The organism is Pseudomonas sp. 1152_12, assembly GCF_052850675.1.
In genome coordinates this window covers 1-230,686 of sequence record NZ_VXCW01000004.1, presented here as the reverse complement: position 1 = coordinate 230,686, position 230,686 = coordinate 1, and the positions used below count along the sequence as shown (strand labels likewise).

Genomic DNA, 230,686 nt, shown 5'->3' with positions numbered 1-230,686 from the left:
ATTCATGATCGACAACATCCTGCGCTCGTACGCGTTGTTCAGTGACCACCCGCAGTATGACGAGGTGCGTTACAAGTTCCTCAGCTCCATGTTCCTCAAGACCGCCAACCGTGATCGTAAGTTGGCGCGCGAGCTGTTGGCACAGATCCCGTTCCGGGCCTGGAACAAAAAAACGTGGCGCGGCTTGAGCCGGTTGTATTTTTCCCCGCTGGAAAAAGACTGACCGCGCCTAGTGCGCCCCGCCCAGGGGCGCACTCGCGAGCTTGCTACGCGGCTGGACGTGCCAGTGTCTGCACCTGCTCGCGGATTTTCACCGTGGCTTGCGGCGACGCAACGGTTGCATACCCTTTGGCCAATTGTTCAAAGTGCGATTCGAACAACCAGTTGCGGTCCTGCGGATAGCGTTGCATGTGCTTCACGTTGCGCTGGCGCAGGGTGTTACGCAGTGCCGACGGATAAATACGCATATCGGCCACGTCGATTAGCCCGAACTCGCCATCTTCCATAAGCAGGACATTGCCCAGGTGCAGCGAGCGGAAGTACACACCGCGTTCGTGCAGCTGTGCCATGAACCGCCCAAAGCGTTCGATCAGCGACTCTCGCAGGCTGTTGTCCAGGCTCTGCAGCGCCTGGCGCAGGGTCAGGCCCGGTAGTGGCTGATAACGCACGGCACTGCTGCCATCTTGCAAGCGATACAGATCAAGGATCGGGGGTGAAGCAATGCCAAGCCGCGCCAGCTGTTCGCTGTTGCTGGCGAAGCGCTGCGAATAAGGGCTGAACCCACCGGTGGTGTACCAGCGACGCGCCCTGAACAGCTTGAGGAAACTGCCGTCTTCCAAGCGCAGAACTTTCGGTCCAAGGCCATCTTCCTCGATGACGCTAGCGTCGTTTTGCAGCGCTTCGAAGTCCTGTGGCGTCGGTGTTTTGACCGGCATGCGCAGCAGGCTTCGACGACGCTGTGCGATGCTCAGGCCGGCCAGCAGTGCTAGCGGGATCCACAGCAGAAACCAGTGCTCCTTGGGGCGCGAGAGGATGCCGCCGCCCTCGGTCAAGCCGGCGCCGATGCCATAGGCCAGCAGGGCGGACCCGAGGATAAACAGTGGCTGTGCCCTCTCCTTGAGACCTTTGTAGAGGCCCCAGCCAAGCATGAATACCCACGGGATAAAGCCGATGATGCCGACGTAATAGAGCACACCGAGGGCGAAGTTGTGGGGCTCGACCAGTTGGAAACCGTTGGCCAGAACCAGGCTCAATTCGGCGTTGAAACTGTGGCCGATCAAGGGGTGCTCGGCGATACGCTGCAACGTAAGGGTCCACAATTCAAAACGGAATGAACTGCCACGTTCAGTGATGGATTCGGGATAAAACAGAAGCAGCGCCGCAGCGCCCAGCACCAGCGTGACGATCATCAGCGCGGAACGACGATTGCGGCTGACAACAGCGATCCAGAGTGCGGCCAGCGTCAGTGCAACCAGTGGCGTTCGTGAGCCGGTGGCCAGGAGGGTGGCTGTCATGATCGCCAGCGCCGGTGCGCTGAACCACAACACCCGCACGCGTTGAGTGGTGATACACACATACAGCCAGTAAATGCAGAAGAAGCCGAAGACGTGGGAGCTGAGCAATGGATTATCGAGGGCGCCAAGGCCACCGATCATGCGCATGCCCGGCTCGAAGCCTTTGACGAATGCCACCAGATTGCACAGGCTCACCACCAGCGCAATGAGCGCGGCGCTGAAAAATATCGGCTTGAGCAGATCGTTGCGGTATTGCAGCAGCAAGCCACAGCCGGCAAACAACATGAAGGTGTGCAGCGGCACCTTGAACAGGTTGGAATCATAGGTGGGTTCCGGGCTCCACAGCACGGTGGTTAGCGCCCAGGCGCAAAATGCCAGGAAGGCGACCACCAAAGGCTCACGCAGCAACTCTTTGAGCTCCCGTGGGCGCAAGCACAGCAACAGCAAAGTCGGCACACTGAAAAAAACGTAGTAGAACCGGTGCATGACATTGCGATTAGTGACGTAGAACAGCGAGCTCAGCAGCAACAACAAGCCAATGGGCAAAATCCATAGGACCAGGAAGTCGAAAACGCGATTTGAGCCATAAGTTAGGCGCTTGGAGTGCATACGGTAGAAGCCATTCCAGAAAAGAGAAAACCAACTATCTTAAAGTAGTGGCTATTTAATGTCGCCGGTTGGATTCAACCGGGCCACGGGTCATGCGGGGTGCAAGTACAACAGAGAAGCTGTGCTAAAGTCAGCCTCCTTTTTCAAAACGCCGCGTGATATGACCGACTCCAGTCCGAGCGCAAGCCCTTCGAGCTTGAAAATATACTTCCGCCTGCTCATGTACGTTAAGCCCTACGCCGGCTTGTTCGCGTTGAGTATCGTCGGATTTCTGATTTTCGCGTCGACCCAGCCCATGCTGGGGTACATCCTCAAGTACTTCGTCGACGGTCTGTCCAACCCTGAAGCGGTGCTGTTCCCAAGCGTACCGTTTCTGCGTGACCTGCAATTGCTGCAAGCCGTGCCGTTGTTGATCATTCTGATCGCCGCCTGGCAGGGTCTGGGTTCGTTCCTGGGCAACTACTTGTTGGCCAAGGTCTCCCTGGGCCTGGTCCACGACCTGCGGGTGCAGTTGTTCAACAACCTGCTGACGCTGCCCAACCGCTACTTCGATAACCACAACTCCGGGCATCTGATTTCGCGCATCACCTTCAACGTGACCATGGTCACGGGGGCGGCGACCGATGCGATTAAGGTGGTGATCCGTGAAGGCATGACGGTGATCTTCCTGTTCGCTTCGCTGCTGTTCATGAACTGGCGCCTGACGCTGGTGATGATTGCCATCCTGCCGTTGATTGCGGTGATGGTCAGCACGGCCAGTAAAAAATTCCGCAAGCAAAGCAAGAAGATCCAAGTGGCCATGGGGGACGTGACTCACGTTGCCTCCGAAACCATCCAGGGTTATCGCGTAGTGCGCAGTTTCGGTGGTGAAGTCTACGAGCAGAAGCGCTTCTTCAAGGCCAGCCAGGGCAACACCGACAAGCAACTGCGCATGACCCGCACCGGAGCGATCTACACCCCTTTGCTGCAACTGGTGATCTACACCGCCATGGCGGTGCTGATGTTCCTGGTGCTCTACCTTCGCGGCGACGCGTCGGCCGGTGACATGGTTGCCTACATTACCTTGGCGGGCTTACTGCCCAAGCCGATTCGACAACTGTCGGAGGTCAGCTCGACCATCCAGAAAGGTGTGGCCGGCGCTGAAAGCATTTTCGAACAGCTGGACGAAGAGCAGGAAGTCGACGGTGGCACTATTGAGCGCGACAAAGTCAGCGGCCGCCTGGAAGTTCGCAACCTGAATTTCACCTACCCCGGCACTGAACGCCATGTGCTCAAGGACATCAGCTTTACCGCCGAGCCTGGGCAGATGATCGCGCTGGTGGGTCGTTCCGGCAGCGGCAAGTCGACCCTGGCCAGCCTGATCCCGCGTTTCTACCACCATGAAAGCGGCGAAATCCTGCTCGACGGTGTAGAGGTTGAGGACTACAAGTTGCTCAACCTGCGCAAGCACATTGCCCAGGTGACGCAGCACGTGACCTTGTTCAGCGACACCGTGACCAACAACATCGCTTACGGCGACCTGGCCGGCGCGCCACGGGTGGACGTTGAAGCGGCGGCGGCGGATGCCTACGCCAAGGACTTCATCGACCAGTTGCCGAAAGGCTTCGACACACAGGTCGGTGAAAACGGTGTGTTGCTTTCCGGTGGACAACGCCAGCGCCTGGCAATCGCCCGGGCATTGCTCAAGAACGCGCCACTGCTGATTCTCGACGAGGCCACCTCGGCCCTCGACACTGAATCGGAGCGGCACATTCAGGCAGCCCTGGACAAAGTCATGCAGGGCCGGACCACGCTGGTGATCGCGCACCGCTTGTCCACCATCGAGAAGGCTGACTTGATCCTGGTGATGGACGACGGCCGGATTGTCGAGCGTGGTACCCACGCCGAGCTGCTGGCACAGAACGGCTATTACGCCCGCCTGCATGCCATGGGCCTGGATGCACCAGTGTCGGCCGATATCACCTGAAACCTTGTGGGAGCGGGCTTGCCCGCGATAGCGCAGTGTCAGTCACCGAATGTTTCGACTGATTCACCGCCATCGCGGGCAAGCCCGCTCCCACATGTGTTCCTCGGTGGATTCAATGGCAGGCCCGTCGCACTATCTTCTGTGCACACCCTCCACAAGCCTTCCATAACCCTGTGCTAATATCGCGCCCCTGTTCATTTTGTATGTGGGTTGCTCCATGAAGTTGTCCATGCCGCGATTCGATCAAGCCCCTGTCTTGGTGGTCGGCGATGTCATGCTCGACCGTTACTGGCATGGCGGTACCTCACGGATTTCCCCTGAGGCGCCGGTACCGGTAGTCAAGGTCGAGCAAATCGAAGACCGTCCAGGTGGCGCTGCCAACGTTGCCCTTAATATTGCCGCCCTCGGCGCCCCGGCCTCCCTCGTGGGTGTGACCGGCGACGACGAAGCCGCCGACAGCCTGGCCAACAGCCTGCGCGGTGCTGGCGTGCGCGCGCTGTTCCAGCGCATTGCCCATCAGCCGACCATCGTCAAGCTGCGGGTCATGAGCCGTCACCAGCAATTGCTGCGTATCGATTTTGAAGAGCCCTTCGCGACCGACGCCCTGGCCCTTAGCGAGCAGGTCGACAGTTTGCTCGAAGGCATCAAGGTGCTGGTCCTGTCCGACTACGGCAAAGGCGCCCTGAAGAATCACCAGATGCTGATACAGGCCGCCAAGGCCCGCAACATTCCGGTACTGGCCGATCCCAAGGGCAAGGACTTCTCGATTTATCGGGGCGCCAGCCTGATCACGCCAAACCTCAGCGAGTTCGAAGCCATCGTCGGCGGTTGCGTCGATGAGCACGAACTGGTGACCAAGGGCGCCACGTTGATGGCCGACCTTGACCTGGGCGCCTTGCTGGTGACCCGTGGCGAGCACGGCATGACCCTGTTGCGCCCAGGCCACCCGGCGATGCACCTGCCGGCGCGTGCCCGTGAAGTATTCGACGTCACCGGCGCCGGTGACACCGTGATTTCCACCCTCGCCGCCTCGATCGCCGCCGGTGAGGAATTGCCTCACGCCGTGGCCTTGGCCAATCTGGCGGCGGGCATCGTGGTCGGCAAACTGGGTACCGCGGCCATCAGCGCGCCTGAGTTGCGCCGCGCTATCCAGCGCTCCGAAGGCTCCGAGCGCGGTGTGTTGACGATCGAGCAGTTGCTGTTGGCGATTGACGATGCACGCGCCCATAACGAAAGCATTGTGTTCACCAATGGCTGTTTCGACATCCTGCATGCCGGTCATGTGACATACCTGGAACAGGCGCGTGCCCAAGGCGATCGTCTGATCGTTGCGGTCAATGACGATGCCTCGGTCAGCCGCTTGAAAGGCCCTGGCCGCCCGATCAACAGTGTCGACCGGCGTATGGCCGTATTGGCCGGGTTAGGTGCGGTGGACTGGGTGATCAGCTTCTCTGAAGGCACCCCGGAAAACCTGCTGGCCCAAGTCAAGCCGGACGTGCTGGTCAAGGGCGGCGACTACGCTGTCGACCAGGTCGTGGGTGCCGATATCGTCAGCGCCTACGGTGGTACGGTCAAAGTACTGGGGCTGGTTGAAAACAGCTCGACCACGGCCATTGTCGAGAAGATCCGCAACAATGAATAACGCTGATAAGTGGGTCCTGATCACCGGTGGCGCCGGGTTTATCGGTTCGCACCTTGCCGATGCATTGCTTGCTGGCGGCTACTCCGTGCGTGTGCTGGATGACTTGTCTACGGGCAAGCGCAGCAATTTGCCGCTGGGCAACCCGCGTGTCCAACTGATCGAAGGCGATGTGGCCAATGCTGAGTTGGTGGCGCAAGCCGCCGTTGGCGCAAGCGCGGTGGTGCACTTGGCGGCAGTGGCTTCGGTGCAGGCATCAGTGGACGACCCGGTGAGTACTCATCAGAGCAATTTCGTCGGCACCCTGAATGTCTGCGAAGCCATGCGCAAGGCTGGGGTCAAGCGGGTGGTGTATGCCTCCAGTGCGGCGGTGTATGGCAACAATGGCGAGGGCGACTCGATTGACGAAGCGACCACCAAGGCGCCGCTGACACCCTACGCCTCCGACAAGTTGGCCGGGGAGCACTACTTCGACTTTTACCGCCGCCAGCACGGCCTGGAGCCGGTGATTTTTCGCTTCTTCAATATCTTCGGGCCCCGTCAGGATCCGTCATCGCCGTATTCCGGGGTGATTAGTATCTTCAGCGAGCGTGTGCAGCAGGGTGTGCCGATCAGCGTATTTGGTGATGGTGAACAAACCCGCGATTTTATGTATGTGGGGGATTTGGTGGATGTGTTGGTGCAGGCCATTGAAGCGCCTGAGGCACCGTTGGGTGCGATTAACGTTGGCTGGAACCGTACGACGACGCTCAAGCAAGTGTTGGAGGCGTTGGAAGAGGTGCTGGGTAAGTTGCCCGCGATCACTTACGGGCCAGCACGTTCGGGGGATATTCGGCACTCGCGGGCTAATAACCAGCGACTGTTAGCGAGTTTTACGATGCCTGAGCCTACGCCGTTGAAGGTGGGGTTGGAGCGGTTGCTTAACGACTGAGCACAATCAATGTGGGAGCTCGCTCCCACATTGATAGGCTTTGTTTTCGAATTCAGCGGCTGGCTTTATTCTTCGGCACTATCTTGCGCAACATCTGCCGCGCCTTGCCCGTCAACCGTTTGAGCTTCGACTCTTTTTCTGGTTGCGCCAGCCCCTGCTGCCTCAGCCAATCCTTCCACCGGATCCGCTCATCGCGCACCAACCAGCCTTCCTGCTGAGCAAAACTTTCGGCCAGATATAACCCGCGAGTACTGGCCGGATACAGCTGGTCCTTCTTCACCGTGTACAACTCGGCCAGCGGTTGCCCGTCTTTCAACGGCATCAGATACAGGTCCGGCCGCTGGCGGTCTAGACGCGCCACCAGTTGGTCGCCTTCAAGCCGCTCATCCACATGAAACAGGCTCAGTGATTTGGCTTCCTTCGGTACCTCAAGGCGCAAGTCATAAATCAGTTGCAGCGATGCCGTCGGCAGGTGCACATACGCCCGCGGGCGCTCGATCAATTGCGTGGTCGCGCAACGCACCGGACGTGCAGCGCCGGATAACGGGCTCAAACGAAATGGCAGGGCCTCACGGTAATGCAGGGCGGCAGAGTAGGGCGCCGGCAGCCACGTGTCATTGAAGCGCCCGCCCAGCCAACCTTCCGGTGTTTCCAGCAGGCACTCTTCGGCAATCTCCTGGATGGCGGTGTGCAGCGGCAGGTTCAGTTCGTGAGCGGGGACGTAGCCGGAAATCAGCTTGAGCACCACATCGCCACGGTCTTGGCGGCGTTGGCGCACCAGCACCCAATAATCCTTGTTTTGCCAATGCAGGGTCAGGCGTACTGACACGCCGAGGTTCGCCAGTTCCAGGGCGAAACGCTCGGCGTCTGCCACCTCGACCGGCTTGCGTCGTTGCAGGGTTTGGGCGAAGTTGAGCGGCATACCTACGCTCTGGTAGCTCAGGCCTTCGGGGGTGGCTTCGACGTGCAGCGGCAGTGTTTTAAAGTTGCTGGGGTTTTTTCTAATGAGCGTGCGCGCCATGTCGGCTCCTTTTTGCGACGAGGTCGGCCGCGTCGGCGGCATCAGAGTTGACGAATGACCTTGGCAGCGGTCGCCACGTTATGGGCCAGGTGCAGCGGATTGATGGTCCCGACAATAGCACTGGCGACACCCGTTTGCGCAAACAACAACATGAAACTGGCGTGAATTGGATCCATTCCAGGCTCCAGGCACACGTGGCCGCTGGCCAGGGCCTTTTTCACCAGAATGCCCTTGCCATGGGCGGCCGCATAATCAATGACGGCTTTCTCGGTTTGTTCGTTCAAATTGTAGGTGACCATAGCGCAATCACCTTGCTCCAAAGCCTTCACGCCACCGTCGACGGTTTTGCCGGAAAGGCCGAACCCGCGAATCTTGCCCTCTTTCTTCAGCTCGGCCAGGGCCTGGTACACCTCGCAGTCGTTGAGGATATGCAAATCGTTGCCGTCGGAGTGCACCAGCACCAGGTCGATAAAATCAGTCTCAAGTCGTTTCAAGCTGCGCTCGATCGACATCCGGGTGTGGGCGGCACTGAAATCGTGATGGGACACGCCATCAGCAAACTCTTCGCCGACCTTGCTGACGATCACCCAGTCCTTGCGCTGGCCGCGCAGCAGCGGCCCCAGGCGTTCTTCGCTGCGGCCATAAGCTGGTGCGGTGTCGATCAAGTTGATGCCCAATTGACGGGCCTGGCGCAACAACATGCGCGCTTCTTCGTCATCCGGAATCTGGAAGCCGCTGGGGTATTTCACCCCTTGGTCGCGCCCAAGCTTCACGGTGCCCAGGCCCAGTGGCGACACCAGCAGGCCGGTGCTGCCCAGGGGGCGATGCAGGTCGTGCAGGGTGGGTAGGCTCATGGCAACAGTTGCTCCCAGGCAGGTTGGCCGATGACGGGTTTTGGCAGCTCGGGCAGGGCTTGGGTGACGCTCGGGTGGATGCCGTCACGTTCCAAGGCGCTGAGCACGCGATCAGCGAAGTCCGGCGCCAGGGCCAGCTTGGTCGGCCAACCCACCAACAGGCGGCCTTGTTCGGCGAGGAAGGCGTTGTCGGGACGGCTCAGGCCTGATTGCAGCGGCTCGGCACGGTCGACACGCAGGGTTGCCCACTGGGTCTGGCTCATGTCGATCCACGGCAGCAATTGCGCCAGTTCTTTTTGCGCAGTGGCGATCTGTTCTTCAGGTGTACGTGCCACGCCATCCGCTTCGGCAATGTCGCCGCCCATGTACCACACCCAGTTGCCATCGGCGGCCGGGTGAGTGGTGATGGTGAGGCGTGGTTTGGTGCCGCCGCCCAGGCAGTGGGCGTACAGTGGCTTCAGGCCCGGGCCTTTGGCGATGATCATATGCAGCGGGCGCTTTTGCATGGCCGGCTGGCTGAGGCCCAGGGCGCTCAGCAGATCAGCCGTGCCGCCACCGGCGCTCAACACGATGCGTTGAGCGCGGATCTCGCGGCCATCCACCTTCAATCCCACCAGCGTGTCACTGTCCAGCAGCGGTTCGATGTGCTGCCCAGCGAGCAAGCCGTCACCGGCCAATTGTGCCAGGCGTTCGATCAGGCTAGGGACATCGATGACCAATTCCGCCAAGCGATAGACCTTGCCCTTGAAGCGACGGTCCTGCAGGGCCGGTGGCAACTCATCGCCTTTGACCTGGTCGACGCGGCCACGCACGGCTTTGCTGGCGAAGAAGCTGGTGAGGTTGCCGGCGAGGGTGCCGGGTGACCAGAGGTAGTGGGCCTCGGACAGCAGGCGCACGCCGCAGAGGTCCAGCTCGCCTTTGCCCGTGAGGGCTTCGCGCCAGCGGCGCGGCATATCCGCAATGGCTTCGGACGCGCCAGTGAGGGCACCATGCAGGGCGTATTTCGCACCGCCGTGAATAATTCCCTGGGACTTCACGCTTTGTCCGCCACCCAAGGTGGCGCTTTCCACCACTACCGTGGAAAACCCCTGGCTGCGCAGGCGCGCATTGAGCCAGAGGCCTGCAACCCCGGCGCCGACAATCAGAACGTCGGTGGAAATAACGGATGGCATGGGCGACCTCAGTGTTCAAGACAAGAGGCGCAGTATACAGGCTGTTGAGCGGCGATCAGTGCCCGGCGGTTTTCGAGAACAGCTGAATGACCACCACGCCCAGTACAATCAGGCCCATCCCCAGCATCGCCGGAACATCCAGCTTCTGGCCGTAGATAAACAGCGCGGCCACGCTGACCATCACAATCCCCAGCCCGGCCCAGACCGCATAGGCGATGCCCACCGGCACAGTGCGCACCACCAGGATGAGCATCCAGAAGGCTACGGCATACCCCACAATCATCAACAGCAAGGGGATCGGCGTGTTCAAGCCCTTGACGGCTTTCATGGAAACGGTCGCGACCACTTCCGAGCAAATGGCAATGGCCAAATAGAGGTAAGCGACATTCATGGGGTAATCCTCGGTGTGATGCGTACTTGATAAGGTCGGCATTCTAACGCTTGGAAAGATGGGGTAAAGTCATTACCTATCCGATTTTAAGATGGGTTGGGTCATGAGCATGCAGTGGAGTCTGGAACAGATGCGCCTGTTTGTCAGCGTCGCCGAACAGCGTTCGTTTTCAGCGGTGGCGCGCGATCAGCGCAAGGTGCAATCGGCGGTGAGCAATGGCATTGCCCTGCTCGAAGCCGACCTTGGGCTGAGCCTGTTCGACCGCAGCAGCGGCCGCCAGCCGCGCCTGACCGAAGCCGGTAGCGTGTTGCTGGAGGAAGCGCGCGAGGTGCTGCGCCAGTGTGAACGGCTCAATGGCCGGGCGCTGTCGCTGACGCGTGGGGAGGAAGCCTGTCTGCGTCTGGCCCAGGACGAAGCCATGTTGTTCCAACCGGTGCTCGACAGCCTTGAGGCGCTGGCCGGGCAATACCCGCTTATGGAAGTGCAGCTGTCCAGTGCCGCCCAAGGTGACGTGGCGCGCAAGTTAGTCGAGCGCAAGGCCGACCTGGGCCTGTTGTTCTATCACGACCAAATCCCCGAGGCCCTCGAACGGCGTGTAGTGGGTAGTGTGGAAATGGTCACCGTGTGCGGCGTGAATCACCCGCTGGCCAAGGAAAAGTACGTAACGTGTCAGCATTTGGCGCAGTTTCGTCAACTGTTGATGTCGACCCAGACCAGTGTCTACCCCGGCAGCGAAGCCGCCAGCCCCTTGGTGTGGCGCGCCGACAGTTTCTATGTGTTGGCCGAATGGCTGATGAGTGGCCTGGGCTGGGCCTGGCTGCCGCGGCACATCGTGCAGTACCCCACCTATCAACAACAAATGGTTGAACTGGACAGCGAATGGACGCCGCCCGCCTTGGTGGTGGAGCTGGTCTGGCGCCGCGATGAGCACCTCGGCCCGGCTGCGCGTTTCCTGGCCGAGCGATTTGCCGAGTGCTTGCAGGCGATCGACTGAAAAAGCCGATAAACTCCGCCGCCATGAATAGAACTCTCTACAGCTGTCTGTTTTACCTGGCGCTGCCGTTGGTGGCTTTACGTCTGTGGCTGCGCGCACGCAAGGCGCCGGCCTATGCCAAGCGCATTGGCGAGCGTTTTTCCTACGGTCTGCCGATGATGCAACCCGGCGGGATCTGGGTGCACGCCGTGTCGGTGGGCGAAAGCATCGCCGCCGCGCCGATGATTCGCGGGTTGCTGGCGCGCCATCCGACGTTGCCGATCACCGTCACCTGCATGACGCCGACCGGCTCCGAGCGTATCCAGGCGCTGTTCGCCCATGAGACACGCATTCAGCACTGCTATTTGCCCTATGACTTGCCCTGCGCCGCCAAGCGTTTTCTTGATCGCGTGCAACCCAAGCTGGCGGTGATCATGGAAACCGAGTTGTGGCCGAACCATATCCATGCCTGTGCTCAACGCGGTATTCCGGTGGCGCTGGCCAATGCGCGGCTGTCGGCGCGCTCGGCCAAAGGCTACGCACGTTTCGCCAGACTTACCGCGCCGATGCTGGCAGAAATGAGCCTGTTCGCGGTGCAGACGCACACCGAAGCTCAGCGCTTCCTGAGCCTGGGCGCGCGCCCGGAAAGCGTCGAAGTCACCGGCTCGATCAAGTTCGATCTGACCGTCGACTCCGAAATCCCGGCACGTGCTGCCGCCTTGCGAGAGCAGTGGGGCGCCAGCGAGCGCCCGGTGTGGATCGCCGCCAGCACCCATGAAGGCGAAGACGACGTGGTACTGGCTGCGCATCGCCAATTGCTCGACAGCTATCCCAACGCGCTGTTGATTCTGGTGCCGCGTCATCAAGAGCGCTTCGGCCCGATGTTCACGCTGTGCGGGCAACAAGGCTTTGCGACGGCGCGCCGTTCCAGCGGTGAACCCGTGACGGCGCAAACCTCCGTGCTGCTTGGCGACACCATGGGCGAGCTGCTATTCCTTTACGCCTTGGCCGATAGCGCGTTTGTCGGCGGCAGCCTGGTGCCCACCGGCGGCCACAACCCGTTAGAGGCGGCGGCGCTGGCCAAACCTGTGATCATGGGGCCGCACCTGTTCAACTTCCTCGAAATCAGCGCGATGATGCGCGACGCGGGGGCGTTGCGAGAAGTGGATGATGCACAAGGATTGGCCGAGGCTGTGCGGCAACTGTTCGAACTGCCGCAGGATGCACGCAAAATGGCGCAGGCGGGGCTTGCGGTGATGCAGGCCAACCAGGGCGCGCTCAAGCGTTTGCTGGATGGTTTGGACAGACTACTCAAGCACTGATCCAACGGTGGGAGCTGGCAAGCCTGCTCCCACAGTTGTTTGTGTTGTGCTTAGTAGCCTGGGCGGGCCTTGAGCTGCTCGGCGGCGGCTTTGGCCAAATCCGGCGGCAGGAAGTCCTTGTCCGGGTTGTAATCAGCCTTGAGGTAGCGCGACAGGTCCTGCAAATCCCCTGGGTTCAGCGTGCCCGCGGCCTGTTTCAAGCGCAGGTTGTCGAGGATGTAGTCGTAGCGGCTGTTGTTGTAGTTGCGCACCGACGAGTAGAGCTGGCGCTGTGACTCCAGCACGTCGACGATGTTGCGCGTGCCCACCTGATAACCGATTTCCGTGGCTTCCACCGCGCTCTGGTTGGAGATGATCGACTGGCGGCGTGCCTGTACCTGTTCCACATCAGTGTTCACTGCGCGGTGCAGGTTGCGGGTGTTTTCCACCACTTGGCGGCGCAGGCCCTCGCGTTGCTGTTCGGTCTGGTCGAGGCGCGAATAGGATTCGCGCACTTGCGAGCTGGTCAGGCCGCCGCTGTAGAGCGGGATGTTCAGGCGCAGGCCGATGGTGCGTTGCGACACATCACCGCCGTAAGGGATGGGCAGTTGGTTCGGGTTGCTGAAACCCAGCGCGTCGTTGTCACCTTTTTCGTATTGCGCCACGGCGTCGAGGGTCGGCAAGTGGCCGGCCTTGCGCTGGCGCAGGGTTTCTTCGGCGGCGGTGACCGCGTAGTTGCTGGCGAGCAAGTTGAGGTTCTGACGGCCGGCGGTTTCGACCCAGGCCTTGGCGTCATTCGGCGCCGGTGGTAGCACCGGCAGCGTGTGTACGATGCCCTGGATTGCGTTGTACTGGCGGTTGGTCAGGGTAATCAGCGCTTCGAAGGCGTCGTCCACCTGGCGTTGGGCGACGATGCGGTTGGCGCGGGCGGTGTCGTAGCTGGCCTGGGATTGCAGCACGTCGGTCTTGTCTGACAGGCCTACATCAAAGCGTTCGTTGGACTGATCGAGCTGGCGCTTGAAGGCGTTTTCTTCGGCCTTGGTCGAGGCCAGGTTGTCTTGGGCGCGCAGCACGGCGAAGTAGCTCTCGGCGCTTTGCAGGATCAGGTTTTGTTCAGTGGCCGAAAGTTGCAGCGAGGCTTGCTCGTTGACGGCTTCGGCGGCCTGCAGCTGGAACCATCGATCAGCGCGGAACAGCGGCTGGCTGAGGGTGGCCCGCCAGGAGTGGGCATCACGATTGACGGTAGCCGCCGGTTGGTCGATCTGGGTGCGCACGTTATTGCTGTCGGCGCCGGCCGACAGGTTCGGCAGCAAGCCGGCACGCGCTTGGGGCACCACTTCTTTTTGCGCGCCGTATTGGGCACGGGCGGCGGCCAGGTCGGCGTTGTTGTTCACCGCTTCCTGATAGACGCTGACCAAATCGGTGTTGGCGGACAAGGGCGCTTCAGCTGCCCAGACCATTCCATTGGTCGCACAAGACACGGCAAGAGCCAGTGAGAGTTTGCGCAGCATGAGGCGATCCCTAGTTTGAATATTACGGCGATAATTTGGCGCCCAAGGCTAAGACTGGCCATTCCTGGCGTCAAGCATTGTGGCGGCCCCCGAGTGTAGTGGGGCTGACCCGGCGCAACAATCCCGCAATCACGCCATTCATCACGCTGAATGCACCGCCATTGGCAATTTGCCTACGCCATGGTCTAGACTGGCTGCGTTCTTGTCGGGGTGCCTTGTTGGAAGGCTGAGATCGGTAAATACCGGATCCCGTTGAACCTGATCAGGTTAGCGCCTGCGTAGGGAACAAGATTTCTCGTCACCCGGCGAGTCCTCTTGTGCTTCGTCCGGGATGTTGTTCGACAATCGAACAGCTCTTGTGCGCCAAGCACAGCACTGGTTTCAGTGCGTCCATCCGTCACAGGTTCGCTCCGACAAAAATCCACCGCCTGGAGAGTTGGAGAGCCCGTGATGAGCACAGAAATAAAAAGTACAAAACTGAAAAACACCGTGCACTTGAGTGAATCGGCCAAGGTCGACTCCGGCTCCGTGCAGCCGTTTACCTGCTCGAAGAAAATTTACGTTCAAGGCTCCCGCCCTGATATCCGCGTACCCATGCGCGAAATCAGCCTGGACGTGACACCGACCGAGTTTGGTGGCGAAATCAACGCCCCTGTGGTGGTCTACGATACCTCTGGCCCCTATACCGACCCGAACGTCGTCATTGATGTGCGCAAAGGCTTGGCCGATATTCGTTCGCCGTGGATTGAAGCGCGCGGTGACACTGAGCGCCTGGCGGGCCTGAGTTCTCACTACGGTCGCGAACGTCTCAATGATCCAGAACTGGCGTCGCTGCGTTTTGCCCACCTGCAAAACCCTCGCCGAGCCAAAGTGGGTGCCAACGTCAGCCAGATGCATTACGCGCGTAAAGGCATCATCACGCCGGAGATGGAATTCGTCGCCATCCGCGAGAACATGAAGCTTGAAGAAGCTCGCGCCAATGGCCTGCTTGAGCAGCAACACGCTGGCCACAGCTTTGGCGCCAGCGTGCCGAAAATTATCACGCCAGAGTTTGTGCGCGAAGAAATTGCCCGTGGCCGTGCGATCATTCCGGCGAACATTAACCACACCGAACTGGAACCGATGATCATCGGCCGTAACTTTCTGGTGAAGATCAACGGCAACATCGGCAACAGTGCCCTGGGTTCGTCCATTGAAGAAGAAGTGGCGAAAATGACCTGGGGGATTCGCTGGGGGTCGGACAACATCATGGATTTGTCCACCGGCAAGCATATCCACGAAACCCGCGAGTGGATCATTCGTAACTCGCCGGTGCCGATCGGTACCGTGCCGATTTACCAGGCCCTGGAGAAAGTCGGTGGCGCCGCCGAAGACCTGACCTGGGAGCTGTTCCGTGACACCCTGATCGAACAGGCCGAGCAGGGCGTCGACTACTTCACCATCCACGCCGGCGTTTTGCTGCGCTACGTGCCGCTGACTACCAAGCGCGTCACCGGCATTGTTTCGCGTGGCGGTTCGATCATGGCCAAGTGGTGCCTGGCGCACCACAAAGAGAACTTTACTTACACGCATTTCGAAGAGATCTGCGAAATCATGAAGGCCTATGACGTCAGCTTCTCCCTCGGCGACGGCCTGCGCCCTGGCTCGATTGCCGACGCCAACGATGCCGCGCAGTTCGGCGAGCTGGAAACCCTCGGTGAGCTGACCAAGATCGCCTGGAAGCACGACGTGCAAACCATGATCGAAGGCCCCGGCCACGTGCCGATGCAACTGATCAAAGAGAACATGGACAAGCAACTGGAGTGCTGCGACGAGGCGCCGTTCTACACCCTCGGCCCGCTGACCACCGACATTGCGCCGGGCTACGACCACATCACCTCGGGTATCGGTGCGGCGATGATCGGCTGGTTCGGTTGCGCCATGCTCTGCTACGTCACGCCCAAGGAACACCTGGGCTTGCCGAATAAGGATGACGTGAAGACCGGGATCATCACCTACAAGATCGCCGCCCACGCCGCGGACTTGGCCAAGGGGCATCCGGGCGCCCAGATTCGCGACAACGCCTTGAGCAAGGCGCGCTTTGAATTCCGATGGGAGGACCAGTTCAACCTTGGTCTGGACCCCGACACCGCACGCTCGTATCACGACGAAACCTTGCCTAAGGACTCGGCCAAGGTCGCGCACTTCTGCTCGATGTGCGGGCCGAAATTCTGCTCGATGAAGATTACCCAGGAAGTGCGTGAATACGCGGCCAACCAGCGTATTGAAGCGGTGGATGTGGACGTGGCCAAGGGTTTGGCCGAGCAGGCGGAGCGGTTCAGGCAGGAAGGCAGTCAGCTGTACAAGAAGGTCTGATCCAGAGGCGGCGGTGCCTGCACTGCCGTCATCGCGGGCAAGCCCGACTCCCATATTTGATCGAGTTGTACACAGACGTTGTGTTCACAGCTGAACCAATGTGGGAGCCGGGCTTGCCCGCGATAGCGATCTTACAAACAACAAAGTGCCCCTCAGAGATAACACCCTTGAGCATTCAACCGAGTACCTACTCTCCTGATATAGCGGTGCCGAGCGACAAGCGCGTGTTCGGCGCCCGCGACCTGTTTTCCCTGTGGTTCTCGCTCGGCATCGGCCTGATGGTCCTGCAAACTGGCGCCTTGCTCGCTCCGGGCCTGGGCTTGTCCGGTTCGCTGCTGGCGATTTTCCTCGGCACGCTGGTCGGCGTGCTGCTGCTGGCCGCCGTCGGTGTAATCGGCAGCGACACCGGCCTGTCGGCCATGGCCGCGCTCAAGCTTAGCCTCGGTGCCAGGGGCGCGAGCCTGCCGGCGCTGCTGAACTTGCTCCAACTGATCGGCTGGGGCTCGTTCGAAATCATCGTGATGCGTGATGCTGCCAGCTTATTGGGCGTACGCGCGTTCAGCGAAGGTAGCCTGTTGGCGAGCCCTTTGCTGTGGACGCTGTTTTTTGGCGGTTTGGCGACGTTGCTGGCGGTCAGCGGCCCGCTGACGTTCGTACGGCAAATCCTGCGCAAATGGGGCATCTGGCTGCTGCTCGCGGCCTGCCTGTGGCTGACCTGGAACCTGTTCGCCGAGGCTGATCTGGCCGCGCTATGGGCCAAGGCCGGTGACGGCTCGATGCCGTTTGCGGTGGGTTTTGATATCGCCATCGCCATGCCGCTGTCGTGGCTGCCGCTGATTGCCGATTACTCACGCTTCGGCAAGCGCGCCAAAAGCGTCTTCGGCGGCACTGCCGTTGGCTTCTTTATTGGTAATTTCTGGCTGATGAGCCTGGGCGTGGCTTACACCTTGGCGTTTGTGCCGAGTGTCGAAGTGAATGCGTTGTTGCTGGCGTTGGCGGGTGCGGGCCTAGGCATTCCGTTGTTGCTGATCCTGTTGGATGAGTCGGAAAACGCCTTTGCCGATATTCACTCGGCGGCGGTGTCCAGTGGGATTTTGCTGCGTTGGAAGGTCGAGCACCTGGCGCTAGCAATCGGTGTGATTTGCACCTTGATCGCCTGCTTTGCACCGCTGGCGCAGTATCAGAATTTCCTGCTGCTGATCGGCTCAGTGTTTGCGCCGTTGTTCGGCGTGGTGCTGGTCGACCACTTTATCCTGCGCCGCCGCGGCCAGGGCGCGATTGCCAATTTGCATGGGTCTGCGCTGCTGGCCTGGCTGGGCGGCATCGCTACGTATCACCTGCTGGCGAATCTGTATCCCGACATCGGCGCAACCCTGCCGGCGTTGGTGCTGGCAGGGCTGTTGCAACTGATCCTCGGCCGCGCCTTCAGTGGTGAACGGGCACCAGCTCAGGCTTGAGCACACCGCTGAGACGCGCATAGGGGATGTTCATTTCGATCAGCCCCAATGCGTAAGGGGCAATGGTGGACACGTTGTACTTGAGCACCACGCCGCTGCTGGTCAAGGCGATGTTCGGGGTTTTCCGGAATGGCCAGTTCTTCACGAACTGCGGGTCGCGGTCCATCTGCGAGTTGATCAGCCAGGTGTTGTGGGCAACTTTGGCAATGTTCCAGAACGCCTGTTCCTGGCCCGGTAACAGCATGTCGGCCAGGCTCAGCTCTTTGTGCAGCAGGCGCGAATAGTTGATGAAACCACGGCCCGGCTCGCCCTGTGCCACCCCTGTGTCCAGGTAGCTGGACACTTCAACGATCACCAGTCCGTCATGCTGCTCACGTAGCTTGGCCTGCAAGTACATGCTATGGCGGTCGGCGGACTCGCGCAAAAACGTGTCCCGGTAGGCATTCAGGGTCGATGGCACGCTGGCCCCAGGCGTGGTGCGGGTCATCTGCAGCAGGCGTTGTTCGATCAGGGTGTCGAGCTGCGGCTCGGTGGGGAAGTGCACGGTATCAATGTTCACCAGCGGGCAATCCGGGCTGCTGCAGCCGGGTTTGATCTGCTCTGAGGCGTCTTGTTTGGTGTCCAGCGGTTTGAGATGGCTGGGTTGGAACAGGCTCTGGCAAGCACCCAGAGTCAAAGCAATGCAGGCCATGGAGGCGATTCTTAAAAGCGACATGTGCGTCCTTCGGAAATCGATGGAAAGCGAAAAAGAGTAGCGCTTCGACTGCGAACAAAGCCTTCAGTTCGCCACTAAGCTGATTAGAGTGAGTTTGACCGTAGCGGCCTATCCCGGCAACTGTAAAGGGGCTGCACCAATGGGCATGAGCGCGTTAGGATGGCGCGAATTGCACCGGCTAACGAGGAACACTATGACGGACATTGCCAAATCGACGCCGAACACCATCGAGATTGTTCAGCGCGACAATGCCTACCAGGGCTTCTACAAGCTCGATCGCGTGCAACTGCGCCACGAGAAATTCGATGGCGGCATGAGCCGAGTGATCAATCGCGAAGTTTTCGTTCGTCATGACGCCGTGTGTGTGCTGCCTTATGACCCGCAGCGCGATGAAGTGGTGCTGATCGAGCAATTTCGCGTCGGCGCCATGGGCCGTACCGACAACCCATGGTTGATTGAAATGGTTGCCGGCCTGATCGACAAGGATGAACAACCGGAGGAGGTTGCGCACCGCGAAGCCGAGGAGGAAGCTGGCCTTACGTTCTCTGCGCTGTGGCCGATCACCCAATATTTCCCGTCGCCCGGCGGCAGTACTGAATTCGTCCATTTGTACCTGGGCCGCTGCGACAGCGCCGGGGCGGGTGGCGTCCATGGACTGGAGGAAGAGGCAGAAGATATCCGCGTCACCACCTGGGCTTTCGAAGATGCCCTACAAGCGGTGCGTGACGGTAAAATTTCCAACGCAGCCAGCATTATCGCCCTGCAATGGCTTGCGCTTAATCGCGCGGAAGTGAGGGGGTTATGGCAGTAAAGGCACGGGAACGTTATCGAGTTGACCTGATCGGGCTGCAAGCCGCCTGCGAGGCCAACTATGCGCGGTTGATGCGCTTGCTTCCCGACATGCGCCACACCCCCGAGGCGCGGCGCATTGCCGTGACCCACGGCGACCAGATGCTCGGCGTGCTGACCCTCGAGGTCATCGTCAACTGCCCGTACACCACCACCCTACGTGTACGTCAGGAGCACAGCCTGCCGTGGCTGCCGGTGCCGCAGCTGGAAGTGCAGGTGTATCACGACGCGCGCATGGCCGAAGTGATCAGCGCCGAACACGCGCGACGCTTTCGCAGCATCTATCCTTACCCGAATGTGTTCATGCACCAGCCCGATGAGAAAGCACAGCTCAATGTGTTCCTCGGTGAATGGTTGAGCCACTGCCTGGCCCTGGGCCACGAGTTTGAAGTCGTGCGGTAGATGTGAACTACGTCTGCTTCCTGGGTTTCCTCTTTGTGTCCTGCCCCAGCATAATCGCGCCAAACGTCCATTTCCTGTGATTGCCTTGGGAGAGCGCCTTGTCCCGCGTATCCACTGTGAACCCCGATGCGCCGGCGCTGCTGGTGCAACTGTCCGACAGCCACTTGTTTGCCGAGGCCGACGCTACGTTGTTGGGCATGAACACCCGCGAAAGCCTGCAGCGGGTGATTGATCTGGTGCGCGAGCAACAGCCGCAGATCGACTTAGTGCTGGCCACAGGGGATTTGTCCCAGGATGGCACGCTTGAGTCCTATCAACAGTTTCGCGACCTGAGTCAGCAGGTCGCCGCCCCGGCGCGCTGGATTCCCGGCAATCACGACGAGCCGCAGGTTATGGCCCATGCCGCGGCGCACAGCGATTTGCTGGAACCGGTAGTCGACATCGGTAACTGGCGCGTCATCCTGCTGGACTCCGCCGTGCCCGGCTCGGTGCCCGGTTACCTGCAAGACCAACAGCTGCAATTACTTGCCCAGGCCTTGAGTGAAGCGCCGAGCCAACACCATCTGGTGTGCTTTCACCATCACCCGGTGTCGATTGGCTGTGCGTGGATGGAGCCCATCGGGCTGCGCAACCCCGAGGCATTGTTTGCCGTGCTTGACCGTTTCGCGCAGGTCAAGGCAGTGCTCTGGGGGCATGTGCACCAGGAAGTCGACCGCGAACGCAACGGTGTGCGGCTGCTGGCATCGCCGTCCACCTGTATCCAGTTTGCGCCGGGCTGCGAGGATTTCACGGTCAGCGAACAAGCGCCGGGTTACCGCTGGCTGCGCCTGCATGCCGACGGACGGTTAGAAACCGGGGTAGAGCGGGTCGAAGGCTTTGCGTTTACCGTGGACTACGGCAGCAACGGCTATTAAAGGCTGCAAACACAGATCAAAATGCGAGAACTGGCTTGCCTGCGATTGCGGTATGCCGGTTAACCAATGTGTGACTGATACACCGCCTTCACAGGCAAGCCAGCCCCCACAGTGGAACTTCTGTGTCCTTTAGATAGAGGGACTCACACACCCCTCCGATCCCTGTAAACTGCGCCTCTTTGGCTGATGCACGGAGAGCCCGGCATGTCTGCTTCGATCTTGTATATCCACGGTTTCAACAGTGCGCCGGCTTCCAACAAGGCCAGCCAGTTGATCGCCGTGATGGACAGCCTCGGCTTGGCCGACCAATTGCGCGTGCCGGCCCTGCATCACCATCCACGTCAGGCCATTCCTCAATTGGAGGAGGCCATTGAGCAACTGGGTCGGCCGCTGCTGGTCGGCAGCTCACTCGGCGGCTACTATGCAACCCATCTTGCCGAACGCCATGGCCTCAAGGCGCTGCTGGTCAACCCCGCGGTCAGCCCCCATCGGATGTTTGACGGTTACCTGGGCACCCAGAAGAACCTCTACACCGATGAAACCTGGGAGTTGACCCACGACCACGTCACGGCCCTGGCCGAACTGGAAGTCCCGGCTCCGCAGGATGCTGCGCGTTATCAGGTGTGGTTGCAGACCGGGGATGAAACCCTGGATTATCGCCTCGCCCAGCAGTATTACCGGGCCTGTGCCGTGCGTATCCAAGCTGGCGGCGACCATGGTTATCAAGGGTTCGCCCAGCAATTACCGGCGATGTTGAGTTTTGCCGGCATTGGCGCAGATCAGTATCAATCCTTCGACTTCACAGCACTTTGAAGCCGCAGGTTACTTTTTTAATCGAACGACTCACGACGAGACCCCATGGCCACTCCCAGCGCTAGCTCTTATAACGCCGACGCCATCGAAGTCCTCTCGGGCCTCGACCCGGTGCGCAAACGTCCCGGCATGTACACCGACACCAGCCGGCCGAACCACCTTGCCCAGGAAGTCATCGACAACAGCGTCGACGAAGCCTTGGCCGGGCACGCCAAGTCGGTACAAGTCATCCTCCACGCCGACCATTCCTTGGAAGTGTCCGACGACGGTCGCGGCATGCCGGTGGACATCCACCCCGAAGAGGGTGTGTCGGGCGTCGAGCTGATCCTCACCAAGCTGCATGCCGGCGGCAAGTTCTCTAACAAGAACTACCAGTTCTCCGGTGGCTTGCACGGTGTGGGTATTTCCGTGGTCAACGCCCTGTCGAACCAGGTGCGGGTCAAGGTCAAGCGCGACGGTAACGAGTACCAGATGACCTTCGCCGATGGCTACAAAGCCACCGACCTGGAAGTGATCGGCACCGTTGGCAAGCGCAACACCGGCACCAGCGTGTACTTCGCACCAGACCCGAAATACTTCGATTCACCCAAATTCTCCATCAGCCGCCTCAAGCATGTACTCAAGGCCAAGGCAGTGTTGTGCCCGGGCTTGCTGGTCAGTTTTGAAGACAAAGGCACCGGCGAGAAGGTCGAGTGGCACTACGAAGACGGCCTGCGCTCCTACCTGGAAGATTCCGTCAGCGACTTCGAACGCCTGCCCAACGAGCCGTTCTGCGGCAGCCTGGCCGGTAATAAAGAAGCCGTCGACTGGGCGCTGCTGTGGTTGCCCGAAGGTGGCGACAGCGTGCAGGAAAGCTACGTCAACCTGATCCCCACCGCTCAGGGCGGCACCCACGTCAATGGTTTGCGCCAGGGCTTGCTGGATGCCATGCGCGAATTCTGCGAATACCGCAGCCTGTTGCCACGCGGGGTGAAATTGGCACCGGAAGACGTGTGGGAGCGCATCGCGTTCGTGCTGTCGATGAAGATGCAGGAACCGCAATTCTCCGGTCAGACCAAAGAGCGCTTGTCGTCCCGTGAGGCGGCGGCGTTTGTGTCGGGCGTGGTCAAGGACGCCTTCAGCCTGTGGCTTAACGAGCACCCGGAGTTGGGCCTGGCCCTGGCGGAGCTGGCGATCAACAACGCCGGTCGCCGTTTGAAGGCCAGCAAAAAGGTCGAGCGCAAGCGCATCACTCAAGGCCCGGCACTGCCAGGCAAACTGGCCGATTGTGCCGGGCAAGACCCGATGCGCTCCGAACTGTTCCTGGTGGAAGGTGACTCCGCTGGCGGTTCCGCCAAGCAAGCGCGGGACAAGGAATTCCAAGCGATCCTGCCGTTGCGCGGCAAGATCCTCAACACCTGGGAAGTCGATGGCAGCGAAGTGCTGGCCAGCCAGGAAGTGCACAATATCGCAGTGGCCATCGGTGTCGATCCAGGCTCGGCTGATATTGCCCAACTGCGCTACGGCAAGATCTGCATTCTCGCCGACGCCGACTCCGACGGTTTGCACATCGCCACCTTGCTGTGTGCGCTGTTCGTCCAGCACTTCCGCCCATTGGTGGATGCCGGTCACGTCTACGTCGCCATGCCGCCGCTGTACCGTATCGACCTGGGCAAAGAAATTTTCTACGCCCTGGACGAGGCCGAGCGCGATGGCATTCTTGACCGCCTGATCGCCGAGAAAAAACGCGGCAAGCCACAGGTCACGCGATTCAAAGGCTTGGGCGAGATGAACCCGCCGCAGTTGCGCGAAACCACTATGGACCCGAACACGCGGCGCCTGGTGCAGTTGACCCTGGAAGACTTCGCCGGCACCTCGGAAATGATGGACATGTTGCTGGCGAAGAAGCGTGCACCGGACCGCAAGGCCTGGCTGGAATCCAAAGGCAACTTGGCCGAGGTTCTAGGCTGATGCGCACAGGTTTCGCCCTGGCGATCCTGATATTAAGCGGGTTGGCGGCTACCCAAGTGGCTGCTGCGCCCGTGGCAGAGCTCAAACTGCTGTCTGAGCACCCGGTGGACGGCATGCGCGGCGGTAACCTGTCGGGTCTGGCACTCTGTGGCAAGGCGTTGTGGACGGTTTCCGACCGCGATGACGACCAGATCTACCGCCTCGATATCAGTACGCCGACCTGGCAGGCCGAGACGGTGAAGATCGACGTGCCGCCGGTGCCCGAGTCCGGTTTGCCTTGGGGGTTGCGTTCACGCACCAAGGCCGCGTCGTTCATTCGCGGTGGCGACCTGGATTTTGAAGGTATCACCTGTGATGCCGCCGGCAACCGTTACATTGTCAGCGAAGCCCACGCGGCTGTACTGCAGGTGCCGGTGAGTGGCGCGCCTGAATGGTTGAAGATTGCCCCAGGCATGGTGCGCGAAGCCCGGGCCAGCGGCATGTTGCTGTATTTCAATGCATTGTTTGAAGGCGTGGCGATTAACCCCGAAGGCAACCAGATTTGGCTGGCGGCCGAGCGTGAGCGACGTGGCTTGATCTCGATCAAGCGTGGCCAGAGCGTATGGGACTGCGAAGGGCCGTGTGTGTTGCTGAGCGAAGCCGGCCAGGAGGTGCAGCCGGCGCAGTTCACCCACGCCAAGGCAGTGTCCAAGGACTTTGCCGACCTGGCGTTGTTCAATGGCAAACTGTTTACCCTGGAGCGCAATGCGTTCCAGATTTGCCGGCGCGATGCGGTCACGGCCAAAGTTGAGCTGTGCTGGTCGTTCGCCGACGAAACCCTGACGCCTGACCGGCGCTATGCCCAGCCCTACGGCCTGGCAGAAGCCTTGGTGGTGGATGCCGACGGCGCCTGGCTCGGTATCGACAACAACTTCGGCCCCAGAGCCGATGGTGAAAAACGCCCTGTGGTCTATCGTTTCGCCGCCCCCGCCGGTGGCTGGAACGCCCAGCCATGAGCGGGCAGCCGCCGGGCAAACGCGCCGGACGTGTATTAATGTTCGTGGCATGGGGGGCTGGGCTGTTTTTGGCCACACGATTCTTTGGGCAATGGGAAGCGCGTCAGGAAAATCCCAATGCTGTGGTGACCTCGGAGCAACATGAGGGTTACATCGAAGTGAAATTGCTGGGCAACGGCCAAGGGCATTTTGTTGCCAGCGGCCAGATTAACGGTCAAGCGGTGGAATTTATGCTCGACACCGGAGCAACCGATGTGGCGGTTCCAGCCGAATTGGCCGACCGTCTCGGAATTAAACGTGGCTTGCCGGTGACCTTGAGTACCGCCAACGGCCGTGTTCAGGGCTATCGCACCCACCTTGAGCGCCTGAAACTGGGCGATATTGTCCTGCAGGACGTCCGCGCGATAGTGGCGCCGGGCTTGGACGGGGAACAGGTGTTGCTGGGCATGAGTGCATTGAAACAACTTGAATTTACCCAGCGCAGCGGCACATTGCTGCTGCGCCAGACCAAACAATGATGAGGCCCGCATGAGTGACATCCTCGCAGACAGCTTAGATGGCGTAGAACGCCGATCGCTGGCTGACTTCACCGAAAATGCCTACCTCAACTACTCCATGTACGTGATCATGGACCGTGCCTTGCCGCATATCGGCGACGGCCTGAAGCCGGTACAACGGCGCATCATCTACGCCATGAGTGAGTTGGGTCTGGACGCTGATTCCAAGCACAAGAAGTCGGCGCGTACCGTCGGTGACGTGCTCGGCAAGTTCCACCCGCACGGCGACTCGGCCTGCTACGAAGCCATGGTGCTGATGGCTCAGCCGTTCAGCTACCGCTACACGCTGGTGGACGGCCAGGGTAACTGGGGGGCGCCGGATGATCCCAAGTCCTTCGCCGCCATGCGTTACACCGAAGCGCGCTTGTCGCGGTATTCGGAAGTATTGCTCAGCGAGTTGGGCCAAGGCACCGCGAATTGGGGGCCGAACTTCGATGGCACCTTGGACGAGCCCCTGGTGTTGCCGGCACGTTTGCCGAATATCCTGCTCAATGGCACCACCGGTATTGCGGTCGGCATGGCCACCGACGTGCCGCCGCATAACCTGCGCGAAGTCGCGACCGCCTGCGTACGCTTGCTGGATGAGCCAAAGGCCACGGTCGAGCAGCTCTGCGAGCATATCCAGGGCCCGGATTACCCGACCGAGGCGGAAATCATCACGCCGCGCGCCGACCTGCTGAAGATGTACGAAACCGGCAAGGGCTCGGTGCGCATGCGCGCTGTGTACCACATTGAAGACGGCGACATTATTGTCACCGCGCTGCCGCACCAAGTGTCTGGCGCCAAGGTGCTGGAACAGATCGCCGCGCTGATGCAGGCCAAACCGTCGAAACTGCCGCAAGTCGCCGACCTGCGTGACGAGTCCGACCACGAAAACCCATGCCGTATCGTGATCATTCCGACCAACAGCCGGGTCGACCACGAAGTGCTGATGCAGCATCTGTTTGCCAGCACCGACCTGGAGTCGAGCTACCGGGTCAACGTCAACATCATCGGCCTGGATGGCAAGCCGCAGCTGAAGAACCTGCGCAACTTGCTGGTGGAATGGCTGGAGTTCCGCGTACAGACCGTGCGCCGCCGCCTGCAATTCCGTCTCGACAAGGTCGAGCGTCGCCTGCACCTGTTGGACGGCTTACTGATTGCCTACCTCAATCTGGACGAAGTGATCCATATCATTCGTACCGCCGAGCACCCGAAAGCCGAGCTGATCGCGCGTTTCGAACTGAGCGAGATCCAGGCCGACTACATCCTCGATACCCGCTTGCGTCAGTTGGCGCGTCTGGAAGAGATGAAGCTGCGCGATGAGCAGGATGCACTGCTCAAGGAACAAGCCAAGCTTCAAGCCCTGTTGGGCAGCGAAGCCAAGCTCAAAAAGCTGGTGCGCAGTGAGCTGATCAAAGATGCCGAAACCTATGGTGATGACCGTCGGTCGCCAATCGTCGAGCGTGCCGAAGCGAAAGCTCTGACAGAAACCGAGCTGCTGCCGAACGAGAAAATTACCGTCGTTCTGTCGGAAAAGGGTTGGGTTCGTTCCGCCAAAGGGCATGATATTGACGCCACTGGCCTCTCGTACAAAGCCGGTGATGGCTTTAAGACAGCTGCCGCCGGGCGCTCAAACCAGTTTGCAGTGTTTATCGACTCCACCGGGCGTAGTTACTCGGTACCGGCGCATACCTTGCCATCAGCACGCGGCCAGGGCGAACCGTTGACTGGGCGTCTGACGCCGCCACCGGGGGCGAGTTTCGAGTGCGTGCTGCTGCCGGACGACGATTCACTGTATGTGATCGCCTCCGACGCGGGTTACGGCTTTGTGGTCAAGGGTGAGGACCTGCAGGCCAAGAACAAGGCGGGCAAGGCGTTGTTGAGCCTGCCGAACAACGCCAAGGTGATCTTGCCGCGTACGGTGCAAGACCGTGAGAGTAATTGGCTGGCGTCGGTGACCACTGAAGGGCGTTTGCTGGTGTTCAAGATCAGCGACCTGCCGCAATTGGGTAAAGGCAAGGGCAACAAGATTATTGGGATTCCAGGGGAGCGCGTGGCCAGTCGCGAAGAGTACGTGACCGACATCGCCGTGATCCCGGAAGGCTCGACCTTGGTGCTTCAAGCCGGCAAGCGCACGCTGTCGCTGCGTCCTGACGACCTTGAACATTACAAGGGCGAGCGCGGTCGACGAGGTAATAAATTGCCGCGCGGTTTCCAACGAGTGGATGCTTTGTTGGTGGAAACGCCAGTTTGAGGCTGATTAGAGCCCTCGATCTACGATTTAACGCGTAGATCGACGCTTTCGCGCTGGAGTCATGGCGCATATTCACGGATGATATGGCCTTTCCAGCGCCGGCGTGGCCGAGCGTGTTTAAGTTATTTTTAGTATTACATTGTGGTTCGCCTTGTGGCAGCCACCTGGATGGGATGATGACTGCTCCACGCCTTCCTCTATTTTTGATGCTCGCTGGCCTTTTGGGGCTGGCGGGTTGCAGCACGCACCAGCCGGTGTCGCTGTACCAGCTGGACAGCGGAAGTCCGGCTCAGCCAGCCCAGACGGGCGGCATGGCTGTGTTGTTGGGCCCGGTCGTCGTCGCTGACTACCTGCAACGCGAAACGCTGCTGCAACGTCAGAGCGACGGCAGCCTGCAAGGCTCCACCGATGGTCGTTGGGCGGGCAGTTTGTCGTCCGATATCAGCCAGTTGATGTTGCGTCAGGTAGCGGGTCAGTTGGACAGCCAGCGTGTGGTGCTCGCCCCGGCGCCAACCGGCTTTACCCCGGATGTGCAGGTATTGCTGACGATTACCCGGCTTGACTCGGGTACTTCGCAGCCGGCGATCCTGGATGCGCAGTGGCGCTTGATCGACCGCCGTGGTCAAGTGCGCGATAACCGCATTGTGCACCTGCAGGAAGAGCACGCCGGCAGCACCGCGTCCCAGGTCCAGGCCCAGGGTGTGTTGTTGCAGCATCTGGCGCAGCAGTTATCGGTGGCGCTCAAGCCATTGGCCAACCAGCCGTCAGTCGCCGAGGCGCCGCGCAAGCAGGCTCCAGCACAGGCCAAACCGGCAGTGCCGGAAAGGCCCAAGATGCCGATGGCTACGCCGATTCGTACGGATATGGAAGTGTTCAGGTTCTGATCTGAAACCGACCCATAAAAAAGGCCCGCTTACTCAGCGGGCCTTTTTGTTTGTCTGCGATTTGACGCTTGGTATAGATCAAATGTGGGAGGGGGCTTGCTCCCGATAGCGGCGGGTCAGCCACTGTATGTGCTGACTGACACTGCGCTATCGGGAGCAAGCCCCTCCCGGACTGATCCATCGGTGTCGGTTAAGGCTTGGTGCGGGTCTCATGCATCCGTGCCAGCTGCCGCTCGAGCATCGATGGATACGGCTCCATCAAGCGCTCCACACAGCTCGCCCCCTCGGGGCTGGCAATCGGGCGGATACGTGCGCGTTGGCGGATCAAGGCGTCTTCACTGATCTTGCGCTCCACCAGTAGCAGGTTGCGACTGTGCTGCGACAAGGCCAACGCATCCTGGGCAATCTCGGTGAGCAGCAAGTCGATCTGGCTCATGCCAAACAGATCATCACCCACCGTCAAACCAAGCTGCAGTTGCAGGGTAATGCCGCTGTCAGCCACTTCAATCTGCAGGGCATGGCCCAGCGCGCGCAGCAGTTCGCCGCAGCAAATGGCGTTGGTCAGGTAATCTTCGCCGCTGTCTTCACTGTGGAACAGCATCAGCGTGCTGCCATCGTTCAAGGTGTGCAGTTCGCTTTGATAGAGCGAGGCAGCCTGGTCCAGGCAGTCGCGGTAGCGTTCCAGCAATTCGGTCAAACGGGCGCGGGGCAGGCGGCGCAGTTGGTCCTGGGCACCCAGTTGCACGGCGAGTACGGCACTGTGCTGAGGCTCGGTGTTCCTCACCGGCACCGGCTTTGCCGTCACCACCGGGGCGGCAGCCGACGTGTCGCGCAGGTCGGAGAACGGATCTTCATCATCCAGTTCATCTTCCTCGGCCCGGATCGCATGGCGTGTCACGGGCTTGAGGCCGGCCACGGGTGCGCTTTCGTCAAAACCCGGGTCACGCAGGTCGCGCACTTCAAACTCGGGTTCATCGTCGTAATCGGTGTCGTCGTACTCAGGTTCGGGTTCAACCTCGGGGACCACCGGTTCCGGGGCGAAGCTAGCGTGGAGCTGGCGGGCGAGGTCGCCGATTTCATCCTGGCGATCAGTGGCCGGAGTGTGTTCGTCGATATCGCGCAACCAGATGCGCAGTTGCATCAGCGGCGTGGAGATATGACGACCCAGGCGCAAGCTCAAGGCCAGGGCGAGGGCCAGCAGAATCGCGCTGAGGATGCCCATGCTTTGCAGGCTGATGGTCATCGGCTGCTGGAATTGCTGCATATCGAGGCTGATGCGCAGTTGGCCAGCCTTCACATCCTGAAACGTGATGTTGCTCTGATACAGGCCTTCGGCCTCACCCAGCAGGCCGTTTTTAGGGCGCTGCCCGGCTTCGGCCATGATCCGGTTGTCCACGCTATAGATAGCCGCGTGGGCCACCAGCGGGTTTTTGGTCAGGTTGTTGAGCAGCACGTTGAGGCTGAGGATGTCGTTGGACACCAGCAGCTCAGTCGCCGACGTGGCGGTCTGAGTGGTCAAGCTCTCGCCAAGGGCGTCGGCTTGCTCGTGCATAGCCTGCTTGAACTGCAAACCCATCACGCAGGCGTAGATCACCAGGGCCAGAGCGACCAGGATCACGTTATGGCTGGCGATGCGTAATGCGATCGGTACACGGCGGTGGCGCAGTGCCCGGAAGATCAGCAGGAAGAAGTTATCGGTTTTTACTGGCGTAGGCCGGTTCACTTGAGCTCGGCTCTTTAGTCCGTGAAGTTGACGCGCAGTATAGCGACAGGCCTAGGACCGGCAAAGCGCTGGCTGTGCCCGATGGTCACTGAAAGTGGGTAGAATGCGGTTTTTTTCCAGCCTGGGGGTGCGCTTTGCGCGAAATTGTCCTGATAAACATCACTGGTGTTGACCGCCCGGGTCTCACCGCAGCCATTACCGGTGTTCTGGCCCAGGGTGGTGTGAACATTCTCGACATCGGCCAAGCGGTGATCCACGACACTCTGTCGTTCGGCATCCTCGTGGAAATCCCCAGCACCGAACAGGCCTCGTCTGTGCTCAAGGACATCCTGTTTACAGCGTATAAGCTGGATCAACAGGTGCGTTTCACGCCGGTATCCGAAGTCGATTATCAGCATTGGGTCGAGGGGCAGGGCAAAAAGCGCCACATCGTGACGTTGCTGACTCGTAAGGTAACCGCCGAACAATTGCAGCGCGTCAGCTCGATTACGGCGCAGTACGGGTTGAATATCGACCATATCGACCGTCTGTCGGGTCGTATGCCGCTGGACACCCCCGCTGATAAAGGCAAGGGCTGCATCGAGTTCTCGGTGCGTGGCGAGCCGGCGGATCCACAAGCGCTGCGCGCCGAATTCCTCAGCGTGGCCCAAGAGCTGAATGTCGATATCGCCTTCCAGGAGGATTCTCTGTTCCGCCGTAACCGCCGCCTGGCAGTGTTCGACATGGACTCCACGCTGATTGAAGCCGAGGTCATCGACGAATTGGCCAAGGCCGCCGGAGTGGGCGAGCAGGTGTCTGAAATCACCGAGCGCGCCATGGCCGGTGAGCTGGATTTTCGTGCCAGTTTCAAGGAACGCCTGGCTTTGCTCAAAGGCTTGGATGTGAGCGTGCTGGACTCTATCGGTGCCTCGCTGCGCCTGACCGAAGGTGCCGAAACCCTGTTCGCCGAACTCAAGCGCCTGGGCTACAAAACCGCAATTCTTTCGGGTGGATTCACCTACTTTGCCAAGCAGTTGCAGGCCAAGCTGGGTATCGACTACGTGTTCGCCAACGAACTGGAAGTGGTGGATGGCAAGGTGACCGGCGTGGCGGTGGAGCCGATTGTCGACGCGCAACGCAAGGCGGACTTGCTGAAGGAACTTGCCCATAAGGAAGGATTGCGTCTGGAGCAGACCATTGCGGTCGGCGACGGCGCGAATGACTTGCCGATGTTGGCGATTGCCGGGTTGGGTGTGGCTTTCCGCGCCAAGCCGCTGGTCAAGCAGTCAGCCAAGCAGGCGATTTCGACTCTGGGGTTGGATGGCGTGTTGTACCTGCTGGGATTTCGTGACCGCGACGGTCAGTTGTAACGGTAGAAGCGCGGTAAAACTGTGGGAGCTCAGCTCCCACAGTTGATTTATATCAGCCTCGAATCAGGCTTTAGGCGATGCGATGCCTTGGCCCATCTGCACCGGCGTACCCGCCAGCAGTTCTTCAGCCCACTTAACCTGACCCGGCCCGAACAGCACAATCGCCGTCGATCCCAGCTTGAAGCGGCCCAGTTCCGCACCTTTCTCCAAGTGAATCGGTGCGCGTGCGGCTTCGTCGTAGCGGAAGGTTTTCAGCTCGCGTTTTGGCGGCGTCACCAGGCCGGCCCATACGGTTTCAATCGACGCGACGATCATCGCACCCACTAACACCACGGCCATGGGGCCGCGTTCGGTGTCGAACAGGCAAACAACGCGCTCGTTACGGGCAAACAGCTCAGGCACGTTTTCGGCGGTGGTCTGGTTGACCGAGAAAATCCGACCCGGCACGTAGACCATTTCACGCAGCGTGCCAGCCAAAGGCATGTGCACGCGGTGGTAGTCCTTTGGCGACAGGTAGATGGTGGCGAAATCGCCGCCCATAAACGGGGCAGCCAGCGCCGCATCGCCGCCCAACAATTCCAGCACGCTAAAACTGTGGCCCTTGGCCTGAAACACGCGGCCGTGTTCGATTGGGCCGAGCTGGCTGACGGCACCGTCGGCTGGGCTCAACACCGCGCCTGGGGTTTGATCCAGCGGGCGTGCACCGTCTTTCAAGGCGCGGGTGAAGAAGGCGTTGAAATGCTCATAGGCGCTCAGGTCTTCAACCAGGGCTTGGGACATATCCACTTGGTAGCGCTTGGCGAACCAGGCGGTGAAGGCATTCTTGAACCAGCGTACGCGGCACTCGGCAATGCAGCCGGCCAGACGCGAGAGCAAGTGGTGCGGCAGCAAGTACTGGCTGAGGATAAACAACTGCTTTTTCATGAACTGTCCTTAAACCTTAAATCTCAACGGGGGTGTCGGGGTGGTTACCCCATTCGCCCCAGGAACCGGCATAACCTTTGACTCGCGGATAACCGAGCGCCTTGGCCACCAGGTAGGTGAAGCCAGAGCGGTGGTGAGTCTGGCAGTGGGTGATGATTTCTTTATCTTTGGTCAGCCCGAGGTCTTCGAGGATCTGCGGCATGTCGCGGCGGATGCGCAGGCTGCGCGCCTTGTCCATGCCGGCGGTCCATTCGAAATTCACGGCGCCAGGGATGTGACCACCCTTGGCCGCGAGAACCTTCTCGCCGGAATATTCCATCGGGCCGCGTGCGTCCCAGATACCCAGGTCGGCGGCGCCGAGTCGGCTTTGCAAGTACTCGCGTGTGGCGGTGGGGTTGTCATGCAACGTCAGGCTGACCGGGCCGCCGACGGGGGCAGGCACCTCGGTAGACAGCGGATGTTTACCTTCCAGCCAGGCCAGCAGGCCGCCGTCCAGGTAGTGGTATTTCTGGTGGCCGATCACGTCAAGCAGCCAGATGAAACGCCCGGCCCAGCCGCCGCCTTCGTCGTCGTAGACCACGTAGGTCGCGTCCGGAGTGTGCCCGAGTTCGCCGAAGAGTTTTTCCAGGTCGGCCTTGTGGGGCAGTAAGCCGGGGGCTGGCGCCTGGCCCAGCTGGGTACGCTTGGGGTCAACGAAATGCGCGCCGGGGATATGCCCTTCGGCGTAGCGGGCGGCACTGGTGAGGTCCACCAAAATCAGGTGTTCGGCATCCAGTTGACCGAGCAGGTCGCTGGATTCGATCACCAGCGGCAAGCCAGAGAAGTCAGGCATGTGAGGTCTCCTGGGCACAAATGTTGGTGATAAAAGAGGGCGATTGTAGCGCAAGCATCAAGCGCTGCGGTTGGTAAAGCTGTGCAGCGCTTTCTCGATGCATTGAGCGGTTTTGCCGAAGGCCTGCACGGTGGTTTCCGAGAACGGCCCGCCGCCCTGGTCGGCGATCATCAGCATCACCACTTTGCCGTTGCAGCTCAGGGAGCGCAGCAACAGGTGTTCACCGTTGAACAGACGGCGCAGGATCGGCGGCAGTAAAGCCGAGAACTGCGCGTGATTGTCCGGCGTGAGGCGTACTTGGGCAGACTTTTCCAGCAGACGCTGCAGCAGCGTGCTGTTGACCACATCCAGGCTCAGGTTGGCGGCGTCTTTGGGCAAGCCGTCGGCTTGATGCACGCGCAGGGTGCTCAAGGCGCGGTCCGCCATAAACAACAACACCCGTTGCATGCCGCTGGCGACCAAGGCTTCCCTGGCGCAGGTGGTCAGGTGCATGGCATTGGCAAAACGGCTTGGTTCTACCAGCAACTCGGTGCAGCGTTTGCGCCATACCGCCAGTGCTTCGGCAGTGGGCGGTGCTGCTGGCAACAGGCCGCGATGGATTTTGTGTACGTGCCACGGCCAGATCAGCGACAACGCGGGGTGCCAGAGGTCAGGCATCAGCGTCGTGCGCGCGCTGGTCACTGCTTGCTGGTGAGCCTGTTGCTGCACATCGCTCAAGGGGTCTTGCAGGTACAGCGCGGTCAGGTATTGCCAGCGCTCGGTGTGCGGGCAAGTCCAGGACTCTTGGGCCGACATCGCCAGGCCATTAGCCAGCAGCACAGTGTTCGCCGGCTGGTTCAACCAGCGGCGCAGGTTAGGTTCGGCGTCGAGCAATTGCTGGTGGCGCAGCGCGTCGTCTTCACGGGCGATGCGCAGCGCCTTCACCAGCAGGCGCTGCTCGCTCAACAGCAGGTTGTAGCCCTGGGAGACCCAGATCGGCAGGTGCCAGGTTTCGGTCAAACCGAGGCACAACTCCAACAGCCGCACACCGAACAGTTCCTGCTCAACCTTGCGTGCCGATTGGCCTTTGTGGATAACGCGCAGTTCCCATTCTTCCAGAAGCTTGGGGTACGCAACGGCCATCGGCCACAGCGGCGACAGAAACAGTAGGCTGCCCCAGTGAATGTCTTGCCAAAGGCGCGCGAGGCGGCTGGCGAACAAACCGTTGGCTTGCTGGGAGGCGTGTTGGCTCACCAGCAGCAGTTGGCGCAAGGCCACGGGAATGTCTTTTTCCGGCACTGAGGGCAGGCGCGCCAACAACTCCTCGGCACGTTTAAGGCCCAGGCGGTTGAGCGCTACTTCGAGGTTTTCCGCCGGCCCCGACAGGCTGCCGTGGGCCTGGCTATTGGCTTCACGCATCACGCTGAGCACCAGCGCGGGGCTGTGTTGCATCAGCTCGGCAATATCTCGCAACGAACTGCGGCTATCGCGAATGGCTTTGCACACACGCTCGTGACTGGTCTGGGGAACGGGCAGCAGCACGTCGTCCAGGCGCTTGATCCAAGCAGCGAGGGTGGTGGGTTTGGTACTTGGGACTGTCGTTTCAATTGCCATGATTGGGGCGCGATCATCACTTGCATTCAACACGCCCGGAACGGGCTGAATTGGCTTTTCGCCTTAACGGGCTATAGTCTGGCGCAGTTTTGCCGATAAGTAGAACAAGAGTTTTCGGCTGCACCCAATATGTCCATGAACCCGACGGCGCAAGTACCAATTCCCTATGGCTAAAATTATCGGCATCATCGTCGTCTTCGCAAGCGTGCTCGGCGGGTACGTCCTGTCTCACGGTAAAATTGCCGCGCTGATTCAGCCTTTCGAGGTGATGATTATTGGTGGTGCGGCACTGGGTGCGTTCCTGCAGGCGAACCCCGGCTACATGACCATGCACGTGATCAAGAAGTCGCTGGGCATGTTCAGTTCGCGTTTTTCCCACACCTTCTACCTGGAAGTGCTGGGGCTGATCTTCGAGATCCTCAACAAGAGCCGCCGCGAAGGCATGATGGCTATCGAAGGCGACATCGAAGACGCCGCCGCCAGCCCGATTTTCGCCAAGTACCCGGCCGTGCTCAAAGATGAGCGCATGACCGCCTACATCTGTGATTACCTGCGCATCATGTCCTCCGGCAACATGGCGCCTCACGAGCTGGAAGGCTTGTTCGACATGGAGCTTTTCAGTCTTAAAGAAGAGTTGGAGCACCCTTCGCATGCCGTGACCGGCGTTGCCGACGCCATGCCCGGTTTTGGTATCGTCGCGGCGGTACTCGGTATTGTCGTGACCATGGCGTCCCTGGGCGAAGGCGACCAAAAGGCTATTGGTATGCACGTGGGTGCGGCCCTCGTCGGTACCTTCTTCGGTATTCTCGCGGCCTATGGCTTCTTCGGTCCACTCGCCACCTGTCTGGCCCACGATGCCAAGGAAGAGGTCAACCTCTACGAAGCGATCAAGGCGTGTTTGGTGGCTTCGGCGTCCGGTATGCCGCCATCGCTGGCGGTGGAGTTCGGGCGCAAGGTGCTGTACCCGAAACATCGCCCAAGTTTTTCCGAGCTGGAACAAGCGGTTCGCGGTCGCTAAACCATGGAAAACAACCAGCCGATAATCATCAAGCGCGTCAAGCGCTTCGCTGCGGGGCACCATGGTGGTGCTTGGAAAATCGCCTTCGCCGACTTTGCGACGGCGATGATGGCGTTCTTCCTGGTGCTGTGGCTGATGTCGACCGCCACGCCCGAACAGAAGATCGCCATCGCCGGTTATTTCAAAGACCCGATTGGCTTCTCGGAAAGCGGTACACCGTTTGTGATCGACCTGGGCGGCTCGCCCCAGTTGGCGCCTGAGCGCACCATCAACCCCGAGGTCAAGACCGAAGCGCCGCAGGAAAAAATCCCGATTGAGCGCGACACCGTCGAGAGCATGGCCGATCAGGTCGAGAAAGAGCGCCTCGAGTTGTTACTGCAGGAACTGCAGACCAAGGTTGAAGAGAACCCGCAGCTACTGAAATTCAAGGACCAGATTTCCTTCGAAATCACCCCGGAAGGCTTGCGCATCCAGATCACCGACGACGCCAACCGGCCGATGTTCGATTCCGGTAGCGCGCGCTTGAAGCCGTACTTTGAAGATATCCTGCTGGCCATGGCTGACACCATCAAAGCCGTGCCGAACAGGATCAGCATCAGCGGTCACACCGACGCCAAGCCGTATTCGGGCCAGGGCGACTTCGGCAACTGGGAACTCTCGGCCAACCGCGCCAACGCTGCTCGCCGTGCGTTGGTAGCGGGCAGCTATCCGGATTCGCAAGTGGCACGTGTGGTGGGTTTCGCCTCCTCGCAGCTGTTTGATCCTAAAGATCCGTTCAACCCGATCAACCGTCGGATTGATATCGTCGTGCTGACCAAAAAGGCCCAGCGAGCGATTGAAGGCGATCAAGGCGCAGCGCCGCCGGCACCGACCCAAGGCGAAGGCGCGCCAGGCGAGGTGCCGGCCGACCCGAACGCCATTCCGCCAGGGCAGGAGCCGTTGCCGGCGCATGAGCTGCGCCAGAAGCTGAACCTGTTTGATGATGGTGGGGTGAAAGACCCGACGGCGCCTGCGCCGGCACCCGGGTCGTAATCCGCATGCAAAAAGGCCGCGATGATCGCGGCCTTTTTGTAAGTGCGGTTTAGTAACTGCTCTCAGGCAAGCTCGCAATAATCGACCGATAGCTGTTCATCCGCTGCTGCTGCACGCGGCCATCTTCCAGGGCCTTGAGCAATGCACAGCCCGGCTCGCGGTCATGTTTGCAGTCGCGGAAGCGGCAGGTGCCGATCAGGTCGTTGAACTCGATAAAGCCCGCTTCCACATCGCTGCGGCTGACGTGGCCGAGGCCGAATTCGCGGATACCTGGGGAGTCGATCAGTTCACCGCCACCGGGGAAGTGGAACAACCGCGCGGTGGTGGTGGTGTGGGTGCCCTGGCCGGACAGCTCCGAGAGCGGGCCGACACGGGTGTCGACTTCCGGTAGCAGGCTGTTGACCAGCGACGACTTGCCCACGCCCGACTGGCCGACGAACACACTGATGCGCCCGTCCAGCTGCTGTTGCAACTGTTCCATGCCATTGCCGTGATGCGCCGACACTTCCAGCACCGGGTAACCCAGGGTGCGGTAGACCGCCAGCAACGCGTTGAGCGCCGGGGCGTTTTGCTCGTCGATCAGGTCGAATTTGTTCAGCAGCAACAGCGGGCGAATGCCAGCATGCTCGGCCGCGACCAGGTACCGGTCGATCAGGTTGGCGTGCGGCTCGGGCAGCGGCGCAAACACGATCACGATCATGTCAACGTTGGCGGCCACCGGCTTGAGCTGGCCACGGCTGTCAGGGCGGCGCAGTTCGGTGGTGCGCGGCAGTTGGGCGACGATCACGCCGATGCCCTGGTTGCCGGCACGCCATACCACCTTGTCGCCGGTTACCAGCGCAGGCAGGTTAGCGCGCAAGTGGCAACGGGAAACAGAGCCTGCGAGTTCGCCTTCCAGCGCCTCGACTTCGACCTGTACACCAAAGTGCGCGATCACCAGGCCCGTTTGTTCGGGGCCCAGGTCGCCGCCCTCGAGCGCTTCCACGGCGGAGGATTCACGTTTGGCGGCGCGAGCGGCGCGTTCACCTTGAATCTTTTCGATGCGCCAGTTTTGGCGACGATTGAGCTGGCGTTTGGCCATTGGTGTTCCGTGTCGATAATGCAGAGGTTAGGTAAAACGGTCGCGAGTCTAGCACGCCCCTGCCTGCTAAACTGTGCGGCTACGCCAAGGTGCCAAGAGAATCAAGCCATGCAAAACCCACAGAACCTGATTTGGATCGATCTGGAAATGACCGGTCTGAACCCCGACACCGATGTCATCATCGAGATGGCGACGATTGTCACCGACAGCAACCTCAACACCTTGGCGGAAGGTCCGGTGATCGCCATCCACCACAGCGACGCCGTACTCGCCACCATGGACGAGTGGAACACCCGCACCCACGGCAACTCCGGGCTGACCCAGCGCGTGCGCGACAGCCGTGTCAGCATGGCGCAAGCCGAGGCTGAAACTATCGCTTTCCTGGAGAAGTGGGTGCCCAAGGGCAAGTCGCCGATCTGTGGCAACAGCATTTGCCAAGACCGCCGCTTCCTTTATACGCACATGAAAGGGCTGGAAAGCTACTTCCATTATCGCAACCTGGATGTGTCCACACTTAAAGAGTTGGCCGCGCGCTGGGCACCGGAAGTTAAAGACAGCTTCCATAAAGGCAGCACGCATTTGGCGCTGGATGATATCCGCGAGTCGATTGCTGAGCTGCAGCATTACCGTAAGCATTTCATCAAGGCTTGAAGATGTAGTGCCAGGCCTGGCGCCTTCGCGAGCAAGCCCGCTCCCACATTCGACTGCATTCCAAAGGTGGAACTCGGTCAAATGTGGGAGCGGGCATGCTCGCGAAGGGTGTGCCTCGGTCTTTCGCCAAGCGCCCCCTTTTGGTGCCATCGCCAAATGATTAGACTGCGCGCCTCTTTGCAAGGATCGCCATCATGCTGTTGATGCTCTACCTCATCGCCATCACCGCCGAAGCCATGACCGGCGCGCTGTCCGCCGGGCGGCGTGGCATGGATTGGTTTGGCGTGGTGCTGATCGCCTGCGTCACCGCCCTTGGCGGTGGTTCGGTGCGCGATGTGCTGTTGGGGCATTACCCGCTGACGTGGGTCAAACACCCGGAATACCTGGTGCTGACCTCCATTGCCGCGCTGGTGACGATTTTTATCGCGCCGCTGATGCGCCACCTGCGCTCGCTGTTCCTGGCACTGGATGCCGTGGGCCTGGTGGCGTTCACCTTGATCGGCTGCATGACCGCCCTGGAAATGGGGCACGGCATGCTGGTGGCGTCGGTCAGTGGTGTGATCACCGGGGTGTTCGGCGGCATCCTGCGGGATATCTTCTGCAACGACATCCCGCTGATCTTTCGCCGTGAGCTTTACGCCAGCGTGTCGTTCCTGGCTGCGTGGTTCTACATGCTCTGCCTTTACCTGGAACTGCCCAGCGAGCAGGCGATTCTGCTGACCTTGTTCAGCGGCTTTCTACTGCGCCTGCTGGCCATTCGTTTTCACTGGGAAATGCCCAAGTTCGTCTACAACGACGACGTGCACTAGCGCGCCGCGTGCTGGTTCAGTGCCCATTCCACATGTTCACGCACCAGCTCCGAGGGGTAATCCCGGCGCGCCTTCAAGGCTTCCAGCACAGGAATACTCGACGGCGCATTGCCCAGGCCCACGGCCAGGTTGCGCAGCCAGCGCTCATAGCCGGCGCGGCGTAGTGGTGAGCCTTCGGTGCTGCTGAGGAATTTATCCTCGTCCCACATAAACAGTTCGGCCATCTCGGCGTTATCCAGATTGTGCCGTGGCTTGAAATCGCCCTCATTGGTGGTGCGGGCGAAACGATTCCACGGGCAAACGATCTGACAGTCATCGCAACCGAATACGCGATTGCCGATCAGTGGGCGCAGGTCTTCAGGGATTGCAGTCTTCAGTTCGATGGTGAGGTAGGAAATGCAGCGTCGCGCGTCCAGCACGTACGGGCCGACGAAGGCATTAGTGGGGCAGATATCCAAACACGCGGTGCAGCGGCCGCAGTGCTCGGTGCTGTGTGGGGCGTCAACCGGCAAGGGTAAATCGACAAACAGCTCACTCAAGAAGAAATAGCTGCCGGCCTTGCGATTGAGCACCAGGGTGTTTTTGCCGATCCAGCCGAGGCCCGCTTGTTCGGCGATGGCCTTTTCCAGCACCGGCGCGCTGTCGACAAACGCGCGAAAGCCGAACGGGCCGATCTGTGCCTGGATGCGGTCAGCCAGTTGTTGTACGCGTTTGCGGATCAGCTTGTGGTAATCGCGGCCCAGGGCGTACCGGGAGATGTAGGCTTTCTCTGGCTTGGCCAGCAGTTGCGCCATTTGGGTGTCGCCTGGCAGATAATCCATGCGCAGCGACACAACGCGCAAAGTGCCGGGCACCAGCTCATCGGGGTGCGAGCGTTTGCTGCCATGGGCGGCCATGTAGTCCATCTCGCCGTGGTAGCCCGCGTCGAGCCAGCGTTGCAGGTGCTGTTCATGCTCGGCCAGGTCCAGGCCGCTGATGCCGACTTGTTGAAAGCCCAGCTCGCGGCCCCAGTCTTTGATCGATTGGGCGAGGGCGGGCAGATCGGTGGTGATAGCAGGCATGAGACAAGGGAAACCGCAGGTTAGATAGGTATAATTCTGCCAGACATCGGAGCTTGAAGACGCATGCCGCAGACAAAACACGCAATAACCGACGTACAGCCGCTGTTGCACGGCCATTTGCCGCAACTGGCTGCCCGTTCCCCGGACGCCCATAAAGGTCAGTTCGGCCACCTGTTGGTCATCGGCGGCGACCGTGGCTTTGGTGGCGCTGCCCTATTGAGCGCAGAGAGCGCCTTGCGCAGTGGCGCGGGCATGGTATCGCTGGCGACCCGAGCGGAGCATGTACCAGCCGCGCTGGCACGCTTGCCGGAAGTCATGACCGTTGGCGTGAGTTCGGCCAACCAGTTGATGGGGCTGCTGGAAAAGATCTCGGTGATCGTCATCGGCCCAGGCTTGGGCGCGGCTTCCTGGGGAAAAAGCCTGTTATCCGTCGCTGCTAATGCCAAGCTGCCGCAAGTCTGGGATGCGGACGCCTTGAATCAGTTGTCAGGGGGCGGCTTGAGCCTGCCGCCCAACTCGGTGATCACGCCACATCCGGGCGAGGCGGCGCGGTTGATGGGCATCTCGACAGCCGAGGTTCAGGCCGATCGCCTGATGGTGGCGCGCGCGTTGAGCCAGAAATTCAATGCAGTGGCTATCCTAAAGGGTGCTGGCAGTTTGATTGCCAGCCCGGACGGCCGTGTTTCTCGTTGTGACCAAGGCCATCCGGCAATGGCCACGGCCGGTTTGGGGGATGTCCTGAGCGGTCTGGTCGGCGCGTTGCTGGCCCAAGGCATGCCCGCTTATGAAGCCAGTTGCCTGGCCGTGTGGCTGCACGCCACGGCAGGGGATCGCCAAGGCACCTTTGGCCGTGGCCTGGCTGCCAGCGACCTGATACCTGCCATTCGTCAATTGCTGGAGGAGCAGTCGCCGTGCCTGACGTAACCCTTTTTCTGGCGGATGAAGACGCCATGGTTGCATTCGGTCAGCGCATCGCCCAGGTTACGGCGGGCGCCGGGTTGATCTTCCTCGAGGGTGATTTGGGGGCGGGCAAAACTACGCTGTCGCGCGGCATTATTCGCGGGCTGGGCCACGCCGGTGCGGTAAAAAGCCCGACGTTCACCTTGGTTGAGCCCTACGAGATCGGTGCGATTCGTGCCTTTCACTTCGACCTCTATCGCTTGGTAGATCCCGAAGAACTGGAATACATGGGTATCCGTGATTACTTCGATGAAGACGCACTGTGTCTGATCGAGTGGCCAGATAAAGGCACAGGCTTTTTGCCAAAGCCGGACCTGACCATTACCATTACGCCCCATGATCATGGACGTCAGCTGAAGTTGTTGCCCCAGAGCGCGCGAGGCCAGTCGTGGTGTGCCGCTCTGGCACTGGAATTCAAATAAAATTGGTGGGGTTAGGTATGCGCTTTCGCGCGATGGTTGCTGTCGTAGGGGTGTTGCTTGCGGCAATGACTTTCAATGCTCTGGCTGCTGAGCAGGTGAAAAGTGTTCGCCTGTGGCGAGCGCCGGATAACACGCGACTGGTGTTCGACCTGTCTGGCCCGGTCCAGCACAGCGTCTTTACCCTGACGGCGCCTGATCGCCTGGTGATCGACATCAACGGTGCGACCCTGGCTGCGCCGTTGAAAGTCGCCACCGCCAACACGCCGATTACCGCGATGCGTTCGGCCCAGCGCACGCCGACCGACCTGCGTGTGGTGATCGACCTGAAAAAGGTCGTAACCCCGAAAAGTTTTGTGCTGCCCCCGAACGCGCAATACGGCAACCGGTTGGTGGTCGACCTGTTTGACAATGCCGCTGATGCTGCACCGCCGCCTGCGCCAACTCCGAGCGTTGCGACCGTGCCGGCCGTGCCGGTCAGCCCGGCACAGCCTCAGGTCAAGTTGCCACCGCCGCCACCTGCGCCTGCGGGTAAGCGTGACATTATTGTGGTGATCGACGCTGGCCACGGCGGTGAAGACCCGGGAGCCTCCGGCGCGCGCGGCCAGCATGAAAAAGACGTGGTATTAGCCATTGCTCGTGAACTGCAGCGTCAGGTCAATGGCATGAAAGGCTATCGCGCCGAGCTGACCCGTACCGGTGACTACTTCATTCCGTTGCGCGGCCGTACCGAAATCGCGCGTAAGAAAGGCGCCGATCTGTTCGTGTCGATCCACGCCGACGCCGCACCGTCTACCGCCGCTTTCGGCGCCTCGGTGTTTGCCCTGTCCGATCGTGGCGCCACGTCCGAGACCGCGCGTTGGCTGGCCGACAGCGAAAACCGTTCCGACTTGATCGGCGGGGCCGGCAACGTGTCCCTCGACGACAAAGACAAAATGCTCGCCGGCGTGCTGCTCGACCTGTCGATGACGGCGTCGTTGACCTCCAGCCTGAACGTGGGCCAGAAGGTCTTGAGCAATATCGGCCGCGTCACTTCCTTGCACAAACAACGTGTGGAGCAGGCCGGGTTCATGGTGTTGAAGTCGCCGGACATTCCATCGATCCTGGTGGAAACCGGGTTCATCTCCAACTCCAACGAAGCCTCGAAGCTGGCCAGCGCCAGCCACCAGCAGGCGTTGGCGCGTTCGATCAGTGCCGGTATTCGCCAGTTCTTCCAGCAGAACCCACCGCCGGGCAGCTACATCGCCTGGCTGCGTGACTCTGGGAAAATCGCCCAGGGCCCACGTGACCATCGCGTGCAGCCCGGCGACACCCTGGCCATGCTGGCCGTGCGTTTCCAGGTCTCGGCCGCTACTTTGCGCCGCGCCAATAACCTGAAAACCGATGAGTTGAAAGTAGGCCAGGTATTGACCATCCCTGGCACCGAATTGGCAGCGCAATAATGAGCGAATCAGTCCTCAATAGCGGCTCGCGCATCGAACTGCTCAGCCCGCGTCTGGCCAACCAGATTGCGGCGGGCGAGGTGGTTGAGCGCCCGGCATCGGTGATCAAGGAGCTGCTGGAAAACAGCATCGACTCCGGCGCCAAGCGCATTGATGTCGATGTCGAACAGGGCGGCGTCAAGCTGCTGCGCGTGCGCGATGACGGCAGTGGCATCTCTTCCGATGACCTGCCGCTGGCCCTGGCGCGTCACGCCACCAGCAAAATCCGTGACCTGGAAGACCTTGAGCGGGTGATGAGCCTGGGTTTTCGCGGTGAGGCCCTGGCGTCTATCAGTTCCGTGGCGCGCCTGACCCTGACCTCGCGCACCCGTAGCGCCGAGCAGGCTTGGCAAGTGGAAACCGAAGGCCGCGACATGGCGCCCAGGGTCCAGCCGGCTGCACACCCAGTGGGCACCTCGGTGGAAGTGCGCGACCTGTTCTTCAATACCCCGGCGCGGCGTAAATTCCTCAAGGCCGAAAAAACCGAATTCGATCACTTGCAAGAAGTCATCAAACGCCTGGCCTTGGCGCGCTTTGACGTGGCGTTTCATCTGCGTCACAACGGCAAGACCATCCTCAGCCTGCATGAAGCCCATGACGACGCCGCGCGGGCTCGGCGTGTATCGGCCATCTGTGGCGCGGGGTTCCTGGAGCAGGCGTTGCCGATTGAAATCGAGCGCAACGGCCTGCGCCTGTGGGGTTGGGTCGGGTTGCCGACTTTCTCCCGTAGCCAGGCGGATTTGCAGTACTTCTTTGTGAATGGCCGCGCGGTGCGCGACAAACTGGTGGCCCACGCGGTGCGCCAGGCTTACCGCGATGTGTTGTTCAACGGGCGGCATCCGACTTTTGTACTGTTTTTTGAGGTCGACCCATCGGTGGTTGACGTCAACGTGCACCCGACCAAGCACGAAGTGCGCTTCCGTGACGGACGCATGGTGCATGACTTCCTTTATGGCACCTTGCACCGTGCCCTCGGCGATGTGCGCCCGGATGATCAGCTGTCGGCGCCGATCGTGACGGCGGTGGTGCGGCCGAGTGGCCCGGAGGCCGGTGAGTTTGGCCCGCAAGGCGAAATGAGCCTGGCTGCCAATTTGCTGCAATCGCCGCAGCCACAGCCTGCTTATACGGCGCCGGGTTCCGGGTCGGGTGCGGGTTACCAGTATCAATACACACCGCGTCCGCAATCGGCGGTGCCGGTGGCCGAAGCCCAGGCAGCCTATCGCGAGTTTTTCGCGCCGCTGCCGGGTGCCGAGCCCGGCGCTGTCGCGTTGCCGGAGGGCGGTGGGGATATCCCGCCGCTGGGCTATGCGTTGGCACAGCTCAAGGGCATCTACATCCTGGCGGAAAACGCCCATGGCCTGGTGTTGGTGGACATGCACGCCGCCCACGAGCGGATCATGTACGAACGCCTGAAGATCGCCATGGCCAGCGAAGGCCTCAGCGGCCAGCCGCTGCTGGTGCCGGAGTCTTTGGCAGTGAGCCAGCGTGAAGCCGATTGTGCGGAAGAGCACCACGGTGTGTTTCAGAAACTGGGCTTCGAACTGCAGCGCCTGGGGCCGGAAACCCTGGCGATCCGCCAGATTCCGGCGCTGCTCAAACAGGCCGAAGCCAACCGTTTGGTCGCCGACGTGCTGGCGGACCTGATGGAATACGGCACCAGTGACCGCATCCAGGCACACATCAATGAACTGCTCGGCACCATGGCTTGTCACGGTGCCATCCGCGCCAACCGCCGCCTGGCCTTGCCGGAAATGAACGGGTTGCTGCGTGACATGGAAAACACCGAGCGCAGCGGGCAATGCAACCATGGCCGACCGACCTGGACCCAAATGGGCCTCGACGATCTGGACAAACTGTTCTTGCGCGGTCGTTGATGAGCGCCTTGCCCCCCGCGATCTTCCTGATGGGCCCCACGGCCGCTGGCAAGACAGACCTGGCCATCGAGCTGACCAAGGTGTTGCCGTGCGAGCTGATCAGTGTTGACTCTGCCCTGGTTTACCGGGACATGGACATCGGCACGGCCAAGCCTTCCAAAGCATTGTTGGCCGAGTATCCGCATAAACTGATCGACATCATCGACCCGTCAGAAAGTTATTCGGCTGCAGATTTTCGCGTCGGTGCCTTGGCCGCGATGGCTGAAATCACCGCGCGGGGCAATATACCGCTGCTGGTGGGCGGCACAATGCTCTATTACAAGGCTTTGCAGGAAGGGTTGGCTGATATGCCGCCGGCTGACGCCCAAGTGCGCGTCGAGCTTGAGGACGAGGCAGCACGCTTTGGCTGGCAAGCCCTGCATGACCAGTTGGCGGCGGTAGACCCGGTGTCGGCGGCGCGTATTCATCCCAATGACCCGCAGCGCCTCACTCGCGCGCTGGAAGTCTGGCGGGTCAGCGGCCAGACCATGACTGAACATCGGCTGAAACAAACTGCGCAAAGTGCTGATGCAGACGCATCTGGACAGTCAGTATTGCCCTATACTGTGGCGAATCTGGCCATTGCTCCGTCAAATCGCCAGGTGCTGCATGAACGAATTGCACAAAGATTCACAATTATGTTGGAACAGGGGTTTGTGGAGGAGGTCGTAGCACTGCGTTCCCGAGGTGACCTGCATGCTGGGTTGCCGTCGATACGTGCTGTTGGCTACCGCCAAGTCTGGGATCACCTGGATGGCAAGCTGACGTCAGCCGAAATGCAGGAGCGCGGCATCATTGCTACGCGCCAATTGGCGAAGCGCCAGTTCACCTGGTTGCGCAGCTGGAGCGATTTGCACTGGCTGGACAGCCTGGACAGCGACAATCTGTCACGCGCCTTGAAATACCTGGGAACGGTCTCCATATTGAGCTGAGTCCTTGCAATTGCCGTCTATCCTTGGGGGTGTGGCGGCCATAAGCTATCTATTTTCCGAATTTTATTATTGATCCTTAAAGGAGTGCGGCACATGTCAAAAGGGCATTCGCTACAAGACCCTTACTTGAATACTTTACGTAAAGAGAAAGTGGGGGTTTCCATCTACTTGGTCAACGGGATCAAGCTGCAAGGCACGATCGAGTCGTTCGACCAGTTCGTGATCCTGCTGAAAAACACCGTCAGCCAGATGGTTTATAAGCACGCTATCTCGACAGTCGTTCCAGTTCGTCCTATCCGTCTGCCTAGCGCAACTGATACCGAACAGGGTGACGCTGAGCCAGGTAACGCCTGATAGGAGTCTCCTTTGTTCTTTGAGCGCCACGGTGGTGGTGAACGAGTGATCCTCGTTCACTTGGATGGACAGGACCCTGAGGCGCGCGAAGATCCGCAGGAGTTTCAGGAGCTGGCAAATTCGGCCGGCGCCGAGACCGTTGCGTTTTTTAACGTGCCGCGTCATCGGCCAACCGCCAAATACCTGATCGGCAGCGGCAAGGTCGAGGAATTACGCGACCTGGTTCATGCTGAAGAAGCCGATCTGGTGATCTTCAATCACACCCTCACGCCCAGTCAGGAACGTAACCTCGAACGTGTTTTCGAGTGTCGCGTGATCGACCGTACCGGTCTGATTCTCGATATCTTCGCCCAGCGTGCCCGTACCCATGAAGGCAAGCTCCAGGTAGAACTGGCTCAGCTTGACCACATGAGCACCCGGCTGGTTCGTGGCTGGACTCACCTGGAGCGTCAAGGTGGCGGTATCGGCATGCGCGGCCCGGGTGAAACCCAGCTGGAAACCGACAGACGTTTGCTGCGGGTTCGCCTGCGTCAGATCAAGGGCCGCCTGGAAAAGGTGCGCAGTCAGCGCGAGCAATCGCGTCGTGGCCGTATGCGTGCGGACATTCCTACCGTTTCCCTGGTGGGCTATACCAACGCTGGCAAATCCACACTGTTCAATAATGTGACGAAGTCGGACGTATACGCGGCCGACCAACTGTTTGCCACCCTCGACCCGACCTTGCGCCGTCTCGAACTGGACGACCTGGGGCCGATTGTCCTGGCCGACACCGTGGGTTTCATTCGTCACCTGCCTCACAAGCTGGTCGAGGCGTTTCGGTCTACGCTCGAAGAGTCGAGCAACTCCGACCTGCTGTTGCACGTGATCGATGCGGCTGAACCGGATCGCATGTTGCAGATTGAACAGGTGATGGTGGTACTGGGCGAGATTGGTGCGCAGGACTTGCCGATCCTCGAGGTCTATAACAAACTCGATTTGCTTGAAGGCGTTGAGCCACAAATCCAGCGCGACGAAGATGGTAAGCCTCAGCGGGTATGGCTGTCGGCGCGTGACGGCAGTGGTTTGGAATTGCTTGAACAAGCCATTGCCGAGTTGCTGGGCAGTGATTTGTTTGTGGGCACCTTGCGCTTGCCGCAGCGTTTTGCTCGACTGCGTGCACAGTTTTTCGAGCTGGGCGCAGTACAGAAAGAAGAGTACGACGAAGAAGGTGTCAGCTTGCTGGCCGTTCGATTGCCGCGCTCGGAGCTGAATCGGCTGGTCAGTCGTGAAGGTGTGGTGCCGACGGAGTTCATCGAACAACACACTTTGCAATAAAAGCCTCCTAAAGCGGTTGTGCCGCGGCAGCAGGCATTCTGTAGCATTGGTCGGCGCGCCGTGGGTGCGTCTTTGCTTTATCAGATGGAGAGCGCTATGGCTTGGAATGAGCCGGGTGGCAACTCGAATAATCAGGATCCTTGGGGTGGTAAACGCCGCAATAATGGCGACCGCAAGGGGCCACCAGATCTCGACGAGGCCTTCCGAAAGCTGCAGGAAAGCCTGAATGGGTTGTTCGGTGGTGGGAAAAAACGTGGTGGTGACGACGGCGGTCGCACAAGCAAGGGCGGTGGCTATGGCCTGCTGGGCCTGGGTCTTGTCGTGCTCGCAGCCGTGTGGCTGTACAGTGCGGTTTATGTAGTTGACGAGCAGGAGCAAGCCGTAGTGCTGCGCTTCGGCAAGTACTACGAGACTGTCGGCCCGGGCCTGAACATCTACTTCCCCCCGATCGACAAGAAGTACATGGAGAACGTCACGCGTGAGCGTGCCTACACCAAGCAGGGCCAGATGCTGACCGAAGACGAGAACATCGTCGAAGTGCCGCTGACCGTGCAGTACAAGATCAGCAATCTTCAGGATTTCGTGCTGAACGTCGATCAACCTGAAATCAGTCTGCAGCAGGCGACTGAAAGCGCCCTGCGCCATGTCGTGGGTTCCACTGCCATGGACCAGGTGCTGACCGAAGGTCGTGAGTTGATGGCCAGCGAGATCAAGGAACGTCTGCAACGGTTCCTCGACACCTATCGCACCGGTATCACCGTTACTCAGGTCAACATACAGAGCGCAGCCGCACCGCGCGAAGTGCAGGAAGCCTTTGATGACGTGATCCGTGCCCGTGAAGACGAGCAGCGTTCGCGCAACCAGGCTGAAACCTACGCCAACGGCGTCGTGCCGGAAGCTCGTGGTCAGGCCCAGCGCATCCTTGAAGATGCCAACGGTTACCGCGACGAAGTGGTCTCGCGCGCCAAGGGTGAGGCTGATCGCTTTACCAAGCTGGTTGCCGAGTACCGCAAGGCGCCGGAAGTCACGCGTGAGCGTCTGTACCTGGATACCATGCAGGAAGTCTTCAGCAACACCAGCAAGGTTCTCGTGACCGGCAGCAAAGGCGGGCAGAACAACCTGCTGTACCTGCCGCTGGACAAGATGATCGAAGGTGGTCGTAGCAGCACCAGCGCACCGTCCTCCGGTTCGACTAATGCTGCCAACGAAGCAAGCGCCCGTGCGGCCGCTGACTTGCTGCAACAGCAAACACGTACCAGGGAGAGTCGTTGATGAGCAATAAATCGCTGACCGCCCTGATTGTGGGCGTCGTCGTGGTCATCGCTGCCTGGAACTGCTTCTACATCGTGTCTCAGACCGAGCGCGCGGTGTTGCTGCAATTCGGTCGTGTGGTCCAGGCGGATGTCCAGCCGGGCCTGCATGTGAAAGTCCCCTACGTGAACCAGGTGCGCAAGTTTGACGCCCGCCTGATGACCCTGGATGCACCGACACAGCGCTTCCTGACCCTGGAAAAGAAAGCCGTGATGGTTGACGCCTATGCCAAGTGGCGCGTCAAGGATGCCGAGCGCTTCTACACCGCGACTTCCGGCCTCAAGCAGATTGCCGACGAGCGTTTGTCGCGCCGTCTGGAATCGGGCCTGCGTGACCAGTTTGGTAAACGCACCCTGCACGAGGTGGTATCCGGTGAGCGTGATGCGCTGATGGCTGACATCACGCGTTCGCTGAACATCATGGCTGAGAAAGAGCTGGGCATCGAAGTTGTCGATGTTCGGGTCAAGGCGATCGACCTGCCCAAGGAAGTGAACCGCAGCGTGTTCGAGCGTATGAGCACCGAGCGTGAGCGTGAAGCCCGTGAGCACCGCGCCAAGGGTAACGAGCTGGCTGAAGGTATCCGTGCGGATGCCGACCGTCAGCGCCGTGTACTGCTGGCAGAAGCTTATCGCGAGTCTGAAGAGGCCCGTGGTGATGGTGATGCTCAAGCGGCGTCGATTTACGCCAAGGCTTACGGCCAGGACCAAGAGTTCTACGCGTTCTACCGTAGCCTGCGCGCTTACCGCGAAAGTTTCGCGAACAAAACCGACGTCATGGTGCTGGACCCAAGCAGCGACTTCTTCCGCTACCTGGAAAAGTCCAAGTAACCAGCCGCTGATTCTGTAGGGCTCACTCCGTCTGGCGGCTAAAATGCCTGGCGGGGTGATCCTTTCAGAAAACGGGTGTATGATGCGGCAGCCGGGAAATTCCCGGCTTTTTTGCGTCTGCATGTTTGATTGTTGTTTTGCGCCGCAGACGCCACAGATTTTTCGAGGAAAGTGCCCGACGAGGCCGCTAGCAGGCCATATCGTCACGTCGTTCTTGCGCGTTGTTTATGCAGGAGCCGGGTATTTTCTGCTTCACTCAAGGCTCGGCCGAGGGCTGGCCGCCCGGATCATAGGGGAATGGCGTAATGGCAACGGTAGACCGCTGGCTGCTGCCAGATGGCATCGAAGAAGTACTGCCACCAGAAGCTGCGCGCATTGAAGTAGCGCGTCGCCAGGTGTTGGATCTGTTCCAGAGCTGGGGTTACGAGTTTGTCGTGACCCCGCATATCGAGTACCTGGAATCCCTGCTGACCGGCGCGGGCCAGGACTTGGATCTGCGCACCTTCAAGGTCATTGACCCGCAATCGGGCCGGCAAATGGGCTTTCGGGCCGACATCACGCCGCAAGTGGCGCGTATTGATGCGCACACCTTGCGCCGCGAAGGCCCGAGCCGCCTGTGCTACGCCGGCAGCGTACTGCATGCCCAGCCGCGCGCCTTGTCGTCTTCGCGTAGCCCGATCCAACTGGGCGCCGAGTTGTACGGTGATGCCAGCCCGAGCAGCGACGTAGAGGTGATCAGCTTGATGCTGGCCATGCTGCAGCTGGCTGATGTGCCGGATGTGCACATGGACCTGGGCCACGTCGGTATCTACCGCGGCCTGGCCCGCGCGGCCGGTTTGTCCGGTGAAGTGGAGCAACAGTTGTTCGACGCCCTGCAACGCAAGGCAATCGATGAAGTCATCGCCCTGACCGAAGGCGTACCTGCTGACCTCGCCGACATGCTGCGCGCGCTGGTTAACCTGTGCGGTGGTCGTGAAGTGCTGGTGGCTGCCCGTGAGCGCCTGGCCAATGCACCGGCGCCAGTGCTGGCGGCGCTGGATGACCTGCTGGCGATTGCCGAGCGATTGTCGGCGCGGTTCCCGCAATTGCCGCTGTATTTTGACCTGGGTGAATTGCGCGGCTACCACTACCACACCGGTGTGGTGTTCGCCGTGTTTGTTCCGGGTGTTGGCCAGGCTATCGCCCAGGGTGGTCGTTATGACGATATCGGCGCCGACTTCGGTCGCGCACGCCCGGCGACCGGCTTTTCCACCGATTTGAAAACCCTGGTGACCCTGGGGCGTGCTGAGGTCGAGCTGCCGTCTGGTGGTGTCTGGATGCCCGACAGCACGGACGCAGCACTCTGGCAGCAGGTTTGCCAGTTGCGCAGTGAGGGTCAGCGTGTCGTCCAGGCTCTGCCTGGGCAGCCATTGGCCGCCGCCCGTGAAGCGGACTGCGACCGGCAATTGATTCTGCAGAACGGGCTTTGGCAAGTTTCGCCACTGGCTTCTTGAGTTTTCCTGCCGGCCATCGCCGGCACCAAGTTTGCGCGAATGAGGACAAGTGTTATGGGTAAGAATGTCGTAGTCCTGGGCACCCAATGGGGTGATGAGGGCAAAGGCAAGATCGTTGATCTGCTGACCGAACATGCTGCCGCCGTAGTGCGCTACCAAGGTGGCCACAACGCTGGCCACACCCTGGTCATCGATGGCGAAAAAACCGTCTTGCACCTGATTCCGTCGGGCGTGCTGCGCGAAGGCGTGCAGTGCCTGATCGGCAACGGCGTGGTGGTTGCACCTGACGCTCTGCTGCGTGAGATCACCAAGCTGGAAGAGAAAGGCGTACCGGTGCGCGAGCGCCTGCGTATCAGCCCGTCCTGCCCGCTGATCCTGTCCTTCCACGTCGCGCTGGATCAGGCCCGTGAAAAGGCCCGTGGCGAGCTGAAGATCGGTACTACCGGTCGTGGCATCGGCCCGGCGTACGAAGACAAGGTTGCACGTCGTGGCCTGCGTGTGGGCGACCTGCTCAACATGCCGCGCTTTGCAGACAAGCTGCGTGAATTGGTGGATTACCACAACTTCATGCTGGTGGGTTACTACAAAGAACCGGCCATCGAGTTTGAAAAGACCCTGGCTGAGTGCAAAGAATACGCTGAACTGCTCAAGCCGCTGATGCTGGATGTGACTGCCGAGCTGCACGACCTGCGTCGCGCTGGCAAAGACATCATGTTCGAAGGTGCCCAAGGTTCGTTGCTCGACATCGACCACGGCACTTACCCATACGTGACCAGCTCTAACACCACCGCCGGTGGCGTTGCTACCGGTTCGGGCGTTGGTCCTATGTTCCTGGACTACATCCTGGGCATCACCAAGGCTTACACCACGCGCGTAGGTTCGGGTCCGTTCCCGACTGAGCTGTTCGACGAAGTCGGTGCGCACCTGGCCAAGCAAGGTCACGAGTTTGGCGCGACCACTGGCCGTGCGCGTCGTTGTGGTTGGTTTGACGCCGTTATCCTGCGTCGCGCAATCGATGTGAACAGCATCTCGGGCATCTGCCTGACCAAGCTGGACGTGCTCGACGGTCTGGAAACCATCAACATCTGCGTCGGCTACAAAGATGCAGACGGTAAGGACGTTGCTCCGACCGACGCTGACAGCTACGTGGGCCTGCAGCCTGTGTACGAAGAAGTGCCGGGCTGGAGCGAATCGACCGTGGGTGCCAAAACCCTGGAAGAGCTGCCGGCCAACGCCCGTGCTTACATCAAGCGCGTTGAAGAGCTGATCGGCGCGCCAATCGACATTATTTCGACGGGCCCGGACCGCAACGAGACCATCGTTCTGCGTCACCCGTTCGCTTAATAAGCTGTTGATGTAAAAAGCAAAGGGCTCCTTCGGGAGCCCTTTGTCGTCTCCGCCTGGTAAACGGCACGACCTTTGCTATGGTTCTTTCTTTCGCGGTGCTATCAAATTAATGGCACCCGTGATGGAGGGATTCCCAGTGTCTGCCGTTCTCTCATTGTTACAAAGCCGACTGTTGCGACCGGTGTTCGTTACCCTAGGTATCGCTCTTTTGGTGCAAGTGCTGGTGGCCGTCGCCCTGACGCGAAGCACGGTCACTGCATTGGAAGCTGATTTGGGCAGTCGCCTGGGTATAGACAGCCAGAAGCTGTCTGGCGAGCTGGCGCAAGCTGGCAAGGAAGTGACATCCAGTCTGGACAGCTTGTCTTCCAGTACACGCCAGCGTCTGACCGCCGGGCTTTCCACACGTCTGCAGGAAGAGCAGAAGCAGCTGCGTGCGACCCTGGAAAAAGACCTGCAAGACTCTGCCAACGACATGGCACAACTGCTGGCCTCGGTGGCGCCGCGTGCCATGTGGGACAGCGACGTGCCGGCGCTGTCGGAGTTTGCTCGGCGTGCCCAGCGCAATCCCGGCGTATTGTTCGTGGTGTATGACGACGCGGCCGGGGTGCATCTGACGCGTTATCTGAACCGTGACAACCCGATCAACCAGGCGTTGCTCGCGAAGGGGCAGGGAGACCGTGCCCTGGATAAAGTCTTGGATGCGGCAAAAAATGATCCTTCCGTGTTCTATGTCGAAGCGTCCATCAGCCCCAACGGCGTCGAGATCGGCAAAGTCCGCATGGGAGTTTCGACCGCGGCGGTAGAGATCGACTTGGCTGCACTGGATAAGCGTTTTGCCACACTGATCGCCAGCAGCGATCAGTTGGTGGGCGATAGCCTTAAGGGGGCTGCCGCAGATAGCGCGGCGGCCATGGGCGCGCGCCTGCAGTCTGCGCAAGCCACCGCCACGCAGATGACTGCTAACACCGCCGGCGCCGTGCAAGAGGCGGCGGGCACGTTGCGTTGGCGCATTGGCATGGGGCTCGCGGCGGTAGGCTTCGGCGTATTGTTGCTGATCGCTATTGTGCTGGGGCGCCGTGTGGTCAATCGCCTGAAGTTGCTGATTGCAGCCATGGATGATCTGGCGGCGGGCGAAGGCGACCTCACCAAGCGTGTGCAGATCAGCAGCAAGGACGAAATCGGCGACATGGCCTCGGCGGTCAATCGCTTTGTGGATAAGTTGCAGCCGATCGTGCGCGAGGCAGGTGACGTGGCTCAGCGTACCGGCGTGGAAATCGGCGCCATGACCTTGCGCAATGCCGGGGCCGACAAGGCTGCCGGTTTGCAGCGTGATGAGGTGGCTGAGAGCCTGCGCGCGTTGTCGCAAATGGCGGACGAGGCTCAGGCCGAAAGTCATGCGATGCAAGCAGCGTTGCAACAAGTGGTGGAAATCCGCCAGGCGACGGATGAAAACTCGCGCACTTCAGCGCAGGTCGGCAGCTTGATCGAAGCGTTGGCGGGGCAGGTGCAGGCGGGTTCTCAGGTTATTGAGCGCCTGGCGCAGCAAAGTGAACAAATTGAAGTGGTGCTGACGGTGATTCACGGCATTGCCGAGCAGACCAACTTGCTGGCGCTTAACGCAGCGATCGAAGCCGCGCGTGCCGGTGAGACCGGGCGTGGCTTCGCGGTAGTGGCCGACGAGGTGCGTGCCCTGGCCAGCAAAACCCAGAGTTCCACAGGTGATATTCAAGCGCATATTGTGGCGCTGCAGCAGGGCGCACGTGAGGCGGTAGAAACCATCGGCAAGGCGGGGCGTCAGGCGAGCGAAGGCTTGCTGGTGCTGCGCGACAGCGTGCGCCTGCAGCAGACGGTGCAGGCTTCGGTGGAGCAGGTGCATGCGGCGATTGGTTTGGCGACGCGCGCCGCTGAGCATCAGGCCCAGGGTGCGCATGCGGTGCGTGGGCGGGTCGAGGTGATCCACGCGCAGGCCGAGCGTGCTGCGCAAGCGGTGGTAGAAACCACGGCCAGTGGCAAGGTGCTGGATGGCTTGGCGGCGCAGTTGAAGGCGAGCCTGGGGCAGTTCAGGGCTTGATGTCGCCTGGGAGGGCCCTTTCGCGAGCAAGCCCGCTCCCACATTGGAATGCGTTTCAAATGTGGGAGCGGGCTTGCTCGCGAAAGCTATTTCAGCGGCTCAGATACATCCGAGTCGTAAGCAGATACACCGGCAACCCCGACACTAGAATCAACAGCGCCGCGTACGGCGCCGCTGCCGCGAACTCCACATTCGAGGTATGCGCCCACACGGCGGTGGCCAGGGTGTTCAGCCCGGTTGGGCTGAGCAGTAACGTCGCCGTCAATTCCTTCATCGCATCCAGAAACACCAGCGCAAATGCCGCGCCCAGTGCCGGGAAGATAATCGGCAAGGTCACCCGGCAAAACGCGCTGAACGACGATGCGCCCAGCGTGCGCGCCGCCTCTTCCAGCTGCGGCGCGGCCTTGTTCAAGGCGGTGCGAATCGGCGCCTGGGCCAGTGGCAGGAACAGCAGTGCATAAGCGATCAGCAGCAATGCCGACGTCTGATACAGCGCCGGTACATAGTGCAGCGCGAAGTACACCAGCGTCAGTGCAATCACCAAGCCGGGCAGGGCATGCAGCAGATACGGCAGGCGCTCGGCCCAGATCGCCAAGTGGCCTTTGTAACGCACCACCAACAGCCCAACCGGCACGGCCAACACCAGGCACAGCGCCGCGCCACCTAAGGACAGTGTCAGCGAAGACAGCAGCGCCTCAGCAATTTCGGCCACGGGAAATGCCGCTGACGAACCCACTGCCAGCCAATACCCGAGCATGCCCAGCGGAATGCCGCTGCCAATAATCGCCAGTGCCAGGCAATACAGTTGACCCAGTGGCGCCCACTTGCCCAACTTGACCTGTTCCGCATGCCGCGCCGCGCCTTGGCCGATGCGCACATGGCGGCCCTTGCCGCGTGCGCGCAGCTCCAGCCACAGCAGCGTCAGGCACATCACCAGCAATACCGCCGAGAGCATAGCGGCATTAGCATTGCTGAATTCCAGTTCGAATTGTTGATAGATGGCAGTGGTGAACGTCTGCAGGCCGATGATCGACAACGCGCCGAACTCCACCAGCATGTGTAGAGCAATCAGCAGCGCCCCGGCCAATAGCGAAGGCCACAGTAAGGGCAGTGTGATGCTAAAAAATACGCCCCAACGATTTAGCCCCAAGGTGCGAGCTGATTCTTCCAGGGACGGGTCAAGATTGCGCAGGGTTGCTGCCACCGGCAGAAACACCAGCGGGTACTTGGACAGGGTCATCACCAGAATTGCCCCGGCCAATCCTTCAAAGTTGGCGCTCAGCGACACCCAGGTAAAGCTGCTGACAAACGCAGGCACCGCAAACGGCAGGCACAGGATCACGCCCCAGATGCGCCGGCCCGGCAGGTTGCTGCGTTCCAGCAGCCAGGCCAGGGACAGGCCGATCACGCCGCAGGCCACCGTCACGCCAATCATCAGCGCCAGGGTGTTGCGCAGCAGCCCGAATACATAGGGCCGCCATAACAAGTGCACCGCCTCCGCCCAGCCCGCCTGCCAGGCCTTGGTCGCGACATAGATCAGCGGCAGCAGGCTCAGACCAACCAGCAACAGAACGGGAATCAGCAGCCAGATCGACGGGCGCTTGCGCCGTGGGCTGAAACCCCCGCGCACGGCGGAGGCAGGAAGCGATGGGTTCATCAGTTCAAGCCAACGTCACGTTCCAGGTCCAGGGCTTCCTCGGCGTTGCCAAGGTCGGCAGGGGTGACTTTCGGCGGTTGCAGTTCGCTAAAAGGCTTGAGGCCTCGGTTGGATTCCATGCCCTTGCGAAGCGGGTATTCGGCCGAGGTGTTGGTGATCACGCGCTGGCCTTCTTCACTGGTCATGAAGGCGAGCAGTTGTTGCGCTTCTTTGGGGTGCTTGCTGGATTTCAGCGCGGCAGCGGAAGACACGGTGATCAGGCCGCCAGCATCGCCATCGGTGAAGTAATGCAGTCTCGAATCCAGGTTGGTTTTTTCTTTCTTCAGGGCGAACCAGTAGTAGTTGTTCACTAGCACGGTGGCGACTTCGCCGTTTTCCACAGCTTTGAGGGCGACCATGTTATTGCTGTAGACCTTACCGAAGGCGCGCAGGCCCGTCAGCCATTCTTCAGCGGCTTCACGCCCGTGCAACTTGATGATCGCCACGGCTTGTTCCTGGAAGGCGCCGCTGGTGGGTACGAAGCCGACTTTGCCTTGCCACTCAGGACTGGCGAAATCGAGTACCGATTTGGGCAGGTCTTTTTCGGCGATCAGTTTGGGGTTGAACGCCACGACGCGGGTGCGTGCGGTGACGCCCATCCAGTCGCCGTTACTGCCGACATAATCCTTGGGCAAGACGTCGAGGGTGCTGGCATCGATCTTGGCCAGCAGGCCTTGTTCGCCGAGCTTGTTCAGCGGCGGCGATTCTTCGGTATAGATCACGTCGGCGGGGGAGCGGTCGCCTTCTTCAGCGACCTGGCTGGCCAACTGGTTGCTGCTGCCTTTGCGCACATTGACGTGAATGCCGGTCTTGGCCTCGAAGGCTTTGGCGAGTTCGTCGCCGACTTCCTTGTGCTGGCCGTTGTACAGGGTCAGTGACACCTTATCGGCGCAGTAGGCGGCGGGCGAGAGCAGGGTCAGGCCGAGCAGCGTGATGGAAAGGCCACGCAGAAGGGATGTTTTGAGACGGATATCGTGGGTCATCATCCGAGTTGTTCCTCGCTTGTATGCAACAAATCATTGCAAGGATAAACGATAAAACTTCTCAAGTACGGATAAGGGAGGAAATCGCCGGGCAGGTTTTCAAACCCCAGAAACGATAAAACCCGCTTTCGCGGGTTTTATCTGAATTTGGTGCCCAGGAGAAGACTCGAACTTCCACGACCTTGCGATCACCAGCACCTGAAGCTGGCGTGTCTACCAATTTCACCACCTGGGCATTATCAACAACGCTTACGCCGTTGATGGAGCGAACTATACGGAGGGCTTTTTGATCTGTAAACCCCTGATTCAAAAATATAAATCAAGATTCTTGTTAAAAATCAAAGGCCTGAAACGAAAAAACCCGCTTTCGCGGGTTTTATCTGAATTTGGTGCCCAGGAGAAGACTCGAACTTCCACGACCTTGCGATCACCAGCACCTGAAGCTGGCGTGTCTACCAATTTCACCACCTGGGCAGCATCAACAACGTTGCCGTCGTCGATGGCGCGCACTATACGGAGGCGATTTTAAGCTGTAAAGCCCTGCTATGAAAAAAGTCTGGAAAATTTCGCCAATGGTCGTGCAAGGTGCATTCCGAGGGCGACAAAGGTCTTTTAAGCGCTTGTTGATGCCTGAAATTTCCCGTTTCAATACGCGTATGCCAAACTAACCCACATATAGACAAGGTGAAAACTCTCTAATGGCCGATTGGCAGTCCCTCGATCCCGAGGCCGCTCGTGAAGCGGAAAAATATGAAAACCCTATTCCTAGCCGCGAACTGATCCTGGCGCATCTCGCCGATCGTGGTTCGCCTGCTAGCCGTGAGCAACTGGTTGAGGAGTTCGGTCTGACCACCGAAGACCAGCTCGAAGCCCTGCGCCGCCGTTTGCGTGCCATGGAGCGCGATGCTCAACTGATCTACACCCGCCGTGGCACTTACGCACCCGTGGATAAGCTCGACCTGATCCTTGGTCGCATCGCCGGCCACCGTGACGGCTTCGGCTTCCTGATCCCGGACGACGGCAGTGACGACCTGTTCATGAGCCCGGCGCAAATGCGTCTGGTGTTCGATGGTGATCGTGCCCTGGCGCGCGTTTCCGGTCTGGACCGTCGTGGTCGCCGTGAAGGTGTGATCGTCGAAGTGGTGTCGCGTGCTCACGAGTCCATCGTCGGCCGTTACTTCGAAGAGGGCGGCATTGGCTTTGTTGTGCCGGATAACCCGAAGGTCCAGCAGGAAGTGCTGATTACCCCGGGCCGCAATGGCGCCGCCAAGGTCGGCCAGTTCGTCGAGGTGAAAATCACCCACTGGCCAACTGCGCGCTTCCAGCCACAGGGCGATATCGTTGAAGTGGTCGGCAACTACATGGCGCCGGGCATGGAAATTGACGTTGCGCTGCGCACCTACGATATCCCTCACGTCTGGCCTGAGGCTGTGCTCAAAGAAGCCGCCAAGCTCAAGCCGGAAGTGGAAGAGAAAGACAAAGAAAAACGCATCGACCTGCGCCATCTGCCGTTTGTCACCATTGACGGCGAAGATGCCCGCGACTTCGACGATGCGGTCTACTGCGAAGCCAAGCCTGGCAAACTGCGCCTGTTCTCTGGCGGCTGGAAGTTGTTCGTCGCGATTGCCGACGTGTCCAGCTACGTGAAGATCGGTTCGGCGCTGGATAACGAAGCCCAGGTGCGCGGTAACTCCGTGTACTTCCCTGAGCGCGTGATTCCGATGCTGCCTGAGCAGCTATCCAACGGCCTATGCTCCCTGAACCCGAAAGTCGACCGTTTGGCCATGGTGTGCGAGATGACCATCTCCAAAGCCGGCGAAATGACCGACTATCAGTTCTACGAGGCGGTGATCCATTCCCAGGCGCGCCTGACCTACAACAAGGTCAGCACTATCCTGGAACAGCCGAAAACCAGCGAAGCCAAAGCGCTGCGCGGTGAGTATGGCCATGTCGTGCCGCACCTCAAGCAGTTGTACTCGCTGTATAAAGTGTTGCTGGGCGCGCGTCATGTGCGTGGCGCGATCGATTTTGAAACTCAGGAAACCCGAATTGTCTTCGGCTCCGAGCGCAAGATCGCCGCAATCACTCCGACCACGCGTAATGACGCGCACAAGCTGATCGAAGAATGCATGCTGGCGGCCAACGTGGCCACTGCTGAATTCCTGAAAAAGCACGAGATACCTGCGTTGTACCGGGTGCACGACGGCCCGCCGCCGGAGCGTCTGGAGAAGCTGCGCGCGTTCCTCGGCGAGCTTGGCCTGTCCCTGCACAAAGGCAAGGACGGCCCGACGCCGAAGGACTACCAGGCACTGCTTGCGAGCATCAAGGACCGTCCGGATTACCACGTGATCCAGACAGTAATGCTGCGCTCCCTGAGTCAGGCGGTGTACAGCGCTGATAACCAAGGCCACTTCGGTCTGAATTACGAGGCGTACACGCACTTCACTTCGCCGATTCGCCGGTACCCGGACCTGCTCACGCACCGTGCGATCCGCAGCGTGATCCATTCCAAGCAGAACACCCCGCACGTCAAGCGCGCCGGTGCCATGACTATTCCGAAAGCACGGATTTATCCGTACGACGAAGCGGCCCTGGAGCAACTGGGCGAGCAGTGCTCCATGAGTGAGCGCCGTGCCGACGAAGCCACCCGCGACGTGGTGAACTGGCTCAAGTGCGAGTTCATGAAAGACCGCGTGGGCGAGTCGTTCCCTGGCGTCATCACGGCCGTCACCGGCTTTGGTCTTTTCGTTGAGCTGACTGACATCTACGTCGAGGGCCTGGTGCACGTCACCGCCTTGCCGGGTGACTACTACCACTTTGACCCTGTGCATCACCGCCTGGCGGGCGAGCGCAGCGGTCGCAGCTTCCGTCTGGGCGATACCGTGGAAGTGCAGGTCATGCGCGTCGACCTTGACGAGCGCAAGATCGACTTCGGCATGCCTGACAAGCCCACCGAACCGGTCGGCCGTAAAAAGCGTGGCGGCGAGACGACTGCGCCAGCAAGCAAGGGTAAAGGTGCTCCTGCGAAAGCAGCGGCTGCCGAGCCTGCGTCAGCCAAGGCAGGTCGTCGTTCGTCAGCCAAGGACAAGGCCCCTGAAGCCTACCGCCCAAGCGATGCTGCGGCGAAAAACGCCGAGCTGCGCAAGAGCCGCGAGCTGAAGCAGCAGTTGCTCAGCGAAGCCAAGAGCGGTGGTAAAGCGGCGTCTGGGGGAAAGTCCCGCGAGGCGGAAAAGCCGTCGAGCAAGCCGAGTAAGCACCGTAAAGGCCCGCCCAAAGCGGGCTCGGCCCCCGCGAAAAGCGGCGGGTCGCGCAAACCTAAGGCCAAGTCATGAGTCTGGAAAAAATCTACGGCGTGCACGCCGTAGAAGCACTGCTGCGTCACCACCCCAAGCGCGTCAAGCAGGTGTGGTTGGCCGAAGGTCGCAGCGAGCCGCGCGTACAAGCGCTGGTCGAGCTGGCCACCCAAAATAAAGTCGCCATCGGCCAGGCCGAGCGACGCGAAATGGACGTCTGGGTAGAGGGCGTTCACCAAGGCGTGGTAGCGGACGTCAGTCCGAGCCAGGTCTGGGGCGAGGCGATGCTCGACGAGCTGCTCGACCGCACCGAAGGCGCGCCGTTGTTGCTGGTGCTGGACGGCGTGACCGACCCGCACAACCTCGGGGCCTGCCTGCGTTCGGCGGATGCTGCCGGCGCGCTGGCGGTAATCGTGCCTAAAGACAAGTCGGCGACATTGACGCCGGTTGTTCGCAAAGTGGCCTGCGGTGCGGCGGAAGTGATTCCGCTGGTGGCCGTGACCAACTTGGCGCGCACTCTGGAGAAACTCCAGCAGCGCGGGCTGTGGGTCGTGGGTACGGCAGGCGAGGCTGAGGTCAGCATTTATGATCAGGACCTCACCGGCCCGACCATCCTGATCATGGGCGCAGAAGGCAAGGGCATGCGTCGCCTCACCCGTGAGCACTGCGATTACCTGGTGCACTTGCCGATGGCCGGTAGCGTCAGCAGTCTCAACGTTTCAGTCGCAACGGGCGTCTGCCTGTTCGAGGCCCGTCGCCAGCGTGGCGCCAAGGCCAAAGCCAAGAAATAAGGCTTGAGAGCGACGCAAGACCCTGTGGGAGCCGGGCTTGCCCGCGATGGCGGTGTGTCAGTCAGCAGAGATGTTGCCTGTGCCATTGCCATCGCAGGCAAGCCAGCTCCCACATTTGTTTTGTGTTTGCCTTGATTCTGCGTTGTTCAAATAATCACCAATCACCTTGCGCGGTTTCTCCCCCTTCTCTACAATTGCGCCCCTTGCCTTCCTGGCAGGCACCTATGTGCCTCCCTGCGGCAAGGTCCATAAGTGTCATTCACTCCTTGTCTGACCGTTTTTGAGCGGCAGGCTACAACCCGTAAGGAGCATTCATGCGTCATTACGAAATCATCTTTTTGGTCCACCCGGATCAAAGCGAGCAAGTCGGCGGCATGGTTGAGCGTTACACCAAGCTGATCGAAGAAGACGGCGGCAAAATCCACCGTCTGGAAGATTGGGGTCGTCGTCAACTGGCCTACGCAATCAACAATGTTCACAAGGCTCACTACGTGATGCTGAACGTTGAATGCACTGGCAAGGCCCTGGCCGAGCTGGAAGACAACTTCCGCTACAACGATGCAGTGATCCGTAACCTGGTCATCCGTCGCGAAGAAGCCGTTACCGGCCAATCCGAGATGCTCAAGGCTGAAGAAAACCGCAGTGAGCGCCGTGAGCGTCGCGACCGTCCTGAGCACGAAGGCGCTGAAAGCGCTGATAGTGATGACAGCGACAACAGCGATAACGCTGACGAGTAATCCACGGACCTTTTAAGGAGCCTATCAAATGGCACGTTTCTTCCGTCGTCGTAAATTCTGCCGCTTCACCGCTGAAGACGTGAAAGAGATCGATTACAAAGATCTCAACACTCTGAAAGCCTACGTATCCGAGACCGGCAAAATCGTTCCAAGCCGTATCACCGGTACCAAAGCACGTTATCAGCGTCAGCTGGCCACCGCTATCAAGCGCGCCCGCTTCCTGGCCCTGCTGGCCTACACCGACAGCCACGGCCGCTGAGACCGGGCAGTCGACAAGTAGTAAGGGATTGAATGCATGCGCGCCTTAGCTGAGTTCATCATGCGCGGTCGCGTGCAAGCCACTCTGGTAGTGGCTGGATGTGCAGTGTTGCCGTTGTTGTTTTGGTTGGGTGCCGCCGCGGGTTGCCTTGTGCTCCTGCGGCGCGGTTCGGACGCCTTGAGCGTCCTGGGTCTGGGGTTTTTGTCAGTGTTGGTGAGCTGGCATTTCCTGCAAGACCCGACAGCGCTTCTGGTGCTGTTCGGGAGTTGCAGCCTGGCGTTGGTTTTGCGCGCTGGGCATTCCTGGAGTCGCGTGCTGCTGGTCAGCACGGCCGTGGGATTGTTGTGTGCAGTGAGCCTGGGGACCGTTTTCGGTTCCTTCATCGAGTCGTTGGCGCAGACGTTTCAACATGTCTTGCCGCTGGTGATGGGTGAGTCTTACGAGAACTTCTCGGCAGACCAGAAAGCAGCGCTCGCTTCATTGGCAGTTCCTATGTTGATCATTTCGACAGCGGTTTCGGTGCAGATCTTTAGTGTGTTGTGCCTGATCCTTGGGCGCTACTGGCAGGCGTTGTTGTATAACCCCGGCGGTTTCGGAAGCGAGTTTCGCGCAATCCGGATCCCCAAGCGCGTTGCGCTGTCACTGATGGCCGTCATGTGTGTTGCTCCGTTTATCGGGTGGCACGCCTTGATCTTGTTGCCGTTGTGCGGTGTGCCGCTGTTCTTCGCTGGCTTGTCCCTGATTCACGGGCTGGTCGCGCAGAAAAGACTGGCCAGTTTCTGGCTGGTGGGGATCTACGTTACCGTCCTGCCGCTCATGCACTTGATCGGTCCGTTACTCGTGGTCTTGGCCATTGTCGATAGCCTGATTGATTTTCGCGGACGTTCTGCGCCGAAAGACGCCGATAACGCGAACGGTGAAGGTTAAAAGTTAGAGGATTTTCACATGCAACTGATCCTTCTGGAAAAAGTCGCCAACCTGGGCAACCTGGGCGACAAAGTGAACGTTAAGGCCGGCTACGGTCGTAACTACCTGCTGCCATACGGCAAAGCCACCGCTGCAACCGCTGCCAACCTGGCTGCGTTTGAAGAGCGTCGTGCTGAGCTGGAAAAAGCAGCAGCAGACAAAAAAGCTTCGGCCGAAACTCGCGCTGCCCAACTGGCTGAGCTGGAAGTGACTATCACTGCCACCGCCGGTGACGAAGGCAAGCTGTTCGGCTCGATCGGTACTCACGACATCGCTGATGCACTGACCGCCTCCGGCGTTGAAGTGCAGAAGAGCGAAGTTCGTCTGCCGAACGGCACCATCCGCAACGTAGGCGAATTCGACGTAGCCGTGCACCTGCACGCCGAAGTTGAAGCCACCGTACGCGTTGTCGTGGTAGCAGCTTAAAGCAAGCTAACTGACTGGCACCCCGTGTGCCAGGCGGTTAACATCGGGCACGATCCTGTTTACAGGTCGTGCCTTTTGTTTTTTTACGAATCCCTAATTCCAAGTGGCCATGAACGATATTTCAGCTCCTGAGCAATACGATCTGCAAACCGCTGCCCTGAAGGTGCCGCCGCATTCCATCGAGGCCGAACAGGCTGTGCTCGGTGGTTTGATGCTGGACAACAACGCCTGGGAGCGCGTGCTGGATCAAGTCTCGGACGGTGATTTCTATCGTCATGACCACCGCCTGATCTTCCGTGCAATTGCCAAACTGGCCGACCAGAACTCGCCAATTGACGTGGTGACCCTGGCCGAGCAGTTGGACAAGGAAGGCCAGACCTCCCAAGTCGGGGGCCTGGGCTACCTGGGCGAACTGGCGAAAAACACGCCGTCCGTCGCCAACATCAAGGCCTACGCCCAGATCGTTCGCGAGCGCGCCACCCTGCGCCAGTTGATCGGCATCAGCACCGAAATCGCCGACAGCGCCTTCAACCCCGAAGGCCGCACCGCCGCCGAGATCCTCGACGAAGCCGAACGCCAGATCTTCCAGATCGCCGAAGCGCGGCCCAAAACCGGCGGCCCGGTCAGCGTCAATGACCTGTTGACCAAGGCCATCGACCGCATCGACACGCTGTTCAATACCGACAACGCCATCACCGGTATTTCCACCGGCTACACCGATCTCGATGAGAAAACCAGCGGCCTGCAGCCGTCTGACTTGATCATCGTCGCCGGCCGTCCATCCATGGGTAAAACCACCTTTGCGATGAACCTGGTGGAAAACGCCGTGCTGCGCAGCGACAAGACCGTACTGGTGTACTCCCTCGAGATGCCAGGTGAATCGCTGATCATGCGTATGCTTTCGTCGCTGGGGCGTATCGACCAAACCAAGGTGCGTGCCGGTCGCCTGGAAGACGACGATTGGCCGCGCCTGACCTCGGCGGTCAACCTGCTCAATGACCGCAAGCTGTTCATCGATGACACCGCCGGTATCAGTCCCTCGGAGATGCGTGCGCGTACCCGACGCCTGGTGCGTGAGCACGGCGACATCGCCCTGATCATGATCGACTACTTGCAGCTGATGCAGATTCCGGGCTCCAGCGGTGACAACCGGACCAACGAAATTTCTGAAATCTCCCGGTCCCTCAAGGCTCTGGCCAAAGAATTCAACTGCCCGGTAGTGGCGCTGTCCCAGCTCAACCGTTCCCTGGAACAACGTCCCAACAAGCGCCCGGTGAACTCCGACTTGCGGGAATCCGGAGCGATTGAGCAGGATGCTGACGTGATCATGTTTGTATACCGGGATGAGGTGTACCACCCCGAGACCGAACACAAAGGCATCGCCGAAATCATCATCGGCAAGCAGCGGAACGGCCCGATCGGCTTTATCCGCCTGGCGTTTATCGGCAAGTACACCCGCTTCGAAAACCTCGCGCCGGGCAGTTACAACTTCGACGACGACGAGTAAAACCTTCTGTTCAATTCCGACTATTACCGTCGGAATTGGTCAAAATTTGTGCTATATTCCGCGCCCGCGATTTTTCATCTCAACACCGGTCACCGTCATGCAAACAGCCAAGCCGTTATTTGACTATCCCAAGTACTGGGCCGAATGTTTCGGTCCTGCGCCATTCCTGCCGATGAGCAGGGAGGAGATGGATCAGCTTGGCTGGGATTCCTGCGACATCATCATCGTTACCGGTGATGCGTACGTGGATCACCCGTCTTTCGGCATGGCAATCATCGGTCGGCTGCTGGAGTCCCAGGGCTTTCGCGTAGGGATCATTGCGCAGCCGAACTGGCAGTCCAAAGACGACTTCATGAAGCTCGGCGAGCCGAACCTGTTCTTTGGCGTCGCGGCCGGCAACATGGACTCGATGATCAACCGCTACACCGCCGACAAGAAAATCCGGTCCGACGACGCCTACACCCCAGGTGGTATGGCCGGAAAACGCCCTGACCGCGCGAGCCTTGTGTACAGCCAGCGCTGTAAAGAAGCCTACAAGAACGTGCCGATCGTACTCGGTGGCATCGAAGCCTCCCTGCGCCGCATCGCCCACTACGACTACTGGCAGGACCGTGTGCGTAACTCGATCCTGATCGACGCCACCGCCGATATCCTGCTGTACGGCAACGCCGAGCGGGCCATCGTCGAAGTTGCCCAGCGCCTGTCGTGGGGCCACAAGATCGAAGACATCACCGACGTGCGCGGCACCGCGTTCATTCGCCGTGATACGCCTGCGGGCTGGTACGAAGTGGACTCCACGCGTATCGACCGTCCGGGTAAGGTCGACAAGATCATCAACCCGTACGTTAACACCCAGGACACCCAGGCCTGCGCCATCGAGCAAGAGAAAGGCCCGGTGGATGACCCTGAGGAAGCCAAGGTCGTACAGATCCTGGCCAGCCCGCGCATGACTCGCGACAAGACCGTGATACGTCTGCCATCGGTGGAAAAAGTCCGTGGCGACGCGGTGCTCTACGCCCACGCCAACCGCGTGTTGCACCTGGAAACCAACCCAGGCAACGCCCGCGCCCTCGTGCAGAAGCACGGCGAGGTGGACGTGTGGTTCAACCCGCCGCCCATTCCGATGACCACCGAAGAAATGGACTACGTGTTTGGCATGCCTTACGCACGTGTCCCACACCCTGTGTACGGCAAGGAAAAGATCCCGGCCTACGACATGATTCGCTTCTCGGTGAACATCATGCGTGGCTGCTTCGGCGGCTGTACGTTCTGCTCGATCACCGAGCACGAAGGCCGCATCATCCAGAACCGTTCCGAAGAGTCGATCATTCGCGAAATCGAAGAAATCCGCGACAAAGTGCCAGGCTTTACCGGCGTGATCTCCGACCTCGGCGGCCCGACTGCGAACATGTACCGCATCGCCTGTAAGAGCCCGGAAATCGAATCCGCGTGCCGCAAACCGTCGTGCGTATTCCCAGGTATTTGCCCAAACCTGAACACTGACCATTCGTCGTTGATCCAGCTGTACCGCAGCGCCCGTGCGTTGCCGGGGGTGAAGAAGATTCTGATCGCTTCCGGCCTGCGCTACGACCTCGCGGTCGAGTCGCCGGAATACGTCAAAGAGCTGGTCACCCACCACGTCGGTGGCTACCTCAAGATCGCCCCGGAACACACCGAGGAAGGTCCGCTCAACCAGATGATGAAGCCGGGCATTGGCAGCTATGACAAGTTCAAGCGCATGTTCGAGAAGTACACCAAGGAAGCGGGCAAGGAGCAGTACCTGATTCCTTACTTCATCGCCGCCCACCCCGGCACTACCGATGAAGACATGATGAACCTGGCCCTGTGGCTCAAGGGCAACGGCTTCCGCGCCGACCAAGTGCAGGCGTTCTACCCGTCGCCGATGGCTACCGCTACCGCGATGTACCACTCGGGCAAGAACCCGCTGCGCAAGGTCACCTACAAGAGCGACGCGGTGACCATCGTCAAGAGCGAAGAACAGCGCCGTCTGCACAAGGCCTTCTTGCGCTACCACGACCCGAAAGGCTGGCCGATGCTGCGTGAAGCATTGACCCGCATGGGCCGTGCCGACCTGATTGGGCCGGGCAAAGACCAGTTGATCCCGCTGCACCAGCCGGCCACCGACAGCTACCAGAGCGCACGTCGCAAGAACTCGACGCCGGCCGGCAGCCACAAGGTCGCCAAGGAAACCACCACCAAGATCCTCACCCAGCACACCGGTTTACCACCGCGTGGCAGCGACGGCAGCAACCCGTGGGACAAGCGCGAGCAAGCCAAGGCAGCAGCCATGGCGCGCAACAAGCAGGCAGCCAAGGAGCGCGCGGATGCGGCCAAGGGCAAGGGCGGCAAGCCTGCGCGCAAGCCCGTCGTGCCGCGTTGATCGCCGCCTGAAATACAAAACGCCAGCCTCGTGCTGGCGTTTTGCTTTCTAGCCGGTGGGTAGTCTGTTTGTTAAGGTGGCGCGCATTGAATCGCCTTCGCGAGCGAGCCCGCTCCCACATTCGACCGCATTCTCATGCTGGAACTCGGTCAACTGTGGGAGCGGGCTTGCTCGCGAAGGCGTCAGTTCAGTCATCACCCATTTCAAGGAAGATCCCCCCCATGGGCAACCCCCTGGCCGGTATCGGCATGGACTCCAACCGCTCCCAATTCATGGCGCGTCAGCGCATCGAAAGCCAGATCAACCTGCCACGGCTGTTCGCCGCCATTGACGCAGACCCCGGCATCGTTGGCGCAGGTGTCGTGTATATCGACGCCGACTTCAATGTCGTCACACTGCGCGAATTCAAGCCCATCTGCAGCATCAAGCCCAAGCGCATCATTCTGCGTGAAGCGCAGAAGTACATAGCCCCCGCACAGTTTGCCGATCAGGTGACCAACAATCCGCGTGAGTCTCGGCTCGTGGGGGAGGCCGTCAATACGACGTTGTCTTGTGCCGGTGCGATTCTGGGCTGGATTGTGGTGTTCAGCGGCACTGTCGCCGTACCGTTCACGGGTGGCGCGAGCCTGGTGGTGGCGGGCCTCGGCGCCACCGCTGCGACGGCCAGTACCGCACAGTGTGTGGTTGGAGGTATGAGAACGTTCAACGAACTCAACGACCCGACCGCCAACGACGATATGGACAACGAGGAATGGTATCGCTATGCAATGCCGGTATTGGACGCGGCTTCGCTGTTGGGCGTCGGCGCCTCTACCCTGACGACTGTTCGACTGTTGCAGGCTCGAAAAGCAACGACGGGTAGAAGTTGGTACGAGTTGTCCAAAGGCTTGACCCGGCAGCAACGTAAGGCGCTCACCAAAGAGTTGCTAAGCCTGAAAGACCCAAGCCTGAGCAATAAGCTGTTGAAGTTGCGCCAGCGCTCCGGTGAGTTGGTGAAGCGCTATTCGGCGACCGAGATCAATCACGCTACCGTTACGCAGATCAGGGATTCCCTCGGTGCCGCCATTGGCTTCACCGGGAGTGCCTTGTCCGGCAACATTCGAACCATTGCAGTAGGGTTATACGAGGAGCTTGAGTGATGGTGCGCCACGTCTCGTTAAGAGCTTTTTTGGCTGAGTACTTCCCTGCGTTTATTTGCGCATTTTTCCTTGCCTGTTTTTCCCTGTCCGCTGCCATTTCATTGGCATCAAGTACCTTTTTTCGCGGTGAACCACAGCGAGCGCGTTATTCTTTTGTGGCGGCGGTTGTCTTGGGGCTGCTCTTGGCAGTCAGCCACTTTGTCATGATCAGGGGCAGAACCTGGGGTGTTTGGGCCATCGTCGCCTTCTACGTGGTGTGCTTTTTGATCGTATTACCAACCTATGGCTATCGGCCGCATATGGCCGCCTATGTCATAGGGTTGCTGTTTCCAATGCTTGGGCTGTTGTTGCTGAACAGTAAACGCCATCGGGAAATGCGCCGTCAGCTCCTGGAAATCCGCCACCTGCGTGAAGCCATGAGCGCAAAGCACAAGGCCCGCTGACCGGGTAGGTTCGCCACCCAGCCTCGCACGCTCGCCATAAATATGTGCCGCGTGTGCACCATTGGACTGACGACGGCGCCGTTTGGAACTCGACGCCGGCTGGCAGCCACGAGGTCGCCAAGGAAACCACCACCCAGATACTCACCCAGCACACCGGCCTGCCGCCACGTGGCCGCGACGGCAGCAACCCGTGGGACAAACGCGAGCAAGCCAAGACTGCGGCCAAGGAGCGTGCCGACGCGGCCGAGGGCGAGGGCGGCAAGCCATTATCGCAACGCACAAAGCCCGCTGACTGGGTAGATTCACCACCCCAACCTCGCACACACGCCACAAATGCGTGCAGCGCCCGCACCATTGCACTGACGACGGCGCCGTTTTGGTGCTGTACTGCACCGGGTCCCACGATAAAGCGCAATGACCGCCGCTCTGGCATAAGTCTTGCGCGCGTTGTGTCCATGCCCTGGCTCGCAGGAGGCCGCCGTGTCGATTCATGTCGCGTTGCACCACGTTACGCATTACCGCTATGACCGCGCTGTCGAACTCGGCCCACAGATCGTGCGTTTGCGCCCGGCGGCCCATAGCCGCACGCGGATTTTGTCCTACGCACTCAACGTGCTGCCCGAGCAGCACTTCATCAATTGGCAGCAGGACCCGCAGGGCAATTACCTGGCGCGCCTGGTGTTCCCGGAAAAGACCGCTGAGCTGCGCATCGAGGTCGACCTGGTCGCCGAGATGGCGGTGTTCAACCCGTTCGACTTTTTCCTCGAGCCTTACGCCGAAAAAATCCCCTTCAGCTACGCCGCCGATGAGCAGCGCGAGCTGGCGCCGTACTTGGAAACCCTGCCGCTGACGCCGAAGTTTGCCGCCTACCTGGCCGGTATCGACCGTACGCCGTTACCGGCTGTGGATTTCCTGGTCGGGCTCAACCAGCGCTTGGCTGCTGATATCGGCTACCTGATCCGCATGGAGCCTGGTGTGCAAACCCCGGAGTTCACTCTGGAAAACGCTTCAGGCTCCTGCCGTGACTCGGCCTGGCTGCTGGTGCAACTGCTGCGTAACCTGGGGTTGGCGGCGCGTTTTGTGTCGGGCTACCTGATCCAACTGACCGCCGACGTCAAAGCCCTCGACGGCCCGTCTGGCACGGAGGTGGACTTTACCGACCTGCACGCCTGGTGCGAGGTGTACTTGCCCGGCGCCGGTTGGATCGGCTTGGATGCCACTTCCGGGTTGTTCGCTGGTGAAGGTCATATCCCATTGGCCTGTAGTCCCGAACCATCTTCCGCCGCGCCGATCAGTGGGCTGGTGGAACCTTGCGAGTGCAAATTCACCCATGAGATGTCGGTGGAGCGCATCTGGGAAGCGCCTCGGGTTACTAAGCCCTACACCGAGGAGCAGTGGTTGGCGATCCAGGCCCTCGGCCGGCAGATCGATGCCGACCTGCTCAAGGACGATGTGCGTCTGACCATGGGCGGCGAGCCGACCTTCGTCTCCATCGACGACCCTGACGGCGCCGAGTGGAACACCGCTGCATTGGGGCCGGACAAGCGCCGCCTGTCCGCTGAGCTGTTCCAGCGCATGCGTAAACACTACGCCCCCAAAGGCTTGGTGCATTTCGGCCAGGGCAAGTGGTATCCCGGCGAGCAACTGCCGCGCTGGTCGCTCAACTGCTACTGGCGCCGCGACGGCGTGCCAATCTGGCACAACAGCGCGTTGATTGCCGATGAGCAAGAGGACTATGGCGCCGATGGCGTGATGGCTGGGCGCTTCCTGGCCAGCGTCGCTGAGCACCTGAAACTGCCGACGCGGTTTGTGTTTCCGGCGTTCGAAGACAACTTCTACTACCTGTGGCGCGAAGGTGCGCTGCCGCAAAACGTCACCGCCCAGGACCCGCGCCTGGGAGACGAGCTGGAGCGTGAGCGGCTGCGCAAGGTGTTCAGCCAGGGCCTGGATAAAGTCATCGGCCACGTGCTGCCACTGGCGCGCACGGCGACCAATGACCGCTGGCAGAGCGGGCGCTGGTACCTGCGCGATAACCACTGCCGCCTGGTGCCGGGCGATTCACCACTGGGTTATCGCCTGCCGCTGGCCTCGCAGCCGTGGGTCACGGCGGCCGAGTATCCGTTCGTGCACCCGACCGACCCAAACCAGGATCAGCCGGACCTGCCGTCCAGCGGACAGCTGCAAAGCCACGGCGAGCCTGCGCCGAGCGATGAGCGCGTGCCCAAAGTCGATGAGTCTGCCGACTGGCTGACCCGCACCGCCCTGTGCGCCGAAGCGCGGGAAGGGCGCCTCTATCTGTTCATGCCGCCGCTGGAGCGCGTCGAGGATTACCTCGAACTGGTGGCCGCCATCGAAGCCACCGCCGAGGAACTGCACTGCCCGGTATTGCTGGAAGGCTACGAGCCACCCTTCGACACCCGCTTGAGTAACTTCCGGGTCACGCCGGACCCGGGTGTGATCGAGGTCAACGTGCAGCCGTCCGCGACCTGGGACGAGTTGGTGGAACGCACCGAATTCCTCTACGAGGAGGCGCGGCAAACTCGCCTGACCACCGAAAAATTCATGATCGATGGCCGCCACACCGGCACCGGTGGCGGTAATCATTTTGTGCTCGGCGGCGCCACGCCCAAGGACTCACCTTTCTTGCGTCGCCCGGACTTGCTGCGCAGTTTGATCAGTTATTGGCATAACCATCCCTCGCTGTCGTACCTGTTTTCAGGGCTGTTTATCGGCCCGACCTCCCAGGCGCCACGGGTGGATGAGGCGCGTAACGACGCGCTGTATGAGCTGGAAATCGCCTTCGCGCAAATGCCTGAGCCCGGCGAAGAGTGCCCGCCGTGGTTGGTCGACCGCCTGCTGCGCAACCTGTTGATCGACGTGACCGGCAACACCCACCGCGCTGAATTCTGCATCGACAAGCTCTACTCGCCAGACGGCGCCACCGGTCGTCTGGGCCTGCTGGAACTGCGTGCTTTTGAAATGCCGCCCCACGCGCGCATGAGTCTGACCCAGCAATTGCTGCTGCGCGCCTTGGTCGCACGCTTCTGGCGTGAGCCGTATGCGCCGCCGAAACTGGCACGCTGGGGCACCGAGCTGCACGACCGCTTTTTGTTGCCGCACTTCATCGAGCAGGACTTCGCTGACGTGATCGTCGAGCTGAATGCCGCCGGTTACCCGCTGCGGGCCGAGTGGTTTGCTGCGCACCTGGCGTTCCGTTTCCCCAAGGTCGGCGATTACGCCGTCAGCGGTATCGAACTTGAACTGCGCCAAGCGTTGGAGCCTTGGCACGTGCTGGGCGAGGAGGGCGCGGTGGGCGGCACGGTGCGTTATGTGGATTCGTCGCTTGAGCGTTTGCAGGTGAGGTTGAGCGGGCTGCCGCCGCAACGCTACCTGCTGACTTGCAACGGCATCCCGGTGCCGCTGCAACCCACCGGGCGTATCGGTGAGTTCGTCGCCGGCGTGCGTTATCGCGCCTGGCAACCGGCCAACTGCCTGCAACCTACTATCGCGGTGCACGCGCCATTGGTGTTCGACCTGCTCGACACCTGGATGCGCCGCTCGCTGGGCGGCTGCCAGTACCATGTCGCCCACCCGGGCGGGCGCAACTACGACAGCTTGCCGGTGAACGCCAATGAAGCCGAGAGCCGGCGCATGGCGCGGTTTTTTCGCTTGGGGCATAGCCCGGGCAAGCTGGCGGTGCCGACTGTAGTGATCAACGACGAGTTACCCATGACTCTGGATCTGCGGCGTTTCCCCAATAAAAATGACTAAGCACGGTCCAAAAACTGTGGGAGCTGGCAAGCCAGCTCCTGCATTAGATCGCAGTAAATTTGAGTTAATCTGACTTCCCTTGCCTCTGCCGAGCGTTCCATGCCCGACTTGCTCGACCGTTACCCGCTTACCGCGGGCACCTATCACGAACTGCTGGACGACAGCGGCGCGGTGCGCGCGCATTGGCAGCGCTTGCTCGATCACTTGCAGCGCAGCACACCCGCGCAATTGGCCCAGCGCCAGGCGCTGCTGACCCGGCAGATTCAGGAAAACGGCGTGACCTACAACGTCTACGCCGACCCCAAGGGCGCCGATCGCCCGTGGGAACTGGATTTGCTCCCGCATGTGCTGGCAGCCGATGAGTGGCAGCACCTGTCAGCCGGTATCGCCCAGCGTGCGCGCCTGCTCAATGCGGTGTTGGCCGATTTGTATGGCCCGCAGCGTTTGATTAAAGAAGGCCTACTGCCGGCTGAACTGGTCTTTGGGCATAATAATTTCCTGTGGCCGTGCCAGGGCATCCAGCCGCCCGACGGTGCGTTTCTGCACCTGTATGCCGTGGACCTGGCGCGCACGCCGGATGGCCGCTGGTGGGTGACCGCCGACCGCACCCAGGCGCCGTCGGGCGCAGGTTATGCGTTGGAAAACCGCACCATCGTGTCCCGTGCTTTCCCGGATTTATATCGCGACCTGCAGGTGCAGCACCTCACTGGGTTCTTCCGCACGCTGCAGGAAACCCTGGCTCGCCAGGCGCCGAGTGATGACCAGTCACCGCTGATCGTGCTGCTCACGCCGGGACGTTTCAACGAAAGCTATTTCGAACACCTCTACCTCGCCCGCCAGCTCGGTTACCCGCTGGTGGAAGGCGGCGATCTCACTGTGCGCGACAGCACGGTTTTCCTGAAAACCCTCAGCGGGCTACGTCGAGTGCACGCGATCATGCGCCGCCTGGACGACGACTTCTGCGACCCGCTGGAGTTGCGCACCGACTCGGCCCTGGGCGTGCCCGGCCTGCTCGATGCGGTACGCCAGGGCAATGTACTGGTGGCTAACGCGCTCGGCAGTGGCGTGTTGGAGTCTCCCGGTTTGCTCGGCTTTTTGCCGAAGATCAACGAGTTCCTGTTCGGCGAAGAATTGATCCTGCCGTCGATCGCCACCTGGTGGTGCGGTGAAGCGCCGGTGCTGGCCGAGGCGTTGGAGAAACTGCCCGAGCTGCTGATCAAACCCGCGTTTCCATCGCAAAGCTTCACCCCGGTGTTTGGCCGCGACTTGAATGAAGAACAACGCCAGGCCCTGGCCGAACGCATGCGCGCACGGCCTTACGCCTACGTCGCCCAGGAGCTGGCGCAACTCTCCCAGGCGCCGGTGTGGCACACCGTCGATGACCATCTGCAACACCGCGCCATCGGCATGCGTGTGTACGCGGTGGCTAGCGATGAAGGCTACCGTGTGCTGCCCGGCGGCCTGACCCGCGTGGCCGCCGAGGCCGATGCCGAAGTGGTGTCGATGCAGCGCGGCGGCGCCAGTAAAGACACTTGGGTGCTCGGCGAGCGCGCTGCCGGTGGCGAGCATTGGCGCGCGCAACGTGCGATTGGTGCCCATGACCTGGTGCGCCGCGACCCTTATTTGCCGTCACGTGTGGTGGAGAATCTGTTCTGGTTTGGTCGTTACTGCGAGCGTTGTGATGACAACGCGCGCTGGCTGCGCGTCGTGCTGGCGCGGTATGTCGACGGTGACGATCCGCTGGCCTTGCAGGCGGCGGTCGAGTTGGGTGAAACCCTGCGCTTGCTGCCGGAAGAGGGCGAGCTGCCCGAGCGCCTGCTCGCGGCCTTGCTCGGCGATGATTGGCCGTCGAGCCTGCGCGCCAATCTGCAACGCCTGCAGTGGGCGGCGTCCCAGGTGCGTGGCAAGTTGTCCCGGGAGAACTGGCAAGCCTTGGTAGAGCTGCAACGCGAAGCCATGGAACTGGAAAGCGAAACCCCGGACTTCGGCGAGCTGCTGGATTTCCTCAACCGCCTGGTGATGTCGCTGGCGGCGCTGTCCGGGTTTGCCCTGGACGATATGACTCGTGACGAAGGATGGCGCTTCTTGATGATGGGGCGGCGCATTGAGCGGTTGCAGTTCCTCAGCAGCAGCCTTGCAGCGTTCCTGCGTGGCGTGGGGGTGTTTGATCAGGCGGGGTTGGAGTGGTTGCTGGAATTGGGCAACAGCAGCATCACCTATCGCTCGCGCTATCTGGCGGTGCCACAGTTGATCCCGGTGCTCGATTTATTGCTGCTGGATGAACAGAACCCGCATGCCGTGCTGTTCCAGTTGAAACTGGTCAGCCGTACCTTGCGTCGTCTCAACGATGACTTTGGTGTACCACGGGAAGCTGGGTTGGCGCCGCTGGTGGAGCGCCTGGCGCGCTTCGACCTAGGTTGCCTGGAGAACCCGTTGTTCGGCGAGTCCAGCGTGCGTGCCGCACTGGGTGGCCTGGCCGACCTGCTGCAAGCGGTGGCCGATGAGAGTGGGCAAGTGTCGGATCGCTTGGCGTTGCGCCATTTTGCCCATGTGGATGATGTCAGCCAGCAAACGGTGTCGGTGTGATGAGTGCGCGCTACCAGATTTTTCACGATACCCACTATCACTACGACAGCCCGGTGTCCCTGGCCCAACAGCTGGCGCACCTGTGGCCACGGCCGTGCGCGTGGCAGCGTTGCACTTCGCAACAGTTGGAGATCAGCCCGGAGCCGACGGCGCGGCGCGATGAACTGGACGTGTTCGGCAACCCGATCACGCGCCTGGCGTTCGAACGCCCCCACGATGAGCTGCTGGTGAATGCCGGGCTGACCGTCGAAGTGCTGGCGCGGCCTGCGCTGGATTTCCAACAATCGCCAGCCTGGGATCAAACCCGCGACAGCCTGACCTACAGTAGCCAGCCCCTGTCAGCACAGTTGCTCGAAGCCTGCCGCTATCGCTTCGAATCGCCCTACGTGCACCTGAAAAAAACCTTCGTTGAGTTTTCCGAAAGCTGTTTTCCATCTGGCGAGCCTTTACTGCTCGGTGTTCAGGCATTGATGGAGAAAATTTTCAGCGAATTCACCTTCGATGCCGAAGCCACCCAGGTCGCCACGCCGTTGGTAGAGGTGCTGGAGCGCCGACGCGGCGTGTGCCAGGACTTCGCCCACCTGATGCTCGCCTGCCTACGCTCGCGAGGCCTGGCGGCGCGGTACATCAGCGGATATCTGCTCACCCAGCCACCGCCCGGCCAGCCACGGCTGATCGGCGCCGATGCGTCCCACGCGTGGGTCTCGGTGTATTGCCCGGTGTTGGGCTGGGTAGACTTTGATCCGACCAACAACGTGCAGCCGGCACTGGAGCACATCACGTTGGCCTGGGGCCGTGATTTCTCGGATGTGTCGCCGTTGCGCGGGGTGATTCTGGGAGGTGGTAGCCATGACCCGGAGGTGCGGGTGACGGTGATGCCGCTGGAATAGGGGGTGGGTTGAGGTGAGCAGGGAGGGCCTGCTCACCTCAACAGAATTTATTCCGCCGGGTCTTTCGGTGTCTCGGTCTCATCCGTCGCCACTTCACCTTCAGCATCCGGGTTCAGTGCGCCTGCTTCTTCATCTGCAGTGGCTTTCTTGCGTTGCAGCTTTTCCTCTTTCTTCTGCTCCTTGGCCAAGTCTCTCTGACGTTTGGCGAAGGAGTAATTAGGTTTGGCCATGGGCGATCCTCTAAGGTCGAAGGTGAGGGTGGGGCGGCGAGCAGCAGCCTTGGGTCGCTATGGTAGCAGCTTAGCACCTCGCTTGGCCTTCACTTACCGCAGGCGTACGCGGCCAGTAGGCCGTTGAACAGTTGGTTGAGGTGCATGGCGCAGGCTCCAAGGGGGATGAGTCGATCATAAACAGGTGGCCGACTGTTGGTTGGTAGATTGTGTTGATCAGTCTGATAGCCTAAGGTTGTATACAATCTGTTGATTCAGGTCATAAGAATTCAAGCCTGCTTGAGGCACCCTTGTCGCAATCCGCGTTTATTAAACCCTGCCTTGGAGATTCACATGTTTGCCAAACTCGTTGCTGTTTCCCTGCTGACTCTGGCGAGTGGCCAGTTGCTTGCTGCAGAGTGCAAGGTCACCGTCGACTCCACCGACCAAATGTCCTTCAACACCAAGGCCATTGAAATCGATAAAAGCTGCAAGACATTCACCGTTGAGCTGACTCACTCCGGCAGCTTGCCGAAGAACGTCATGGGTCATAACTGGGTGCTGAGCTCCGCCGCCGATATGCCTGGCATTGCCAGCGACGGTATGGCCGCCGGTATCGACAAGAACTACCTGAAAGACGGCGACACCCGCATCCTCGCCCACACCAAAATTATCGGTGCTGGCGAGAAAGATTCGGTGACCTTCGATGTATCGAAGCTGGCTGCCGGTACCGACTATGCGTTCTTCTGCTCGTTCCCAGGCCACATCTCGATGATGAAAGGCACTGTGACCGTCAAGTAAGCCGATTCCGGTCGAAAAAAAAGCGCCTGGTGGGGCGCTTTTTTGTGGGCGGTCAGTGGCTCCGCGTTATCGTTCATCGCAGGCTTGTCTGCGATAGCGATCTACCTCACGGCGCGAATGGCATGACCCGCTTATGCTCAGTCTTGCGGTAGGTGTCGCAAATGATCCTGAACGCTTCCTCGCGCACCGGCTCGCCATGCAAGAACGCATCGATCTCGGCGTAAGTCACGCCGTGGGAGGCTTCGTCTGGCTTGCCCGGCGACAGGTCTTCAAGGTCGGCCGTCGGGATTTTCTCGACCAACGATTCCGGCGCCCCAAAGTGCCGAGCAATCGCGCGCACCTGGTTTTTCACCAAACCACTCAACGGCGCCAGGTCGCAGGCGCCATCACCGAATTTGGTGAAAAAGCCCATCACCGCTTCCGCCGCATGGTCCGTGCCGATCACCAGGCCACCGGCCGCGCCGGCGATGGTGTATTGCGCCACCATGCGCATGCGCGCCTTGGTGTTGCCCAGCACGAAATCACGCGACACCGCCGCCTTGTCTTCAAACGCCGCCACTTCATTGGCCAGGGATTTTACCGCTGGGCCGATGTTGACGGTGTGGCGCTCGTCCGGTTCGATAAAATCTACCGATGCCTGGGCGTCGATTTCGTCGAATTGGGTTTCGTAGGGCAGGCGCACCGCGATAAAACGATAGGCCTCATCACCCGTGCTGGCGCGCAGTTCCTGCATCGCCCGTTGGGCCAGCAGGCCTGCGGTCAGGGAGTCGACACCGCCGCTGATGCCCAGCACCAATGCCTTGAGCCCGGAATTGCGCAGGCAATCCTGGATAAATGTCACGCGGCGGGCGACTTCGGCCTCCAGGGCGGCCTGGTCCTTGAACGGTGCTTGGACCTTGAGCTGCTGCGCAATCTCACGCTGTACGGCTTGCATGATTCACTCCTTGCTAGGTAGGGCAGGTACTTTGAAAACGTGGCGCAAATAGGCGACGAAATTCGGGTCGGTGCAGTGGGTCTTGCCCGCTTCATCGGAGATCTTCGCGACGGGTTGGCCATTGCAGGCCGTCATCTTAAGCACGATGCTCATCGGCTCAACCCCTGGAATGTCGCAGGTCAGGTTGGTACCGATGCCAAAGCTGACATTAATACGACCGCGCAATGCGCGGAAAATCTCTAGCGCCTTGGGCAGCGACAGGCTGTCGGAGAACACCAAGGTCTTGCTCATCGGCTCGATGCCGAGTTTGTGGTAGTGGGCGATGGCTTTTTCTGCCCACTGCACCGGGTCTCCGGAGTCATGGCGCAGGCCGTCGAACAGCTTGGCGAAGTACAAGTCGAAGTCGCCTAGGAAGGCGTCGGTGGTGATGCAGTCAGTCAGGGCGATGCCCAGTAGGCCACGGTACTCGCGCACCCAGCAATCGAGCGCGGCAATCTGGCTGTCGATCAGGCGCGGGCCAAGTTGCTGGTGGGCCATGATCCATTCGTGGGCCATGGTGCCGAGCGGCTTCATATCGAACTCGCGGGCCAGGTGCACGTTGCTGGTGCCGACAAAACGCCCGGGGAAGTCGTGCTTGAGCACGCTCACCACTTCTTCCTGGACCCGGTACGAGAAGCGCCGACGCGTGCCGAAGTCGGCCACTTGCAACTCCGACAGCTCGTCGCTGCTGGCGTTGGCGGTCAGCCAGTCGAACTTGCGGTACAGCTGCTCGCGTGCCTGTTCGAGGATCACGGTCTGGTAGCGGTAGCGGTTACGGACTTCGCTGACGATGGCCAGCATCGGCACTTCAAACAGGATCACATGCAGCCACGGCCCGCGCAGGCGGATGAACAGCTCGCCGTTCTCGATGCCGGTTTGTACATAGCGCAGGTTGAAGCGGAACAGCCCGAGGAAGCGCAAGAAATCCGGCTTCATGAAGCTGATGCGCTCAAGAAAACCAAGCTGGTCCGGGCTCAGGCTCAGTTCGGCGAGGCGCTCGATCTGGTAACGAATTTCCGCCAGGTACGGGCGCAGGTCTTCACTGTTGCGGCAACGAAACTCCCATTCAACCTCCACGTTCGGGTAGTTGTGCAGCACCGCCTGCATCATGGTCAGCTTGTAGAAGTCGGTGTCGAGCAGGTTCTGCACGATGCGATCGGCAAACACACTCTCGCTCATAACGGGAATCTCCAGACGGGTCGGCGATGGGCGCCGACCTTTACGCACAATTAAGGAATGGCGCTAGTGGCGCATAGACCTGTGTGGTTTTGCCAGCGTTTTTTCATATTGGGACCTTTGTTGTGGCCACTGGCGCCTTCGCGAGCAAGCCCGCTCCCACACTTGAAATGCATTCCAATGTGGGAGCGGGCTTGCTCGCGAAGGCGGCATGTCGGGCGACGTGGCTCAAACAGGTTCAACCTGCTCCATCATCCACTTCACAAAGTCCCGAACCTTGGGCACTTCCGCCGAATGCTCCGGATACGCCAGGTAATACGCATCCTGGCTCGGCAATGCATGCTGCCAAGGAATCACTAGCTTGCCGTCGGCCAGTTCTTCTTCCACCAAAAAACGCGGCAGCAGCGCCACCCCGCAGCCCACCTGCGCTGCGCGAATGCACATATAGAAGGTGTCGAAACGCGGCCCATGGTAGCTGTGCTCGGTGTGGAAGCCCTGGCTGGCGAACCAGTCATGCCAGCCCTGAGGCCTAGAAGCGTTTTGTAGCAGCACCAGGTCGCTCAGTTGCGTGGGGTCGGTGAACGGCTGCGCGGGCAGGCTTTCCGGCGCGCACACCGGCACCAACTCCTCGCTGAACAGTTTCAGGCTCTCGGTGCCAGGCCGTGAGCCTTGGCCGAAATAGAACGCCATGTCAGCCTTGCCTTGCAGCAACTCGTCCGGTTCCTGTTCGTTGCACAGGTCCAAATGGATTTGCGGGTGACGCAGGCGCCAGCCCTTGAGGCGCGGCACCAGCCAGCGTGCGCCAAAGGTGTAGGGCGTGGACACGCGCAGCACTTCGGTCTCGCCGCCGTAGGAGCGCAAGTAGTGAGTGGACATCTCCACCTGGGTGAGGATCTTGCGCACTTCCACCAGGTACAAATCGCCCGCCGGGGTCATCTGCAAGCGTCGGCGCACGCGGCGAAACAGCAGGTGCTGGAGCAATTCTTCCAACTGCGCCACCTGCTTGCTCACCGCGCTTTGCGTCAGGTTCAGTTCCTCGGCAGCGCGGGTGAAGCTCAGGTGGCGGGTGGCGGCTTCGAAACACTGCAGGGCGGTGATCGAGGGCAAATGTCTTTTGTTCAGCACGGCACGCCTCTTTTTATTCTTTGCATGAATAAACGGAATGATATCTCGCCTAATCGTCGTTTGTTGGCAAGTCTTGGGCCAGCTACAAATAAGGCCTGGATCGCCGTGTCTGTGGCGGCGCGAATTTTTTGTTTGAGATTGAAGGAGTGACCCATGGTTGCCGCATTGCTTGATCGTCTCGGGGTAAACCCGGCGCTGTACCAGTCGGGGAAACAACCCGTGCATTCACCGATTGATGGCAGCCGTATCGCCAGCGTGCACTGGGAAGGTGCCGCTGAGGTGGAGCAACAGGTCAGTCGCGCCGAGCATGCATTCGAGGCTTGGCGCAAGGTGCCGGCACCGCGTCGTGGCGAGCTGGTGCGCCAGTTCGGTGACGTACTGCGCGAATACAAGGCCGACTTGGGTGAGCTGGTGTCCTGGGAAGCCGGCAAGATCACCCAGGAAGGGTTGGGTGAAGTGCAGGAAATGATCGACATTTGCGACTTCGCCGTCGGCCTGTCCCGCCAGTTGTACGGCTTGACCATCGCATCCGAGCGCCCGGGCCACCACATGCGAGAAACCTGGCACCCGCTGGGCGTGGTCGGCGTGATCAGCGCCTTCAACTTCCCGGTGGCCGTGTGGGCGTGGAACACCACGCTGGCGCTGGTGTGCGGCAACGCCGTGATCTGGAAGCCGTCGGAAAAGACCCCGCTGACCGCCCTGGCGTGCCAGGCACTGTTCGAGCGCGTGCTGAAGAAATTTACCGATGCGCCCGAGTACCTGAGCCAAGTGATCATTGGCGGCCGTGACGCCGGTGCTGCACTGGTGGACGACCCACGCGTGGCGCTGATCAGCGCCACCGGCAGCACCCGCATGGGCCGCGAAGTGGCGCCCAAAGTCGCTGCGCGTTTTGCCCGCAGCATTCTCGAGTTGGGCGGCAACAACGCGATGATCCTCGGCCCTAGCGCCGACCTGGACATGGCCGTACGCGCCATCCTGTTCAGCGCCGTCGGCACCGCTGGCCAGCGTTGCACCACCTTGCGTCGGCTGATCGCCCATGAGTCGGTCAAAGAAGAAATCGTCACCCGCCTCAAGGCCGCCTATTCCAAGGTGCGCATCGGCCACCCACTGGAAGGCAACCTGATCGGCCCGCTGATCGACAAACACGGCTTTGAAAACATGCAGGATGCCCTGGAGCAAGCCTTGAGCGAAGGCGGCAAGGTATTCGGTGGCAAGCGACAGTTGGAAGATAAATTCCCGAATGCCTATTACGTGTCGCCGGCGATTGTGGAAATGCCGGAGCAAAGCGACGTGGTGTGCACCGAAACCTTCGCACCGATTCTGTATGTGATCGGCTACAGCGACTTCGCCGAAGCCCTGCGCCTGAACAACGCCGTGCCGCAAGGCCTGTCGTCGTGCATCTTCACTACCGATGTACGTGAAGCCGAGCAGTTCATGTCGGCGGTGGGCAGTGACTGCGGCATTGCTAACGTCAACATCGGTCCGAGCGGCGCGGAAATCGGCGGCGCGTTTGGCGGCGAGAAAGAGACCGGTGGCGGGCGTGAGTCGGGGTCGGATGCGTGGCGCGGGTACATGCGTCGTCAGACCAATACCGTGAACTATTCGCTGGAATTGCCGCTGGCGCAGGGTATTACGTTCGACTGATTTCCTTGAGTCGCAGTGGCTCAAAATGTGGGAGCGGGCTTGCTCGCGAATGCGGTGGATCAGTTATGAGTCTATTACCTGACACACCGCACTCGCGAGCAAGCCCGCTCCCACAGTTGATTGGGTTCACAATTTAAAAAATAGATGTTTGTTAGGTCCTCTCCGGAGTCTGGCAATGCCATTACGCGAAGCATGTTTGTGGGAACACCTTACCCCTGGCCGGCCGGATCGCGCTGTGCTCAAGGGCGAGGTCAAGGTGGATGTGTGCGTGATCGGCGCCGGGATTACCGGTTTGTCGGCGGCCATTCACTTGCTGGAACAGGGCAAAAGCGTCGCCGTGCTGGAGGCCCATCGCACCGGCCATGGCGGTTCGGGGCGTAACGTCGGGCTGGTCAACGCTGGCCTGTGGATTCCCCCGGATGAGATCGAAGCCGGTTTCGGCGAAGCGGTGGGCAGCCAGCTCAACCGCATGTTGGGCGCGGCGCCGTCGCTGGTGTTCAGCTTGATCGACAAATACAACATCGATTGCCAATTGCGCCGCGAGGGCACCTTGCACATGGCGCACAACGCCCGTGGCGAGGCGGATTTACGCAGTCGTGAAGAACAGTGGAAGCGCCGTGGCGCGCCGGTTGAGCTGCTGACCGGACAGGCCTGCGAACAGGCCACGGGGACTAAAAAGATCGCCGCTGCCCTGCTGGATCGGCGTGCTGGCACCTTGAACCCAATGGCTTACACCAGTGGTTTGGCGAATGCGGCGGTTAGCCTGGGCGGGCAGCTTTTCGACCATTCCCCCGTCACCCAACTGGAGCGCCAGGGCGCAGCCTGGTCGGTGCAAACCGCGCAGGGCTCGGTGCAAGCTGCACAGGTGGTCATCGCCTCGAATGCCTACACCGAAGGTGAATGGACAGAATTACGGCGCAATTTCTTCCCCGGTTATTACTACCAGGTCGCATCGGCCCCGCTGACGGACGCCGCCGCCCAACAAATCCTCCCCGGCGGGCAGGGCTCTTGGGACACGCGCCAGGTGTTGAGCAGCATCCGCCGCGATGCTGACGGTCGTTTGTTACTCGGTAGCCTGGGCAATGGTAACCAGAAACCGGCGTGGTTCCTCAAAGCATGGGCCGATCGGGTGCAGCAGCATTACTTCCCGTACCTCAACTCGGTGCAGTGGGAATACACCTGGACCGGCTGTATCGCCTTCACGCCGGACCATCTGATGCGCCTGTTCGAACCGGCGCCAGGCGTGGTAGCCGTAACGGGCTATAACGGGCGAGGTGTGACCACCGGCAGCGTCGTGGGCAAGGCATTTGCCGACTATTTGTGTCACCAGAACCCCCAGGCCTTGCCGATTCCTTTTGCGCCTATGCAGCCGTTGGCCGGGGCAGGGTTGCGCAGTTGCCTGTATGAGGCCGGATTTTCGCTGTATCACGCGGGCCAATGCCTGCGGATCGTGATCTGATCAGCGAAATACCTGTCAGAAGCCTGCATTTTCTTAGCAGGCTACTAATCTGTATTGGTGCAAGTTGTAGCAATCACGCACTGTAAATGTGCAGTTCCGTTACGCACATTGTTACAGGTGCAGGAACTGTCGTTTATCCGCTTGGTTGCAGGTATGACCTATCAGGGTTGTACTTTTTGGGGCCATTGGTTGCACCTCTAGATGCTAGACGGTTGCACGTCCTGGCAAAAGGCGGCGAAACGCCTGTAATAACAATGACACCGTGTCTTTTTGAAGAATAAAAACGTAATGGCACGCGCCTTGCTCTTGGCTTTCTCTGAAAGTTTCAGTTGAAGGTTTGCATTGAATTCGTAGTGCCAATAAACAAAAACCTCGGAGCACCACTCATGTCCCAGACGTTTTACAAGAAAGGTTTTCTGGCCCTCGCCGTTGCAACGGCGCTGGGTGTTTCTACGTTTGTTCAAGCTGATGTGAAGATTGGCGTGGCGGGCCCGATGACGGGTGCCAACGCAGCTTTCGGTGAGCAGTACATGAAGGGTGCCCAAGCGGCAGCCGATGTGATCAACAAGGCTGGCGGGATCAACGGCGAGCAGATCAAACTGGTGGCCGGCGACGACGCCTGTGAGCCGAAGCAGGCTGTGGCTGTCGCCAACCGCCTGGCAGACCAGGACAAAGTGATCGGCGTGGTCGGGCACTTCTGCTCATCCAACACCATTCCGGCTTCCGAGGTGTATGCCGATGCTGGCATCATCATGATCACCCCGGGTTCCACCAACCCACAGGTGACCGAGCGTGGCCTGAGCGCTGTGTTCCGTATGTGCGGGCGTGACGACCAGCAAGGCATTGTCGCTGGCGACTACATCGTCGACGTGCTCAAGGGCAAGAAAGTCGCCGTTATCAACGACAAGGACACCTACGGCAAGGGCCTGGCTGACGCCACCGCTCAGCAGTTGACCAAGCGCGGCGTCAAGCCGGTGCTGGAAGAAGGCCTGACCCGTGGCGAGAAAGATTTCAGCGCGTTGGTCACCAAAATCCGCTCCACCGGTGCTGACGTGGTGTACTTCGGCGGCCTGCACCCGGAAGCCGGTCCACTGGTTCGCCAAATCCGCGAAGCGGGCCTCAAAGACGTCAAGTTCATGTCCGATGACGGCATTGTCACCGACGAACTGGTCGCCACTGCGGGCGGCGCGCAATACGTAGACGGCGTCTACATGACTTTCGGCGCCGACCCGCGCCTGCTGCCAGACAGCAAGACCGTTGTGGAAGAGTTCCGCAAAAATGGCACCGAACCTGAAGGCTACACCCTGTACGCCTATGCCTCGCTCCAGGCCTTGGCCGCTGGCTTCAATGGCGCCAAGTCCAACAAAGGCGAAGACGCGGCCAAATGGCTGAAATCGCACCCGGTCAAGACCGTGATGGGCGAGAAAAATTGGGACGCCAAGGGCGACCTGAAAATCTCCGACTACGTGGTTTATCAGTGGGATAAAGACGGCAAATACCACCAGTTGGAAAAGCAGAAGTAATCACGCGATCTACCCGGCACCCCTGAACCTTGTGGGCGCCGGGTGTGTGTGGGCGCCAGCCAGCTCCCACAAGGAACTTGGTTGCCTGCCCCTGACCGGCAACAGATCTGTCTTTTCCTCCAGAAGCGCCGCACACCCACTGGTGTGCAGGTGCTCACCGCGTGAGATTGCGTTATGGATGGTATTTTCCTGCAGCAACTGGTCAATGGCCTGACCCTCGGGTCGGTCTATGGCCTGATCGCCATCGGCTACACAATGGTCTATGGCATCATTGGCATGATCAACTTCGCCCACGGCGAGGTTTATATGATTTCCGCTTACCTCGCGGCGATCAGTCTGGCACTGCTGGCTTACTTCGGCATCGAATCCTTCCCGCTGCTCATCCTCGGCACCTTGATCTTTACCGTGGTCGTCACCGGCGTTTACGGGTGGGTCATCGAGCGTGTCGCCTATAAGCCGCTGCGTAACTCCACCCGACTGGCACCGCTGATCAGCGCCATCGGTATCTCCCTGATCCTGCAGAACTACGCGCAGATCGCCCAGGGTGCGAAACAACAAGGCATTCCAACCCTGCTGGCCGGCGCCTGGCGCGTCGATATCGGCACTGGGTTCGTGCAGTTGACCTACACCAAGGTGTTCATCCTGGTGGCCGCGTTTCTCGGCATGGGGCTGCTGACCTATATCATCAAATACACCAAGCTCGGCCGCATGTGCCGTGCCACCCAGCAAGACCGCAAGATGGCGTCCATCCTTGGCATCAACACCGACCGCGTAATCTCCTACGTGTTTGTCATCGGTGCCGCCATGGCTGCCCTCGCTGGCGTGTTGATTACCCTGAACTACGGCACGTTCGACTTCTACGCCGGCTTCATCATCGGCATCAAGGCATTTACCGCAGCGGTACTCGGCGGCATTGGTTCCCTGCCTGGGGCCATGCTCGGCGGGATCATCCTGGGTATCTCCGAGTCGCTGTTCTCGGGGTTGATCAACTCTGACTACAAAGACGTGTTCAGTTTCTCACTGCTGGTGGTGATTCTGATTTTCCGTCCTCAGGGCCTGCTTGGTCGTCCGCTCGTGGCGAAGGTGTAAACATGTCTGCTGCCAAATCTATCGATATCAAGAAAAGTGTGGTCGATGCGGTCCTCGCCGGGCTGATTTCGTTGATCGTGTTCGGTCCGATCGTCGGCGTGGTCCTCGACGGCTACAGCTTCAACCTGCAACCGGCGCGCGTGGCCATTCTGGTCGCCATCGTAATGGCCGGCCGTTTTGCCCTCAGCCTGTTCCTGCAAACTCCCAAGGGGCTGAAGATTCTGCAGGGTTTCGAGAGCAGTAGCTCCGGTGTTCACGTGCTGGCGCCGGACTATAAATCACGCCTGCGCTGGATCATTCCGGCGCTGATCGTGATCGCCATCGTGTTCCCGATCTTCGCCAACAAGTACCTGCTGACCGTGGTGATCCTTGGGCTGATTTACGTGTTGCTCGGCCTGGGCCTGAACATCGTGGTGGGATTGGCCGGCTTGCTCGACCTGGGTTACGTGGCGTTCTACGCCATTGGTGCCTATGGCCTGGCACTGGGTTATCAATACCTGGGCCTGGGCTTCTGGAGCGTGCTGCCGTTGGCGGCCATTGCTGCGGCGTTAGCGGGGTGCATACTCGGGTTCCCGGTGCTACGCATGCACGGTGACTATTTGGCCATCGTGACCTTGGGCTTCGGTGAAATCATCCGGCTGGTGCTGAATAACTGGCTGTCGTTTACCGGCGGCCCGAACGGCATGCCGGTGCCTTCGCCAACGTTTCTGGGCATTGAGTTCGGGCGTAAAGCGAAGGACGGTGGGATTCCGTTCCACGAGTTCTTCGGCCTCGATTACAACCCCAACATCAAGTTCATGTTCATCTACATCGTGCTGTTCCTGGTGGTGCTGGCCGTGCTGTACATCAAGCATCGCCTGACCCGTATGCCGGTCGGCCGCGCCTGGGAAGCCTTGCGCGAAGATGAAATCGCCTGCCGTTCCATGGGGCTGAACCACGTGCTGGTCAAGCTTTCGGCGTTTACCATCGGCGCGTCCACGGCCGGCCTGGCCGGGGTGTTCTTTGCCAGCTACCAGGGCTTCGTCAACCCATCGTCGTTCACCTTCTTCGAGTCGGCGTTGATCCTGGCCATCGTGGTATTGGGCGGCATGGGCTCGACGGTCGGCGTAGTGATCGCGGCGTTCGTGTTGACGGTTGCGCCTGAACTGCTGCGCAGCTTCTCCGAGTACCGCGTGCTGCTGTTTGGCGTATTGATGGTGGTGATGATGATCTGGCGGCCACGTGGCCTGATTCGGATCAGCCGAACCGGTGTGACCCCACGTAAAGGAGTGGCGCCATGAGCAAAGAAGTCGTGCTCTCCGTCGAACATTTGATGATGCACTTCGGTGGCATCAAGGCTTTGAGCGATGTGAGCCTCAAGGTCAAACGCAACTCGATCTTCGCCTTGATTGGCCCCAACGGCGCCGGCAAGACCACCGTGTTCAACTGCCTCACTGGCTTCTACAAAGCCAGTGGCGGCAAGATCGAACTCAACGTGCGGGGCAAGCAGACCAACGTGATCCAGCTGCTTGGCGAGCGGTTCAAAGCTGCCGACTTCGTGTCGCCAAAAAGCTTCTTCAGCCGCGTGTACTACAAGATGTTCGGTGGCACCCACCTGGTGAACCGCGCAGGCCTGGCGCGGACCTTCCAGAACATTCGCCTATTCAAGGAAATGTCGGTACTGGAAAACCTGCTGGTGGCCCAACACATGTGGGTCAACCGCAACATGCTCGCGGGCATCCTCAACACCAAGGGCTACCGTAAGGCCGAAAGCGATGCCCTCGACCATGCGTTCTATTGGCTGGAAGTGGTCGACTTGGTGGACTGCGCCAACCGCCTGGCCGGTGAGCTTTCCTACGGCCAGCAGCGCCGCCTGGAAATCGCCCGTGCCATGTGCACCCGGCCGCAGATCATCTGCCTGGATGAACCGGCAGCGGGCCTTAACCCGCAGGAAACCGAAGCGCTCAGCGCGATGATTCGCCTGCTGCGCGACGAACACGATCTCACGGTGGTGCTGATCGAACATGACATGGGCATGGTGATGAGTATTTCCGATCACATCGTGGTACTCGACCACGGCAACGTGATTGCCGAAGGCGGCCCGGAAGCGATCCGCAATGACCCGAAAGTGATTGCCGCCTACCTGGGCGCAGACGAAGAGGAGCTGGTATGAGTGCGCCTATCCTCGAAATGAAGGACCTGGATGTGTTTTACGGCCCGATCCAAGCCCTGAAAAAAGTCTCGCTGCACATTAACGAAGGTGAAACCGTGAGCCTGATCGGCTCCAACGGCGCGGGTAAATCCACGTTGCTGATGTCGATCTTCGGCCAGCCACGCGCCGAGTCCGGTCAGATTCTCTATAACGGCGTCGACATTACTCACAAGTCGTCCCACTACATTGCCTCCAACGGCATTGCGCAGTCGCCGGAAGGGCGGCGGGTGTTCCCCGACATGACCGTCGAGGAAAACCTGCTGATGGGGACCATTCCGATTGGTGACAAATTCGCCCAGGAAGATATGCAGCGCATGTTCGAACTGTTCCCGCGGCTCAAGGAGCGGCGCACACAGCGCGCCATGACCATGTCCGGGGGAGAGCAGCAAATGCTCGCCATCGCTCGCGCGCTGATGAGCCGGCCCAAGCTGTTGCTGCTGGACGAACCGAGCCTGGGCCTGGCGCCGATTGTGGTGAAGCAGATCTTCGCCACCCTGCGTGAACTGGCGGCGACCGGGATGACCATCTTCCTCGTGGAGCAGAACGCCAACCATGCATTGCGCTTGTCGGACCGGGCTTATGTGATGGTTAACGGCGAGATTCGCCTGACGGGTACCGGTAAGGAGTTGCTGGTGAATGAAGAGGTGCGTAACGCCTATCTGGGCGGTCACTGATCTCAAATTTTGACGCATGACCCCTGTGGGAGGGGGCTTGCTCCCGATAGTGGAGTGTCAGTTTGCGAAGTGCGGGCTGACAAATTGCTATCGGGAGCAAGCCCCCTCCCACATTTGTTTTTGGGTCGCTTTCGAAATTGTGGAAAACAAATCCAGCCGCCCTCCAAAGCGCGACATATAGCCGCCGCAAATCCCTGTTTTGTCACCGTTTTGACTTGTCCCCATTCGCTGTGGAACCGGCTGTGGGTAACGTGGGAGTAGCTGGCTGAAAGCCTTTCGCTACGTGGCTTGTAGCCTGGTGGTTGTTTTCTGATCAGCGGTTTTTTCGTGACCCTGCAAGGATTTTGTCAACCTGTTTAAAGACACAGGTATATGACCGATTCATGTCCATTCAGCCTGTGGATAAGTCTGTGACTAAACTCTGGAAAGACGGCCGCAGAGGCCGGAATGACTGGCCTGGAGCCATCGCTCAGATTTTTCCTCTTCACATGGGGCTACATATGCCCCGCCCAAGGTCAAGCAAAAAACTTTCTAAAACTGCCTGCAGGCCTTGTACACAGCGGGTTTGGGCTTTTTACACTTGCCCCCAAAGACTGTGGGCGCAGTTGTGGATAACCTGCGCGCATATCGCTGCAGGCCACGTTCTACAAGGCTTTGCTCTGCGTGGTTAAATAGTGATCAGGTGTGCATGAAGGTGGGTGCACAGCGGTTGCCGCAATCGCGGCGTAAGGGCATTCTGCTGGCAACTTTTTCCCGATGCCCGCAAGGAGAACACCATGTCCGACACGCTGTTTATTACTGGCGCCACCTCAGGTTTCGGCGAGGCATGCGCCCGTCGTTTTGCCGACGCCGGCTGGAAACTGGTGCTCACTGGCCGCCGTGCCGAACGTTTGAATGCCTTGGTTGAAGAGCTTTCCAAGCAGACTGAAGTGCACGGCCTGGTCGTGGACGTGCGTGACCGCAAGGGCATGGAGGACGCCATCGCCAACCTGCCGCCATCGTTCGCCAAACTGCGTGGCCTGATCAACAACGCGGGCCTGGCCGTGGGCACCGACCCGGCGCCCAAGTGCAGCCTCGACGATTGGGAAACCATGGTCGACACCAACATCAAAGGCCTGCTGACCACCACCAGCCTGTTGCTGCCACGCCTGATCGCGCATGGCCGTGGCGCCGGGATCATCAACCTCGGCTCTATCGCTGGCAGCTACCCGTACCCGGGCAGCCACGTGTATGGCGGCTCCAAGGCGTTCGTGAAGCAGTTCTCGTTGAACCTGCGTTGCGACCTGCAAGGCACCGGCGTGCGCGTGACCAACATCGAGCCTGGCCTGTGCGAGAGCGAGTTTTCGCTGGTGCGCTTCGGTGGTGACCAGGCGCGTTACGACGCGACCTATGCCGGTGCTGAGCCGATCCAGCCGCAGGACATCGCCGATACCATTTTCTGGGTGCTTAACACCCCGGCGCACGTGAATATCAATCGGTTGGAGCTGATGCCGGTGAGCCAGACTTGGGCAGGATTTGCGATTGAGCGTGGGGCTAAGTAAGGCTTTAGACCGAGTCGCGCCCATCGCAGGCAAGCCAGCTTCCACATTTGATCGGGTTCACATGGTCAAAATGTGGGAGTGGGCTTGTCGAGTCGTCGCACCGTCGCGAAGGCGTCAAATCGGCCAAAACAGGACATAAGGTACACTCCACTCCGGAAAACCCCTCCGCGCTGTGCGGTTTAAAGGTTTTGACGGGAGGAAATGTGAGTAACCGAGGTGAGCAGGCACTGCTCAAACAATCGACCATCCTGATGTTCGCTGTTGCGATCGCCGGGATTGTCACGGGTGTGATGTCTGGCGCCCAATCCATTCTATTCGACGGCTTTTTCTCGCTGATCGCCACCGCCATCAAGGTGTTGATGCTGATCACGGCCAAGCTGATCGCCAAGAAAAGCAACGAGCGCTTCCAGTTTGGTTACTGGCACCTGGAGCCGATGGTATTGCTGATCGAAGGCAGCTTTTTGCTGCTGATCGCCATCTACGCGTTTCTCAACGGTGTGTTCGGTATTATCAATGGCGGGCGCGAGATTGAGTTAGGGCTGGTGATCGTTTACGCGGCGGTGTTTACCGTCGTCGAATTCGGCTACTTCTTCTACGTGCGCTACCGCAATCGCAAACTGAAATCCTCGTTGATCCAGTTCGACAACATCAGTTGGCTGGTGGACGCGATGCTCTCGGTGGGCTTGCTGATCAGCTTTCTTGCCGCGCTGTTGCTCAAGTCCCAGGGCTATGGCGAGTGGGCGGTGTATGTCGACCCGCTGATTCTAATTCTGCTGGCCCTGAGCATGCTGGCTCCGGCGTTCAAGATCCTGCGCCCGGCGTTGCGCGAAGTGCTGGGGATTGCCCCGGACCACTTGGACGACAAGGTGCGCGAAGTGATGGACGCGGCCCAGGCCAAGCATGGTTTCGACGACTACGTGTCCTACGTGCAAAAGCACGGGCGGGCGCGATTTATCGAGATTCATGTGGTGTTGCCGGCGGATTACCCGGTGGATAACGTCGCGACCCTCGATGGGCTGCGTGAAGAAATATCCACAGGGCTCGGCACGCCGGATGCGGCGCGCTGGCTGACGATCAGTTTTACCGGGGATCGCAAGTGGATTGCGTGACAGTCAGTTAGACCGAGGGGAGGCTTTCGCGAGCAAGCCCGCTCCCACATTTAACCGTGTCCTACCGTTGGAATGCAGTCGAATGTGGGGGCTGGCTTGCCTGCGATGAGGCCCTGAAAATCAGCCGAGATGCTGGATCAGGCCTTGATAGCAGGTCGCCAAATGATACGGCGTGGTCGACGGCATATCCCGTCGGCTCACGGCGCCCTTGGCGTCCAGGCATTCGTGCCAGCCTTTGTCATGCAGGAAGTGCTGTTGCAGCGCCAGCAATTGGCGTTGCAGCACCGCTTCACTGCCCGGTCGCAAGGTCAGTGCGCGCAGGTATTCAGCCTGGGCCCAGATTCGCTGAGTGCCGTCGCGCACGCTGCCATCCAGGGCGAGCATGCCGCTGACCGCACCGCTGAGTTTATCCACACCCTTGAGCTCGGCGTAGGCAAACGCCCGCGTCAGCGACGCATGCAACGGTGTGCTGCGCAGTACGTCTGACGATTCCAGCAAAAAGAACCATTCGAACTGGTGGCCTGGCTCAAACCAGTTATCCACAGCGCCCAGCGGTTTCTCCATCATCACGCCGTGCTGGCGGTCGATGAAGCGCTTCTGCATCGCGCTAGCGAGGTCCAGCAGCGCATCTTGCGTAATGGCGTCCTCACGCACGGCCAGCGTGGCGAGGAAGCCTTCGGCGAGGTGCATCAGCGGGTTTTGCAGGGGGCCGGACTTGAGGGACGACCAGTTGCGTTCCAACACCGCTTCGTAAAGGCCGTCGCCGGTGGCGAAGCGTTCGGCGACCACTTCCAGGGCCGCATCGAGCACCGACTCCACCAGCGGCTCACGCACTTTGGCCCAGTAGTGGGCGCAGGCGAAGATGATGAAGGCGTGGGTGTAGAGGTCTTTGCGCTTGTCCAGCGGCTTGCCGTGGGCGTCGATGCTGTAGAACCAGCCACCGTGCTCGGCGTCATGGAAGTGCCGTTGCAGGGAACGAAACAGCGCCGCCGCGCGCTCTTCGGCGAAGGCCGAACCGGGCTTGCCGATCAGGCTGGCAAACAGGTACAGCTGCCGGGCACAGGCCATGGCGCGGTAGCGCTGCGGGGGCAATGGCGTGTGATTAGCGTCCAGAGCCTCATACGGCAACGCCAACTCGGCATTCCAGCCCGGGCCCTGCCAGAGCGGCACGATCAGGTCATGGAAGTGCGTGAGCACGGCATTCAACGAAGGCTGGGAGGCGGAGTTTGGAGCGATGGGCATCGGCTGGCGTCGTCACGGCAGGGGTGTAGGCGCGCATGGTAGCAGGCTTGGGATAGATGGTGGTTTTGAGACCGCTTTCGCGAGCAAGCCCGCTCCCACATTCGACCGCATTCCAATCGGAGGACGCGGTTAAATGTGGGAGCGGGCTCGCTCGCGAAGAGGCCCTCAGCAGCGCTGAAAATCAGCCCGCCAGCAACCAAACCCCAGTCGCCGCCGAAGCCGCACCTGCTACCCGCACCAACGGTGCAGCCGCCGCCGGCAGGAAACGCACCACCGCATACCCGGCCGCATGCAACATTGCCGTTGCGCCCACGAAACCGGCCGCATACGCCCAAGGGCTGGACATGTCCGGCAGCTCCAAACCATGTGCTACACCATGAAACAGCGCGAACAAGGCTGTGGCGCCGACGGCCACGAACAGCGGCGGCCGTAGCGCCAGCGCCACGGCCAGGCCCAGCGCCAGCACCGATGCAGCAATCCCGCTTTCGAGCGCCGGCAACTGCAGGCCTTCAAAACCCAGCAGGCCGCCGATCAACATGGTGCCGACAAAGGCGCAAGGCAATGCCCAGCGCGCGTTGCCTTTTTGCTGCGCCGCCCACAGGCCGACCGCGACCATGGCCAGTAAGTGATCGATGCCGCCCAACGGGTGGCTGATACCGGCCACCAGCCCGTTATCGCCATGCCCAGGGTGAGCGAAGGCGAGGGCCGGGGCGAGTAGCAATGCAGCGGTTGCGAGAAGTTTGTTAAGACTCATGAACAGGCTCCTTTTTTAGGGGGGGATCAGGCAGCAGTCAGCAGGCCCTGACGTTCGATAAAGGCGACGATTTCATCCAGGCCGACGCCGGTTTTCTGGTTGCTGAACACAAAGGGTTTGCCGTTGCGCATGCGCTGGGTGTCGCTGTTCATCAGCTCAAGCGAGGCGCCTACCAACGGCGCCAGGTCGATTTTGTTGATCACCAGCAGATCGGATTTGCAAATACCGGGCCCGCCTTTGCGTGGCAGCTTGTCGCCGGCCGATACATCGATCACATAGAGGGTCAGGTCTGACAGCTCCGGGCTGAAAGTCGCCGACAGGTTGTCGCCGCCGGACTCCACCAGGATCAGGTCCAGGCCGGGGAAGCGGCGGTTGAGTTGGTCCACCGCCTCGAGGTTGATCGAGGCATCTTCGCGGATCGCCGTGTGCGGGCAGCCACCGGTCTCCACGCCGATGATGCGTTCAGGCGCCAAGGCCTGGTTGCGCACCAGGAAATCGGCGTCTTCGCGGGTATAGATGTCGTTGGTCACTACGGCCAGGTTGTAGCGATCGCGCAAGGCCAGGCACAGCGCCAAGGTCAGGGCCGTCTTGCCGGAGCCCACCGGGCCGCCGATGCCAACACGCAGAGGTTGTCTGTTCATGTGCTTCTCCAAAATTTAAGGCCCTAGCTACGAAACAAGCGGCTGTACTGGCGCTCATGGGCCATGCACGCCAGGGACAGGCCGAACGCGGCGCTGCCGAAATGGTTGGGGGGGATGCGGCCGGCGTCTTGCTGGGCTTGTTGCAACAGCGGCAGCAGTTCGCTGGTCAGGCGCTGGGCGGCCTGCTGGCCCAACGGCAACGTCTTCATCAACACGGCGAGTTGGTTTTCCAGCCAGCTCCATAGCCAGGCGGCGAGGGCGTCATCCGGGCTGATATGCCAGGCGCGCGCCGCCAGAGCCCAGCCCAGGGCCAGGTGCGGTTCGGCGCATTGCTGCACAAATGTACGCGAGGCGTCGTCCAGCTCCGGCAAGCCATTGAGCAGTTGTTGCAGGGAGTAGCCCATTTGGCGGCTTTCCTGATACAGCTCGCGCGTCTCGCGGCTGGCACGGTGCTCTTCGCACAATTGCGCCAGGTGTGGCCAGTTCTGCTCGGCTGCCGCGCGGCAATGGGCGAGCAGCAGCGGCGCTTCGAAGCGCGCAAGGTTGAGCAGCAACTGGTCGCTGATCCAGCGTCGGGCGCTGGCGGCATCATTGACGCGGCCGTTCTCGACTGCCATCTCCAGGCCTTGTGAATAGCTGTAGCCACCAATCGGCAACTGCGGACTGGCCAGGCGCAACAGCGCCCAGGCTGGGTTCATAGACGCACGCCGAACTGGTGCAGCTTGGGCGGGTAGTTGAAGTCTTCGTCGCCATGGCGCGAATGATGATGACCACCGCCATAGGCACCGTGTTCCGGTTGGAACGGAGCTTCGATGGTTTCTGTATGTGCGCCCAGTTGTTCGAGCATGGCTTTTAGCACGTAGTCGTCCAGCAGGCGCAGCCAGCCATCGCCGACTTGCAACGCCACATGACGGTTGCCGAGGTGATAGGCCGCTCGGGTCAGTTCAAACGCGTTGCTGCAGGTGACGTGCAGCAGGTGTTCAGGGCGAGCGATGACGCGTACGACACGTCCGTCTTCAGCCTGTAGGCATTCGCCATCGTGCAACGGCGGCTGGCCGCGCTCCAGAAACAGGCCGACGTCTTCGCCATCGGCACTGAAACAGCGCAGCCGGCTTTTGCTGCGTGCTTCGAAATTCAGCAGCAGTTCAGCGGCCCAGAGGGCTTGGGGGGCGATTCGGCGGTGGATCACCAGCATCAGGAGGCTTCCAGCTATGAGCGATAAAAGAGCTAGAGCAAGGGGCTTGCCAATCACGCCCGTGAGTAGGAAAACCCTGTAAGTAGGCACCGTCATGCCACCGAATAGGGCATTCGCTCATTCCGGACGTGTTTCAATTTGGTGCGTGATGGAATTTATAGCACTGGATGTGGGCGTTTTGCGTCGAGGTCCGCCACCTTTCGTATGAAGTTTCCTTCATCTCTTGCTTGCTGGCGATTTTAGAAACTTGGCCTATGCAATATCAGGATGTGGAATCCCGCACGGCAGGCTGATGGGCTTACTCGGTACTGCCCAGCCCTTGCCAATGCTTGAGGCCGATAAAGATAAAGCGCAGTTGCTGGGTGATTTTCGCCTGAGGCGTGAGGTGGGCAGGCAGCGCCTGGGCGGGTGGGTCGATGATGTCGGGCAGAGTGGCAAACACGCTCTTGACGATCAGGTCGGCCATTACGTGCAAACCCTCGGCATCCAGGTGCTGGAGCTTGGGCATCAGCGTGAGGTCAGCCGCCAAGTCGCTGGTGATGTCTTCGCGCAGCGCGCCGATGGCTTGCCGCACCGCCAGGCAACCGCCGTATTGTTCGCGGGCCAGGAAAAGAAATTGCGATCGATTGGCCGAGACCACATCGAGGAAGATCCGCACGGACGCATCGATGATGCCGCCCATGACGAACTCGTTGTGACGTACCAGGCGAATCGTGGCGCGAAATGTCTGGCCGACTTCGCTGACCAACACCAGACCAAGCTGGTCCATGTCGTCAAAATGCCGATAGAACCCGGTCGGCACGATTCCGGCGGTCTTTGCCACTTCGCGCAGGCTCAGGCTGCCGAACCCACGGCCACACTCCATCAGATGGCGGGCTGCGTCCATCAAGGCAAGGCGGGTCTGTTGCTTCTGTTCGGCGCGGGGCAGCATTGTCGGGTTGGCTTTGTCGGCAAGTACAGCGACGCACTCTAGCAAAACCGCTTCGCTGGCGTCGAACTTGGCGGGGGGAGGTGTGAGGCGATCTATGAAAAAGCAAAAGCCCGATCGGCTGATCGGGCTTTTTTCCGGGTCACCACGGGCTTAACTCTGTGCTTGATGCAGTTCTTGCAGACGGTCAGCACCGCCTTCGGCAATACCTTGGGTGTAAGCGCGGTCGTTGGCTTGGTCAGCACCGCCTTCTACCAGGCCTTTCTCTTCCAGGCGATCACGGCCACCTTCGACAACGCCTTCGGTATAAGCACGTTTGTTGGCGTGTTCCGAACCATTTTCTGCAACAGCGCCTTTGGCGTAGTCACGGTTTTCGTCTTCTTGCGAACCGCTGCGAGCCAGGGTTTGGCTGGATTGAACGGCTTGAGCTTTGTTCTGTGGGGTAGCTTGTTCAGCGGCTGGCAGGGCAAAAGCACTGGAAGCCAAGACAGACAGCAGAACGGTAGCGAGGATTTGACGTTTCATACGGGTTGCTCCTTGGGAGGGCGTTAAAGTGGGTACAGGGGCAATGCTACTCTCGATAAGTCGATATAAAAGTTCATAAACACAATGGTAATAATCAACAGAATTGATTGTTCTGTCCGAAGGCTCTAGAGCGGACCTCTCAAGCCCGCGGTTTTGCACTGAGGTGGGTATTTTCGACACGAACGTGGGTAACAATGGTGCGCCGTCGATGATCAAGCCTGTCTGCTCGATCAGGAAAATGGCTTTTTGCGACTAAATCGGCGATGGCGTTAAACCCACAGACGGTTTGCCAGTCGTAGCCTTATGAGCTGTAGTTCAGCTACCCGTGTTGAGGAGTCCTGTGCAATGACGCGCACTCGTAAAATTGTCGCTTGGAGCTGCGCCAGCTTCGTTCTGTTAATCGCCGTGGTGGTCTTGGTGCTGGTGTTCTTCGACTGGAACCGCATCAAACCCACGCTTAATGCCAAGATCTCCGAAGAACTGCACCGCACCTTTGCCATCAATGGGAACTTGGCGGTGGTGTGGGCGCGTGAGCCCGATGAAGGTGGCTGGCGCGCTTGGGTGCCGTGGCCGCATGTGATTGCCGAAGACCTGAACCTGGGCAACCCCGACTGGTCGAAAAAGCCGCAAATGGTCACTCTCAAACGCGTTGAGTTGCGCATTTCGCCTCTGGCGTTGCTGTTGCAGCGTGTGGTGATCCCGCGTATCGACCTCATCGAACCGAGTGCCGACCTGCAACGCCTGGCCGATGGCCGCGCCAACTGGACCTTCAAGTTCGACCCCAAAGACCCCAACGCTGAGCCGTCCAGCTGGGTGGTGGATATCGGCACCATCGGGTTCGACAAAGGCCACGTGACCCTTGATGACCAGACCCTCAAGACCCAGCTCGACGTGATCATTGACCCGCTGGGCAAACCGATCCCCTTCGGTGAGATCGTGGGTGACGCCGATGCCAAGAAGGCCCTGGAAAAAGGCTCAGCGCCTCAGGACTACGCGTTCGGGCTCAAAGTCAAAGGCCAGTACCACGGCCAGAAGCTCGACGGCACCGGCAAGATCGGCGGGCTGCTCGCCTTGCAGGACGCGGCCAAGCCGTTCCCGCTGCAGGCCCAGGTGAAAATCGCCGACACCCGCATCGCCCTGGCCGGCACCCTGACCGACCCGCTAAACCTCGGCGCCCTGGACTTGCGCTTGAAACTCGCAGGCAGCAGCCTGGGTAACCTGTACCCGCTGACCGGCGTCACCCTGCCAGACTCGCCGGCCTACTCCACGGACGGCCACCTGATCGCCAAACTGCATGAAGCCAGCGGCGCCTCATTTCGCTACGAGAACTTCAACGGCAAGATTGGCGACAGCGACATCCACGGCAACCTGGCCTACGTCGCCAGCCAGCCACGGCCCAAACTCAGCGGCGCGTTGGTGTCTAACCAACTGCTGATGACCGACCTGGCGCCGTTGATCGGTGCCGACTCCAATGCCAAGCAAAAAGCCCGTGGCGGTGAAAGCAAGCAGCCGGCGACCAAAGTGCTGCCGGTGGAACAATTCCGTACCGAGCGCTGGCGCGAGATGGACGCCGACGTGGAATTTACCGGCAAACGCATTGTGCACAGTGCTGATCTGCCTTTCACCGACCTCTACACGCATCTGGTGCTGAATGACGGCGAACTGAGCCTGGAGCCCCTGCGTTTCGGTGTGGCTGGCGGCAAGCTGGATGCGCAAATCCGCTTGAACGGTCGCACTGTACCGATGGAAGGGCGCGCCAAGCTCACCGCGCGCAACTTCAAGCTTAAACAGCTGTTCCCGACTTTCGAGCCGATGAAAACCAGTTTTGGTGAACTCAACGGCGATGCCGATATTGCCGGGCGCGGTAACTCCGTGGCGGCGCTGCTGGGCAGCTCTAACGGCGATCTGAAGATGCTCATCAACGACGGCGCCATCAGCCGAGGCCTGATGGAAATTGCCGGGCTCAATGTGGGCAACTACGTGATTGGCCGCCTGTTTGGTGACAAGGAAGTGAAGATCAACTGCGCGGCGGCGGACTTCGGCATCAAGACTGGCCTGGCCACGACCCGCCTGTTTGTGTTCGATACCGAGAACGCGATCATCTACATCGATGGCACCGCGAACATGGCGAGCGAGCAGCTGGATCTGACTATTACGCCGGAGTCGAAGGGCTTCCGCCTGTTCTCTCTGCGTTCGCCGCTGTACGTCAATGGTCCGTTTATCAAGCCGAATGCCGGCGTGAAGGCCATTCCGCTCGCCCTGCGCGGTGCCGGGATGGTCGCGCTGGGCGTCATTGCCGGCCCGGCGGCAGGGTTGCTGGCGCTGGTAGCACCCAGTGGCGATGCGCCGAACCAGTGTGCACCGTTGCTGCAGCAGATGAAGGAAGGCAAGGCGCCGAAAACTGTGAAAGGTAACTGACGAAACCCGAAACTAAATGTGGGAGGGGGCTTGCTCCCGTTAGCGGTATGTCGGTCGGCGTATTTGCCGAATGACACATTGCTATCGAGAGCAAGCCCCCTCCCACAAGGGACCGTAGTGAAGCTACTTACAGGTCCTGCAGAATATCCGCCATGTCATCGGCGTGTTCTTCTTCCTGGGCCAGGATGTCTTCGAAGATGCGACGCGTGGTTGGGTCTTTGTCGCCGATGTACTGGATGATTTCGCGGTAGCTGTCCACCGCAATCCGTTCGGCCACCAGGTCTTCGTAGACCATTTCCTTCAGCGAGTTGCCGGCCACGTATTGAGCGTGGGAGTTCTTCGACAGCAGGTCGGGGTTGAACTCCGGCTCACCGCCCAATTGCACGATGCGCTCGGCCAGTTTGTCGGCGTGCTCCGCTTCCTGGGTGGCGTGCTCCAGGAATTCATCGGCGGCGACGCTGGCTTTCAGGCCGTTGGCCATGAAGTAGTGACGTTTGTAGCGCAACACGCAGACCAGTTCAGTGGCCAGCGACGCGTTGAGCAGGCGGATGATTTCTTCGCGGTCGGCGTCGTAGCCTTCGGTTACGGCGCCGTTTTCGACGTTCTGGCGGGCGCGGCTGCGTAGGGTCGCAACGTCAGTCAAATGTGCTTCAGTCATCTCAATCTCCTGGTGCTAATCCGGTTTTACGCCACGCTCTGCCGGCGTGATCGTTACCAGTTGTGAGTCCCGCGCGACGCAAAAAGTTTTATCGGATTTCACAACGCGTGGCCGGACAGCTTCGCCTCCTCCTGAACCCACTGGAAAAACGCGCGCACCGGTGGATGCCGTTCGCGGCCCGGCACGCAAAGCGCGCTGTAACCGGCGCCGCTGACGCTGACCTGCGGCCGATAGGGCACCAGTAAACCGCTGGCCACGCTTTCCGACACCAGAATGTTGCTCGCCAGCACCAACCCCTGGCCGGCAATCGCCGCTTGCAATGCGTAGTGTTCCTCATCGTATTCGCGTGCAGGCAGCCGGTGATCCAGCCACCTCAGCGAGGCTTTGTCGCACCACGCCTGCCAGCCCCGGGCGTAAAGCTCGGAGTTGTGCCAGCGCACGCTGATCAGCGTCGGCACCTGAGTGCTGGCCCGCGCGACCTGTTCGGGCGAGCCATACACCGCAAAAAATTCATCGAACAGGCACTGGCCGTACAGGTTGGGGTAGTGGCCAATGCTGTAGCGAATTACCAGATCAACGCTGGCATCCTGCTGTAAGTCGACGACTTCGCACTGGGTGTCCAGGCGCAGGTTGATGTCCGGGTGGGCTGCGTAGAAACGCCCCAGCCGTGGCACCAGCCATAGTGCTGCAAAGGCTGGCGTGGTGGACACCGTGAGGTGCCCGGTGCTGCGTTGCGGGCGCAGGGTGTCGAGGCTTTGTGCTACGTCCAGCAGGGCGCCATGCACGCTGTGGAACAGCCGCTCACCACCTTCGGTCAGGCGTACCTGGCGTGGCAGGCGTTCGAACAATGGCACGCCCAGCCAGGTTTCCAGAACGCGGATCTGGTGCGATACCGCCGTGGGCGTTACCGACAGTTCCTGGGCCGCTGCCTTAAAGCTCAACAGGCGCGCAGCAGACTCAAAGGTACGCAGGGCGGTCAGGGGTAGCGAGGCAAACATTCTGTCTCCATGGATGAAATAGATTCATCTAGATTAACTATTGCTCAGTTGTCGGTCAGGGCGCTCAGCTCTAGATTTACTAGCAGTAGCGGCGGCCATCCAGGTTGCCTGAGTGTAGCGGTGAAGGTTAAAACAGATGAAAAAAATGCTAGCGGTTCACGCCAGTCCGCGTGGCGAGCGTTCTCACTCCCGGCGCCTGGCCGAGTCGTTTCTCGATACTTGGCAGGCGGCTAACCCGGACGCACACATCACCCGGCGCGAAGTCGGCCGGGCTTTTATCCCGCATGTGACTGAGGCGTTTGTCGCGGCGAATTTCTACCCCGAGCCGCAATCCCTGCCGAAGGTGATGAAGGCCGATCTGCAATTGAGCGACGAATTGGTCGGCGAGCTGATCGCGCATGAGCTGCTGGTGATTTCCATGCCGCTGTACAACTTCGGCGTGCCCAGCGGCCTCAAGGCCTGGATCGATCAAATCGTGCGCTTGGGCCTGACCTTCGACATCACTCAGGACAGCCACGGCGTCGCGCAGTACCAGCCGTTGCTCAAGGGCAAGCGCGCACTGATCATCACCAGCCGTGGTGGCAACGGGTTCGGCCCCGGCGGCGAAAACGAAGGGATGAACCATGCCGACCCGCACCTGCGTACGGTGCTGGGTTACATCGGCATCGATGACATTCGGGTGATTGCCGCCGAGGGCGAGGAGTCGGACAAAAGCGTATTCCTGCGCGCCTGTGAAGAGGCTGAGCGCCAGTTGCGTGACCTGGCCGGGCATTTTTAACCGCCCTCGGTCATGGGGCGGTCACGTCCAATGGTCTAGGATGGCGTTATCGCTCGCTTGATCAGGACGCCCGCTGCATGCCCGAGTCTCTCGCCACGCGTTATCCCCTGGTGCTGGTGCCCGGCATGCTCGGCTTCGTGCGCCTGGGGTTGTTCCCCTATTGGTACGGCATCGTCCCGGCGCTACGGGCGGGTGGGGCGCAGGTGTTTCCTGTGCAAGTGGCGCCGCTGGATTCCAGCGAGGTGCGCGGTGAGCAGTTGCTGGTGCAGATCGAGCAGATTCGCCGCGAGACCGGCGCCGACAAGGTCAACCTGATCGGCCATAGCCAGGGCTCGCTGACGGCGCGGTATGCCGCGGCCAGGCGCCCGGAATGGGTGGCGTCGGTGACGTCGGTGGCCGGGCCTAATCATGGTTCGGAATTGGCGGACTATTTCCATACCCATTACCCCCAGGACAGTTGGAAAGGCCGGCTCGTGAGCACGCTGTTTCATCTGGTCGCCTGGGTGATGGGCCTGCTGGAAACCGGCTATCGCGGGCCGCGCTTCAAGGCCGATTTGCAGGCCTCGCATCAGTCCTTGACCACTGCAGGCGTGGCCCTGTTCAATCGCCAGTATCCCCAGGGTTTGCCGCAAACCTGGGGCGGGCAGGGTGCTGAGGTGGTCAACGGCGTGCGTTATTACTCGTGGTCCGGCACCTTGCAACCGGGCAAGACTGATCGTGGGCGCAACCTGCTGGACGGCACGAACCGCAGTTGCCGGTTGTTCGCGCGTAGTTTTGTGCGGGAGAAGGGCCAGTGTGACGGCATGGTCGGGCGCTATAGCTCACACCTGGGTGTCGTGATTGGCGATGATTACGCTTTGGATCACTTCGATATCGTCAACCAATCCTTCGGGCTGGTGGGCAAGGGCGCGGAGCCGATTCGGTTGTTCGTTGAGCATGCGCAAAGGCTGAAGGCCGCGGGGGTTTAGCAGGTTCACCGCGTTATCGTTCTTCGCGAGCAAGCCCGCTCCCACATTCGACCGAGTTTCACATTTGGAATGTGATCGAATGTGGGGCTTGCTCGCGAAGGCTATTTATCAGGCAGCGCTGACCTGACGACGAACCGGCGTCGTCCAACGCTCCGACAAAATCACCCCGCCCAACGTCAGCAAACCACCCACCAAGTGGTACATCGCCAGCTGTTCCTTCAACACCACCGCCGCAATCAACGCGGTAATCAACGGCAGCAGGTTGAAAAACAGCGTGGTTCGGCTTGGTCCCAGGGTTTTTACCGAGTGCATCCACGCCAGTGGCGCGACCATCGAGGCCAGCAAGCACGCGTACAACACCAGTGGAATATTCGCCCAGCCCAGGCCCGACTTGGTCGAGAACAGGAACAGCGGAAGCAGCACCACCACCGCCACCAGCACCTGCAAATACAGCAACACCAACGGCGGCAGGCGCAGTTGCCATTTTTTCAGCAGGGTGCTGTAAATCGCGTAGGCCAGGGTGGCGATCAGCATCATGGCGTCGCCCAAGTTGAGCCCGTGTTGCAGCAACGCGCCCAGGCTGCCAGCCGAGACCACCACCACCACGCCTGCGAACGACAGCACCGCGCCGGTCAACGCGCCGAAGGTCAGGCGCTGACCAAGGCTGATAATGGCGGCGGTCAATGACATCAACGGCATCAGCGAGAGGATGATGCCCATGTTGGTGGCACTGGTCAGGGTTGCGGCGTAGTAGGCCAGGCTCTGATACACCGCCATGCCGAGCACGCCGAGGATGAAGATCTTGCCCAGGTTCGGGCGGATCAGCGCCCAGTTGGCGATCACCGGCTTGAGCATGAACGGGGTGAACAGCAGTGCTGCCAGCAGCCAGCGATAAAAACCGATTTCTGCCGGGAAGATCGAGCCCACGGCCAGTTTGTTGACCACGGTGTTACCGGCCCAGATAAAGATGGCCAGCAGGGGATACGCGTATTGCATCGAAAGAAACCAGGTGTGTTGATGAGCCGGGATTATCCTCTGTCTGGATCGAAGCCTATACTGCGATCCAGACAAACGACCTTTGTATCCAGACAATATGGCCAGACATACCGTACGCCTCGCGGATTTCCATAGCCTGCCGAGCGCGGTCTACTTCCGTTACTCCGATTTTGCCCCGGACACCGAGTGCATGCCGCACCGGCATTTATGGGGTTCGCTGGATTATTCGGCCAACGGTGTGATGCGCATGGAAGTGGCCGGCAGCCGCTTTATGTCGCCGCCGCAGTACGCGGTGTGGATCCCGCCGAACACTGAGCACAGCTCTTATAACGCCCAAGCGATTGTCTACCGCTCGGTGGGCCTGGCCCCGGAACTCTGCGAGCAACTGCCGCAGGCGCCGTGCACCCTGGCGATCAGTGAAATTCTCAAGGCCATTCTCAGTGACTTTGCCCAGCGTGACGTCAACATCCCGCAGACCGAGGCCGATATCCGCCTGGCCCAAGTGCTGGTGGATCAACTCAAGCAAGCGCCGATTCACGACTGCTTCCTGCCCTACGCGCGGCATCCAGGGCTGCTCGGCGTGCTCGAAGGCATGCAGGCTGAGCCCGGCGACAACCGCCCGCTGGCGCAATGGGCGGAGCAGGTGCATGTGAGTGAACGGACATTGGCGCGCCAGTTTGTGCGCGAACTGGGCATGAGCTTCGGCGAATGGCGTCAACGCCTGCGTTATCTCGCCGCGATCGAAGCCCTGGACAGCGACCGTAGCGTGCAACATGTGGCGTTTGACTTGGGTTACAGCACTGCCTCGGCGTTCATTGCCATGTTCCAGCGCCACGCCGGCTGTACTCCGGAGCAGTACCGTCGAACAAATATACGTAGCCGGTGAAGATGTAACAGGCTTTGACTACACTGCTGCGTAGGCCGTGCCCTCCGGCACGGTAACAGGGAGAAAACTCCATGAAGATGCTGCGTATTCCGTTGTTGATGATGGGCCTGCTGCTGTGTTCCCAGGGCTTCGCCGCCACTGCCCAGCAGAATAAAATGACCACCTGCAATGCTGAAGCCACCACCAAGACGCTCAAAGGCGATGACCGCAAGGCCTTTATGAAGACCTGCCTGTCGGCGCCAGCCGCCAACGATGCCAAGACCCTGACCCCGCAGCAGCAGAAGATGAAAGACTGCAACGCCACGGCGAAAACCAAGGCCTTGGCCGGCGATGCGCGTAAGACCTTTATGAGCACTTGCCTCAAAGGAAGCTGATAACGCGAATCCCCTGTGGGAGCGGGCTTGCTCGCGAAAGCGGTGGGTCATTCAACACATCAGTGACTGAACGACCGCTTTCGCGAGCAAGCCCGCTCCCACACTGACGGTGTTCGCAATATCAGACCCCTCGCTTGATTTCCTCAAGGCTGGCAGACTGCCCATCCTTTAACGCCGTTCGTTTTGAGGCTGTATGCCAACGTTTTCTCAGCGTCACGTGTTGCTGCTGGTCAGTTGCGTCATCATTTTCGGTGGGTTGTTACTAGTCTTGCCGCTCAAGCTGCTGCCCAGCCTGTTGGCCGGGCTGCTGGTCTATGAGCTGGTCAACATGCTCACCCCGCAGTTGCAGCGGCTGATCGAAGGCCGCCGTGCGCGTTGGCTCGCCGTGGCATTACTCGGCACTTTGATCGTCAGCGTGCTGACCCTTATTTTCGCCGGCGCCATCAGCTTCCTGCTCCATGAAGCGGAAAATCCCGGGGCGTCCCTGGACAAATTCATGGGCGTGGTCGACCGCGCGCGCGGACAGTTGCCGCCGTTTCTCGACGCCTACCTGCCCGCCAGCGCCGCTGAATTCCGCGTGGCCATCGGCGACTGGCTGAGCAAGCACCTGAGCGAACTGCAATTGGTCGGCAAAGACGCCGCGCACATGTTCGTCACCCTGCTGATCGGCATGGTGCTCGGCGCGATTATCGCGCTGCAACGTGTGCCCGACCTGACCAAGCGCAAACCGCTGGCCGCCGCGCTGTTCGACCGCCTGCACCTGCTGGTCCAGGCCTTTCGCAACATCGTTTTTGCTCAGATCAAAATTGCCGCGCTCAACACCCTGTTCACCGCGATCTTCCTCGCCGTGGTGCTGCCGCTGTGCGGGATTCACCTGCCGCTGACCAAAACCCTGATCGTGCTGACCTTCCTGCTCGGCCTGCTGCCGGTGATCGGCAACCTGATGTCCAACACCCTGATCACCATCGTCGCACTGTCGATTTCGATCTGGGTGGCGGTGGCGGCGCTGGGGTATTTGATCGTGATCCACAAGGTCGAGTACTTCCTCAACGCGCGGATTGTGGGCGGGCAGATCAGTGCCAAATCGTGGGAGTTGCTGCTGGCGATGCTGGTGTTTGAAGCGGCGTTCGGCTTGCCGGGCGTGGTGGCGGGGCCGATTTATTATGCGTATTTGAAAAGTGAGCTGAAGCTCGGCGGGATGGTTTGACTGTGTTCCGGCAGGGCGACTGAAGAGCCGCCCTGTTCCCGCTTAGGACGCTTGTGAAGTTAACCGGCGCCCAATCATATCCATCAAGTCACACCCATCCCGCAAGGGGATGGCCATCAGCTGTGCGAAGTCGTGAAGTACCACGGCATCACTGCTGATTTCTTCTCGAAAAGCGAGGTTCTCCAACAGCTGCGTCACCGCGCGAATGCGAAAGGCGGCGGCTTCATAGAGCACGTCGAGAGGGGCTTGGGTGTCGATGATTAAAGCGGGGATGGTGCAGTCGTGGCCGGTCAGGGGCATGTAACGATTCATAGTGAAACTCCGTGGTCTATAAGGAGCTTCCTCTCGATTGTCGCCAAACAATGGGGTGGCAGCTGTACGCAGGTCTAAGTGTGGGAGCGGGCTTGCTCGCGAAGGCGGTGGTTCAGTCGATACTTACTTCGACTGACACTCCGCATCGCGAGCAAGCCCGCTCCCACCTTTGATTTTCAGTGTTGGTGAGATTGGAGCAGGTCAGTTGCCGTAACGCTTGCTGGCCTCAATCGCCAAACCGCTGCCGATGCTGCCGAAGATATTCCCTTCCACATGCCGCGCATTCGGCAACATCGCCGAAATGCTGTGGCGCAGTGCCGGAATGCCGCTGGAGCCGCCGGTAAAGAACACCGTGTCCACTTGCGCCACGTCCACCGATGCATCGGTCAGCAACTGCGTGACGCTGTTGCGCACGCGCTCCAGCAGCCCATCAATGGCCGACTCGAACAAGCTGCGGCTCAGGTCCACGCTCAAACCTGGCTCGACCCGGTCGAGCAGCACATGGCGGTTGTCTTCGTGGGTCAGCTGGATCTTGGTTTCTTCCACTTCCATGGCCAGCCAGTGCCCGGCGCGCTGTTCGATCAGCTTGAACAGGCGGTCGATGCCGCCGGTGTCTTCGATGTCGTAGCGCATGCTGCCAAGGGCCAACTGGGATTTTTGCGAATACACCGAGTTGATGGTGTGCCAGGTGGCCAGGTTCATGTGGTGGCTGGTGGGCATGTAGGCGCCGCTTTTCATGCGGCTGCCGTAGCCGAACAGCGGCATCATGCCGGCGAGCGACAGTTGCTTGTCGAAGTCGGTACCACCGATGTGCACACCGCCGGTAGCGAGGATGTCGCTTTGGCGGTTGTCGTTGTGACGACGGTCCGGTGACAGGCGCACCAGGGAAAAGTCCGACGTACCCCCGCCGATGTCGACGATCAGCACAAGCTCTTCTTTTTCAATGGTGGACTCGTAGTCGAAGGCGGCTGCAATCGGTTCGTACTGGAACGAGATGTCCTTGAAGCCGATTTTGCGCGCCACGTCGACCAGGGTGTTTTCCGCTTCCTGGTCGGCCATCGGGTCGTCATCGACGAAGAACACCGGGCGGCCCAGCACCACTTCTTCGAACTCACGGCCAGCGGTGGTCTCGGCGCGGCTCTTGAGTTGGCCGATAAACAGCGCCAGCAAGTCGGTGAACGGCATGGCCGTGCCGAGTACGCTGGTGTCGTGCTTGATCAGCTTGGAACCCAGCAGGCTCTTGAGCGAGCGCATCAGCCGGCCTTCGTAGTTTTCCAGGTATTCGTGCAGGGCCAGGCGCCCGTAGACCGGGCGGCGCTCCTCGAAGTTGAAGAACACCACCGACGGCAACGTGATCTTGTCGTCCTCCAGCGCGATAAGCGTCTCCTCGCCGGGGCGGATCCAGCCGACGGTGGAGTTGGACGTGCCGAAGTCGATACCGCAGGCACGGGCTGGGGATGGGTTTTTCATGTCTATCAGGTTCCGGTTGAAAAACGGCCGCGCAGTGTATGCCAGTCGAAGGCGGATGCGTAGGCCGACCATCCGTTAAATCGTGCTTGAAAGTGCGGGATTTGCCCCCACATCTGTTGCATACGGTTAGCGCCGATAACACTTTGACGCACCCTCAGGCCATAACACTCAACAGGTGCAAAGCAACGCACGTTGTGCCCCAGGCTGTGCGATCTCGATTAAGGATGGTGAACCGCTGATGGATTTCAAAGACTACTACAAGATTCTGGGTGTCGAGCCGACGGCCGATGACAAGGAAATAAAGGCCGCCTATCGCAAACTCGCGCGCAAATATCACCCGGACGTGAGCAAGGAAAAAGACGCCGAAGAAAAATTCAAGGACGCGTCTGAAGCCTATGAAGCGCTTAAAAGCGCGGATAAGCGTGCGGAATACGACGAACTGCGCAAATACGGCCAGCACGGCCAGCCGTTCCAAGGGCCACCTGGCTGGCAGAGCCGTGGCGGTTATGGCGGCGGTGGCGGTGGCACTGAAGACTTCTCTGACTTCTTCAGCTCGATCTTCGGCAACCGTGGCGATGCCTTCGGTGGCGGCCAGCGTCGCCCTGCCGGGCGCAAGGGCCAGGACGTCGAGATGCATCTGACAGTGCACCTTGAAGAGACGCTGTCTACCGAGTCCAAGCAGATCAACTTCCAGGTGCCGCAATACGACGCCTCGGGTCGGCACGTCAGCAATACCACCAAGAGCCTGAACGTGAAGATCCCCGCCGGTGTGGCCGACGGTGAGCGCATCCGCCTCAAAGGGCAGGGCGCGCCGGGTATTGGCGGTGGCGCCAATGGCGATCTGTACCTGATCATCAAGTTTGCGCCGCACCCCAAGTTCGAGGTGGACGGTGAAAACCTGATCATCGACTTGCCCCTGGCGCCGTGGGAATTGGCGTTGGGCGCGGAAGTGGCAGTGCCGACCCTCACCGGCAAGATCAACCTCAAAGTGCCGGCCGGCAGCCAGAACGGCCAGCGCATGCGCGCCAAGGGCCATGGCTTGTCGAACAAGGCCGGGGAGCGCGGCTATCTGTTTGTGCAGCTCAAGGTGGTAATGCCCAAGAGCAGCGATGAAGAGGTCAAGGCGTTGTGGCAGGAACTGGCGCAGAAAGCGGCGTTCAATCCGCGTGAGCATTTCTAATCCGCGTAATTATCTAGGGCTTTTCAGGTAGGGCGATCCGATAGGTTGGATGTTTCACAGCCCGTCATGGATAGCCCTACTATGTCAGAACAACCCGTCACCGCCACCGCCGAAGGCAGCTTCAATGTTGACCTTCGGGGTGTTCACTACGACTTCCTCAAAGACCGCGCGCCCACCTGGTTCACCCAGGCCACCACCCAGCGTCAGGAAGAACTTGCCAACCACGAAATGGAACTGCCCAGTTGGTACCTGACCGCCACGGCTCAGGAAAAGACCGCACTGGCTGAGAGCCACACCCGCTATCGCGATACCTTGAACCAAGTGGAAAACACCTTGGGTGATATCAAGGATGTGCTCGCTTTTGCCGAGCAGCCGCTTAAAGACGCGATCAAAAAACAGTTCAATCTGGACCTGGACGTGAAGAGCGTTTACTTCGCGCGCAAATATGGGTTTAAAGGTCGCGATGACCTACTCGGCGCGTTTGTTTTCGAGCAGCGAAGTGACCCGTCGCTACGCTATGAGTACCGGGGCGTTTCGTTGCTTGAGGCTGCCCTGGCCAATTTCGCGCCCGACGAAGTGCGAGCCGGTGCCTGCAACGATTGCCAGATCATCACCACCTGGGGTTCGTATGACGGTGAAATCATCCCGACATTTTCGGCGGTCAAATCACAGGTGTTGCCCGTCGCTCCCCATGAGTTTGCACAACTGTGCCGCAACCTGGACCTGGGGAAACTGTATCAAGAGCACATCAAGGCCATCGTCCAGCCCCAAGTTGTCGTCGAACGCACGGCGTTGTATCAGCAACTGCAAGAGCACCAGCGCCAACTGCTGGCGCTGAGTGCCGAAGTGGCGGCTAAGCAGCCCCAATGGGGCATCAGTGCCGATGCGTACCGCATGATCAAGCAAGTCATCACTGATCCAGGCAGTGCCACCCTTGATGGCAAGCCGGTGACGTATGCCGCGCTGAAGGTGTTTGGCAATGTACTGGCGGGGCCACTGCTGATCGGGCCGGCTCGTAAAGACAGTGACAGGACCGAGCGCCTGGTGGTGTACATCCCCAATGACCCACAGCAGCCGCTTAAGGAATATGCCTCCAGCGGCGAGTTCATGGCCGACCTCCGGACTCGCTTGCACAGTGCGTCGTACCGGCGTTTTTTCAGCCGTTTTGTGCCTCAAGGTGGGCAGGGCTTCTTTTTTCAGCATTTCAATCGTCTGTACAAACCCACCAACGGTAACGGTGCGGGCGGCGATTACCCGCTGGCGTCAAAGCCGGTGCATTTGCCCCTGGATGAACTGTACGTCAACGGCAACCTGTGGGAGCAGCTGCGTGAGACCCAGGTGCGCAAGATTCTGGCCGATGCCCGTGCGGTGGCCGTGCCCACCGATGACGAAGACCGCAAGACCCGCATGGATCGGCTGGCAAGCTTCACGGACGCGGTGATCAGCGTGTTCAACCTTGGCGCTTTTGTGGTGCCGGGGTTGGGGCCGATCATGCTGGCGGTGGGCGCGGCGCAGATGTGCACTGAGGTGTATGAGGGCATCGAAGCCTATGAACAAGGCGATCTGAAAACGATGTGGGCGCACTTTTCCAGCGTCATCCTTAATGCGGCGATGGTGGTCACCGGGGCCAAGGTGCTGCCCGCAGTCAAATGGGTGAGTTCGATCGACCACCTCAAACCGGTTACGCTGCCAAACGGCAAGCAGGTGTTGTGGAAGCCAGATCTTGCGCCCTACAAGGTGCCAGCTCCCGACCTGCCTCCGGGTGCCAAGCCCGACAATCTGGGCCTTTACCAGCACAATGGGCAGACGGTGTTGCCCCATGAAGGTGATCACTATCAGGTCCGCCAGGAGCCCGACACCGGCCAGTACCGTATCCAGCACCCCAGCCGGGCTGGGGCTTATGAGCCGCAACTGGAGCATAACCACGCCGGCGCCTGGAGTCATGAAGTCGAGGAGCCGTTGACTTGGGACAAGCCGACACTGATGAGGCGCCTGGGCCTGAACGAGCGTGGGCTCGACACCCCGACCCTGGAGCAGGCTCGCATCGCCAGCGGCGTTGAGGAAGACACCTTGCGCCAGACCTTTGTCGAGCATGAGCGGGTGCCCTTGCTGCTTGAGGATGCCATTGAGCACTTCAAGACCCATCAGGAACTGACGACCTTTGTCGAGCAAATGCACAGCAGCGACCCGGCGGTCTACGCCCAGGCGGACCCGGCGTTGCAAATGCAGATGATGCAGCGTCGTGGGATGTTGCCTGGTGAGACACGGATGCGTGTCATGAGCAGCGATGGCAGGACTCTTTGGGAGGATGACGCCCCCGTTACCTTTGCCAGGCGCGTGGTGGTTGTCACTCAAAGCCAGCTGGAACGCGGCGAGTTACTCAAAGAGGTGTTGAACACGTTGCAAGGCGTTGACCCCACCCTGAAGGAAATCCCGGGCGAGGCCGAAGACACCCTGGAGGTACGGGCTGGCAAACTACGCAAGTACCTCGGCGATACGGTGCAGATGTTCAAAGGTCCGTTGGTGGAGGAACGCTACAAGGCGTCGACCGTCTCGCGGGATCCCGATCTGCACTGGATACTGGCGAGCTACCCCAAGCTGCCAACATCAATGGCTGCCCATTTGCTCAAGACGCTCGGCGCCGAACAACTGTTAGCCTTGCGCCGCACCGGGCTGCTGCCTGAAGCGCAGGCCGAGCAGGCAAGATGGTGTGAGCAGGAAACACGCGTGTCCCGGGCCTATGAAGGGCTGCACCTGGACACACTGGCAAGCATCGACAGTCAGCGCCTGGCCTTGCGTACCCTGGAAACGTTGCCGGGGTGGCCACGAGGAACACGGGTGGAACTGCGTCAGTATTCGACCGAGGGCCCGTTGCTGGACGCCATTGGTTCGCCGCACTGGCCGCAGACCAAGGTGTTGGTGCAAATGGACAATGGCCTATTCGAGGCGCAAATGCCTCGAGACTTCTACAGCGCGACTTGGGAGGCACTGTCGACACAAGAGCGCCAAGCCCTCGGGTTTACCGATTCACAGCAGTTGAAGGCCGCGATCCAGCGAGCGCCTCTGCCTCGGGAGCCGCTGCGCACAGTGTTGCTGGAGCATCCGGTGCGCAAGCCTACGGTTGATCCGACACTGCGCCTGCTGGGCGGAGGCCGTGGTTTTCGACAGTTTGTAGGCCGCGTTATTGGGCCTTCAGAGGCGTCGATAAAAGCGCGCATCCGCAAGCTGTACCGCACCTTGGATGAACAGGCAGTCAATGACGTTATCCAGGAATTTGGTACAAATGTGGAGCGTGGTCTGAAACTTCGCGAAGCCGAATTCAAGACGGTGGAGAAGGAGTTGGCTGCTTGGGTTAAAGCGAATACACCGCAAACGGGGCGGGTGGACGCCTGGGATACGGCGCCTTACATCGCCAGGACAATCATGAGCTATTGGCGTCGTGAGAGAAGCGGCCCTCTGTGGTTGATAATGAAGGGGCTGGAATTACCGGTATTGAGCGCCGACTTCAGTCATGTCGAGGCGCTGAAGCTTCACGGTGTCAGGTGGTCTGACAGCGCGGATGCTTTCCTTGGAAAATTTACCCAGGTCAAACATTTGAGCATTACCAACAGCAGGCTTTCCGAGTTGCCCAGCGTTGTCGGTGACATGACCCACCTGACGTCATTGGCGCTGTATTCCAATAATCTTCGGCTCACCCCACAAAGCACCAGGGTGCTGCGTTCGCTGGGCAATCTTGAAGAACTTAACCTGGCAGATAACCCGCTGAGGTTTTTCCCGGATTTCAGCAGCATGCCGCGGTTGAGAAGCCTGAATTTGAGAAATACACAGCAGGTGCTGTGGCCAACGGGGCTGGAGGCACACACGGATCTAAATTTCGTTGACTTGAGCGACAACCTTTTTAGTCACGTGCCCGAGCACTATCTTAACCCGACGGATGAGCAGCTTGGCGCGACAGCGCGACTCAATAGCGTCACGCTGCTTCAGGGCAACCCATTCCCTGCTGATTACTGGCAACGCTTCGATGACTACTGGCGACGCCTCAATCAGGCCCGACCGGACTTGGTGAAAAGCGCTCCTATGGGTGCGTTTGACAGTGGCAACCCCAAGCTTGAAAAAATGCGGCGCCTTTACCCGAACAAGCTTATGCAAGAAGCCAGGGAGTTGATCTGGAGTTGGGGCGCGGGAGCCGATGCGGAGCTGGCCAGGCTTGAATTGGAATTCGATACCGTAGAGCGGCAGTTGGATGCCTGGACGTTCTCCGGCGGGGGGGAGCGACAAGGCTATGTGCGGGCCTATCAACGACAAGCCAATGCAGGGGCCATGGACCATCGTTACCAGGCCCAGGTCCGTATTCTCGCGTGCTGGCGCCGGGAGACCCCACAAATGCTGGCCAAAGATGGGACGCCTATCGGCCTGGAGCTGGACCTGAGTGATTTGAACCTGCCCAGCCTGCCCGACCTTGATGTGGATTTCAGCCATGTTGGCTCACTGAAATTGAACAACATGGGGCTCAGTGCCTCGCCCGAAGGGTTCTTGGCGCGCTACCGGCATTTGCGTTGGCTGGAGATGGCCAATAACCGACTGACGGAACTGCCACCGGTTTTGGGGGAAATGCATGGCTTGACCCGCCTGACGTTGAATAACAACCAGATCCGCTTGACGGCCGAAACAGCGCGGATTCTATCGGAACGGGTCACCCTGCGATCGTTGTGGCTGCACAATAACTCGCTCGGTATCACGCCCGATTTCACCCGGATCACCGACATGCGCTCCCTCAGCCTGATAAATGCGGGTATCGATACCTGGCCCGTCGGTTTGCTCGAGCAACCGTTGTTGGATCAGGTAGCGCTGAGTCATAACAACATCACGACTATTCCAGACTCAGTTATTGCGCCGTCTAACGAACAGTTAGCGCAGGCGGTGCGGGTTAATAGCGTGACGACGGTATCCGGAAATCCATTGACCGCGCAGACCCTGGATCAGGTCAGGGCATACACCACACGCATTGAAGATGCAGGGCTGGTGACCCCGGGCAGGCCGAACCGCTTGGGGGTTACTGCACTGGAGACCCGTGTGATGCCTGGCGCGCCCCCGCAGGCGCCGTTCTTGCGCTGGACTACCGGGCTGCCTGCAGATCAGGTTTCAACGCGAAGCACCCAGTGGGCCAGGCTACACGGGCAACCAGATAGTGAGGGTTTCTTCAACCTACTCAACGATCTGGATGTGGGGGTGGCTGACCGTGAAGAACTGCAGCGTCGAGTCTGGGAGGTGATCGACGGCATCACTGAAAACAGCGCCGAGTCGGAGCAATTGCGCAAGGATATGTTTGAGTGGGCAGGTAAGCGCGCCTGTTGTGATCGGGCTGCCTTGACCTTCAGTAATCTGGAAATTCTGCTGATGGTGCACAAAGCCAACGCTCTGGCACTGACGCAGGGCGTGAACCAAGGCGTGGCGTTGACTACGCTCGCCAGAGGCTTGTTCCGGCTGGATGAAGTGGAGGCGATCGCGCTAAGGGATATCGATCAGCGCAGAACCGCGATCAACAACCAGCAAGGCTTGACGCCTGTCCAGAGGGTACATGCGCTTGCGCTGCTGGAAGAGGTCGAGATCAGGTTGGCTTATCGCCACGGCCTTAAGGACCGGCTCGATTTGCCGGGGCAACCTCAACACACACGATTCATCGGTTTGGGCAATGTCACCCCAGCGATGCTGGAGGATGCTTACCAGCGCGTGATCAGTCGAGACAATTCTGTGCAAGAGTTTGACGCGCTGGTGTCCAGAGATTTCTGGAAAGACTACGTGACGAACAAACACCGCAAAGCTTTTGAAGCGCAGAACGAGCCCTACCAAAAACAACTGGCGCAGTTACTGCGCGATTTCGAGTCCGGCAAGTTATCCAGAGCGGTCTATGACGTTAATGCTGAGGAGGCGCAATCGCTGTCTGCCGTTGACGAACTGAAGTTGATCGAAACATTGACTCGCCAGGAAATCGCGCAGGCGCTGCTTCCAGGGGAAAACCTTGAAGTATTGGTTGAGCGACGCGCGGGCACACGGCGTGAGTTACAGCTCTCACAGGCGCGAGCCATCGAGTTTGAAGGCAAACAATACTTTGTTGCGAGCATGCCTGATGGGGACGGCGAGCATTACTTACTGTGGGTGCAGGCGCCGGACAATCCGTATGTTCTGGTCAGTAGTGGGGTCATCGCCAAGCCCGATATTGTCGGGGTCTGGAAGCGCCAGCGCACGTCCGGAGGGATGAAGTCAGATAGTTCCGGCAGTGAGTATGAAGATGCACCAGAGTCTATGCCAATGCTTCCCTATACGGCGGACGAACTCCGTCTCATGAGGCGGGACGTTCATTTTACGAGCGCGCCTAATCGAATCGGGAGTTATAACCGCGCGAATAACGGTAAATACCCTCTCAGGGATTATCAAGGCCGACCGATACGTATTCGAAAGCTGCAAAAAAGCGTTCAACTGGCGTCCGGGGTTAACTACACCTCCGATCAAATCAAACCTTACATAAAGTTTGAAGGGTACGAGGAGGTGGGCGCACTTTATGAAGAGAAATTGCAGCGGCGTCTGTTCACTGCGCAGGATATGAAGGTGCCCGAAGAAAAGTCGCTGATAGGGCAGAACATGGTGGTGGCCAACAGAACTATTGCCAAAGGGGAAATCGTCGGGGTTTACGGCGGGACGGTGCTTCCCGACGGGTTTTTCGGCCCCTCAGGTCAAACCTATACCATGCTCGTCAGTCCGCCACCGGCCCTTGGGGGCTTCGAGCTTGGCCAGCCGCGGGTTCACCTGTCGGGAGACAACATCCTCTCGAGAATCAACACCAACTTTGAATATGACGCAAATGGCAAACCGGTACGTCAGGCCGCAGGGGGTTATAACGTGGAGGGCGTGGCCTTCCCCATTGAGGCGGATATGTTGCTGGGCGTGGGGCCTGGAGCAACAATAAAAAGAAAGAACTTTATACTGACAGCGGTATTTGCAACTGAAAACATACCGGCGGGCGTCGAGCTGCGAATGGATTACCAATACACTGAGTCCATGATAAACATGCAGTTTTCGTAACGCTGCTTTACCGCTGGCCACTTGAACTAAAACCTGTGGCTATTTAATCATGTGCTTCGACGAACGCGGCGTTCACCCCTCGTGAGCACGTTTAAATCGAGTCACTATGTAGGCTTTGCACCCCGGGTCGTTCGATAGGCTGAGCGTTTACGCTTAACCAAGGACGACCCACTACGACGGGCACCACCCCACCCGTGCCCGGCGTCGCGTGCATCGGTGCTCTCTTTAGAACAGAAAGTATCGCTGGGCCATCGGCAGCACATCCGCGGGTTCACACCACAGCAACACGCCGTCGGCCTTGACCTGATAGGTCTGTGGGTCCACTTCGATATCCGGCAGGTAATCGTTGTGGATCAGGTCGGTTTTCTGCACGTCGCGACACCCTTTGACCACCGCGATTTGCTTCTTCAGGCCCAAGGCTTCGGGCAACCCGGCTGCTTGGGCCGCCTGGCTGATAAAGGTCAGGCTGGTGGCGTGCAACGAACTGCCGAAGCTGGCGAACATGGGGCGGTAGTGCACCGGCTGCGGTGTCGGAATCGAGGCGTTGGGGTCGCCCATCAGGCTTGAAGCAATCGCGCCGCCCTTGAGAATCAGCGTCGGCTTGATGCCAAAAAACGCCGGGCGCCACAGCACCAGGTCGGCCCACTTGCCCACTTCGATCGAGCCGACAATATGGCTGATGCCGTGGGTGATCGCCGGGTTGATGGTGTACTTGGCGATGTAGCGCTTGGCGCGGAAGTTGTCGTTGCCGGGGCCATCACCGGGCAGCGCGCCGCGCTGTTTCTTCATCTTGTCGGCGGTCTGCCAGGTGCGCGTGATCACTTCGCCGACGCGGCCCATGGCCTGGCTGTCGGAGCTGATCATCGAGAACGCGCCGAGGTCATGCAGGATGTCTTCAGCGGCAATCGTTTCGCGGCGGATGCGGCTTTCGGCGAAGGCCACGTCTTCGGCAATGCTTGGGTCCAGGTGGTGGCAGACCATCAACATGTCCAGATGCTCGTCGATGGTGTTGCGGGTGAACGGCCGGGTCGGGTTGGTGGAACTGGGCAACACATTAGGGAAACCGCAGGCCTTGATGATGTCCGGCGCGTGACCGCCGCCGGCGCCTTCAGTGTGGTAGGTGTGGATGGTGCGACCCTTGAGCGCGGCTAACGTCGTTTCGACGAAGCCGGACTCATTGAGGGTATCGCTGTGGATCGCCACCTGCACGTCATACTGGTCGGCCACGGTCAGGCAATTGTCGATACTGGCGGGTGTGGTGCCCCAGTCTTCATGCAGCTTCAAGCCGATGGCACCGGCCATGACTTGTTCGACCAACGGCTCCGGCAGGCTGGCATTGCCCTTGCCGGTAAAGCCGATGTTCATCGGGAACGAATCGCTGGCCTGCAGCATGCGCGCCAAATGCCACGGGCCGGAAGTGCAGGTGGTGGCGTTGGTGCCGGTGGCAGGTCCCGTGCCGCCGCCGATCATGGTGGTGACGCCGCTGGTCAGCGCCTCCTCGATTTGCTGCGGGCAAATGAAATGCACATGGGAGTCGATGCCGCCAGCGGTAAGGATCATGCCCTCACCGGCGATCACTTCGGTGCTGGCGCCGATGGCCATGGTCACGCCCGGCTGGATATCCGGGTTGCCAGCTTTGCCGATCGCGTGAATGCGGCCGTTCTTCAGGCCGACGTCGGCTTTGACGATGCCCCAGTGGTCGATGATCAGCGCGTTGGTGATCAAGGTGTCGACCACTTCATGGGCGAGCAGTTGGCTCTGGCCCTGGCCGTCGCGGATAACTTTGCCGCCGCCGAATTTGACTTCTTCACCGTAGACGGTGAAGTCCTGTTCGACTTCGACGAACAGGTCGGTGTCGGCCAGGCGGACCTTGTCACCGACGGTGGGGCCGTACATGTCGGCGTAGGCTTGGCGGCTGATTTTCATGTGTGTGTGCCCTGAAAAATAGGTGTTGAAGGTGATATCGCTATCGCAGACAAGCCAGCTTATTCCCCTGTGGGCGCTCGCTTGCCTGCGAAGAGGCCCTAAAGGTCGCCCATGATCCGTCCGGCAAACCCGAACACTCGCCGCCCCCCGCTCAAATCCACCAACTCGATTTCGCGACTTTGCCCCGGCTCAAACCGCACTGCCGTGCCCGCCGGAATATTCAAACGCATGCCACGGCTGGCGGCGCGATCAAACGTCAGCGCGTCATTGGTCTCGAAAAAATGGTAATGCGAACCCACCTGGATCGGCCGGTCGCCGCTGTTGGCCACGCTGAGGGTGAGGGTGCGCCGGCCGACGTTGAGTTCGATGTCACCAGGCTGGATCTGATATTCGCCAGGAATCATGCAGGTTGCCCCAGGGTCTTGAAGTAGATGGCGGTCGGGGTGTAACGCCCGTCCGGGCTTTGGCAGTAGTCGGGCAACTCACCGACCCTGGTGTAGTGCAGCGACTGGTAGAAGGCTTCGGCACCGGAGCCGGCCTCGGTGTCCAGGTACAGCAGGCTGCGCTTGTGCTGGCGTGCGGCGAGTTCCAAAGCGTTCATCAGTTGCTGGCCGAGGCCATGGCGACGCGCGCTGCTGTGTACCAACAGCTTTTGCACTTCGGCGCGGTTCAGGCCGTTGGCTTTCTGGCACAGCGCCAATTGCACGCTGGCGATCACTTGTTCGTCGCGCACCACCACCCACAGCAGCAGGCTGGCGTCTTCAACGCTGGCTTGTACGCCCTTCAGATAGTCGCGGGCTTGAGTTTGATCGAAGTCAGCCATGAAACCGACCGAAGCGCCGTGCTGCACCGCGTCCAGCAACAGCTCGATCAAGCCCAGGCGGTAATGGGCAAAACTTTCAGCATTCACTCGACGCAATTGTGCAGCGCTCATTGATCTCACTCCTTGGGCGGTTCGGCGCCCGGGTTCAATGCCAGTTGCATAAAAGTCAGGTCCAGCCAGCGGCCGAACTTGATACCCACTTGTGGCATTTGCCCGGTAGTGATGAAACCCAGGCGTTCATGCAGGCGAATAGACGCTTGGTTGCCGCTTTCGATGGCCGCGACCATCACATGCTTGCCGCCGGTGCGGGCCCGTTCGACCAGCGCTTGCATCAGGCGCGGGCCAAGCCCTTTGCCGCGCTGGTCATTGCGCACGTACACCGAGTGTTCGACGCTGTAGCGGAAGCCTTCAAAGGGGCGCCAGTCACCGAATGAGGCATAGCCGATGACCTCATCGTGTTCTACCGCCACCAGGATCGGGTACGCCTGGGCCTGACGTGCACTGAACCAGGCCTGACGGTTGGCCAGGTCGACCGGTTGTTCGTTCCAGATCGCCGTGGTGTTCAACACCGCGTCGTTGTAGATGGCTTGAATGGCCGACAGGTCATGCCAGGTTGCATCACGAATCATGGCGGGGCCTCACGCGATAGGCTGGTGGACGGTGACCAGTTTGGTGCCGTCGGGGAAGGTGGCTTCCACCTGAATATCCGGGATCATTTCCGGGATGCCTTCCATCACTTGCTCGCGGCTGAGCAGGGTGGTGCCGTAGTGCATCAGGTCGGCGACGGTGCGGCCATCGCGCGCGCCTTCCATTAAGGCGGCTGAAATGTAGGCGATGGTTTCCGGGTAGTTGAGCTTCACACCCCGCGCCAGACGGCGCTCGGCGACTAAACCTGCGGTGAAGATCAGCAGTTTGTCTTTTTCCCGTGGGGTCAAATCCATGGTTCAAGGTCCTTCAAAGAATGCATTTTTAACTACAACAGAGATCCACTGTGGGAGCGAGCAAGCCCGCTCCCGCATTTTGATCTTCATGTGCTCCAGATTCGTGGTGCGACGGCTTCTCGCCCCAGCACCGCCGGGCGTAGCAGTTTCCATAAATCAATCAACCAACCCCGCGCCAGCAGCGCTTCACTGGCCAGGCAACGGGCGACCAGCAGCCCAGGCAGTTGGGTCAAGTCGCCGCGCACCGCATGGGGCAAAGCACGGCAGGTTTCCAATAATTCAGGCTCGATATCGCCCGTCAGCAGCAGCGTGGCAAACACCGGTTGCCCGTCCAGCCCAATCGGCGAGTCGAGCAACCCGTCGGCGCCCACGATGCGCTGGCGCTCATGCCAGAGCAACTGGCCGTCACGGCGAATATCCAGCTGCGATTGAAAGTGGCCGAGGTCGAAACGCTCGCCACTGGCGGGGCGACCGAGGGCGACCACGTCCCAGTAGAACAGCCGCGCATCGCCTTGCAGGTCAATGCGCGTAGTGAGTTCGGCCTGGGCGGCGCTGAACACGATGGTTTCCTGGGGCAGCCATTCCAGCGTGGCGCCCGCGTCTACGCTCAGTTCGAGCTTTTGATACGCCGGGCCGCTGGCGCGGTACCACTTGGCCGCGCCAGGGCTGGTCAGTTGCGCCCAGGCACCTGTCGCCACATGGGCGCTGATGTCCAGGCGGTCGCCACCGGCAATCCCGCCGGGCGGGTGCACGATAATGTGCTGGCACACCTCGGGCCCCTCGGCGTACAGGTGCTTTTGCACGCGCAGCGGGCCAAGGTGGCGGCGCATCACCGGGCGCGTGGTGTCGCCGAAACGCGCGTAGCCAAGTTCCAGCTCGGCGTGCCAGCTGGGGGTGAACAGGGCAGGGGAAACGGGCAGGTTCATGTTCGAGTGCTTATCGTCAGGACGCCACAGATTAGATCGTAACCAAGCCGCGCACACCCTCACTTTCCATATTTTCACCTCGGCCTTGCTGGACGATTTCACCGCGTGACATCACCAGATACTGGTCCGCCAACTCGGCAGCGAAGTCGTAGAACTGCTCCACCAACAGGATCGCCATGTCGCCGCGTGCCGCAAGCTTTTTGATCACCGTGCCAATTTCCTTGATCACCGACGGCTGAATGCCCTCGGTGGGCTCATCGAGAATCAACAGCCGCGGGCGGCTGGCCAACGCGCGGCCGATCGCCAACTGTTGCTGCTGGCCGCCGGACAAGTCGCCGCCACGGCGGTGCTTCATCTGCAGCAATACCGGGAACAGTTCGTAGATAAAGGCCGGCACTTCCTTGGCTTCGGAGCCAGGAAAACGTGAAAGCCCCATCAGCAGATTCTCCTCCACGGTCAGCCGCCCGAAAATCTCCCGGCCCTGAGGCACGTAGGCAATACCGGCGTGCACACGTTGGTGCGGCTTGAAGCCAGTGATGGCCTTGCCTTCCCAGTTCACCGCGCCTTCTTTGGCTGGCAGTAAACCCATCAGGCACTTGAGCAGGGTGGTCTTGCCCACGCCGTTACGGCCGAGCAGGCAGGTGACTTCGCCGATCTTTACGTCGAAGGACAGCCCACGCAGGATGTGGCTACCGCCGTAGTACTGGTGCAGCTTGTCGACTTGTAGCATCGTTGAATTCTCCCCAATTCCCACATAAAGCAGACCCAATCAGGCCTAGCGGCCGAGATAAACCTCAATCACCCGCTCATTTTCCTGCACCTGTTCCAGCGACCCTTCGGCCAGCACGCTGCCCTGGTGCAATACGGTCACGTGATCGGCAATCGAGCCGACAAAGCCCATGTCATGCTCCACCACCATCAGCGAGTGTTTGCCCGCCAGGCGCTTGAACAGTTCCGCGGTGAATTCGGTTTCAGCGTCGGTCATACCGGCCACCGGTTCGTCCAACAGCAGCAACTGCGGGTCTTGCATCAGCAGCATGCCGATTTCCAGGAACTGCTTTTGCCCATGGGACAACAGCCCTGCCGGGCGCTGTACCGAGGCGGTCAGGCGGATGGTGTCGAGCACTTCGTCAATACGGTCTTTCTGTTCGCCACTCAGGCGTGCACGCAGGCTGGCCCACACCGACTTGTCGGTCTTTTGCGCCAGTTCCAGGTTTTCGAACACGCTCAGGGCTTCGAACACCGTGGGTTTCTGGAACTTGCGGCCGATGCCAGCCTGGGCGATCTGCACTTCGCTCATGCCTGTCAAATCCAGGGTTTCACCGAACCAGGCATTGCCGTGGCTGGGGCGAGTCTTGCCGGTGATCACGTCCATCAGCGTGGTCTTGCCCGCGCCATTGGGGCCGATGATGCAGCGCAATTCGCCGACGCCGATGTACAGGTTCAAGTCGTTGAGTGCTTTAAAACCATCGAAGCTGACGCTGATGTCTTCCAGCGTCAGAATGGTGCCGTGGCGGGTGTTGAGGCCCTTGCCTGCGGCGTGGCCGATGCCGATCGCATCGCGGCTGCTGCCCGCATCGAAAATAGGTTCAAGCATGACATTCCTCATTTCTTCAGCAAGCCGATAACGCCCTTGGGCAGGTATAGGGTCACGATGATGAATAGCGCCCCGAGGAAGAACAGCCAGTATTCCGGAAAGGCCACGGTGAACCAGCTCTTCATGCCGTTCACCACGCCAGCGCCGAGCAATGGCCCGATCAAGGTGCCGCGCCCGCCCAAGGCCACCCACACGGCGGCTTCGATGGAGTTGGTCGGCGACATCTCGCTGGGGTTGATGATGCCCACTTGCGGCACATACAGCGCGCCCGCCAGACCACATAGCACTGCGCTCAACACCCACACAAACAACTTGAAACCTCGCGGGTCATAGCCGCAAAACATCAAGCGGTTCTCGGCATCGCGCAGGGCGGTCAGCACCCGGCCGAACTTGCTCTGTGCCAGGCGCCAGCCGGTGTACAGACTTGCGACCAGTAACACGACCGTGGCAAAAAACAGCACCGCCCGCGTGCCCGGCTCGGTAATGCCAAAGCCCAGAATGCTGCGGAAATTGGTGAAGCCGTTATTGCCACCAAACCCGGTCTCGTTGCGGAAAAACAGCAGCATCCCGGCGAAGGTCAAGGCCTGGGTCATGATCGAGAAGTACACGCCCTTGATCCGCGAACGGAAGGCGAAGAAGCCGAACACCAGCGCCAGTAAACCCGGGGCCAACACCACCAGGCACATGGCCCAGAGGAAGTGCTCGGTGCCGGTCCAGTACCAAGGCAGCTCGGTCCACGATAAAAAGGTCATGAACGCCGGCAGCTCATCCCCGGAGGCCTGGCGCATCAGGTACATGCCCATCGCATAGCCGCCCAGGGCAAAGAACAAGCCGTGGCCGAGGGACAACATACCGGCGTAGCCCCATACCAAGTCCAGCGCGAGGGCAACGATGGCGTAGCAAAGGATCTTGCCCACCAGCGTCAGGGTGTAGGCCGACACATGCAGCGGGTTATCCGCAGGCAGCAGCGAACACAATGGCAGCGCCAGCAGCAGGGTCAGGATCACCGCGCCGACCGCGATCGTGAGCTTGGGGCCGGCCTTTTGCGTGGCCGTGAGCATCAATGGCTGGTTCATCAGTCGATCACCCGTCCTTTCAGTGCAAAGAGTCCCTGCGGACGTTTCTGGATAAACAGAATGATCAGCGCGAGGATCAGGATCTTGCCGAGCACGGCACCGATCTGTGGCTCCAGAATCTTGTTGGCGATACCCAAACCAAACGCGGCCATTACGCTACCGGCCAACTGGCCGACACCGCCGAGTACCACCACCAGGAACGAGTCGATGATGTAGCTCTGGCCCAGGTCCGGGCCGACGTTGCCGATCTGGCTCAGCGCCACGCCGCCAAGCCCGGCGATGCCGGAACCGAGGCCGAAGGCGAGCATGTCCACGCGCCCGGTGGGCACGCCGCAGCAGGCGGCCATGTTGCGGTTCTGAGTGACGGCGCGCACGTTGAGCCCCAGGCGGGTTTTGTTCAGCAGCAGCCAGGTCAGCACCACCACGCACAACGCGAAGGCAATGATCACGATGCGGTTGTACGGCAGCACCAGGTTGGGCAGTACTTGAATGCCGCCCGACAGCCATTGCGGGTTGGAAACTTCGACGTTCTGCGCACCGAACACCAGGCGCACCAGTTGGATCAGCATCAGGCTGATGCCCCAGGTGGCGAGCAGGGTTTCAAGCGGGCGACCGTAGAGGTGACGGATGACCGTGCGCTCAAGGGCCATGCCGATGGCGGCGGTGACGAAGAACGCTACCGGCAACGCAATCAATGGGTAGAACTCGATGGCCGCAGGCACATAGCGCTGCATCATCAACTGCACCACGTAAGTGGAATAGGCACCGAGCATCAGCATCTCGCCGTGGGCCATGTTGATCACGCCGAGCAGGCCGAAGGTGATCGCCAGGCCTAAGGCGGCGAGCAGCAGAATCGAGCCTAAAGACATACCACTGAAGGCCTGGCCGAGGATCTCGCCGAACATCAACTTGCGTTTGACCTGGGCCAGGCTGGTCTCGGCGGCGGTGTGCACGGCGGCGTCGGTTTCGACACCGGGCGCGAGTAACGCTTCAAGACGCGTGCGAGCCAGCGGGTCGCCGGTGCCGCCGAGCAAACGCACGGCAGCCAGGCGCACCACCGGGTCGGTGTCGACCAGTTGCAGGTTGGCCAGGGCCAGGCTGAGCGCCGTGTGCACGTCCTCGTTGGTTTCGGCGGCGACTTGCTGGTCGAGGAATTTGAGCTGCGCAGGCTGTGCGCTTTTTTGCAGGGTTTGCGCCGCAGACAGGCGCACTTTTGGATCGGCAGCGAGCAGGTGCTGGCTGGCTTGTACGTTATTAATCAGGCCGCGCAGGCGGTTGTTCAGGCGTACGGTTTTGGTTTCGCCGTTGAGCGTGATCTGGCCTTGTTGCAGCGCGTCCACCAGCTCGATGCGCGCCGGATCGGGCTGGGCGGCCCAGTCTTGGAGCAGCTTGGCTTGTTGCATCGGGTTGGCGTTGAGGAAGTCTTCGGCGTCGCTTGCGTGTGCGGCGAAAGGCAGCAACAGCAGGGCGGCGAGGATGAAGCGGAAAAGGGCAGTGGGCATACAAAAATGTCCTGATCGTGCGCGGACGGTGTGGGCACTGAGTCTTGTGTGGGAGCTGGCTTGCCTGCGATGGCATCACTGCGGTGTATCTGCTACACCGAGTCGTCTGCATCGCAGGCAAGCCAGCTCCCACACTGACCGTGCCCGACCTCTAGGCTTTAGTTGCTCTTGACGGCGTAGTCCGGCTTTTTGTCATTGCCCGGAATGTAAGGGCTCCACGGCTGCGCCCGAATCGGCTCCTGGGTCTGCCACACCACCGAGAACTGCCCATCGGCCTGGATCTCGCCGATCATCACCGGCTTGTGCAAGTGGTGGTTGGTTTTGTCCATGGTCAGGGTGAAGCCCGACGGCGCGGCAAACGTCTGCCCAGCCAGCGCTTCACGCACTTTGTCGACGTCAGTGGATTTGGCTTTCTGCGCCGCTTGCGCCCACATATGGATGCCCACATAAGTGGCTTCCATCGGGTCGTTGGTCACGGCTTTATCCGCGCCTGGCAGATTGTGGGCCTTGGCGTAAGCCTTCCAGTCGGCGACGAATTTCTTGTTTACCGGGTTCTCCACTGACTGGAAGTAGTTCCAGGCTGCAAGGTTGCCCACCAGCGGCTTGGTGTCGATGCCGCGCAGTTCTTCTTCACCCACCGAGAAGGCCACCACCGGTACGTCGGTCGCCTTCAGGCCCTGGTTGGCCAGTTCTTTGTAGAACGGCACGTTGGAGTCGCCATTCACCGTGGAGATCACCGCCGTCTTGCCGCCGGCCGAGAACTTTTTGATATTGGCGACGATGGTCTGGTAATCCGCGTGGCCGAACGGGGTGTAAACCTCTTCGATATCTTTATCCGCTACGCCTTTTGAGTGCAGGAACGAGCGCAGGATCTTGTTAGTGGTGCGCGGGTACACGTAATCGGTGCCGAGCAGGAAGAAGCGCTTGGCGCTGCCGCCTTCTTCGCTCATCAAATATTCCACCGCCGGGATTGCCTGCTGGTTCGGCGCCGCACCGGTATAGAACACGTTCGGCGACATCTCTTCGCCTTCGTATTGCACCGGGTAGAACAGCAAACCGTTGAGTTCTTCAAACACCGGCAATACCGATTTACGTGACACCGAGGTCCAGCAGCCGAACACCACGGCGACCTTGTCCTGGGTCAGCAATTGCCGACCTTTCTCGGCGAACAGCGGCCAGTTCGAGGCGGGGTCGACGACCACCGGCTCGAGCATCTTGCCGTTGACGCCGCCCTTGGCGTTGATCTCGTCGATGGTCATCAGCGCCATGTCTTTGAGCGATGTTTCGGAGATCGCCATGGTCCCGGACAACGAGTGCAGGATGCCGACCTTGATGGTCTCGGCGGCCTGGACGGTCCAGGTCAAACCCATGGCGACAATGGATGCCGACAAAGTGAAAGCTTTGATCAAGCTACGACGCTGCATAGTGCGATCTCCGTAAACCAGTATGTTTGTGGGGCAGATACGGAGGACTTTGCAAAGGCTGTGCCTGCGGCGCTCAACGCGCGTATCCACAGGGGCTGATCAGTGAAGGGCGTGGCGACGCGCACCAACTTGGCGCCGCAAGAGTTGTCGGGTGCACGGAAGGCTTCAAAAAGAGGCGCAGGGGTAGATATACAGCGCAAGTGAGCGAGCGCGATATTCCAGGATGCGGCTTCAGACAAGGCGCTTTCAAAGCCTTGGACACTTTTGCCTACGAGAACCCTATGGACACGACCCCTACCACCCTAGCCGATTCACCGCGCCGCCCGCCTGAGTTACCGCCCCTCAGCCCGGCCTTTATCACCGCCGACGACGCGGCCCGTTGGGCACATGAGGCTATCGGCCAGCGTCGTGACGTCGAGTACGGTGGTGTGATTCTCAAACGTGGTGGTCGCTACTACGCCACGCACCCCTTACCTGACCGGCGTAATATTTTCGATCACGCGCGGCTGTTGGCCAAGGACAGTGAAGGTAACTTCGTCGCCCCTGATGATTACCACGCCGAGGCGTTCTATCACTCCCATCCCGCCGCTGCTGCGCAAATCGGGAGCCACTTTCCCCATTTCACGGCTGATCAGGTGCTGCTGTTCAATAACTTCTATTCCGGTGAGGACCAAGTCTTCAGCTTCCGGAACAGAGCGTTTGCCAAGGCTCACTATTTTTCCGGGCCAGATGATGTGCTGCTCAAATATGTCAGCAGTGGCTCAGCTGTCGAAAAAAAGCTTGGACAACAACTGCGTGGCGGCCCAGGTGATACCAGCAGTGATTTCGAGCATCCCGTCCGTCAGTTGGCTGCAGCTGGCGAACTGTGGGTAGTGATTGCCCACCCGGTATGGGGCGGTGTTCGCGGGCGTGTGCCCAAGGACTGGCGCCTCAGGACTCCAGTGACAAAGGTACGGCAGCAACCCTTTTTTACCTCGGTGTTGCCAACCCCGGAAACGGCCGTGTTGCGTGCACTTTCCCTTGCTGGCGCAGCAGGCGAAGGCGCTATGGGGTTTGTCCTCAAGCACTCCCGTGAGGACGCCTACGTTGCGACGCTGGCAGTGCCCAAGCTGGCGCCGCTGTTTTCGCCCACCGAAGTGTTTCCAAAACGTCCCAACGGCAAACTTCGATTGCCTTCCCAGTACCGGTTGGAGGCTATTTATTTCAATAGCTGGTACGAGAAGGACGAGGTAGCGGCGCGTGAAAAATGGCTGGCCAGTACCTTCTTTAGCCCGGCACAGGTGGTGGCCGCGACACGCCAGGCGCGGGCGACCCTGGACATCCAGGACCCGGCTCGTGGATTGACCTTGTATATGCAGGCTTCTGATTTTGCTTTGCTGAAATTCAAAGTGCCCGAGGCCACACTTACGACTGAGCTGGTCATGCAAAAAGGCGAGGGTGAACTTGACGATAACGGTGCCAAGGCGGCCATGGTCGCTGGCACGCTGACCCCCCGCGATTATGTGCGCAGGGTCATTGCCGCGACTGATCTGTCGGTGGTTCAGGCCGGAGGCTTGTGGCGCCGCGTCGGGAGGGTGGATAACCGCTCCGATCTGTTGACGTCATTCTATAAGGCAACATTGAGCCGTCCGTTTCTCTCGGCGCGTGATGCGGCGGTGTATGCCCATGAGCGAATCGGCAACCAGCGTGATCGCCACTATGGGGGTTACGTGCTCAAGGGTGAAGACGGTCGTTTTGTCATCACTGAACCCATCGAAAGTGCGCCCAACCCATTTGACTTCACGTTGTTTTTCCCAATCGACAACAAAGGGCCGTTGATTCCGCCGGAACCCTATGTGCTGCACGGACGCTACGGCTCCCACACTGCCTTGTCGATGCTTGACCCGGCCTGGGTCGCCCGCCGTGGCTGGACGCGGGACGAGGCGCAGATCAATCAGCAAGTGTTTGATGACCGTGAAATGTACTCGATTATCCCGGCTGGACGGGTGGCCTACCTGTCAGGCGCGCAGGATTGCTTGTTGGAGTACACCCCAAACAAGTCGTCCCATGAAGTCTTGCTGCTGGCCAATATTGGCCCAGAGGCTGGCGATAATAGCCTCGGCAAGCGCCTCGAAAAAGGGCTGATCCGGCCTGACGATTGGGTGCGGCGACTGGCCGAGGCGGGCGACTTCAAGATCATCCAGGGCAACCCGTTATGGGGGCCGCGCTCGGTGGTCTACAGCAACTGGACGTCCAATTTCAGCTACGCTGCGCCCTCCGGGCCACCCGACTACGTGACCTTCGGGGCCGTATTCGCCAGTGCCGATGAAGCGGCCCGCAACCTCCATGGGCGGGTGCACGGGCGCAATTTCCTCGAGGCGGCCTGCTATGCGTTCATCCTCAAGCATAAGGATCAGGAGCAGTACATTGCGAGCGAGGTGGTGGGCGTCGTCAGTGATAACAGGCTGTTCAACCTCTACCTCGTGTTTAAGGCCAAGGACGAGGGCGGCTACCAGTTGCCCGATGGGTTTGAAGTGCATGGGCTGTTTCGCTCACAGCAATGGTCACCTACGGGGCTGAGCGCGCCGCTCGCTTGGCTGACGCTGTATTTCGTCACGCCGAGAGTGTTATACGCAGCGCTCTCGGCGGCCGCTAAGGGTGTGACCACCCTGCCAATTTACTTATCGACTCTTGATGGCGCGTTGTTGCGGTATGTGTCTGCAGCGATTGATGTAAAAGCTGGCGGCACGGCAGATACGTTATTGACCCAGGCGCAGGAGCAGTTGAATTCCGGTAAGAAAAGCGCCCGGGACTTCCTCAAAGGGTGGGTGCTGAAGGGAATGCTCCATGTGGTGCGTACCAGCCAGTGCTGGGATAAAAAGGGCGTGGTCGCCGAGACCTGGACCGGCTACGAAACCTTGATGCCGCGGCGTTTAAGCCCCGCGTTTGCCAACCCCGATGATGCGGCCCGTCACGCGGCGGCTTTGGTGAACACCGGCTATCGCGCGGCGTATGGTGGGGTGATCCTCAGGCTGCTCAATGGGCTGTTCGCCTCGACGCTTCCCCTGGTGCTTCCGCCCCGGGGGTTGGCGCTGCACTGGATGGTCCCTGACCGGGCCTTTGAGGTGGGGCTTTATCCGGGGGGCAGCACGATTGTTGCGCGCTACCGCTCCGTTGTGACCCAAGAGGTGCCGCTGCTGCTATCAGCGACTGAAAAAGCCATCTACAAAACCATGATACCAAGCGCGGTCCTGTCGAATCTGTTGCACCGCGAGGTGCACATCAAGCGTGAATATGTGTTCGGTTCAAATGGCTCGGTCCTCAGTTACGAGCTGTCGGGCTCTGCTGAGGAAGAGTTGCTCAAGAATCGCCTTGCGCCACTGAACAAGGTCAAGGGTGATTACGGCGACAACAGCGTTGAACAGCAACTGCGCAGTGGGGCGCTCACGCCGAACCAGTTTGTCACGCAGGCGGCGAACGCCGGTGAATTGCGTGTGGTCGAGGGCGACCCTGTATGGGGCAGGCCCAGAATGATAAGGCGCACGTTTGTTGCGTATTCCCCGAGACCTGATGACTGGACCATTCGCTCTGCATCATTCGACCCCCCCTGCAGCCCGATGTTTACCCGGGCGCTCGATGCCGTGCGCTACGCTCAGCGCGCATCTACGCCGCTAGCTGAGGTGGCTTTCGGTTACGTACTCAAGTCGCTGAGCCGGCCGCTGTACATGACGACTTTGCCACTTCGCAGAGAGAACTATGGCGATTTTAAGCAAGTCTTTGTCGATGGCTTGTTTCCGCAAGGGTACGTGCTGGAAGGCTTGTATCTGTGTGCATCGACTGTTCCCATCGCTGCGGCCAACGATGAAATGGCTAATCATTTCTTTGCGCCGCAGGACATTGCTAACGCACTGACCCTCATCACGGGGGCACGTAACGGCAGTGCTCTGCCGCTGTATCTATTGTGTGGGGACGGCGCACTGCTCAAGTACGTGTTTCCCAAAACGGCTCCGCTGTTCAAATGGACGAGCACGGCGCACCTGGAACGCACCCAATTGCTCGAGGGCTCCCTCAAGGTGCTCGAGTATGTACGCCGTCTGGCAGGCGCGGGTGAGCTGTCGGTTCGGGTGACCAGTGAAGTCTGGGGCAGGAAAGAGCGGGTTGGGGTCAGTTGGATGCCCAAAAGGCCGCCGCATGCTTTTGCCGACGACCCGCATTTTCATTCGTTTTGCGGGCCGCTGTTTTTTTATCCCGATGATGCGGCGCGCTATGCCCAGGGCTTGGTGGCACCGTTCAAGGACAAGCAATACCTGGGCGCGGTACTGGCGCCAGGGGGAACACCAGGGTATGTCGCGATCGATCCGGTGGAAGATCAGGGCACAGGCAGTGCCCGTACTCTGGAGCTGTTTTTCTCGATCGGCGGTGCAGGCTTTGACGTGCCTGAAAGCAATGTGCTGAAGACTTACAAAATCGCTGCAGTGCATGCGTTCTACAAGGCAATTTCCTTGACGTCCAGCTTTGAGCCGATAGACAAAAAACTGTTGAACAACTTCGTCTCCAAGGACGACCTGAGCGACTACGTGTCGGTGGTCAAGAGCAATCGTCCCAGCGCCGAAAGTTGTTACCTGTCCTGCCGGGGCGGTGCCCTGCTCAAGTATCTCCCGACCCATACCCCGGCTGAAACCGTACTGCTCAGCTCTGGCGAAGCGCCAGACCCGAGGGTGCTGATCAGTCGATTGAGAAACCACGGCAATCTCTCAGTGCTGGTTGCCGATGCGTTCTGGAGCCGTCTTGGCGTGCTGGGTGAGGAGTGGGAAGCCAGCGAGGTGCAGGTAGAGCCCGAAGTCGATGAGTTCTGGTATACGCGCGATGAACTCTGACCTTAACGTTTGCGCATCAAACCGATAAAAAACAGCCCGCCAATCGCCGCCGTCGCCACGCCGATGGGCAGGTCTTCGGGGGCGATCAGGGTGCGTGCCGCGACGTCGACCCACACCAGGAACACACTGCCTAGCAGCACGCACACCGGCAGCAATCGCCGGTGCTCGGCGCCCACCAGGCGTCGGGCGATGTGCGGCACCATCAGCCCGACGAAGCCGATGGAGCCGCTGATGGAGACCAGCACGCCGGTCATCAAGGAGGCGATCAGAAACACCTTGAGCCGCACGCTACGCGCGTTCAGGCCCAGGGTCACGGCGGTTTGCTCGCCGGCCATCAACGCATTCAACGGCCGCGCCATGCCCAGCAGCAGCAATAACCCCAGCAGCACTGTCGCGGCGGGGATCGCCAGCAGTTCCCAGCGAGCAAGGCCCAGGCCGCCGAGCATCCAGAACATCACCGCCGAGGCGGCGCGATGGTCGCCCAGAAACAGCAGCAGGTTGGCTGCCGCCATCATTACGAACGACACGGCCACGCCGCACAGCAACAGGCGATCGCTTTCCAGCCGGCCATGGCGGCTGGCCACGGCCAGTACTACCAGCATGCTCAGCATCGCGCCGATAAACGCCGCGATAGGCAGGGTCAGCAGGCCGACGACTTCCCCCACATGCAACACCACGATCACTGCGCCCAGCGTGGCGCCGGAGGTCACGCCAAGCAGGTGCGGGTCGGCCAGGGGGTTACGCGTGACGGCCTGCAACACTGCGCCGATCAACGCCAGCCCGGCGCCCACCAGCGTGCCGAGCAGCATGCGCGGCACACGGATCAACCACACGATATGTTCCTGGCCGATGCTCCAGCTCACTTCACCGAAGCCGAAGGCCTTGTTCAGCAAAATCCGCCACACTACGCCCACCGGCACCCGCGCCGAGCCGAACCCCAGCGAGACCACGCAAGAGACCAGTAACAGCGCGCCAAGGGCACACAACAACAGGGCGTAGCGACGGTTGATCATTCGCCGTGAAACCCCTTGGCCAGGGTTTCCACCGCCAGCACATTGTCGATACCCGGCGTGGCTTGCACGTAGGGAATCACGATAAAACGCTGGTTCTTGATGGCGTCCACCGATTGCAAGGCCGGGTTATTGAGCAGGAACTGCTCTTTCTGCTCGGCGGTGATCTCGCTGTAGTCGACGATCACGATCACCTGCGGGTTGCGCTCCACCACGGTTTCCCAGTTGACGCGTGTCCAGCTGGCGTCGATATCATCGAGTATATTGCGCCCGCCAGCGGCGCTGATCAGCGCTTGCGGCATACCCAAACGTCCGGAGGTCATGGCGCGGTCTTCACCGCTGTCATACAGGAACACGCGCGGCTTGTCGGCGGGCAGGTCGTTTTGCACCTCGGCCACTTGCGCCTGCATCTGTGCAATCAGCGCATTGGCCCGGTCCTGCACATCGAAGATCTTGCCCAGATTGCGCAAGTCGTTATAGGTGTCATCCAGCGTGGCGGCCGGGCGCTTCATTACAAATGCGCACGATTCGGTCAGCTCATACACGTTGATGCCCAACGGTTGCAGGGTTTGCGGCGTGAGATCGCCGCCCACGCGCATGCCGTAATCCCAGCCGGCGAAGAAGAAATCCACGTTGGCATTGAGCAGGGTTTCCACCGACGGGTACTTGCTCGCCAGTTCTGGCAGGCCGTCGAGGATCTCGGCCATTTCGGGCGTGACCGACTTCCAGCCGGTCACGCCGCTGTAGCCTGCCATGTGCGACTTTAGGCCCAGCGCGAGCATCATCTGGGTCATGTTGATGTCGTGGCTGACCGCGTGCTGCGGTGCTTCTTGAAAGGTCACGTCGCGGTTGCAACTTTTGACGGTCACCGGGTAATGAGTCGCTTGGGCAAACGCTTGAGCAGTGCCGAGCAACAGGGCGAGAGACAGCAGGGCGCGCAGGATCATGGTTGGGTTATCCAGGTGATTCGGGGGTAGCCGGACAAGGGGTGAGTGTCTATCAGGGCTTCAACGGCAAACACATTGCGCAGCAACTCGACAGTCAGCACCTCGTGGGGTGTGCCGCTGGCAACGATGCGCCCGTGGTTGATCACGTACAGGCGATCACAGAAGGCGGCGGCCAGGTTCAGGTCGTGGATGCTGGCCAGGGTGCCGATGTTCAAGCGCTTGACCAGCCGCAGCAGTTCCAGCTGATAGCGCGGGTCGAGATGGTTGGTCGGTTCGTCGAGGATCAGCAGTTGCGGTTGCTGGGCCAGGGCGCGGGCCAGGATCACGCGTTGTTTCTCACCGCCCGACAGGGTGGCGAAAGCATGGTCTTCGAAGTCCTGCATGCCTACCGATGCCAACACGCTGCGAACAAGCTGTTGGTCGTGCAGCGTGTCGCTGTCGAACAAACCCTTGTGCGGTGTGCGGCCCATGGCGACCACTTCATCCACGCGTAAGCCAAAGGCGTCGGGGAACTCCTGCAGCACCACGGCGATGCGTTGCGCGCACCATTTGGCGCTTTGCTTCCACACATTCTGATGCTCAAGCAACACGTCGCCGTGTTCCGGTTTGCTGAAGCGATAGGCACAGCGCAACAGGCTGGTCTTGCCGCTGCCATTGGGACCGATCAGCCCGACAAACTCTCCCGCCCCGACCTGCAGGCTGGCGTCACGCAGCTGGAACTGGTGCGCGCAGTGGTCGTGGCCCGGTGGTGTCCAGGCCAGGTCGGTGAGGGTGAGTGAGGTCATCAATGTTCTCTGGTTCAACACAATTGCAATGGTGTGTATCGGTTAAAAGGTGTAGTCCGCGGTGACGAAAAACGAGCGCGGTTCACCCAGGATCCACTGTTGGCCATCGTTGTATTGGCTGACGGCGTAGGTGCGGTCAAACAGGTTGTTCAGTTGCAGGCCCAGGGTGGTGTTGTGCAGTGCCTTCCACGACACGGTGGCGTCGACCACGGTGTAGCTCGGCAGCTCGTTCTGGTTAGCCATGTCGGCGTAACGCGCATCAACGTAGCGCACGCCCGCGCCGGCGCGGATGTTGTCGGTCATGGCCTTGCTCAGCCACAGGTTGGCGGTGCGGCGCGGTACGTCGACCGGGCGGTTGCCGTCACGCGATACCTGCACGCCGGCGACATCCTGTTTGAACTCGTCGTACTGCGCACGCACGATCGCAGCGTTGGCTTGCAACTGCCAGGTGTTGGGCAGTTGCAGGTCGAGGCTGGCTTCCAGACCATTGGAGGATTGCTGACCAACCTGCTGCTTGAGGGCCGGATTGCCCGGTACATCGGTGAGCAGTTTCTTTTTAACGATGTGGTAGGCCGCCAACGTCCATTCGCCACGCTGGTCCCAGAACGCCTGCTTGATGCCAATTTCGCTTTGCTTAGCCGTGGACAGGTCGAACTGCTGCTGGCCCGGGCTCAAGGAGATCAGGCCGCCGACGCCATCCGTGCTGGTGGCGTACTGGCCGTAGACCGAGGTGTCCGCAGTGATCGCGTAGACCAAGCCGGCCTTCCAGTTGTTGCCGGTGAGGGTTTTGTCGGACTGGCTGCCATCGCGTAAATCATCGCGGTCGATGTGTGCGTAGTCGCGTCGAATACCGGTGACCAGCGCCAGTTGGTCGGTGAGCTGCAAGCGGTTTTCGGCAAAGCCGGCGACTGTTTTAGTGGTGGTGGCGAACACCGGTTTGAACGGGTCTTGGCTTTGAAACACAGCGGGCGCCGGGTGGTACAGGTCGATCGGCTGGCCTTCTTTGAGCACGTCGTCAAAGGGCGAGTTGCTGGTGAGGCGGAAACGGATGCGGTTGTATTCCACACCGGCCACGGTCTGGCTGTCGAGGCCAAACAGTGTGTGCTTGAAGGTGAAGGTCTGGCGGTCGCCGACCTGTTCCTGGTTGTGCTTGATGCCGAAGTTGCCGCTGCGGGTCAGTTGGCCGTTGGTGAAGTTGTAGTTCTCTGCGTTTTGCCAACGCCGCTGGTTTTTCAGGTAGTACAGCTCGTTGGTGGCGCTGACATTGTCGTTGAGTTGCCACTCACTGGTCAGGCGCGTCCACTGATCGTTGTAGTGCAAGGTGTCGTTGCTGACGTTGTAGTTCTTGTCGCGCAGGCTCTTGTGCAATTGGCCGTTGAGCAACGGTGTACCGAAGTAATTTTGCGGGCGCTGGTCGCCGTAGTCGCTGGCCAGGGTGAAGCTCAGGTTGTCAGCCGGTTGCCAGCGCAAGGCGCCGCTGACGAAATCGCTGCTGGAGTCGCCACGGTCGATGAAGCCGTTGCTGCGCAGGCGGTTGAGGTTCAGGCGATAGCTCAGCGTGTCGGTCAGCGAGCCGCCACTGTCCAGGGCTTGCTGCTGGCGATCATAAGAGCCGTAGCCCAGGCGGACATGGTTTTCGATGTCGCCGGTGAAGGGCTTTTTCGAGTGTGTATTGACCACTGCACCGGTGGCGCCTTCGCCATACAGCACCGAAGCTGGGCCGCGCAGGACGTCCACGCGCTCTACCGCCCAGGTGTCTACCGGGAAGGTCGAGGTGCCCATGCCGGTGTACATGCGGTTGCCGTCGTAGAGCTGCATGACCGAACTCTGCCCGGTAAAACCGCGTGCCTGCAACGACGTTCCGCCATCGCCCGGTGTACCGGTGCGGCTGATGCCGGTGGCGCGGGAAATGGCGTCCTGCACACTGGCGTCGCCGCGTTCGCGAATTTTCACGCCGGTTTGGCTCTCGACACTGCCGGGCGTTTGCAAGGCCGTGAGGTTAAGGCGTGAGCCGGCAGTGGTCGGGGTGTTCAGGTCGACTCGTTCGTCGTCCACCGCGGGCGCGGTCACGGGGCTGGCGGGCAGCGTCAGGGCGTGGGCGCTGTGATGCAGGGCGAGCAGGCACACGCCGGACGCTAGGTACTTGTTCATCAGTCGATCAATCGCTTCATGAGGGGGTTGCTCGCCGCAAGGCGCGGCGAGCAACGATAACGCAGAAAGTGTTATAAGTTAACACTTATTGGCTGCGCGACAAAAGTCGCACAAGGCTACAGAAAGCCTCTGCCGTGGGCATCTCGGCGGGTTCATGCTGAACCTGAGGCGGATTCACGTTGGTTGAAAAACCGCGCCAATACCAGGCGGTCCAGCGCCCCTACCAAAATCAATGACGCGCCTACCAACGGGAAAATGATCGCCAGCCCGAGCATGATCACCATCGCGGTTTTCCACTTCGGCAGGTCGTGGCGCAGTGGCGGAACACCCAGCCCACCTTGTGGCCTGCGCTTCCACCAGATCACCACGCCACTCACCGCACTGAGCAGGATCATCAGGCAGATCACCAGCACGATCAGTTGATTGACCCAGCCGAACATCTTGCCCTCATGCAGCATCACACCGGTCTCGGTTGCCCGTGCGACGAGGTTGTAGTGCTCCCAGCGCACATCGGCCAGGACTTTACCGGTGTACTGGTCCACATGCAGGGTGGCGTCGTTGCGCGGGTCGTTGGCGAACACCGCGACGGTGAACACGCCGTCGGCGCTGGTGGGGAAGGTGATGCTGTAGCCGGGCTCGACCTTACGTGCGTTGGCCAGGTCGACCACGTGTTGCAGGCGCACGGTGGGGGCGGCCGGGCCAGAGTGCATGGCGCCGTGGTTCATGTGTTCGGCGTGGTCGCCGGACATCGGCATCGGCGTGTTTTCCATGGCCCAGGGCACGGTTTGCTGGCTGGCGGTATTGAGCACCCGGGCCTGCTGATCGGACTGCGGCACGTTGTTCCACATGGCGTCGGGGAATTTGTTCCACAATTCGGCGTATTGCTTGCCCCAGAAGCCCGTCCAAGTCATGCCGCTGAGCAGCATGACCAGCAAGAATGCGGCGCCCCAGAAGCCGGCGACCGCGTGCATATCGCGCCAGAATACCCGGCCACGACTGCTAAAGCGTGGCCACAGCACACCTGCCGACGACTTGCCGCGCGGCCACCACAGGTACACGCCGGACACCACCAGCATCACGCCCCAACCGGCGGCGAGCTCCACCAAACGATCACCGACGGTGCCGATCATCAGCTCACCGTGCAACGCGCGGGCGATGGCTTGCAGGTTGTATTTGGCGTCCTGTTCGCCGAGTACGGTGCCGCGATAGGGGTCGACGAATACCGTCATTTCGCGGCCGTCGTTGTGCATCACGAACTGCGCGCTGCTGGTGGCGTCGGCAGGCGGCAAATATTTGCTGATCTTGCCTTGGGGAAAGGCCGCCTGGGCGCGTTGCAATTGCTCGTCGGCACTCAGTGCGTGCTCGGCGCTTTGCACCTTGAGCAGGTCGCCATACATCAGTGGGTCGAGCTGGGGTTTGAACAGGTAGATGATGCCGGTGAGGGCCAGCAGCACCATGAAAGGGGCGACGAAAAGGCCGGCGTAAAAGTGCCAGCGCCAGGCCAGGTTGTAGAAGGAAATCTTTTGAGTGCTCATCAGGGTGCTCCGCAAGGCGTTATTTTTTTGTGGCAGTGATGCCGCCATCGGGAGCAAGGCCCGCCCCACATTTTGATTTGTGAATACATTCAAATGTAGGAGGGGCTTGCTCCCGATGCTTTTAGAAGCTCATGTCCACCTTGGTCCAGAGCGTGCGCCCCGGTTCCTTGATGGCTTGCGGGTCGTTGGCCGGGTAGCCGAACCCTGCGTTACCGGCCAGGTTCAAATGCTCGGCATAGGCTTTGCCGAACAGGTTGTCGACGCCGGTGCTGACCTTGAAGTTTTTATTGATGCGGTACGCCGCGTTTAGCGAGAACACGCCAAAGCCGCCGCTCTTGTCGAAGTCTTTGCCGACCACGTTGCCCTTGTTCTGGTCGATGCGGTTTTGCGCCGCGACCACCCGCCACAAGGCGCCGGCGCTCCAATCATCCTCGCTGTAAGTGAGGCCGAAGCGCGCATCCAGCGGCGGCATTTGCGGCAGGGCCTGGCCGTCGCTGCTGTTCTTGCCCCAGGCATAGGCGAGGCTGGCGTCGGCTTTCCAGTTGCGCGTCAGCTTGTACGCAGCACCCAGTTCGCCCCCCATGATGCGCGCGTCGACATTGCGCGCCTGGGAGGTGGTGCCCATCATCCCAGGCTTGTAGTCGAACAGAATAAAGTCCTGCACCCGGCCGATATAGCCCGAGGCCCAGGCTTCCAGGTCGGCGGTTTTGTACTGCGCGCCGAAGTCGAACTGGGTGGTTTTCTCCGGTTTCACGCCATCGAAAGCATTCACCGAACCGACCGCGCCGGTGTTGGGCGAAAACAGCTCCCAGTAATCCGGGAAGCGCTCGGCGTGGCCCAGCCCTGCGTAGACGGTGGTGGGCGTGTCGGCCAGGTCGTGTTCATAGCGCACAAAGCCCGATGGCAAGGTGTCGGCACGGGTGTTGTCGGCGGTCGGGTTGGGGCGCGACATCATTCCTGAGCCCGTGCGCTGGCGGAAATCCTTGGCCGAGGCACGGTCCAGGCGCGCACCGGTGATCAGACGATCGCGGTCGGCGGCGTACCAGGTCAGTTCGCTGAACACGCCGTAGTTGTGGAAGTTAGCGTCCTTGTTGCGCGGCAGATTCTTGTAGGTGTCGATGCCCATGCTGCTGCGCTGGCGGTGTTCGTTGGTTTGCGCATCCAGGCCGCTGATCAGCTGCACATCAGCCCAGCGCCAAGTGGCCTTGATCCGCGCGCCGAGGGTGCGGCGGTCGACGTTGGAGGCCATGGGCCCGGCCATCATCCCGGTGCCCGACGGCGTGCGCAGGCTGTAGTTGTCCATCACATGGTCGGCGTAGTTGTAGTAGACCTGGGCCTCGACCTTATCCAGCACCTCGCCGATATTGGACTTCTCGAAACGCAGGCCCAGGCTTTCGCGCAAGAACTGCGAACCGTCCATGCCGCGCCCGGCGTAGCGGGCTTCACCATCGCCACGGCCGGCGGTGAGTTCCAGCAGGGTGTCGGCGTCGGGGGTGAAACCGACCGCGACGTCGCCGTTCCATTTGTCGTAGCGTGAGGCGACTGTGTCATTGTTGCCATCCTTGTAGTCATCGGCATGCGCTTGGTTGCCGATCACTCGCACATAGCCCAGCGGCCCGCCGGCGGCGGCGTCGATGACTTTGTCGAAGCGCCCGTTGGAACCGGCCAGCACGCTGGCGTTGACCCGGGTGCCCAGCTCGCCGAACTGCTCCGGCTCACGCTCGAACAGGATGGTCCCGGCCGAGGCGCCCGGGCCCCAGAGTACGGTTTGCGGGCCTTTGATCACGGTGAGCTTGTCGTAGGTTTCCGGCGAAATATACGAGGTGGGCGCGTCCATTCGGCCTGGGCAGGCACCGAGCATCATGCCGCCATTGGTGAGGATGTTCAGGCGCGAGCCGAACATGCCGCGTAGCACCGGGTCGCCATTGGTGCCACCGTTGCGCACCAGGGCAAAGCCGGGGATGGTCTTGAGGTAATCACCGCCATCGCTGGCGGGCACCGGCTGGCGTGGGTCTTTGGGGTTGGTGATTACGGTCAACGGCGAGCTGGGGGCAATCGCGGTGATTACCGTGGGGCTCAATTCGTGATCCTCAGCCTGTGCGTGGGGCGCCAGCAAGGCGCCACACAGCACGGCCAGAACAGGGGTACATCCCAAACGGGTGTCAGCAGAAAACCTGGACATGAAAAATTCCATCAATCAATCGTAAACAACACGGCCAGCAGCCTGCGGCTGTCTGTCTAAAGTCGGCCGGTGTGAAGTGGGGGTGTGAAGGGCTTACGAAGTGATGGGCGGGGCGCGACTGCGGGCGCCGGGGAAGATGCTCTGCCGGGCATAGCCCAGGCGCGGGGCGGGGGGGAGGGCGTTGGCTGGCGGCGGGGTGCCGAGGGTGACGTAGGACACGCTGCCGGGCAGGGCCGGGCAACTGAAGAGCAGGCTGCAATAGCCGCACTTTTCCCAGAGGACGTGGTGCTCGTCAGGGGTTTTGCTGTGTTGCGGTGCGTCGCCATGGCAACTGGGCATGTCCATGGACATTTCCATCGACATACCGGCGTGATGATCCATCGGCATCGCTTGGGAAATCAGCGGACCGATAAAAATCATCAGCATGGCGAACAGGCTGATCCAACTACCGCGCATCAAGCCTGTGGGCCTGCGTCGGTGTGTGGATAACCTGGCGCGAGGGGCGCCCATCAAGGTTGGCCTATTGAGCGTGCATATGCTCGTGGCCAGCCGCTGGCGGCGTTTTCTGAACCGTGACTTCCACTTCAACCTTACCGGCTTTTTCGAACGTCAGGGTCAGTGGGAATTGCTTGCCATCGGCCAGCAGGCTGCGGTCTTTGAGGCCCAGCAGCATCACGTGATAAGCCATCGGTGCGAAGGTCAAATCACCCTTGGCCGGTACGGAAACGCTGGGCACTTGTTGCATCTTCATCAGGTCGCCCTGCATCACGTGCTCATGCAGCTCGGCTTTGTCAGCCACCGGCGTTTCAACGCTGAGTAGACGGTCCGGCGATTCCCCGGTGTTATGAATCACAAAGTACGCCGCGACGGTCGGCGCATTGGGCGGCAATTCCTGAGACCAGGGATCGCTGACCAGCAAGTTGCCGGCCTTGTAATCATCGGCATTGGCAGCAACACACACCGGCAGCAACAACGCAGCCAGAAGCAGGGAAGATTTGAGCATGGCAGTTCTCCAGAACAGTTCTAAACGCAGTTCACTTGCGAAGAAATCAGACCGTCGGAGAGGCGCGCGGGTTGAGGCTTGGCCATTGCTGGCGCGGGTTTGGGGCTTGCAATAACAGCGGCGGCAGACTTTGCACCGCCGCAAGCCGTGTGACGTACAACTGCGGCACATGCCCCGGCAATGCCACCAGCGGCGGCGAGCCCGAGCAACACCAGCAATGCTGCATGGCGGAGTGGTCGTCTTGCTGCGGCGCCGGAATGTCCAGCTTGCCCAGGGCAATGGTCTTCAGGCTGGCGCCATTGGACGAGCAGAAACTGCCCCACAGCAGTTGCTGAACCGGATCGCTGGACTGCTGCATCGCGCTGGCCATCGGCATGGCAAAGGCGTTGAACAGCACTGCAAAGCAGGCGATCCACACAATTGCAAAGCGTTGACGGGCCATGGCGGACAATCCGTAGGGTTAGGTGATCAGGTGGGTATTTAGCCTGATCGGTGGGGATAAGTAAAAAGCGCAGGTGTGGTTTGGTGTCGCAGTGGTTGCCTTCATGATAGTCGGGAACCACGATACTTCGCGGATCTTCATGGAGCGGAAATCACCCGTCCGCGAATCTATGATGAATGTTTTGTATTTTCTTGTGTGCATTCGTCCGGCTAAGGACGCGTCTAATCTTTCATAGTTGTCAGCGGTTGGAACATTAAAGCCTGACGTGATTACCTATGTGTTATTGCTTGGGTTTAGCTCGACGTCCTCAAGCATGAGCTCTTGCAACTGCGTTTCTTGCCCGAGGACGTCGTTTGCTGCAGCCTTGGCAACTTGTACGGCCTCTTTAACTTCTATCATGTCAGCTCCAGAATATAATTGAGTCTGGCTTGAGTTGTTCTTGGCGTGTAGCACTTCGTATTGTTGGTTCATCGCCGTCCCTTGAGGTAACCAGTAGGTTTGATAGAGGCTGGCGGATGATCCTGATCTATCGAATGAAATCTGCCAATGAGTCGATTATTTCTGCGGGCGACAAAAACTCCCGGTCCACAGCAGCCAACATCGGACGCTTCAACACCAAGGCCGGTACCCCTCGCTCGCGAGCCACTTCCAGCTTCGGTTCAGTGGCCGTGCTTCCGCTGTTCTTGCTGATCAATACATCAATCCCACGCCGCTCAAACAACGCGCGCTCATCCTCGATCAGAAACGGCCCACGCGCGCCGATGACTTCACAGCGTGCATTGCCGGGATACACATCCAGCGCACGCAGTGTCCAGAATTGCCCCGGCGGAATCTCGTCAAGATGCTGCAACGGCTCGCGCCCAAGAGTGAACAACGGACGCTTGAAGGGTTTCAACGCTTCAATCAGCTCAGCCCAATCACAGACCTCACGCCAGTCATCCCCCGCCTGCGGCTGCCACGCGGGGCGGCGCAAGGCCCAGCAAGGAATGTCGCACAACTGCGCAGCCAGGGCGGCGTTGCGACTGATCTGCGCCGCATAGGGGTGCGTGGCGTCAAGGATCAGGCTGATATGTTCATCGCGAACAAACTGCGCGAGCCCTTCAACCCCGCCATAACCACCGACGCGCACGTGGCAGGTGAGGTCGGCAGGCACACGCCCAACACCCGCCAAGCTGTAGATATGCTCCGGACCGAGCGTGCGGGCGATGGCCAGCGCTTCCGTCACGCCGCCCAACAGCAGGATGCGTTTCATAACGGCTTGACCACTTCCAGCAGCGTGATCGGCAACGCCTGGCGCCAGGTATCGAACTCACCCAGCGGCTGCGCCTGGGCCACATGAATACGGGTCAGCTCTCCACCGTGCTCGGCTCGCCAGGCCATCAGGGTCATTTCGCTTTGCAGGGTCACGGCATTCGCCACCAAGCGGCCGCCGGGGCGCAAGTGCTGCCAGCAGGTGTCGAGCACACCGTCGCGGGTGACGCCGCCGCCGATGAAGATCGCGTCCGGCGCTTCTAAACCGTGTAATGCATCCGGGGCCGTGCCACGAATCAGGTGCAAACCGGGCACGCCGAGGGCGTCGCGGTTCTGTTCGATCAGGCCTTGGCGACCCGTATCGGCCTCAATCGCCAACGCACGGCAGCTCGGGTGAGTGCGCATCCATTCGATGCCGATAGAGCCGCTGCCCGCGCCCACATCCCAGAGCAATTCGCCGGGCATCGGCGCCAGGCGCGCGAGGGTCAGGGCACGCACATCGCGCTTGGTCAGTTGGCCGTCGTGTTTGAAGGCCGAATCGGGCAGACCGGCGAGGCGCGACAGGCGTGGCGTATTGGCGTCGGCCAGGCAGTCGATGGCGACCAGGTTCAAGTCGGCGACCGAGGTGCGCTCCCACGACTGGGCCAGTGCGTCGATGCGCTGCTCATCCGCGCCGCCGAGGTGTTCAAACACCGTCAACCGGCTGGGCCCAAACCCGGACTCAACCAATAGCGAGGCAATCAAAGCAGGGCTGCGCCCGTCATTACTCAACACCAGCAGCCGCACGCCACTGGCCAGATGCGCATTCAGCGCCGCAAGCGGCCGAGCGACCAGCGACAACGTCACCACGTCCTGCAACGGCCAACCTAAACGCGCCGCCGCCAACGATACCGACGATGGTGCCGGTAAAACCAGCAACTCTTCAGGCGCCATCTGCCGCGCCAAACTGGCGCCCACGCCGTAGAACATCGGGTCGCCGCTGGCCAGCACGCACACAGGCTCGCCGCGCCGCGCCAATACTGGGCCCAGGGAAAACGGGCTCGGCCACAATTGGCGCTCGCCACGAATACACACCGGCAACAGGTCCAACTGACGCTGGCCGCCTATAATCCGAGTGGCGCGCAACAGGGCATGCCGGGCGTTTCTGCCCAGCCCCTTGAAGCCGTCTTCACCGATGCCTACAACCGTCAGCCAGGGCGACATAGCAATTCCTTGAACGACATCCGACGGGCAGGCTTTTCATGCCGCCGGACAAAGCAGGCATAATACCGCGCCTTTACCTGTCAACCGGTAGCCCCGTGAACCCAACGCCCGCTGTGAATACCTTGCGCCCCTCGGCTTGTCCGGGGTTGCTGCGTATCGTCCAGGCGTTGGATGGCGGCATTTGCCGGATCAAATTGGCCGGTGGTTCGATCAGCGCGGGCCAGGCCCATGCCGTGGCGGACGCGGCCCAGGCCTATGCGGGCGGGGTGATTGAGGCAACCAATCGCGCCAACCTGCAGATTCGAGGGATCGGCGCCGAGCAGGAGGCCCTGATCGCGATGCTGCTGGCCGCCGATCTCGGGCCGAGCAATGCCGCCGGCGACGATGTGCGCAATCTGATGCTCAGCCCCAGCGCCGGTATCGACCCACAGATGCTGTTCGACACGCGCCCGCTGGCCGCGCAGATCCTTGCCACCCTGCAAAACCATGCGCGGTTCCACGAGCTGTCGGCCAAGTTCGCGATACAGCTGGATGGCGGTGAAGCCCTGGCGATGCTTGAGCATCATCATGACTTGTGGCTGTCAGCATTTGTACGCAATGGCCAGACGCTGTTGGCATTCGGCCTGGCCGGCTGCCCGGGGCTCGATGCGCCGGTGGCGGCGGTGCCGTTGGACCAGGGCCATGCACTGGTGGTGGCGGTGCTGGAAGCGTTTCTCGATCTGGCGACGCCAGAGCAAACACGCATGCGCCATCTGGTTGTGGATAACATATTAAGCCGCCTCAGCCTGCCGTTGCTGCCGGTGGAGGGCTTCCAGCGCCCGGCCAGTGGCGCGTTGCTGCACCTGGGCAGTTATCCACAGCCGCAGAAAAATCAGTTCTACGTCGCGGCAGTTGCGCCATTGGGCCGCCTGGATCCGCTGATGCTCAAAGGCGTCGCGCGACTGGCCAGCGAGTACGGCGATGGGACGTTACGTTTCACGCCCTGGCAAGGCGTGTTACTGCCTAATATCGAACGCGCAGTCGCTGTGACCGAACGCTTGGCGCAGCTGGGCTTCCTCTGCTCAGTCGACCAGCCCTTGGCCCGCCTGATCGCTTGCACCGGCTCCAGCGGCTGCGGCAAAGGCCTGGCCGACACCAAGACTGACGCCGTACAACTGGCGGCGCATGCGCCGGGCGTCGAGGCGCACCTGTCTGGCTGTCCACGTTCCTGCGCTGCGGCGCACACCGCGCCGGTCACCTTGCTGGCGGTCAGCCCCGGCCACTACGACGTCTATTTTCGCGACGCAGCCCAACCCGGTTTCGGCCGGCTGCACGCGCGCACTCTTTCCATTGAAGCGGCGGGCGCCCTGTTACGCGCACGCTCACGGAGCAACACCGATGATTGATTACATCCGCGACGGTCAGGAGATCTATCGCAACTCCTTCGCCATTATTCGCGCGGAAGCTAAGTTGGACCGCATCCCGGCCGACCTGGAAAAACTCGCGGTGCGGGTGATTCATGCGTGTGGCATGGTCGAGGCTATCGACGGCCTGCAGTTCTCCGACGGCGCAGGCAAAGCCGGGCGCGATGCGCTGGCCGCTGGCGCGCCGATTCTGTGTGATGCGCGGATGGTCTCCGAAGGCGTGACCCGCGCGCGTCTGCCGGCCAACAACGAAGTGATCTGCACCTTGCGCGACGACAGCGTGCCTGAGTTGGCGCGAGAGTTGGGTAATACCCGCTCCGCTGCGGCCTTGGAGCTATGGCGTCCGCACCTGGAAGGCAGCGTGGTGGTGATTGGCAACGCGCCGACCGCATTGTTCTACCTGCTGGAAATGCTCGACGCCGGCGCGCCGAAACCGGCGTTGATCCTGGGTTTTCCGGTGGGTTTTGTCGGCGCCGCCGAATCCAAGGCGATGCTGGCGGCGGACAGCCGTGGCGTGCCGTTCGTGATCATGCAAGGCCGCCTGGGCGGTAGTGCGATGGCCGCCGCTGCGGTCAACGCCTTGGCCACGGAGGTCGAATAATGCCGGCACGTGGACGTTTGATTGGCCTCGGCGTGGGCCCCGGTGACCCGGAACTGATTACCCTCAAGGCCCTGCGCCTGCTACGCGAATCGCCGGTGGTGGCCTACTTCGTGGCCAAGGGCAAAAAGGGCAACGCCTTTGGCATCATCGAAGACCACTTGGTTGCGCAGCAGACCCTGATGCCGCTGGTGTACCCGGTGACCACCGAAGTGCTGCCGGCGCCGCTGTCCTACGAGCAAGTGATCAGCGACTTCTACGACAACGCCAGTCTCGAGGTGGCCGCACACCTGGACGCCGGCCGCGATGTGGCGGTGATCTGCGAAGGCGACCCGTTCTTTTACGGTTCCTACATGTACCTGCACGACCGCCTGGCCGAGCGCTATGAAGCACACGTCATCCCCGGCGTGTGCTCAATGCTCGGCGGCGCCTCGGTGCTCGGCGCACCGTTGGTGTATCGCAATCAGAGCCTGTCGGTGCTCTCGGGCGTGCTGCCCCACGACGACCTAAAGCGCCGCCTGGCGGATGCTGATGCGGCGGTAATCATGAAGCTCGGTCGCAACTTCCCCAAGGTGCGCCAGGTGCTGGAAGAACTCGGCTTGGCCGAGCGCGCGTTGTATGTGGAGCGCGCGACCATGGCCAACCAGAAAATCGTGCCGCTGGATCAGGTCGACCCGGCGTCTTCGCCGTACTTCTCGCTGATCATCGTGCCGGGTGAACGGTGGCAAGGTTGATGCGCCCGGCGATCGTCATTCTGGGTCAGGGCAGCCTGACCACGGCGCGCAAGATTGCGCAGCTCTACCCCGGCGCGTTGATTCATGGCTTGGCCGGGCGGGTTGAAGGTGCCGACCAGACCTACAGCGAGTTCGGCGCGACCCTGCGCCAGCTCTATCAACAAGGCACGCCGCTGATTGCCCTGTGCGCCGCCGGCATCGTGATCCGCACCCTGGCGCCGCTGCTGCTGGAGAAGGGTGAAGAACCCGCCGTGTTGGCGGTGGCCGAAGACGGCAGCGCCGTGGTGCCCTTGCTCGGCGGCCTCGGTGGCGTGAACGTGATGGCGCGCGACATCGCTGCCGCGTTGGGCGTGTCTGCCGCGATCACCACCAGTGGCGAGCTGCGTTTCGGCACCTGCCTGCTCAACCCGCCTGCGGGGTATCAACTGGCCGACCTGGAGCTGGGCAAGCGTTTTGTCTCGGACCTGTTGGCTGGCGAAAGCGTGCGTATCGAAGGCGCCGCGCCCTGGCTGGACCAGGCCAATTTGCCTCAGGATCAGCAGGCACGCCTGGCGATTCATGTGAGCAGCGCTGAGCGTGTGCCTGCCGCCAACGAGTTGCTGATTTACCCACAGAACGTCTGCGTTACCTGTAAACCCGGCGCGCAATTGGCTGAGCGTGTGCGTGCGGCTTTACATGGCGCCGGCATTGCGGCGCACTCTCTGGCCTGTCTGTTGGCCAGCGAAACGCAGATGGCCGACGCTTCGCTGCATGAAGCTGCATTGGAATTGGGTGTGCCGCTGCGTTTCTCCAGCATCAAGCCAGACGCCGATATCGTCATCAGCGTCGCCGAGCAGCCCTTGGACCTGGCGCTCGTCGGGCGCCCGCGTGGCCGCCTGGCGGTGATCGGCTTGGGCCCGGGCGCCGCCGAGTTGATGGTGCCGGCCGTCAAGGCTGAACTGGCGCGCTGCACCGACGTGCTGGGCTACGAAACCTATGTGCGCATGGCTGGCCCATTTCGCGACGATCAGGTTCAACACAGCACGGATAACCGCGAAGAGATGCAGCGCGCGCGGCACGCCTTTGAACTGGCCGCGCAGGGCCGCTCCGTGGTGGTGGTGTCGTCGGGTGACCCCGGCGTGTTCGCCATGGCTGCCGCCGTGATCGAGGCCTTGCACGAGTCGAGTGACCCTGCGTGGCATCAGGTCGATCTGGAGATTCTGCCGGGTGTCTCAGCTTCCCTGGCCACCGCCGCCCAGGCGGGTGCACCGTTGGGTCATGACTTCTGCGTGATGTCGCTGTCGGACAACCTCAAGCCCTGGTCGATCATCGAAAAACGCTTGGACCTTGCGTCCCAGGCCGACCTGGCGCTGGCGTTCTACAATCCGATTTCGCGTTCTCGCCCTTGGCAATTGGGGCGCGCGCTGGAAATCGTCGCGTTGCATCGCACGCCACAGACGCCGGTGGTGTTGGGGCGCGATATCGGCCGCCCAGGCCAGACTCTGCGCGTCACCACGCTTGGGCAACTGACGCCCGAGCAGGTCGACATGCGCACCATGGTGCTGATCGGTTCCTCCACCACGTGCGTCTTCCCGCGCGCCGGTGGCGGTGAGTGGGTGTACACGCCACGCTGGTATGGCAACAAACCCGCCACCTGAAAACAGCCTGACGCATGCAAGAAAGCTCCGAGTAACGCTAGGTGAAAACCTGCTGCTACTCGGAGCTTTTTCTTTTTTTTTCGATGAAATCCGGAAGGTCCGCGGGTACGCCTCGTTATTACTGGGTGGCGCTTTTTCCACGGGTGGGCCAAGCGATGTTTGTCGCCTGGAAAGCCCGCCTGCCACTGGACTAGTGTGAAGGAAAACCCCATGTGGGGTGCTTGTGGAGAACTGAAAATGGAGCGACATCGCAAAAGGATCATCAGTGCGAAAAGGCGCAAGTTGATTGCCGCCTACAAGCTGCCAGGTGCACCGGGAAAGACACCCTCTGTACCGGTGGGCACCGTGGAGGATGATTGCAACGCGGCCGTGGTGAACAACGGGGTGATCTCGTTTATTGAGGGCATGTCCGCCCTGAACCGGGAGTACGTTCGCAAGAGCTACCTGCTGGCGAGCAGCTATGTCAGTGATGTGTTGAAAGTACAGCGCGGTACCGAGATCTGGTACGACGAATTTATCAAGGTGATGGTCAGTCTGGGCTGGCTGCCGGTGCGCAGCCGCTTCAAGCGGGTGTCGAGCTCCGGCAAGGGCCTGACGGTGCAACTGGCGGCGCTGAATATGATTGCGACGATGCTGACATCGACGTCGCTGGCCGGGCCATTGCTCGCCGCACTGCCGAAACTGGCGGCCGACGCGCTGGAGGCGCTGAAGCGGCAACCCGCTTCATTCGAGCTGTTCAAGCGCAACAGCACGGTGCACCAGGGAGGAGATTTCGGCCTGGCGTCCTGTGCCGAAGCCGAGGGTGAAGTGACGATGGTGCTGGTGACCTACAGCTCTCACGGCGTGAGCAAACAGCTGGGGCTGCCGTTTCTGGAGTGGGACAGCGCTGCGTTTGAGGCTTTCAGCGGGCAGACTTGCCTGGTGCTGAATACCTCGGTCGTCAACGAAAAGACTCTCCAGCTCATGCGCGAGAGCGCGGGCGATAAAGTGCAATTGGCGATCGCTCAATATCGAATTTAAGGCACCAGGTAGCCGCGCACCCCGGTAAAGATGATTTGTGCGGCGAGGGCACACACGAACAACCCCATCAACCGGCTGACAATCTGCAAGCCCTGGTCACCCAGAATACGTTCGATACGGTTGGACAAGTACAGCACCACACCCACCGTGAGGCTGGCCAGGGCGATGCTGAGGATGGCGGTGATCTTGTCATCCCAGTGCGGCTGACTGACGCCCATCACCAACAGCGCACCGATGGTGCCGGGGCCGACCGTGAGCGGGATGGTCAGCGGCACGATGGTCACGTCCTGCTGCACATTGTCGGTCTGCACGGCCGATTTGCCCTGCGCCATGCCCAGGGCGGAGATGAACAGCACACTGCCAGCGCCGATGCGGAAGGCGTCCACGGTGATGCCGAATACGCTGAAAATCACTCGGCCGAAGAGGTAGAGCAATAGGCTTGAGACCAGCGTTGCCAGCGCCACTTTCCAGGCCAGGCGTCGGCGTTCCTTGCTCGAATAACCACGGGTCAGGCTGATGAAGCAGGACAGCACAAAGAATGGGCTGTAAAGCACCAGCATCTTCAGGTAAACGCTGAATAACACGTGGAGCATGGGGGGCGGCTCGCGGTGGTGGAAGTTCGGAGAGTCTATCAGGCGGCACAGATCAAATGTGCGAGCGGGCTTGCTCGCGAATGCGCTGGATCAGTTAAAGATGCATTGACTGACACACTGCATTCGCGAGCAAGCCCGCTTCCACCTTTGGATTGAATTTCAGGTCAGGAAGGTGCGTGCTCAGGACGCTGTTGTCGCTGCGCCACCCAGAACTCCACCAGTTCACGCAACTGCGACAACTCCACAGGCTTGGCCATATGGCCATCCATCCCGGCCTGGCGTGCACGCTCTTTGTGTTCCGACAGAATGTGCGCCGTGAGCGCGACCACCGGCGTGCGAATACGCTGGTGGCTGACCTCCCAGGCGCGTAGTTGCTGAGTGGCGGAAAAACCATCGAGGATCGGCATCTCACAGTCCATCAACACCAAATCGTAACGCTGGGCCTTCATGGCTTCGAGCGCTTCTTCGCCATTGCTGGCGGTATCCGGGTTGAGGTTGAGCTTGCCGAGCATGCCGCGAATCACTTTGGTGGAGATGCTGTTGTCCTCGGCCACCAGGATGCGGAAATCGGCAGGCACGGTCACCGCAGCAGGGGGGCTGAGGGCAGCTCGTGGCTGCACCACGCCTTTGCTGCGTTGGGTCAGTTCGTCGGCCAGGGTGGTCTTGAGCGTATAGCCAGCCACCGGCTTGGCGAGGATGCGCTTGATCCCGCAGTTGCGCGCGATGATCTTGCTCGGCGCATTGCTGATGCCGGTGAGCATGATCAGCAGGATGTCGTGGTTCAGGCTCGGGTCTTCCTTGATCTTCGCCGCCAGTTGCATACCGGTCATGCCGGGCATGTTCTGGTCCAAAAGCACTACGTCGAAGTAATCGCGCAGGTGCGCCTTGGTACGCAGCAACGCCAAGGCTTCTTTGCCGGACGGCACGGCGCTGACGTTCAGGCCCCAGGCCGTGCATTGCTGCACCAGCACTTTGCGGCACGTGTCGTTGTCGTCCACCACCAGCACGCGTGCGCCTTTGAGTGGGCCGTCGAGGTCGGAGGTCGGGTGCTCCAGGCGTTCCGGGTCCAGCGGCAGGGTCAGCCACAGGGTGCTACCTTCGTGGCTGCCGCTCTTGATGCCGAACTCGCCGTTCATCAGCAGGATCAGCTGGCGGGCAATGACAAGACCTAAGTGGCCGCTCAAGCGCGTGGCCGAGAGGAAGTTCTTGCTGTGCAATTCGCTGTGCAGCAACGCGTCGCGTTCGGCGGCTTCCATCGGCACGCCGCTGTCTTGCACGGCAATGCGCAGGCGTGGTTTGGTGCTGCGTTCGTCGAGGGCGACGACGATCAGCACCTCACCCTCATCGGTTTTTTGCAGGGCGTTTTCCAGCAGGCTCAACAGTGCCTGGCGCAGCCGCGTCGGGTCGCCGCTGATGACGCGCGGCACTTGTGGCTGGATAAAGCTGATCAGTTCTACGTTCTGCTGCTCGGCCTTGGCGCGGAAGATACTCAGGCAGTCTTCGATCAGCGCATTCAGGTCGAACTGTACGTCGTCCAACTCGATCTGCCCGGACTCCAGCTTGGAGATGTCGAGGATCTCGTTGATCAAGGTCAGCAGTTCATTACCGGCGCTGTGGATGGTCTGCACGTAGTCACGCTGCTTCACCGACAGCGGCGTGCCCAGCAGCAGCTCGGTCATGCCCAGCACGCCGTTCATGGGGGTGCGAATTTCGTGGCTGATCTTCGCCAGGAACTCCGCCTTGGCGGCGATCTCGGCGTTGCTGGCCGCCAGGTCGCGGCTTAGGCTGAAGCGTGCCTCGACAATCGCGCGTTGGCGTTCGCCCAGGGCCAGGCTCATCAATAAGCCGCTGATGCAGATAAACCCAAGCAGAGTGACGATCAAGCCTTGCGGCGCAACCAGCGTCAGCCCGAGCAGGGCCGGGAGGATGATCAACGTGCCGATGTTGAACACCACCATGCCCGCCACGAACAACCGTGCCGGCCGGTAGCCTTGCTGCCAGTGATAGGCCGAGACAAATAGCATGCTTAAGCCGGCCAGGGCCACCAGTGCATAGGTGATGATGTTCAGCGGCAAGGTGTTGACGAACAACAGCAGCAAGCCGCACAGCACAATCAGCAGGATGTCGGCCATCAACAGCTTGTTCAGTGCGTGCGGGCCCAGCGGCATGAAGAATCGGTAGGCAAACATCAGCCCGCACGGCGCGGTCAGCAGCAGGGCGAGGTAGGCACCTGGGGTCTGGATCGCGTGCCAGTTCGGCAGCCATGGCCCTACCAGGTTGAGCAACAGCGCCAGGCTCAGCATCAGCAACACCTCACACGCTGCCAGCCACAGGCTGCTGCGCGAGCGGTGGTAGGCAAATCGCGTGAGGTTGTGCAGGATCAGCATCAGCAGGCAGCCGAACAGCAGGCCGTAGATCAGCGTTTGGTTCTGGTCGGCGGCGGCCAGTACGGCCGGTTCCAGGGTGATGTAGGGGCGCAGCTCGTGTTCCGAGACCAGGCGCAGATACACCTCAAGCGGCTTCTGGCTCTGAGGCATGGGCAGCATGAAGTCACTGCTGGGCAGTGGGCGTTCCGACTGGGGCTGGCGGGTGCCGGTGCTTTGTTGCTCCACCAGGGTGTCGCCGTCCAGTACATAGAGGTTCAACTGGGACAGGTCCGGGGCGAATACCCGTAGCACTTGCTCGTGCTTGCCGGGTTGTAGCTTGAAGCGTACCCACAACGCACCGTCCGGCTCGGAGGCGGTAATCCGGTCCAGTTCGATGGGGCTGAATTGATTGGTGTAGCGGGCGGAGCGGATGTCGCTCAGTTGCAGGTCGGCCTGTTCATCAAGCAATACGGCCCACCCACTGCCTTGCGCGGCGGCCTGGGCCGGGAACAAGCAGAGCAGTGTCAGCAGACTGACTGTGAAACCTATGGCGATCCTGAGCCAGCGCACGGCGAAATCCCTTCGTAGGTTGATGCACGGGTTAACTATGCGCGGGGCGGCCTGGGTACGGCAAGGGCCAGAGGCCCTTACCTAACCGAACGGATAGTTGCTGGAGGGTAGCTGTTTACTGGTTCTCGCCACGTTCACGGGCAATAGCGCGGTAGCCGATGTCCGTGCGGTAGAAGCAACCTTTCCAGTCGATTTTCGCGGCCAACTTGTATGCCTGTTGTTGCGCAGCGTCGACACTGGCACCCATCGCGGTGGCGCACAATACGCGGCCACCTGCGGTTACAACTTTGCCATCCTTGAGCGCGGTGCCCGCATGGAACACCTTACCTTCCAGCGTAGCAGCTGCGTCGAGGCCTTCAATTACATCGCCCTTGGCGTAGTCGGCAGGGTAACCACCGGCCGCCAGCACAATGCCGACGCTCGGACGTGGGTCCCACTGCGCTTCAACCTTGTCCAGCGCTTGGGCCAGCGCGGCCTCCACCAGCAGCACCAGGCTCGACTGCAGACGCAGCATCACCGGTTGGGTTTCCGGATCACCAAAGCGGCAGTTGAACTCGATGACTTTCGGGTTGCCAGCTTTGTCGATCATCAGGCCGGCGTACAGGAAGCCGGTGTACACATTGCCTTCGTCGGCCATGCCGCGCACGGTCGGCCAGATCACCAGGTCCATCACACGCTTGTGCACGTCGGCGGTAACCACGGGGGCAGGGGAGTAAGCACCCATGCCGCCGGTGTTCGGGCCAGTGTCAGCATCGCCAACGCGTTTGTGGTCTTGGCTGGTGGCCATTGGCAAGACGTTTTTGCCGTCGACCATCACGATAAAGCTGGCTTCTTCGCCGTCGAGGAACTCCTCGATGACCACGCGCGAACCGGCGTCACCAAATGCATTACCGGCGAGCATGTCGCGCACGGCGTCTTCGGCTTCCTGCAGGGTCATGGCAACGATCACGCCTTTACCGGCGGCCAGGCCATCGGCCTTGATCACGATCGGCGCACCTTTTTCACGCAGGTAAGCCAGGGCCGGCTCGATCTCGGTGAAGTTCTGGTAGTCGGCGGTCGGGATCTTGTGGCGCGCCAGGAAATCCTTAGTGAACGCCTTGGAGCCTTCCAACTGGGCAGCGCCGGCGGTAGGACCGAAGCAGTCCAGGCCGCGGCTGCGGAACAGGTCCACAACGCCGGCAACCAGCGGCACTTCCGGGCCGACGATGGTCAGCGATACATTATTTTCGGCAAAGTCAGCCAGTTGCTCCAGAGCCAATACGTCGATAGCGACGTTTTCGCACTTGGCTTCAATGGCGGTGCCGGCGTTGCCGGGTGCGACAAATACTTTCTGGACACGTGGGTCCTGGGCAACTTTCCAGGCCAGGGCGTGTTCACGGCCACCGCTGCCAATGATCAAAACATTCATTTCAAAAACCTCGGATGACGCTGAATTCTTGGGAGCACTGTGGGCTGCTTTTCTGTGGGAGCTGGTGCCCACCGACAGTGCTGTCAGTGGCGGAAGTGGCGCATGCCGGTGAAGACCATGGCAATGCCGGCTTCGTCCGCAGCGGCGATGACTTCTGCATCACGCATCGAGCCACCCGGTTGGATCACGGCGCTGACACCGGCTTTCGCCGCATTGTCCAGGCCATCACGGAACGGGAAGAATGCATCGGAAGCCATCACCGAACCGGCTACCTGCAAACCGGCGTGCTCAGCCTTGATCGCGGCGATACGTGCCGAGTTCACACGGCTCATCTGGCCGGCGCCGACACCAATGGTCTGGCGGTTTTTGGCGTAGACGATGGCGTTGGATTTAACGTACTTGGCGACTTTCCAGGCGAAAATCAGGTCGTTGATTTCCTGCTCGGTTGGGGCGCGCTTGGTCACAACCTTCAGGTCTTCGCTGCCGATCATGCCGATGTCGCGGCTCTGTACCAGCAAGCCGCCGTTGACGCGCTTGTAGTCCCAGGCAGCCGCGCGGTCAGCCGACCACTCACCGCAGGCCAGCAGGCGCACGTTGGTTTTGGCGGCCACAATGGCGCGGGCTTCTTCACTTACGGAAGGGGCGATGATCACTTCGACGAACTGACGCTCGACGATAGCCTTGGCGGTTTCTGCATCCAACTCGCGGTTGAAGGCGATGATGCCGCCAAACGCGGACTCGGTGTCGGTGGCGTAGGCCAGTTCGTACGCCTGGCGAATGCCGCCTTCAGCGTCCGGGCTTACGGCCACGCCGCACGGGTTGGCATGCTTGACGATCACGCAGGCTGGCTTGACGAAGCTCTTCACACATTCCAGCGCGGCGTCGGTGTCGGCCACGTTGTTGTAGGACAGCTCTTTGCCTTGCAGTTGGGTCGCTGTGGCGATGCCGACTTCGGCCGGCTTGGCTTCCACGTAGAATGCCGCGCTCTGGTGCGGGTTCTCGCCGTAGCGCATTTCCTGAGCCTTGATGAACTGGCTGTTGAAGGTGCGCGGGAACTGGCTGCGGCCTTCTGTGCTGAGGGTTTCAGCCGTCTGGTTCACGGTGCCCATGTAGTTGGCGATCATGCCGTCGTAGGCGGCGGTGTGTTCGAAGGCCTTGAGCATCAGGTCGAAGCGCTGGGCGTAGGTCAGGCCGCCGGCTTTCAGGCTTTCCAGTACGTTGGCGTAGTCACTGGCGTTAACCACGATAGCCACGTCTTTGTGGTTCTTGGCTGCCGAGCGAACCATGGTCGGGCCGCCGATATCGATGTTTTCGATGGCGGTCGGCAGGTCGCAGCCTGGCTTGTTGATGGTGGCTTCGAACGGGTACAGGTTGACGGCCACCAGGTCGATCGGCTTGATGCCGTGCTCGGTCATGATGGCGTCGTCGATACCGCGACGACCGAGGATCCCGCCGTGGATTTTCGGGTGCAGGGTCTTGACCCGACCGTCCATCATTTCTGCGAACCCGGTGTAGTCCGCAACTTCTACCGCGGCCACGCCGTTGTCCTGCAGCAGTTTGAAGGTCCCGCCCGTGGAGAGGATTTCCACGCCCAGGGCTTCCAGCTCCCGGGCAAATTCGAGGATCCCGGTCTTGTCGGAAACACTGATCAAGGCACGGCGGATCGGCAGGCGGGTAGTCTGGTCGGTCATTTCAATTTCCATCAAAAGCAAAGGAGTCAGCAAAAAAGGCGACCGGTTTTACGCGGGCGCCTTTCTGGTTTGATTGAATGCTTACAGCAAATCGTACTGCTTGAGCTTTTTGCGCAAGGTGCCACGGTTGAGGCCCAGCAGCTCACTGGCTTTGGTCTGGTTGCCCTTCACGTAATTCATCACGCTCTCGAGCAAGGGCGCCTCGACTTCGGAGAGCACCAGGTTGTACACATCCGTGACGGAAGCGCCCTCAAGGTGGGCGAAATAATTGTGCAGCGCCTTCTCGACACTCCCGCGAAGGGTCTGGCCTTCTTCGCTCGGCGTGTTGAGGTGCTGTTTCAAATTGACGTTGTCGCTCACGGGTGTTGTTCCACTCACTAAAGTCTCGGTCATCATCGTCATGCGGCCACCCCCTCTCCGTCCCCTGTCCCCAGGCTCTTGTCACGCTCGCTGAAAAACTCTCGAACGGTGGCGACCTGTGCTTGCGTATCATCCAAACGATTGAAGTGGGCGCGAAACTCCCTGGCGCCCGGCAAGGTTGCGAGATACCAGCCGACATGCTTGCGAGCAATGCGTACCCCCATCACGTCTCCATAGAAGGCGTGCAGGGCGGCCAGATGCTCTAGCAGAATACGTTCCACCTCGATCAGCTCCGGTGCCGGCAAGACTTCACCGGTGCGCAGAAAGTGTTCGATCTCACGAAAAATCCAGGGCCGCCCCTGGGCGGCCCGGCCAATCAACAAGCCATCGGCACCGGTTGCGTGCAGCACGCGCCGGGCTTTCTCGGCTGAGTCGATATCGCCATTGGCAAAGACCGGCATCGACACCGCCTGCTTGATCGCGGCAATGGTGTCGTACTCGGCTTCACCGGTGTAAAGGTCGGCGCGGGTGCGGCCATGCACTGCCAGCGCTGTAATGCCTGCCTGTTCGGCGATCTTCGCCACCGTCAGGCCGTTCTTGTTGTCCCGGTCCCAACCGGTACGAATCTTCAGGGTGACCGGCACATCCACTGCGGCGACAACGGCCTGCAGGATCTCGGCTACCAATTGCTCATCTTTCAACAGGGCGGAACCGGCGGCCTTGTTGCAAACCTTCTTGGCCGGGCAGCCCATGTTAATGTCGATGATCTGTGCGCCCAACTCAACGTTGGCCCGGGCCGCATCCGCGAGCATCTTTGCATCACCACCGGCGATCTGGACCGAGCGGGGCTCGGGATCACCTTCGTGGATCATGCGCATCCGCGACTTGCGGGTGTTCCACAAGCTCATGTCGCTGGTGACCATTTCAGAGACTACTAGACCCGCGCCCAAACGCTTGCACAGCTGACGAAAGGGCTGGTCGGTGACGCCCGCCATCGGGGCGAGGATCAAGCCGTTTTGCAATGTGTATGGGCCGATGCGTACCGCCGACATAGGACTTCCCTGTTGTGGGGCCGGATCATTAGAGTTCGAAAAAGGGTTGGCATGATACCCGCTCTCGATGACTGGATAAAGGCTGAATTGGATAAAATCTGAACAGTTATTTCTTTATCACCGCCGGTTTGGTTGCGCAGCGCCCAGTCAATAATCTGCCGTCAAACCTCGACGGGTGCGCGGCTTCACTCGGGCGAGTGGAAACTCAGGCTGTAATTCACGGCTTTATTGCCTGGATCAAGGATATCCAGGGAGATATGGATCGGCGTCTGCGAAGGCATTTCGCTGACCCCGGCCAGCTCGCCACTGAGGTACTCGGTAGGTTTGAAGCGACGACTGGCGATCAGGCCACCGTTCAAATCGGCAAACCGCAGTTCCAGTAGCGGGAAGGGTTGCGAGAAGGTCGCACGGTTATAGATGATTGCATCCACTACCAGCGCGCCGGCGAACTCCGGGTTGCTGCGCACCACCAGGTTGCTGCTCTTGATATGCGCGATATCGACCCGTGATGGCACGGTGCAGCCCAGGGTTGGGCACAGTTGCTGGAACCACGGGCGATAGGCGTCCTGGCGGGCCAGATCGTCAAATTGGTAGGCAATGTACTGACCTGCGAGGCCTGCGGCGGCTAGCAATACCAGGATTATCCAGGTCAGGCGGCGGCCCCAGCTTGACGGACGTTTCTGCGCATAAAGATGCAGGGGGTCGTCTTCCAGGTCCTGCAGCACGTCATCGTGAAGGCTGGCCTCAGGGCGCGGGCGCTTGCGCCGCGGCTGGGCGCGTTCTTCAGGTTCATGTTCGTCGGCGGCAGCGGTCAGCGGCGTGAAGGGCGGGTCTAGATCGTCATCGTCCGTGGTAGAGCGCAGTGGCGGCTCATCGTCGATATCGTCATCGTGAAGCGACATGGACGGTTCGGTGCGCTGCTTGGTCGCAGTGGCCGGCTCGGGTTCGTCTTCGGGCGCTGGGGAGCGCTCCTGCGGCGGCTCGCTGAACAGGCTGGCGGCCCATTTTTCTTCCTCGGCCTTGACGGTGTCGCGACTGGCGCTGAGCGAATCTTCATGTTGCCGACGGTCAGCACTCGCCTGACGGCGCTCCGCGCTCAACGGCTGAGTGTGCTGAATCTCGCGGCGTTCCAGCTTGGCCAGCTCTTCGTCCAGATCAAGGTTGTCCAGATCCAGCTCTTCGGCGGTCCACTGTTTCTGGCTAATGGCACGTGGGGCCTGGGGAGCGGGCTCAACTGCCTTTTCAGCGGCGATCGGCTTTTCAAGCGCAGCTGCGTTGGCGCGCTCCTCCATTAACTGGCGCACCGCGTTGAACACTTGCAGGCATGAGCCGCAACGTACCACGCCACGGGCCGCGTTCAACTGAGCGTGGCTGACGCGAAAGCGCGCTTGGCAATGTGGGCACTGGGTGACGAAACTGTCGGTCATGCGGCCATCCGATTCAGGCAAGCGCTCATTCTAGCGCCGACGACCACTGATGCGTACCCAGCCGTCACGGTTGGCGATCGGGTCCAGCTCGAAGTCCTGGGCATAGGCCGCCGCGACGTCTTCGCCTTGCTCGGCGAGAATACCCGACAGCGCCAGACGCCCACCTGGCTTGACCAGGCTCGACAGCTGCGGCGCCAGGGACACCAGCGGCCCGGCAAGGATATTCGCCACCAGCACATCGGCCTGGACCTGGGGCAATTGCTCCGGCAGGTACAGTGGGAATTTGCCTTCAGGGATGTTGTTGCGCCCGGCGTTGTCGCGGGAGGCCTCCAGCGCTTGCACGTCGATGTCGGTGCCGACGGCTTCCTTGGCGCCCAGCAATAGGGCCGCAATTGCCAGGATCCCCGAGCCGCAGCCAAAGTCCAGCACGTTGCAGTCGGTCAGGTCCTGGCCGTCGAGCCATTCCAGGCACAGAGCGGTGGTGGGATGGGTGCCGGTGCCGAACGCGAGGCCCGGGTCGAGCAGCAGGTTGACGGCATCCGGTTCAGGCGCGGCGTGCCAGCTCGGTACGATCCACAGGCGCTGGCCGAAACGCATCGGTTGGAAGTTGTCCATCCAGCTGCGTTCCCAGTCCTGGTCTTCGATCACTTCGCTGTGGTGCTCGGGCAACGGGTTGCCGGTGAGCAGTTGCATATGGGCCAGGACGGCGGCGGCATCGGTGCCGTCTTCGAATAGGGCCAGCAAGTGAGTGTGCGACCACAGCGGGGTGGTATTGAGTTCGGGTTCGAAGATGGGCTGGTCTTCGGCGTCCATGAAGGTTACCGAGACGGCGCCCACTTCGAGGAAAGCGTCTTCGTAGGTTTCGGCTTGTTCTGGGCTGATGGCGAGACGGACTTGCAGCCAAGGCATGGCGGGCACCTTTGAAAAAATGAGTGTGCGACGGCTGGGTCGCGAAAGCGCGCAAGTTTACGCGAGCGTGGAGAAGAAGACGACTGTACTGACAGTACGCCGACCAAATGTGGGAGGGGGCTTGCCCCCGATAGCGGTGGGTCAGTCACCTAATCTATGACTGAGCTGCTGCCATCGGGGGCAAGCCCCCTCCCACATTTAGACTGTGTATATCTTCAAAATAAAGGGGCCACACACAACAAAGCCGCCCGAAGGCGGCTCTGTTGGGTGGAGCACTTACTGGTTGGCCAGCTTGTGTTCCAGGTAGTGAATGTTCACACCACCTTCGCAGAAGCCTTCATCACAAACCAGATCCCGATGCAGCGGGATGTTGGTCTTGATGCCGTCTACCACGATCTCGTCCAGGGCATTACGCATACGGGCCATGGCCTCGTCGCGCGTGGCGCCCCAGGTGATCAGCTTGCCGATCAGCGAGTCGTAGTTGGACGGAACCTTGTAGCCGCTGTACAGGTGCGAATCGACGCGAACGCCGTTGCCGCCTGGCGCATGGAAATGCTTGACCAGGCCTGGACTTGGGATAAAGGTTTTCGGGTCTTCGGCGTTGATCCGGCATTCCAGGGAGTGGCCGTGGATCTTCACGTCGTCCTGGGTGAAGGACAGCACATTGCCTGCAGCGATGCTTAGCATCTCCTTGACGATGTCGATACCGGTGACCATCTCCGAAACCGGGTGCTCTACCTGCACGCGAGTGTTCATCTCGATGAAGTAGAAACGGCCGTTCTCGTAGAGGAACTCGAACGTACCTGCGCCACGGTAGTTGATGTCGATGCACGCCTTGACACAACGAGCCAGAACTTCCTGGCGAGCCGCTTCGTCCAGGCCCGGTGCCGGCGCTTCTTCCAGTACCTTCTGGTGACGACGTTGCAGCGAGCAATCGCGGTCGCCCAGGTGGATGGCGTGGCCTTGGCCGTCGGACAGAACCTGCACTTCCACGTGACGTGGGTTGGTCAGGTACTTCTCCAGATAGACCATCGGGTTGCCGAACCAGGCAGCCGCTTCAGAGCGCGTCTGCTTGGCGGCTTCGATCAGGTCTTCTTCCTTGTGCACCACGCGCATGCCGCGACCACCACCGCCACCAGCGGCCTTGATGATCACCGGGTAGCCGACTTCGCGACCAATGCGCAGTGCGGTTTCCTCGTCTTCAGGCAATGGGCCATCGGAACCTGGAACGGTGGGTACGCCCGCGGCGATCATGGCGTCCTTGGCCGAAACCTTGTCGCCCATCAGGCGAATGGTGTCGGCTTTCGGGCCGATGAAGGCAAACCCGGATTTTTCCACCTGTTCGGCGAAATCGGCGTTTTCCGCGAGGAAACCGTAGCCAGGGTGGATGCCATCAGCGCCGGTGACTTCAGCGGCCGCGATGATGTTCGAGACTTTCAGGTACGAATTGGTCGCCAGTGGCGGGCCGATGCAGATGCCCTCGTCCGCCAGTTTCACGTGCATCAATTCGGTATCGGCCGTCGAGTAAACAGCGACGGTCTTGATGCCCTCTTCCTTACAGGCGCGCAGGATACGCAGCGCGATCTCGCCGCGGTTGGCGATCAGGACTTTTTGCAGTTTCTTCGCAGGTTTCAACATCGAAGGTGCTCCGCGGTTCAAACGATGGTGAACAGCGGCTGGTCGTACTCAACCGGCTGACCGTTTTCTACCAGGATGGATTCGATGACGCCGGCTTTTTCAGCTGTGATGTGGTTCATCATCTTCATCGCTTCAACGATGCAGATGGTGTCGCCCACTTTCACAGTCTTGCCGACTTCAACGAAGGCTGGCGAGGTCGGTGCCGGGGTGCGGTAGAACGTACCGACCATTGGCGACTTGACCACGAAGCCGTTCAGTACAGGCTCAGCCGGTGCTGCGGGCGCTGCGGCAGCAGCAGGTGCGGCGGCCGGAGCAGCAGCGGCAGGAGCCGGCGCTTGCATTTGCGGTGCGTAGAACTGTTGGGCTGGGGTCTTGCTGTGACGGCTGATCCGTACGGACTCTTCGCCTTCCTTGATTTCCAGCTCGTCGATACCGGATTCTTCCAGCAGTTCGATCAATTTCTTAACTTTACGGATATCCATGAATCATCAACTCCCAAGGGTCGGTCAGGGGCGCTTGGCCGGTTGTTCAATGTGTTCCAGGGCGGCCTCCAGGGCCAGTCGGTAACCGCTGGCGCCAAGGCCGCAGATCACGCCTACCGCTACGTCGGAGAAGTAAGAGTGATGGCGGAAAGCTTCGCGTTTGTGCACGTTGGACAAATGCACTTCGATGAATGGGATGCTCACCGCCAGCAACGCGTCACGTAATGCAACACTCGTGTGCGTAAAAGCGGCGGGATTGATCAGGATAAAGTCCACGCCTTCGCCGCGCGCGGCATGGATGCGATCAATCAATTCGTACTCGGCATTGCTTTGCAGGTAGAGCAAATGGTGGCCGGCTTCACGTGCCCGTCGTTCCAGATCGAGGTTGATCTGATCGAGGGTGACTGCCCCGTAGACGCCCGGTTCGCGGGTGCCGAGCAGGTTCAGGTTAGGTCCGTGAAGAACCAGTAAGGTCGCCATCGGCTGTTCCTTATTATTGATGTGGGTACGGCAGAACTCGCCGACTATGCCGCAAAGCGTTTGTGACTGTCCAGTTCTATGCAGTAGGCGGCACGATTAGCGAGGATTGCGCAAAATTTGTGACTGTGGCTCAGATTCCGGTCATGGGTAATACGCCAGTGAGATCAGTGGAGATCAGACGCGAAACGCCTGCACCGCCGTGCTGAGCTGCCCACCCAGCACCAGCAGGTGGTCGCCTTGGCGGCGTCCTTGGCCGATTCGCAGCAAGTTATCTTCACCCATCTGATGAATCCGCTCGCTGTTATCGCGGATCTCACTGACGGCGCTACTTTGTTGGGCGGTCACATCGGCGATGCGCACCGCTGTGTCGGAAATGGTCTGGATTGCCCCGACGATCTCATCCAAGGCACCGTCCGCCGCCTGAGCTTGCTGGGCCGTGGCTTCGGCATGTTCCACCTGCGCGCGCATGCCTTGCACCGATTGGTGGGCGGCGGTTTGCAGGCCAGCAATCAGCGTCTGGATTTCGGCCGTGGCCCCGGCGGTGCGTTGCGCCAGCGAGCGCACTTCATCGGCGACCACCGCAAACCCGCGCCCGGCTTCACCGGCACGCGCGGCTTCGATGGCAGCGTTGAGTGCCAGCAGGTTGGTCTGGTCGGCAATCGCGCGAATTACCGTCAGCACGCCGCCGATGGTGGCGGATTCTTCGGCGAGTTGTTCGATCATCTGCGCGTTTTGCTGCACTTCGCCCACCAAGGCATGCAGCCCGGTCAGGCTCAGGCCGATCACACGTTGGCCCTGTTCCACGGCCTGGCCCGCATTGCGGCTGGCACCGGCGGCTTGGCTGGCATCACCGGCCACTTGCTGGATGGTCGCCTCCAGTTCACCCAGCGAATCACGGATCTGCGCGGTGTCCCCGGCTTGGCGCTCGGCACTGTCGTGCAGGCCGCTGCTCAGCTCGGCGAGGGCGCGGCTGCTGCCGGCCACTTCTTCGGCATTGCCGCGAATGGTGCCGACCAAATCGACCAGATAAGCGCGCAGGCGGTTGAGTGAGGCTTCGATATCGTGCAGTTCGCGGTTGGTCTTGCCCAAGGCAATCGGCTGGCTGAAGTCGCCTTCGGCCCACGTCGACAAGGCGGGTGCCAGATTGGTGAGTACGCGCGCCAGCTTCCTTTGCAGGGTGTCGATCAGCAGTGCGATCAGCAGAATCAGGCCGATCATCACGCCTTGCATCAGGCGCACTTCGCCCTGGATCTTACCGTGTTGCGCGCGCACCACCGGCTCAAGGCCGGCGATGGCTTGCTGCACGGCGGCGATTTTCACATGGGTGCTGTCGGCCAGCGCGGTGCGCAGTTGGATCTGGTCGCGGGTGCGTTTGAGTTCAGCGGGGTAGCGGGTCAGCAGGCTGTTGAGTTCGCGCTTGAGGTCGACGCCAATGTCTTGGGCTTCGGTTTTTTCAGTGTTTTCCAGGCCCATCATGGCGGAAAAATCATCGGTGCTGGACTCGGCGCTGGCTTTTACGCCAAGCAGCGCAAGCTGCGCCAAGAGCTCGGCCTGGGTGCGGATGCTGGCGACTTCGCGCTCCACCTCATCCGCCAGCTCCGCGCGCCCGCTGCTCACCAGTTTGTCGCGGGCCAGAGACAGTTTGCCCAAGTGCTGGGACGCGGCCAGCAACGGCGGCAGATAACGCGCGGACTCTGGTGAGTTGACGCCCATGGCGTATTGGCTCAATTGCTCCAGGTTCGCGCCCAATTCTCGTTCGGCTTGCAGCAGCAGGGCTTGCGGATCGCCGGCGAGTTTGCCGGCGGCCAGCAGGTCAGTCTTACTGAAGGTCTCCAGGTCCACCAGGCTGGGGCGCAGGTTTTGTGCGAGGTCGGCGGGTAATTCGTCCAGGTGCTGTAGCAGGTTTTCCAGGCTCTGGCCCGCGCTACTCAGGCGCAGGGCATCGCCGCTGGCCAAGTAGTCGTCGATATTGCGCGCAGCCTGGTTCTGAAAGGTTTGTGACAGCCCCAGGTAGCGCTCCATCAGCAAGTAAGGCCGTTCCAGCGCGCGTTGCGACCACCACAGCGTGGCCCCAAGGGCCAGGCACACGGCCACCAGCAGGAGGGTATTCAGATTGGTCAGCAGCTTCAGGCGCATGCGTGGTTTCAACCGACAGCAAAAGATAAGTGCCTGAAGTTATTGCGTTTCCATTACAGAGTTATGACGGATTCAGTGAATTCCGGTGAAAAGGTGGCACTTTGCTTTGACGTGCGCGTAGCTTGCACGCGGTTGCGCCCGGCGTGCTTGGCGCGGTACAGCGCCTCATCCGCCTGGGCGGCCATCATCAAGCTGTCGGAGTCGTCGCACAGCTCCACCAACCCGGCGCTGAAGGTGCACCACAAATCCTGCGGTTGGGCCGGATAGTGAATTTCGGCAAAGCGCCCGCGAATTTCGTCCAGCACCTTGCAAGCCGACTCCAGGTCGGTGTCGGGCATCACGATGGCGAATTCTTCACCGCCGTAGCGGCCGATGTAGTCGGTCTTGCGCAACCGCTGCTTGAGAAACAGCGCCAGGCTCTTGATCACGCGGTCGCCCATCGGGTGGCCGTGGCTGTCATTGACCCGCTTGAAGTGGTCGATGTCGAGCATGGCAAAACTCAACGGCTTGTTCTCGCGGCGCGCGCGGAAGCTGCAGTCTTCGAGCAGTTGCAGAATATGAGTGTGGTTGTACAGCCCGGTCAGGCTGTCGCGCACCATTCGCGCCTTGAGGTTGCGCGCACGGGCAGCGCGGTTGCGAACGGTGGTGATCAGGTGGCGCGGCTTGATCGGCTTGGTAAGGAAGTCGTCGCCGCCTTCGCTCATGGCGTCCAGCTGTTTATCCAGGTCGTCTTCGGCTGACAGGTAAATGATCGGCACGCTGACATAACGGTCGTTGTGGCGGATCACCTTGGCCAGTTCGGTGCCGGTACAGGCGGGCATGTACATGTCGAGGATGATCAGGTCTGGCTGGAAGTCCGCCAGCTCGGCCATCGCCTGGATCGGCTCGATCAAGGTACGCGTGACGATGCCGGCGCTGTTGAGCAGGCGCTCGGTGTGCAGGGCCTGGGCGCGCGAGTCGTCGATGATCAGCACTTTGTACGGCTCGTATTGCGCGACGCACGTCAGCACTTCAATTTTTTCCAGCAGGCTCGAAGCCTCAAGGGTACCGGTGAGGAATTCCTGGCCGCCGGCGCGCACGGCGGCCAGGCGCGTCGGCGTGTCGGTTTCATGCAGGCTGAAAAACAGCAGCGGCAGCTTTTGTTCCAGTCCTTCCTGGGCTTCGGCGGCGAGCGTAAGGCCCAGGCCAGGGCCGCAGAAATCCACGTCCATTACGATTGCCGACGGCAGGCGCTCAGCCAACGACGCGCGAAATGCCGCCACACTGTCGAGTGGCTGGGCGCTCATGCCAAAGAATTCCAGCTGCTTGGCCAGGCGCTCGGCGCGGTCGTGATCGGCCAGCATCACGTAGATAGGCTTGCGCATCGGCGGCAGGAAGGTTTGTTCCAGCTGGTCGCCCTGGCGCAGGCCGGTGCGGGACAGGCGCTGCATCAGGCGGTTGAGTTCGGTGATCACTTGGCTGCTTAGGCGGCCACGGTTCTCATCGACCGCTTTGAGGGATTCACCGATATGCCGCGCCAGGTGACCATGCTCGGGCTGTTCGAAGCGCTCGGCAAAGCGCAGCAGGCGCAGATTGGCCTCGCTGAGTTCGGATAAATCGGCGTTCGACCATTCGCTGCGTTGCAGGCGTTGCCAGATCTCAAGAATTTGACGTGCCTGATGAATTACCCGCTGGGCAAAATGGTGCTTGAGACGCTCACGGCTGGGGTCTTCTGGCTCGGTCATATCCTGACTACTAGTTAGGGTGCATGCTGAGGTCGACTGATGGCTCTATGCTAGCACCTCTTCTCTCTGACATCAGTGTCATACGTCAATTAAGTACAAGTCTGTGCCATTCAGTTTTAGACCTTATGGTCGCACTGCGTAAAAAGCGTGCATGCTTTATTGTTGAGGATCTTTATAGTCCAATCTTCCCTGCGCGCCACTTTGGTTAAAAGCGCCGCGCCGATGGGCACGATGGGGTAGGGTTGTGGTCGGAGTGTTTGAACGCACCCGGACAAATGACGTGCATGAACTTAAGTGATTGAAAGGATATCGCCATGCTGGACTGGAAAAACCGCGCAGGCAGTGCCAAAGGCCCCGGCCCTGAGCCAAAGTCGACCAACCGTAGCTACTTTCGCACCCTGGTCTTGAGCCGAGCCGTGCTCAGCGTGCTGGGGTTATACCTGTTGGTCACCGGTGCCCTGGGTTGGTACTGGAGCGAAGAGCCGGCGCTGTTTCCGGTCCAGCAAAATGCCCAGCTTGCCGCCGAGAAGGAAGGCAAGCAGATGGTGGTGGGTTACACCACCGTCGAAACGCTCAAGACCGTGGCTGGCACCTTGCTGAACAAGCCCGGTGGCTACATTTCCAACGACCGTTTCCCGCCAGGCCTGTGGATGGACAACATGCCGAGCTGGGAATACGGCGTGCTGGTGCAGGTGCGCGACTTGACCCGTGCCTTGCGTAAAGACTTCGCCCGCTCGCAGTCGCAGTCGGCTGAAGACGCCGATTTGGCCAAGGCCGAGCCACGTTTCAACTTCGACAACAAGAGCTGGGTGCTGCCGTCCAGTGAGTCGGAGTACCAGGAAGGCATCAACTCCCTGAGCCGCTACGAAGCGCGCCTGTCGGACCCCAACCAACGCGGCGCACTGTTCTATGCGCGCGCCGACAACCTGAACAACTGGTTGGGCGATGTCGCCACCCGTTTGGGCTCGTTGTCGCAACGCCTGTCGGCCAGTGTGGGCCGGGTAAAACTGAACACAGCGCTGAAAACCGAAGCCCTGGCGCCAGGTCAAATGCCACAGGTCGATGAAGAAGTGGTGGAAACCCCATGGATGCAGATCGACAACGTGTTCTACGAAGCCCGTGGCCAGGCGTGGGCACTGTCCCACCTGTTGCGCGCCATTGAAGTCGACTTTGCCGATGTACTGGCCAAGAAAAACGCCACCGTCAGCGTGCGCCAGATTATTCGCGAGCTGGAAGCTTCGCAGGAGCCGGTTTGGAGCCCTATGATTCTTAACGGCAGTGGTTTTGGCATCCTCGCCAACCACTCGCTGGTCATGGCCAACTATATTTCCCGGGCAAACGCCGCGGTTATAGATTTGCGTCAGCTCCTCAACCAGGGGTGATGATGGACGCTAGTCAAAACGAGGCCGAGCACCGCGCGGCCTCTGATGCTGAACTGATCGACTGGGTTGACGAGCAGGACAACCTGCTTGGCACCCTTGTCAGGTCCGACCTTCGCCAGCGCGGCCTGATTGGCCGTTGCACCTTTATTTTCCTGTTCAATTCCGCCGGTGAGCTGTGTGTGCATCGGCGCACCCTGAGCAAAGCCATGTACCCCGGCTTTTGGGACACGGCGGCGGGCGGAATGGTCGCCGCCGGTGAGAGTTACGCTGACTCGGCGGTGCGCGAGCTGGAGGAAGAACTCGGGGTGACGGGTGTTCAATTGACCGAACATGACCATTTCTACTTTGAGGATGGTGACAGTCGGCTCTGGTGCAAGTCCTACTCCGCCGTGTGGGATGGCCCGTTGTGCCTACAGCCCGAAGAAGTCATGGAAGCGCGCTTTTTACCGATTGAAACTGTCCTGCAGGAAGCTGAGCAAAAGCCTTACTGCCCTGACGCTCAAGAGGGGTTGCGGCGCTATCTGGCCTCTCGTCGCTAAAGTTGCATAAATTGGCGCTATTTGGCTCTTAGCAAGCCGGCTTTTTGCCGTTACACTGCGCGACTTTTCACCCGCACCACCTTTGTGGTTCGGTAGCGCTGCCCCTGCCTGAGTGGGGCTTCGCGGTCGGTGATCGTCCTTGCGAGCACCGATCAGTCTTTGTCCTCCCAAGAGGATTGCCGGTGGCCAAAAAAGCCGCATCCTTCGCCGCCCTTGGTGGCTTGGTATTTTCCACCGACGCAGGTCGACACTGCCCGGACTGTCGTCAGCCCGTGGATTCGTGCATCTGCAAACAAACCCTGATCCCTGAAGGCGACGGCATTGCCCGCGTGCGACGCGAGAGCAAAGGCCGTGGCGGCAAGACGGTGACCACCATCACCGGCGTGCCGCTTGCAGAAGACGCTCTCAAGGAATTGGCTACTACGCTGAAAAAGCGCTGTGGCACGGGTGGCGCGTTGAAAGACGGGGTCGTCGAAATTCAGGGCGATCACGTCGAGTTGCTGTTGGCCGAGTTGATCAAGCTCGGGTACAAGGCCAAGAAGTCCGGTGGCTGAAAGCCTCTTCCCAACCTGTGTCTAAACTCTGTCCTGCGAGTGATGTCCTACCTTGCTTACAGGCAAATCGTCATTTTCATTCTTTAGACTGCGCCAGCCCCGAACGAGGGGCGGCGCCTTCGCCTTCATATATAGGGGACTTCAATGTCCGTACGACGCACACGCAAAGACGATGGCAGCCAATGGACAGTTGCGGACAGCCGCAGTGTTTACGGGATTCGCCATTGGGGGGCCGGGTATTTCGCGATCAATGAAGCCGGTCGCGTTGAAGTCCGTCCGAACGGCCCGAACAGCACGCCCGTCGACCTGTACGAGCAAGTCGACGAACTGCGCAAAAGCGGCCTGTCCTTGCCGCTGCTGGTGCGCTTCCCCGATATCCTGCAAGACCGCGTGCGCCAGCTGACCGGTGCTTTTGACGCCAACATCGAGCGCCTGGAATACCAGAGCAAGTACACCGCGCTGTACCCGATCAAGGTGAACCAGCAGGAAGCGGTGATCGAGAACATCATTGCCACCCAAGACGTGTCCATCGGCCTGGAAGCCGGCTCCAAGCCTGAGCTGCTGGCCGTGCTGGCACTGGCGCCGAAGGGCGGCACCATCGTGTGCAACGGTTACAAAGACCGTGAGTTCATCCGCCTCGCGCTGATGGGCCAGAAGCTCGGCCACAACGTGTTTATCGTGATCGAGAAAGAATCCGAAGTGGCGTTGGTGATCGAAGAGGCCGCCAACCTCAAGGTCAAGCCTCAGGTCGGCCTGCGCGTGCGCTTGTCGTCCCTGGCGTCGAGCAAATGGGCAGACACCGGTGGCGAGAAGTCCAAGTTCGGTTTGTCGGCGGCGCAACTGCTGTCGGTGGTCGAGCGCTTCCGCGACGCCGGCCTCGACCAGGGCATCCGCCTGCTGCACTTCCACATGGGCTCGCAGATCGCCAACCTGGCCGATTACCAGCACGGGTTCAAGGAAGCCATTCGTTACTACGGCGAACTGCGCAACCTCGGCCTGCCGGTGGACCACATCGACGTCGGCGGCGGTCTGGGCGTGGACTACGACGGTACGCACTCGCGTAACGCTAGCTCCATCAACTACGACATGGACGACTACGCCGGTGTGGTCGTGGGCATGCTCAAGGAATTCTGCGACGCGCAGAGCCTGCCGCACCCGAACATCTTCTCCGAAAGCGGCCGCTCCCTGACCGCCCACCACGCCATGCTGGTGGTGCAAGTCACCGACGTCGAGAAACACAACGACGAAATCCCGCTGATCGAGAACAAGGAAAACTTGCCGGAAACCGTGCAATGGCTGGTGGATCTGCTGGGCCCGACCGACATTGAAATGGTCACCGAGACCTACTGGCGTGCCACCCACTACATGAGCGACGTGGCCACCCAGTACGCCGACGGCAAACTGACCCTGGCGGAAAAAGCCCTGGCCGAACAGTGCTACTTCGCCGTGTGCCGCCGTCTGCACAACTCGTTGAAAGCCCGCCAGCGCTCGCACCGCCAAGTGCTGGACGAACTCAACGACAAGCTGGCCGACAAGTACATCTGCAACTTCTCGGTGTTCCAGAGCCTGCCGGACACCTGGGCCATCGGCCAGGTCTTGCCTATTCTGCCATTGCACCGTCTCGACGAAGAGCCGCTGCGCCGTGCGGTATTGCAGGACCTGACCTGCGACTCCGACGGCAAGATCAAGCAGTACGTCGACGAGCAGAGCATCGAGACCAGCCTGCCGGTACATGCCTTGAACGACGGTGAAGATTACTTGCTGGGCATCTTCCTGGTCGGCGCTTACCAGGAAATCCTCGGTGACATGCACAACCTGTTCGGTGACACCGACTCGGTGAACATCTACCAGCGTGAAGACGGTTCGGTGTATAGCGCCGGTATCGAGACCCACGACACCATCGAAGACATGCTGCGCTATGTGCACTTGTCGCCGGAAGAGTTGATGACGCATTACCGTGATAAGTGCGCGAGCGCGAAGATCAGTGCGGCGGAGCGCACGCAGTTCCTGGATGCGTTGCGTCTTGGTTTGACGCGTTCTTCGTACCTGTCGTCGTAAGTACAGCTGACACAGATCTAGAAAATGTGGGAGGGGGCTTGCTCCCGATAGCGGAGTATCAGGCAACTCATTTGCTACTGATGTACTGCTATCGGGAGCCAGCCCCCTCCCACATTGGGATCGCCGCAAGTCCTGCAGTTTCTATAGGGCCTGAATAATGTCGAAAAAGCTCATGCAAGCGTTTACCTTGGTCATCGCCGCCTTTCTGGCGGCTTGCTCGCCGATCAAAGTGCTCAACGCACTGACGCCCTCCAGTACCTTCACCAAAACATCCGCTATTGCCTACGGTGCCGACCCGCGCCAAACGCTCGATATCTACCGCCCCGTCAGCGCCTCGCCCAATGCTCCAGTCGTGGTGTTTTTCTACGGCGGCAGTTGGAACAGCGGCGCCAAGGAAGATTACGGTTTTGTCGGCGAAGCCCTGGCTTCGCGCGGCATCGTGGTGGTGATTGCCGATTACCGGCTCTACCCGCAAGTGCGTTACCCACTGTTCCTACAGGACAACGCACAGGCCGTCGCCTGGACCTATCAGCACATCGCCGAGTACGGTGCGGACCCCAAGCAGCTCTACCTGATGGGCCACAGCTCCGGCGCCTACAACGCATCGATGTTGGCGCTGGATGCGCGCTGGCTTGGCGAAGTGAATATGTCGCCGTCGATGCTCAAAGGCTGGATCGGCCTGGCTGGGCCCTATGATTTTCTGCCGATTGAAAACCGCGACGTACAGCCAGTGTTTTTCTTCCCCGATTCACCGCCTGATTCTCAGCCGATCAATCACGTCAGCCATGACGCACCACCGAGCCTGTTGATCGCCTCGGTGAGCGACACGCTGGTCAACCCAACGCGCAACACCGGCGGGCTGGCGAAAAAACTGCGAGCCGCTGGTGTGCCGGTTCAAGCGTTTTACTTCACCAAGACCAACCACGCCACCTTAGTGGCATCGATTGCCAAGCCCTTACGCTGGCTGGCGCCGGTGCTGGATCGGGTGACAGGGTTTGTCAGGTCTACACCCACGCCCTAAACCTTGCGCGGCGCTTCATCCCATAAGTACCGATCACGCGAGCGAACCCCCATTTCCTGGCGTAGCGCATTCTCGGTGAACGGCGCCGGGTTGGTCGTGGTTGGCCGGGTGAGCGGGTTGTTGTCGTAATCGAACAGTTCCCCATCAACGATGGCGAGGCCGAGCGCTTGATATTCGACGTTATTGACAAATGCCGGCATGCCGTAGCGCTCCACGGGGTTTCCATCGGAGCCAAAAGCCTGTTGATTCCCGGGTTGGTAGGTGCCGGTGGCGCCATTGTAGGCGTGAGCCAACTCGTGCTGGAGTGCGAGCAGCGGTGTCATCGACAGCTTTTTGCCGAAGTGGAACGTTTGAAGTTCTATTTCAGCGTGTGTGGCGACTAAGCCAGCCTCCTCATTTCTGATATAGCCCAATTCGGGTTTGCTTTGATGCCGTGAAGCGGGAAGCTGGTCGCTGTAGGCATTTCTGAAGTAATAGTAGCTGAGGTTCATGTCGGCAGATTCTCGCAGGGTGACAGGTGACCTAATGGCGTCTACGAAACGGTCCATTTGCTCAAGTATCTGTTGGCCGACAGGCGAGCTCCTGAGTTGGTCAAGAATGTCTTCTGCAGCGTCAATGAACTCGGGAGTACCTGCTATTTTTATTCCTTTTCTACCGACGTCCTTGACCTCCATGTACGTGATGCTTGAGTGCTCATTGTGATGAATCTCGTCGGAGGCTTTGGCGTAAATTCGGTCTTTTTTGCCAATGGAGTGAATCAGGTCATGACCCTCCCCGGCGTAAAACGTGGTTTTGTTGGCCCCTATCAGCTTATCGTCGCCCTGGCCCCCATTTAAAACGTTGGTGCCGCCCCCAGCTTGTAAGTGGTCGTTACCCTGACCGCCGTTCAAATAAACCAGCCGTCTGTTGGCGCCCTTGCCTGCATACAGCGCGTCATTGCCTTTGCCTCCGGACAGCACGGCATCGCCCGCGCCCGCATACATCTGATCATCGCCGTCGCCACCCAGGGCAATTCCGCCGCCGCTGCCCAGGCGAATAATGTCGTTGCCGCTGCCGCCATTGACCCGTGCGTAGCCGGGGCCTGTTTTGACCTGATCATCCCCGTCTCCCGTCATGATCCGCACTGCGGCCTTAACGCCAGGACCAATGACGACCGCGTCATTTCCGCCCTGGGTCTCAATATTTATCATGTGCAGGTCAGTGTTTTCAGGCATTGGAAAGAGGTAGGTTTTCCCATTGATGGTTGCCGTTAACGTCGTGTTGTCATGGGGGGTAATCTTTATAACGTCTGCCGTATCGCCGGTGATGATGTGCGTCATGCTGGCTGAGTGGTAATTGCCGGCACTGTCCCGCCAGGTTTCCACTTCGCGCGTGATCAGCACAGTGGGTTCGTTGAACAACGTTTGTGTATGTAGGCCAACTTCAGGCGTCGAGGTCGACAGGCTGGTCGTTTCAGGCGTTACTGCAAATGCAGTGGGGCCGGACGCGCCGAGGGGGATGCGGGAAAGTAATGTGCCCACGAAGGCTCCTGTATCCATCTGGCGCTGAGTAGGAGGGGGCGCCAGTCGGATCGTGTGTGGCTGCAGTCATTGGAGCGGATCCACGAGGAGTTGTAAGCATTCTTCACTACTGGGCGCTGAGCCAGCGGTCCTGTTTGTTCAAGCGCCAGGCAATCGCCCACAAAGTAAGGCTGCGCAAGGCCATGAACAGCAGAAAGGTTATCCATAGGCCGTGGTTGCCCAGGCTCTGCAACGCCCAGGCGAACGGCACCATCAGCAGCACCGTCAGCAGCATGCCGTTGCGCATTTCCCGCGCGCGGGTGGCGCCGATAAACAGGCCGTCCAGCAAGTAGCTCCATACCGCAATCAGAGGCAACACGGCCAGATAGGGCAAGTAGAGGTCGGCGGTTTCGCGCACGCTGGGAATGTCGGTTTGCATGGCGATAAACAGATGGCCAGCGAAGGTGAATAGCAGCGCGAAGCCGACACTGGCGATCAATGACCAACCGCAGGCGACCACCAATGAGCGGCGCAGCGCCTGACGATCATGGGCGCCGATGGCATGCCCGCACAGCGCTTCGACAGCGTGGGCCAGACCGTCCAAGGCATGGGCCGTCAGCAGCAGGCCATTGAGCAGCAGCGCATTGGCCGCCACGGTAGCATCGCCCAGTCGCGCGCCTTGTACCGTGATCATGAAAAACACCGATTGCAGCGCCAGGCTGCGGATAAAAATGTCGCGGTTCACCGCCAGCAGTGGGTGCCAGCTCTCCCACATTTTTAGTGTGGCCCAGGCGATATGGCCGGGGTAGGCGCGCAGGGCTTTTTGCGTGAGGGCCAGGCCGAGCAGGGCGCCGGTCCATTCGGCAATGACGGAAGCGCGCGCGGAACCGACCACGCCCCAATCCAGACCAAGGACGAACCACAGGTTCAAGGCGATGTTGACCAAGTTGGTGGTCAGTAGAATTGCCAGCGGCGCGCGGGCGTTTTGCGTGCCGAGGAACCAGCCGACCAAGGCGTAGCTGGCCAGGGCGGCGGGCAGGCCGAACAGGCGGGTGTGGAAAAACTCGCGGGTCAGTTGATTCAATTCGGCTGAAGGCTGCATCCACTCCAGGGCCAGATGGCTCAGCGGGATGCCGACGGTGCCCAGGAACATCGCCAGGCCCAGTGCCAGCAACAGGCCTTGCAGCAGGATTTGCCGCAGTGCCGCGCCATCATTGCGCCCGGCAGCTTGGGCGGCAAAGCCGGTGGAGCCCATGCGCAGAAAGCCCATCGCCCAGGCGAGGAAGGTATACAGGCTGGCACCGACGGCCACGGCGCCCAGTTGGTGCGCATGGGGCAGGTGGCCGATGACCATGCTGTCCACCAGGGCTACCAGCGGCACCGAGATATTGGACAGGATCATGGGCGCAGCCAGGGCCCAGACGCGACGATGGGTGGGGCGGTGGCGCCAGTCGGTGAGCAGGGTTGTCATGGAGGCTCCTTTGGGGGAGCGGCATTGTAACCGGGCATTAGCAACACAGCAGGACCAATGTGGGAGCGGGCTTGCTCGCGAAAGCGGTGTATCAATGAAGGATATGTTGACTGACCCACCGCCTTCGCGAGCAAGCCCGCTCCCACATTTTGATCTCCATTGTTTGTCGGATTTGACTTGAGCTGAGGGCCGGCCAGAACCAAACCGCCCTCCGTCGGTCAATGTGACCAGTACCACGTCGGCCCCACTCGGGCTGATATATAGTTCACCCCTCGGCCCCTTCTCACTACGAGTGCCCCAATGCTTAACAAAGGACTGTTCCTTGCCTGTGCGCTGGCGCTGCTGAGCGCTTGCGATTCTTCCGATAAAGCGGCTGCACCGCCTGCGCCAACGGTGGCGACCGCGCCAAAACCAGTCAAGGCGGCGGTGGATGTGGCAGCGTCGAAGCAGCGTTATGCCGGGCGTGAGTTGAGCGTGGTGGACGTGTCCGAAGTGCAGTTGGATGGGGCCAGCACCTTGTCGGTGAGTTTTTCCATTCCGTTGGATCCCGAGCAGAAGTTCGCCGACAAACTGCACTTGGTGGACAGCAAGTCCGGCAAGGTCGACGGCGCCTGGGAGCTTTCCGATAACTTGATGGAATTGCGTCTGCGCCACCTCGAGCCGCAACGCAAACTGGTGCTCACCGTTGACGCCGGTGTTAAGGCGGTCAACGACAAAACACTCGCCGCTGAGTACAGCGCGCGTCTGGAAACCCGCGACCTGCAGGCCACCGTCGGCTTCGCCAGCCGTGGCACCTTGCTGCCGACGCGTCTGGCCGAAGGCCTACCGGTGATTGCGCTGAACGTCGACAAGATCGACGTCGAATTTTTCCGTATCAAGCCCGAATCGCTGCCGTCATTCCTCGCTCAGTGGGGGCGCAATACCAGCCTGCAAAGTTATGAGTCCCGCGAGCTGCTGCCGATGGCCGACCTGGTCTACGGTGGCCGTTTCGACCTGAACCCGGCGCGTAATACCCGCGAAACCTTGTTGCTGCCAATCGCCGGTCTCAAGCCGTTGCAACAGCCGGGCGTGTACCTGGCGGTGATGCGTGCCTCGGGCACTTACAACTATTCGCAACCGGCCACGTTGTTCACGCTCAGTGATATCGGCCTGTCGGTGCATCGCTATGCCAATCGCCTGGATGTGTTTACCCAGGCGTTGGAAGGTGGCAAAGCGCTGGATGGCGTTAACCTCGAAGTGCTGGATGCCGAAGGCCGTGTGCTGGGCCAGGGCAAGACCGAGAAGGGCGGCCATGCCGAATTGCCGTTGCCGAAAAAAGCCCAAGTGTTGTTGGCCAAACAAGGCGAACAAACCAGCATGCTGCGCCTGGACAGCGCCGCGCTGGATCTGGCCGAGTTCGATATCGGCGGCCAGCCGGCACACCCACTGCAATTCTTCGTATTTGGCCCCCGCGACTTATATCGCCCCGGCGAAACGGTGCTGCTCAACGCCCTGCTGCGCGACAAGGATGGCAATGCCGTCAAGCCGCAACCCGTGAGCGTCGAAGTGCGCCGCCCGGATGAACAGGTAAGCCGCAAGTTCGTGTGGGATGCCGACGCGTCCGGCCTCTATCAATACCCACTGCAACTGGCCGGTGAGGCGCCGACCGGGCGTTGGCAGTTGGTGTTCGACCTGGGCGACGGCAAGCCGCAGCTGTATGAGTTCCTCGTCGAAGACTTCCTGCCCGAGCGCCTGGCGCTGGAACTAAAGGGCAGTGAAACGGCGTTGAGCCCGGCGGATAACCCGGTCATTCACGTCAATGGTCGCTACCTCTACGGTGCACCGGCGTCGGGTAACCGGGTCAGTGGGCAAGTCTATGTACGGCCGCTGCGCGAAGCGGTCAAATCGCTGCCGGGCTATCAGTTCGGCTCCGTTACCGAAGAGGAACTGAGCCAGGATTTCGAGCTGGATGAAAGTGTGCTCGACGCCAAAGGTCAGGAAGCACTGACCCTGGAAAGCAAATGGGCTGACGCCAAGTCACCGCTGCAACTGATCGTGCAGGCCAGCCTGCAAGAGTCGGGCGGGCGGCCGATCACTCGACGTCTGGTGCAGCCGATCTGGCCGGCCAAACAACTGCCGGGCTTGCGTGGCTTGTTCGACGGCAAGGAAACCAATGGCGACGGCCCAGCAGAGTTCGAAGTGCTGGTAGCCAACCAAGACGGGCAAAAACTCGCCGCGCAGAACCTCAAGGTGCGCCTGGTGCGGGAGCGCCGCGACTACTATTGGAACTACTCCGAAAGCGACGGCTGGAGTTATCACTTCAACGAGAAATTCCTCAACCTCGACGAACAGACCCTGAACATCAAGGCCGGCGACACCGCCAAGGTCAGCTTCCAGGTGGAGTGGGGCCCTTATCGCGTCGAGGTCGAAGACCCGCAGACCGGGTTGGTCAGCAGCCTGCGTTTCTGGGCTGGCTACCAGGCGCAGGACAATACCGAAGGCGGCGCTGTGCGTCCGGATCAGGTCAAGCTGGCGCTGGATAAACCCGCGTATGGCGATGGCGATACCGCCAATGTCACCGTCACGCCACCGGCAGCCGGCAAGGGCTACTTGTTGGTGGAGTCCAGCGAAGGGCCGCTGTGGTGGCAGGAAATCGATGTGCCGGCCGAGGGCAAAAGCTTCGCCGTGAAGCTCGACCCGAAATGGGCGCGCCATGACCTGTATGTCAGCGCGCTGGTGATTCGCCCTGGTGAGCGCAAAGCCAATATCACCCCAAAACGTGCGGTGGGCCTGCTGCACCTGCCATTGGATCGTACCCAGCGCAAACTTGGCCTGACCCTCACTGCACCGGAAAAAATGCGCCCCAAACAACCGCTGACGGTGAAGATCGCCGCCAAGAATGCCGATGGCAGCGTGCCCAAGCGGGTGCATGTGCTGCTGGCGGCTGTGGACGTGGGCATCCTCAATATCACCGAATACCCGACACCGGACCCTTACGCCAGCCTGTTTGGCCGCAAGGCCTATGGCGTGGACCAATTCGATATCTACGGCCAGTTGATCGAAGCCGGCCAGGGTCGTCTGGCCAGCCTGGCCTTTGGTGGTGACGCGGCGCTGGCCAAGGGCGGTAAACGCCCGGATACCAGCGTGACTATCGTTGCGTTGCAGAGCGCGCCGGTGACCTTGAATGAACAGGGCGAAGGCGAAGTCAGCGTCAACATCCCGGATTTCAACGGCGAACTGCGTTTGATGGCCCAAGCCTGGAGTGATGATCGCTATGGTATGGCCGAAGGCAAGACAGTCATCGCCGCGCCGCTGATTGCCGAGCTGTCGGCGCCGCGCTTCCTGGCCGGTGGTGACCAGACGACTCTAGCCCTGGACCTGTCCAACCTGTCGGGCAAAGCACAGAAACTCGACGTGCAACTCAGCGCTGAAGGGCAACTTGAGTTGGTCAACAGTGGCGCGCAATCTGTTGAGTTGAAACAAGGCCAGCGCACCACCTTGCGCATCCCGGTTAAAGCCTGGGGCGGGCTGGGGCAGGGCAAGGTCAAGGTCACGGTGAATGGCCTGGACTTGCCGGGTGAAAACCTGCCGCCGTTTAGTCGCGAATGGACCCTGGGCGTGCGCCCGGCATACCCGGCGCTGCTCAAGCATTACCGCGCCGTGCTCAAGGATCAGCCGTGGAGCCTGCCGGTCGGCGCGTTGGACCCGTTTGATGCTTCGGGGCGTGAAGCGCTGCTGAGCCTGTCGAGCCGGCCGCCACTGAACCTCGGCGCGCAGATCAGTGCGCTCAAGGCTTACCCTTATGGTTGCCTGGAGCAGACCGCCAGCGGCCTGTATCCGTCGCTGTATGCTGACGCTGCGTTGCTCAAGCGCTTGGGCGTCAAGGGCGAGTCGGACAGCGAGCGCAAGCGCAAGATCGAGCTTGGCATCGAGCGCCTGCTGGGCATGCAGCGCTACAACGGCAGCTTTGGTTTGTGGGGCGCCGATGGCGAAGAGGAATATTGGCTGACCGCCTACGTCACCGACTTCCTGCTGCGCGCCCGTGACCAGGGCTTCGCTGTGCCGCCTGAAGCGCTGAAAAAAGCCAGCGAGCGCCTGTTGCGGTATGTGCAGGAGCGCAACCTGATCGAAGTGGATTACAGCGACAATGCTGACCACACCCGTTTCGCCGTGCAGGCCTACGCCGGCATGGTGCTGGCGCGCAGTCAGCAGGCGCCATTGGGCGCATTGCGCAGTATTTTCGAGCGCCGCAGCGATGCGCGCTCCGGGTTGCCTTTGGTGCAGCTGTCCATCGCCCTGCAAAAAATGGGCGACCAGCCACGTGCTGATCAAGCCTTGCTCGCAGGGCTCGCGGCTCAGCGCAATGGCAAGGAGTGGCTGGCCGACTACGGCAGCCCTTTGCGCGATCAGGCGATGATCCTGGCACTGCTCGAAGAGAACGACTTGGCCAAGGGCAAGCGCGAGGAGCGTTTGTTCACGCTGTCGGACCAGTTGGCGGCCAGCCCATACCTCTCGACTCAGGAGCGTAATTCACTGTTCCTGGCCGGACGTCTTGGGTTCTCACAGCCAGAGTCGGACTGGCGGGTCTCGCTCACCGGCAGTGGCGGTGCGCATGAGCTGAACAATCAACAGTCGACGCTGGCGCTGGACGGCAAGCTGCTTTCCAGTGATTTGGCCTTGAGCAATCAGGGGGAGGCGCCGGTGTACCAGCAACTGACGATCTCGGGTTACCCCCAAGTGCCGCCGGCAGCGGGCGGCGACAACCTGAGCATCCGCCGCGAGTACCTGGGCATGAACGGTCAGCCGTTGAACCTGCGTAACGTTAATAGCGGTGATTTGGTGCTGGTGCATTTGGCCGTCAGTGCCAAGCAGCGTGTGCCGGATGCCTTGTTGGTGGACCTGTTGCCTGCGGGATTGGAGTTGGAAAACCAGAACCTGGCGCAAAGTGCCGCCAGCCTGGAAAACGCCAGCAGCCAAGTGAAGGAGTGGCGCGAGTCGATGCAGAACGCATCGCTCAAACACCAGGAATTCCGTGATGATCGCTACGTGGCTGCGATGAATCTGGATGGCTATGGCACCACGCACCTGCTGTATCTGGCGCGTGCGGTGACGCCGGGGATTTATCGCGTGCCGCCGCCGCAGGTCGAGTCGATGTACCGGCCGAACTGGCAGGCGGTGGGAGAGACGCCGGGGGATTTGGTGATTAAAGGCCGCTGAGAAAATCTTGGCTTGGAATGGAGGCCAAATGTGGGAGCGAGCAAGCCCGCTCCCACAGGGATCTCGGTGGGTCGTGGGTTTAGTGGACGACCCAGCTGAGTAGCCACAGGCCGAGCATTAGCCAGATGACGCCTGCGATGATCGAAGCGCGCATGAAGGCGCGAACGGCGGAATACAGGAAGAGCAGGCCGACGATCAAGGTGATGATGCTGATGATCGAAGTGTCCATGCCCAGCGCCCGGGACATGCCTTCGACGAAGTTGCCGCCCGCGTTGGTCAGCACATTGAACAGTCCGCTGAAGAATTCGACGATGTAGTGGATGATCAAGCCGATTGTGTTACCCAGCCATCCGAAAAAGTCTGCTTGCATAGGTGTGTCTCGATGAATAAGTGGACGAAATTGCCAGTACTGAGCCTTTTGTCGCGACGTGGAGCGGCTAGTTCCCTGAAGCATAGAGGTTTGCGGAGTTGAATTTGCGATTTGTTGTGGGCGTGGTGGGGCAGGTGTGAGTGAGTTGACTGATAGGCCGTCATCGCAGCGATGCGGCGACCCGACAAGCCAGCTCCCTTATTTACTGCGCGTGGGCGTGGGTGTTGTGTTGTCGGTGATTGCGCTGTTGTGGCTGGCCGACCGTATCTGGCCGTTGCCTTTGCCCAAGGATGATTTGGCCCGAGTGGTGTTGGCTGAGGATGGCACGCCGTTGTGGCGGTTTGCCGATGCCAATGGCGTGTGGCGCTATCCGGTGCAGACCAGCGAAGTGTCGCCGTATTACCTGGAGGCGCTGCTCACCTACGAGGACCGTTGGTTTTACGAGCACCCCGGCGTGAACCCGTTGGCGCTGGTGCGGGCGACCTGGCAGAACCTGACCGGCGCGCGCGTGGTGTCGGGCGGCAGCACTTTGTCGATGCAAGTGGCGCGCCTGCTCGACCCGCATTCGCGCACCCTCCACGGCAAGCTGCGTCAGCTGTGGCGCACTGCGCAGCTGGAATGGCATTTGTCCAAGGACGAGATCCTCACCCTGTACCTGAATCGCGCGCCGTTCGGTGGCACATTGCAAGGCGTGGCGGCAGCCAGTTGGGCGTATTTGGGCAAGTCCCCGGCTCAACTGACCCACGCCGAAGCCGCGTTGCTCGCCGTATTGCCCCAGGCGCCGAGCCGCCTGCGCCCGGATCGCCACCCGCAACGAGCCCAGCAAGCCCGTGACAAAGTACTGCGCCGCCTCGCCGAATTCCAGGTGTGGCCGCAATCGGCAGTCGATGAAGCCCTCGAAGAGCCGCTGCTGCTCGCCCCACGGCTGGAGCCGAGCCTGGCGCCCTTGCTCGCCCGCCGCCTGAACCGCCCCGACAGCCCGCCGTTGATCCGCACCACCCTGGATGCCACGCTGCAACGTCGTCTTGAAGACTTGCTGTTGGGCTGGCGTGCGCGGCTGCCGGAACACACCTCCGCTGCCATTCTGGTGGTAGAAGAAGAAAACATGGCCGTGCGCGCTTACCTCGGCTCGGTGGATATCAATGACGCCAAGCGCTTCGGTCATGTGGACATGATCAGCGCGTTGCGCTCGCCCGGCTCCACCTTGAAACCCTTTCTTTATGGCATGGCGCTGGACGATGGGTTGATCCACTCCGAATCGCTGTTGCAGGACGTGCCCCGGCGCTATGGCGATTACCGTCCGGGCAACTTTTCGATGGGCTTCAGCGGCGCGGTGCCGGCGAGCACGGCGCTGTCCAGTTCGCTGAATCTGCCGGCGGTGCAGCTACTGGAAGCCTATGGGCCGAAGCGGTTTGCCGCCGAGATGCGCATCGGCGGCGTGCCCTTGGCGCTGCCCGCACTGGCCGAACCGAACCTGGCGCTGATTCTGGGCGGCGCGGGTAGCCGCCTGGAAGACTTAGTCAGCGGTTACAGCGCGTTTGCCCGTGACGGCAGGAGTGCGGCTATTCGATTACAGCCGGACGATACGCTCAAAGAACGGCCTTTACTGTCGCCAGGGTCCGCCTGGATTGTGCGGCGCATCCTCAGCGGGCAAGCGCGGCCCGACCGCGACCCACGTGCCGAGCTGGTGCAGCGCCCGGTGCTGGCCTGGAAAACCGGCACCAGCTATGGCTTTCGGGATGCCTGGGCAATTGGCGTGGGGCCGCGTTATTTGATCGGCGTGTGGATCGGCCGCCCCGATGGCACACCGGTGCCGGGCCAGTTCGGCCTGGCTTCGGCGGCGCCGTTGATGTTGCAGGTGCACGACGTGCTGACCAACCGCGACAGCCAGCGTGGGATCAGTGCGCCCGTAAAACCGGTTCCCGCCAATGTCGGCGTGGCGGCAATCTGTTGGCCGCTGGGTCAGCCCATGAGCCGTAGCGACCCCAACTGCCGCCGTCAACGGTTTGCCTGGACGCTGGACAACACCACGCCTCCGACCTTGCAAGCGTTGGATCAGCCGTTGAGTGTGGGCTTGATGGAAAGCGTGTGGGTCAATGGCAAAGGCTTGCGGGTTGACGCGCATTGCCCTGGCGCGGTGTCGAAAAACATCGCGCTGTGGCCCGCGCCGCTGGAGCCTTGGCTGCCAAGGGTGGAGCGTCGCGAAGCGCGAATACCGCCTGCCGATCCTGATTGCCCACCGCCAGCGTTGGCAGCCTCTTCGCCTTTATCTATTGTCGGTGTACGCGAAGGCGACCAACTGCGCCTGCCCGCCGCCAGCCAACAGGCCTTGCGCCTGAAAATCTCCGCTCTGGGCGGCAGCGGCCGACGCTGGTGGTTCCTCAACGGCGCACCACTGGGCGACAGCGCCAACCAGGACGCGATCAACGCCAGCTTCGAACAACTGGGCCGCTACCAACTCAGCGTCCTCGACGAAGCCGGCCAAACCGCCCGCCTCGAATTCAGCGTCGTCGACTAGCCAAGCATCGCCCCTGCCTGCGAACACATATCAAATGTGGGAGCTGGCTTTCCTGCGATAGCGCCCGTAGCAACTCCTCCCTAATTTGATCTGCACCGATTCAAAGGTGGGAGGGGGCTTGCTCCCGAAGGCGTCCTCAAACACACCACAGGGTTTAACTTGCCTTCAATGCTCATCCCCCCGAAGCTATACACCTTCAGGAGCCCCCGCATGAACCTCGAACACCTCACCGAACGCTTGCATCGCATCCGCGATAACAACGACTGGAAGCAATTCCACAGCCCGAAAAACCTGGCCATGGCTGCCAGCGTGGAAATGTCCGAACTGGTGGAAATCTTCCAATGGCTGACCGAAGACCAATCGCGTCAGCTACCCGCGGACACACTCGCCCACGCCGGGCAGGAAGTCGGCGATATCGTGTTGTACCTGCTGTTGCTGTGCAGTGAGCTGGGCCTGGACATGAACGAGGTGGTGCGCGCCAAACTGGCCGACAGCGAACGGCGGTTTGCCCATGAGTGATCGTCATTTCGACCAACTGGCCACGCGCTTCGCTCAGAAAATCTACGGCGGTGCCAAAGGCGCCATTCGCCTGGCGGTGCTCCAGGCCGACCTGATCGAAGCCCTGCCTGACCGCCCGTTGCGTGTGCTGGATATCGGCGCGGGCCTGGGGCATATGTCGCTGTGGCTGGCCGAACGCGGCCACCAAGTGACCTTGGCGGAGCCTGCCGAGCCAATGCTTGAGGGCGCGCGCCAACGCTTCGCCGACGCCGACCAGACCGCGACCTTTATCCATGCGCCGTGGCAAGAATTGCTCGGCCAACTCACCGAGCCCTATGACCTGGTGTTGTGCCACGCCGTGCTGGAGTGGCTGGCCGAGCCCCATGCGATCTTGCCAGTGCTGCACCAGCTCACGGTGCCCGGTGGCTGGCTGTCGCTGGCGTTCTACAACCGCGATGCGCTGATTTACCGCAACCTGCTCAAAGGCCACTTCCGCAAAATGCGCAAAAATGACCTGGCTGGCGAAAAGCAGAGCCTCACCCCGCAACAGCCGCTTGACCCACGTGAGTTGGCGGCGCAACTCGAGGGGCTTTGGCAGGTCGAAAGCCAAAGTGGCGTGCGGGTGTTCCACGACTATATGCCGGTGGAATTCCAGACCCGCGCTGATTTAAAGGATTTGTTGGAGATGGAACTCGCTCACCGTCGTCACCCAAGCTTTGCCGGACTTGGGCGTTATTTGCACTGGATCTGCCGTCCGGTTTAAGCGGCCCAGTCTGCGGAGGTCGAAATGCGTCGTCTCTGTTTGATCTTGTTATCGTTGGGCTTGAGCGCCTGCTCCAGCCCCAATCCGTACGTGGCCACCTCGGCCCCAATGCCGCCAGCTCCGGCCCAGGCGGCCACCACCTTTGATGCCAGCGCTTACCCGGCGCCGGTGCGCGACTATGGCGCCTACCGCAGTTGGGGCTGGCTCAACGGCCAACTACCGCCGGGCACCGCCTGGGCCGATTCGGCGCAGGTTGCCGAAGCGGTCAGTGGCGCCCTAGACCAGCGCGGCTTGCGCCCCTTGCATGACAACCGCCCACCCGACCTGTTGGTAAGCGCCGAGGTGCGCCTGGAAAAACGCTTGCGCCAGGTCCAGGACGACTATGGCTACGGTTACGGTGGCTATAACCGCTATGGCAACGGCTACGGCATGTACAACAGTGTGCCGGTGGTACGCACCTATGAAGTGACGGTCGCGGTGGCGCGGATCAGCTTGTTCGACGCTCGCACCCGCCAGCCGGTCTGGAGCACCAGCGCTGAAACCACCAGCCAAGGCAGCCTGAGCGAGCGGGCTGATGCATTGCGCGAGGCGATGCAAAAAGCCATGAGCGCTTATCCACCCAGCTAGCAGCTATTCTCATTTCAGGCTCAGATTGTCTTTTGGAGAACAACCATGCTTCGTCGCGTTGCTGCACTTGCTGTTGTTGTAGTGCTGGGCGGCTGCCAGACCAGCCAGGTCAACCACGATTTTGACACCAGCCGCGACTTCGGCGCCTACCGCAACTGGGCCTGGAAAGACCCAGCCCTGCAGTACCGTCCGGATGATCCACGCATCAAGAGTGACCTTACCGAACAACGCATCCGCCAGGCGGTGGGCGAGCAACTTGACCAGCGCGGCCTGCGCCCGGCTGCGGCGGGCACCAAGGCCGACTTGAACGTACAGGCCTACCTGATCGTTGAGGACCGCCAGCAACAAGTCACCACTAATTACGGCGGTGCCTGGGGCGGCCCGTGGAATGGCTACTGGGGCGGGCCGATGTACAACGAAACGCGCAACATCAGTTATAAAGTGGCGACCCTCCAGATCGATCTGCTGGACGGCAAAGACGGCAAGCTGGTGTGGCGCGGCAGTGACGAGCAAATGATGGCCAGCAGCCCAAACCCACAAGACCGCAACAACGCCATCCGCACCACCGTCACCAAAATCCTCTCCAACTACCCACCGCACTGACCAACGATCACCCCAAAACCCTGTGGGGGGAACAAGCCCCCTCCCACATTTTTATCTCCATGTACCCTAAGGTCAGCACCCCCCTCAGCCCTTGTCTACACTCAACTACATCCCAGGAGAGTAAGCGCTCGGCGATTCGCCGGCACAGGAGTGCTCGATGTCTCCCCGATTTCAGTGCAAGCAGCGCGGCGCCATTGGCCTGATGGCGGTTGGCGTATTGGCTGTGGTCTTCGCCTTTACCTTATTGGTGGTCGACAGCGGCCGCTTGTACCTGGAAAAACGCAAGTTGCAAGGCGTGGTGGACACTGCGGCGCTGGAAGCTGTCAGCCGCAACGGTACCTGCCTGGCGGGCTTGAGCGCGGCCACTTACGCCGGGCAAAGTGTGGCACGCAATCATTTCGTGATCGGTAACGGCAACACCCTGGTCACCCAATGCGGCAGCGTGACCACCGCCGCCTCTGGCCTGCGCACCTTCAGTGCAAACTCCGCGCTGTCGTCAGCCATTCAAGTGGTCGCCAGCAAAACTGTCACCACCAGCGTGGCCGGTGGCATCTGGTCATTGTTTTCCGGCAACACGGTCAGCCTCAACACCGTATTGACGGCTACGGCAGTTGCGGCCAAGCCCACGCCGAACTTGGCCCAACTGAGCATCAGAAGCACCTTGGCCAGCGTTGATACCGCCAATGCCAGCTTATTGAATGGCCTGTCTTCCGGTTTTTTGGGGGGGAACGTCAGCGTGACGGTCGCCGGCTGGAATGGCTTGCTCAATACCAATATCAGCCTACTCAGTTACCTCGACCAACTGGCGATCAACCTGGGGGTGAGCGCCGGTAATTACACCCAACTGCTCAGCACTAACGTCACCGCCTCGCAGTTGGTCCAGGCTGCGATCACCGTGCTGACCGCCAACGGTGCGACGGCGGACGTATTAACTGCCTTGGGTAACCTCAAGGTTGCCGCCATCAGCCAGACACCGCTGACCCTCGGGAAGATCCTGCAGTTACAGACAGGCACCACGGCTGCGGCGCTGAATGCCAACCTGCAAGTGTTCCAACTGATCCAAGGCGTGGTGCAGTTGTCCAGCAACCAAAGCGCCGCGTCGGCAACCTTGCCTGTGAGTGTGCTCGGGCTGGCTAATATCACCACTCAGATCAAAGTGATCGAGCCGCCGCAATTGTCTGCCATCGGCAATCCGGCGCTCGCTGTGGCTAACCCTACAGGGCCGAACGGGATTTACGTGCGCACCGCCCAGGTGCGCACCCAAGTCACGGTGAGTTTGCCGGTGCTGAGCAGTTTGTCGGGGCTGACCACCGCGGTGAATAACCTGGTGGGCCCGCTGACACCGGTGATCAACAGCCTGTTGAGCCTGAACTTGGTGAGCACGATCAACTCGGCATTGTGTTTGCTGGGGGCTGGCTGCCAGCAACTGGATTTACTGGTGCTGCCGGGGAACCTGCCGCTCAATATCGTGCTGGATGCCGGGGGCGCCAGCAGCTATGTCACCGCTTATAGCTGCCCCACCGGCAGCGCAGGCACCAAGAGCCTGACGGCTTTCACCACGACCTCGCTGGCGTCGCTGAATGTGGGTGCTATCACCAATGCGTTTTCCTCCACGTTGCCGATGACTGTGGCACCTTTGGTGCTGATCGATATCGGCACCAAGACCTGTCATCAGATCCTCGGGATCGGCACCTGTGGCACTCGCGTGCCGTTTACCGGCGGTGGCGTGGCGATCAAGGTGCAAAGCCCGATTGCGGCGAGCAATCAAACCCTGGTGTTTTCCAGCCCCACGCCATTCGCCACACCGCCAAACGTGGGGCTCACACCGACCTATCAGGCCGCGACCCCGGCGACCAATGTGGTGAGTAGCCTGTCGACCACGCTCAACGGCGTGAGTATCACCGCCTACCAGCCGTCGGGCGGCAACCCACTGGGCGCGCTGGCGCCAACCGTTGTGGCGCTGCTCGGCAGCGTCAGCGCCATCGTCACCCCCGTAGTGGATAACCTGCTGGCCCCGCTGCTCAACCCGATCCTCAACAACCTGTTGAACATGCTCGGCATCAGCCTGGCAAATGTGAACGTCGGCGCCAATCTAACCTGCGGCCAGACCGGCGGCGCCTACTTGGTAATTTAAGCGTCGGTGGCCCTGGGCAGTTCCACACAAAACCGCGCACCGTGTTCACCGTTACTGACGCTAAGCCGTCCGCCCATGTTTTCGACAATGCCGTAGCTTACCGACAGACCTAATCCAGTGCCCACGCCAATCGGCTTGGTGGTGAAAAACGGTTCGAAAATGCGCTCCAGCAAACGTGGGTCGATGCCACCGCCGTTGTCCTCGACCCAGATGCGCACGTGACGGCTGTCGTGTTCGGTGTGCACGGCGATCCACGGGCGCAGCTCAGGGTTGTTTTCACGTTGGTTCAGCAGGGCGTCGCGGGCGTTGACCATCAAGTTGATCAGCACTTGCTCAAGCTGGTCGACGTAGCCTTTGACTTGCACCGGCATATCCGCCTGCGTCAGGCGCACTTCCACGCCTTTACCGCGCAGGCCTTCGCTGAGCAACGACAGGGTGCCCTCGACGGCCTGCGCCGGGTCGAAGGGTTGCTGCTCGACCTCCGAGCGGCGGCCGAACACGCGCATGTGGTCCACCACACGGGCCGCGCGTTGGACCTGGGCGTCAATGCGCTGGAGTTTTTCGGTCAGGTAGTCAATCTGCGCGTCGCCATTGCCCAGGCGCTTGAGCACATTGACGATAGCCATGCGCATTACGTTCAGCGGCTGGTTGATCTCATGCGCCAGGCCCGTGGCCATTTCGCCCAGGGTGGCCATTTTCGCGCTTTGCGTGAGTTGCTGCTGGGAGCGACGCACTTCGGTGTTGTCGCGGCCCACGGCCTGCACCTCCAGCAAGGCGCCTTGCTCATCGAACACGCCGCGGTCCGACCACACCCACCAGGCATGTTCGCGCCCGGGCAGTTGCAGGCTGATCTCGGCGGTGCTCACCGGGAACTCCGGCGTCAGTTGCCCGATACGCTGCACAAACGCCTCGCGCTGTTCGGCCGACAACCAGTCACCCAGGTTCAGCCCGCGCAGTTGTGCGGGACGGCATTCCAGGTAGTTGGCCAATGGCGTGTTGCCGAACGTCAAGGTCAGGTCCGGACGGTAGCGGCAGATCATTGCCGGGGAGTCTTCAACCAGGATGCGGTAGCGCTCTTCGCTGTCCTTGACCTGTTGCGCGGCCAGCGTCGCGTCGGTGACGTCCAGCCACAGCCCTATCGCTTCCACCGGCACACCGAGGTCGTCGCGCAGCAGCTTGGCTTCGTCGAGCAGCCAGTGGTAATCGCCCTGTTTGTCTTGCACACGATAACGGCTGCGCACGCTGCCCTCGCGCAGCAGTTGGCGCGTACGTTGGAAGTACAGGTCGCGATCGTCGGGATGCACCCATTGCACCAGGCTGTCATGGCTGCACTCGGCCAAGGTGCGTCCCAGCAGTGGCAGTAGGCTGTGACTGAAAAATACCGGCAGCAGCGCACCGTTTACGTAGCGTTGCACGTAGATCACCGCCGGCGAGCTGGCAATCAGGTTGTCCAGGCGCGCGTGGGCGGCGTCGGCTTGCACCTGTTGGTTCTTGATGTCGCTGATGTCGAGCATGAAGCCGACCCAGCGACGTTGCTCACCCATGCCTAAGACTTGGCCCTGCACGCGATACCAGATAGGTGGCGGGGCGGCATCGCCACGGTTGAGGCGCACGCTGGCGAACAAGGGTTTGCCCAGGATTTGCAGGTCGCGCAGGCGGCTGTGCAGTTCCTGGCGGTCGGCGGGGTGTATGAGCTCCAGCCAGGTGTCCAGGGCTTGCCGGGTGGGGGCTTCCTCCGAGCCGAGATTGCGCATCAATTGGGGCGCGAGCTGAATCTCGCCGCTGTCAGGCAGCAGCTCAAACCAGCCGGTGCCCAGCAGGCCTTGCAGGGCTTCCAGGCGCTCCAGTTGTTGATGGTGGCGCTGTTCGCGCAGGCGGCTGAGCAGCGGCGCGGCGAGGGCGGCGGCGAGGTTCAGCCAGTCGCGGTCACGCATCTGCGGTTGGCCGCTGTAGGCGCCGCACAGCAGCCACGCGGCGACGCCTTGGCCATCGCGATACGGCACTAGAAAACCATCGGCGTTGCCGAACACGCTGTGCAGACGCGGATGCTCACCCCGCCCGTACGGCGCCTGCAGATTCAGCGTGCTGGTGCCGTTGAGGCTGTCCAGGCAAGTGCCGAGGCGTTGCCCGGGGTGCCAGAACAGCGGTGCGTCATGGTTGGCGTACTGGCTGTAGATCACCCAGCCTTGGTCCTCTTGGTCGAGCAACGCAAGGGCCACACACGGAATGCGCCAGCGCTGTGCCACGTTACATAACTGTTCGTTGAACACCTCGGGCAGCCGGCTGAGGCTGCACACGCGCAGTTGCTCACTCACAAGGCTGGCTAATTGCTGATTCTGTTCACGCTGCTCGGCCAGGTGCCTGCCGCCGAGCAAGTCGCCGATATCCACGGCATGCAGCAGCCAGCCGTTATCTTGGGCTTCAATCGTGCCGCGGGTATGCAGGACGTGCCCGGCGGCGCCGAGGAAATCCAAATCGAGGCTGTGGCGCTGCCAGTCTTCAGGAACGCCCTCAACCGCCACCGCGCTATGGGCGCACAACAAGTCTTGCAGGGGCGGCGAATCAGCGGATTGCGCGAGTTGTGGGCGCAGCGTGCCGTGGATGTCGAGTACGCGGCCGTGTGCGTCCAACAGCACGTGCAGCCCGGCAGAAGGCGGGGCAGGGGTATCGATGGCCAGCGCGCTGCTTCGGCCGAGTAGGCGCCCGAAGAGTTTGTCCCCCGAGGTCAAAACTGCAAGCTCGACGTGGCCTGCAGTGTCACCGGCAACTGAGGTACGGTGCCGATGCCGGGCAGGACAATAAACGGTATTACCGCCTGGAGATTGGCCGTTGGGTAGTTGATTTGCACTGACAGCAGGCCGCCGACGAAGCTGGTGGTGATTTGGTTGGCGTTGAAGTTGTAGGCGGGCGGAATCCACTGCAGGCGGTTGGTGACTGCGGCTTTGGCCGTGTTTTGTACGGCGGTCGGATAGCCGGCCATATTGGGGTCCAGCGCCACACTCAGGCGCACGGCGTCGGCGGTCGCTTGGTTGAACGACTGCAATAACAGCAGCGGCAGGCTATAGCTGACCATGCCGTAGAACACGGCGAAAAAAATTACGAACACAGCGATAAATTCAATCGCTGCCGCGCCTTTTTGCTTATTCGGGAGGCTTGTTGTCATCACCGCGTCTACCCTGACGGCTACTACTTAATATCAGCATAGAATCAATCGGCAAAAAGGGATGGCTTTTACGTGATCAAGGGTGCGTTGGTGGTGGTGTGGTTAGTGCTGTGTGCGGTGCAAGACGCTCGGCAGCGACTGCTCGCCAATCGTCTGACCTTGGGTGCTGCCCTGCTGGCGTTGATCTATCTGCTGTGGACGGGCACCACCTGGCTCGGTGCGGCGGCCGGGCAGGGGCTGTTAGCGTTTGTTCTGGCGTTACTGTTGACCCTGCCTGGTTACGCTCTGGGCCGTTTGGGCGCTGGGGACGTGAAGCTGCTCGCAGCGTTGGCGTTGGCGTCGGATGCCGAGTACCTGTTGTACTCGTTTATAGGGGCTGCGACCGCCAATTTACTTTGGTTGGTAATGGTGCCAAAGCTTTGGCTTCATATGAATCAAGGCCTTAAACGCCATATGGGTTATTTGGCGCCGAACCTGTCAAAAAAGATGCCGTTTGCTCCGTTTCTACTGGTGGGCTTCACCTTTGCCTGGGTGTGGATCCACTAGTCGTTTGAATGTATTAACGCTATGTACATAGTTAGAAAGTGCGTCTACGTTTATCAGTAGATGTGCAGGACTATTCGTTCTAAGGGATCAGTCAATCTTTTGGCTTGCAATGCATGGAGTAGCGCGTGAACAAGCTTATTTCTGCAGTAAAAGTGCTTGTGGTCGACGATCAACCACTCATCGTGGAAGAACTGTGTGAATTTCTTGAAAGCAGCGGTTTCCGTTGCGTCCCGTGTGAGTCCAGTGAGCAGGCCCTGAAGCGCTTCAACGAAGACGCCGAGATCGGCCTGGTGCTGTGCGATCTGCATATGCCGGACATGGACGGCATCGAGTTGGTGCAGGCCCTGCAAAAGGTCGCCGGTAAACAGCGGGCCTTTGAGGCGATCATGTTGACCGGCCGCGCCGACAAGCAGGACGTGATCAAGGCTCTGCGCGCCGGGATCGCGGACTACTACCAGAAACCGATCAATCTGGACGAGTTGCTCGAGGGCCTGCAGCGCCAGGAATCTGTGCTGCAAGAGCGCAAGAAGGAACTGCAACTGGGCAACTTGAACCAGAAGCTGCAGTTTCTTTCCGAATCCATCAACGATCTGTATGAGGACCTCGACAAAGTGCGCAGCAACCGGCCAGGGCTGGACGGTGAAGAGGTGTCGGCCGAGGATGCCGGGCCGCTGGAAATTCCGGCGATCTTCAACCCGTTGTCGCCGCGCCAATTGGATGTCGCCCGGCTGGTGGGCAAGGGGCAGACCAACTACCAGATCGCCTGCGAGTTGGGCATTACTGAAAACACCGTGAAGCTGTATGTGTCGCAAGTGCTGCGCCTGACGCACATGCACAACCGCACGCAACTGGCGCTGGCGCTATCGCCGAACAACTCCGCTTTGCGTCAGCGAGTCACGGCTCACTGACCTACTGCTGTCGAATCTGGTCAAAAATGTGGGAGGGAGCAAGCGCCTCCCACATTTGGAACTGCGTTACTCAATTACTGCCTTCAGTTTTGCCCCCCACCTTCTGCTCGAAATACTCCGGAATGGGGTACTTGTAGCTGTCCAGCAAACGCTGGTGAGCCTTGTCGCGCTCGGCTGCCGAGGCCTTCTGTGGTGTCTTGGACGCTGCGCTGCCCGTGGACTGCAGCGTCAACCATTGCTCGGTGAGCGCCTGCTGCTGCGACGACGGGCCGGGCTCTATGGCCATGACGCTGATGGGCAAGGCGAGCATTGCCAAGCTTGTGAAACAGGGCACTTTCATCATCAGTTCCTCGGGTTGCTTGCGGCGTCAGTGACCGTGGCGATCTGGTCCTTGGCCTTGGCAGCAGGCACGCTGGACACTTTGAGTTTCTCGGCCCGCGCCTGGGCTTCAGTGACTTGCTCAGGGCTCAGGCCCATCTGGCTGACCAGTTGCGCGGCCTGGTGCCAGTTGTCCTGATAAATCAACAGCGTCACCAAGTTGACGGCCGCCAGCGGATCGCTCTGCTTGAGTTCCATGGCGGTCATGAACTCAAAGCGGGCGTCTTCCAGGCGCCGTTGATTGAGGTACACCACGCCCAAGTCATTGCGGATTTTCTCGTCGGTCGGCGCCAGCCGTGAAGCGCGTTGCAAGTGAGCCATGGCTTGCCCGTTATCGCCCTTGGCCGAGGCGATTTGCCCCAGGCCGTGTTCGCCTTCGGCAGCCATGCAGGTGCCGATCAGGCTGCGGTACAACGGCTCGGCTTCGCTGCGCCCGAGCAGGCGGTAGGCCTTGGCCTGGCGCAGGCGTACCTGGGGCAAATTGGTCGGCAAGCTTTGCAGGTTGGCGAGGCTGGCGTGCAGCTTGCCGTCGCCGGCCATTTCATCGGCCAGGTTCAGCGACAGCTCCTGGTCGGAGCTGGGTTTGGAGCAACTGCCCGTAAACCCACCCCACGGGGTTTGGCCATTGGTGGCGCAACCGCCCAGCAGCAACAAGCTCAAACCGGCTATCAAGGCTTTCATCGGGCGCTCCTCATAAGTTACTCAGGGCCCGGGTGATGCCGATGAAGGCGGGCCCCCCAAGCACGATCAGCAAGGCAGGAAACAAAAACACCATCATCACCACCGACATTTTTGCCGACATCTTCGACACGAACTCCTGGATCCGTGTGAGGCGTCGGTCGTCGAGTAATTGCTTGAGCGACAGCAACGACTTCATCGCCCCGCCGCCTTGCTGGATCAGTTGCTGGAGGATGGTGCAGGTGTCGGTGAATTCGTCCACGGCCAAGAGCATGGCGGTCTTGCCCAGCTCCTCGCTCAGCTCCAGGCCCGAGTCGACCCGTGACAGGATCAGGCGCAGTTCATAGGTCAGCGCTGGCAGCAGGCGTTGCGCTTCAACGCTTAGTACACGCAGTGCCTGTTCAACCGCCATGCCCGACTCGAACAGGATGCGCAGCAGCGGAATGAAGGTCGATACCTCACGAGAGATGCGTTGCTGGCGCGCCTTAGCGGCCCTGGCCAGGATGCGCTTGGGCAACAGGTAGCCGATGCCCAGGGCCAGCAGGGGTGCCAGCCACGGCGAGGCGACGTTGGGAAACAGCAGCTCTTGGGCCACCACTGTAATGATCAGCAGTAACAACGGCGTACCCACTTGGACGGCGGCGAACATCGAGCGCTGGTTGGCTTGGCGCCAGCCGACGCGGTTGAGCAGGATCTGGGTTTCGTTGTCCAGGCTCACCGAGCGTTGCGCGAGCGGGCTGCTGCCCAGTTGCCGCATCAGCGTGCCGAGCGTGTGTTCGCGCCCCATCTGGCCTTGCAAGCGTTGGGCAACCAGGCGCTGGCCGCGGCGGTGCTTCATCAGGTTGGCCAGCACCAATCCCAGGGCGGCGATGAACAGTACAGCGCTGATCAGCAGTGCAATAGCCATCTCATACGCTCCGCAACATGCGCCACAAGGTGAAGCAGCCCAGCAGCTGCATCACCAGCGCCACGAACAACAGGATGCGCCCGGTGCCGTCGTTCCACATGGTCATCAGGTACGCGGGGTTCACCGCCAGGAAGTAGCCGATCATTGAGATCGGCAGGGCGGTGAGCACATAGGCGGTCACGCGGGTTTCGCCGGTCAAGGCCCGCAGTTGGCGGGCGGCTTGCTCGCGCTCGCGGATCATTTTGATCAGGTTCTCCAACAGTTCGCTGGCGTTACCGCCATAGCGGTGGTTGACCTTCAAGCCCAGGGCGAACAGGCGAAACTCGTCGCGCTCGTAGAACTCGGCAAAGTCGTGGGCCGACTCCGGCAGGCTTACGCCCAGTTGCACGTTGCGCTGAATACGGCCCATGGCTGTTTGCAACGGGTCTTGCGTGATGTCGATGCCGCCGAGTACCGCGTCGGCCAGTGTGCGCCCGGCCTTGAGGCTGCGCACGGTGTGGTCGAGCAATTGCGGCAGTTGTTCGATCATGCGCTTGATGCGCCGTTGATAGCGCCAGGCGATATACAGGCGCAGCCCCAGGGGCGGCAACACCAGCATCACCAGCAGGCCCATCCAACTGGCAACCAGCAACCCCAGCGCCGCGCCGAGGGCCCAGGCTGCCAGCCATAGGCTGAGGTTATCACTGGGTTTGCCCAGACCTGCGCGCAGGAACATGCGTTCTACGCCGCTCCACTGGCTGTTCTCCTCGACGAGCTGCGGCTGGCCTTCGGCAAGGCGGCCCAGCACGCGCTCGGTCTGGGCGCGGCGCAAACCGTTCTGGAAGGAGCGAATCGATAGGCCGATCAGGATCAGGCAGATGAGCAGCAGGATGGCCCCAGTCATGCTTGCGCCTCCTTCAAGGCAGTGTCGGTTCGCGGCGCAGTTTTTCACCGGCCGGGTTGACTGCCTCGCGCAGAAAGCCGAAGCCGGTACGCCGGTCATGGCGGAACAGGGTGTTGGTCACGTACACGTCTTCACGGATGCCCACCACCTCGACCACTTCGCTGACGCAACGACGGCCATCCGGCAGGCGGGTCAGTTGAATCACCACATCCAGGGCAGCGCAGATCATTTGCCGCAGGGTTTTTTCGGCCACCACGCGTCCGGTCAAGCCCACCAATGTTTCCAGGCGCAGCAAGGCATCGGCCGCATTGTTGGCGTGCACGGTACTCATGGAACCGTCGTGGCCAGTGTTCATGGCCGTCAGTACGTCGAGCACTTCCACGCCGCGGATCTCACCGAGAATGATGCGGTCGGGGCGCATCCGCAAAGCGTTGCGGATCAGGTCGCTGGCCTTGACCTCACCGTGGCCCTCGGCATTCGGCGGGCGGGTTTCCAGGCGCACGACGTGAGGGTGGCCCAGTTGCAGCTCGGCGACGTCTTCGATGGTTACCAGGCGCTCATGCGGGTTGATCAACTGACTGAGGATGTTCAGCAGCGTGGTTTTACCGGTGCCGGTGCCGCCGCTGATCAGGATGTTGCAGCGCTTGCCCACCGCCTCCTGGAAGAAGTCGAAGATATTCTGGTCGATGGTTTGCATGGCCACCAGGTCGCTGCTCTTGAGCATGTCCTTGCGAAACTTTCGAATCGACAGGCACGGCCCGTCCAGGGCAATCGGCGGAATGATCGCGTTGACCCGGCTGCCATCGGGCAGGCGCGCATCGACCATCGGCGACGACTCGTCCAGGCGCCGCCCCAGGGGCGCGAGGATGCGTTGCATGACGCGCTCCACGTGGTGCGCGTCAATGAACCGCAGATCACTCTGGTGCAGCAGACCCTCACGCTCGATAAACACCCGGTGCGGGCCGTTGACCAGGATTTCTGTCACCGACGGGTCGCGCAGCAACACTTCCAGCGGGCCAAAACCGGTCAGCTCGTCGACGATTTCTTCGGCCAGGCGCTCCATCTCATAACGGGAAATCGCCAGGTGCATGCGGTTGATGTACTCGGCGACTTTGTCGATGACAAATTGCGCCAACAGCGGGCGTGAGCCCTCCAGCAGATTCTTTCCCGACTCTTCGATGGCATCGATGATGTAGCGATGCAACACCAGTTTCAGCCCGTCGTGGTCGGTGTTGCCACCGACACTGCGAGTGGGGGTGCCGAAGAGATTTTCGCCGTTCATTTACCCGTACCCAGCAGGCGTTCAAACCAGTTATGTGAGGGTTTTTTCATGCCTTCCGAACGTTTCGCCAAACGTTCGCCCAGGGTTCTCATGCCTTGAGTGAGGGGGTCTCGCGGCGCCAGGGCGAACAAGGTTTGCCCCTGGTTTTTCGCGTTCAGGCGTACCTCCGGGCTTAGTGGCAATACGGCGATCACCTCCAGCCCGAAGCTCTTGCCCAAGGCCTCGGAATCGGGCGCGCAGCTTTTGATATAGCGATCGACCAACAGCTTGGCATGCTCCAGTTTCAAACCCTTTTCGCGCCACTGGTTCAGCGCGGCAAGGTTGCGACGGCAGTCCAGCACGCTTTGATCGGTGCACCACAACAACTTGTCGCAGTGGCTGACAAAGGTGCGCAGCGCTTCGCTGTCTTGCTGGCCGGTGACGTTCACCACAATATGTTGGAAGTGCTGGCGCAAGGCGCTGAGCAGCATGTACAGCTCGGCAGCGCTGGTCTGTTCCAAGGGCTCATCATTGGCGGCGTAGGCGAGGATGCGCAGGCCGTCCTCGGCTGAGGTGAAAGCACTGTTGATTAAGGTGGCATCCAACCGCCGCAAATGCCGCAGGGCATCGCCGAAGTTGAACGAGCTTTCGAGCCCCAGCAGCGCCAGGCTGTCACCCCGTGGCAGACCCAGGTCGAGTAGCAGGGTTTGCTGGCCGCTCTTTTGTACGACCAACGCCAGGTGGCTGGTGAGCAGCGCACCGTCGGCGTTGCTTTGGGTGCCGTACAGCACGGTGAGGCCGCCCAGTTGAGTGTGGGTAGTGACGGGTGGCAGGCGTTTGTTCAGGCGTCGCACCAGCCCGGCTACTTCGCTGGAACGTGAACCGTAGGCGACAAAATCCCGCGCGCCGGCACGCATCGCATTGAGCACCAATTGGTTGTCCATACCGTCACCGAGGGCGACGATGGCCAACATCGGCTTGGCTTCCAATGCGCCTTCGATCAGCGCGCTTTGGGCCACCACGTGCTCGCGGTCGAGGCCGACAAACACAAGGGTGGCGAAGGTCACATCGACCAACGCCAGCAACTCGTCCAGGTTACCGCTGCCGGCGCTGACCACTTGGCCAAGCGGTGCCAGCGCGCCCTGCAGCCACTCCAGGTCGGTGGTATTGCGGGTGATTGCCAGGTAAGTCTGGTTCAGGCTATCGCTCATTGGGACAACCCATTGTTACGGTCGAAATTGCCGTTTTCCAAGAAGTATAGGCGGTACCAATTCGGGTCATAGTTGCGCAGGTTCTCGCCGGGCAAGGACGGCAGCTGGGCGTTGGCGGCCAGCGGCTGCACCAGGTGCGGGGTGACGATCATCAGCAGTTCTTTGTCTTGGCGGTTGACCGACGAGTCGCGAAAGAATGCGCCCAGAATCGGGATGTCACCCAGGCCAGGAAACTTGCTGATACTGGTGGTGTTGTTGCTGCTGATCAGGCCGCTGATCACGAAGCTTTCACCATCGGCCAGGGATACGCTGGTGTCGGTGCGGCGGATGGTCAGGGCCGGCACTTGGATGTTTTGAATGGTCACTGCGTTGGTGTAATCCAGCTCGCTGACTTCCGGCGCCACTTTGAGGGAAATCCGGTTGCGGTCGATAACGGTGGGGGTCAGGGTCAGGCGAATGCCGAACTCTTTGTACTCGATGGAAATAGTGTTACTGCCGCTGCTGGGCACCGGGATCGGGATCTCGCCACCGGCCAGGAAGGTCGCACTTTGCCCGCTCATCGCGACCAGGCTTGGACGCGCCAGAGTGTAGGCAAAGCCGCTGCTTTCCAGGGCGTTGATCATCGCGGAAACACGTCCGCCGCCGAAGCCGATGTTGAACTGGTCCGCACTCACCGGCAGCTTGAAGGTGCTGGATGTGGGGAACAACAGGTTGGGGCTGCCAAGGAAAAAGTTCTTACCCATGCCGAGGATTTTGGTGCTGGCTTCCTTGAGCTTGGTGCGGCTGACCTCTACAAAACGGATGTCGGTCTGCACCTGGCTGGGCAGCGAAGGGTCGTCCGCTGGCGCCAATGACAGGCTAGTCAGGGCTGCCGTGGCCTTACCCTTGACGAACACCATGCTCTGGCGCGGCGTGTTGGAGCACGCGGTCCAGACCATCAGGCTGGTAGTGCCTGGGGCGATGCCGGTCAGCAGGAAGCCACGGTCGCCATTGAGATGGACATCGGCGATTTTCGGGTCGCCAATCGCCAGACGAGTGATCGCCAGCGGTGACTGCAGTTCTTGTTGCAGACCCTCGCCTACCGAGAGCGCGGCGGGTAACTGACCCAGACTGCCGCAGTTGCCTGTGGCGGCCATGGCCAGGCCCACAGACAGGTTCGACAGCAGCAGGGCGCAGGCGATTTTCAGCGTGAACACCGGTGCGAAACGTCGGGTCATGCACAGCATCCTTGTTCAGTCGGGCGTTTGTTGGGTGGCTTGGTTGCCGCGTATCACCTCGACACCTGCGCGGCGCGGCGTGCTCTGGGCGAGCTTTTTCGGGGCTTGGGCGAAGGCCAGTTGCGTGAACTGGTAGAGGTCGCGGTTGGCGCTCTGCAGCTTGTTCGGCGCGTCGCTTTCGCCAGCCCAGTAGTGGCTGAGCAGGCGCTCCTCGCTGCTGCGCACGGCGAGGCGCAAAGTGCCAGCCTGGGAGGCCAGCATCAGTCGGCTCAGCAGTTGCTCGGGCACCGCAAGCACGACGGTGCGAGAGGGCGCGCGGCGTTGGGCTTTCTCTTCGGCGGTCATCGCGGGAGGGGAGGCGGGGGTGCCGTCGTTGGTCAGCCCCATTTGATCGCCGACACTGAGCAAGCGCATGGCGGGGACGACCACTTGGGCGGATTGTTCGAGGTTGGCGGTGTCCTGGCGCAGGTACAACAGCACGTCTACATAGTCGCCGGGGCTCAACTGCCCGGCCGCGCCGATCACTTCATCGACGGCCACTGCCAGGGCGCGTTCGTCCGGGCGAATCATGCGCGCCAAGGGGCCACCGGGGGTGAAGCTCTCTTCGTTGAGCCAGGTGCCAGCCTGCAGGGCACGCCACGGTGTGCGGCCGATGGCCTGGTCGACACTGGTCATGCTGCCGGCCGGCACGGTGCGTAATTTTTCGACGGTAAGGTCAGCCGCATTCAGGGCCACAAAAGGCGGCACATCGTGGGCCAGTACTACCACCGGTTGGCGGGTCTGGTCTTCCACCACGGCGACGGCTTTTTCGACAGGAGCGGCTTGGGGCGGCGGTGGCGCTGCCGGAGTAGGTGCACGGCTGAGGACAAACCCCCAATAACCGGCAAACAGCGCACCGATCAACAGCACACCAGCCAGAATCATGCTCAGACGCGTGTTCATGACGGCTCTCCTTTTCCCGTTGCACCACAACCCGTCTATCCGAACAGGTCAATTACGCAACCCGGCTGCTATGAACAGTGGACTAACTATTTCGCTATTTGAAGGTAGTTCAGCTAGGACGAAATGCCATTACTGACAGATAAATTTCTTTGTGCAGCCCTAACTTGACGTGAAAATCACGGTTTTAATGCGCCCGTAAAGCACCCACTACTTTGTGATTAATTCGTTCTTACAGTTGTGAGGGTGGGGTTTGTTGACAATGCTCAAGTGGCACATCGCAATTACTGTGCAGCACCGAGCTAGGGCGCTTGGCCGCCCAGGGAGCAGTCCTTATGATCCTCGATCTGTTGATTAGAATTCACGTCCAACTGCAGTTGCTTTTTCAGCGTAAAGACGGCGCGACGGCGATTGAATATCTCATTCTCGTGGCGATTGTAGCGTTGGTGATACTGGCAGCTGGCACAACGCTAAAACCTCAGATCACTGCGTTCTTCGACAAGATCACCACCGCCGTTACGCCACCGTAAAATCGCAAGGTATCTGACGACTGTGCAGTGCCTTACTATTGACTAGGCGCAGAGGCGCCAGAGGAGCCTTATCATGATCCTTGATCTTTTGATGAGATGTTGCGTTCAACTCCAGTTGTTCTTCCGTCGCAAAGACGGTGCAACGGCGATTGAGTACCTCATCCTCGTCGCAATTGTAGCGCTGGTGATACTGGCAGCAGGGACTACGCTGTCTCCTCAGATCAGTGCGTTGTTTACAAAGATCACGACAGCCATAACGCCAACGTGACCTTGTAGACGGCATTCTGTGAGTACCTTTGTTATTGATTAGCAACGCCAGGTAGTACCCATGAATGCTGCAGCTGCACCTTTTCGCCAACAAATCCTGTTGGTGGACGACGAAGAAGATGCCCTCGTAGAACTGGCGGAGTCGCTGGAGAACGAGGGCTTCGTTTGTTTTACCGCCACCTCCGTCACTTACGCGTTGCAGGAGTTGACCCTGAACCCGGACATCGCGCTGGTCATTACCGACCTACGCATGCCCGAGGAAAGCGGCATCTCCCTGATCAAGCGCCTGCGCGAACACACTGATCGCCAACACTTGCCGGTGATCGTGATGTCAGGTCATGCCGAGATGGATGACGTCAGCGATATGCTGCGTCTGCAGGTGCTGGACCTGTTTCGCAAGCCTATTTATCTAGTGCGATTGATCGACACCCTCAACAGCCTATTTCCGCTGGCCAAACATAGATTTTAAGCGCGAGCTCTCTGTAGCAAGCGAGCTTGTTTTGGGCGCTGACTTGTTTGTGGCCAGCGGGCTTGCCTGTGGGCGGTGGGCTTCCTGTGGCAAGCCCGTTCGCAACAGGAGACTGCCGTCCCTAACAAGCGAGCCGCCACAAATACTCACAGTTGGTAGCTGAAACTCAGCGTGTACCGCGGCCGCCGGTTGAAGCTATCTAGGGCGATGTCCGACATCGGCTTGGCCGCTTCAAGGGCAATGTTGTAGTACTTATTGTCGCCAAAGCGCAGCCCCACGGCCGCCGATGACATGTCATTGCTTTTGACCGGCAGCTCGTTGAACCAGGTCTTGGCGCGGTCGAGCACCACATAGGGTTGCAGGACCTTCACCCAATTGCCGGCACGGTTGAAACTGTAGTTGACCTCATACGCCACGCCCCAACCCTTGTCGCCCGAGCCCTGGTCATCGGGGTAGCCGCGGCCGAAGTTCTGCCCGCCGAACGTAGCGCGTTCACTGTCGGGCAACGTGTTGTCGCTCCAGTAGAACGCACCCGATAGCACGCCTTGCCAGTTATCGAAAAATTTGTCGCTCTGCACGCCCGACAGACGTAGGCGAAAGAAGTCCAGGTCAGGTTTCGTTCCTTCCAGATCACTGCGGGTAGTGGCGCCCAAACCGTTGATGCCTTGGTACACGCCGGCGCTCAGAATGCGCAATTGCCGAGTGTCGGACTTGCGCCAGTCGCCCTCGAACGCCAGCGCACGCAAGTTGGTTTCGATGTCGAAACGGTTGGGGTAGCCCACCAGTTGATAGCGGGTGGTTTGGTCCACCGCGTACAGGCGCGTGCCCAAGGTCAACGATTCGTTAGGTGAAGCAATCAGTGGGTGGCTGAGGCCGATGGTGTAGCGGTCGATCGCCTGGTGCGGCTTGAGCTCGAAGCCGCCATCGAGTTGGATGTTGCTTTTGGGGTCGGCGCGATAACGCTCCGCGCCAAGCGCCAGTTGGCTGCCTTCGGCATTGATGAATTGGCTGTAGCCCAAGCGGTAGTAATGCTCTTTGTCATCGCCCGGCGGGAACAGGCCGCTGATGTTCAACTGCTCGCCCATAGCTGTCTGTGAGTTGCTGGTGGCGGTGAGCAATGCTTGCGTGCCGCCACGGTTTTTGTCGACCAGGCTCATGCTGGTGGTAAATGGCTTGCGGGTGGCCTGGATGACCATGTGCGTGCCGCCATCGGTGGTGCCTGGCGGTGGCACTTGCGCCTGCAACGTTACGCCGGGAATACGGCCCATGAGCGTGGTATAGCGTTCAAACGTCTTGCGGGTGAGAGGGCGTTCGGCCAGCAGTTTATTCGCCAGCTTGTCGACGTACGCCGACACCGAGCCGATGTCGCCGCTTTGTTGATAATCCTTGATGTAACCCTCCACCAGCACCACACGCACCAGGCCGTTTTCGAAGGTCTGTTGCGGCAGAAATGCGTAGGACAGCAGGTAGCCGTCGTCCTGGTAGCGCCGCGTAATGCTGCGGGTGGCTTCGATCAGTTGCGCGAGGTTGGTCTCATGGCCAATCAGCGGCGCGTAGGCCTTGGCTGTCTCGTCGAGCGGGTAGATGGTGCCGCCCTCGATTTGCAGCTTGCGGATGGTGACCTTGGTGTCCATCAACAAGGGCTGGCCCTGGGTAGCAGGCGCTTCGGGTACTTGGGTCTGAGGTGTGACCGATCGATAGGCGTCGGCGGGAAGGTTGGGCACCGGCAGGTTACGTATGGTGTCGTTGCTGTTGAGGAAGCTGGGAAGGGTCTCGGCCTGGACGTAGGCGCTGAGGGTTAGCACTAACAACGGCGTCAACACGCGCATAGGACACTCCTTGGTCAAACTGCAGCAGCATTTCGGGCCCGCCGGGTTCTGGGACGCGGTTCGGGAGGGCAAGGCATTAGGGTTAAAACCAGCCCATAAAAAAGACGAGAGACTTATAGGGTCTCTCGTCTCAACCAAGCGTAGGCGCTGTAGGGGAGGCCGTCTAATCGGCCAGGTGCAATTCTATTTTTTGCCTGTCAGGCCATTCAACAAACCTCCCAGACCGCCACTGGTGCCAGTGCTTGCACTGCCGCTGGCCGAGCCACTGGCGCCGACGCTCAAGCCACCGAGCAAGCCGCCACCGCCGCTGGTGCCCCCGGTGACCAAACCACCCACCGAGCCCACCGTGTTGCCAACCGCCGATACGGTGGTGCCCAAGGTGTTAGTGATCGGGTTGGCGTTGGCCGCGGTCAGGTTGGCGCCGATACCGCTTACTGCACCGCCGACTTGAGTGACCAGGCCGTTGACGGGAGCGCCGATGCCCGCGGTGGTGCCGATGTTTTGCGTCAGGCTGGCGACACCGGAGGTCACAGGGTTCAGCGCTGCGCCGACGTTAGTGGCCAAGCCTGCTACCGGCGAGGTGGCGGCGGTGTTGGCGACGCCGGTACCGCCGATGATAGTGCCGAGGGAGGCGACGGTGTTGCCCAGTGCGCCACCAGTGACACCTGCTGCGCTGACGGTGCCGTTGGTGTTGCCGATATTCAGGCCGTTACCCACGTTGGCGACCAAGCCGCCGACAAGCTCAGGCAGGCCGGAAGCTGGGGCGCTGGACGCTGGATTCACATAGCCGCTGGACTTATCAAACGTGGTGCCGACACCCGTCAAGACGCCGCCTACGACTGTGCCCAGAGGGTTGCCTGTACCACCGGCGCTGGCGACTTGGCCGCCAAGGCCTGTGACGGTGGCACCGACTTTATCCAGCACGCCACCGACCGGGTTGCCCAAGCCACTCGCTCTGCCGAGATTGCCGGTGGTGTTTTCCACCAGCGACACCACAGGCACCAGTACTTTGCCGCCAAGCGTGTTGGTCACTGAGCCCAGCGGGCCGGTGGTACTGGCGGTGCTGAGGGTGTCGCCGAGCATGGTCACGGCCTCGCCGACTTTATCCACCAGGCCACCTGCTGCGGTGCCTACGCCGCCGGTCAAGCCGCCGACAACCGGAATGCCACCTAATGTAGTACCCAGGGATTTGCCGGTGTTCGATACGCCGGTGCCCAAGTCGGCGACGCCGTCACCTACGCCTGCGACGGTAATGCCCAGTGAATTGCTGTTGGTGCCCAGCGAGCCCAGGCCCGCAGTCACGCCGGTACCGATGCTGGTCACGGCTTTGCCGGTCGCAGTAACCAGGCCACCAGCGGTTACGCCGACGATGGGCACGTCGGTCAGGGTCGAACCCAGGTCGCCCACTGCTGCGCCGACATTACCGACGGTGGTGCCCAGGGTGCCGACAACCTGGCCAGTGACTAGCGGAGTCGTCGAGCCCGTGCCGCCGCCCGTGCCACCGCCGGTTCCGCCACCAGTACCACCGCCCGTGCCGCCACCGGTTCCGCCGCCAGTACCACCGCCCGTGCCGCCACCAGTTCCGCCGCCAGTGCCGCCGCCAGTACCACCATCCGTACCGCCGCCGGTACCACCACCGCTTCCGGCTCCCGCGTCAGGGGACGAGGCTGCCACGCTGCTGTGATGTCCGCCGCCACCGCTGCTGCAACCACCGAGGCTCATCGCCATGATCAGGGCCAGCGCGGTACTTGCTTTCCATAGCACTACTTGAGTTTGAGTTTTCATGATTGAGTTCCCTTGCACCTGTACAACCTTGGTTGTTTCAAACGCTCGTTACTTCTTGGGTAGCGATACGTTTGTCCGTGTGGCTATAACAGACCCGGGGGCTTTTTCTCGCAACGCTCAACTTGGTATTAATAACTTATATACGGGGCTTCCGGCAGCGCTTAGCGACTAATGCCAAGGGTGTAGGGTGAGGATGTATCAAGATGTATATATTAATTATATCAGTGAGTTAAATAAAAAAGCGGACGGGGTAAGGTCCGCTATAACTTAGTGTGTATATATACAATTAATCAGTGTTTTTCAGGCGATGGGTTGCCACTTGCCGACCATATGCTCAATGTCACCTGATCCCTTTAATAGCAACTCACCGCTGGCGCCGGGCGCTCGGGCTAATAGTGTTACTTCACTGGGCAAACGCACGGGCTTCTTGAACTCAACGACTATTTCAATGTTGGCAGCCGGTAAGTGTTCACCCAGGACTGCGAGGGTATGCGCGTTGTTCCACAACCCATGAGCAATGGCTTGAGGGAAGCCGAATAGCTTGGCGGTCAGCGCGCTCAAATGGATAGGGTTGTAATCGCCGGACACACGGGCGTAGCGACGGCCGATATCGGCGGGTGCTTTCCAGCGGGTCAGTTCGTTGACCTGTGTGGGGCTGGGCAATGTGTCATCCGTTGGTTCGCCGTCTAGCTTCACACCCCGGCAGAGCATTTGGCTTTCAGCTTCCCACAGCAGGCCGAGGGAGTCCTCGAGAGTGGTCACCACTTCAAAGGTCGCACCTTTGGCGTGCGGCCTCAGGTTCTGCGTGTGCACAGTAACCGTCACCTCGCTGACAGCGCCCAGCGGCCGATGGATACGGATACGGTTACGCAGGTGAATCAGCCCCAGCAGCGGGAACGGAAAGTTTTTTGCGGTCAGCAATTGCATCTGTAGGCCGAACGCCAGGATATGCGGGTAAGTGGCCGGTAGGATGGGGCTGTCGGCAAAGCCGCAGACGTTACGATAGGCCGCCACATCCTTCGGATTGACACTCACCTGGCAGCGCAACCCCTGCTCGGGCAAGGTGCTGCCGGTGATCTTGCGCTTGAGTGCTGCGCGCCAATACAGCGGCGGCAGAAACGGGGTACTGCCTAAGGTCTGCCATTGCATGCTTATGCTCCCAGCAGGCTTTGCCCACAAACCCGCAACGCTTGGCCGCTGACCGCGCCGGAACCCGGTTGACCGAGCCAGGCCACCGCTTCGGCGACGTCCTGCGGCAAGCCGCCCTGGCCCAGTGAACTCATACGCCGCCCGGCTTCGCGCAGGGCGAAAGGAATGTGCGCCGTCATTTGGGTTTCAATAAAGCCAGGCGCCACGGCATTAATGCTGATCCCCCGCTCGCCCAGCAACGGCGCCCAGGCGTGTGCCAGGCCGATCAACCCGGCCTTGCTCGCGGCATAGTTGGTTTGCCCGCGATTGCCGGCGATCCCGCTGATTGAGGCCAGCAACACCACGCGGCCGTTGTCGCGCAGGGTGGCACTGTCGAGCAGGGCCTTGGTCAGCACTTGCGGTGCGTTGAGGTTGACCGCCAGCACTGCGTCCCAGTACTCCGGGGTCATATTGGCCAAGGTCTTGTCGCGCGTGATGCCCGCGTTGTGTACCACGATGTCGATGCCGTCCGGCAGGTGTTCGATTAACTGCGTGGCCGCGTCTTCGGCGCAGATATCCAGCAATACGCTGCGAGCGCCCAGGCGTGCAGCCAGGGCTTCGAGATCGGCCTTGGCCTGGGGCACGTCGAGCACAATCACATCGGCGCCGTCACGCGCCAGCGTTTCGGCGATGGCGGCGCCAATACCCCGTGCAGCACCGGTGACCAGCGCCTTGCGCCCGGCTAGCGGGCGAGTCCAATCCTCAACCGGCGTGGCACAGGCTTGCAGACGAATCACCTGGCCCGAGATATAAGCACTTTTCGGTGAGAGGAAGAATCGCAGCGCGCCTTCCAATTGGTCTTCGGCGCCTTCGCCTACATACAACAGTTGCAACACACCACCGCTGCGCAGCTCCTTGGCCAACGAACGGCTGAAACCTTCCAGGGCCCGTTGTGCGCTGGCGGCGAACGGGTCGCTGAGACTTTCCGGCGCACGACCAAGAATCACCAGATGCGCGCTGTGGTCGAGATTCTTCAGCAGCGGCTGAAAGAATTCTCGCAGTTGCTTGAGTTGATCGGTGTGTTGCAAGTCGCTGGCATCGAATACGACCGCTTTGAGCTTTGGCCCATGGCCTGGAATCCACGCGGGCGCCCCCAGCGGCTCGGCGCCATAGCTGTAAATCGCGTCGGTGAGTTTATTGGCAAATGGCAGCACCTTGGCCGCCAGTGCGCCGCCGCCCAGCAGCAGCGCACCCTCTACTGGGCGCAGGCGGCCGGCCTGCCAGCGTTCCAGGCGTACCGGTGACGGCAGGCCAATGGCGGCGACCAGGCGATGACCGAGGCTTGAGTTGGCGAAGTCGATATAACGGTCAGACATGGAACGCTCTCCGAGTGCTGGGGTTCAAACGGTGGACCATCAAGAGGTGAAAGTCGTTCGATTGAGCCTAGGCTAGTCTCAGAGACTCACCCCACAACCTTCAGGGAGCTTTCCATGACTCAATTGCGCCGTGTAGCGATCATTGGCGGTAACCGCATCCCCTTCGCCCGCTCCAACGGCCCGTATGCCACGGCGAGTAACCAGGCGATGTTGACCGCTGCTTTGGAGGGCCTGATCGAACGCTACAACCTGCACGGCCTGCGCATCGGCGAGGTAGCTGCCGGTGCAGTACTCAAGCACTCCCGCGACTTCAACCTGACCCGCGAATGCGTGCTGGGCTCACGCCTCTCGCCGCAAACCCCGGCTTACGACATTCAACAGGCATGCGGTACGGGGCTGGAAGCGGCGCTGCTGGTGGCCAATAAAATTGCCCTGGGGCAGATCGAGTGTGGGATTGCCGGTGGCGTCGATACCACGTCCGACGCGCCCATCGGCGTGAATGAAGGCCTGCGCAAGATCCTGCTGCAAGCCAATCGCAGCAAATCCATGGCGGATAAATTAAAAACGCTGTTACAACTTCGTCCGCATCACCTCAAGCCGGAGCTGCCGCGCAATGGCGAGCCGCGCACTGGCCTGTCCATGGGCGAGCATTGCGAATTGATGGCGCAAACCTGGCAGATTCCTCGCGCCGAGCAGGATCAGTTGGCCCTGGAAAGCCATCAGAAAATGGCCGCGTCCTACGCCGAAGGCTGGCACAACGATTTACTCACGCCGTTCCTCGGCCTGACCCGCGACAACAACCTGCGCCCCGACCTGACCCTGGAGAAACTTGCCAGCCTCAAGCCGGTTTTCGAGCGCAGCGACAAGGGCACCCTCACTGCCGGCAACTCCACGCCGCTGACCGACGGCGCATCGTTGGTGCTGCTGGGCAGTGAGGACTGGGCCAAGGAGCGCGGCTTGCCGATCCTCGCCTATCTGCGTGATGGCGAAGCGGCGGCGGTGGATTTCGTCAACGGCGCCGAAGGCCTGTTGATGGCGCCGGTGTATGCAGTGCCGCGCTTGTTGGCGAGGAATGGTCTGACGCTGCAGGACTTCGATTACTACGAGATTCACGAAGCCTTCGCCGCCCAAGTGTTGTGCACGCTCAAGGCCTGGGAAGACCCCGAATACTGCCAGACCCGGCTTGGGCTTGACGCACCGCTCGGTTCCATTGACCGCCGCCGCCTTAACGTCAAGGGTAGTTCATTGGCCGCCGGGCATCCGTTTGCTGCCACTGGCGGGCGAATTGTGGCCAACCTGGCCAAGCTATTGGATGCGGCGGGCAAGGGCCGTGGGCTGATTTCGATCTGTGCTGCAGGCGGTCAGGGTGTGACGGCGATTATTGAACGCTGAACTGGGCAAAAAAAATGGCATATTGAATGCATTCTTAAGTGCCAAAGGTCGGTAGCCTCTCCCCGCGGCGGGCCGATTGCCGTATAACGAGTGCCATACGCGTGTTTGGTAATAAAGGACCCACAATAAAAGCTGATGAAGACTCCTAAACGCATTGAACCCCTGATCGAAGACGGTCTGGTCGACGAAGTGCTGCGCCCACTTATGAGTGGTAAAGAAGCAGCTGTTTATGTGGTGCGCTGCGGCAATGAATTGCGTTGCGCCAAGGTTTACAAGGAGGCGAACAAACGAAGTTTTCGTCAGGCGTCCGAGTACCAGGAAGGCCGAAAGGTCCGTAACAGCCGTCAAGCCCGGGCCATGGCCAAGGGTTCCAAATTCGGTAAGAAAGAAACCGAAGATGCCTGGCAGAACGCCGAAGTAGCGGCGCTGTTCCGCCTGGCCGGGGCGGGCGTTCGCGTGCCCAAGCCGTACGACTTCCTTGAAGGCGTGCTGTTGATGGAACTGGTGGCCGACGAGTACGGCGATGCGGCGCCACGTCTGAATGATGTCACGCTGGACCCGGATCAAGCGCGCGAATACCACGCCTTCCTGATTTCCCAGATTGTGCTGATGCTGTGTACCGGTCTGGTGCACGGTGACCTTTCTGAGTTCAACGTGCTGCTCACGCCGACCGGCCCGGTGATTATCGACCTGCCTCAGGCGGTGGATGCGGCGGGTAACAACCATGCGTTCAGCATGTTGGAGCGGGATGTGGGCAACATGGCTTCCTACTTCGGGCGCTTTGCTCCGGAGTTGAAGAAGACCAAGTACGCTAAGGAAATGTGGGCTTTGTACGAAGCCGGCACGCTGCATCCGGCCAGTGCATTGACTGGTGAGTTTGACGAACCGGAAGAGTTGGCGGATGTGGGCGGTGTGATCCGCGAGATCGAAGCGGCGCGGTTGGATGAAGAGCGTAAGCAAGCGATTCGGGCGGCGGATGATGCGCCACCGAGCAAAGCGTCGGAAGAACCTCCGCCGCCGCCTTGGATGCAGTGATCTAAACAAGGTGGCAAGGGCTGTTGTGGCGAGGGAGTCAGTTCCCTCGCCACAACAGCCCCTGCCACCTTGGTGTTGGGTTGAATCAGCTAAAGCGTCAGGCGCAACAGCTGCCCGACGCTAACTCCTTGAGAATCGGGCAATCCGGCCGATGATCACCCTGGCAGTGCTCCACCAGGTCCTGCAAGGTATCGCGCAGTTGCCCGAGCTCCAGGATCTTCTGATTCAGCTCATCAATATGCTGGCGCGCCAAGGCTTTTACGTCGGCGCTGGCCCGGTGCCGGTCTTGCCACAAGGTCAGCAATTTGCCGACTTCATCCAGAGAAAACCCCAGATCCCGTGAACGCTTGATAAACGCCAGTGTATGCAAGTCATCGGTGCCGTACACACGGTAGCCGCTGTCGGTGCGGTGGGCGGCTTTGAGTAGGCCGATGGATTCGTAATAACGGATCATCTTCGCGCTCAACCCGCTCTGGCGGGCTGCTTGGCCGATGTTCATGGGCGTTGATCCTCTACATCCTTGGGTTTCCAAGTCTTCAACAGTAACGCATTGCTCACCACGCTGACGCTGGACAACGCCATGGCCGCACCTGCCAGTACCGGGTTGAGCAGGCCGAACGCCGCCAGGGGAATGCCGACCAGGTTATACACAAAGGCCCAGAACAGGTTCTGGCGGATTTTGGCGTAGGTCTTGCGACTGATCTCCAGTGCCGCCGGCACCAGGCGCGGATCGCCGCGCATCAGGGTGATACCGGCCGCGTGCATCGCCACGTCAGTGCCGCCACCCATGGCGATGCCGATATCTGCAGCAGCCAGGGCCGGGGCGTCGTTGATGCCGTCGCCGACCATCGCCACCACGCCGGTTTTTTTCAATTCGGCGACGGTGGCGGCTTTGTCGGCCGGCAGCACTTCGGCGTGTACATCGTCGATGCCCAGCGCCTCGGCCACCACGCGGGCGCTGCCGCGGTTGTCACCGGTGAGCAAGTGGCTGCTGATGTGCCGGGCCTTGAGTTGCTTCACGGCCTCCAGTGCGCCGGGCTTGAGCGTGTCACCAAAGGCAAACAGCCCCAGCACGCGCGCTTGCGGGCCCTGTTCGATCAGCCAGGACAAGGTGCGGCCTTCGGCTTCCCAGGTCTTGGCGGAACCGGCCAGGTCACCCGCGCTCATGCCGCTTTCTTCCAGCATGCGGTGGTTGCCCAGGGCCAGTTGCCGACCGTCGAGTGTGCCTGCGATGCCGCGCCCGGTGAGGGATTGGCTGGCAGTCACATCCTTCACACTCAAGCCTTGCTCGCTGCAGGCATCCAGCACCGCCTTGGCCAACGGGTGTTCGCTACCGCGCTGCAGTGCGCCAGCCTGTTGCAGCAGCCAAGCCTCATTGCCATCCACCGCCGCCAAGTGCGCAATTTTTGGCGCGCCGGAGGTGAGGGTGCCGGTCTTGTCGAACACCACGGCGCTGACGGCGTGGGCACGCTCCAAGGCTTCAGCGTCTTTGATCAGGATGCCGTAGCGCGCGGCGACCCCGGTGCCAGCCATGATCGCGGTCGGCGTGGCCAGGCCCAAGGCACAGGGGCAGGCGATTACCAGCACCGCGACGGCATTAATGATCGCGGTTTCCAACGAAGCGCCATACAGCCACCAGCCCACCAGCGTGATCAACGCCAAGACCAGCACGGCAGGCACGAACACCTGGCTGACTTTATCCACCAGCTTCTGGATCGGCGCCTTGGCGGCCTGGGCGTCTTCCACCAGCCGGATGATGTGCGCCAACACACTTTCGGCGCCCAAGGCCTCGGTGCGCACCAGCAAGCGGCCCTCACCGTTAATGGCGCCACCGGTGACTTTGTCGCCCGGCTGTTTCGGCACCGGCAGGCTTTCGCCGCTGATCAAGGCTTCGTCAGCATGGCTTTGGCCGTCCACTACTTCGCCATCTACCGGGAAGCGCTCGCCGGGTTTGACCAGCACCAGGTCATCAAGCTTTAACGCACTGATGGCGACGTCTTCTTCGCGGCCATCAAACACGCGAATCGCCCGCTCCGGGCGCAGGGCTTCAAGGGCGCGGATGGCGCTGGCGGTCTGGCGTTTGGCGCGGCTTTCCAGGTATTTACCGAGCAGCACCAGGGCGATCACCACGGCCGAGGCTTCGAAATACAGGTGCGGCACGCTGCCAGCGGGGGCGGTGAGCCATTCATAGATGCTCAGGCCGTAACCCGCGCTGGTGCCGATTGCGACCAGCAGGTCCATGTTGCCGGCAGCGGCGCGCAGGGCTTTCCATGCGGCTATATAGAAGCGCGCGCCAAAAATGAATTGCACCGGCGTGGCCAGGGCGAACTGCACCCAGGCGGGTAGCATCCAGTGCAGGCCGAAGGGCTCCGCCAGCATCGGCAGCACTAACGGCAGCGCCAGCGCAATTGCCAGCAGCAACGACCAACGCTCGCGATGCAGGCGTTGGGCCTGATTGGCGTCGGTGACGGTTTCGCTCTGTGGCAGGGTGGCGGTGTAACCGGCCTTGTCGACGGCGGCGATCAAGATGCCGGGGTCCATCGGGCCCAGCACGTCGATGTGCGCGCGTTCGTTAGCCAGGTTGACGCTGACACGTTGCACTCCCGGCACCTTGCCCAGTGCGCGTTCGACACGGCCGGCACAGCTGGCACAGGTCATGCCACTGATGGGCAGGTCAAACGTGGTGGATCCATTCATGGGGCAGTCCTCCAAGAGACGTTGCCCCTAGGATCAACCTTGACCTGTGGGGAAGGTCAAGCGCCTTCAGTATTCCAGTGCGGCGGGTTTCAGGTACATGCCATCCGCCCCTTGGGCGATCCGCAACTTGCGCACTTCGCCGGCCTTCAGCGTGATGTTTTGCGCTGGCGGCGCCAGCATGCCCGGCAAGCAACCGGCCGATTGCCCCGGCAACAGTTTCAAGCGCAGTGACACATCGCCCGCCGGCAAGTTGAACGACGTGGCCTGTTCCTGGAACAGGCGCCCGGCCAACTGGTCCTGAATGTACAGGCCGATCTCGCAATTGGTTGGCACTTCCAAGCGTTCGCGGGAAATGATCAGCACCGCATAGTCTTGATCTGCGCTGGCCTGGGGCGCAACGGCAGACAAGCTCAACAGGCCGACAAGGGCAAAAAACGACCAGCGCATGGCGAATGCTCCATGGTTCATATCTAAGATGGATGAAGCTTGGCCGAGGCGGCGGCCGAATACCAGCCCGGCCGAAACTTTCAGCGCTTGACCTTGCCATCGTGGCAAGGCCAAAACTGGCCTTAACCTCATCAAAGGAGTCATGTCATGCAAGTATTCAGCGTTGAAGGAATGACCTGCGGCCATTGCGTTCGAGCGGTAACCCAGGCGGTGCAGAGCCAAGACCCGGCGGCCCGCGTCAACGTCAACCTGGCGGCCAAAGAAGTCGGTGTTGAAAGTAATCTGTCTGCCGAGCAGATCATCAGCCTGATCACCGAAGAAGGCTACAGCGCCAAGCTCGAGTAAATTTTCTGATAGTTAGCGAGCTAACGTAATGTTCAGGGCACCCAAGCGCGGCTAGACTGTCAGGCTGTCGACTCACTTGGGTGTCTGATGAACCTCCGCATAATCCTTATCCTGGGCGCCTTGAGCGCCTTCGCGCCGTTGGCGATCGACTTTTACCTGCCGGGCTTTCCGGCCATGGCCACGGCTTTCGCCACCGACGAAAAACATATCCAGCTGACGCTCGCGGTGTATTTCGGCGGCCTGGCCATCGGCCAATTGATCTACGGCCCGCTGGCGGACCGCTTTGGTCGGCGCGTGCCGCTGCTCAGTGGCGTGACCTTGTTCACTGTGGCGTCTTTTGCCTGCGCCTACGCGCCGTCCCTGGATTGGCTGATCGGTGCACGTTTCGTGCAAGCGCTTGGCGGCTGCGCGGGCATGGTGATTTCGCGTGCAGTGGTGAGCGACAAATGTGACGCCGTGGGTTCGGCCAGGGTGTATTCGCAACTGATGCTGGTCACCGGCCTGGCGCCGATCCTTGCGCCGCTGGCGGGTGGGGTGATGGTTGGGTTGTGGGGTTGGCAGTCGATTTTTCTGGCGTTGTCGATATTCAGTGTGATGGCCGCTATCGCCGTAACGGTCGGCTTGCCGGAAACCTTTCCGGCCCATCTGCCACGCCAACCTTTGTCCGGCTCCCTGCGCCGTTACGGCGCGCTGTTGTCCGACCGGGTTTACCTTGGCTACGCCCTGACCGGCGGTATTTCGATTGCCGGGATGTTTGCCTACATCGCCGGTTCACCGTTCGTCTTTATCAAACTGTACGGCGTGCCGGCCGAGCATTACGGCTGGCTGTTCGGCTCCAACGCGGCCGGTTTCATCCTGGTTGCGCAACTGAATGCACGGTTGTTGGCCAAACGAGGTCCAGCGTTTTTGCTGTCGCGTACCGTGTGGGTCTACATAGTGGCGGCGCTGTCGCTGCTGGGCATTGCGGCCTTGCGCACCGAGGCCTTGTGGCCATTGCTGGTGCCGCTGTTTATCTGCATCGCGAGCTTAGGCTGCATTTTGCCCAACACCTCGGCGTGCGCCATGAGCGGGCAGGGCGCGCGCGCCGGTAGCGCGTCGGCACTGCTCGGCTGCATTCAGTTTAGTGTGGCGGCAGGTGCGGCGTCTTTGGTTGGCGTGTTGCACGACGGCACAGCGATGCCGATGGCGATGGTCATCAGCTTGTGCGGTGTATTGGCCGTGACCATTGCGATGTCGACCCAGCGCTTGCAACGGGCGCGGGCCGTACAAGCGCAGGGTTGAGGTGTTTGATCAGCCAGCGGCGGAGCGTTGCTGGCTGAGGGGAATGCGGTGGGGCGCTTGAATGCGGGCTTGCAGGGTGTCGGCAAAGGCACGGGCCTCGGCCTCACTGCGGAAGGTAAAGGCGTCACCGTCGAGGCTGACCTGCCATTTATTGCCGGGGGATTTTGCTAACGCTCTTATCAGGATCTTCATTGCTGACTTCCTCACGTAAAAGAATCGTGGCAAAGGCGGCCAATATAAACCCGAATGCGTTCACAAATATGACAAAGATCAACTCTCTGACTAATGGTGTCGTCCATTACTCACAGGAATAAAAGACGACACCGGCAGACGTTTTCAGAAACCTTCCAGCACGATCTTGCCCTTGGCCTTGCCGCTTTCTAGCAGCGCGTGGGCACGGCGCAGGTTCTCGGCGTTGATTACACCGAAGTGCTCGCCAACCGTGGTTTTAAGCGTGCCGGCATCGATCAGTTCGGCCACACGGTTGAGCAGGTTGTGCTGTTCGATCATGTCCGGCGTCTCGAACATCGAGCGCGTGTACATGAATTCCCAGTGCAACGACAGGCTCTTGCGCTTGAGCTTGCTGACGTCCAGCGCTTTGGGGTCGTCGATCAGTGCCAGTTTGCCTTGCGGCTCCAGGGCCTCCACCAGTTGGTCCAGGTGGTGATCGGTCTGGGTCAGGCTGGCAACGTGAGTCACGTGTGAGTGGCCGGCGTTTTTCAGCGCTTCGCTCAGTGGCTGGCTGTGATCGATCACCAAGTCAGCACCGAGTGCCTTGGCCCATTCCTGGGTTTCCGGGCGCGAGGCAGTACCGATGACTTTCAGCGCGGTCAGTTGGCTGGCCAACTGGGTCAAGATCGACCCCACGCCCCCGGCGGCACCAACGATCAGCAGGCTCTGGCCTTCATCCTCTTTACCTTCACGGACCTGCAGGCGCTCGAACAGCAGTTCCCAGGCAGTGATAGCGGTCAGCGGCAGCGCGGCAGCTTCGGCAAACCCCAGGCTCTTGGGCATGTGGCCGACGATGCGTTCATCTACGGTGTGCAGTTCGCTGTTGCCGCCCGGGCGTACCAGGGAGCCAGCGTAGAACACGTGGTCGCCAGCCTTGAACAGCGTCACGTCGCTGCCGACGGCCTTGACCACACCGGCCACGTCCCAGCCCAGCACCTTGGCTGCACCCTTTTCCGGGGCGACGTTCTGGCGCACCTTGGTGTCCACCGGGTTGACCGAGATGGCTTTGACTTCCACCAGCAGTTCGCGCGGGCCAGCGACCGGTTCCGGCAGTTCGATGTCTTGCAGGGCTTTGACGTCAGTGATTGGCAGTGAATTGTAGTAGGCGATGGCTTTCATGAAGGCTCCGGAAAAAGGGCGGTAATCAGGCAAGAAATTTCAGGCGCTTGAGTTCGAAGTGTTCGATCACATCAGCGGCCTTGGCGCGGAAGCTCTGGATATGCGCGCTCTGGTCGTGGTCAGCCAGCGCCGCGTCGTCGCTCCAGCGTTCGAGCATGTAGAAGGTTTCGGGGTGTTGCAGGTCCTGATGCAAGTCGTACTGCTCGCAACCGGCTTCCAGGCGGGTCGGTTCCAGCAGGCCGCGCAGCAGGGTTTCCAAGGTGGCTTGTTGGCCGGGTTTGGCGATCAGCGTGGCGATGACGTTAAAGGCAGCGGACATATTCAACTCCTGGCACGTGATGAACGGGACGGGCAGATGATTGGCTATTTCCCGCGCAGATAAAAGCCGCTAAAACAGCAGTCTGTTTCAATAAATTCTTGATAATGGGCGGGAATGCATGCTGCGTTTTGATGATTTGCAGTTGTTTGTGCGTGCGGCCGACTTGGGCAGTTTGTCCGCGGCCGCGCGGGTTATGGACCTGTCGCCCGCGGTGGCCAGCGCGGCGCTGAAGCGCATCGAGCAGCAACTGGGCACGCGCTTGCTGGCACGTTCCACCCGCAGCCTGCGTCTGACTGCCGAAGGTGAAGGGTTTCTGGAATACGCCCGCGCGGCGCTGGGTTCGCTGGACGAAGGGCGACGCTTATTGGCCAGCGGCCAGGACCACGTCAGCGGCATGCTGCAGCTGTCGGCGCCGTCGGACTTCGGCCGCAACCAGTTGTTGCCGTGGCTGGATGAGTTTCAACGTGAATACCCGCAACTGACCGTGCGCCTGCTGCTGGGCGACCGGATTGCCGATCTGTTCCGCCAGCCGGTGGACATTGCGCTGCGTTATGGCGAGCCCGAAGACTCCAGTCTGATCGCGCTGCCCATCGCCCCGAACAATATTCGCGTGCTGTGCGCCGCGCCCAGCTACCTCGCGCGGCATGGCGAGCCGCGCCACCTGGAGCAACTGGCCCAACACAATTGCCTGCTGTACATGCTCGGCAGCCGCGTGCATGACCATTGGAGTTTTCACGACGGCAAGCGCGAGGTCAGCCTGACGGTGAGCGGTGACCGCTTCAGTGACGACGCTGATGTGGTTCGTCGCTGGGCTGTGGCGGGTGTCGGCATCGCCTACAAGTCCTGGTTGGATGTGAGCTGCGACGTGCTGGCCGGGCGCTTGCGTGTGATCCTGCCGGAGCTGCGCGGCGAGCGTACGCCGCTCAATCTGCTGTGCGCCCACCGTGCGCAATTGAGCAAACCTATCAACCTGCTGCGCGAAATGCTCGTGGCCCGTTGTGCGACGTTGACGGCGCAATCACCAGATCGATTGAACGCTGGGCAATAGCCTCCACCAATGCAGGAAACTTCACTCAGATTCTGTCCCTATCCGCGCTGTCAGGCGCCTCGGAGCGGGCGGTTTGCGCCCCTATACTTTGGTTCCAACCGCAGCAGATAAATGATTAACAAGGAGTGAATACATGGACGCAGCACCTTGCATCAGTCACATCGCCAGCTTGCTCTGCGAGCCCAAGCGCACCGCCATGCTTTGGGCCTTGATGGATGGATCGGCCAAATCTTCAGAGGAGTTGGCGATGCTGGCCGGGCTGTCGCCAGCATCGGCCATCGCGCATTTGTCGCGGCTCACCGGGGGCGGTTTGCTGCGGGTCGAGGCCCAGCGTGGCAAACGCTTGTTTCGTGTGGCGGCTGCCGATGTCAGCGCGGCCATCGACGCGTTAGCCAGTACCACCATGGCCAGTGCCGTGCGCAGCATGCCGGATGTTTTGCCGCCGGCTTTGCTGGCACCCGCGTCACTGCGCCACGCGCGGTTATGCCACGGCCACCTGGGCGGCGAGTTGGCGGCGGGGCTTTATCTGCGAATGCTGGAGGCCGGCTGGATCGACCGTCATGAGCAGCGTACCGATGTCACCCTCGCGGGAATGCGGCACCTGGCTCAATTGGGCATTTTTACCCAAGCGTTGGCCGCGCCCTTGGCTTGCGACTGTTTTGACTGGAGTCAGCAGCAACCACATTTGGGTGGCGCATTGGGCGCGGGGCTGCTGCAACTGTTTTTGCAGTCCGGCTGGATCAGCTCGGTCAACGCGTCTCACGCGTTGTTGGTCACCGACATTGGGCGGGTGGAGATCAACCGGCTGGCCGCGTTGTAGGCGCGCAATGGTCGTTCAGAGTTTCAGTCAGGTCGCATCCAGCAATTAGCGGTGTAAATGATGCCGCACACTCGCCGAGGGTTTTTTTCATACAGGGGGTGCGGCATGGGTATGCAAGGTTATAGCGCAGCGCAGCGGCTGGAACGGTTGCCCATCAGCGGCTACCACCGAATCATCTTCATCATCATCGCCCTGGCGTTTTTCTTCGACTCGATGGACCTGGCGATGATGACCTTCCTGCTGGGCTCGATCAAAGCCGAGTTCGGCCTGAGCACGGCACAGGCTGGATTGCTTGCCAGTTCGAGTTTTTTCGGCATGGTGGTCGGCGCGTCTTTATCCGGGATGCTGGCGGACCGGTTCGGGCGCAAGCCGGTGTTCCAGTGGAGCATCGTGTTGTGGGGCATTGCCAGTTACCTGTGCTCCACGGCGCACACGCTGGAGACGCTGACGCTGTTTCGCATTCTGCTGGGTATTGGCATGGGCATGGAGTTTCCGATTGCGCAGTCGATGCTCTCGGAGCTGATCCCCGCCAAGGAGCGCGGGCGTTATATCGCCTTGATGGACGGCTTCTGGCCGCTGGGTTTTGTCGCGGCGGGTGTACTGTCCTACTTTCTGCTGCCAGTGGTTGGCTGGCGCGACATCTTCTTGGTATTGGCGGTGCCAGCGGTGTTTGTCTTGGCGATTCGGTTTTTTATCCCGGAGTCGCCGCGCTGGCTTGAGCAGGCCGGCCGGCACGCAGCGGCAGACAAGGTGTTGCAGGGCATTGAACAGAAAGTGCGCGACTCGCTGGGGCGTGCTGACTTGCCTGAGCCTGTTGCATTGCCACGGGTTGAGAGCGTGCCGGGCACGTTTTTTTCGGCATTTGCGCAACTATGGTCGGCGCAGTATCGCCAGCGCACGATGATGATCTGGAGTGTGTGGTTCTTTGCGCTGCTTGGGTTTTATGGTCTGACGTCCTGGCTGAGTGCGCTATTGCAGCAATCAGGTTTTGCCGTGACCCAGTCGGTGTACTACACGGTGATTATTTCCCTGGGCGGGATTCCTGGCTTCTTGATGGCGGCCTGGCTGGTGGAGCGCTGGGGGCGAAAGCCGGTGTGTGTGGTGACGTTGCTGGGCGGCGGGGTGATGGCGTTTCTGTATGGGCAGAGCGCGGTGTTTGGCGGCAACGTCGCACTGCTAATTACGTCGGGGCTGTTGATGCAGTTCTTTCTGTTTGGCATGTGGGCGGTGCTCTATACCTATACGCCTGAGCTCTATCCCACGTCGGCGCGGGCGACCGGTTCCGGGTTTGCCTCGGCGATTGGTCGGGTTGGGTCATTGCTGGGGCCATTGGTAACCGGGCTGGTGTTTCCGATCACCGGGCAGGGCGGGGTGTTTGCTTTGGGCGCGCTGTGTTTTGCGGTAGCGGCGCTGGTGGTGTGGGTGTTTGGGATGGAGACGAAGGGCAAAACCCTGGAGGAACTCACCGAGACCTGAAGACCAACCTAAAAAGTGTGGGAGGGGGCAAGCCCCTCCCACATTTGCCTGCATTCATTCAGTGATTGCCGGTTACGGTTTTACCAACCGCGCATCCAGGCTGTTCTGTGCCAGACGTTTGGCCTGGTCCTGGGTCATGCCCAGCGAGGTGTACAGCGCGTGGAAGTTCTCGGTGACATAACCGCCGAAGTACGCCGGATCATCCGAGTTCACCGTCACTTTCACGCCACGCTCGAGCATGTCGAGGATGTTGTGTTGAGCCATGTCATCGAACACACACAGCTTGGTGTTGGAGAGCGGGCAGACGGTCAGCGGGATTTGCTCGTCGATGATGCGTTGCATCAAACGCTCGTCTTCGATGGCGCGCACGCCATGGTCGATGCGCTGGATTTTCAGCAGGTCGATGGCTTCCCATATGTACTCGGGCGGGCCTTCTTCCCCGGCGTGGGCTACGGTGAGGAAACCTTCGTGACGGGCGCGGTCGAACACGCGCTGGAACTTGCTCGGCGGGTGACCCATTTCCGAGCTGTCCAGGCCCACTGCCACAAACGCATCACGGAACGGCAGCGCCTGGTCGAGGGTTTTCTCGGCTTCGGCTTCGCTCAGGTGGCGCAGGAAGCTCAAGATCAAACCGCTGGTGATGCCCAGTTGCTGCTCGCCATCTTTGAGTGCAGCGGCGATGCCGTTAAGCACCACTTCGAACGGCACGCCACGGTCGGTGTGGGTTTGCGGGTCGAAGAAGGGTTCGGTGTGGATCACGTTCTGCTCTTTGCAGCGCAGCAGGTAGGCCCAGGTCAGGTCGTAGAAATCCTGGGAGGTGCGCAACACATCGGCGCCCTTGTAATACAGGTCGAGAAACTCTTGCAAGTTGTTGAAGGCGTACGCCTTGCGCAGGGTTTCGACGTCGTTCCACGGCAGCGCAATCTTGTTGCGCTCAGCCAGAGCGAACAGCAGCTCAGGCTCCAGCGAGCCTTCCAGGTGCAGGTGTAGTTCAGCCTTGGGCAGGGCGTTGAGCCAGTCGTACATTTGTAAACTCTCATCAGGTGCAATGGCGGCATTCTACAGGCCATGGCCGAAATAATCGGCAAAACCTGACCAGCAGGAGAGTATTGAATTTATTCACGCAAGGGCCGCGTGAACTAAGGTGTAACGAAACGTTAGCGGCGTGGCGCAGTCTGTACCCCATCAATGACTGATTTGCTGCTCGAAAAGGCCCGGAATGCTCACATCCCTCAAGCAAGAAAAATACATGCTCTTGGCGCTGATCGCCGCCATCGCCGCCTACCCGTTGGAGCACTGGATGTTGCACAGCGGGCAGATGGTGGCGCTGCTGGCCGGTATCGTGCTGATCGGCTTTATTGTCGTGGCCTCGATGCGTGTTGCCCACCACGCCGAGCAGCTCGCGGAAAAAGTCGGCGACCCCTATGGCACCATGATCCTGACCCTCGCCGCCGTGTTGGTGGAGGTGGTGATCCTGGCGATCATGATGAGCAACGAGCCGTCACCGACCCTCGTACGTGACACAATTTACTCGGCGGTGATGCTCGACATCAACGGCATCCTCGGCCTGGCCGCACTGATGGGCGGCATCAAGCATGGTGAACAGTCCTACAATGATGATTCGGCCCGCACTTACAGCGTGATGATCCTCACGGCGATGGGCGTGTCGATGGTGGTGCCGGAATTTATCCCCGAGGCAGACTGGAAAATTTACTCAGCCTTCACCATCGGCGCGATGGTGGTGCTCTATACCCTGTTCCTGCGCATGCAGGTGGGGCCGCACAGTTATTTCTTCAGCTACAGCTACCCGGAAAAACGCCGCAATAAACAGCCGCAAGAGCAACAGGAACCGCCGATCAGCCTGGCGTTCTCCATCGGTACGTTGGTGTTTGGCGTCATCGTGATTGGCGCACTGGCCGAGGTGATGTCCAAGACCCTCGACCTGGGCCTGGAAGGCACGGGGGCGCCGCCGGTGATCACGGCGATTGTGGTCGCGGCCATTTCGGCGGCGCCGGAAATTCTGACGGCTTTGCGCGCAGCCTTGGCCAACCGCATGCAGTCAGTGGTGAACATCGCATTGGGCGCGTCATTGTCGACGGTGATTCTGACCGTGCCGGTGATGGAAGCCATGGCGCTCTACACTGGCCAACCGTTCCAGATGGCGATGACACCGGTGCAGACCGTGATGGTGCTTATCACGCTGATTGTCAGCGCGATCAACCTCAACGATGGCGAAACCAACGCCATCGAAGGGATGACCCATTTTGTGTTGTTTGCGACGTTTATCATGCTGTCGCTGCTTGGGGTGTAACTGGTTGTTCAGAGCACCCTGGAAACGACTGTGGGAGTATTTCTTCAGTTAAGCCCGGTTGATCAACTCCCGCGCTGCCTGGCTGTGATCGGCGATCAAGCCTTTCAAATCCAGGCCTTCGACCTGGCCGTCAATCACGCGCCACTTCCCGCCGATCATCACCCGATCCGCGCGGTCGGCGCCGCACAGCAGCAGCGCCGATATCGGATCGTGGCTGCCGGAGAAACGCAGTTCATCGAGCTTGAACAGCGCCAGATCGGCCTGTTTGCCGACGGCCAACTCGCCGATATCCGTACGCCCCAGCAGTTTCGCCGAACCTTTGGTGGCCCAACCCAACACACCCTCGGGTGTGATCTTCTCGGCGCCGTAACGCAGACGCTGGATATACAAGGCCTGGCGGGCTTCAAGCATCATGTTCGACGCATCGTTGGAGGCGGAGCCGTCCACGCCAAGGCCAAGCGGCGCACCGGCTGCGAGCAGGTCCAACGTCGGGCAGATGCCGGAAGCCAAGCGCATGTTCGAGCTTGGGCAATGGCAGATACCGGTTCCCGCAGCGCCGAGACGCGCAATTTCATCCGGGTTGAAGTGAATGCCATGGGCCAGCCAAGTGCGCGGGCCGAGCCAGCCAACGCTGTCGAGGTAGTCGACGGTGCGCAGCCCGAAGCGCTGCAAGCAGAAGTCTTCCTCGTCGAGGGTTTCTGCCAGGTGAGTGTGCAGGCGCACGTCGAGGTTGTTGGCCAGTTCGGCGCTGGCCTGCATGATTTCCGGTGTAACCGAAAACGGTGAGCAGGGTGCCAAGGCAATCTGGATCTGCGCACCTTCTCCACGTTGGTGGTATTCGCGGATCAAGCGTTGGCTGTCTTCGAGGATCACTTGGCCTTGTTGCACGGTCTGTTGCGGCGGCAGGCCGCCATCGGCTTCGCCCAGGCTCATGGAACCACGGGTGAGCATGGCGCGCATGCCCAGTTCGCGTACGCTCTCGACTTGTACGTCGATGGCATTTTCCAGCCCATCGGGGAACAGGTAATGGTGATCCGCTGCGGTGGTACAGCCCGAGAGCAGCAATTCAGCCAACGCGACCTTGGACGCCAACGCGAGTTTTTCCGGGGTCAGCCGGGCCCACACCGGGTACAGGGTTTTCAACCAGGGAAACAACGGCTGATTCACGACCGGCGCCCAAGCGCGGGTCAGGGTTTGGTAGAAGTGGTGATGGGTGTTGATCAGCCCCGGCAGGATCACATGTTCGCGAGCGTCGAACACTTGCCCGCACGGTACGACGGGCTCTTTTCCCCAGCCGAGCACTTCGGTGATCACGCCGTCTTGCAGCACCAGGCCACCACGGGCGTCGAGGCCATTGGCAGTGAAAATCGCGAGAGGGTTTTTTAACCAGATACGGGTCGCAGGCATTGGCCGGCTCCTCTGAATGATGGGTTCAGGTTTGCCAGCTCAGTGTTGCCCTGTCTGCTGATCCAGGGTCGCGGGTAAAGGCGAGGGGGCAGTTTACGCGTTGAGGGTTATCGACGGCAATCGGTCGATAACCCTGCGTTTGCGCTTACCAGGCGATGGTGTCGCCTTTGTAGTCGATAAAGTGATGGCCGCCCTTGCCCGTGTAGGCGTTCACTTGATCCACCAATCCGCGAACGCTGGTGTCGACATCAATGTGCGCGCTTTCGCCGCCCATATCGGTCTTCACCCAGCCAGGGTGCAGCGACAGCACTGTGAGCTTGTGGTCACCGAGTTGGCTGACGAAGCTGTTGGTCATGGAGTTGAGCGCAGCCTTGCTGGCCTTGTACAAAGCCAGGTCTGAACCGTCGGAAATGGTCACGCTACCGAGTACCGAACTCATGAAGGCCAGTACACCGCTGCCTTCGCGGATCTGCCCGACGAAACGCTGGGCCAGGTTGATCGGCGCCACGGCGTTGGTGAAAAACAGCTGGCCGACTTCCGCCAGGGTGGCGTGGCCTGGCTCCTGATTGGCCGGGCCTTTGACGCCAGCGTTGACGAACAGCAGGTCAAAGGTGCGGTCCTTTAGGCGCTGGCTCAGGGCGATCACGGCTTGCTGATCGTCCATGTCGAGCTTCTCGATGTGTACCGGGCCTACGGCTCTCAGTGCATCGGCCTTGTTCGGGTCGCGCACGGTGGCGGTCACGTCCCAGCCGTCCTGAAGCAATTGCTTGACCAGGCCAAGGCCCAGCCCGCGCGAGGCGCCGATGATCAGTGCAGTTTTTGGCGTAGACATGCAGGGCTTCCTTTGACGTCGCGGTTCAGGGAATTGAGCGAACAACGTTAGCAGCTTCAGCGCTCCAGCAGGATGCGTCCGCGGCTCAAGTCGGCGAGTTGGTTTTGCAGGGTGTCGATGTGTGCTTCGCCCAGTGCCAGTTGCAGCTCCACACCATTGGCGGTGAAGGTCTCCTCCACGACCAAGCCGCCGAGTTCGGCGACGCGCAGTTTTACCAAGTTCAACTCGGAAAATCCGCAGGCGCAAGTTAGCGGTACACGGCTGATCAGTTCGATGCGTTCAGCATTTTGCAGGCATTTATTCGCGCCGCCACCGTACGCACGGGCCAGCCCACCGGTGCCCAGCTGAATGCCGCCGTACCAGCGAATCACCAACACGGCGACTTGATCAAACCCTTGGGCTTCGATGGCCGCCAGAATCGGGCGCCCGGCCGTGCCACCGGGCTCACCGTCGTCGTTGCTGCGGTACTGGTCGGCCAGTTTCCAGGCCCAGCAGTTGTGCGTGGCGTTGTGGTCGCTGTATTGCTCGAAAAACGCTTGGGCGTCCTGCGGGCTGGTAATAGGCGCCGCCAAGGTGATGAAGCGGCTTTTGCGTATCTCTTCACGAAATTCGCAAAAGCCTGTAAGCGTAAAAGACATAACTCGCTTCGTTTAGAGGGCCTGCTTGACGCCACAGCCTTTGAGAATGATATGGATCAGGTTGGTGCCGGCGTCTTCCATGTCTTGCTTGGTCAGCTTGGTGCGACCGGTGACTCGGCAGATCTGGGTGGCGAAGTCGGCGTAGTGCTGGGTGCTGCCCCACAATAGGAAGATCAGGTGCACGGGGTCGATGGGGTCCATCTTGCCGGCGTCGATCCAGGCTTGGAACACCGCTGCGCGGCCACTGAACCAGGCGCGGTAATCCTGGCTGAAATATTCGGTGAGGCATTCGCCACCACTGATGATCTCCATGGCAAAGATCCGCGAGGCTTGTGGGTGGCGCCGGGAAAACTCCATTTTGGTGCGGATGTAGCGGGTGAGCGCCACCGCTGGGTCGTCCTCGGCGGTCAGCGCGTTGAAAGTGCTGTCCCACAGTTCGAGGATATTACTCAGCACCGCGATGTACAGGCCGAGCTTGTTGGTGAAGTAGTAATGCAAGTTGGCCTTGGGCAGCCCGGCGCTCGAGGCAATGGTGTTCATGCTGGTGCCTTTGTAGCCATGGCGCGCGAACTCATCTTCAGCAGCCTGGAGAATGGCTTGTTCATTCTTTTGCCGAATGCGGCTGGCGGGTTTACCGGCGTGGTTGCTGTGGGCAGGAACTTCGAGGCTCATGGAGGTTTCCGTGCTGATCGATAGAGACGACGTGTGCACAGATAACCCACCCTCAAGCCTCAGACAAGTCCCGATGCAATAAAACCGTCAAAGCGATTCCAGCGTGTCGCGTTCCGGCACTTGGTTTGCGGTAGCGCAGCTCGCTTTGGCTTCCGGCAATACCAGGCACAATAGGATGGCGGTCAGGCCGCCGCTGGTGATGGCGGAGTCGAACAGGTTTTGCACCAGAGCTGGCATCAAGTGCAACAGGTCCGGTTGGGCGGCAATGCCCAGGCCGACACCAAATGAGGTGGCGATGATCAGCATGCTGCGCCGGTCCAGCGGTGCCTGGGCGAGGATGCGCACACCGGCCGCAGCCACACTGCCGAACATCACCAAGGTGGCGCCGCCCAACACCGGTTTGGGGATTTGTTGCAGCACGGCGCCAATCAGCGGAAACAAACCGAGGCAGAACAGCAATACGCCGATGTATAAGCCGACGTAACGGCTGGCCACGCCGGTGAGTTGGATCACACCGTTATTCTGCGCGAAGGTGGTGTTGGGAAAGGCGCTGAACGTTGCGGCGATCATGCAACTCACGCCATCGCCCAATACACCGCCTTTGAGCCGGCTAATGTAAGAGGGGCCGCTGATGGGCTGGCGAGCGATCATGCAATTGGCGGTGAGGTCGCCGACGGTTTCGATGCTGCTGATCAGATAAATCAGCGCGATCGGTAAGAAGGCGCTCCAGTCGAAGTTGAAACCGAAGCGAAACGGGATTGGCATGCTGATCAAAGGCAAGTCGGGGAGGGCTTGTGGCGCCAGTTTGCCGCTGAACCATGCGGCCAGGCTGCCGAGGGCCAGGCCGATGATGATCGCCGAGAGGCGTACCCATGGGGTGTTCGAGCGATTGAGCAAAATGATCGTCAGCACCACAAACACGCCCAGTGCGAGGTTGATCGGAGCACCGAAGTCCGGCGCGTTAAACCCGCCGCCCAGGTCGGTGATGCCGACTTTGATCAGGCTGATACCGATCAGTGTGATCACAATCCCGGTGACTAAGGGCGTGATCACGCGACGCAGTTGGCCGATAAAGCGGCTCAGCACGATCTGTACCGCAGCGCCGAAAAAACACACGCCAAAGATCATCGCCATGATGTCCTCCGGGGTGCCGCCGCGTTGTTTCACCAGGAAGCCCGCCGACAATATTGCGCCGAGAAACGCAAAGCTCGTGCCTTGCAGGCAGATCATTCCGGCGCCGATGCCAAATGGCCGGCGTGCCTGAATGAACGTGCCGACGCCGGAGACCATCAACGCCATGCTGATCAAGTAGGGCAAATGGGCGGTGAGGCCCAGGGTGGAGCCGATGATCAGTGGCGGGGTAATGATCCCGACGAAGGCGGCCAGCACATGTTGCAGCGCTGCCAGTAGGGCGGGCAGCGGTTTTGGCCGGTCATCGAGGCTGTAGATCAGGTCACTGGCGCTGGAGGATTCTGGTGGCATGGTGGGCAAACTCAAGGCGGACGGTTCAAGGTCCTGCTGCCTTGCAAAAAACTGTCCAGTTGCTCAGCTTTTGGCGAGAGGCCCGAGTTAGCGCGTTGCCGCCAGACTCTCGAGAAAGCTTTCCAGCACCAAATGAGGGCGACGGCCTTTGCGCGTGACCGATGCGAGGCTTAAATCGTAAAAGCGTGTAGTCGGCTTCAGCGCGCGCAGTCGGCCTTGTTGCACCCACAGGCTGGCATAGTGATCGGGCAGGTAGCCGATATAGCGGCCGGTGAGGATCAGGAACGCCATGCCTTCACGATCCGAGGCGCTGGCGGTGCAGTTGAGTGCCTGGTAATGCGCCTGGATGTCGGCGGGCAGGCGGAAGGTGGGGGCGATGGCGTCTTGGGTATTGATGCGTGCATCGTCGAGCTGCTTGTCTTCGGCATAAAACAGCGGGTGGCCAACTGCGCAATAGAGCAGCGAGCGTTCGCTGTACAGCGGCTGGTATTCGAGGCCCGACAAGGCGCTGGCCTGAGGTACCACGCCGACATGCAGGCGGCCATCGAGCACGCCTTGTTCCACTTCGTTGGGGGCGATCATGCGGATCTGGATCTGCACGTCCGGGCCGCGTTCTTTCAATTGCGCCAATGCGTGGGTGATGCGCATGTGGGGCAGGGTGACGAGGTTGTCGGTGAGGCCGATGATCAGCTCTCCACGCAAATGCTGGTGCAGGCCGTTGACCTCCGTGCGAAAACTTTCCAGGGCACTTAATAGTTGCAGGGACGATTGATAGACCTCACGGCCTTCTTCGGTCAGGGAGAAACCGGCGCGCCCGCGTTGGCACAGACGTAAGCCCAGGCGTTGTTCGAGGTCGCTCATCTGCTGACTGATGGCCGAGCGGCCGATGCCGAGCACGGTTTCAGCCGCCGAAAAGCCGCCGCACTCCACCACGCTGCGAAAGATGCGCAGCAGGCGGATATCGAAGTCGCTGACTTGGGCCAGTGGGTCGGGTCGACGGCTGCTCATAGTTTAGTGATGGCCTGACTAAAGGTTAGAAGAGTTGGATTTCACCGACTTTATCCCCGTGGCAATTTAGCTGCAACAACGCTTTTCAATCCCGACGCTGCCTTTTGCCCTGCGAGGTTTTGCTGATGAACATGCCCGAAAATGCCCCTTCGTCCCTGGCCAGCCAACTGAAGTTGGATGCGCACTGGATGCCCTACACCGCTAACCGTAACTTCCAACGTGACCCGCGCCTGATCGTGGCCGCCGAAGGCAGTTGGTTGACCGATGATAAGGGCCGCAAGGTGTACGATTCGTTGTCGGGCCTGTGGACCTGCGGCGCCGGGCACACACGCAAAGAAATCCAGGACGCGGTCTCCAAGCAACTGGGTACTCTGGACTACTCCCCAGGCTTCCAATACGGTCATCCGCTGTCGTTCCAGCTTGCGGAAAAGATTACCGACCTGACTCCAGGCAACCTGAACCATGTGTTCTTTACTGACTCCGGCTCCGAGTGCGCCGATACCGCAGTGAAGATGGTGCGTGCCTACTGGCGCCTGAAGGGGCAAGCCACCAAGACCAAAATGATCGGCCGCGCCCGTGGCTACCACGGTGTGAACATCGCCGGCACCAGCCTGGGTGGCGTTAACGGTAACCGTAAGCTGTTTGGTCAGGGCTTGATGGATGTTGACCACCTGCCGCACACCTTGCTGGCGAGCAATGCGTTCTCCCGTGGCATGCCGGAGCTGGGCGGTATCGCCTTGGCCGATGAGTTGCTCAAGCTGATCGAGCTGCACGACGCCTCGAACATCGCCGCGGTTTTTGTCGAACCGATGGCCGGTTCCGCTGGCGTGCTGGTACCTCCACAGGGATACCTCAAGCGTCTGCGTGAGATCTGCGATCAGCACAACATCCTGCTGGTGTTCGACGAGGTGATCACCGGTTTTGGCCGCACCGGCTCGATGTTCGGCGCCGACAGCTTTGGCGTAACCCCGGATCTGATGTGCATTGCCAAGCAAGTCACCAACGGCGCGATCCCGATGGGCGCGGTGATTGCCAGTAGCGAGATCTATCAGACCTTCATGAACCAGGCGACGCCGGAATACGCAGTGGAATTCCCCCACGGCTACACCTACTCGGCGCACCCGGTTGCTTGTGCGGCGGGTCTGGCAGCATTGGACCTGTTGCAGAAAGAAAACCTGGTGCAAAGCGTAGCCGAAGTCGCGCCGCACTTTGAGAATGCGCTGCACGGCTTGAAGGGCAGCAAGAACGTGATCGATATTCGTAACTACGGGCTGGCCGGTGCGATCCAGATTGCCCCGCGTGACGGTGATGCCATCGTGCGTCCATTCGAGGCCGGTATGGCCCTGTGGAAAGCCGGTTTCTATGTACGCTTTGGCGGCGACACCTTGCAATTCGGGCCAACGTTCAACAGCAAGCCGCAGGATCTGGATCGTCTGTTCGATGCGGTCGGCGAAGTGCTGAACAAGATCGACTGATTTCTCCTTCTATATAGAACAACTTTTCAGGAGCCCTGCATGAGCCTTATCCAGCATTTGATCAATGGCCAGTTGGTCAGTGAGTCCGGCCGTACTGCCGACGTGTACAACCCGTCCACCGGCCAGGTGATTCACCAGGTGCCATTGGCCAGCCGTGAAACCATTCAAAGCGCGATCGACTCGGCCAAGACGGCGTTCCCCGCTTGGCGTAATACGCCGGCGGCCAAGCGCGCCCAGGTGATGTTTCGTTTCAAGCAATTGCTGGAGCAGAATGAAGCGCGTATCTCGCAGTTGATCAGCGAAGAGCATGGCAAGACTTTGGAAGACGCTGCGGGCGAATTGAAGCGTGGCATCGAGAATGTCGAGTACGCGTGTTCTGCGCCGGAGATTCTCAAGGGCGAGTACAGCCGTAACGTGGGGCCGAATATTGATGCGTGGTCCGACTTCCAGCCGCTGGGCGTGGTGGCCGGTATTACCCCGTTCAACTTCCCGGCCATGGTGCCGTTGTGGATGTACCCGCTGGCGATTGTTTGCGGTAACTGCTTCATCCTGAAACCGTCGGAGCGTGATCCGAGTTCTACGCTGCTGATTGCGCAATTGCTGCAGGAAGCCGGACTGCCCAAAGGTGTGTTGAGCGTGGTGCACGGTGATAAGGGCGCGGTGGATGCGCTGATCGAAGCACCGGAAGTCAAAGCGCTGAGTTTTGTTGGTTCGACGCCGATTGCCGAATACATTTATTCCGAAGCGACCAAACGCGGTAAACGCGTGCAGGCACTGGGTGGGGCGAAGAATCACGCGGTGCTGATGCCGGATGCGGACCTTGATAACGCCGTCAGTGCTTTGATGGGCGCGGCTTATGGCTCGTGCGGTGAGCGTTGCATGGCGATCTCGGTAGCGGTGTGCGTGGGTGACCAGGTGGCGGATGCGTTGATTGCCAAGCTGGTGCCGCAGGTCAAGGCTTTGAAGATCGGTGCGGGTACGTCTTGCGGTTTGGATATGGGGCCGCTGGTGACGGGGCAGGCGCGGGATAAGGTCAGCGGCTATATAGAAGACGGTGTAGCGTCGGGTGCTGAGCTGGTGGTTGATGGTCGTGGGTTGAGCATTGCGGGCCATGAAGAGGGTTTCTTCCTGGGTGGCAGTCTGTTCGATCGCGTGACTCCTGAGATGCGTATCTATAAGGAAGAAATCTTTGGGCCGGTGCTGTGCGTGGTTCGCGTGAGTAGCCTGGAAGCGGCCATGCAACTGATCAACGATCACGAATACGGTAACGGCACCTGCATCTTTACCCGTGACGGTGAGGCAGCGCGTCTGTTCTGTGACGAGATTGAAGTGGGCATGGTCGGCGTGAACGTTCCGTTGCCGGTGCCGGTGGCCTACCACAGCTTCGGCGGCTGGAAGCGCTCGTTGTTTGGCGACTTGCATGCCTATGGGCCGGATGGGGTGCGTTTCTATACCCGTCGCAAGGCGATCACCCAGCGTTGGCCGCAGCGGGCCAGCCATGAAGCATCGCAGTTCGCTTTTCCTAGTTTGTAAGGTGGGCTGAAAGCCGGCCCTTCTGGGCCGGCTTTTACGTTTTTTGAGTGTTTTTGACCTATATGACAGAAATGTGAAGAAAGGTG

Annotated in this window: 195 protein-coding genes, 2 tRNA genes, 3 pseudogenes and 1 riboswitch (1 of these 201 cut by a window edge); of the genes and pseudogenes, 100 read left to right on the top strand and 100 right to left on the bottom strand. The window is 60.5% G+C overall.

All coding sequences use genetic code 11. The annotated features are described in order from the left end of the window. On the top strand, positions 1–223 hold the end of the coding sequence (locus tag FW764_RS08935; RefSeq protein ID WP_446433620.1) for a glycosyltransferase. Its footprint begins 662 nt before the window's first position; the window shows 223 of its 885 coding nt (coding positions 663–885); the start codon falls outside the window, past its left edge; the stop codon is at positions 221–223. A gap of 43 nt (positions 224–266) precedes the next feature. Here FW764_RS08935 and FW764_RS08930 read toward each other — a convergent pair whose 3' ends face one another. Further along, positions 267–2,123 (bottom strand): O-antigen ligase family protein, encoded by a 1,857-nt coding sequence (locus FW764_RS08930; protein WP_446433619.1) that lies wholly within the window; start codon positions 2,121–2,123, stop codon positions 267–269. 160 nt (positions 2,124–2,283) lie between these two features. Here FW764_RS08930 and msbA point away from each other — a divergent pair, with 160 nt between their 5' ends. The 3 genes from msbA to FW764_RS08915 all read left to right on the top strand — a co-directional run bounded on the left by msbA (position 2,284) and on the right by FW764_RS08915 (position 6,659). Beyond that, entirely contained in the window at positions 2,284–4,089 is a 1,806-nt protein-coding gene (gene msbA, locus FW764_RS08925) for a lipid A export permease/ATP-binding protein MsbA (RefSeq protein ID WP_446433618.1), read from the top strand. Between the two features lie 217 nt (positions 4,090–4,306). Then, entirely contained in the window at positions 4,307–5,731 is a 1,425-nt protein-coding gene (hldE, locus tag FW764_RS08920; RefSeq protein WP_446433617.1) for a bifunctional D-glycero-beta-D-manno-heptose-7-phosphate kinase/D-glycero-beta-D-manno-heptose 1-phosphate adenylyltransferase HldE, read from the top strand. Continuing rightward, positions 5,724–6,659: an NAD-dependent epimerase/dehydratase family protein gene (locus FW764_RS08915; RefSeq protein WP_446433616.1), complete on the top strand. Its 936-nt coding sequence runs from the start codon at positions 5,724–5,726 to the stop codon at positions 6,657–6,659. Before hldE ends, FW764_RS08915 begins: the two co-directional genes overlap by 8 nt. Before the next feature lie 52 nt (positions 6,660–6,711). Here FW764_RS08915 and FW764_RS08910 read toward each other — a convergent pair whose 3' ends face one another. Genes FW764_RS08910 through FW764_RS08895 form a run of 4 tightly spaced genes read right to left on the bottom strand, consistent with a single transcriptional unit; the run spans position 6,712 to position 10,097 of the window. Further along, positions 6,712–7,680 carry a metal ABC transporter ATPase gene (locus tag FW764_RS08910; RefSeq protein WP_446433615.1) on the bottom strand — a complete coding sequence of 323 codons (969 nt, stop codon included), beginning with the start codon at positions 7,678–7,680 and terminating at the stop codon, positions 6,712–6,714. Between the two features lie 41 nt (positions 7,681–7,721). Next, positions 7,722–8,534 (bottom strand): aldo/keto reductase, encoded by an 813-nt coding sequence (locus FW764_RS08905; RefSeq protein WP_446433614.1) that lies wholly within the window; start codon positions 8,532–8,534, stop codon positions 7,722–7,724. Then, entirely contained in the window at positions 8,531–9,706 is a 1,176-nt protein-coding gene (locus FW764_RS08900; protein WP_446433613.1) for an NAD(P)/FAD-dependent oxidoreductase, read from the bottom strand. The genes FW764_RS08905 and FW764_RS08900 overlap by 4 nt, the downstream gene beginning before the upstream one ends. Before the next feature lie 55 nt (positions 9,707–9,761). Further along, positions 9,762–10,097: a DMT family transporter gene (locus tag FW764_RS08895; protein WP_446433612.1), complete on the bottom strand. Its 336-nt coding sequence runs from the start codon at positions 10,095–10,097 to the stop codon at positions 9,762–9,764. A 103-nt stretch (positions 10,098–10,200) separates the two neighbouring features. On the opposite strand from FW764_RS08895, the gene FW764_RS08890 reads away from it, so the two are divergent. Together FW764_RS08890 and waaA are read left to right on the top strand one after the other, a co-directional pair. After that, complete coding sequence (locus FW764_RS08890; protein ID WP_446433611.1) at positions 10,201–11,091, top strand: LysR family transcriptional regulator; 891 nt, start codon at positions 10,201–10,203, stop codon at positions 11,089–11,091. Positions 11,092–11,114: 23 nt separating this feature from the next. Further along, positions 11,115–12,392, top strand: a complete 1,278-nt coding sequence (waaA, locus tag FW764_RS08885; RefSeq protein ID WP_446433610.1) for a lipid IV(A) 3-deoxy-D-manno-octulosonic acid transferase — start codon at positions 11,115–11,117, stop codon at positions 12,390–12,392. Between the two features lie 50 nt (positions 12,393–12,442). On the opposite strand, the gene FW764_RS08880 is transcribed toward waaA, so the two are convergent. Continuing rightward, complete coding sequence (locus FW764_RS08880; RefSeq protein WP_446433609.1) at positions 12,443–13,882, bottom strand: TolC family outer membrane protein; 1,440 nt, start codon at positions 13,880–13,882, stop codon at positions 12,443–12,445. Positions 13,883–14,078: 196 nt separating this feature from the next. Further along, a riboswitch (TPP riboswitch) is annotated at positions 14,079–14,184 on the top strand. 148 nt (positions 14,185–14,332) lie between these two features. Between FW764_RS08880 and thiC the strand changes: the two genes are divergently transcribed. Then, on the top strand, positions 14,333–16,237 hold the full coding sequence (thiC, locus tag FW764_RS08875; RefSeq protein ID WP_446433608.1) for a phosphomethylpyrimidine synthase ThiC: 1,905 nt from the start codon (positions 14,333–14,335) through the stop codon (positions 16,235–16,237). A 167-nt stretch (positions 16,238–16,404) separates the two neighbouring features. Continuing rightward, positions 16,405–17,694 (top strand): putative hydroxymethylpyrimidine transporter CytX, encoded by a 1,290-nt coding sequence (gene cytX / locus FW764_RS08870; protein WP_446433607.1) that lies wholly within the window; start codon positions 16,405–16,407, stop codon positions 17,692–17,694. Here cytX and FW764_RS08865 read toward each other — a convergent pair. Continuing rightward, complete coding sequence (locus FW764_RS08865) at positions 17,663–18,409, bottom strand: RsiV family protein (protein WP_446433606.1); 747 nt, start codon at positions 18,407–18,409, stop codon at positions 17,663–17,665. The two genes, cytX and FW764_RS08865, sit on opposite strands and share 32 nt — an antisense overlap. A gap of 193 nt (positions 18,410–18,602) precedes the next feature. Between FW764_RS08865 and FW764_RS08860 the strand changes: the two genes are divergently transcribed. The 9 genes from FW764_RS08860 (at position 18,603) to FW764_RS08820 (ending at position 28,009) form a co-directional block, all read left to right on the top strand. Further along, a complete protein-coding gene (locus FW764_RS08860; RefSeq protein ID WP_446433605.1) occupies positions 18,603–19,220 on the top strand; it encodes an NUDIX domain-containing protein in 618 nt (205 codons plus the stop codon). After that, entirely contained in the window at positions 19,211–19,660 is a 450-nt protein-coding gene (locus tag FW764_RS08855) for a DUF1249 domain-containing protein (RefSeq protein WP_003209507.1), read from the top strand. The genes FW764_RS08860 and FW764_RS08855 overlap by 10 nt, the downstream gene beginning before the upstream one ends. A 98-nt stretch (positions 19,661–19,758) precedes the next feature. Then, positions 19,759–20,574, top strand: coding sequence for a 3',5'-cyclic-AMP phosphodiesterase (gene cpdA / locus FW764_RS08850; RefSeq protein ID WP_446433604.1), 816 nt, complete (start codon positions 19,759–19,761; stop codon positions 20,572–20,574). Between the two features lie 204 nt (positions 20,575–20,778). Then, positions 20,779–21,387, top strand: coding sequence for a YqiA/YcfP family alpha/beta fold hydrolase (locus FW764_RS08845; protein WP_446433603.1), 609 nt, complete (start codon positions 20,779–20,781; stop codon positions 21,385–21,387). 45 nt (positions 21,388–21,432) lie between these two features. Beyond that, positions 21,433–23,337, top strand: a complete 1,905-nt coding sequence (gene parE / locus FW764_RS08840; protein ID WP_446433602.1) for a DNA topoisomerase IV subunit B — start codon at positions 21,433–21,435, stop codon at positions 23,335–23,337. Then, the gene (locus tag FW764_RS08835; protein ID WP_446433601.1) at positions 23,337–24,332 is read left to right on the top strand and encodes an esterase-like activity of phytase family protein; all 996 of its coding nucleotides are present in this window, start codon (positions 23,337–23,339) and stop codon (positions 24,330–24,332) included. The genes parE and FW764_RS08835 overlap by 1 nt, the downstream gene beginning before the upstream one ends. Beyond that, on the top strand, positions 24,329–24,850 hold the full coding sequence (locus tag FW764_RS08830) for a retropepsin-like aspartic protease family protein (RefSeq protein WP_446433600.1): 522 nt from the start codon (positions 24,329–24,331) through the stop codon (positions 24,848–24,850). The genes FW764_RS08835 and FW764_RS08830 overlap by 4 nt, the downstream gene beginning before the upstream one ends. Positions 24,851–24,860: 10 nt before the next feature. Further along, on the top strand, positions 24,861–27,125 hold the full coding sequence (gene parC / locus FW764_RS08825) for a DNA topoisomerase IV subunit A (RefSeq protein WP_446433599.1): 2,265 nt from the start codon (positions 24,861–24,863) through the stop codon (positions 27,123–27,125). Between the two features lie 173 nt (positions 27,126–27,298). Next, positions 27,299–28,009 carry a PqiC family protein gene (locus FW764_RS08820; protein ID WP_446433598.1) on the top strand — a complete coding sequence of 237 codons (711 nt, stop codon included), beginning with the start codon at positions 27,299–27,301 and terminating at the stop codon, positions 28,007–28,009. A gap of 190 nt (positions 28,010–28,199) precedes the next feature. On the opposite strand, the gene FW764_RS08815 is transcribed toward FW764_RS08820, so the two are convergent. Continuing rightward, positions 28,200–29,732 carry an AhpA/YtjB family protein gene (locus FW764_RS08815; protein ID WP_446433597.1) on the bottom strand — a complete coding sequence of 511 codons (1,533 nt, stop codon included), beginning with the start codon at positions 29,730–29,732 and terminating at the stop codon, positions 28,200–28,202. Positions 29,733–29,866: 134 nt separating this feature from the next. On the opposite strand from FW764_RS08815, the gene serB reads away from it, so the two are divergent. Continuing rightward, the gene (gene serB / locus FW764_RS08810; protein ID WP_446433596.1) at positions 29,867–31,081 is read left to right on the top strand and encodes a phosphoserine phosphatase SerB; all 1,215 of its coding nucleotides are present in this window, start codon (positions 29,867–29,869) and stop codon (positions 31,079–31,081) included. Between the two features lie 63 nt (positions 31,082–31,144). Here the strand turns inward: serB and asd are convergent, their stop codons facing one another. The 3 genes from asd to FW764_RS08795 are packed head-to-tail and all read right to left on the bottom strand — an operon-like array spanning position 31,145 to position 34,430. Then, positions 31,145–32,005 (bottom strand): archaetidylserine decarboxylase, encoded by an 861-nt coding sequence (gene asd / locus FW764_RS08805; RefSeq protein ID WP_446433595.1) that lies wholly within the window; start codon positions 32,003–32,005, stop codon positions 31,145–31,147. 16 nt (positions 32,006–32,021) lie between these two features. Beyond that, positions 32,022–32,837: a thiosulfate sulfurtransferase gene (gene rhdA / locus FW764_RS08800; RefSeq protein ID WP_446433594.1), complete on the bottom strand. Its 816-nt coding sequence runs from the start codon at positions 32,835–32,837 to the stop codon at positions 32,022–32,024. Between the two features lie 57 nt (positions 32,838–32,894). Further along, positions 32,895–34,430: an HDOD domain-containing protein gene (locus FW764_RS08795; protein WP_446433593.1), complete on the bottom strand. Its 1,536-nt coding sequence runs from the start codon at positions 34,428–34,430 to the stop codon at positions 32,895–32,897. 166 nt (positions 34,431–34,596) lie between these two features. On the opposite strand from FW764_RS08795, the gene motA reads away from it, so the two are divergent. After that, positions 34,597–35,448, top strand: a complete 852-nt coding sequence (gene motA, locus FW764_RS08790) for a flagellar motor stator protein MotA (RefSeq protein ID WP_446433592.1) — start codon at positions 34,597–34,599, stop codon at positions 35,446–35,448. Between the two features lie 3 nt (positions 35,449–35,451). Beyond that, positions 35,452–36,480, top strand: coding sequence for a flagellar motor protein MotB (motB, locus tag FW764_RS08785; RefSeq protein ID WP_446433591.1), 1,029 nt, complete (start codon positions 35,452–35,454; stop codon positions 36,478–36,480). Between the two features lie 49 nt (positions 36,481–36,529). On the opposite strand, the gene rsgA is transcribed toward motB, so the two are convergent. Further along, positions 36,530–37,561, bottom strand: coding sequence for a small ribosomal subunit biogenesis GTPase RsgA (gene rsgA / locus FW764_RS08780; RefSeq protein WP_003171340.1), 1,032 nt, complete (start codon positions 37,559–37,561; stop codon positions 36,530–36,532). A gap of 108 nt (positions 37,562–37,669) precedes the next feature. Here rsgA and orn point away from each other — a divergent pair, with 108 nt between their 5' ends. Then, a complete protein-coding gene (gene orn / locus FW764_RS08775) occupies positions 37,670–38,212 on the top strand; it encodes an oligoribonuclease (protein WP_446433590.1) in 543 nt (180 codons plus the stop codon). A gap of 191 nt (positions 38,213–38,403) precedes the next feature. Beyond that, positions 38,404–39,021: a trimeric intracellular cation channel family protein gene (locus FW764_RS08770; RefSeq protein ID WP_169875734.1), complete on the top strand. Its 618-nt coding sequence runs from the start codon at positions 38,404–38,406 to the stop codon at positions 39,019–39,021. On the opposite strand, the gene queG is transcribed toward FW764_RS08770, so the two are convergent. Continuing rightward, positions 39,018–40,082 carry a tRNA epoxyqueuosine(34) reductase QueG gene (queG, locus tag FW764_RS08765; protein ID WP_446433589.1) on the bottom strand — a complete coding sequence of 355 codons (1,065 nt, stop codon included), beginning with the start codon at positions 40,080–40,082 and terminating at the stop codon, positions 39,018–39,020. The two genes, FW764_RS08770 and queG, sit on opposite strands and share 4 nt — an antisense overlap. Before the next feature lie 63 nt (positions 40,083–40,145). On the opposite strand from queG, the gene FW764_RS08760 reads away from it, so the two are divergent. The 13 genes and pseudogenes from FW764_RS08760 to FW764_RS08700 all read left to right on the top strand — a co-directional run. Then, positions 40,146–41,006: an NAD(P)H-hydrate dehydratase gene (locus FW764_RS08760; RefSeq protein WP_446433588.1), complete on the top strand. Its 861-nt coding sequence runs from the start codon at positions 40,146–40,148 to the stop codon at positions 41,004–41,006. Beyond that, complete coding sequence (gene tsaE / locus FW764_RS08755; protein WP_446433587.1) at positions 40,994–41,464, top strand: tRNA (adenosine(37)-N6)-threonylcarbamoyltransferase complex ATPase subunit type 1 TsaE; 471 nt, start codon at positions 40,994–40,996, stop codon at positions 41,462–41,464. The genes FW764_RS08760 and tsaE overlap by 13 nt, the downstream gene beginning before the upstream one ends. A 17-nt stretch (positions 41,465–41,481) precedes the next feature. Beyond that, entirely contained in the window at positions 41,482–42,903 is a 1,422-nt protein-coding gene (locus FW764_RS08750; protein WP_083355556.1) for an N-acetylmuramoyl-L-alanine amidase, read from the top strand. Further along, on the top strand, positions 42,903–44,816 hold the full coding sequence (gene mutL / locus FW764_RS08745; RefSeq protein WP_446433586.1) for a DNA mismatch repair endonuclease MutL: 1,914 nt from the start codon (positions 42,903–42,905) through the stop codon (positions 44,814–44,816). The genes FW764_RS08750 and mutL overlap by 1 nt, the downstream gene beginning before the upstream one ends. Next, complete coding sequence (gene miaA, locus FW764_RS08740; protein WP_446433585.1) at positions 44,816–45,787, top strand: tRNA (adenosine(37)-N6)-dimethylallyltransferase MiaA; 972 nt, start codon at positions 44,816–44,818, stop codon at positions 45,785–45,787. Before mutL ends, miaA begins: the two co-directional genes overlap by 1 nt. Positions 45,788–45,880: 93 nt before the next feature. Continuing rightward, positions 45,881–46,141, top strand: coding sequence for an RNA chaperone Hfq (gene hfq, locus FW764_RS08735; RefSeq protein WP_083355553.1), 261 nt, complete (start codon positions 45,881–45,883; stop codon positions 46,139–46,141). Positions 46,142–46,153: 12 nt separating this feature from the next. Next, positions 46,154–47,455: a ribosome rescue GTPase HflX gene (hflX, locus tag FW764_RS08730; protein ID WP_083355552.1), complete on the top strand. Its 1,302-nt coding sequence runs from the start codon at positions 46,154–46,156 to the stop codon at positions 47,453–47,455. 96 nt (positions 47,456–47,551) lie between these two features. Beyond that, positions 47,552–48,727 carry an FtsH protease activity modulator HflK gene (gene hflK, locus FW764_RS08725; protein ID WP_446433584.1) on the top strand — a complete coding sequence of 392 codons (1,176 nt, stop codon included), beginning with the start codon at positions 47,552–47,554 and terminating at the stop codon, positions 48,725–48,727. Beyond that, positions 48,727–49,593, top strand: coding sequence for a protease modulator HflC (gene hflC, locus FW764_RS08720; RefSeq protein WP_083355550.1), 867 nt, complete (start codon positions 48,727–48,729; stop codon positions 49,591–49,593). Before hflK ends, hflC begins: the two co-directional genes overlap by 1 nt. A 305-nt stretch (positions 49,594–49,898) precedes the next feature. Continuing rightward, a complete protein-coding gene (locus FW764_RS08715; RefSeq protein WP_446433583.1) occupies positions 49,899–51,086 on the top strand; it encodes an ATP phosphoribosyltransferase regulatory subunit in 1,188 nt (395 codons plus the stop codon). A gap of 54 nt (positions 51,087–51,140) precedes the next feature. After that, positions 51,141–52,430 carry an adenylosuccinate synthase gene (locus tag FW764_RS08710; RefSeq protein WP_446433582.1) on the top strand — a complete coding sequence of 430 codons (1,290 nt, stop codon included), beginning with the start codon at positions 51,141–51,143 and terminating at the stop codon, positions 52,428–52,430. Between the two features lie 112 nt (positions 52,431–52,542). Beyond that, positions 52,543–53,598: pseudogene (locus FW764_RS08705) on the top strand (methyl-accepting chemotaxis protein); the annotation flags it as partial. Positions 53,599–54,009: 411 nt separating this feature from the next. After that, positions 54,010–54,504, top strand: a pseudogene (locus tag FW764_RS08700) (methyl-accepting chemotaxis protein); the annotation flags it as partial. Between the two features lie 91 nt (positions 54,505–54,595). Here FW764_RS08700 and FW764_RS08695 read toward each other — a convergent pair. The 4 genes from FW764_RS08695 to FW764_RS08680 all read right to left on the bottom strand — a co-directional run bounded on the left by FW764_RS08695 (position 54,596) and on the right by FW764_RS08680 (position 57,657). Next, on the bottom strand, positions 54,596–56,161 hold the full coding sequence (locus FW764_RS08695; RefSeq protein ID WP_446433581.1) for an ABC transporter permease: 1,566 nt from the start codon (positions 56,159–56,161) through the stop codon (positions 54,596–54,598). Next, positions 56,161–57,186: an iron ABC transporter substrate-binding protein gene (locus FW764_RS08690; RefSeq protein WP_446433580.1), complete on the bottom strand. Its 1,026-nt coding sequence runs from the start codon at positions 57,184–57,186 to the stop codon at positions 56,161–56,163. Before FW764_RS08690 ends, FW764_RS08695 begins: the two co-directional genes overlap by 1 nt. A 145-nt stretch (positions 57,187–57,331) precedes the next feature. After that, positions 57,332–57,418, bottom strand: a tRNA-Leu gene (locus FW764_RS08685). A gap of 152 nt (positions 57,419–57,570) precedes the next feature. Then, positions 57,571–57,657, bottom strand: a tRNA-Leu gene (locus FW764_RS08680). Between the two features lie 224 nt (positions 57,658–57,881). Between FW764_RS08680 and rnr the strand changes: the two genes are divergently transcribed. The 14 genes and pseudogenes from rnr to FW764_RS08610 all read left to right on the top strand — a co-directional run bounded on the left by rnr (position 57,882) and on the right by FW764_RS08610 (position 76,392). Continuing rightward, the gene (rnr, locus tag FW764_RS08675) at positions 57,882–60,515 is read left to right on the top strand and encodes a ribonuclease R (RefSeq protein WP_446433579.1); all 2,634 of its coding nucleotides are present in this window, start codon (positions 57,882–57,884) and stop codon (positions 60,513–60,515) included. Then, positions 60,512–61,267 (top strand): 23S rRNA (guanosine(2251)-2'-O)-methyltransferase RlmB, encoded by a 756-nt coding sequence (rlmB, locus tag FW764_RS08670; protein ID WP_322212500.1) that lies wholly within the window; start codon positions 60,512–60,514, stop codon positions 61,265–61,267. The genes rnr and rlmB overlap by 4 nt, the downstream gene beginning before the upstream one ends. A gap of 314 nt (positions 61,268–61,581) precedes the next feature. Further along, the gene (rpsF, locus tag FW764_RS08665) at positions 61,582–62,004 is read left to right on the top strand and encodes a 30S ribosomal protein S6 (RefSeq protein WP_003217491.1); all 423 of its coding nucleotides are present in this window, start codon (positions 61,582–61,584) and stop codon (positions 62,002–62,004) included. 28 nt (positions 62,005–62,032) lie between these two features. After that, a complete protein-coding gene (gene rpsR / locus FW764_RS08660) occupies positions 62,033–62,263 on the top strand; it encodes a 30S ribosomal protein S18 (protein WP_002551829.1) in 231 nt (76 codons plus the stop codon). Between the two features lie 36 nt (positions 62,264–62,299). Then, a complete protein-coding gene (locus FW764_RS08655; RefSeq protein ID WP_446433578.1) occupies positions 62,300–63,190 on the top strand; it encodes a hypothetical protein in 891 nt (296 codons plus the stop codon). An 18-nt stretch (positions 63,191–63,208) separates the two neighbouring features. Continuing rightward, positions 63,209–63,655 (top strand): 50S ribosomal protein L9, encoded by a 447-nt coding sequence (gene rplI, locus FW764_RS08650; protein WP_003171376.1) that lies wholly within the window; start codon positions 63,209–63,211, stop codon positions 63,653–63,655. A 109-nt stretch (positions 63,656–63,764) separates the two neighbouring features. Then, complete coding sequence (gene dnaB / locus FW764_RS08645) at positions 63,765–65,162, top strand: replicative DNA helicase (protein WP_017526410.1); 1,398 nt, start codon at positions 63,765–63,767, stop codon at positions 65,160–65,162. A 97-nt stretch (positions 65,163–65,259) separates the two neighbouring features. After that, positions 65,260–67,563 (top strand): YgiQ family radical SAM protein, encoded by a 2,304-nt coding sequence (locus FW764_RS08640; RefSeq protein ID WP_083355541.1) that lies wholly within the window; start codon positions 65,260–65,262, stop codon positions 67,561–67,563. Positions 67,564–67,784: 221 nt separating this feature from the next. Next, positions 67,785–68,702, top strand: a complete 918-nt coding sequence (locus FW764_RS08635) for an NAD synthetase (RefSeq protein WP_446433577.1) — start codon at positions 67,785–67,787, stop codon at positions 68,700–68,702. Next, positions 68,702–69,145, top strand: coding sequence for a hypothetical protein (locus FW764_RS08630; RefSeq protein ID WP_446433576.1), 444 nt, complete (start codon positions 68,702–68,704; stop codon positions 69,143–69,145). The genes FW764_RS08635 and FW764_RS08630 overlap by 1 nt, the downstream gene beginning before the upstream one ends. A gap of 86 nt (positions 69,146–69,231) precedes the next feature. Continuing rightward, a pseudogene (locus FW764_RS08625) lies at positions 69,232–69,432 on the top strand (hypothetical protein); the annotation flags it as partial. 193 nt (positions 69,433–69,625) lie between these two features. Continuing rightward, entirely contained in the window at positions 69,626–72,916 is a 3,291-nt protein-coding gene (locus tag FW764_RS08620; protein ID WP_446433575.1) for a transglutaminase family protein, read from the top strand. A 99-nt stretch (positions 72,917–73,015) separates the two neighbouring features. Then, complete coding sequence (locus FW764_RS08615; RefSeq protein WP_446433574.1) at positions 73,016–75,502, top strand: circularly permuted type 2 ATP-grasp protein; 2,487 nt, start codon at positions 73,016–73,018, stop codon at positions 75,500–75,502. After that, entirely contained in the window at positions 75,502–76,392 is an 891-nt protein-coding gene (locus tag FW764_RS08610) for a transglutaminase family protein (RefSeq protein WP_446433573.1), read from the top strand. Before FW764_RS08615 ends, FW764_RS08610 begins: the two co-directional genes overlap by 1 nt. A gap of 47 nt (positions 76,393–76,439) precedes the next feature. Here FW764_RS08610 and FW764_RS08605 read toward each other — a convergent pair whose 3' ends face one another. After that, positions 76,440–76,622, bottom strand: coding sequence for a hypothetical protein (locus FW764_RS08605; RefSeq protein WP_064450422.1), 183 nt, complete (start codon positions 76,620–76,622; stop codon positions 76,440–76,442). A gap of 333 nt (positions 76,623–76,955) precedes the next feature. Between FW764_RS08605 and azu the strand changes: the two genes are divergently transcribed. After that, on the top strand, positions 76,956–77,402 hold the full coding sequence (gene azu, locus FW764_RS08600; protein ID WP_446433572.1) for an azurin: 447 nt from the start codon (positions 76,956–76,958) through the stop codon (positions 77,400–77,402). A 106-nt stretch (positions 77,403–77,508) separates the two neighbouring features. Here azu and nadE read toward each other — a convergent pair whose 3' ends face one another. The 3 genes from nadE to FW764_RS08585 form a co-directional block, all read right to left on the bottom strand. Next, positions 77,509–78,336, bottom strand: a complete 828-nt coding sequence (gene nadE, locus FW764_RS08595; RefSeq protein ID WP_446433571.1) for an ammonia-dependent NAD(+) synthetase — start codon at positions 78,334–78,336, stop codon at positions 77,509–77,511. 3 nt (positions 78,337–78,339) lie between these two features. Continuing rightward, positions 78,340–79,554, bottom strand: coding sequence for a nicotinate phosphoribosyltransferase (gene pncB, locus FW764_RS08590; RefSeq protein ID WP_058423444.1), 1,215 nt, complete (start codon positions 79,552–79,554; stop codon positions 78,340–78,342). A 225-nt stretch (positions 79,555–79,779) separates the two neighbouring features. Continuing rightward, positions 79,780–80,676: a LysR family transcriptional regulator gene (locus FW764_RS08585; protein WP_446433570.1), complete on the bottom strand. Its 897-nt coding sequence runs from the start codon at positions 80,674–80,676 to the stop codon at positions 79,780–79,782. A gap of 153 nt (positions 80,677–80,829) precedes the next feature. On the opposite strand from FW764_RS08585, the gene amaB reads away from it, so the two are divergent. From amaB to FW764_RS08540, 9 genes are all read left to right on the top strand, one after another. After that, positions 80,830–82,320 (top strand): L-piperidine-6-carboxylate dehydrogenase, encoded by a 1,491-nt coding sequence (gene amaB / locus FW764_RS08580; protein WP_446433569.1) that lies wholly within the window; start codon positions 80,830–80,832, stop codon positions 82,318–82,320. A 175-nt stretch (positions 82,321–82,495) separates the two neighbouring features. Next, the gene (gene amaA, locus FW764_RS08575; RefSeq protein ID WP_446433568.1) at positions 82,496–83,779 is read left to right on the top strand and encodes an L-pipecolate oxidase; all 1,284 of its coding nucleotides are present in this window, start codon (positions 82,496–82,498) and stop codon (positions 83,777–83,779) included. A gap of 386 nt (positions 83,780–84,165) precedes the next feature. After that, positions 84,166–85,302, top strand: coding sequence for a branched-chain amino acid ABC transporter substrate-binding protein (locus FW764_RS08570; RefSeq protein WP_446433567.1), 1,137 nt, complete (start codon positions 84,166–84,168; stop codon positions 85,300–85,302). Positions 85,303–85,476: 174 nt separating this feature from the next. Next, positions 85,477–86,391 carry an ABC transporter permease subunit gene (locus FW764_RS08565; protein ID WP_017136076.1) on the top strand — a complete coding sequence of 305 codons (915 nt, stop codon included), beginning with the start codon at positions 85,477–85,479 and terminating at the stop codon, positions 86,389–86,391. A gap of 2 nt (positions 86,392–86,393) precedes the next feature. Further along, positions 86,394–87,671, top strand: coding sequence for a high-affinity branched-chain amino acid ABC transporter permease LivM (gene livM / locus FW764_RS08560; protein ID WP_446433566.1), 1,278 nt, complete (start codon positions 86,394–86,396; stop codon positions 87,669–87,671). Next, complete coding sequence (locus tag FW764_RS08555) at positions 87,668–88,543, top strand: ABC transporter ATP-binding protein (protein ID WP_446433565.1); 876 nt, start codon at positions 87,668–87,670, stop codon at positions 88,541–88,543. The genes livM and FW764_RS08555 overlap by 4 nt, the downstream gene beginning before the upstream one ends. Further along, a complete protein-coding gene (locus tag FW764_RS08550; RefSeq protein ID WP_094949744.1) occupies positions 88,540–89,256 on the top strand; it encodes an ABC transporter ATP-binding protein in 717 nt (238 codons plus the stop codon). The genes FW764_RS08555 and FW764_RS08550 overlap by 4 nt, the downstream gene beginning before the upstream one ends. Before the next feature lie 776 nt (positions 89,257–90,032). After that, entirely contained in the window at positions 90,033–90,797 is a 765-nt protein-coding gene (locus FW764_RS08545) for an SDR family oxidoreductase (RefSeq protein ID WP_083355521.1), read from the top strand. A gap of 203 nt (positions 90,798–91,000) precedes the next feature. Continuing rightward, positions 91,001–91,906, top strand: a complete 906-nt coding sequence (locus FW764_RS08540) for a cation diffusion facilitator family transporter (RefSeq protein ID WP_446433564.1) — start codon at positions 91,001–91,003, stop codon at positions 91,904–91,906. A 120-nt stretch (positions 91,907–92,026) separates the two neighbouring features. Here FW764_RS08540 and FW764_RS08535 read toward each other — a convergent pair whose 3' ends face one another. The 7 genes from FW764_RS08535 to FW764_RS08505 all read right to left on the bottom strand — a co-directional run bounded on the left by FW764_RS08535 (position 92,027) and on the right by FW764_RS08505 (position 97,191). Beyond that, a complete protein-coding gene (locus FW764_RS08535) occupies positions 92,027–93,148 on the bottom strand; it encodes an AGE family epimerase/isomerase (protein WP_446433563.1) in 1,122 nt (373 codons plus the stop codon). Between the two features lie 181 nt (positions 93,149–93,329). After that, positions 93,330–93,902 carry a HupE/UreJ family protein gene (locus FW764_RS08530; protein ID WP_446433562.1) on the bottom strand — a complete coding sequence of 191 codons (573 nt, stop codon included), beginning with the start codon at positions 93,900–93,902 and terminating at the stop codon, positions 93,330–93,332. Positions 93,903–93,928: 26 nt separating this feature from the next. Further along, positions 93,929–94,543, bottom strand: a complete 615-nt coding sequence (ureG, locus tag FW764_RS08525; protein WP_446433561.1) for an urease accessory protein UreG — start codon at positions 94,541–94,543, stop codon at positions 93,929–93,931. Positions 94,544–94,566: 23 nt separating this feature from the next. Continuing rightward, positions 94,567–95,241: an urease accessory protein UreF gene (locus FW764_RS08520; protein ID WP_446433560.1), complete on the bottom strand. Its 675-nt coding sequence runs from the start codon at positions 95,239–95,241 to the stop codon at positions 94,567–94,569. Beyond that, positions 95,238–95,738, bottom strand: coding sequence for an urease accessory protein UreE (gene ureE, locus FW764_RS08515; protein ID WP_446433559.1), 501 nt, complete (start codon positions 95,736–95,738; stop codon positions 95,238–95,240). The genes FW764_RS08520 and ureE overlap by 4 nt, the downstream gene beginning before the upstream one ends. 298 nt (positions 95,739–96,036) lie before the next feature. Further along, positions 96,037–96,669 carry a TetR family transcriptional regulator gene (locus FW764_RS08510; protein ID WP_053254084.1) on the bottom strand — a complete coding sequence of 211 codons (633 nt, stop codon included), beginning with the start codon at positions 96,667–96,669 and terminating at the stop codon, positions 96,037–96,039. Between the two features lie 150 nt (positions 96,670–96,819). Further along, positions 96,820–97,191 carry a hypothetical protein gene (locus tag FW764_RS08505; protein ID WP_446433558.1) on the bottom strand — a complete coding sequence of 124 codons (372 nt, stop codon included), beginning with the start codon at positions 97,189–97,191 and terminating at the stop codon, positions 96,820–96,822. A gap of 345 nt (positions 97,192–97,536) precedes the next feature. Between FW764_RS08505 and FW764_RS08500 the strand changes: the two genes are divergently transcribed. Beyond that, the gene (locus tag FW764_RS08500) at positions 97,537–99,609 is read left to right on the top strand and encodes an AsmA family protein (protein WP_446433557.1); all 2,073 of its coding nucleotides are present in this window, start codon (positions 97,537–97,539) and stop codon (positions 99,607–99,609) included. 127 nt (positions 99,610–99,736) lie between these two features. Here the strand turns inward: FW764_RS08500 and FW764_RS08495 are convergent, their stop codons facing one another. Next, positions 99,737–100,267, bottom strand: coding sequence for a ferritin-like domain-containing protein (locus FW764_RS08495; protein ID WP_053254087.1), 531 nt, complete (start codon positions 100,265–100,267; stop codon positions 99,737–99,739). Between the two features lie 98 nt (positions 100,268–100,365). Continuing rightward, positions 100,366–101,265, bottom strand: a complete 900-nt coding sequence (locus FW764_RS08490; RefSeq protein WP_446433556.1) for a LysR substrate-binding domain-containing protein — start codon at positions 101,263–101,265, stop codon at positions 100,366–100,368. A 136-nt stretch (positions 101,266–101,401) separates the two neighbouring features. On the opposite strand from FW764_RS08490, the gene FW764_RS08485 reads away from it, so the two are divergent. Beyond that, on the top strand, positions 101,402–102,043 hold the full coding sequence (locus tag FW764_RS08485) for an FMN-dependent NADH-azoreductase (protein ID WP_446433555.1): 642 nt from the start codon (positions 101,402–101,404) through the stop codon (positions 102,041–102,043). A 77-nt stretch (positions 102,044–102,120) separates the two neighbouring features. Further along, positions 102,121–103,011 (top strand): esterase/lipase family protein, encoded by an 891-nt coding sequence (locus FW764_RS08480; protein ID WP_446433554.1) that lies wholly within the window; start codon positions 102,121–102,123, stop codon positions 103,009–103,011. Positions 103,012–103,119: 108 nt separating this feature from the next. Here FW764_RS08480 and FW764_RS08475 read toward each other — a convergent pair whose 3' ends face one another. Continuing rightward, the gene (locus FW764_RS08475) at positions 103,120–104,007 is read right to left on the bottom strand and encodes a DMT family transporter (RefSeq protein ID WP_446433553.1); all 888 of its coding nucleotides are present in this window, start codon (positions 104,005–104,007) and stop codon (positions 103,120–103,122) included. Between the two features lie 97 nt (positions 104,008–104,104). On the opposite strand from FW764_RS08475, the gene FW764_RS08470 reads away from it, so the two are divergent. The 3 genes from FW764_RS08470 to FW764_RS08460 all read left to right on the top strand — a co-directional run bounded on the left by FW764_RS08470 (position 104,105) and on the right by FW764_RS08460 (position 106,474). Then, on the top strand, positions 104,105–104,893 hold the full coding sequence (locus FW764_RS08470) for an AraC family transcriptional regulator (RefSeq protein WP_446433552.1): 789 nt from the start codon (positions 104,105–104,107) through the stop codon (positions 104,891–104,893). 71 nt (positions 104,894–104,964) lie between these two features. Further along, positions 104,965–105,267, top strand: a complete 303-nt coding sequence (locus tag FW764_RS08465) for a PsiF family protein (protein ID WP_200431989.1) — start codon at positions 104,965–104,967, stop codon at positions 105,265–105,267. A 193-nt stretch (positions 105,268–105,460) separates the two neighbouring features. Beyond that, complete coding sequence (locus FW764_RS08460; RefSeq protein ID WP_053254094.1) at positions 105,461–106,474, top strand: AI-2E family transporter; 1,014 nt, start codon at positions 105,461–105,463, stop codon at positions 106,472–106,474. Positions 106,475–106,516: 42 nt separating this feature from the next. Here FW764_RS08460 and FW764_RS08455 read toward each other — a convergent pair whose 3' ends face one another. Together FW764_RS08455 and FW764_RS08450 are read right to left on the bottom strand one after the other, a co-directional pair. Further along, a complete protein-coding gene (locus FW764_RS08455; protein WP_446433551.1) occupies positions 106,517–106,786 on the bottom strand; it encodes a hypothetical protein in 270 nt (89 codons plus the stop codon). Positions 106,787–106,987: 201 nt separating this feature from the next. Then, positions 106,988–108,256 (bottom strand): Hsp70 family protein, encoded by a 1,269-nt coding sequence (locus FW764_RS08450; RefSeq protein ID WP_446433550.1) that lies wholly within the window; start codon positions 108,254–108,256, stop codon positions 106,988–106,990. A 238-nt stretch (positions 108,257–108,494) separates the two neighbouring features. Here FW764_RS08450 and FW764_RS08445 point away from each other — a divergent pair, with 238 nt between their 5' ends. Continuing rightward, complete coding sequence (locus FW764_RS08445) at positions 108,495–109,436, top strand: DnaJ C-terminal domain-containing protein (RefSeq protein ID WP_446433549.1); 942 nt, start codon at positions 108,495–108,497, stop codon at positions 109,434–109,436. A gap of 84 nt (positions 109,437–109,520) precedes the next feature. On the opposite strand, the gene FW764_RS08440 is transcribed toward FW764_RS08445, so the two are convergent. After that, positions 109,521–109,757: a hypothetical protein gene (locus FW764_RS08440; protein WP_446433548.1), complete on the bottom strand. Its 237-nt coding sequence runs from the start codon at positions 109,755–109,757 to the stop codon at positions 109,521–109,523. Here FW764_RS08440 and FW764_RS08435 point away from each other — a divergent pair, their 5' ends adjacent. Beyond that, positions 109,758–116,516: an NEL-type E3 ubiquitin ligase domain-containing protein gene (locus FW764_RS08435; protein ID WP_446433808.1), complete on the top strand. Its 6,759-nt coding sequence runs from the start codon at positions 109,758–109,760 to the stop codon at positions 116,514–116,516. A gap of 225 nt (positions 116,517–116,741) precedes the next feature. Here the strand turns inward: FW764_RS08435 and ureC are convergent, their stop codons facing one another. The 11 genes from ureC to urtA all read right to left on the bottom strand — a co-directional run bounded on the left by ureC (position 116,742) and on the right by urtA (position 126,731). Continuing rightward, the gene (ureC, locus tag FW764_RS08430) at positions 116,742–118,442 is read right to left on the bottom strand and encodes an urease subunit alpha (protein ID WP_446433547.1); all 1,701 of its coding nucleotides are present in this window, start codon (positions 118,440–118,442) and stop codon (positions 116,742–116,744) included. Positions 118,443–118,540: 98 nt separating this feature from the next. Continuing rightward, the gene (locus FW764_RS08425; protein ID WP_099548117.1) at positions 118,541–118,846 is read right to left on the bottom strand and encodes an urease subunit beta; all 306 of its coding nucleotides are present in this window, start codon (positions 118,844–118,846) and stop codon (positions 118,541–118,543) included. Further along, positions 118,843–119,376 carry a GNAT family N-acetyltransferase gene (locus tag FW764_RS08420; protein ID WP_446433546.1) on the bottom strand — a complete coding sequence of 178 codons (534 nt, stop codon included), beginning with the start codon at positions 119,374–119,376 and terminating at the stop codon, positions 118,843–118,845. Before FW764_RS08420 ends, FW764_RS08425 begins: the two co-directional genes overlap by 4 nt. A 5-nt stretch (positions 119,377–119,381) precedes the next feature. Then, positions 119,382–119,894: an N-acetyltransferase family protein gene (locus FW764_RS08415; RefSeq protein ID WP_446433545.1), complete on the bottom strand. Its 513-nt coding sequence runs from the start codon at positions 119,892–119,894 to the stop codon at positions 119,382–119,384. A gap of 9 nt (positions 119,895–119,903) precedes the next feature. Beyond that, a complete protein-coding gene (gene ureA / locus FW764_RS08410; protein WP_003171437.1) occupies positions 119,904–120,206 on the bottom strand; it encodes an urease subunit gamma in 303 nt (100 codons plus the stop codon). An 86-nt stretch (positions 120,207–120,292) separates the two neighbouring features. Then, positions 120,293–121,132 carry an urease accessory protein UreD gene (locus FW764_RS08405; protein WP_446433544.1) on the bottom strand — a complete coding sequence of 280 codons (840 nt, stop codon included), beginning with the start codon at positions 121,130–121,132 and terminating at the stop codon, positions 120,293–120,295. Between the two features lie 31 nt (positions 121,133–121,163). Then, positions 121,164–121,862, bottom strand: a complete 699-nt coding sequence (urtE, locus tag FW764_RS08400; RefSeq protein ID WP_446433543.1) for an urea ABC transporter ATP-binding subunit UrtE — start codon at positions 121,860–121,862, stop codon at positions 121,164–121,166. Positions 121,863–121,907: 45 nt separating this feature from the next. Then, on the bottom strand, positions 121,908–122,741 hold the full coding sequence (urtD, locus tag FW764_RS08395; RefSeq protein WP_446433542.1) for an urea ABC transporter ATP-binding protein UrtD: 834 nt from the start codon (positions 122,739–122,741) through the stop codon (positions 121,908–121,910). Beyond that, a complete protein-coding gene (gene urtC / locus FW764_RS08390; RefSeq protein WP_446433541.1) occupies positions 122,738–123,805 on the bottom strand; it encodes an urea ABC transporter permease subunit UrtC in 1,068 nt (355 codons plus the stop codon). The genes urtD and urtC overlap by 4 nt, the downstream gene beginning before the upstream one ends. Continuing rightward, positions 123,805–125,307, bottom strand: coding sequence for an urea ABC transporter permease subunit UrtB (gene urtB / locus FW764_RS08385; protein WP_446433540.1), 1,503 nt, complete (start codon positions 125,305–125,307; stop codon positions 123,805–123,807). Before urtB ends, urtC begins: the two co-directional genes overlap by 1 nt. A 158-nt stretch (positions 125,308–125,465) precedes the next feature. Then, positions 125,466–126,731: an urea ABC transporter substrate-binding protein gene (gene urtA / locus FW764_RS08380; protein ID WP_446433539.1), complete on the bottom strand. Its 1,266-nt coding sequence runs from the start codon at positions 126,729–126,731 to the stop codon at positions 125,466–125,468. 281 nt (positions 126,732–127,012) lie between these two features. On the opposite strand from urtA, the gene FW764_RS08375 reads away from it, so the two are divergent. Next, positions 127,013–131,587, top strand: coding sequence for a DUF4329 domain-containing protein (locus tag FW764_RS08375; RefSeq protein WP_446433538.1), 4,575 nt, complete (start codon positions 127,013–127,015; stop codon positions 131,585–131,587). Between the two features lie 2 nt (positions 131,588–131,589). On the opposite strand, the gene FW764_RS08370 is transcribed toward FW764_RS08375, so the two are convergent. The 12 genes from FW764_RS08370 to cbiE form a co-directional block, all read right to left on the bottom strand. After that, positions 131,590–132,600: a FecCD family ABC transporter permease gene (locus tag FW764_RS08370; RefSeq protein ID WP_446433537.1), complete on the bottom strand. Its 1,011-nt coding sequence runs from the start codon at positions 132,598–132,600 to the stop codon at positions 131,590–131,592. Continuing rightward, the gene (locus tag FW764_RS08365) at positions 132,597–133,544 is read right to left on the bottom strand and encodes an ABC transporter substrate-binding protein (protein WP_446433536.1); all 948 of its coding nucleotides are present in this window, start codon (positions 133,542–133,544) and stop codon (positions 132,597–132,599) included. Before FW764_RS08365 ends, FW764_RS08370 begins: the two co-directional genes overlap by 4 nt. Continuing rightward, positions 133,541–134,329 (bottom strand): ABC transporter ATP-binding protein, encoded by a 789-nt coding sequence (locus FW764_RS08360; protein ID WP_446433535.1) that lies wholly within the window; start codon positions 134,327–134,329, stop codon positions 133,541–133,543. Before FW764_RS08360 ends, FW764_RS08365 begins: the two co-directional genes overlap by 4 nt. A gap of 42 nt (positions 134,330–134,371) precedes the next feature. Continuing rightward, the gene (locus FW764_RS08355; protein WP_446433534.1) at positions 134,372–136,480 is read right to left on the bottom strand and encodes a TonB-dependent receptor; all 2,109 of its coding nucleotides are present in this window, start codon (positions 136,478–136,480) and stop codon (positions 134,372–134,374) included. 152 nt (positions 136,481–136,632) lie between these two features. Then, complete coding sequence (locus FW764_RS08350) at positions 136,633–138,015, bottom strand: PepSY-associated TM helix domain-containing protein (protein WP_446433533.1); 1,383 nt, start codon at positions 138,013–138,015, stop codon at positions 136,633–136,635. Between the two features lie 121 nt (positions 138,016–138,136). Further along, positions 138,137–140,197 carry a TonB-dependent copper receptor gene (locus tag FW764_RS08345; protein WP_446433532.1) on the bottom strand — a complete coding sequence of 687 codons (2,061 nt, stop codon included), beginning with the start codon at positions 140,195–140,197 and terminating at the stop codon, positions 138,137–138,139. Positions 140,198–140,290: 93 nt separating this feature from the next. Continuing rightward, positions 140,291–140,653: a DUF2946 domain-containing protein gene (locus tag FW764_RS08340; RefSeq protein ID WP_446433531.1), complete on the bottom strand. Its 363-nt coding sequence runs from the start codon at positions 140,651–140,653 to the stop codon at positions 140,291–140,293. A gap of 64 nt (positions 140,654–140,717) precedes the next feature. Then, entirely contained in the window at positions 140,718–141,200 is a 483-nt protein-coding gene (locus FW764_RS08335; protein ID WP_446433530.1) for a copper chaperone PCu(A)C, read from the bottom strand. A 46-nt stretch (positions 141,201–141,246) separates the two neighbouring features. After that, the gene (locus FW764_RS08330) at positions 141,247–141,642 is read right to left on the bottom strand and encodes a DUF2946 domain-containing protein (RefSeq protein WP_446433529.1); all 396 of its coding nucleotides are present in this window, start codon (positions 141,640–141,642) and stop codon (positions 141,247–141,249) included. A gap of 273 nt (positions 141,643–141,915) precedes the next feature. Next, the gene (locus tag FW764_RS08325) at positions 141,916–142,113 is read right to left on the bottom strand and encodes a hypothetical protein (protein ID WP_446433528.1); all 198 of its coding nucleotides are present in this window, start codon (positions 142,111–142,113) and stop codon (positions 141,916–141,918) included. 55 nt (positions 142,114–142,168) lie between these two features. Further along, on the bottom strand, positions 142,169–142,894 hold the full coding sequence (locus FW764_RS08320; RefSeq protein ID WP_446433527.1) for a cobalt-precorrin-6A reductase: 726 nt from the start codon (positions 142,892–142,894) through the stop codon (positions 142,169–142,171). Further along, positions 142,891–144,096: a precorrin-6y C5,15-methyltransferase (decarboxylating) subunit CbiE gene (gene cbiE / locus FW764_RS08315; protein ID WP_446433526.1), complete on the bottom strand. Its 1,206-nt coding sequence runs from the start codon at positions 144,094–144,096 to the stop codon at positions 142,891–142,893. The genes FW764_RS08320 and cbiE overlap by 4 nt, the downstream gene beginning before the upstream one ends. Before the next feature lie 38 nt (positions 144,097–144,134). Here cbiE and cobG point away from each other — a divergent pair, with 38 nt between their 5' ends. The 5 genes from cobG to FW764_RS08290 all read left to right on the top strand — a co-directional run bounded on the left by cobG (position 144,135) and on the right by FW764_RS08290 (position 149,488). Next, entirely contained in the window at positions 144,135–145,481 is a 1,347-nt protein-coding gene (gene cobG / locus FW764_RS08310) for a precorrin-3B synthase (protein ID WP_446433525.1), read from the top strand. Next, positions 145,474–146,100, top strand: a complete 627-nt coding sequence (locus FW764_RS08305) for a precorrin-8X methylmutase (protein WP_446433524.1) — start codon at positions 145,474–145,476, stop codon at positions 146,098–146,100. The genes cobG and FW764_RS08305 overlap by 8 nt, the downstream gene beginning before the upstream one ends. Then, complete coding sequence (locus FW764_RS08300; RefSeq protein WP_446433523.1) at positions 146,100–146,831, top strand: precorrin-2 C(20)-methyltransferase; 732 nt, start codon at positions 146,100–146,102, stop codon at positions 146,829–146,831. The genes FW764_RS08305 and FW764_RS08300 overlap by 1 nt, the downstream gene beginning before the upstream one ends. After that, positions 146,831–148,468, top strand: a complete 1,638-nt coding sequence (gene cobJ / locus FW764_RS08295) for a precorrin-3B C(17)-methyltransferase (protein ID WP_446433522.1) — start codon at positions 146,831–146,833, stop codon at positions 148,466–148,468. Before FW764_RS08300 ends, cobJ begins: the two co-directional genes overlap by 1 nt. Before the next feature lie 237 nt (positions 148,469–148,705). Next, complete coding sequence (locus tag FW764_RS08290; RefSeq protein ID WP_446433521.1) at positions 148,706–149,488, top strand: hypothetical protein; 783 nt, start codon at positions 148,706–148,708, stop codon at positions 149,486–149,488. Here FW764_RS08290 and FW764_RS08285 read toward each other — a convergent pair. From FW764_RS08285 to FW764_RS08225, 13 genes are all read right to left on the bottom strand, one after another. Further along, complete coding sequence (locus FW764_RS08285) at positions 149,485–150,081, bottom strand: MarC family protein (protein ID WP_446433520.1); 597 nt, start codon at positions 150,079–150,081, stop codon at positions 149,485–149,487. The two genes, FW764_RS08290 and FW764_RS08285, sit on opposite strands and share 4 nt — an antisense overlap. A 164-nt stretch (positions 150,082–150,245) precedes the next feature. Continuing rightward, positions 150,246–153,017: a response regulator gene (locus tag FW764_RS08280; protein WP_446433519.1), complete on the bottom strand. Its 2,772-nt coding sequence runs from the start codon at positions 153,015–153,017 to the stop codon at positions 150,246–150,248. A 115-nt stretch (positions 153,018–153,132) separates the two neighbouring features. Further along, positions 153,133–154,425, bottom strand: coding sequence for a phosphoribosylamine--glycine ligase (gene purD / locus FW764_RS08275; RefSeq protein ID WP_446433518.1), 1,293 nt, complete (start codon positions 154,423–154,425; stop codon positions 153,133–153,135). Positions 154,426–154,508: 83 nt separating this feature from the next. Beyond that, positions 154,509–156,116, bottom strand: a complete 1,608-nt coding sequence (gene purH, locus FW764_RS08270) for a bifunctional phosphoribosylaminoimidazolecarboxamide formyltransferase/IMP cyclohydrolase (protein ID WP_446433517.1) — start codon at positions 156,114–156,116, stop codon at positions 154,509–154,511. An 81-nt stretch (positions 156,117–156,197) separates the two neighbouring features. Further along, positions 156,198–156,518, bottom strand: a complete 321-nt coding sequence (fis, locus tag FW764_RS08265; RefSeq protein WP_002555375.1) for a DNA-binding transcriptional regulator Fis — start codon at positions 156,516–156,518, stop codon at positions 156,198–156,200. After that, entirely contained in the window at positions 156,515–157,528 is a 1,014-nt protein-coding gene (gene dusB / locus FW764_RS08260) for a tRNA dihydrouridine synthase DusB (protein WP_446433516.1), read from the bottom strand. Before dusB ends, fis begins: the two co-directional genes overlap by 4 nt. A gap of 185 nt (positions 157,529–157,713) precedes the next feature. Further along, on the bottom strand, positions 157,714–158,955 hold the full coding sequence (locus FW764_RS08255) for a DUF3426 domain-containing protein (RefSeq protein ID WP_446433515.1): 1,242 nt from the start codon (positions 158,953–158,955) through the stop codon (positions 157,714–157,716). 30 nt (positions 158,956–158,985) lie between these two features. After that, positions 158,986–159,864: a 50S ribosomal protein L11 methyltransferase gene (prmA, locus tag FW764_RS08250; RefSeq protein WP_446433514.1), complete on the bottom strand. Its 879-nt coding sequence runs from the start codon at positions 159,862–159,864 to the stop codon at positions 158,986–158,988. 276 nt (positions 159,865–160,140) lie between these two features. Then, entirely contained in the window at positions 160,141–161,502 is a 1,362-nt protein-coding gene (gene accC, locus FW764_RS08245) for an acetyl-CoA carboxylase biotin carboxylase subunit (protein ID WP_446433513.1), read from the bottom strand. 17 nt (positions 161,503–161,519) lie between these two features. Next, positions 161,520–161,984 (bottom strand): acetyl-CoA carboxylase biotin carboxyl carrier protein, encoded by a 465-nt coding sequence (gene accB / locus FW764_RS08240; protein ID WP_057009686.1) that lies wholly within the window; start codon positions 161,982–161,984, stop codon positions 161,520–161,522. A gap of 24 nt (positions 161,985–162,008) precedes the next feature. Next, entirely contained in the window at positions 162,009–162,464 is a 456-nt protein-coding gene (gene aroQ, locus FW764_RS08235) for a type II 3-dehydroquinate dehydratase (RefSeq protein WP_016972516.1), read from the bottom strand. A gap of 174 nt (positions 162,465–162,638) precedes the next feature. Beyond that, positions 162,639–164,600, bottom strand: a complete 1,962-nt coding sequence (locus FW764_RS08230; protein ID WP_446433512.1) for a methyl-accepting chemotaxis protein — start codon at positions 164,598–164,600, stop codon at positions 162,639–162,641. Between the two features lie 53 nt (positions 164,601–164,653). After that, positions 164,654–166,324 carry a diguanylate cyclase gene (locus FW764_RS08225; RefSeq protein ID WP_446433511.1) on the bottom strand — a complete coding sequence of 557 codons (1,671 nt, stop codon included), beginning with the start codon at positions 166,322–166,324 and terminating at the stop codon, positions 164,654–164,656. A gap of 314 nt (positions 166,325–166,638) precedes the next feature. Here FW764_RS08225 and FW764_RS08220 point away from each other — a divergent pair, with 314 nt between their 5' ends. The 5 genes from FW764_RS08220 to FW764_RS08200 all read left to right on the top strand — a co-directional run bounded on the left by FW764_RS08220 (position 166,639) and on the right by FW764_RS08200 (position 171,878). Then, entirely contained in the window at positions 166,639–167,706 is a 1,068-nt protein-coding gene (locus FW764_RS08220) for a DUF2333 family protein (RefSeq protein ID WP_446433510.1), read from the top strand. A 2-nt stretch (positions 167,707–167,708) separates the two neighbouring features. Further along, positions 167,709–168,245: an NUDIX hydrolase gene (locus FW764_RS08215; protein ID WP_446433509.1), complete on the top strand. Its 537-nt coding sequence runs from the start codon at positions 167,709–167,711 to the stop codon at positions 168,243–168,245. 182 nt (positions 168,246–168,427) lie between these two features. Further along, positions 168,428–168,799: a translation initiation factor Sui1 gene (locus FW764_RS08210; RefSeq protein ID WP_446433508.1), complete on the top strand. Its 372-nt coding sequence runs from the start codon at positions 168,428–168,430 to the stop codon at positions 168,797–168,799. Between the two features lie 144 nt (positions 168,800–168,943). After that, a complete protein-coding gene (gene speA, locus FW764_RS08205; protein ID WP_094949804.1) occupies positions 168,944–170,857 on the top strand; it encodes an arginine decarboxylase in 1,914 nt (637 codons plus the stop codon). 157 nt (positions 170,858–171,014) lie between these two features. Next, positions 171,015–171,878 carry an alpha/beta hydrolase gene (locus FW764_RS08200; RefSeq protein ID WP_446433507.1) on the top strand — a complete coding sequence of 288 codons (864 nt, stop codon included), beginning with the start codon at positions 171,015–171,017 and terminating at the stop codon, positions 171,876–171,878. Here the strand turns inward: FW764_RS08200 and FW764_RS08195 are convergent. Together FW764_RS08195 and FW764_RS08190 are read right to left on the bottom strand one after the other, a co-directional pair. After that, on the bottom strand, positions 171,875–173,398 hold the full coding sequence (locus tag FW764_RS08195) for a M91 family zinc metallopeptidase (RefSeq protein ID WP_446433506.1): 1,524 nt from the start codon (positions 173,396–173,398) through the stop codon (positions 171,875–171,877). The genes FW764_RS08200 and FW764_RS08195 overlap by 4 nt on opposite strands. 106 nt (positions 173,399–173,504) lie before the next feature. Then, the gene (locus tag FW764_RS08190; protein WP_446433505.1) at positions 173,505–174,848 is read right to left on the bottom strand and encodes an MATE family efflux transporter; all 1,344 of its coding nucleotides are present in this window, start codon (positions 174,846–174,848) and stop codon (positions 173,505–173,507) included. Positions 174,849–175,148: 300 nt separating this feature from the next. Here FW764_RS08190 and FW764_RS08185 point away from each other — a divergent pair, with 300 nt between their 5' ends. Further along, positions 175,149–180,044, top strand: coding sequence for an alpha-2-macroglobulin family protein (locus FW764_RS08185; RefSeq protein WP_446433504.1), 4,896 nt, complete (start codon positions 175,149–175,151; stop codon positions 180,042–180,044). Positions 180,045–180,123: 79 nt separating this feature from the next. On the opposite strand, the gene FW764_RS08180 is transcribed toward FW764_RS08185, so the two are convergent. Beyond that, complete coding sequence (locus tag FW764_RS08180) at positions 180,124–180,414, bottom strand: hypothetical protein (protein WP_446433503.1); 291 nt, start codon at positions 180,412–180,414, stop codon at positions 180,124–180,126. A gap of 226 nt (positions 180,415–180,640) precedes the next feature. On the opposite strand from FW764_RS08180, the gene pbpC reads away from it, so the two are divergent. From pbpC to FW764_RS08150, 6 genes are all read left to right on the top strand, one after another. After that, positions 180,641–182,932: a peptidoglycan glycosyltransferase PbpC gene (pbpC, locus tag FW764_RS08175; protein WP_446433807.1), complete on the top strand. Its 2,292-nt coding sequence runs from the start codon at positions 180,641–180,643 to the stop codon at positions 182,930–182,932. Positions 182,933–183,142: 210 nt separating this feature from the next. Next, positions 183,143–183,451 (top strand): MazG-like family protein, encoded by a 309-nt coding sequence (locus tag FW764_RS08170; RefSeq protein WP_083355457.1) that lies wholly within the window; start codon positions 183,143–183,145, stop codon positions 183,449–183,451. Further along, the gene (locus FW764_RS08165; protein ID WP_446433502.1) at positions 183,444–184,193 is read left to right on the top strand and encodes a methyltransferase; all 750 of its coding nucleotides are present in this window, start codon (positions 183,444–183,446) and stop codon (positions 184,191–184,193) included. The genes FW764_RS08170 and FW764_RS08165 overlap by 8 nt, the downstream gene beginning before the upstream one ends. A gap of 24 nt (positions 184,194–184,217) precedes the next feature. Then, a complete protein-coding gene (locus tag FW764_RS08160; protein ID WP_446433501.1) occupies positions 184,218–184,820 on the top strand; it encodes a DUF4136 domain-containing protein in 603 nt (200 codons plus the stop codon). Positions 184,821–184,865: 45 nt separating this feature from the next. Further along, on the top strand, positions 184,866–185,423 hold the full coding sequence (locus FW764_RS08155) for a DUF4136 domain-containing protein (RefSeq protein WP_446433500.1): 558 nt from the start codon (positions 184,866–184,868) through the stop codon (positions 185,421–185,423). Positions 185,424–185,580: 157 nt separating this feature from the next. Next, complete coding sequence (locus FW764_RS08150) at positions 185,581–187,557, top strand: pilus assembly protein TadG-related protein (RefSeq protein WP_446433499.1); 1,977 nt, start codon at positions 185,581–185,583, stop codon at positions 187,555–187,557. On the opposite strand, the gene FW764_RS08145 is transcribed toward FW764_RS08150, so the two are convergent. Both FW764_RS08145 and FW764_RS08140 read right to left on the bottom strand, forming a co-directional pair. Beyond that, entirely contained in the window at positions 187,554–190,286 is a 2,733-nt protein-coding gene (locus tag FW764_RS08145; RefSeq protein WP_446433498.1) for an ATP-binding protein, read from the bottom strand. The two genes, FW764_RS08150 and FW764_RS08145, sit on opposite strands and share 4 nt — an antisense overlap. Then, entirely contained in the window at positions 190,283–190,720 is a 438-nt protein-coding gene (locus FW764_RS08140; RefSeq protein WP_446433497.1) for a TadE/TadG family type IV pilus assembly protein, read from the bottom strand. The genes FW764_RS08145 and FW764_RS08140 overlap by 4 nt, the downstream gene beginning before the upstream one ends. A gap of 75 nt (positions 190,721–190,795) precedes the next feature. Here FW764_RS08140 and FW764_RS08135 point away from each other — a divergent pair, with 75 nt between their 5' ends. Both FW764_RS08135 and FW764_RS08130 read left to right on the top strand, forming a co-directional pair. Further along, entirely contained in the window at positions 190,796–191,266 is a 471-nt protein-coding gene (locus FW764_RS08135) for a prepilin peptidase (RefSeq protein ID WP_446433806.1), read from the top strand. Positions 191,267–191,391: 125 nt separating this feature from the next. Next, positions 191,392–192,174, top strand: coding sequence for a response regulator transcription factor (locus FW764_RS08130; RefSeq protein ID WP_446433496.1), 783 nt, complete (start codon positions 191,392–191,394; stop codon positions 192,172–192,174). Positions 192,175–192,244: 70 nt separating this feature from the next. On the opposite strand, the gene FW764_RS08125 is transcribed toward FW764_RS08130, so the two are convergent. From FW764_RS08125 to cpaB, 8 genes are read right to left on the bottom strand one after another with little or no spacing between them, the layout of a single operon-like run. Beyond that, positions 192,245–192,514 carry a DUF3613 domain-containing protein gene (locus FW764_RS08125; RefSeq protein ID WP_446433495.1) on the bottom strand — a complete coding sequence of 90 codons (270 nt, stop codon included), beginning with the start codon at positions 192,512–192,514 and terminating at the stop codon, positions 192,245–192,247. A 2-nt stretch (positions 192,515–192,516) separates the two neighbouring features. After that, positions 192,517–193,233 (bottom strand): tetratricopeptide repeat protein, encoded by a 717-nt coding sequence (locus tag FW764_RS08120; RefSeq protein ID WP_446433494.1) that lies wholly within the window; start codon positions 193,231–193,233, stop codon positions 192,517–192,519. A gap of 10 nt (positions 193,234–193,243) precedes the next feature. Next, entirely contained in the window at positions 193,244–194,137 is an 894-nt protein-coding gene (locus tag FW764_RS08115) for a type II secretion system F family protein (RefSeq protein WP_446433493.1), read from the bottom strand. A gap of 1 nt (position 194,138) precedes the next feature. Then, on the bottom strand, positions 194,139–195,020 hold the full coding sequence (locus FW764_RS08110) for a type II secretion system F family protein (protein WP_446433492.1): 882 nt from the start codon (positions 195,018–195,020) through the stop codon (positions 194,139–194,141). 13 nt (positions 195,021–195,033) lie between these two features. Next, positions 195,034–196,302: a CpaF family protein gene (locus tag FW764_RS08105; RefSeq protein ID WP_446433491.1), complete on the bottom strand. Its 1,269-nt coding sequence runs from the start codon at positions 196,300–196,302 to the stop codon at positions 195,034–195,036. Continuing rightward, the gene (locus FW764_RS08100; RefSeq protein ID WP_446433490.1) at positions 196,299–197,492 is read right to left on the bottom strand and encodes an AAA family ATPase; all 1,194 of its coding nucleotides are present in this window, start codon (positions 197,490–197,492) and stop codon (positions 196,299–196,301) included. Before FW764_RS08100 ends, FW764_RS08105 begins: the two co-directional genes overlap by 4 nt. Beyond that, positions 197,489–198,709: a type II and III secretion system protein family protein gene (locus FW764_RS08095; protein ID WP_446433489.1), complete on the bottom strand. Its 1,221-nt coding sequence runs from the start codon at positions 198,707–198,709 to the stop codon at positions 197,489–197,491. Before FW764_RS08095 ends, FW764_RS08100 begins: the two co-directional genes overlap by 4 nt. Before the next feature lie 15 nt (positions 198,710–198,724). Further along, positions 198,725–199,651 (bottom strand): Flp pilus assembly protein CpaB, encoded by a 927-nt coding sequence (gene cpaB / locus FW764_RS08090; protein ID WP_446433488.1) that lies wholly within the window; start codon positions 199,649–199,651, stop codon positions 198,725–198,727. Between the two features lie 332 nt (positions 199,652–199,983). On the opposite strand from cpaB, the gene FW764_RS08085 reads away from it, so the two are divergent. The 3 genes from FW764_RS08085 to FW764_RS08075 all read left to right on the top strand — a co-directional run bounded on the left by FW764_RS08085 (position 199,984) and on the right by FW764_RS08075 (position 200,914). After that, positions 199,984–200,178, top strand: a complete 195-nt coding sequence (locus tag FW764_RS08085; RefSeq protein WP_083355440.1) for a Flp family type IVb pilin — start codon at positions 199,984–199,986, stop codon at positions 200,176–200,178. Between the two features lie 73 nt (positions 200,179–200,251). Then, entirely contained in the window at positions 200,252–200,446 is a 195-nt protein-coding gene (locus FW764_RS08080) for a Flp family type IVb pilin (RefSeq protein ID WP_446433487.1), read from the top strand. A gap of 60 nt (positions 200,447–200,506) precedes the next feature. Then, entirely contained in the window at positions 200,507–200,914 is a 408-nt protein-coding gene (locus tag FW764_RS08075; protein WP_083355439.1) for a response regulator, read from the top strand. A 146-nt stretch (positions 200,915–201,060) separates the two neighbouring features. On the opposite strand, the gene FW764_RS08070 is transcribed toward FW764_RS08075, so the two are convergent. From FW764_RS08070 to FW764_RS08055, 4 genes are all read right to left on the bottom strand, one after another. Then, positions 201,061–202,743, bottom strand: coding sequence for a ShlB/FhaC/HecB family hemolysin secretion/activation protein (locus FW764_RS08070; RefSeq protein WP_446433486.1), 1,683 nt, complete (start codon positions 202,741–202,743; stop codon positions 201,061–201,063). A gap of 183 nt (positions 202,744–202,926) precedes the next feature. Further along, a complete protein-coding gene (locus FW764_RS08065) occupies positions 202,927–204,528 on the bottom strand; it encodes a collagen-like triple helix repeat-containing protein (protein WP_446433485.1) in 1,602 nt (533 codons plus the stop codon). A 300-nt stretch (positions 204,529–204,828) separates the two neighbouring features. Further along, entirely contained in the window at positions 204,829–205,677 is an 849-nt protein-coding gene (locus FW764_RS08060) for a MaoC family dehydratase (RefSeq protein ID WP_446433484.1), read from the bottom strand. 2 nt (positions 205,678–205,679) lie between these two features. After that, entirely contained in the window at positions 205,680–207,032 is a 1,353-nt protein-coding gene (locus tag FW764_RS08055) for a 3-oxoacyl-ACP reductase (RefSeq protein ID WP_446433483.1), read from the bottom strand. Positions 207,033–207,146: 114 nt separating this feature from the next. Here FW764_RS08055 and FW764_RS08050 point away from each other — a divergent pair, with 114 nt between their 5' ends. Beyond that, positions 207,147–208,424, top strand: a complete 1,278-nt coding sequence (locus FW764_RS08050; RefSeq protein ID WP_446433482.1) for an acetyl-CoA C-acetyltransferase — start codon at positions 207,147–207,149, stop codon at positions 208,422–208,424. Between the two features lie 135 nt (positions 208,425–208,559). Next, a complete protein-coding gene (locus FW764_RS08045) occupies positions 208,560–209,459 on the top strand; it encodes a PA4780 family RIO1-like protein kinase (RefSeq protein WP_446433481.1) in 900 nt (299 codons plus the stop codon). A gap of 97 nt (positions 209,460–209,556) precedes the next feature. Here FW764_RS08045 and cueR read toward each other — a convergent pair whose 3' ends face one another. From cueR to FW764_RS08030, 3 genes are all read right to left on the bottom strand, one after another. Then, a complete protein-coding gene (gene cueR / locus FW764_RS08040) occupies positions 209,557–209,958 on the bottom strand; it encodes a Cu(I)-responsive transcriptional regulator (RefSeq protein ID WP_446433480.1) in 402 nt (133 codons plus the stop codon). Then, positions 209,955–212,156, bottom strand: a complete 2,202-nt coding sequence (locus FW764_RS08035; RefSeq protein ID WP_446433479.1) for a heavy metal translocating P-type ATPase — start codon at positions 212,154–212,156, stop codon at positions 209,955–209,957. Before FW764_RS08035 ends, cueR begins: the two co-directional genes overlap by 4 nt. Before the next feature lie 66 nt (positions 212,157–212,222). Next, positions 212,223–212,603: a hypothetical protein gene (locus FW764_RS08030; RefSeq protein ID WP_446433478.1), complete on the bottom strand. Its 381-nt coding sequence runs from the start codon at positions 212,601–212,603 to the stop codon at positions 212,223–212,225. A 147-nt stretch (positions 212,604–212,750) separates the two neighbouring features. On the opposite strand from FW764_RS08030, the gene FW764_RS08025 reads away from it, so the two are divergent. Both FW764_RS08025 and FW764_RS08020 read left to right on the top strand, forming a co-directional pair. Beyond that, positions 212,751–212,948 (top strand): heavy-metal-associated domain-containing protein, encoded by a 198-nt coding sequence (locus tag FW764_RS08025; RefSeq protein ID WP_446433477.1) that lies wholly within the window; start codon positions 212,751–212,753, stop codon positions 212,946–212,948. A gap of 87 nt (positions 212,949–213,035) precedes the next feature. After that, the gene (locus FW764_RS08020; RefSeq protein WP_446433476.1) at positions 213,036–214,229 is read left to right on the top strand and encodes a multidrug effflux MFS transporter; all 1,194 of its coding nucleotides are present in this window, start codon (positions 213,036–213,038) and stop codon (positions 214,227–214,229) included. Between the two features lie 9 nt (positions 214,230–214,238). On the opposite strand, the gene FW764_RS08015 is transcribed toward FW764_RS08020, so the two are convergent. The 3 genes from FW764_RS08015 to FW764_RS08005 form a co-directional block, all read right to left on the bottom strand. Continuing rightward, positions 214,239–214,421, bottom strand: coding sequence for a hypothetical protein (locus FW764_RS08015; protein ID WP_017134711.1), 183 nt, complete (start codon positions 214,419–214,421; stop codon positions 214,239–214,241). 144 nt (positions 214,422–214,565) lie between these two features. Beyond that, positions 214,566–215,579, bottom strand: coding sequence for a zinc-binding alcohol dehydrogenase family protein (locus FW764_RS08010; protein ID WP_446433475.1), 1,014 nt, complete (start codon positions 215,577–215,579; stop codon positions 214,566–214,568). Between the two features lie 25 nt (positions 215,580–215,604). Then, entirely contained in the window at positions 215,605–215,898 is a 294-nt protein-coding gene (locus FW764_RS08005) for a putative quinol monooxygenase (RefSeq protein WP_094951764.1), read from the bottom strand. 118 nt (positions 215,899–216,016) lie between these two features. On the opposite strand from FW764_RS08005, the gene FW764_RS08000 reads away from it, so the two are divergent. From FW764_RS08000 to FW764_RS07990, 3 genes are all read left to right on the top strand, one after another. Further along, positions 216,017–216,946 (top strand): LysR family transcriptional regulator, encoded by a 930-nt coding sequence (locus tag FW764_RS08000; RefSeq protein ID WP_446433474.1) that lies wholly within the window; start codon positions 216,017–216,019, stop codon positions 216,944–216,946. A 133-nt stretch (positions 216,947–217,079) separates the two neighbouring features. Further along, entirely contained in the window at positions 217,080–217,766 is a 687-nt protein-coding gene (locus FW764_RS07995; RefSeq protein ID WP_446433473.1) for an ArsR/SmtB family transcription factor, read from the top strand. A gap of 105 nt (positions 217,767–217,871) precedes the next feature. Further along, entirely contained in the window at positions 217,872–219,242 is a 1,371-nt protein-coding gene (locus tag FW764_RS07990; RefSeq protein ID WP_446433472.1) for an MFS transporter, read from the top strand. A gap of 72 nt (positions 219,243–219,314) precedes the next feature. Here FW764_RS07990 and FW764_RS07985 read toward each other — a convergent pair whose 3' ends face one another. Further along, positions 219,315–220,268 (bottom strand): adenosine deaminase, encoded by a 954-nt coding sequence (locus FW764_RS07985; RefSeq protein WP_017134717.1) that lies wholly within the window; start codon positions 220,266–220,268, stop codon positions 219,315–219,317. A 193-nt stretch (positions 220,269–220,461) separates the two neighbouring features. Between FW764_RS07985 and FW764_RS07980 the strand changes: the two genes are divergently transcribed. Next, on the top strand, positions 220,462–221,553 hold the full coding sequence (locus tag FW764_RS07980; RefSeq protein WP_446433471.1) for a calcium:proton antiporter: 1,092 nt from the start codon (positions 220,462–220,464) through the stop codon (positions 221,551–221,553). A 48-nt stretch (positions 221,554–221,601) separates the two neighbouring features. Here FW764_RS07980 and FW764_RS07975 read toward each other — a convergent pair whose 3' ends face one another. The 6 genes from FW764_RS07975 to FW764_RS07950 all read right to left on the bottom strand — a co-directional run bounded on the left by FW764_RS07975 (position 221,602) and on the right by FW764_RS07950 (position 227,592). Beyond that, positions 221,602–222,960, bottom strand: coding sequence for an 8-oxoguanine deaminase (locus tag FW764_RS07975; RefSeq protein WP_446433470.1), 1,359 nt, complete (start codon positions 222,958–222,960; stop codon positions 221,602–221,604). 145 nt (positions 222,961–223,105) lie between these two features. Further along, a complete protein-coding gene (locus FW764_RS07970; protein WP_446433469.1) occupies positions 223,106–223,792 on the bottom strand; it encodes an SDR family oxidoreductase in 687 nt (228 codons plus the stop codon). A 56-nt stretch (positions 223,793–223,848) separates the two neighbouring features. Further along, the gene (locus FW764_RS07965) at positions 223,849–224,430 is read right to left on the bottom strand and encodes an IMPACT family protein (protein WP_446433468.1); all 582 of its coding nucleotides are present in this window, start codon (positions 224,428–224,430) and stop codon (positions 223,849–223,851) included. A gap of 12 nt (positions 224,431–224,442) precedes the next feature. Then, positions 224,443–225,102 (bottom strand): TetR/AcrR family transcriptional regulator, encoded by a 660-nt coding sequence (locus tag FW764_RS07960; RefSeq protein ID WP_446433467.1) that lies wholly within the window; start codon positions 225,100–225,102, stop codon positions 224,443–224,445. An 87-nt stretch (positions 225,103–225,189) separates the two neighbouring features. Continuing rightward, on the bottom strand, positions 225,190–226,584 hold the full coding sequence (locus FW764_RS07955) for a uracil-xanthine permease family protein (protein ID WP_446433466.1): 1,395 nt from the start codon (positions 226,582–226,584) through the stop codon (positions 225,190–225,192). Positions 226,585–226,671: 87 nt separating this feature from the next. Then, complete coding sequence (locus FW764_RS07950; protein ID WP_446433465.1) at positions 226,672–227,592, bottom strand: LysR family transcriptional regulator; 921 nt, start codon at positions 227,590–227,592, stop codon at positions 226,672–226,674. A 125-nt stretch (positions 227,593–227,717) separates the two neighbouring features. Between FW764_RS07950 and FW764_RS07945 the strand changes: the two genes are divergently transcribed. Beyond that, positions 227,718–229,067: an aminotransferase class III-fold pyridoxal phosphate-dependent enzyme gene (locus FW764_RS07945; protein ID WP_446433464.1), complete on the top strand. Its 1,350-nt coding sequence runs from the start codon at positions 227,718–227,720 to the stop codon at positions 229,065–229,067. Positions 229,068–229,106: 39 nt separating this feature from the next. Beyond that, positions 229,107–230,600, top strand: coding sequence for a CoA-acylating methylmalonate-semialdehyde dehydrogenase (locus FW764_RS07940; protein ID WP_446433463.1), 1,494 nt, complete (start codon positions 229,107–229,109; stop codon positions 230,598–230,600). The last annotated feature ends 86 nt before the right edge of the window (positions 230,601–230,686 follow it).

Bases quoted from the DNA above. Each gene is read 5' to 3' on its own strand.
- FW764_RS08930 (WP_446433619.1), bottom strand. From the start codon at position 2,123: ATGCACTCCAAGCGCCTAACTTATGGCTCAAATCGCGTTTTCGACTTC.
- msbA (WP_446433618.1), top strand. From the start codon at position 2,284: ATGACCGACTCCAGTCCGAGCGCAAGCCCTTCGAGCTTGAAAATATAC.
- hldE (WP_446433617.1), top strand. From the start codon at position 4,307: ATGAAGTTGTCCATGCCGCGATTCGATCAAGCCCCTGTCTTGGTGGTC.
- FW764_RS08915 (WP_446433616.1), top strand. From the start codon at position 5,724: ATGAATAACGCTGATAAGTGGGTCCTGATCACCGGTGGCGCCGGGTTT.
- FW764_RS08910 (WP_446433615.1), bottom strand. From the start codon at position 7,680: ATGGCGCGCACGCTCATTAGAAAAAACCCCAGCAACTTTAAAACACTG.
- FW764_RS08905 (WP_446433614.1), bottom strand. From the start codon at position 8,534: ATGAGCCTACCCACCCTGCACGACCTGCATCGCCCCCTGGGCAGCACC.
- FW764_RS08900 (WP_446433613.1), bottom strand. From the start codon at position 9,706: ATGCCATCCGTTATTTCCACCGACGTTCTGATTGTCGGCGCCGGGGTT.
- FW764_RS08895 (WP_446433612.1), bottom strand. From the start codon at position 10,097: ATGAATGTCGCTTACCTCTATTTGGCCATTGCCATTTGCTCGGAAGTG.
- FW764_RS08890 (WP_446433611.1), top strand. From the start codon at position 10,201: ATGAGCATGCAGTGGAGTCTGGAACAGATGCGCCTGTTTGTCAGCGTC.
- waaA (WP_446433610.1), top strand. From the start codon at position 11,115: ATGAATAGAACTCTCTACAGCTGTCTGTTTTACCTGGCGCTGCCGTTG.
- FW764_RS08880 (WP_446433609.1), bottom strand. From the start codon at position 13,882: ATGCTGCGCAAACTCTCACTGGCTCTTGCCGTGTCTTGTGCGACCAAT.
- thiC (WP_446433608.1), top strand. From the start codon at position 14,333: ATGAGCACAGAAATAAAAAGTACAAAACTGAAAAACACCGTGCACTTG.
- FW764_RS08865 (WP_446433606.1), bottom strand. From the start codon at position 18,409: ATGTCGCTTTTAAGAATCGCCTCCATGGCCTGCATTGCTTTGACTCTG.
- FW764_RS08860 (WP_446433605.1), top strand. From the start codon at position 18,603: ATGACGGACATTGCCAAATCGACGCCGAACACCATCGAGATTGTTCAG.
- FW764_RS08855 (WP_003209507.1), top strand. From the start codon at position 19,211: ATGGCAGTAAAGGCACGGGAACGTTATCGAGTTGACCTGATCGGGCTG.
- FW764_RS08845 (WP_446433603.1), top strand. From the start codon at position 20,779: ATGTCTGCTTCGATCTTGTATATCCACGGTTTCAACAGTGCGCCGGCT.
- parE (WP_446433602.1), top strand. From the start codon at position 21,433: ATGGCCACTCCCAGCGCTAGCTCTTATAACGCCGACGCCATCGAAGTC.
- FW764_RS08835 (WP_446433601.1), top strand. From the start codon at position 23,337: ATGCGCACAGGTTTCGCCCTGGCGATCCTGATATTAAGCGGGTTGGCG.
- FW764_RS08830 (WP_446433600.1), top strand. From the start codon at position 24,329: ATGAGCGGGCAGCCGCCGGGCAAACGCGCCGGACGTGTATTAATGTTC.
- parC (WP_446433599.1), top strand. From the start codon at position 24,861: ATGAGTGACATCCTCGCAGACAGCTTAGATGGCGTAGAACGCCGATCG.
- FW764_RS08820 (WP_446433598.1), top strand. From the start codon at position 27,299: ATGATGACTGCTCCACGCCTTCCTCTATTTTTGATGCTCGCTGGCCTT.
- asd (WP_446433595.1), bottom strand. From the start codon at position 32,005: ATGAAAAAGCAGTTGTTTATCCTCAGCCAGTACTTGCTGCCGCACCAC.
- rhdA (WP_446433594.1), bottom strand. From the start codon at position 32,837: ATGCCTGACTTCTCTGGCTTGCCGCTGGTGATCGAATCCAGCGACCTG.
- FW764_RS08795 (WP_446433593.1), bottom strand. From the start codon at position 34,430: ATGGCAATTGAAACGACAGTCCCAAGTACCAAACCCACCACCCTCGCT.
- motA (WP_446433592.1), top strand. From the start codon at position 34,597: ATGGCTAAAATTATCGGCATCATCGTCGTCTTCGCAAGCGTGCTCGGC.
- motB (WP_446433591.1), top strand. From the start codon at position 35,452: ATGGAAAACAACCAGCCGATAATCATCAAGCGCGTCAAGCGCTTCGCT.
- rsgA (WP_003171340.1), bottom strand. From the start codon at position 37,561: ATGGCCAAACGCCAGCTCAATCGTCGCCAAAACTGGCGCATCGAAAAG.
- orn (WP_446433590.1), top strand. From the start codon at position 37,670: ATGCAAAACCCACAGAACCTGATTTGGATCGATCTGGAAATGACCGGT.
- queG (WP_446433589.1), bottom strand. From the start codon at position 40,082: ATGCCTGCTATCACCACCGATCTGCCCGCCCTCGCCCAATCGATCAAA.
- FW764_RS08760 (WP_446433588.1), top strand. From the start codon at position 40,146: ATGCCGCAGACAAAACACGCAATAACCGACGTACAGCCGCTGTTGCAC.
- FW764_RS08750 (WP_083355556.1), top strand. From the start codon at position 41,482: ATGCGCTTTCGCGCGATGGTTGCTGTCGTAGGGGTGTTGCTTGCGGCA.
- mutL (WP_446433586.1), top strand. From the start codon at position 42,903: ATGAGCGAATCAGTCCTCAATAGCGGCTCGCGCATCGAACTGCTCAGC.
- miaA (WP_446433585.1), top strand. From the start codon at position 44,816: ATGAGCGCCTTGCCCCCCGCGATCTTCCTGATGGGCCCCACGGCCGCT.
- hfq (WP_083355553.1), top strand. From the start codon at position 45,881: ATGTCAAAAGGGCATTCGCTACAAGACCCTTACTTGAATACTTTACGT.
- hflK (WP_446433584.1), top strand. From the start codon at position 47,552: ATGGCTTGGAATGAGCCGGGTGGCAACTCGAATAATCAGGATCCTTGG.
- hflC (WP_083355550.1), top strand. From the start codon at position 48,727: ATGAGCAATAAATCGCTGACCGCCCTGATTGTGGGCGTCGTCGTGGTC.
- FW764_RS08715 (WP_446433583.1), top strand. From the start codon at position 49,899: ATGGCAACGGTAGACCGCTGGCTGCTGCCAGATGGCATCGAAGAAGTA.
- FW764_RS08710 (WP_446433582.1), top strand. From the start codon at position 51,141: ATGGGTAAGAATGTCGTAGTCCTGGGCACCCAATGGGGTGATGAGGGC.
- FW764_RS08695 (WP_446433581.1), bottom strand. From the start codon at position 56,161: ATGAACCCATCGCTTCCTGCCTCCGCCGTGCGCGGGGGTTTCAGCCCA.
- FW764_RS08690 (WP_446433580.1), bottom strand. From the start codon at position 57,186: ATGATGACCCACGATATCCGTCTCAAAACATCCCTTCTGCGTGGCCTT.
- rnr (WP_446433579.1), top strand. From the start codon at position 57,882: ATGGCCGATTGGCAGTCCCTCGATCCCGAGGCCGCTCGTGAAGCGGAA.
- rlmB (WP_322212500.1), top strand. From the start codon at position 60,512: ATGAGTCTGGAAAAAATCTACGGCGTGCACGCCGTAGAAGCACTGCTG.
- rpsF (WP_003217491.1), top strand. From the start codon at position 61,582: ATGCGTCATTACGAAATCATCTTTTTGGTCCACCCGGATCAAAGCGAG.
- rpsR (WP_002551829.1), top strand. From the start codon at position 62,033: ATGGCACGTTTCTTCCGTCGTCGTAAATTCTGCCGCTTCACCGCTGAA.
- FW764_RS08655 (WP_446433578.1), top strand. From the start codon at position 62,300: ATGCGCGCCTTAGCTGAGTTCATCATGCGCGGTCGCGTGCAAGCCACT.
- rplI (WP_003171376.1), top strand. From the start codon at position 63,209: ATGCAACTGATCCTTCTGGAAAAAGTCGCCAACCTGGGCAACCTGGGC.
- dnaB (WP_017526410.1), top strand. From the start codon at position 63,765: ATGAACGATATTTCAGCTCCTGAGCAATACGATCTGCAAACCGCTGCC.
- FW764_RS08640 (WP_083355541.1), top strand. From the start codon at position 65,260: ATGCAAACAGCCAAGCCGTTATTTGACTATCCCAAGTACTGGGCCGAA.
- FW764_RS08635 (WP_446433577.1), top strand. From the start codon at position 67,785: ATGGGCAACCCCCTGGCCGGTATCGGCATGGACTCCAACCGCTCCCAA.
- FW764_RS08630 (WP_446433576.1), top strand. From the start codon at position 68,702: ATGGTGCGCCACGTCTCGTTAAGAGCTTTTTTGGCTGAGTACTTCCCT.
- FW764_RS08615 (WP_446433574.1), top strand. From the start codon at position 73,016: ATGCCCGACTTGCTCGACCGTTACCCGCTTACCGCGGGCACCTATCAC.
- FW764_RS08610 (WP_446433573.1), top strand. From the start codon at position 75,502: ATGAGTGCGCGCTACCAGATTTTTCACGATACCCACTATCACTACGAC.
- FW764_RS08605 (WP_064450422.1), bottom strand. From the start codon at position 76,622: ATGGCCAAACCTAATTACTCCTTCGCCAAACGTCAGAGAGACTTGGCC.
- azu (WP_446433572.1), top strand. From the start codon at position 76,956: ATGTTTGCCAAACTCGTTGCTGTTTCCCTGCTGACTCTGGCGAGTGGC.
- nadE (WP_446433571.1), bottom strand. From the start codon at position 78,336: ATGCAAGCCGTACAGCGTGAGATTGCGCAGCAGCTCAAGGTCCAAGCA.
- pncB (WP_058423444.1), bottom strand. From the start codon at position 79,554: ATGAGCGAGAGTGTGTTTGCCGATCGCATCGTGCAGAACCTGCTCGAC.
- amaB (WP_446433569.1), top strand. From the start codon at position 80,830: ATGGTTGCCGCATTGCTTGATCGTCTCGGGGTAAACCCGGCGCTGTAC.
- amaA (WP_446433568.1), top strand. From the start codon at position 82,496: ATGCCATTACGCGAAGCATGTTTGTGGGAACACCTTACCCCTGGCCGG.
- FW764_RS08570 (WP_446433567.1), top strand. From the start codon at position 84,166: ATGTCCCAGACGTTTTACAAGAAAGGTTTTCTGGCCCTCGCCGTTGCA.
- FW764_RS08565 (WP_017136076.1), top strand. From the start codon at position 85,477: ATGGATGGTATTTTCCTGCAGCAACTGGTCAATGGCCTGACCCTCGGG.
- livM (WP_446433566.1), top strand. From the start codon at position 86,394: ATGTCTGCTGCCAAATCTATCGATATCAAGAAAAGTGTGGTCGATGCG.
- FW764_RS08555 (WP_446433565.1), top strand. From the start codon at position 87,668: ATGAGCAAAGAAGTCGTGCTCTCCGTCGAACATTTGATGATGCACTTC.
- FW764_RS08550 (WP_094949744.1), top strand. From the start codon at position 88,540: ATGAGTGCGCCTATCCTCGAAATGAAGGACCTGGATGTGTTTTACGGC.
- FW764_RS08545 (WP_083355521.1), top strand. From the start codon at position 90,033: ATGTCCGACACGCTGTTTATTACTGGCGCCACCTCAGGTTTCGGCGAG.
- FW764_RS08535 (WP_446433563.1), bottom strand. From the start codon at position 93,148: ATGCCCATCGCTCCAAACTCCGCCTCCCAGCCTTCGTTGAATGCCGTG.
- FW764_RS08530 (WP_446433562.1), bottom strand. From the start codon at position 93,902: ATGAGTCTTAACAAACTTCTCGCAACCGCTGCATTGCTACTCGCCCCG.
- ureG (WP_446433561.1), bottom strand. From the start codon at position 94,543: ATGAACAGACAACCTCTGCGTGTTGGCATCGGCGGCCCGGTGGGCTCC.
- FW764_RS08520 (WP_446433560.1), bottom strand. From the start codon at position 95,241: ATGAACCCAGCCTGGGCGCTGTTGCGCCTGGCCAGTCCGCAGTTGCCG.
- ureE (WP_446433559.1), bottom strand. From the start codon at position 95,738: ATGCTGGTGATCCACCGCCGAATCGCCCCCCAAGCCCTCTGGGCCGCT.
- FW764_RS08510 (WP_053254084.1), bottom strand. From the start codon at position 96,669: ATGCTGCCCCGCGCCGAACAGAAGCAACAGACCCGCCTTGCCTTGATG.
- FW764_RS08505 (WP_446433558.1), bottom strand. From the start codon at position 97,191: ATGAAACGTCAAATCCTCGCTACCGTTCTGCTGTCTGTCTTGGCTTCC.
- FW764_RS08500 (WP_446433557.1), top strand. From the start codon at position 97,537: ATGACGCGCACTCGTAAAATTGTCGCTTGGAGCTGCGCCAGCTTCGTT.
- FW764_RS08495 (WP_053254087.1), bottom strand. From the start codon at position 100,267: ATGACTGAAGCACATTTGACTGACGTTGCGACCCTACGCAGCCGCGCC.
- FW764_RS08490 (WP_446433556.1), bottom strand. From the start codon at position 101,265: ATGTTTGCCTCGCTACCCCTGACCGCCCTGCGTACCTTTGAGTCTGCT.
- FW764_RS08485 (WP_446433555.1), top strand. From the start codon at position 101,402: ATGAAAAAAATGCTAGCGGTTCACGCCAGTCCGCGTGGCGAGCGTTCT.
- FW764_RS08480 (WP_446433554.1), top strand. From the start codon at position 102,121: ATGCCCGAGTCTCTCGCCACGCGTTATCCCCTGGTGCTGGTGCCCGGC.
- FW764_RS08475 (WP_446433553.1), bottom strand. From the start codon at position 104,007: ATGCAATACGCGTATCCCCTGCTGGCCATCTTTATCTGGGCCGGTAAC.
- FW764_RS08470 (WP_446433552.1), top strand. From the start codon at position 104,105: ATGGCCAGACATACCGTACGCCTCGCGGATTTCCATAGCCTGCCGAGC.
- FW764_RS08465 (WP_200431989.1), top strand. From the start codon at position 104,965: ATGAAGATGCTGCGTATTCCGTTGTTGATGATGGGCCTGCTGCTGTGT.
- FW764_RS08460 (WP_053254094.1), top strand. From the start codon at position 105,461: ATGCCAACGTTTTCTCAGCGTCACGTGTTGCTGCTGGTCAGTTGCGTC.
- FW764_RS08455 (WP_446433551.1), bottom strand. From the start codon at position 106,786: ATGAATCGTTACATGCCCCTGACCGGCCACGACTGCACCATCCCCGCT.
- FW764_RS08450 (WP_446433550.1), bottom strand. From the start codon at position 108,256: ATGAAAAACCCATCCCCAGCCCGTGCCTGCGGTATCGACTTCGGCACG.
- FW764_RS08445 (WP_446433549.1), top strand. From the start codon at position 108,495: ATGGATTTCAAAGACTACTACAAGATTCTGGGTGTCGAGCCGACGGCC.
- ureC (WP_446433547.1), bottom strand. From the start codon at position 118,442: ATGAAAATCAGCCGCCAAGCCTACGCCGACATGTACGGCCCCACCGTC.
- FW764_RS08425 (WP_099548117.1), bottom strand. From the start codon at position 118,846: ATGATTCCTGGCGAATATCAGATCCAGCCTGGTGACATCGAACTCAAC.
- FW764_RS08420 (WP_446433546.1), bottom strand. From the start codon at position 119,376: ATGAGCGCTGCACAATTGCGTCGAGTGAATGCTGAAAGTTTTGCCCAT.
- FW764_RS08415 (WP_446433545.1), bottom strand. From the start codon at position 119,894: ATGATTCGTGATGCAACCTGGCATGACCTGTCGGCCATTCAAGCCATC.
- ureA (WP_003171437.1), bottom strand. From the start codon at position 120,206: ATGGATTTGACCCCACGGGAAAAAGACAAACTGCTGATCTTCACCGCA.
- FW764_RS08405 (WP_446433544.1), bottom strand. From the start codon at position 121,132: ATGAACCTGCCCGTTTCCCCTGCCCTGTTCACCCCCAGCTGGCACGCC.
- urtE (WP_446433543.1), bottom strand. From the start codon at position 121,862: ATGCTACAAGTCGACAAGCTGCACCAGTACTACGGCGGTAGCCACATC.
- urtD (WP_446433542.1), bottom strand. From the start codon at position 122,741: ATGAGGAATGTCATGCTTGAACCTATTTTCGATGCGGGCAGCAGCCGC.
- urtC (WP_446433541.1), bottom strand. From the start codon at position 123,805: ATGAACCAGCCATTGATGCTCACGGCCACGCAAAAGGCCGGCCCCAAG.
- urtB (WP_446433540.1), bottom strand. From the start codon at position 125,307: ATGCCCACTGCCCTTTTCCGCTTCATCCTCGCCGCCCTGCTGTTGCTG.
- urtA (WP_446433539.1), bottom strand. From the start codon at position 126,731: ATGCAGCGTCGTAGCTTGATCAAAGCTTTCACTTTGTCGGCATCCATT.
- FW764_RS08375 (WP_446433538.1), top strand. From the start codon at position 127,013: ATGGACACGACCCCTACCACCCTAGCCGATTCACCGCGCCGCCCGCCT.
- FW764_RS08370 (WP_446433537.1), bottom strand. From the start codon at position 132,600: ATGATCAACCGTCGCTACGCCCTGTTGTTGTGTGCCCTTGGCGCGCTG.
- FW764_RS08365 (WP_446433536.1), bottom strand. From the start codon at position 133,544: ATGATCCTGCGCGCCCTGCTGTCTCTCGCCCTGTTGCTCGGCACTGCT.
- FW764_RS08360 (WP_446433535.1), bottom strand. From the start codon at position 134,329: ATGACCTCACTCACCCTCACCGACCTGGCCTGGACACCACCGGGCCAC.
- FW764_RS08355 (WP_446433534.1), bottom strand. From the start codon at position 136,480: ATGAACAAGTACCTAGCGTCCGGCGTGTGCCTGCTCGCCCTGCATCAC.
- FW764_RS08350 (WP_446433533.1), bottom strand. From the start codon at position 138,015: ATGAGCACTCAAAAGATTTCCTTCTACAACCTGGCCTGGCGCTGGCAC.
- FW764_RS08345 (WP_446433532.1), bottom strand. From the start codon at position 140,197: ATGTCCAGGTTTTCTGCTGACACCCGTTTGGGATGTACCCCTGTTCTG.
- FW764_RS08340 (WP_446433531.1), bottom strand. From the start codon at position 140,653: ATGCGCGGTAGTTGGATCAGCCTGTTCGCCATGCTGATGATTTTTATC.
- FW764_RS08335 (WP_446433530.1), bottom strand. From the start codon at position 141,200: ATGCTCAAATCTTCCCTGCTTCTGGCTGCGTTGTTGCTGCCGGTGTGT.
- FW764_RS08330 (WP_446433529.1), bottom strand. From the start codon at position 141,642: ATGGCCCGTCAACGCTTTGCAATTGTGTGGATCGCCTGCTTTGCAGTG.
- FW764_RS08325 (WP_446433528.1), bottom strand. From the start codon at position 142,113: ATGAACCAACAATACGAAGTGCTACACGCCAAGAACAACTCAAGCCAG.
- FW764_RS08320 (WP_446433527.1), bottom strand. From the start codon at position 142,894: ATGAAACGCATCCTGCTGTTGGGCGGCGTGACGGAAGCGCTGGCCATC.
- cbiE (WP_446433526.1), bottom strand. From the start codon at position 144,096: ATGTCGCCCTGGCTGACGGTTGTAGGCATCGGTGAAGACGGCTTCAAG.
- cobG (WP_446433525.1), top strand. From the start codon at position 144,135: ATGCCGCCGGACAAAGCAGGCATAATACCGCGCCTTTACCTGTCAACC.
- FW764_RS08305 (WP_446433524.1), top strand. From the start codon at position 145,474: ATGATTGATTACATCCGCGACGGTCAGGAGATCTATCGCAACTCCTTC.
- FW764_RS08300 (WP_446433523.1), top strand. From the start codon at position 146,100: ATGCCGGCACGTGGACGTTTGATTGGCCTCGGCGTGGGCCCCGGTGAC.
- cobJ (WP_446433522.1), top strand. From the start codon at position 146,831: ATGCGCCCGGCGATCGTCATTCTGGGTCAGGGCAGCCTGACCACGGCG.
- FW764_RS08290 (WP_446433521.1), top strand. From the start codon at position 148,706: ATGGAGCGACATCGCAAAAGGATCATCAGTGCGAAAAGGCGCAAGTTG.
- FW764_RS08285 (WP_446433520.1), bottom strand. From the start codon at position 150,081: ATGCTCCACGTGTTATTCAGCGTTTACCTGAAGATGCTGGTGCTTTAC.
- purD (WP_446433518.1), bottom strand. From the start codon at position 154,425: ATGAATGTTTTGATCATTGGCAGCGGTGGCCGTGAACACGCCCTGGCC.
- purH (WP_446433517.1), bottom strand. From the start codon at position 156,116: ATGACCGACCAGACTACCCGCCTGCCGATCCGCCGTGCCTTGATCAGT.
- fis (WP_002555375.1), bottom strand. From the start codon at position 156,518: ATGACGATGATGACCGAGACTTTAGTGAGTGGAACAACACCCGTGAGC.
- dusB (WP_446433516.1), bottom strand. From the start codon at position 157,528: ATGTCGGCGGTACGCATCGGCCCATACACATTGCAAAACGGCTTGATC.
- FW764_RS08255 (WP_446433515.1), bottom strand. From the start codon at position 158,955: ATGACCGACAGTTTCGTCACCCAGTGCCCACATTGCCAAGCGCGCTTT.
- prmA (WP_446433514.1), bottom strand. From the start codon at position 159,864: ATGCCTTGGCTGCAAGTCCGTCTCGCCATCAGCCCAGAACAAGCCGAA.
- accC (WP_446433513.1), bottom strand. From the start codon at position 161,502: ATGTTGAAACCTGCGAAGAAACTGCAAAAAGTCCTGATCGCCAACCGC.
- accB (WP_057009686.1), bottom strand. From the start codon at position 161,984: ATGGATATCCGTAAAGTTAAGAAATTGATCGAACTGCTGGAAGAATCC.
- aroQ (WP_016972516.1), bottom strand. From the start codon at position 162,464: ATGGCGACCTTACTGGTTCTTCACGGACCTAACCTGAACCTGCTCGGC.
- FW764_RS08230 (WP_446433512.1), bottom strand. From the start codon at position 164,600: ATGCGCCTGAAGCTGCTGACCAATCTGAATACCCTCCTGCTGGTGGCC.
- FW764_RS08225 (WP_446433511.1), bottom strand. From the start codon at position 166,324: ATGACCGAGCCAGAAGACCCCAGCCGTGAGCGTCTCAAGCACCATTTT.
- FW764_RS08220 (WP_446433510.1), top strand. From the start codon at position 166,639: ATGCTGGACTGGAAAAACCGCGCAGGCAGTGCCAAAGGCCCCGGCCCT.
- FW764_RS08215 (WP_446433509.1), top strand. From the start codon at position 167,709: ATGGACGCTAGTCAAAACGAGGCCGAGCACCGCGCGGCCTCTGATGCT.
- speA (WP_094949804.1), top strand. From the start codon at position 168,944: ATGTCCGTACGACGCACACGCAAAGACGATGGCAGCCAATGGACAGTT.
- FW764_RS08200 (WP_446433507.1), top strand. From the start codon at position 171,015: ATGTCGAAAAAGCTCATGCAAGCGTTTACCTTGGTCATCGCCGCCTTT.
- FW764_RS08190 (WP_446433505.1), bottom strand. From the start codon at position 174,848: ATGACAACCCTGCTCACCGACTGGCGCCACCGCCCCACCCATCGTCGC.
- FW764_RS08185 (WP_446433504.1), top strand. From the start codon at position 175,149: ATGCTTAACAAAGGACTGTTCCTTGCCTGTGCGCTGGCGCTGCTGAGC.
- FW764_RS08180 (WP_446433503.1), bottom strand. From the start codon at position 180,414: ATGCAAGCAGACTTTTTCGGATGGCTGGGTAACACAATCGGCTTGATC.
- FW764_RS08170 (WP_083355457.1), top strand. From the start codon at position 183,143: ATGAACCTCGAACACCTCACCGAACGCTTGCATCGCATCCGCGATAAC.
- FW764_RS08165 (WP_446433502.1), top strand. From the start codon at position 183,444: ATGAGTGATCGTCATTTCGACCAACTGGCCACGCGCTTCGCTCAGAAA.
- FW764_RS08160 (WP_446433501.1), top strand. From the start codon at position 184,218: ATGCGTCGTCTCTGTTTGATCTTGTTATCGTTGGGCTTGAGCGCCTGC.
- FW764_RS08155 (WP_446433500.1), top strand. From the start codon at position 184,866: ATGCTTCGTCGCGTTGCTGCACTTGCTGTTGTTGTAGTGCTGGGCGGC.
- FW764_RS08150 (WP_446433499.1), top strand. From the start codon at position 185,581: ATGTCTCCCCGATTTCAGTGCAAGCAGCGCGGCGCCATTGGCCTGATG.
- FW764_RS08140 (WP_446433497.1), bottom strand. From the start codon at position 190,720: ATGACAACAAGCCTCCCGAATAAGCAAAAAGGCGCGGCAGCGATTGAA.
- FW764_RS08125 (WP_446433495.1), bottom strand. From the start codon at position 192,514: ATGAAAGTGCCCTGTTTCACAAGCTTGGCAATGCTCGCCTTGCCCATC.
- FW764_RS08120 (WP_446433494.1), bottom strand. From the start codon at position 193,233: ATGAAAGCCTTGATAGCCGGTTTGAGCTTGTTGCTGCTGGGCGGTTGC.
- FW764_RS08115 (WP_446433493.1), bottom strand. From the start codon at position 194,137: ATGGCTATTGCACTGCTGATCAGCGCTGTACTGTTCATCGCCGCCCTG.
- FW764_RS08110 (WP_446433492.1), bottom strand. From the start codon at position 195,020: ATGACTGGGGCCATCCTGCTGCTCATCTGCCTGATCCTGATCGGCCTA.
- FW764_RS08105 (WP_446433491.1), bottom strand. From the start codon at position 196,302: ATGAACGGCGAAAATCTCTTCGGCACCCCCACTCGCAGTGTCGGTGGC.
- FW764_RS08100 (WP_446433490.1), bottom strand. From the start codon at position 197,492: ATGAGCGATAGCCTGAACCAGACTTACCTGGCAATCACCCGCAATACC.
- FW764_RS08095 (WP_446433489.1), bottom strand. From the start codon at position 198,709: ATGACCCGACGTTTCGCACCGGTGTTCACGCTGAAAATCGCCTGCGCC.
- cpaB (WP_446433488.1), bottom strand. From the start codon at position 199,651: ATGAACACGCGTCTGAGCATGATTCTGGCTGGTGTGCTGTTGATCGGT.
- FW764_RS08085 (WP_083355440.1), top strand. From the start codon at position 199,984: ATGATCCTCGATCTGTTGATTAGAATTCACGTCCAACTGCAGTTGCTT.
- FW764_RS08080 (WP_446433487.1), top strand. From the start codon at position 200,252: ATGATCCTTGATCTTTTGATGAGATGTTGCGTTCAACTCCAGTTGTTC.
- FW764_RS08075 (WP_083355439.1), top strand. From the start codon at position 200,507: ATGAATGCTGCAGCTGCACCTTTTCGCCAACAAATCCTGTTGGTGGAC.
- FW764_RS08070 (WP_446433486.1), bottom strand. From the start codon at position 202,743: ATGCGCGTGTTGACGCCGTTGTTAGTGCTAACCCTCAGCGCCTACGTC.
- FW764_RS08065 (WP_446433485.1), bottom strand. From the start codon at position 204,528: ATGAAAACTCAAACTCAAGTAGTGCTATGGAAAGCAAGTACCGCGCTG.
- FW764_RS08060 (WP_446433484.1), bottom strand. From the start codon at position 205,677: ATGCAATGGCAGACCTTAGGCAGTACCCCGTTTCTGCCGCCGCTGTAT.
- FW764_RS08055 (WP_446433483.1), bottom strand. From the start codon at position 207,032: ATGTCTGACCGTTATATCGACTTCGCCAACTCAAGCCTCGGTCATCGC.
- FW764_RS08050 (WP_446433482.1), top strand. From the start codon at position 207,147: ATGACTCAATTGCGCCGTGTAGCGATCATTGGCGGTAACCGCATCCCC.
- FW764_RS08045 (WP_446433481.1), top strand. From the start codon at position 208,560: ATGAAGACTCCTAAACGCATTGAACCCCTGATCGAAGACGGTCTGGTC.
- cueR (WP_446433480.1), bottom strand. From the start codon at position 209,958: ATGAACATCGGCCAAGCAGCCCGCCAGAGCGGGTTGAGCGCGAAGATG.
- FW764_RS08035 (WP_446433479.1), bottom strand. From the start codon at position 212,156: ATGAATGGATCCACCACGTTTGACCTGCCCATCAGTGGCATGACCTGT.
- FW764_RS08030 (WP_446433478.1), bottom strand. From the start codon at position 212,603: ATGCGCTGGTCGTTTTTTGCCCTTGTCGGCCTGTTGAGCTTGTCTGCC.
- FW764_RS08025 (WP_446433477.1), top strand. From the start codon at position 212,751: ATGCAAGTATTCAGCGTTGAAGGAATGACCTGCGGCCATTGCGTTCGA.
- FW764_RS08020 (WP_446433476.1), top strand. From the start codon at position 213,036: ATGAACCTCCGCATAATCCTTATCCTGGGCGCCTTGAGCGCCTTCGCG.
- FW764_RS08015 (WP_017134711.1), bottom strand. From the start codon at position 214,421: ATGAAGATCCTGATAAGAGCGTTAGCAAAATCCCCCGGCAATAAATGG.
- FW764_RS08010 (WP_446433475.1), bottom strand. From the start codon at position 215,579: ATGAAAGCCATCGCCTACTACAATTCACTGCCAATCACTGACGTCAAA.
- FW764_RS08005 (WP_094951764.1), bottom strand. From the start codon at position 215,898: ATGTCCGCTGCCTTTAACGTCATCGCCACGCTGATCGCCAAACCCGGC.
- FW764_RS08000 (WP_446433474.1), top strand. From the start codon at position 216,017: ATGCTGCGTTTTGATGATTTGCAGTTGTTTGTGCGTGCGGCCGACTTG.
- FW764_RS07995 (WP_446433473.1), top strand. From the start codon at position 217,080: ATGGACGCAGCACCTTGCATCAGTCACATCGCCAGCTTGCTCTGCGAG.
- FW764_RS07990 (WP_446433472.1), top strand. From the start codon at position 217,872: ATGGGTATGCAAGGTTATAGCGCAGCGCAGCGGCTGGAACGGTTGCCC.
- FW764_RS07985 (WP_017134717.1), bottom strand. From the start codon at position 220,268: ATGTACGACTGGCTCAACGCCCTGCCCAAGGCTGAACTACACCTGCAC.
- FW764_RS07980 (WP_446433471.1), top strand. From the start codon at position 220,462: ATGCTCACATCCCTCAAGCAAGAAAAATACATGCTCTTGGCGCTGATC.
- FW764_RS07975 (WP_446433470.1), bottom strand. From the start codon at position 222,960: ATGCCTGCGACCCGTATCTGGTTAAAAAACCCTCTCGCGATTTTCACT.
- FW764_RS07970 (WP_446433469.1), bottom strand. From the start codon at position 223,792: ATGTCTACGCCAAAAACTGCACTGATCATCGGCGCCTCGCGCGGGCTG.
- FW764_RS07965 (WP_446433468.1), bottom strand. From the start codon at position 224,430: ATGTCTTTTACGCTTACAGGCTTTTGCGAATTTCGTGAAGAGATACGC.
- FW764_RS07960 (WP_446433467.1), bottom strand. From the start codon at position 225,102: ATGAGCCTCGAAGTTCCTGCCCACAGCAACCACGCCGGTAAACCCGCC.
- FW764_RS07955 (WP_446433466.1), bottom strand. From the start codon at position 226,584: ATGCCACCAGAATCCTCCAGCGCCAGTGACCTGATCTACAGCCTCGAT.
- FW764_RS07950 (WP_446433465.1), bottom strand. From the start codon at position 227,592: ATGAGCAGCCGTCGACCCGACCCACTGGCCCAAGTCAGCGACTTCGAT.
- FW764_RS07945 (WP_446433464.1), top strand. From the start codon at position 227,718: ATGAACATGCCCGAAAATGCCCCTTCGTCCCTGGCCAGCCAACTGAAG.
- FW764_RS07940 (WP_446433463.1), top strand. From the start codon at position 229,107: ATGAGCCTTATCCAGCATTTGATCAATGGCCAGTTGGTCAGTGAGTCC.